The 227,103-nt window shown below is 69.0% G+C and carries 210 protein-coding genes, 4 tRNA genes, 1 rRNA gene, 2 pseudogenes and 1 riboswitch (1 of these 218 only partly in view); of the genes and pseudogenes, 154 read left to right on the forward strand and 63 right to left on the reverse strand.

Features of this window, described 5'->3' with window-relative positions:
- The 9 genes from rrf to AB0D14_RS04750 form a co-directional block, all read left to right on the forward strand.
- Positions 1–88: ribosomal RNA gene (gene rrf / locus AB0D14_RS04710) — 5S ribosomal RNA — on the forward strand; the annotation flags it as partial.
- 114 nt (positions 89–202) lie between these two features.
- The gene (locus tag AB0D14_RS04715; RefSeq protein WP_362774688.1) at positions 203–850 is read left to right on the forward strand and encodes an HAD family hydrolase; all 648 of its coding nucleotides are present in this window, start codon (positions 203–205) and stop codon (positions 848–850) included.
- Between the two features lie 103 nt (positions 851–953).
- Positions 954–2,216 carry an MFS transporter gene (locus tag AB0D14_RS04720; RefSeq protein WP_362774691.1) on the forward strand — a complete coding sequence of 421 codons (1,263 nt, stop codon included), beginning with the start codon at positions 954–956 and terminating at the stop codon, positions 2,214–2,216.
- On the forward strand, positions 2,167–3,339 hold the full coding sequence (locus AB0D14_RS04725) for an acetoin utilization protein AcuC (protein ID WP_362774694.1): 1,173 nt from the start codon (positions 2,167–2,169) through the stop codon (positions 3,337–3,339). Before AB0D14_RS04720 ends, AB0D14_RS04725 begins: the two co-directional genes overlap by 50 nt.
- Before the next feature lie 240 nt (positions 3,340–3,579).
- Positions 3,580–4,395 (forward strand): phosphatase, encoded by an 816-nt coding sequence (locus AB0D14_RS04730; protein WP_362774697.1) that lies wholly within the window; start codon positions 3,580–3,582, stop codon positions 4,393–4,395.
- A gap of 129 nt (positions 4,396–4,524) precedes the next feature.
- Positions 4,525–4,734 (forward strand): helix-turn-helix domain-containing protein, encoded by a 210-nt coding sequence (locus AB0D14_RS04735; RefSeq protein ID WP_093781815.1) that lies wholly within the window; start codon positions 4,525–4,527, stop codon positions 4,732–4,734.
- A 165-nt stretch (positions 4,735–4,899) separates the two neighbouring features.
- A complete protein-coding gene (locus AB0D14_RS04740) occupies positions 4,900–4,998 on the forward strand; it encodes an AURKAIP1/COX24 domain-containing protein (RefSeq protein WP_003948845.1) in 99 nt (32 codons plus the stop codon).
- 388 nt (positions 4,999–5,386) lie between these two features.
- On the forward strand, positions 5,387–6,448 hold the full coding sequence (locus AB0D14_RS04745) for an NAD-dependent epimerase/dehydratase family protein (RefSeq protein WP_362774700.1): 1,062 nt from the start codon (positions 5,387–5,389) through the stop codon (positions 6,446–6,448).
- A gap of 14 nt (positions 6,449–6,462) precedes the next feature.
- Positions 6,463–7,524, forward strand: a complete 1,062-nt coding sequence (locus AB0D14_RS04750; protein WP_362774702.1) for a lysophospholipid acyltransferase family protein — start codon at positions 6,463–6,465, stop codon at positions 7,522–7,524.
- A gap of 89 nt (positions 7,525–7,613) precedes the next feature.
- Here the strand turns inward: AB0D14_RS04750 and AB0D14_RS04755 are convergent, their stop codons facing one another.
- The 3 genes from AB0D14_RS04755 to AB0D14_RS04765 all read right to left on the reverse strand — a co-directional run bounded on the left by AB0D14_RS04755 (position 7,614) and on the right by AB0D14_RS04765 (position 11,242).
- Positions 7,614–8,843 carry a DUF5667 domain-containing protein gene (locus tag AB0D14_RS04755; RefSeq protein ID WP_362774705.1) on the reverse strand — a complete coding sequence of 410 codons (1,230 nt, stop codon included), beginning with the start codon at positions 8,841–8,843 and terminating at the stop codon, positions 7,614–7,616.
- 304 nt (positions 8,844–9,147) lie between these two features.
- On the reverse strand, positions 9,148–9,924 hold the full coding sequence (locus tag AB0D14_RS04760; protein WP_107020822.1) for an ECF subfamily RNA polymerase sigma factor, BldN family: 777 nt from the start codon (positions 9,922–9,924) through the stop codon (positions 9,148–9,150).
- A 379-nt stretch (positions 9,925–10,303) separates the two neighbouring features.
- The gene (locus AB0D14_RS04765; protein WP_362774708.1) at positions 10,304–11,242 is read right to left on the reverse strand and encodes an HAD-IB family hydrolase; all 939 of its coding nucleotides are present in this window, start codon (positions 11,240–11,242) and stop codon (positions 10,304–10,306) included.
- A gap of 167 nt (positions 11,243–11,409) precedes the next feature.
- Here AB0D14_RS04765 and AB0D14_RS04770 point away from each other — a divergent pair, with 167 nt between their 5' ends.
- The 5 genes from AB0D14_RS04770 (at position 11,410) to AB0D14_RS04790 (ending at position 17,393) form a co-directional block, all read left to right on the forward strand.
- Positions 11,410–11,709, forward strand: a complete 300-nt coding sequence (locus AB0D14_RS04770) for a glutaredoxin family protein (RefSeq protein WP_362774711.1) — start codon at positions 11,410–11,412, stop codon at positions 11,707–11,709.
- A gap of 341 nt (positions 11,710–12,050) precedes the next feature.
- The gene (locus AB0D14_RS04775) at positions 12,051–12,824 is read left to right on the forward strand and encodes a redox-sensing transcriptional repressor Rex (protein WP_362774714.1); all 774 of its coding nucleotides are present in this window, start codon (positions 12,051–12,053) and stop codon (positions 12,822–12,824) included.
- On the forward strand, positions 12,821–14,740 hold the full coding sequence (locus AB0D14_RS04780; RefSeq protein ID WP_362774715.1) for a glutamyl-tRNA reductase: 1,920 nt from the start codon (positions 12,821–12,823) through the stop codon (positions 14,738–14,740). The genes AB0D14_RS04775 and AB0D14_RS04780 overlap by 4 nt, the downstream gene beginning before the upstream one ends.
- Positions 14,737–15,708 carry a hydroxymethylbilane synthase gene (hemC, locus tag AB0D14_RS04785; protein ID WP_362774717.1) on the forward strand — a complete coding sequence of 324 codons (972 nt, stop codon included), beginning with the start codon at positions 14,737–14,739 and terminating at the stop codon, positions 15,706–15,708. Before AB0D14_RS04780 ends, hemC begins: the two co-directional genes overlap by 4 nt.
- On the forward strand, positions 15,705–17,393 hold the full coding sequence (locus AB0D14_RS04790; RefSeq protein ID WP_362774719.1) for a uroporphyrinogen-III synthase: 1,689 nt from the start codon (positions 15,705–15,707) through the stop codon (positions 17,391–17,393). Before hemC ends, AB0D14_RS04790 begins: the two co-directional genes overlap by 4 nt.
- Before the next feature lie 136 nt (positions 17,394–17,529).
- On the opposite strand, the gene AB0D14_RS04795 is transcribed toward AB0D14_RS04790, so the two are convergent.
- A complete protein-coding gene (locus tag AB0D14_RS04795; protein ID WP_362775348.1) occupies positions 17,530–18,669 on the reverse strand; it encodes an endonuclease/exonuclease/phosphatase family protein in 1,140 nt (379 codons plus the stop codon).
- A gap of 110 nt (positions 18,670–18,779) precedes the next feature.
- Between AB0D14_RS04795 and AB0D14_RS04800 the strand changes: the two genes are divergently transcribed.
- From AB0D14_RS04800 to hemB, 3 genes are all read left to right on the forward strand, one after another.
- Entirely contained in the window at positions 18,780–19,475 is a 696-nt protein-coding gene (locus AB0D14_RS04800; protein WP_362774722.1) for a response regulator transcription factor, read from the forward strand.
- A complete protein-coding gene (locus tag AB0D14_RS04805; protein ID WP_362774724.1) occupies positions 19,468–20,559 on the forward strand; it encodes a HAMP domain-containing sensor histidine kinase in 1,092 nt (363 codons plus the stop codon). Before AB0D14_RS04800 ends, AB0D14_RS04805 begins: the two co-directional genes overlap by 8 nt.
- An 86-nt stretch (positions 20,560–20,645) precedes the next feature.
- Entirely contained in the window at positions 20,646–21,638 is a 993-nt protein-coding gene (gene hemB, locus AB0D14_RS04810; RefSeq protein WP_362774727.1) for a porphobilinogen synthase, read from the forward strand.
- Positions 21,639–21,852: 214 nt separating this feature from the next.
- Here the strand turns inward: hemB and AB0D14_RS04815 are convergent, their stop codons facing one another.
- Positions 21,853–22,611, reverse strand: coding sequence for a DUF4232 domain-containing protein (locus tag AB0D14_RS04815; RefSeq protein WP_362774730.1), 759 nt, complete (start codon positions 22,609–22,611; stop codon positions 21,853–21,855).
- Positions 22,612–22,826: 215 nt separating this feature from the next.
- Between AB0D14_RS04815 and AB0D14_RS04820 the strand changes: the two genes are divergently transcribed.
- Both AB0D14_RS04820 and AB0D14_RS04825 read left to right on the forward strand, forming a co-directional pair.
- Positions 22,827–24,143, forward strand: a complete 1,317-nt coding sequence (locus AB0D14_RS04820) for a helix-turn-helix transcriptional regulator (protein ID WP_362774733.1) — start codon at positions 22,827–22,829, stop codon at positions 24,141–24,143.
- Between the two features lie 154 nt (positions 24,144–24,297).
- Positions 24,298–25,200, forward strand: a complete 903-nt coding sequence (locus AB0D14_RS04825) for an SAM-dependent methyltransferase (protein WP_362774735.1) — start codon at positions 24,298–24,300, stop codon at positions 25,198–25,200.
- Positions 25,201–25,218: 18 nt separating this feature from the next.
- Here AB0D14_RS04825 and AB0D14_RS04830 read toward each other — a convergent pair whose 3' ends face one another.
- From AB0D14_RS04830 to argS, 3 genes are all read right to left on the reverse strand, one after another.
- Positions 25,219–26,016, reverse strand: coding sequence for a DUF4253 domain-containing protein (locus AB0D14_RS04830; RefSeq protein ID WP_362774737.1), 798 nt, complete (start codon positions 26,014–26,016; stop codon positions 25,219–25,221).
- Between the two features lie 68 nt (positions 26,017–26,084).
- On the reverse strand, positions 26,085–27,011 hold the full coding sequence (locus tag AB0D14_RS04835; RefSeq protein WP_362774739.1) for an aminoglycoside phosphotransferase family protein: 927 nt from the start codon (positions 27,009–27,011) through the stop codon (positions 26,085–26,087).
- 240 nt (positions 27,012–27,251) lie between these two features.
- Complete coding sequence (argS, locus tag AB0D14_RS04840; RefSeq protein ID WP_362775349.1) at positions 27,252–29,033, reverse strand: arginine--tRNA ligase; 1,782 nt, start codon at positions 29,031–29,033, stop codon at positions 27,252–27,254.
- Between the two features lie 315 nt (positions 29,034–29,348).
- Here argS and lysS point away from each other — a divergent pair, with 315 nt between their 5' ends.
- Complete coding sequence (gene lysS / locus AB0D14_RS04845; protein ID WP_362774742.1) at positions 29,349–31,091, forward strand: lysine--tRNA ligase; 1,743 nt, start codon at positions 29,349–29,351, stop codon at positions 31,089–31,091.
- A 106-nt stretch (positions 31,092–31,197) separates the two neighbouring features.
- Here the strand turns inward: lysS and AB0D14_RS04850 are convergent, their stop codons facing one another.
- The 3 genes from AB0D14_RS04850 to AB0D14_RS04860 form a co-directional block, all read right to left on the reverse strand.
- Positions 31,198–32,568, reverse strand: a complete 1,371-nt coding sequence (locus AB0D14_RS04850) for a DUF2637 domain-containing protein (RefSeq protein WP_362774745.1) — start codon at positions 32,566–32,568, stop codon at positions 31,198–31,200.
- A 228-nt stretch (positions 32,569–32,796) separates the two neighbouring features.
- Positions 32,797–33,732 carry a DUF3558 domain-containing protein gene (locus AB0D14_RS04855; RefSeq protein WP_362774748.1) on the reverse strand — a complete coding sequence of 312 codons (936 nt, stop codon included), beginning with the start codon at positions 33,730–33,732 and terminating at the stop codon, positions 32,797–32,799.
- 150 nt (positions 33,733–33,882) lie between these two features.
- Complete coding sequence (locus AB0D14_RS04860) at positions 33,883–34,785, reverse strand: DUF3558 domain-containing protein (RefSeq protein ID WP_362774751.1); 903 nt, start codon at positions 34,783–34,785, stop codon at positions 33,883–33,885.
- 206 nt (positions 34,786–34,991) lie between these two features.
- Here AB0D14_RS04860 and AB0D14_RS04865 point away from each other — a divergent pair, with 206 nt between their 5' ends.
- The gene (locus AB0D14_RS04865; protein ID WP_362774754.1) at positions 34,992–36,185 is read left to right on the forward strand and encodes an RtcB family protein; all 1,194 of its coding nucleotides are present in this window, start codon (positions 34,992–34,994) and stop codon (positions 36,183–36,185) included.
- Positions 36,186–36,385: 200 nt separating this feature from the next.
- Here AB0D14_RS04865 and AB0D14_RS04870 read toward each other — a convergent pair whose 3' ends face one another.
- Together AB0D14_RS04870 and AB0D14_RS04875 are read right to left on the reverse strand one after the other, a co-directional pair.
- Positions 36,386–36,559 carry a hypothetical protein gene (locus AB0D14_RS04870; protein ID WP_362774757.1) on the reverse strand — a complete coding sequence of 58 codons (174 nt, stop codon included), beginning with the start codon at positions 36,557–36,559 and terminating at the stop codon, positions 36,386–36,388.
- Entirely contained in the window at positions 36,559–37,350 is a 792-nt protein-coding gene (locus tag AB0D14_RS04875; RefSeq protein ID WP_362774760.1) for an SDR family NAD(P)-dependent oxidoreductase, read from the reverse strand. Before AB0D14_RS04875 ends, AB0D14_RS04870 begins: the two co-directional genes overlap by 1 nt.
- Before the next feature lie 271 nt (positions 37,351–37,621).
- On the opposite strand from AB0D14_RS04875, the gene AB0D14_RS04880 reads away from it, so the two are divergent.
- Positions 37,622–38,110, forward strand: coding sequence for a hypothetical protein (locus AB0D14_RS04880; protein WP_362774763.1), 489 nt, complete (start codon positions 37,622–37,624; stop codon positions 38,108–38,110).
- Between the two features lie 31 nt (positions 38,111–38,141).
- On the opposite strand, the gene AB0D14_RS04885 is transcribed toward AB0D14_RS04880, so the two are convergent.
- On the reverse strand, positions 38,142–38,975 hold the full coding sequence (locus AB0D14_RS04885; RefSeq protein ID WP_362774766.1) for a helix-turn-helix domain-containing protein: 834 nt from the start codon (positions 38,973–38,975) through the stop codon (positions 38,142–38,144).
- A gap of 176 nt (positions 38,976–39,151) precedes the next feature.
- Here AB0D14_RS04885 and AB0D14_RS04890 point away from each other — a divergent pair, with 176 nt between their 5' ends.
- Positions 39,152–40,291, forward strand: a complete 1,140-nt coding sequence (locus AB0D14_RS04890; protein ID WP_362774770.1) for an LLM class flavin-dependent oxidoreductase — start codon at positions 39,152–39,154, stop codon at positions 40,289–40,291.
- Positions 40,288–41,103 (forward strand): CE1759 family FMN reductase, encoded by an 816-nt coding sequence (locus AB0D14_RS04895; RefSeq protein WP_362774773.1) that lies wholly within the window; start codon positions 40,288–40,290, stop codon positions 41,101–41,103. The genes AB0D14_RS04890 and AB0D14_RS04895 overlap by 4 nt, the downstream gene beginning before the upstream one ends.
- A 120-nt stretch (positions 41,104–41,223) precedes the next feature.
- Here the strand turns inward: AB0D14_RS04895 and AB0D14_RS04900 are convergent, their stop codons facing one another.
- Positions 41,224–42,534 (reverse strand): glycosyltransferase family 4 protein, encoded by a 1,311-nt coding sequence (locus tag AB0D14_RS04900; RefSeq protein ID WP_362774776.1) that lies wholly within the window; start codon positions 42,532–42,534, stop codon positions 41,224–41,226.
- A gap of 319 nt (positions 42,535–42,853) precedes the next feature.
- On the opposite strand from AB0D14_RS04900, the gene AB0D14_RS04905 reads away from it, so the two are divergent.
- The 5 genes from AB0D14_RS04905 to AB0D14_RS04925 all read left to right on the forward strand — a co-directional run bounded on the left by AB0D14_RS04905 (position 42,854) and on the right by AB0D14_RS04925 (position 48,632).
- A complete protein-coding gene (locus AB0D14_RS04905) occupies positions 42,854–43,561 on the forward strand; it encodes a response regulator transcription factor (protein ID WP_362774779.1) in 708 nt (235 codons plus the stop codon).
- Complete coding sequence (locus tag AB0D14_RS04910; RefSeq protein ID WP_362774782.1) at positions 43,562–45,004, forward strand: HAMP domain-containing sensor histidine kinase; 1,443 nt, start codon at positions 43,562–43,564, stop codon at positions 45,002–45,004.
- A 112-nt stretch (positions 45,005–45,116) separates the two neighbouring features.
- Positions 45,117–45,932, forward strand: coding sequence for an ABC transporter ATP-binding protein (locus tag AB0D14_RS04915; protein WP_362775350.1), 816 nt, complete (start codon positions 45,117–45,119; stop codon positions 45,930–45,932).
- A gap of 14 nt (positions 45,933–45,946) precedes the next feature.
- Positions 45,947–47,257 (forward strand): FtsX-like permease family protein, encoded by a 1,311-nt coding sequence (locus AB0D14_RS04920; RefSeq protein WP_362775351.1) that lies wholly within the window; start codon positions 45,947–45,949, stop codon positions 47,255–47,257.
- Positions 47,258–47,732: 475 nt separating this feature from the next.
- Entirely contained in the window at positions 47,733–48,632 is a 900-nt protein-coding gene (locus AB0D14_RS04925; RefSeq protein WP_362774785.1) for a hypothetical protein, read from the forward strand.
- A gap of 200 nt (positions 48,633–48,832) precedes the next feature.
- Here the strand turns inward: AB0D14_RS04925 and AB0D14_RS04930 are convergent, their stop codons facing one another.
- Positions 48,833–49,495 carry a hypothetical protein gene (locus AB0D14_RS04930; RefSeq protein ID WP_362774788.1) on the reverse strand — a complete coding sequence of 221 codons (663 nt, stop codon included), beginning with the start codon at positions 49,493–49,495 and terminating at the stop codon, positions 48,833–48,835.
- A gap of 137 nt (positions 49,496–49,632) precedes the next feature.
- On the opposite strand from AB0D14_RS04930, the gene hemL reads away from it, so the two are divergent.
- The 7 genes from hemL to ccsB all read left to right on the forward strand — a co-directional run bounded on the left by hemL (position 49,633) and on the right by ccsB (position 57,706).
- Positions 49,633–50,952 carry a glutamate-1-semialdehyde 2,1-aminomutase gene (gene hemL, locus AB0D14_RS04935; protein ID WP_362774791.1) on the forward strand — a complete coding sequence of 440 codons (1,320 nt, stop codon included), beginning with the start codon at positions 49,633–49,635 and terminating at the stop codon, positions 50,950–50,952.
- Positions 50,949–51,623, forward strand: a complete 675-nt coding sequence (locus AB0D14_RS04940) for a histidine phosphatase family protein (protein WP_362774794.1) — start codon at positions 50,949–50,951, stop codon at positions 51,621–51,623. Before hemL ends, AB0D14_RS04940 begins: the two co-directional genes overlap by 4 nt.
- Positions 51,624–51,840: 217 nt before the next feature.
- A complete protein-coding gene (locus tag AB0D14_RS04945; RefSeq protein WP_362774797.1) occupies positions 51,841–53,163 on the forward strand; it encodes a hypothetical protein in 1,323 nt (440 codons plus the stop codon).
- 133 nt (positions 53,164–53,296) lie between these two features.
- Entirely contained in the window at positions 53,297–53,920 is a 624-nt protein-coding gene (locus AB0D14_RS04950; RefSeq protein WP_362774800.1) for a TlpA disulfide reductase family protein, read from the forward strand.
- Between the two features lie 6 nt (positions 53,921–53,926).
- Positions 53,927–54,694, forward strand: a complete 768-nt coding sequence (locus AB0D14_RS04955; protein WP_362774803.1) for a cytochrome c biogenesis protein CcdA — start codon at positions 53,927–53,929, stop codon at positions 54,692–54,694.
- Between the two features lie 4 nt (positions 54,695–54,698).
- On the forward strand, positions 54,699–56,552 hold the full coding sequence (locus AB0D14_RS04960; RefSeq protein WP_362774806.1) for a cytochrome c biogenesis protein ResB: 1,854 nt from the start codon (positions 54,699–54,701) through the stop codon (positions 56,550–56,552).
- Positions 56,549–57,706, forward strand: a complete 1,158-nt coding sequence (gene ccsB, locus AB0D14_RS04965) for a c-type cytochrome biogenesis protein CcsB (protein ID WP_362774809.1) — start codon at positions 56,549–56,551, stop codon at positions 57,704–57,706. The genes AB0D14_RS04960 and ccsB overlap by 4 nt, the downstream gene beginning before the upstream one ends.
- Before the next feature lie 6 nt (positions 57,707–57,712).
- Here the strand turns inward: ccsB and AB0D14_RS04970 are convergent, their stop codons facing one another.
- The 3 genes from AB0D14_RS04970 to AB0D14_RS04980 all read right to left on the reverse strand — a co-directional run bounded on the left by AB0D14_RS04970 (position 57,713) and on the right by AB0D14_RS04980 (position 61,579).
- Complete coding sequence (locus tag AB0D14_RS04970) at positions 57,713–59,890, reverse strand: hypothetical protein (RefSeq protein ID WP_362774812.1); 2,178 nt, start codon at positions 59,888–59,890, stop codon at positions 57,713–57,715.
- 221 nt (positions 59,891–60,111) lie between these two features.
- A complete protein-coding gene (locus AB0D14_RS04975) occupies positions 60,112–61,116 on the reverse strand; it encodes a 2-oxoglutarate and iron-dependent oxygenase domain-containing protein (protein WP_362774815.1) in 1,005 nt (334 codons plus the stop codon).
- Complete coding sequence (locus tag AB0D14_RS04980; RefSeq protein WP_362774818.1) at positions 61,109–61,579, reverse strand: nucleoside deaminase; 471 nt, start codon at positions 61,577–61,579, stop codon at positions 61,109–61,111. Before AB0D14_RS04980 ends, AB0D14_RS04975 begins: the two co-directional genes overlap by 8 nt.
- 168 nt (positions 61,580–61,747) lie before the next feature.
- Between AB0D14_RS04980 and AB0D14_RS04985 the strand changes: the two genes are divergently transcribed.
- The gene (locus AB0D14_RS04985; protein WP_362774821.1) at positions 61,748–62,278 is read left to right on the forward strand and encodes a hypothetical protein; all 531 of its coding nucleotides are present in this window, start codon (positions 61,748–61,750) and stop codon (positions 62,276–62,278) included.
- Here AB0D14_RS04985 and AB0D14_RS04990 read toward each other — a convergent pair.
- From AB0D14_RS04990 to AB0D14_RS05000, 3 genes are all read right to left on the reverse strand, one after another.
- Positions 62,262–63,053, reverse strand: a complete 792-nt coding sequence (locus AB0D14_RS04990; RefSeq protein ID WP_362774824.1) for a VOC family protein — start codon at positions 63,051–63,053, stop codon at positions 62,262–62,264. The genes AB0D14_RS04985 and AB0D14_RS04990 overlap by 17 nt on opposite strands.
- Positions 63,054–63,153: 100 nt before the next feature.
- Positions 63,154–63,621 (reverse strand): GNAT family N-acetyltransferase, encoded by a 468-nt coding sequence (locus tag AB0D14_RS04995; protein WP_362774827.1) that lies wholly within the window; start codon positions 63,619–63,621, stop codon positions 63,154–63,156.
- A gap of 31 nt (positions 63,622–63,652) precedes the next feature.
- The gene (locus AB0D14_RS05000; protein WP_362774830.1) at positions 63,653–64,657 is read right to left on the reverse strand and encodes an aldo/keto reductase; all 1,005 of its coding nucleotides are present in this window, start codon (positions 64,655–64,657) and stop codon (positions 63,653–63,655) included.
- Between the two features lie 253 nt (positions 64,658–64,910).
- On the opposite strand from AB0D14_RS05000, the gene AB0D14_RS05005 reads away from it, so the two are divergent.
- The 5 genes from AB0D14_RS05005 (at position 64,911) to AB0D14_RS05025 (ending at position 67,581) form a co-directional block, all read left to right on the forward strand.
- Entirely contained in the window at positions 64,911–65,285 is a 375-nt protein-coding gene (locus AB0D14_RS05005; RefSeq protein ID WP_362774833.1) for a sortase-dependent protein, read from the forward strand.
- A complete protein-coding gene (locus AB0D14_RS05010; protein ID WP_362774836.1) occupies positions 65,282–65,926 on the forward strand; it encodes a class F sortase in 645 nt (214 codons plus the stop codon). Before AB0D14_RS05005 ends, AB0D14_RS05010 begins: the two co-directional genes overlap by 4 nt.
- 203 nt (positions 65,927–66,129) lie before the next feature.
- Positions 66,130–66,621: an RNA polymerase sigma factor gene (locus tag AB0D14_RS05015; protein WP_362774839.1), complete on the forward strand. Its 492-nt coding sequence runs from the start codon at positions 66,130–66,132 to the stop codon at positions 66,619–66,621.
- Positions 66,605–67,132: a hypothetical protein gene (locus AB0D14_RS05020; protein ID WP_362774842.1), complete on the forward strand. Its 528-nt coding sequence runs from the start codon at positions 66,605–66,607 to the stop codon at positions 67,130–67,132. Before AB0D14_RS05015 ends, AB0D14_RS05020 begins: the two co-directional genes overlap by 17 nt.
- Before the next feature lie 182 nt (positions 67,133–67,314).
- The gene (locus AB0D14_RS05025) at positions 67,315–67,581 is read left to right on the forward strand and encodes a hypothetical protein (protein WP_362774845.1); all 267 of its coding nucleotides are present in this window, start codon (positions 67,315–67,317) and stop codon (positions 67,579–67,581) included.
- Between the two features lie 36 nt (positions 67,582–67,617).
- On the opposite strand, the gene AB0D14_RS05030 is transcribed toward AB0D14_RS05025, so the two are convergent.
- Positions 67,618–67,986: a PLD nuclease N-terminal domain-containing protein gene (locus tag AB0D14_RS05030; protein WP_362774848.1), complete on the reverse strand. Its 369-nt coding sequence runs from the start codon at positions 67,984–67,986 to the stop codon at positions 67,618–67,620.
- A gap of 133 nt (positions 67,987–68,119) precedes the next feature.
- On the opposite strand from AB0D14_RS05030, the gene AB0D14_RS05035 reads away from it, so the two are divergent.
- The 8 genes from AB0D14_RS05035 (at position 68,120) to AB0D14_RS05070 (ending at position 75,062) form a co-directional block, all read left to right on the forward strand.
- Positions 68,120–69,580: a menaquinone biosynthesis decarboxylase gene (locus tag AB0D14_RS05035; protein ID WP_362774851.1), complete on the forward strand. Its 1,461-nt coding sequence runs from the start codon at positions 68,120–68,122 to the stop codon at positions 69,578–69,580.
- Positions 69,577–70,479 carry a menaquinone biosynthesis prenyltransferase MqnP gene (mqnP, locus tag AB0D14_RS05040; RefSeq protein ID WP_362774854.1) on the forward strand — a complete coding sequence of 301 codons (903 nt, stop codon included), beginning with the start codon at positions 69,577–69,579 and terminating at the stop codon, positions 70,477–70,479. Before AB0D14_RS05035 ends, mqnP begins: the two co-directional genes overlap by 4 nt.
- 189 nt (positions 70,480–70,668) lie before the next feature.
- A complete protein-coding gene (locus AB0D14_RS05045; protein WP_362774857.1) occupies positions 70,669–71,364 on the forward strand; it encodes a UbiX family flavin prenyltransferase in 696 nt (231 codons plus the stop codon).
- 91 nt (positions 71,365–71,455) lie between these two features.
- Positions 71,456–71,911 carry an Lrp/AsnC family transcriptional regulator gene (locus AB0D14_RS05050; RefSeq protein WP_362774860.1) on the forward strand — a complete coding sequence of 152 codons (456 nt, stop codon included), beginning with the start codon at positions 71,456–71,458 and terminating at the stop codon, positions 71,909–71,911.
- Between the two features lie 140 nt (positions 71,912–72,051).
- On the forward strand, positions 72,052–73,215 hold the full coding sequence (gene mqnE, locus AB0D14_RS05055) for an aminofutalosine synthase MqnE (protein ID WP_362774863.1): 1,164 nt from the start codon (positions 72,052–72,054) through the stop codon (positions 73,213–73,215).
- A 116-nt stretch (positions 73,216–73,331) separates the two neighbouring features.
- The gene (locus AB0D14_RS05060) at positions 73,332–73,865 is read left to right on the forward strand and encodes a GNAT family N-acetyltransferase (protein ID WP_362774866.1); all 534 of its coding nucleotides are present in this window, start codon (positions 73,332–73,334) and stop codon (positions 73,863–73,865) included.
- Between the two features lie 104 nt (positions 73,866–73,969).
- Positions 73,970–74,302: a DUF4229 domain-containing protein gene (locus tag AB0D14_RS05065; protein ID WP_362774869.1), complete on the forward strand. Its 333-nt coding sequence runs from the start codon at positions 73,970–73,972 to the stop codon at positions 74,300–74,302.
- A 100-nt stretch (positions 74,303–74,402) separates the two neighbouring features.
- A complete protein-coding gene (locus AB0D14_RS05070) occupies positions 74,403–75,062 on the forward strand; it encodes a TetR/AcrR family transcriptional regulator (RefSeq protein ID WP_362774872.1) in 660 nt (219 codons plus the stop codon).
- Here AB0D14_RS05070 and AB0D14_RS05075 read toward each other — a convergent pair whose 3' ends face one another.
- The gene (locus tag AB0D14_RS05075; RefSeq protein WP_362774875.1) at positions 75,063–76,010 is read right to left on the reverse strand and encodes a MaoC/PaaZ C-terminal domain-containing protein; all 948 of its coding nucleotides are present in this window, start codon (positions 76,008–76,010) and stop codon (positions 75,063–75,065) included.
- Between the two features lie 351 nt (positions 76,011–76,361).
- Here AB0D14_RS05075 and AB0D14_RS05080 point away from each other — a divergent pair, with 351 nt between their 5' ends.
- Positions 76,362–78,263, forward strand: a complete 1,902-nt coding sequence (locus AB0D14_RS05080; RefSeq protein WP_362774878.1) for an AMP-binding protein — start codon at positions 76,362–76,364, stop codon at positions 78,261–78,263.
- 50 nt (positions 78,264–78,313) lie between these two features.
- Here the strand turns inward: AB0D14_RS05080 and AB0D14_RS05085 are convergent, their stop codons facing one another.
- Together AB0D14_RS05085 and AB0D14_RS05090 are read right to left on the reverse strand one after the other, a co-directional pair.
- Positions 78,314–78,658: a hypothetical protein gene (locus AB0D14_RS05085; RefSeq protein WP_362774881.1), complete on the reverse strand. Its 345-nt coding sequence runs from the start codon at positions 78,656–78,658 to the stop codon at positions 78,314–78,316.
- Between the two features lie 146 nt (positions 78,659–78,804).
- Entirely contained in the window at positions 78,805–79,008 is a 204-nt protein-coding gene (locus AB0D14_RS05090) for a cold-shock protein (RefSeq protein WP_016645643.1), read from the reverse strand.
- A gap of 359 nt (positions 79,009–79,367) precedes the next feature.
- On the opposite strand from AB0D14_RS05090, the gene AB0D14_RS05095 reads away from it, so the two are divergent.
- The 4 genes from AB0D14_RS05095 (at position 79,368) to AB0D14_RS05110 (ending at position 89,537) form a co-directional block, all read left to right on the forward strand.
- Positions 79,368–80,249, forward strand: coding sequence for a menaquinone biosynthesis protein (locus tag AB0D14_RS05095; RefSeq protein ID WP_362774884.1), 882 nt, complete (start codon positions 79,368–79,370; stop codon positions 80,247–80,249).
- A 136-nt stretch (positions 80,250–80,385) separates the two neighbouring features.
- Positions 80,386–82,347: a serine/threonine-protein kinase gene (locus AB0D14_RS05100; RefSeq protein ID WP_362774887.1), complete on the forward strand. Its 1,962-nt coding sequence runs from the start codon at positions 80,386–80,388 to the stop codon at positions 82,345–82,347.
- Between the two features lie 221 nt (positions 82,348–82,568).
- Positions 82,569–84,923, forward strand: coding sequence for a PQQ-binding-like beta-propeller repeat protein (locus tag AB0D14_RS05105; protein ID WP_362774890.1), 2,355 nt, complete (start codon positions 82,569–82,571; stop codon positions 84,921–84,923).
- A gap of 111 nt (positions 84,924–85,034) precedes the next feature.
- Complete coding sequence (locus AB0D14_RS05110; protein ID WP_362774893.1) at positions 85,035–89,537, forward strand: FtsK/SpoIIIE domain-containing protein; 4,503 nt, start codon at positions 85,035–85,037, stop codon at positions 89,535–89,537.
- Between the two features lie 97 nt (positions 89,538–89,634).
- On the opposite strand, the gene AB0D14_RS05115 is transcribed toward AB0D14_RS05110, so the two are convergent.
- The 4 genes from AB0D14_RS05115 to AB0D14_RS05130 form a co-directional block, all read right to left on the reverse strand.
- On the reverse strand, positions 89,635–89,895 hold the full coding sequence (locus AB0D14_RS05115; RefSeq protein WP_362774896.1) for a WXG100 family type VII secretion target: 261 nt from the start codon (positions 89,893–89,895) through the stop codon (positions 89,635–89,637).
- Between the two features lie 181 nt (positions 89,896–90,076).
- Positions 90,077–90,697: a DUF3592 domain-containing protein gene (locus AB0D14_RS05120; protein WP_362774899.1), complete on the reverse strand. Its 621-nt coding sequence runs from the start codon at positions 90,695–90,697 to the stop codon at positions 90,077–90,079.
- Between the two features lie 12 nt (positions 90,698–90,709).
- Positions 90,710–92,170, reverse strand: coding sequence for a hypothetical protein (locus AB0D14_RS05125; RefSeq protein WP_362774902.1), 1,461 nt, complete (start codon positions 92,168–92,170; stop codon positions 90,710–90,712).
- Positions 92,163–92,495, reverse strand: coding sequence for an SAV_915 family protein (locus AB0D14_RS05130; RefSeq protein ID WP_362774905.1), 333 nt, complete (start codon positions 92,493–92,495; stop codon positions 92,163–92,165). Before AB0D14_RS05130 ends, AB0D14_RS05125 begins: the two co-directional genes overlap by 8 nt.
- A 237-nt stretch (positions 92,496–92,732) precedes the next feature.
- Here AB0D14_RS05130 and AB0D14_RS05135 point away from each other — a divergent pair, with 237 nt between their 5' ends.
- From AB0D14_RS05135 to AB0D14_RS05145, 3 genes are all read left to right on the forward strand, one after another.
- On the forward strand, positions 92,733–92,969 hold the full coding sequence (locus AB0D14_RS05135; protein WP_362774908.1) for a hypothetical protein: 237 nt from the start codon (positions 92,733–92,735) through the stop codon (positions 92,967–92,969).
- 121 nt (positions 92,970–93,090) lie between these two features.
- Positions 93,091–93,351: a WXG100 family type VII secretion target gene (locus AB0D14_RS05140; protein ID WP_362774911.1), complete on the forward strand. Its 261-nt coding sequence runs from the start codon at positions 93,091–93,093 to the stop codon at positions 93,349–93,351.
- 44 nt (positions 93,352–93,395) lie between these two features.
- The gene (locus AB0D14_RS05145; RefSeq protein WP_362774914.1) at positions 93,396–94,241 is read left to right on the forward strand and encodes a hypothetical protein; all 846 of its coding nucleotides are present in this window, start codon (positions 93,396–93,398) and stop codon (positions 94,239–94,241) included.
- Positions 94,242–94,384: 143 nt separating this feature from the next.
- Here the strand turns inward: AB0D14_RS05145 and AB0D14_RS05150 are convergent, their stop codons facing one another.
- The 5 genes from AB0D14_RS05150 to AB0D14_RS05170 all read right to left on the reverse strand — a co-directional run bounded on the left by AB0D14_RS05150 (position 94,385) and on the right by AB0D14_RS05170 (position 98,962).
- Positions 94,385–95,797: a PE-PGRS family protein gene (locus AB0D14_RS05150; RefSeq protein ID WP_362774917.1), complete on the reverse strand. Its 1,413-nt coding sequence runs from the start codon at positions 95,795–95,797 to the stop codon at positions 94,385–94,387.
- A gap of 191 nt (positions 95,798–95,988) precedes the next feature.
- The gene (locus AB0D14_RS05155; protein ID WP_362774920.1) at positions 95,989–96,441 is read right to left on the reverse strand and encodes a hypothetical protein; all 453 of its coding nucleotides are present in this window, start codon (positions 96,439–96,441) and stop codon (positions 95,989–95,991) included.
- Positions 96,442–96,762: 321 nt separating this feature from the next.
- Positions 96,763–97,458 carry a hypothetical protein gene (locus AB0D14_RS05160; RefSeq protein WP_362774923.1) on the reverse strand — a complete coding sequence of 232 codons (696 nt, stop codon included), beginning with the start codon at positions 97,456–97,458 and terminating at the stop codon, positions 96,763–96,765.
- Between the two features lie 149 nt (positions 97,459–97,607).
- A complete protein-coding gene (locus tag AB0D14_RS05165) occupies positions 97,608–98,060 on the reverse strand; it encodes an RDD family protein (RefSeq protein ID WP_362774926.1) in 453 nt (150 codons plus the stop codon).
- 245 nt (positions 98,061–98,305) lie between these two features.
- Positions 98,306–98,962: a hypothetical protein gene (locus AB0D14_RS05170; RefSeq protein ID WP_362774929.1), complete on the reverse strand. Its 657-nt coding sequence runs from the start codon at positions 98,960–98,962 to the stop codon at positions 98,306–98,308.
- A gap of 131 nt (positions 98,963–99,093) precedes the next feature.
- Between AB0D14_RS05170 and AB0D14_RS05175 the strand changes: the two genes are divergently transcribed.
- Positions 99,094–99,480: a hypothetical protein gene (locus AB0D14_RS05175; protein ID WP_362774932.1), complete on the forward strand. Its 387-nt coding sequence runs from the start codon at positions 99,094–99,096 to the stop codon at positions 99,478–99,480.
- A gap of 38 nt (positions 99,481–99,518) precedes the next feature.
- Here the strand turns inward: AB0D14_RS05175 and AB0D14_RS05180 are convergent, their stop codons facing one another.
- The gene (locus tag AB0D14_RS05180) at positions 99,519–99,989 is read right to left on the reverse strand and encodes a hypothetical protein (RefSeq protein ID WP_362774935.1); all 471 of its coding nucleotides are present in this window, start codon (positions 99,987–99,989) and stop codon (positions 99,519–99,521) included.
- Positions 99,990–100,404: 415 nt separating this feature from the next.
- On the opposite strand from AB0D14_RS05180, the gene AB0D14_RS05185 reads away from it, so the two are divergent.
- From AB0D14_RS05185 to AB0D14_RS05195, 3 genes and pseudogenes are all read left to right on the forward strand, one after another.
- Entirely contained in the window at positions 100,405–101,022 is a 618-nt protein-coding gene (locus tag AB0D14_RS05185; RefSeq protein ID WP_362774938.1) for a hypothetical protein, read from the forward strand.
- 555 nt (positions 101,023–101,577) lie between these two features.
- Entirely contained in the window at positions 101,578–102,072 is a 495-nt protein-coding gene (locus AB0D14_RS05190; RefSeq protein ID WP_362774941.1) for a hypothetical protein, read from the forward strand.
- A 145-nt stretch (positions 102,073–102,217) separates the two neighbouring features.
- A pseudogene (locus AB0D14_RS05195) lies at positions 102,218–102,340 on the forward strand (IS5/IS1182 family transposase); the annotation flags it as partial.
- A 49-nt stretch (positions 102,341–102,389) separates the two neighbouring features.
- Here AB0D14_RS05195 and AB0D14_RS05200 read toward each other — a convergent pair.
- The 3 genes from AB0D14_RS05200 to AB0D14_RS05210 form a co-directional block, all read right to left on the reverse strand.
- The gene (locus AB0D14_RS05200) at positions 102,390–103,427 is read right to left on the reverse strand and encodes a hypothetical protein (RefSeq protein WP_362774944.1); all 1,038 of its coding nucleotides are present in this window, start codon (positions 103,425–103,427) and stop codon (positions 102,390–102,392) included.
- Positions 103,428–103,554: 127 nt separating this feature from the next.
- A complete protein-coding gene (locus AB0D14_RS05205) occupies positions 103,555–104,646 on the reverse strand; it encodes a hypothetical protein (RefSeq protein ID WP_362774947.1) in 1,092 nt (363 codons plus the stop codon).
- Positions 104,637–105,314, reverse strand: a complete 678-nt coding sequence (locus tag AB0D14_RS05210) for a hypothetical protein (protein ID WP_362774950.1) — start codon at positions 105,312–105,314, stop codon at positions 104,637–104,639. Before AB0D14_RS05210 ends, AB0D14_RS05205 begins: the two co-directional genes overlap by 10 nt.
- Positions 105,315–106,170: 856 nt before the next feature.
- Here AB0D14_RS05210 and AB0D14_RS05215 point away from each other — a divergent pair.
- The 4 genes from AB0D14_RS05215 (at position 106,171) to AB0D14_RS05230 (ending at position 109,560) form a co-directional block, all read left to right on the forward strand.
- Complete coding sequence (locus AB0D14_RS05215; RefSeq protein ID WP_362774953.1) at positions 106,171–106,746, forward strand: hypothetical protein; 576 nt, start codon at positions 106,171–106,173, stop codon at positions 106,744–106,746.
- Between the two features lie 112 nt (positions 106,747–106,858).
- Positions 106,859–108,034 carry a hypothetical protein gene (locus AB0D14_RS05220; protein WP_362774956.1) on the forward strand — a complete coding sequence of 392 codons (1,176 nt, stop codon included), beginning with the start codon at positions 106,859–106,861 and terminating at the stop codon, positions 108,032–108,034.
- 47 nt (positions 108,035–108,081) lie between these two features.
- Entirely contained in the window at positions 108,082–108,660 is a 579-nt protein-coding gene (locus tag AB0D14_RS05225; RefSeq protein WP_362774959.1) for a hypothetical protein, read from the forward strand.
- 60 nt (positions 108,661–108,720) lie between these two features.
- Positions 108,721–109,560, forward strand: coding sequence for a hypothetical protein (locus AB0D14_RS05230; RefSeq protein ID WP_362774962.1), 840 nt, complete (start codon positions 108,721–108,723; stop codon positions 109,558–109,560).
- Positions 109,561–110,084: 524 nt separating this feature from the next.
- Here the strand turns inward: AB0D14_RS05230 and AB0D14_RS05235 are convergent.
- Positions 110,085–110,342 carry a hypothetical protein gene (locus AB0D14_RS05235; RefSeq protein ID WP_362774965.1) on the reverse strand — a complete coding sequence of 86 codons (258 nt, stop codon included), beginning with the start codon at positions 110,340–110,342 and terminating at the stop codon, positions 110,085–110,087.
- 159 nt (positions 110,343–110,501) lie between these two features.
- Here AB0D14_RS05235 and AB0D14_RS05240 point away from each other — a divergent pair, with 159 nt between their 5' ends.
- The 16 genes from AB0D14_RS05240 (at position 110,502) to AB0D14_RS05315 (ending at position 123,390) form a co-directional block, all read left to right on the forward strand.
- A complete protein-coding gene (locus AB0D14_RS05240; RefSeq protein WP_362774968.1) occupies positions 110,502–110,807 on the forward strand; it encodes a winged helix-turn-helix domain-containing protein in 306 nt (101 codons plus the stop codon).
- 81 nt (positions 110,808–110,888) lie between these two features.
- A complete protein-coding gene (locus AB0D14_RS05245) occupies positions 110,889–112,427 on the forward strand; it encodes a metallophosphoesterase family protein (RefSeq protein WP_362774971.1) in 1,539 nt (512 codons plus the stop codon).
- 133 nt (positions 112,428–112,560) lie between these two features.
- The gene (locus AB0D14_RS05250) at positions 112,561–112,749 is read left to right on the forward strand and encodes a hypothetical protein (protein WP_362774974.1); all 189 of its coding nucleotides are present in this window, start codon (positions 112,561–112,563) and stop codon (positions 112,747–112,749) included.
- Positions 112,750–113,289: 540 nt separating this feature from the next.
- Positions 113,290–114,030 (forward strand): hypothetical protein, encoded by a 741-nt coding sequence (locus tag AB0D14_RS05255; protein WP_362774977.1) that lies wholly within the window; start codon positions 113,290–113,292, stop codon positions 114,028–114,030.
- A 21-nt stretch (positions 114,031–114,051) separates the two neighbouring features.
- Positions 114,052–114,903, forward strand: a complete 852-nt coding sequence (locus tag AB0D14_RS05260; protein WP_362774980.1) for a hypothetical protein — start codon at positions 114,052–114,054, stop codon at positions 114,901–114,903.
- Positions 114,900–116,213: an ATPase, T2SS/T4P/T4SS family gene (locus AB0D14_RS05265; RefSeq protein ID WP_362774983.1), complete on the forward strand. Its 1,314-nt coding sequence runs from the start codon at positions 114,900–114,902 to the stop codon at positions 116,211–116,213. The genes AB0D14_RS05260 and AB0D14_RS05265 overlap by 4 nt, the downstream gene beginning before the upstream one ends.
- Before the next feature lie 163 nt (positions 116,214–116,376).
- Positions 116,377–117,363 carry a type II secretion system F family protein gene (locus AB0D14_RS05270; RefSeq protein WP_362775352.1) on the forward strand — a complete coding sequence of 329 codons (987 nt, stop codon included), beginning with the start codon at positions 116,377–116,379 and terminating at the stop codon, positions 117,361–117,363.
- Entirely contained in the window at positions 117,360–118,286 is a 927-nt protein-coding gene (locus AB0D14_RS05275; protein ID WP_362774986.1) for a type II secretion system F family protein, read from the forward strand. The genes AB0D14_RS05270 and AB0D14_RS05275 overlap by 4 nt, the downstream gene beginning before the upstream one ends.
- A 64-nt stretch (positions 118,287–118,350) precedes the next feature.
- On the forward strand, positions 118,351–118,602 hold the full coding sequence (locus AB0D14_RS05280; protein ID WP_055509289.1) for a hypothetical protein: 252 nt from the start codon (positions 118,351–118,353) through the stop codon (positions 118,600–118,602).
- A 43-nt stretch (positions 118,603–118,645) separates the two neighbouring features.
- Complete coding sequence (locus AB0D14_RS05285; RefSeq protein ID WP_362774989.1) at positions 118,646–119,095, forward strand: TadE family protein; 450 nt, start codon at positions 118,646–118,648, stop codon at positions 119,093–119,095.
- Positions 119,096–119,142: 47 nt separating this feature from the next.
- Positions 119,143–119,583: a TadE/TadG family type IV pilus assembly protein gene (locus AB0D14_RS05290; RefSeq protein WP_362775353.1), complete on the forward strand. Its 441-nt coding sequence runs from the start codon at positions 119,143–119,145 to the stop codon at positions 119,581–119,583.
- A 44-nt stretch (positions 119,584–119,627) separates the two neighbouring features.
- Positions 119,628–120,101 (forward strand): pilus assembly protein TadG-related protein, encoded by a 474-nt coding sequence (locus AB0D14_RS05295; RefSeq protein WP_362775354.1) that lies wholly within the window; start codon positions 119,628–119,630, stop codon positions 120,099–120,101.
- Positions 120,102–120,229: 128 nt separating this feature from the next.
- Positions 120,230–120,883, forward strand: coding sequence for a hypothetical protein (locus AB0D14_RS05300; RefSeq protein WP_362774992.1), 654 nt, complete (start codon positions 120,230–120,232; stop codon positions 120,881–120,883).
- Positions 120,884–120,909: 26 nt separating this feature from the next.
- The gene (locus tag AB0D14_RS05305; RefSeq protein WP_362774995.1) at positions 120,910–121,917 is read left to right on the forward strand and encodes a hypothetical protein; all 1,008 of its coding nucleotides are present in this window, start codon (positions 120,910–120,912) and stop codon (positions 121,915–121,917) included.
- 131 nt (positions 121,918–122,048) lie between these two features.
- Positions 122,049–122,528: an RDD family protein gene (locus AB0D14_RS05310; protein ID WP_362774998.1), complete on the forward strand. Its 480-nt coding sequence runs from the start codon at positions 122,049–122,051 to the stop codon at positions 122,526–122,528.
- 148 nt (positions 122,529–122,676) lie between these two features.
- Positions 122,677–123,390: a hypothetical protein gene (locus AB0D14_RS05315; RefSeq protein WP_362775000.1), complete on the forward strand. Its 714-nt coding sequence runs from the start codon at positions 122,677–122,679 to the stop codon at positions 123,388–123,390.
- Positions 123,391–123,731: 341 nt separating this feature from the next.
- On the opposite strand, the gene AB0D14_RS05320 is transcribed toward AB0D14_RS05315, so the two are convergent.
- Together AB0D14_RS05320 and AB0D14_RS05325 are read right to left on the reverse strand one after the other, a co-directional pair.
- Positions 123,732–124,802, reverse strand: coding sequence for a hypothetical protein (locus AB0D14_RS05320; RefSeq protein ID WP_362775003.1), 1,071 nt, complete (start codon positions 124,800–124,802; stop codon positions 123,732–123,734).
- Entirely contained in the window at positions 124,799–125,449 is a 651-nt protein-coding gene (locus AB0D14_RS05325; protein ID WP_362775005.1) for a hypothetical protein, read from the reverse strand. Before AB0D14_RS05325 ends, AB0D14_RS05320 begins: the two co-directional genes overlap by 4 nt.
- A gap of 369 nt (positions 125,450–125,818) precedes the next feature.
- On the opposite strand from AB0D14_RS05325, the gene AB0D14_RS05330 reads away from it, so the two are divergent.
- The 4 genes from AB0D14_RS05330 (at position 125,819) to AB0D14_RS05345 (ending at position 131,386) form a co-directional block, all read left to right on the forward strand.
- Positions 125,819–128,815: a BTAD domain-containing putative transcriptional regulator gene (locus AB0D14_RS05330; RefSeq protein ID WP_362775008.1), complete on the forward strand. Its 2,997-nt coding sequence runs from the start codon at positions 125,819–125,821 to the stop codon at positions 128,813–128,815.
- The gene (locus AB0D14_RS05335) at positions 128,812–129,648 is read left to right on the forward strand and encodes an A24 family peptidase (protein WP_362775011.1); all 837 of its coding nucleotides are present in this window, start codon (positions 128,812–128,814) and stop codon (positions 129,646–129,648) included. Before AB0D14_RS05330 ends, AB0D14_RS05335 begins: the two co-directional genes overlap by 4 nt.
- A gap of 71 nt (positions 129,649–129,719) precedes the next feature.
- A complete protein-coding gene (gene mqnC / locus AB0D14_RS05340; RefSeq protein ID WP_362775014.1) occupies positions 129,720–130,919 on the forward strand; it encodes a cyclic dehypoxanthinyl futalosine synthase in 1,200 nt (399 codons plus the stop codon).
- 17 nt (positions 130,920–130,936) lie between these two features.
- A complete protein-coding gene (locus AB0D14_RS05345) occupies positions 130,937–131,386 on the forward strand; it encodes a hypothetical protein (RefSeq protein WP_362775017.1) in 450 nt (149 codons plus the stop codon).
- Between the two features lie 120 nt (positions 131,387–131,506).
- Here AB0D14_RS05345 and AB0D14_RS05350 read toward each other — a convergent pair whose 3' ends face one another.
- Positions 131,507–132,556, reverse strand: coding sequence for a chitinase (locus tag AB0D14_RS05350; RefSeq protein WP_362775020.1), 1,050 nt, complete (start codon positions 132,554–132,556; stop codon positions 131,507–131,509).
- Between the two features lie 319 nt (positions 132,557–132,875).
- On the opposite strand from AB0D14_RS05350, the gene AB0D14_RS05355 reads away from it, so the two are divergent.
- The 4 genes from AB0D14_RS05355 to AB0D14_RS05370 all read left to right on the forward strand — a co-directional run bounded on the left by AB0D14_RS05355 (position 132,876) and on the right by AB0D14_RS05370 (position 137,637).
- Positions 132,876–133,331: a hypothetical protein gene (locus AB0D14_RS05355; protein ID WP_362775022.1), complete on the forward strand. Its 456-nt coding sequence runs from the start codon at positions 132,876–132,878 to the stop codon at positions 133,329–133,331.
- A gap of 19 nt (positions 133,332–133,350) precedes the next feature.
- Entirely contained in the window at positions 133,351–135,654 is a 2,304-nt protein-coding gene (locus AB0D14_RS05360; RefSeq protein ID WP_362775025.1) for a glycosyltransferase, read from the forward strand.
- Between the two features lie 203 nt (positions 135,655–135,857).
- Complete coding sequence (locus AB0D14_RS05365; RefSeq protein WP_362775356.1) at positions 135,858–136,904, forward strand: acyltransferase; 1,047 nt, start codon at positions 135,858–135,860, stop codon at positions 136,902–136,904.
- 37 nt (positions 136,905–136,941) lie between these two features.
- On the forward strand, positions 136,942–137,637 hold the full coding sequence (locus tag AB0D14_RS05370; protein WP_362775028.1) for a demethylmenaquinone methyltransferase: 696 nt from the start codon (positions 136,942–136,944) through the stop codon (positions 137,635–137,637).
- A 24-nt stretch (positions 137,638–137,661) separates the two neighbouring features.
- Here the strand turns inward: AB0D14_RS05370 and AB0D14_RS05375 are convergent, their stop codons facing one another.
- Positions 137,662–138,003 carry a PASTA domain-containing protein gene (locus AB0D14_RS05375; RefSeq protein ID WP_362775031.1) on the reverse strand — a complete coding sequence of 114 codons (342 nt, stop codon included), beginning with the start codon at positions 138,001–138,003 and terminating at the stop codon, positions 137,662–137,664.
- A gap of 81 nt (positions 138,004–138,084) precedes the next feature.
- Positions 138,085–138,591 (reverse strand): GNAT family N-acetyltransferase, encoded by a 507-nt coding sequence (locus AB0D14_RS05380; protein ID WP_362775034.1) that lies wholly within the window; start codon positions 138,589–138,591, stop codon positions 138,085–138,087.
- 152 nt (positions 138,592–138,743) lie between these two features.
- Between AB0D14_RS05380 and AB0D14_RS05385 the strand changes: the two genes are divergently transcribed.
- Positions 138,744–140,084, forward strand: coding sequence for a geranylgeranyl reductase family protein (locus tag AB0D14_RS05385; RefSeq protein WP_362775037.1), 1,341 nt, complete (start codon positions 138,744–138,746; stop codon positions 140,082–140,084).
- A gap of 224 nt (positions 140,085–140,308) precedes the next feature.
- Here AB0D14_RS05385 and AB0D14_RS05390 read toward each other — a convergent pair whose 3' ends face one another.
- Positions 140,309–141,154 carry a C40 family peptidase gene (locus AB0D14_RS05390; RefSeq protein WP_362775040.1) on the reverse strand — a complete coding sequence of 282 codons (846 nt, stop codon included), beginning with the start codon at positions 141,152–141,154 and terminating at the stop codon, positions 140,309–140,311.
- A 797-nt stretch (positions 141,155–141,951) separates the two neighbouring features.
- Between AB0D14_RS05390 and AB0D14_RS05395 the strand changes: the two genes are divergently transcribed.
- The 15 genes from AB0D14_RS05395 (at position 141,952) to recQ (ending at position 160,426) form a co-directional block, all read left to right on the forward strand.
- Positions 141,952–142,311, forward strand: a complete 360-nt coding sequence (locus AB0D14_RS05395) for an NADH-quinone oxidoreductase subunit A (RefSeq protein WP_033319564.1) — start codon at positions 141,952–141,954, stop codon at positions 142,309–142,311.
- Between the two features lie 65 nt (positions 142,312–142,376).
- Positions 142,377–142,931 (forward strand): NADH-quinone oxidoreductase subunit B, encoded by a 555-nt coding sequence (locus AB0D14_RS05400; RefSeq protein WP_055509252.1) that lies wholly within the window; start codon positions 142,377–142,379, stop codon positions 142,929–142,931.
- Entirely contained in the window at positions 142,928–143,713 is a 786-nt protein-coding gene (locus tag AB0D14_RS05405) for an NADH-quinone oxidoreductase subunit C (RefSeq protein WP_362775044.1), read from the forward strand. Before AB0D14_RS05400 ends, AB0D14_RS05405 begins: the two co-directional genes overlap by 4 nt.
- Complete coding sequence (locus tag AB0D14_RS05410; protein WP_362775046.1) at positions 143,710–145,062, forward strand: NADH-quinone oxidoreductase subunit D; 1,353 nt, start codon at positions 143,710–143,712, stop codon at positions 145,060–145,062. Before AB0D14_RS05405 ends, AB0D14_RS05410 begins: the two co-directional genes overlap by 4 nt.
- An 80-nt stretch (positions 145,063–145,142) precedes the next feature.
- Positions 145,143–145,976: an NADH-quinone oxidoreductase subunit NuoE gene (nuoE, locus tag AB0D14_RS05415; protein ID WP_362775357.1), complete on the forward strand. Its 834-nt coding sequence runs from the start codon at positions 145,143–145,145 to the stop codon at positions 145,974–145,976.
- Between the two features lie 5 nt (positions 145,977–145,981).
- Positions 145,982–147,358 (forward strand): NADH-quinone oxidoreductase subunit NuoF, encoded by a 1,377-nt coding sequence (gene nuoF, locus AB0D14_RS05420; RefSeq protein WP_362775048.1) that lies wholly within the window; start codon positions 145,982–145,984, stop codon positions 147,356–147,358.
- Positions 147,355–149,859, forward strand: coding sequence for an NADH-quinone oxidoreductase subunit G (locus AB0D14_RS05425; protein WP_362775051.1), 2,505 nt, complete (start codon positions 147,355–147,357; stop codon positions 149,857–149,859). The genes nuoF and AB0D14_RS05425 overlap by 4 nt, the downstream gene beginning before the upstream one ends.
- Positions 149,856–151,244 carry an NADH-quinone oxidoreductase subunit NuoH gene (gene nuoH, locus AB0D14_RS05430; protein WP_362775054.1) on the forward strand — a complete coding sequence of 463 codons (1,389 nt, stop codon included), beginning with the start codon at positions 149,856–149,858 and terminating at the stop codon, positions 151,242–151,244. Before AB0D14_RS05425 ends, nuoH begins: the two co-directional genes overlap by 4 nt.
- Complete coding sequence (gene nuoI, locus AB0D14_RS05435; RefSeq protein ID WP_362775057.1) at positions 151,237–151,878, forward strand: NADH-quinone oxidoreductase subunit NuoI; 642 nt, start codon at positions 151,237–151,239, stop codon at positions 151,876–151,878. The genes nuoH and nuoI overlap by 8 nt, the downstream gene beginning before the upstream one ends.
- Positions 151,875–152,726 (forward strand): NADH-quinone oxidoreductase subunit J, encoded by an 852-nt coding sequence (locus AB0D14_RS05440; protein WP_362775060.1) that lies wholly within the window; start codon positions 151,875–151,877, stop codon positions 152,724–152,726. Before nuoI ends, AB0D14_RS05440 begins: the two co-directional genes overlap by 4 nt.
- Positions 152,723–153,022, forward strand: coding sequence for an NADH-quinone oxidoreductase subunit NuoK (gene nuoK / locus AB0D14_RS05445; protein WP_020130147.1), 300 nt, complete (start codon positions 152,723–152,725; stop codon positions 153,020–153,022). Before AB0D14_RS05440 ends, nuoK (AB0D14_RS05445) begins: the two co-directional genes overlap by 4 nt.
- A 15-nt stretch (positions 153,023–153,037) precedes the next feature.
- Positions 153,038–154,933, forward strand: coding sequence for an NADH-quinone oxidoreductase subunit L (gene nuoL / locus AB0D14_RS05450; RefSeq protein ID WP_362775063.1), 1,896 nt, complete (start codon positions 153,038–153,040; stop codon positions 154,931–154,933).
- Between the two features lie 5 nt (positions 154,934–154,938).
- Positions 154,939–156,510, forward strand: a complete 1,572-nt coding sequence (locus AB0D14_RS05455) for an NADH-quinone oxidoreductase subunit M (protein ID WP_362775066.1) — start codon at positions 154,939–154,941, stop codon at positions 156,508–156,510.
- Entirely contained in the window at positions 156,507–158,171 is a 1,665-nt protein-coding gene (nuoN, locus tag AB0D14_RS05460; protein WP_362775069.1) for an NADH-quinone oxidoreductase subunit NuoN, read from the forward strand. Before AB0D14_RS05455 ends, nuoN begins: the two co-directional genes overlap by 4 nt.
- Before the next feature lie 218 nt (positions 158,172–158,389).
- The gene (gene recQ, locus AB0D14_RS05465) at positions 158,390–160,426 is read left to right on the forward strand and encodes a DNA helicase RecQ (protein WP_362775359.1); all 2,037 of its coding nucleotides are present in this window, start codon (positions 158,390–158,392) and stop codon (positions 160,424–160,426) included.
- A 203-nt stretch (positions 160,427–160,629) separates the two neighbouring features.
- Here recQ and fahA read toward each other — a convergent pair whose 3' ends face one another.
- Positions 160,630–161,844 carry a fumarylacetoacetase gene (fahA, locus tag AB0D14_RS05470; RefSeq protein ID WP_362775071.1) on the reverse strand — a complete coding sequence of 405 codons (1,215 nt, stop codon included), beginning with the start codon at positions 161,842–161,844 and terminating at the stop codon, positions 160,630–160,632.
- Positions 161,845–162,058: 214 nt separating this feature from the next.
- Here fahA and AB0D14_RS05475 point away from each other — a divergent pair, with 214 nt between their 5' ends.
- The 3 genes and pseudogenes from AB0D14_RS05475 to AB0D14_RS05485 form a co-directional block, all read left to right on the forward strand.
- Complete coding sequence (locus AB0D14_RS05475) at positions 162,059–163,309, forward strand: ATP-grasp domain-containing protein (protein ID WP_362775074.1); 1,251 nt, start codon at positions 162,059–162,061, stop codon at positions 163,307–163,309.
- Positions 163,310–163,409: 100 nt separating this feature from the next.
- Positions 163,410–164,675, forward strand: coding sequence for an FAD-dependent oxidoreductase (locus AB0D14_RS05480; RefSeq protein ID WP_362775075.1), 1,266 nt, complete (start codon positions 163,410–163,412; stop codon positions 164,673–164,675).
- Positions 164,676–164,889: 214 nt separating this feature from the next.
- Positions 164,890–165,690: pseudogene (locus tag AB0D14_RS05485) on the forward strand (HAD family hydrolase); the annotation flags it as partial.
- A 125-nt stretch (positions 165,691–165,815) separates the two neighbouring features.
- Here the strand turns inward: AB0D14_RS05485 and AB0D14_RS05490 are convergent.
- Positions 165,816–166,538 carry a LysM peptidoglycan-binding domain-containing protein gene (locus tag AB0D14_RS05490; protein ID WP_362775078.1) on the reverse strand — a complete coding sequence of 241 codons (723 nt, stop codon included), beginning with the start codon at positions 166,536–166,538 and terminating at the stop codon, positions 165,816–165,818.
- A 4-nt stretch (positions 166,539–166,542) separates the two neighbouring features.
- Positions 166,543–166,705: riboswitch (cyclic di-AMP (ydaO/yuaA leader) on the reverse strand.
- Between the two features lie 1,275 nt (positions 166,706–167,980).
- Between AB0D14_RS05490 and AB0D14_RS05495 the strand changes: the two genes are divergently transcribed.
- The 5 genes from AB0D14_RS05495 (at position 167,981) to AB0D14_RS05515 (ending at position 173,802) form a co-directional block, all read left to right on the forward strand.
- Positions 167,981–168,991, forward strand: coding sequence for a polyprenyl synthetase family protein (locus tag AB0D14_RS05495; RefSeq protein ID WP_362775080.1), 1,011 nt, complete (start codon positions 167,981–167,983; stop codon positions 168,989–168,991).
- A gap of 149 nt (positions 168,992–169,140) precedes the next feature.
- On the forward strand, positions 169,141–170,172 hold the full coding sequence (locus tag AB0D14_RS05500; protein ID WP_362775083.1) for a CHRD domain-containing protein: 1,032 nt from the start codon (positions 169,141–169,143) through the stop codon (positions 170,170–170,172).
- Between the two features lie 339 nt (positions 170,173–170,511).
- Positions 170,512–171,753, forward strand: a complete 1,242-nt coding sequence (locus AB0D14_RS05505) for a DUF2092 domain-containing protein (protein WP_362775085.1) — start codon at positions 170,512–170,514, stop codon at positions 171,751–171,753.
- A gap of 131 nt (positions 171,754–171,884) precedes the next feature.
- Positions 171,885–172,865, forward strand: a complete 981-nt coding sequence (locus tag AB0D14_RS05510) for an ABC transporter ATP-binding protein (protein WP_362775361.1) — start codon at positions 171,885–171,887, stop codon at positions 172,863–172,865.
- Positions 172,852–173,802, forward strand: coding sequence for an ABC transporter permease (locus AB0D14_RS05515; RefSeq protein ID WP_362775087.1), 951 nt, complete (start codon positions 172,852–172,854; stop codon positions 173,800–173,802). The genes AB0D14_RS05510 and AB0D14_RS05515 overlap by 14 nt, the downstream gene beginning before the upstream one ends.
- 182 nt (positions 173,803–173,984) lie before the next feature.
- On the opposite strand, the gene AB0D14_RS05520 is transcribed toward AB0D14_RS05515, so the two are convergent.
- Positions 173,985–174,926, reverse strand: coding sequence for a M28 family metallopeptidase (locus AB0D14_RS05520; RefSeq protein ID WP_362775090.1), 942 nt, complete (start codon positions 174,924–174,926; stop codon positions 173,985–173,987).
- Between the two features lie 264 nt (positions 174,927–175,190).
- Complete coding sequence (locus AB0D14_RS05525) at positions 175,191–175,634, reverse strand: VOC family protein (protein WP_362775363.1); 444 nt, start codon at positions 175,632–175,634, stop codon at positions 175,191–175,193.
- Between the two features lie 79 nt (positions 175,635–175,713).
- Here AB0D14_RS05525 and AB0D14_RS05530 point away from each other — a divergent pair, with 79 nt between their 5' ends.
- From AB0D14_RS05530 to AB0D14_RS05545, 4 genes are all read left to right on the forward strand, one after another.
- Positions 175,714–176,349 (forward strand): CGNR zinc finger domain-containing protein, encoded by a 636-nt coding sequence (locus AB0D14_RS05530; RefSeq protein WP_362775092.1) that lies wholly within the window; start codon positions 175,714–175,716, stop codon positions 176,347–176,349.
- Between the two features lie 166 nt (positions 176,350–176,515).
- Positions 176,516–176,995, forward strand: a complete 480-nt coding sequence (gene tnpA, locus AB0D14_RS05535; protein WP_362775095.1) for an IS200/IS605 family transposase — start codon at positions 176,516–176,518, stop codon at positions 176,993–176,995.
- The gene (locus tag AB0D14_RS05540) at positions 176,979–178,190 is read left to right on the forward strand and encodes a transposase (RefSeq protein WP_362775098.1); all 1,212 of its coding nucleotides are present in this window, start codon (positions 176,979–176,981) and stop codon (positions 178,188–178,190) included. Before tnpA ends, AB0D14_RS05540 begins: the two co-directional genes overlap by 17 nt.
- Positions 178,191–178,246: 56 nt before the next feature.
- The gene (locus AB0D14_RS05545; protein ID WP_362775101.1) at positions 178,247–179,497 is read left to right on the forward strand and encodes a 4-hydroxybenzoate 3-monooxygenase; all 1,251 of its coding nucleotides are present in this window, start codon (positions 178,247–178,249) and stop codon (positions 179,495–179,497) included.
- Here the strand turns inward: AB0D14_RS05545 and rarD are convergent.
- The gene (rarD, locus tag AB0D14_RS05550) at positions 179,491–180,564 is read right to left on the reverse strand and encodes an EamA family transporter RarD (protein WP_362775365.1); all 1,074 of its coding nucleotides are present in this window, start codon (positions 180,562–180,564) and stop codon (positions 179,491–179,493) included. The two genes, AB0D14_RS05545 and rarD, sit on opposite strands and share 7 nt — an antisense overlap.
- Positions 180,565–180,791: 227 nt before the next feature.
- On the reverse strand, positions 180,792–181,646 hold the full coding sequence (locus AB0D14_RS05555) for an SDR family oxidoreductase (RefSeq protein ID WP_362775103.1): 855 nt from the start codon (positions 181,644–181,646) through the stop codon (positions 180,792–180,794).
- A 191-nt stretch (positions 181,647–181,837) separates the two neighbouring features.
- On the opposite strand from AB0D14_RS05555, the gene AB0D14_RS05560 reads away from it, so the two are divergent.
- Complete coding sequence (locus tag AB0D14_RS05560) at positions 181,838–182,200, forward strand: helix-turn-helix domain-containing protein (protein WP_362775367.1); 363 nt, start codon at positions 181,838–181,840, stop codon at positions 182,198–182,200.
- Between the two features lie 70 nt (positions 182,201–182,270).
- On the opposite strand, the gene AB0D14_RS05565 is transcribed toward AB0D14_RS05560, so the two are convergent.
- The 5 genes from AB0D14_RS05565 to AB0D14_RS05585 all read right to left on the reverse strand — a co-directional run bounded on the left by AB0D14_RS05565 (position 182,271) and on the right by AB0D14_RS05585 (position 189,554).
- On the reverse strand, positions 182,271–183,365 hold the full coding sequence (locus AB0D14_RS05565) for a 2-oxoacid:ferredoxin oxidoreductase subunit beta (RefSeq protein WP_362775105.1): 1,095 nt from the start codon (positions 183,363–183,365) through the stop codon (positions 182,271–182,273).
- The gene (locus AB0D14_RS05570; protein WP_362775108.1) at positions 183,358–185,292 is read right to left on the reverse strand and encodes a 2-oxoacid:acceptor oxidoreductase subunit alpha; all 1,935 of its coding nucleotides are present in this window, start codon (positions 185,290–185,292) and stop codon (positions 183,358–183,360) included. The genes AB0D14_RS05565 and AB0D14_RS05570 overlap by 8 nt, the downstream gene beginning before the upstream one ends.
- Positions 185,293–185,615: 323 nt before the next feature.
- Positions 185,616–186,287, reverse strand: a complete 672-nt coding sequence (locus tag AB0D14_RS05575) for a response regulator transcription factor (RefSeq protein ID WP_362775111.1) — start codon at positions 186,285–186,287, stop codon at positions 185,616–185,618.
- A 282-nt stretch (positions 186,288–186,569) separates the two neighbouring features.
- Entirely contained in the window at positions 186,570–187,928 is a 1,359-nt protein-coding gene (locus tag AB0D14_RS05580; protein WP_362775114.1) for a sensor domain-containing protein, read from the reverse strand.
- A gap of 420 nt (positions 187,929–188,348) precedes the next feature.
- Positions 188,349–189,554 (reverse strand): sensor domain-containing protein, encoded by a 1,206-nt coding sequence (locus AB0D14_RS05585; RefSeq protein ID WP_362775117.1) that lies wholly within the window; start codon positions 189,552–189,554, stop codon positions 188,349–188,351.
- A 316-nt stretch (positions 189,555–189,870) separates the two neighbouring features.
- On the opposite strand from AB0D14_RS05585, the gene AB0D14_RS05590 reads away from it, so the two are divergent.
- From AB0D14_RS05590 to AB0D14_RS05650, 13 genes are all read left to right on the forward strand, one after another.
- A complete protein-coding gene (locus AB0D14_RS05590) occupies positions 189,871–190,317 on the forward strand; it encodes an NADH-quinone oxidoreductase subunit A (RefSeq protein WP_362775369.1) in 447 nt (148 codons plus the stop codon).
- Entirely contained in the window at positions 190,308–190,991 is a 684-nt protein-coding gene (locus AB0D14_RS05595) for an NADH-quinone oxidoreductase subunit B family protein (RefSeq protein WP_362775119.1), read from the forward strand. Before AB0D14_RS05590 ends, AB0D14_RS05595 begins: the two co-directional genes overlap by 10 nt.
- The gene (locus AB0D14_RS05600; protein WP_362775122.1) at positions 190,991–192,283 is read left to right on the forward strand and encodes an NADH-quinone oxidoreductase subunit C; all 1,293 of its coding nucleotides are present in this window, start codon (positions 190,991–190,993) and stop codon (positions 192,281–192,283) included. Before AB0D14_RS05595 ends, AB0D14_RS05600 begins: the two co-directional genes overlap by 1 nt.
- The gene (locus AB0D14_RS05605) at positions 192,280–193,248 is read left to right on the forward strand and encodes a complex I subunit 1 family protein (RefSeq protein ID WP_362775125.1); all 969 of its coding nucleotides are present in this window, start codon (positions 192,280–192,282) and stop codon (positions 193,246–193,248) included. Before AB0D14_RS05600 ends, AB0D14_RS05605 begins: the two co-directional genes overlap by 4 nt.
- 2 nt (positions 193,249–193,250) lie before the next feature.
- The gene (locus AB0D14_RS05610; RefSeq protein ID WP_362775128.1) at positions 193,251–193,916 is read left to right on the forward strand and encodes an NADH-quinone oxidoreductase subunit I; all 666 of its coding nucleotides are present in this window, start codon (positions 193,251–193,253) and stop codon (positions 193,914–193,916) included.
- Positions 193,913–194,584: an NADH-quinone oxidoreductase subunit J gene (locus tag AB0D14_RS05615; RefSeq protein WP_362775131.1), complete on the forward strand. Its 672-nt coding sequence runs from the start codon at positions 193,913–193,915 to the stop codon at positions 194,582–194,584. Before AB0D14_RS05610 ends, AB0D14_RS05615 begins: the two co-directional genes overlap by 4 nt.
- A complete protein-coding gene (gene nuoK, locus AB0D14_RS05620; RefSeq protein ID WP_362775134.1) occupies positions 194,584–194,991 on the forward strand; it encodes an NADH-quinone oxidoreductase subunit NuoK in 408 nt (135 codons plus the stop codon). Before AB0D14_RS05615 ends, nuoK (AB0D14_RS05620) begins: the two co-directional genes overlap by 1 nt.
- Complete coding sequence (locus AB0D14_RS05625; protein ID WP_362775137.1) at positions 194,988–196,982, forward strand: NADH-quinone oxidoreductase subunit L; 1,995 nt, start codon at positions 194,988–194,990, stop codon at positions 196,980–196,982. Before nuoK (AB0D14_RS05620) ends, AB0D14_RS05625 begins: the two co-directional genes overlap by 4 nt.
- Positions 196,983–196,988: 6 nt before the next feature.
- Complete coding sequence (locus AB0D14_RS05630; RefSeq protein WP_362775140.1) at positions 196,989–198,575, forward strand: NADH-quinone oxidoreductase subunit M; 1,587 nt, start codon at positions 196,989–196,991, stop codon at positions 198,573–198,575.
- A complete protein-coding gene (locus tag AB0D14_RS05635) occupies positions 198,572–200,095 on the forward strand; it encodes an NADH-quinone oxidoreductase subunit N (RefSeq protein ID WP_362775142.1) in 1,524 nt (507 codons plus the stop codon). The genes AB0D14_RS05630 and AB0D14_RS05635 overlap by 4 nt, the downstream gene beginning before the upstream one ends.
- Before the next feature lie 250 nt (positions 200,096–200,345).
- Positions 200,346–201,209, forward strand: coding sequence for a zinc metalloprotease HtpX (htpX, locus tag AB0D14_RS05640; RefSeq protein ID WP_362775145.1), 864 nt, complete (start codon positions 200,346–200,348; stop codon positions 201,207–201,209).
- Complete coding sequence (locus tag AB0D14_RS05645) at positions 201,206–201,604, forward strand: YccF domain-containing protein (protein ID WP_362775148.1); 399 nt, start codon at positions 201,206–201,208, stop codon at positions 201,602–201,604. Before htpX ends, AB0D14_RS05645 begins: the two co-directional genes overlap by 4 nt.
- Positions 201,605–201,803: 199 nt before the next feature.
- A complete protein-coding gene (locus AB0D14_RS05650) occupies positions 201,804–202,370 on the forward strand; it encodes an SMI1/KNR4 family protein (RefSeq protein WP_362775150.1) in 567 nt (188 codons plus the stop codon).
- 103 nt (positions 202,371–202,473) lie between these two features.
- Here AB0D14_RS05650 and AB0D14_RS05655 read toward each other — a convergent pair whose 3' ends face one another.
- Positions 202,474–203,763 (reverse strand): APC family permease, encoded by a 1,290-nt coding sequence (locus AB0D14_RS05655; protein ID WP_362775153.1) that lies wholly within the window; start codon positions 203,761–203,763, stop codon positions 202,474–202,476.
- Between the two features lie 193 nt (positions 203,764–203,956).
- Between AB0D14_RS05655 and AB0D14_RS05660 the strand changes: the two genes are divergently transcribed.
- Complete coding sequence (locus AB0D14_RS05660; protein WP_362775156.1) at positions 203,957–204,223, forward strand: GlsB/YeaQ/YmgE family stress response membrane protein; 267 nt, start codon at positions 203,957–203,959, stop codon at positions 204,221–204,223.
- A 111-nt stretch (positions 204,224–204,334) separates the two neighbouring features.
- Here the strand turns inward: AB0D14_RS05660 and AB0D14_RS05665 are convergent, their stop codons facing one another.
- Positions 204,335–204,823 carry a YajQ family cyclic di-GMP-binding protein gene (locus tag AB0D14_RS05665; RefSeq protein WP_362775159.1) on the reverse strand — a complete coding sequence of 163 codons (489 nt, stop codon included), beginning with the start codon at positions 204,821–204,823 and terminating at the stop codon, positions 204,335–204,337.
- A gap of 201 nt (positions 204,824–205,024) precedes the next feature.
- Here AB0D14_RS05665 and AB0D14_RS05670 point away from each other — a divergent pair.
- Positions 205,025–205,106 (forward strand) — tRNA-Tyr (locus AB0D14_RS05670).
- A gap of 141 nt (positions 205,107–205,247) precedes the next feature.
- The gene (locus AB0D14_RS05675) at positions 205,248–205,460 is read left to right on the forward strand and encodes a hypothetical protein (RefSeq protein ID WP_055614634.1); all 213 of its coding nucleotides are present in this window, start codon (positions 205,248–205,250) and stop codon (positions 205,458–205,460) included.
- A gap of 45 nt (positions 205,461–205,505) precedes the next feature.
- On the opposite strand, the gene AB0D14_RS05680 is transcribed toward AB0D14_RS05675, so the two are convergent.
- Together AB0D14_RS05680 and AB0D14_RS05685 are read right to left on the reverse strand one after the other, a co-directional pair.
- Entirely contained in the window at positions 205,506–206,162 is a 657-nt protein-coding gene (locus AB0D14_RS05680) for an NAD(P)H-binding protein (RefSeq protein ID WP_362775162.1), read from the reverse strand.
- A 74-nt stretch (positions 206,163–206,236) separates the two neighbouring features.
- Positions 206,237–207,553 carry an amidohydrolase family protein gene (locus AB0D14_RS05685; RefSeq protein WP_362775165.1) on the reverse strand — a complete coding sequence of 439 codons (1,317 nt, stop codon included), beginning with the start codon at positions 207,551–207,553 and terminating at the stop codon, positions 206,237–206,239.
- Between the two features lie 234 nt (positions 207,554–207,787).
- Here AB0D14_RS05685 and AB0D14_RS05690 point away from each other — a divergent pair.
- The 8 genes from AB0D14_RS05690 to AB0D14_RS05725 all read left to right on the forward strand — a co-directional run bounded on the left by AB0D14_RS05690 (position 207,788) and on the right by AB0D14_RS05725 (position 212,817).
- Positions 207,788–207,860, forward strand: a tRNA-Thr gene (locus AB0D14_RS05690).
- Positions 207,861–207,906: 46 nt separating this feature from the next.
- Positions 207,907–207,979: transfer RNA gene (locus AB0D14_RS05695), tRNA-Met, on the forward strand.
- Between the two features lie 91 nt (positions 207,980–208,070).
- The gene (rpmG, locus tag AB0D14_RS05700; protein ID WP_018834916.1) at positions 208,071–208,235 is read left to right on the forward strand and encodes a 50S ribosomal protein L33; all 165 of its coding nucleotides are present in this window, start codon (positions 208,071–208,073) and stop codon (positions 208,233–208,235) included.
- A gap of 89 nt (positions 208,236–208,324) precedes the next feature.
- Complete coding sequence (locus AB0D14_RS05705; RefSeq protein ID WP_362775168.1) at positions 208,325–208,777, forward strand: MaoC family dehydratase N-terminal domain-containing protein; 453 nt, start codon at positions 208,325–208,327, stop codon at positions 208,775–208,777.
- A gap of 5 nt (positions 208,778–208,782) precedes the next feature.
- Positions 208,783–209,211, forward strand: coding sequence for a MaoC family dehydratase (locus tag AB0D14_RS05710; RefSeq protein ID WP_362775170.1), 429 nt, complete (start codon positions 208,783–208,785; stop codon positions 209,209–209,211).
- A 217-nt stretch (positions 209,212–209,428) separates the two neighbouring features.
- The gene (locus AB0D14_RS05715; protein WP_362775173.1) at positions 209,429–209,998 is read left to right on the forward strand and encodes a TetR/AcrR family transcriptional regulator; all 570 of its coding nucleotides are present in this window, start codon (positions 209,429–209,431) and stop codon (positions 209,996–209,998) included.
- Positions 209,999–210,142: 144 nt separating this feature from the next.
- Positions 210,143–211,594, forward strand: coding sequence for an MFS transporter (locus tag AB0D14_RS05720; protein ID WP_362775176.1), 1,452 nt, complete (start codon positions 210,143–210,145; stop codon positions 211,592–211,594).
- 167 nt (positions 211,595–211,761) lie between these two features.
- Positions 211,762–212,817, forward strand: a complete 1,056-nt coding sequence (locus AB0D14_RS05725) for a UDP-N-acetylmuramate dehydrogenase (protein WP_362775178.1) — start codon at positions 211,762–211,764, stop codon at positions 212,815–212,817.
- Positions 212,818–213,117: 300 nt separating this feature from the next.
- Here the strand turns inward: AB0D14_RS05725 and AB0D14_RS05730 are convergent, their stop codons facing one another.
- Positions 213,118–214,146 carry an adenosine deaminase gene (locus AB0D14_RS05730; protein WP_362775181.1) on the reverse strand — a complete coding sequence of 343 codons (1,029 nt, stop codon included), beginning with the start codon at positions 214,144–214,146 and terminating at the stop codon, positions 213,118–213,120.
- Between the two features lie 203 nt (positions 214,147–214,349).
- Positions 214,350–215,576, reverse strand: coding sequence for a pyridoxal phosphate-dependent aminotransferase (locus AB0D14_RS05735; RefSeq protein ID WP_362775183.1), 1,227 nt, complete (start codon positions 215,574–215,576; stop codon positions 214,350–214,352).
- 247 nt (positions 215,577–215,823) lie between these two features.
- Between AB0D14_RS05735 and AB0D14_RS05740 the strand changes: the two genes are divergently transcribed.
- The 11 genes from AB0D14_RS05740 to AB0D14_RS05790 form a co-directional block, all read left to right on the forward strand.
- Positions 215,824–215,896: transfer RNA gene (locus AB0D14_RS05740), tRNA-Trp, on the forward strand.
- A 109-nt stretch (positions 215,897–216,005) separates the two neighbouring features.
- Positions 216,006–216,293, forward strand: coding sequence for a preprotein translocase subunit SecE (gene secE, locus AB0D14_RS05745; protein ID WP_055610500.1), 288 nt, complete (start codon positions 216,006–216,008; stop codon positions 216,291–216,293).
- Positions 216,294–216,370: 77 nt separating this feature from the next.
- Positions 216,371–217,300: a transcription termination/antitermination protein NusG gene (nusG, locus tag AB0D14_RS05750; RefSeq protein ID WP_362775186.1), complete on the forward strand. Its 930-nt coding sequence runs from the start codon at positions 216,371–216,373 to the stop codon at positions 217,298–217,300.
- 194 nt (positions 217,301–217,494) lie between these two features.
- Positions 217,495–217,932: a 50S ribosomal protein L11 gene (rplK, locus tag AB0D14_RS05755; RefSeq protein ID WP_362775189.1), complete on the forward strand. Its 438-nt coding sequence runs from the start codon at positions 217,495–217,497 to the stop codon at positions 217,930–217,932.
- Positions 217,933–218,033: 101 nt separating this feature from the next.
- On the forward strand, positions 218,034–218,759 hold the full coding sequence (gene rplA / locus AB0D14_RS05760; RefSeq protein WP_362775192.1) for a 50S ribosomal protein L1: 726 nt from the start codon (positions 218,034–218,036) through the stop codon (positions 218,757–218,759).
- A gap of 247 nt (positions 218,760–219,006) precedes the next feature.
- Positions 219,007–219,906: a hypothetical protein gene (locus AB0D14_RS05765; RefSeq protein ID WP_362775194.1), complete on the forward strand. Its 900-nt coding sequence runs from the start codon at positions 219,007–219,009 to the stop codon at positions 219,904–219,906.
- Positions 219,907–220,069: 163 nt separating this feature from the next.
- Complete coding sequence (locus AB0D14_RS05770; RefSeq protein ID WP_362775197.1) at positions 220,070–220,954, forward strand: DUF1396 domain-containing protein; 885 nt, start codon at positions 220,070–220,072, stop codon at positions 220,952–220,954.
- Between the two features lie 343 nt (positions 220,955–221,297).
- Positions 221,298–221,828: a 50S ribosomal protein L10 gene (rplJ, locus tag AB0D14_RS05775; RefSeq protein ID WP_362775199.1), complete on the forward strand. Its 531-nt coding sequence runs from the start codon at positions 221,298–221,300 to the stop codon at positions 221,826–221,828.
- Between the two features lie 110 nt (positions 221,829–221,938).
- Positions 221,939–222,319 carry a 50S ribosomal protein L7/L12 gene (gene rplL, locus AB0D14_RS05780; protein WP_362775202.1) on the forward strand — a complete coding sequence of 127 codons (381 nt, stop codon included), beginning with the start codon at positions 221,939–221,941 and terminating at the stop codon, positions 222,317–222,319.
- Between the two features lie 624 nt (positions 222,320–222,943).
- Positions 222,944–226,429, forward strand: a complete 3,486-nt coding sequence (gene rpoB / locus AB0D14_RS05785; RefSeq protein WP_362775204.1) for a DNA-directed RNA polymerase subunit beta — start codon at positions 222,944–222,946, stop codon at positions 226,427–226,429.
- Positions 226,430–226,531: 102 nt separating this feature from the next.
- Positions 226,532–227,103: the start of a DNA-directed RNA polymerase subunit beta' gene (locus tag AB0D14_RS05790; protein WP_362775207.1), read on the forward strand. Its footprint extends 3,328 nt past the window's final position; the window shows 572 of its 3,900 coding nt (coding positions 1–572); its start codon is at positions 226,532–226,534; the stop codon falls past the right edge of the window.

A 227,103-nucleotide genomic window follows, 5' to 3' on the forward strand; every position in this document is an offset into this window, starting at 1 on the left:
CGGTTACATTTCGAACCCGGAAGCTAAGCCTTACAGCGCCGATGGTACTGCAGGGGGGACCCTGTGGGAGAGTAGGACGCCGCCGAACAAATATTACAAAGAAGCCCCCGCACCTCGGTGCGGGGGCTTCTTTGCGTTCAAAGGCGCTCAGAGGTACTCAAAGGCGCTCAGGGGTATTCAGGGGGCGTTTAGGGTCCTTGTTATGCGCTACGACCTGGTGATCTTCGACAACGACGGCGTCCTCGTGGACAGTGAGCCGATCTCCAACACACTCCTCGCCGCCTATCTCACCGAGCTGGGGCATCCCACCTCGTACGAGGACTCCCTGCGCGACTACATGGGGGCCGCCATGCACCGCGTACACGACATGGTCGAGGAGCGGACCGGGGAGCGGCTGCCGGCCGACTTCGACGACGTCTTTCACGGGCGCGTGTTCTCCGCGTTCGAGAGGGAGCTGGAGCCGGTGCCGGGTGCCGTGGAGGTCCTGGAGAAGCTGGCCGCGGGCGGAGTTCCGTACTGCGTGGCGTCGTCCGGGAGCCATGAGCGGATCCGGGTGGGGCACCGTAAGACCGGGCTGGACCGGTGGTTCGACGACGAACGCGTCTTCAGTTCGCAGGATGTCGGACGGGGGAAGCCGGCGCCGGATCTGTTCCTGTACGCGGCCGAGCGGATGGGAGTGCCTCCGGAGAAGTGCCTTGTCGTCGAGGACAGTCCGCTCGGGGTGCGGGCAGCCGTCGCGGCGGGGATGGACGTGTACGGCTTCACGGCGATGACCCCTGCGGAGCGGCTGACGGGGGCAGACCGGCTCTTCGGAGGGATGAGCGAACTGATGGAACTGCTGCAGATCTGACCCGGTCGATGCAGGCTCTTGGTGCCGAGTTCTCGAAGCTGAGTGAAATTCATCTTCTGCTTCATCTACCCACGAGTAAGCCTGAGCCCTACGCTGAGCCGCCATGACAGATGTGCTCCGGCGCGGCCGGGCCTCGTTGGCGTTCGGCTTCCTCGTCCAGGGCGTCGCCTTTGCGCTGCTCGTGACGCGGATTCCGGCGATCCAGGACCGTTACGCAGTGTCTGACGCGCTGCTGCCCGCCTACCTAGCCGCCGTGCCGATCCTCGCCGGGGTCGGCAGCGTGTGCACCGAGCAGCTGGTGAAGCGGGTTCCGCCGAGTCGCGTACTGCGGTGGTCGCAGCCGGTTGTGCTGCTCGCGCTGCTCGGGGTCGGGGCCGGTGAGGACCTGTGGGAGCTGGGACTCTCGCTCGCCGCCTTCGGGCTGGCCCTCGGAGCGCTCGACGCGTCCATGAACATGCTCGGGGTGAGGCTCCAGCACGCCTACGGGCGCAGCATCATGCTCGGGTTCCATGCCGCGTTCAGCCTCGGTGGGATCGTCGGGGCCTCGCTCGCGTGGGCGGGGGCGCACTGGGATCTGGCGTTGTTCCTGTCGTATCTGCCCGTCGTGCTGGTGCTGCTGCCCGCCGTCCTTGCGGGGAGCCGGTGGTACGTCGACGGGGGCGAGCCCGAGAAGGCCCAGGACCGGGTCGAGGACGACGCACTGGACGGTGCCGGTGGTGGGGGCGAGGCGGGCGGTGGGGGCGGTGCGGGCGTAGGACTCAAGCTGCTGCTGCCGCTGTGTCTGGTGATGGCCTTCGCGTACATCGGCGATTCGACCGTCTCCAACTGGAGTGCCAAGTATCTGCAGGACGTGCTCGGCAGTTCGGAACAGCTGGCGACCGTTCCGTACAACGTCTATATGGTCACCACGCTGCTCGGGCGGGCCGTGGGCGACTTCGGGGTGCGGCGGTTCGGGGCCGTGGCGGTCGTACGGGTGGGGACGGTGGTCGCGGCCGTGGGGTTCGCGATCGTGGCGGGGGCTCCGGGCGCCTGGGTCGGGATACTCGGGTTCACTCTCGTGGGGTTCGGGCTGTGTGTGATCGTGCCGCAGACCTTCGCAGCGGCGGGAAGGCTGTTCCCCGGGGCGGCGGACGCGGCCGTCGCCCGGCTGAACATCTTCAACTATGTGGGGTTCCTGATCGGTTCTCCCCTGGTGGGGGTTCTGGGCGATACGTGGAGCTATCGGGGGGCGATCCTCATGCCGATGGCGTTGGTGCTCGTGACACTGTTCTACGCCCGGTCGTTCGCTTCTGAACCTTCCGGATACGGTGACGGGCATGAGCGGCCGCGCACAGCTGATGTGGGACGAGGCAGTAACGGGCTATGACTTCGGTCCGGATCATCCGATGGATCCGGTCCGGCTGGCGCTGACCCGGCGACTGGTCGATGCCTTCGGGCTCGATAGGGAGGTGGATGTCGTCGCGGCCAAGCCCGCCGGGGACTCCACCTTGCGGCTGGTGCACAGAGAGGACTACGTCGAGGCGGTCAAGGCCGCTTCCGTGGATCCCCGGGCCGCTGACGGGGCGTACGGCCTGGGGACCATGGATGATCCCGCCTTCGCCGGTATGCACGAGGTGTCCGCCCTGATCGCCGGGCAGTCGGTGGGTGCCGCCGAAGCCGTGTGGCGGGGCGAAGCGCTGCACGCGGTGAACTTCGCGGGCGGACTGCACCACGCGATGCCCGGGGGCGCTTCCGGGTTCTGCATCTACAACGACGCCTCGCTGGCCATCGCCCGGCTGCTGGAGCTCGGGGCGGAGCGGGTCGCGTACGTGGATGTGGACGTGCACCACGGAGACGGTGTGCAGGCCGCGTTCTGGGAGGACCCGCGGGTCCTGACGGTGTCGTTGCACGAGCATCCGCGGACGCTGTTCCCGCAGACGGGGTGGCCCGAGGAGACCGGGGCCGCGGGGGCGGAGGGCTCCGCCGTGAATGTGGCGCTGCCGGCCGGGACCGGGGACGCGGGGTGGCTGCGGGCCTTTCACTCCGTGGTGCCGGAGCTGATCGCCGACTTCCGGCCGCAGGTGCTGGTCACTCAGCACGGCGCCGATACGCACTTCGAGGATCCGCTCGCTCATCTCGCCGTGTCGCTGGATGCTCAGCGGGCCGTGCAGGTCGCCTGTCATGAGCTGGCGCACGAGTACGCCGACGGGCGGTGGGTCGCGCTCGGCGGGGGCGGGTACGCCGTGGTGGACGTCGTGCCGCGGTCCTGGACGCATCTGGTGGCGATCGCCGCGGGGCGGGAGGTGGCGCCCGAGTCCGTCGTTCCCGAGAGCTGGCGGCAGGAAGTGTTCGCTCGTACGCGGCAGTTGGGGCCCGCGCGGATGACTGACGGGCGGTGGCCCGTGGAGTTCATGAGGTGGGAAGCGGGGTACGACCCCGCGGATCGGTTGGACCAGGCCGTGCTGGCCGCGCGGCGGGCGGTGTTTCCGCTGCGGGGGCTGTTGGCGTAGCCCCTGGGCGGGGAGCTCACCGGCCTCCCCTGGACGGAGAGCTCACCGGCCTTTTTTCGCCCCCTCCGCCCTTTCCCGTCCCGTACCTGGGGGCTGCCGCCCCCAGACCCCCGCGATCGCGCTGAACGCGCTCGTCCTCAAACGCCGGACGGGCTGAAGGGGCTGCCGCTGTTACGCCAACTGTGCGGCGTTTTTGCCGTTTTGGGGGCGGCGGCGTGGCATATGCGGCACCATCGGGGCGTGTTGAGTACCGGAGCGTTGCGGGCGCATCTGCTGGCGGCGAGGCTGGCCGGGGCTGTGGCCACCTCGCGCGAAGTGAGTCTCAGGAGTTATCGGCTGTTCGAGGCTCGGGATCCGCGGGTGACGATCGGGCTCGATCCTGAATGGACCTGGAAGCAGCCTGATCTGATCGCTCTGATGGCGGAAAGATGTGGCGTATCCGGCGATCCGCGACATACGTCCGGGCCTGATGTGATCGATCCCGAGCGGACTCTCGCGGCGCTCGACGCCTTCGCGGGGCGGCTTGCGGAAGCCGCGCGGAACCGTTCCCCGGTGCTGCTCGGCACCGGACATCCGCATCGTCTGATCGGTTTCTACGCCGCTCTCGCGGACGCTCTGTCGGCGGCGGGGTGTGCCGTCCTCGCCCCCGCGCATGGTCACTCTGTCGACATAACGACCCGGTTCGGCCTACGCACGTACAACCTTGACTACGTACGAGGAGTCGCGCTGGTGCGGGAACCCGGGGCCCAGGGCGCCGGTCACGAGACCGGCGCGCACACACACTCCCCCCTCCCGGTTCGTGCCGCTCTGGCCGCCGCGGCGGACGCCGGCGGGCCTCTTCCGGAACTCGTGGTGGGAGACCACGGATGGGTCTGCGGGGCAGGTCAGCTGGGGTTCGAGGCCATCGGCCTGGGTGACACCGACGATCCCGCGCTGTTCGTCGGAGAGGCAGAGGGGCGGGTGTCCGTCGTCGTTCCACTTGATGACGCTGTGCGGTCTGATTACTACCGACCGCTTACTCGCTATGTACTCAATCGAGCGTGTCTGTCACAGTAGGCCGCCGATGGGGGCTCCTCTTCCCCACTCGCATCACCCGCCCCTACTCTGGGGAGTGAGCACGCAACGACGAAGTGTCACCGGAAGGGGAAGCCGGTGACCGTCGAGTGCGGAAGGTTCAGGTGTGTCATGGCTGCTGGCGAGAGGCCTCTGAACGAGGTTCAGTTCCTTACCGTGGCGGAAGTCGCCTCGGTGATGCGAGTGTCGAAGATGACCGTGTACCGCTTGGTGCACAGTGGTCATCTGCCCGCGATCCGGGTGGGGAGGTCATTCCGCGTCCCGGAGCAAGCGGTTCACGAGTACCTCCGCGAGTCCTACGTGGGGGTCGAGACAGCCTGACGGCGGTCCGGAGGAGCCCCGGGGGCGGCTCGATCGCGTCCCCGGGATTTCACCCGGAACCCCTCGATTACAACCTCGGCGCTCAGACGGGTAGGCTGGCCCCTCATAAGTCGTGTGGGCCCATGCAGCCCAGCAACGAGTAAAGAGAAGTGAGCGAGGGTAGTCGTGGGCTCTGTTATCAAGAAGCGGCGTAAGCGGATGGCCAAGAAGAAGCACCGCAAGCTGCTCAAGCGCACTCGCGTTCAGCGTCGCAACAAGAAGTAGTCGCGACAGGCGGCGGTCGTCCATCACGCGAAAGCGGGGCGTGGGCGACGCCGCGACAGTGCGCTCTGTGGCCCCCCACCGACCGGTGGGGGGCCACAGTCGTATACGTCCACAGGCCGCCCGTGACCGCGCACCGGCCGCCCGTTGCGGCTGCCGCCCGCGACCGTTCGCGGGCGCACACCGTCCGGCGGTACGAACGCTGTGCGTATGTCTGAGCGTATGTTCTGTCCCGCGAATGGCTTGCTCTGATCGTATGTTCGGGGATGCCGTCACTTCGAGCATCGGGCAGTCACCACAGCGCAACACCGACCCGCTAACGTGACCGTCACGGGGAACACGGCAGAGTACGAGCAGGGTGACGTCGACGGCTGGAAGGAAGGCGCTGATCTTGGGGAAGGTCGTGCTCGTGACCGGAGTGGCCCGTCAGCTGGGGGGCCGGTTCGTACGACGGATCCAGCGTGACCCCGAGGTGGACCGGGTGGTCGCCGTGGACGCGGTCGCGCCCGAACATCATCTGGGCGGAGCGGATTTCGTACGGGCCGACATAAGGCAGCCCACCCTCGCCAGGCTGCTGGCCGAGCACTCCGTGGACACGGTGGTGCACCTGGACGTGACGGCCACCCCGCTGGGCGGCGGCAGCCGGACCTCGGTCAAGGAGACCAACGTCATCGGCACCATGCAGCTGCTCGGTGCCTGTCAGAAGTCGTCGACGGTCAAGCGGCTGGTGGTGAAGTCCAGCACGAACGTCTACGGGTCCGCGCCCCGTGACCCGGCCGTCTTCACCGAGACGACCTCGCCCAAGTCGCTGCCCAGCGGAGGCTTCGCGAAGGACACGGTCGAGGTCGAGGGGTACGTACGCGGTTTCGCGCGGCGCAGGCCCGACGTCGCCGTGTGCGTACTGCGGTTCGCGAACATCCTCGGGCCGAGCGCGGACACACCGCTCGCCGCGTATTTCTCGCTGCCTGTTCTGCCGACGGTCCTTGGCTACGACCCGCGGCTGCAGTTCGTGCACGAGGACGACGTGATCGACGTACTGCGGATCGCGTCGCACGAGCCGGAGCGGGGCACGCTCAACAGCGGCACGTTCAACATCACCGGCGACGGTGTCCTGCTGCTCTCGCAGTGCGCGCGCAGGCTGGGCCGGCCCACGGTCCCGGTGCTGATGCCGGCGATCAGCTGGGTGGGCTCCGCACTGCGTACGGTGGGCATGACGGACTTCTCCCCCGAGCAGTTGAGGCTGCTCACCCATGGCCGGGTCGTGGCGACGAACCAGATGCGCGAGACGCTCGGGTACCGGCCGAAATTCTCGACGGCCGAGGCGTTCGCGGACTTCGCCCGCAGCCGGGGTCCCGGACTGCTGCCCCCCGAGGTCCTTGGCGGGGCCGTCGACCGGATCGCCGCACTGCCCGCGCTGAGCGGTGGCCACTCCCGTACGCAGAGCGCCAACTGAGGAGCGCATCAACGATGGCGGACGCCAAGGTCATTCCGTTTGACGACGACCGGTCCCGCGCGAGTGCCGTACAGCGGCCGGCGCGGCGTCGGAACGTGGGGAGCAGGCGCAGGGGCGAGCCCGCGGCGGTTCACGAGGTCCAGCCCCTGCCCGCACGAACGATTCAGCAGGATGATGTTCCTGTGACGCGTGAGGAACCGGCTGCTGAATCGGCCGCCGTGGAGAAGCCGCAGGGCGATGGCTGGGAGCGGCGCATCGCCGGCGGTCTGTCGTTCCTGCGGCGGCGTCTGACGGGCGAGTACGAGGTCGACGACTTCGGGTACGACCAGGAGCTCACCGAGCAGGTCCTGATGTCGCTGGTGCGCCCCCTCTACGAGAAGTACTTCCGCGTGGAGGTGAAGGGCATCGAGAACATCCCGTCGGAGGGCGGGGCGCTGATCGTCGCCAACCACTCGGGGACGCTGCCGCTGGACGGCCTGATGATGCAGGTCGCGGTCCACGACAACCACCCCGAGAACCGGCACCTGCGGCTGCTCGCGGCCGACCTGGTCTTCATGCTTCCCGTGGTCAACGGGCTGGCACGCAAGGCGGGGCACACCCTCGCGTGCGCGGAGGACGCCGAACGCCTCCTGCAGCGCGGCGAACTGGTCGGAGTGATGCCGGAGGGCTTTAAGGGCATCGGCAAGCCGTTCAGTGAGCGCTACAAGCTCCAGCGCTTCGGCCGCGGCGGGTTCGTGTCGACCGCGCTCCGGCAGGGCACGCCGATCATTCCCTGCTCGATCGTGGGCGCGGAGGAGATCTACCCGATGATCGGCAACGCGAAGACCCTCGCGCGACTGCTCGGGTTCCCGTACTTCCCGATCACGCCGACCTTTCCGCTGCTCGGCCCGCTGGGCGCGGTTCCGCTCCCGACCAAGTGGACGATCCAGTTCGGCGAGCCGATCCTCACGGACGGCTATCCGCCGGAGGCGGCCGAGGACCCGATGCTGATGTTCAACCTGACGGACCAGGTACGGGAGCAGATCCAGCACACGCTCTACAAACTGCTGGTGCAGCGGCGTTCGGTTTTCTTCTGACCTTCTTCTTTGCTTCTTTTACGGCTCCGTTTACGTGGATGGGGTGCCCCTTGCCGGCATGGGGCACCCCATCCACGTATCGGCGGAACCTAGTCCGCGTTCTCGCTGTCGATGCCCAGGCCCGGGAGCAGGCCAGGGAGCAGGGGCGGCAGGGTCACGTCCGGTTCGGGCAACGGGGTGTCCTTGCCCGACGGGGCGGCGCTGGTGTCGGCCTCGGGCGGGTCGAGGAGGCCGCCCGTGTTGCCGCCGATCAGGCCGTCGTCCTCCGTCACGGACGTGGACGGCTTGGGTTTGCCGCTGCCGGCTCTGGGACCGTCGGACGAGTTGCCGCCGGTGGCCCTGGGCGAGGCCGGGCGGTCCGAACGGGCGGAGCCGGTGGAGTCCGAACTCGCGCCGCGGTGACGGCCGGTACCCGCCGGCGCGGGCGGCTGCGGGAGCAGCGCACGCAGCGGGTCGACCTCTTCGTCTATGGCGTCGAAGACCGAGCTGACCTGGCGGCTGACGTCGCCGAGCTGGACGGGCAGCTGGTCGCGCAGGGCGCCCCAGGCGTCGCGGTGCGACTGCGAGAAGGCGGAGAGCGTCTGGATGGGGCCCAGGGAGTCCGGGTCCCGCTCATAGGCCTCGTGCAGTAGGCGGTGGCCCTCGGAGACGTCGTGCTGCATGCCCGACAGCGTGCGCCGGATCTCGCCCAGGGACTCGTGGTCCAGGGGGCCCGAGTGGCCGCGATCCATCAGGCGGCGCGCCTCGCTCAGCCGGGTGGAGGCCTGGTCGAGGTAGAGCTCGCCGCGGTCGCTGCTGTCGCCGGCCATGCCCAGCTTGAGGTCCTCCATGCCGCGCTTGAGCCCGTAGAGCGAGTCACCGGGCAGGGCGTCGGAACTGGCAGCGGCGACCCCGCTGAAGGCTCCGGCGGCCACACCCACGGTGAGTCCGCCCGCGGCGAGCCCCTTCGACAGCCGGGAACGGGGCCGCAGTTTCCCCAGTCCGGTCGCCCTGTGCGCGCCTCTGCCCTGACGGAACCGTTGCTCGGGGACCGAAGGCCCCGTCCTTTCGCCTCCTGCGGCTGTGCCCTCCAGCAGCATGGCCTCCATCGCGGCCACCAGCTGGGCCCGCTGGACCACCTTGACCTCGGGGTCCATCTTCGGTTTGGGCAGCTCACCGAGGCCGGTCGCCAGGGACAGCATCCGGCTCTCCTCGGACCGGTCCGCGACGGCCGGAGCGGGTCCTTCGGACTGCTCGGCCGCCGTGCCCCTGTCGGACTGCTCCTCCAGGGCCTGGGCGAAGGCGTTCGTCCGCCGGTGCGCCGATACGTTCGCGATCACTGGCGGCACCTCCTCTCGTCATGACGGTCGGCTCCCCAGGGGGTCCTGAGGGTTGCACCCCCTGACCGCGTCTGCTCGATCGGGTGATCGAAGACGGTCAGGGCGTGACCACAGGGAGCCTGTATCCCGCACAACGAGCGGCTCGGCACTTGGGTTACGGACGACGGATGATCGGACCGCGAAGCCAACAGACTTTCACGGAGGGTGAGTTGAGAGTCGCTGAGCGTATGGATCCATACGTGGTCGTGCGGAGCCCGGCCCGGCGGGCCGGCCGCTTGGCGTGGAGCCTGCGGGGTACGGGGTCTCAGCGGGCGTCTTCCGGGAGGAGCCGGGCCAGGGTGCGCACCGCCCGGTACTGGAGGGTCTTGATCGCGCCCTCGTTCTTGCCCATGACGCGGGCGGTCTCGGCGACCGAGAGGCCCTGGAGGAATCGCAGGGTCACGCACTCCTGCTGCTGGGGGTTGAGGCGGCGTACGGCGTCCAGCAGTGCCGCGTTCGAGAGGGACTCCAGGACGGAGTCCTCGGGGGAGCGCTCGACCTCGTTGGCGTCGAGCATCTCGCCGGTGGTCACTTCGAGCCGGAAGCGGCTCGACTTGAAGTGGTCCGCGACGAGGTTGCGGGCGATGGTGACCAGCCAGGCACCGAAGTCACGGCCCTGCCAGGTGAACGTCCCGATGCGGCGCAGTGCGCGCAGGAACGTCTCGCTCGTGAGGTCTTCCGCGGTCGCCTTTCCGCCGACGCGGTAGTAGATGTAGCGGTACACGGTGTCGCTGTACTGGTCGTAGAGCCGGCCGAAGGCCTCGGCCTCACCGGCCTGTGCGCGCTCCACGAGATCCATCATCCGGGCGCTGTCACTGTCTGCGGCCGGGCGGCGTGCGGGGGTGGCTGGCGCGCTCGAACGTCCTCGTCTGCCGACCGCCGCGCTGCCTTCGGCCAGTGCGTAGCACGGGCCGACGGGCGCGACGGAGACAGCGAGGGCGGGGACGGCGTACGCGGTGGGGACGAAGCCGCGCAAGCGGTCGAGGACCGTTGCGCGCAGCGTAGCCAGGCCCGAGGCGTCAACCCCGACGTGTGGGTACACGGGACTCCCAGAGGCAGAGCTTCCATCACGTGCAGTACCGGACCGTTCACCCTTCGTAGCGAAGAGTGGGGCCCGTTATGCGTCTGAGGAGAATAACGCTTCGTACAGGCAGTGCTACACCCAGTTGCTCAAATCATCGATTACGTCGCTTCTGTAACCGAATGACACCCGCTCAAGTGTCGGATGGTGACCGGTTGTTGAGCAAAACGGTTCGCGTTCCGTCTGAGTCCAGGGCGTGTTGTGGCCGGGTGCCGTCAACGTGACTGGCGGGGGTGGCGTGCGGGTAGAACACCCGGATTGCCGCAGCCGGCACGCAGTCGGCACGCAGTCGGCAACCACGCCCGCAGTGCGGGCGGCGACTGGCGGCGGCTGGCGGCGACTAGCGGCGACGGCGGTGCAGAGCGATGGCGGCGGCGGTGCCGCCCGCGACCGCGCCGACTCCGGCCGCCGCGGGGATGCCGACCTTCGCGGCCTTGCGGCCCGTGCGGTAGTCGCGCAGCCGCCAGTCGAGGGTGCGGGCGTGCTTGCGGAGCTTGGCGTCCGGGTTGATCGCGTAGGGGTGCCCGACCAGCGACAGCATCGGGATGTCGTTGTGGGAGTCGCTGTACGCGGCGCAGCGGCCGAGGTCCAGGCCCTCCGCCGCGGCGAGGGCGCGTACCGCCTCCGCTTTGGCGGGGCCGTGCAGCGGTTCGCCGACGAGCTTGCCGGTGTAGACGCCGTCCACCGATTCCGCGACCGTGCCGAGCGCGCCGGTCAGGCCGAGGCGGCGGGCGATCACCGTGGCGATCTCGACCGGGGCGGCCGTGACGAGCCACACCTTCTGGCCCGCGTCCAGGTGGGCCTGGGCCAGCGCGCGGGTGCCGGGCCAGATGCGCTCGGCCATGTACTCGTCGTAGATCTCCTCGCCGATCGACATCAGTTCGGCGACGCGGTGGCCCTTGACGATGGACAGCGCGGAGTCGCGGGCGTCCTGCATGTGCTCGGGGTCCTCGATCCCGGCCAGCCGGAACCAGGCCTGCTGCCAGGCGAACCGGTACAGGTCGCGGGACTCGAAGAACTTCCGCTTGTAGAGGCCGCGGCCGAAGTGGAAGATCGCGGCGCCCTGCATCACGGTGTTGTCCAGGTCGAAGAACGCGGCGGCCTGGTCGTCGCCGTAGACCGGGAACTCCGGTTCGCCGGTTCCGGGCGCGGCTTCCTGAGCGAGCTCCTCCAGTTCCTGGGAGGTCTTGCGCGCTGCCTCAGCCGAGGCCTCGCCTGCCAGCACGCTGCGCGCGGTCGCGGAGCGCCTACGAGGAGTGAGCCATCCGAGAGCGGCCATGGCGTGAGCATAGCCAGTTTGTTCGGTGCTTCTGGAGCCGGGAGGTTCGGATGCCGTGAACTCTCTGCGACTGTGCCGTTAAAGAACTCACTCCCGCGTCCCCGCGGCGGAGCCGCCGGCGCGGCAGCCCCGCGCACCTGACGGGGGTGCCACCGGAGCGCGGGAGAATGGCTGGTATGAGTCCCATTTTTCGGCGTGCGGAGCGCCGTGCGGAGAAGAAGATGCCGCAGGAGCGGCTGGTCACCCTGATCGGCAAGCCCGACTGTCATCTGTGTGAAGACGCACAGGCGGTCGTCGAGAAGGTCTGCGGTGATCTCGGGGTCCCCTGGGAGAAGAAGGACATCACCCAGGACGCCGGACTGCACCGGGAGTACTGGGAGCAGATCCCGGTGGTGCTGGTGGACGGGGCGCAGCACACGTTCTGGCGGGTGGACGAGGCGCGGCTGCGGCGGGCGCTCACCGCGTAGGTGTGGCTGCCGGGTCGCATGAGTAATCGGGCCGTGGCCTGACCTGTCGCGGCACGAGCAGCCCAACGGGGCCGGAAAGTCACTTAGGATCGAGGGCGGTTCGGACTCGGGGGCGGGATCGTAGAGGAGAGTGTGCGGCTTTGTCCCCACCAGGTGAGGAACGAGGGTGCGTGAGCGCCGGTTCCGTACGGGTGCGCCGGGGGCGCGTGACCCCGGTCACGTTGCCCGGGCAAATCGGACACCATCTTTGTGCACGCGTTCACAAAGACATAGCCTGCATTCGACGGGGCGGTCCAGGAACGTGTGACCGCCTGCAGCCCCGCGCTACCCGCAGGAGCACCGTGGCAACTGGCCGAACTCACCGAACGGCGACTCGCAGCCGAGGGATTCCCGAGGCCACCGTCGCCAGGCTTCCCCTGTATCTCCGAGCCCTCACCGCTCTGTCGGAGCGCTCGGTACCCACGGTCTCCTCCGAGGAACTCGCGGCCGCGGCGGGGGTCAACTCCGCCAAGCTGCGCAAGGACTTCTCGTACCTCGGGTCGTACGGGACGCGCGGTGTCGGCTACGACGTCGAGTACCTCGTCTACCAGATCTCCCGCGAGCTGGGCCTGACCCAGGACTGGCCGGTAGTGATCGTCGGTATAGGCAACCTCGGTGCCGCCCTGGCCAACTACGGCGGGTTCGCCTCACGCGGGTTCCGGGTCGCGGCGCTGATCGACGCCGATCCCGAGATGGCCGGGAAGCCCGTCGCCGGGATCCCCGTGCAGCACACCGACGAGCTGGAAAAGATCATCGACGACAACGGCGTGTCGATCGGTGTCATCGCGACCCCCGCCGGCGCCGCCCAGCAGGTCTGCGAGCGGCTCGTCGCCGCCGGTGTGACCTCCATCCTGAACTTCGCGCCGACCGTGCTGTCCGTGCCGGACGGCGTCGACGTACGCAAGGTCGACCTCTCCATCGAGCTGCAGATCCTCGCCTTCCACGAGCAGCGCAAGGCCGGCGAGGAGGCCGAGGCGCAGGCCGACGCCGTACTTGAGGCCGAGGCCGCCGCCGCGGCGGCCAAGGAGGCCGGGAAAGGGCCCGACGGGGACGTCCCCGCCGTGATGCCGGCATGAGTCTCCTCGTCGTCGGGCTGAGCCACCGCAGTGCTCCGGTCAGCGTCCTGGAGCGGGCCGCGCTGTCCGCGGACGCCCAGATCAAGCTGCTCCAGGACACGGTCGCCGCAGAACCGGCCACCGAGGCCGCGGTGCTCGCCACCTGCAACCGGATCGAGCTGTACGCCGACGTGGACAAGTTCCACGCCGGTGTCGCCGAGCTCTCCACGCTGCTCGCGCGGCACAGCGGGGTCGGACTGGACGAGCTCACCCCCCATCTGTACGTGCACTACGAGGACCGGGCCGTCCACCATCTCTTCTCCGTGGCGTGCGGGCTGGACTCGATGGTGGTCGGCGAGGGGCAGGTCCTCGGCCAGATCAAGGACGCGCTCGCCACCTCGCAGGAGCTGCACACCGCGGGCCGGCTGCTGAACGACCTCTTCCAGCAGGCGCTGCGGGTCGGCAAGCGCGCCCACTCGGAGACCGGCATCGACCGGGCCGGGCAGTCCCTGGTGACCTTCGGCCTGGAGCAGTTCGCCGACGGCACGACGGTCGACGTCTGGGCAAGGGACAAGCGGGTTCTCGTGATCGGCGCGGGCTCGATGTCCTCGCTGGCCGCGGCCACGCTCGCGCGCGCCGGAGTGGCCGAAGTGGTCGTCGCCAACCGGACGTTCGACCGGGCCGAGCGACTCGTCGCGCTGCTCGCGGAGCAGTACGGGCAGGGTTCCGACCGTTCGGACGAGCAGGCCGGCGCCGCAGGCGAGGGCGGCACGGACGTGCTGGCCCGTGCGGTGCCGATCGACGCGGTGGCGGGCGAACTGACACGTGCCGACGTCGTCGTGTCGTGTACCGGTGCGACCGGTCTCGTCCTCACGGCCGAGGTCGTCGCGATGGCGATGGAGGGCCGTACGGCTCCGCCGCCGTCGGCCGCCCGCAACGGCGCGCGCCCGGTGACGGGCGCCGGCTCCGGCCGTACGGGCGCGTCCGCCGTACGGGACGGCCTGCCGCCCACCAGCGTCGGCACCGAGGACAACTGCCCCCTCGACCTCTCCACCGTGCAGGGCACCGCCGGGTTCTCCGTGCTGGGCGAGGCCGCCGTGGCCGGAATGGCCGCGGCCGAACTGGAGCAGCACGCCGCCTGGGTGGACAAGGGCGCGTCGGCCAGGGGCTCGGCCACCGGGTCCGAGGGGTCGGCCGGCTTCGTCGCGGTGCTCGACCCCGCCTCCGAGACCGAGGCCATCGCCGCTCTCGCCGCCGCCGCGGCCACCATGGGACGGGTGCCCGAGCGGCGCCGGCCCGAGCCCGTCGCCGAGGTGCCCAGGCCCACGCCCGTGCTCTCGCTGCTCGACCTCGCCATGCCCCGTGACATCGACGCGGCCGCGCACCGGCTGCCCGGGGTGCGGCTGGTGGACATCGAGTCCCTCGCCGAGGCGTCCGCCACTGCGTCCGACCAGCGGATTCCATCCGCGGGGCCCATGGCCGCCGACGTGGACCAGGTGCGGCGGATCGTCTCCGACGAGGTCGCCGCCTTCGGTGCCGCCCTGCGGGCCGCGCACATCACTCCGACCGTCGTGGCGCTGCGGACGATGGCGGCCGACGTCGTCGCCGGCGAGATCGCCCGGCTCGACGGACGGCTGCCCGGCCTCGACGAGAAGCAGCGCGGCGAGATCACCCAGACCGTGCGACGCGTCGTGGACAAGCTGCTCCACGCGCCGACCGTACGGGTCAAGCAGCTGGCCGCCGAGCCCGGCGGTGCCGGATACGCGGACGCGCTGCGGACCCTGTTCGACCTGGACCAGGAGACGGTCGCCGCCGTCTCGCGGGCCGATGACACCGACAACACCGTCGGCAGCACGACCTTCGACGGCACGTCCTTCGAAGAACACACCTTCGACAGCAACAACTTCGAGAGCGCCGAAAACCGAGGGCCAGCATGACTGAGCAGGCACTGAGGCTCGGGACCAGGCGGAGCAGACTCGCCCTGGCCCAGTCCAGGCAGGTGGCGGACGCCGTGAGCCAGGTGACCGGACGGTCCGTCGAGCTCGTGGAGATCACGACCTACGGGGACACGTCCCGCGAACACCTCGCACAGATCGGCGGCACGGGCGTCTTCGTGACCGCCCTGCGGGACGCGCTGCTGCGCGGCGAGGTCGACTTCGCCGTGCACTCGCTCAAGGACCTGCCGACCGGGCAGCCCGACGAGCTGGCGCTGGCCGCCGTACCCGTCCGCGCGGACGCCCGTGACGTGCTGATCGCACGGGACGGCCTGACGTTCGCCCGGCTGCCGAACGGGGCGAGGATCGGTACCGGCTCGCCGCGTCGCATGGCCCAGCTGAACGCGTACGCGCGCGACCACGGGCTGACGATCGAGACCGTTCCGATCCGCGGGAACATCGACACCCGGATCGGGTTCGTGCGCAACGGTGAACTGGACGGCGTCGTACTCGCCGCCGCCGGACTGCACCGCGTCGGACGGACCGACGAAGTGACCGACTTCCTGTCGGTCGACACAATTTTGCCCGCCCCCGGACAGGGGGCCCTCGCGATCGAGTGCAGGGCGGGGCACACCCCGCACGACACTGACCTGATCGCTGCGCTCGCCGAGCTCGACGACCCGTTCACCCGGGCCGCCGTGACCGCCGAGCGGTCCCTGCTCGCCGCCCTGGAGGCCGGCTGCAGCGCACCCGTGGGTGCCTTCGCCGACCTTCTGGCCGACGGGCAGATTGTCAAGGAAATGCGCCTGCGCGGCGTCGTCGGCACGACCGACGGCTCGACGCTGGTGCAGTTGTCCACCACCGGTCCCGTGCCCGAGACACATGACCAAGCAATGGCGCTCGGCCGTGAACTCGCTGCCGAGATGCTTGCCAAGGGCGCGGCCGGTCTGATGGGGGAGCGAGCACATTGAGCCCCACCACCCTTCCCATCGGCCTCGAACACGGGCACGTCACCTTCCTCGGTGCCGGACCCGGGGATCCGGGACTGCTGACTCTGCGCGCCGTGGAGGCGCTGGGGAACGCGGATGTCCTGGTCGCCGAACCCGAAGTGCTCGACGTCGTCCGCACGCACGCCAGACGAAACGTCACCGTGCTCGACACCAATACGGGCCCGAGCCCGGAAACGCCTCAGCTGAAGGTAGTTGACGGCGCGTCAACCACCTCTGGCGCCCCCGCGTCGAAGGACGCGGCCAATATTGTCATGGAGGCCGCACGGGGCGGCAGGCGGGTCGTCCGTGCGGTCTCGGGTGACCCCGGGCTCGACGCGTACGCCGCCGGCGAGATGCTCGCCTGCGTCGCGGCGGGGGTGCCTTTCGAGGTCGTTCCCGGTATCGCCGCCGCTGTCGGTGTGCCCGCGTACGCGGGTGTGCCGCTGCGGGACGCCGAGGGCACGGACGTGCGGTTCGTCGACGCCCGTACGGCGCCCGCGCGCTGCTGGACCGAGGTCGGCGCGTCCGACGGAACCGTGGTCGTCTCGACGACCCTGGACTCCGTCGGGGCGGCCGCGGGCGAGCTCGTCGCCGCCGGCCGCAAGCCCGACACCCCGGTGACCGTGACCGTCGCCGGTACGACGACCCGTCAGCGCACCTGGTGCGCGACGCTCGGCACCATCGCGCAGACGCTGAAGCAGGCCAAGGTGCTGCCCTCGCCCGAGGGCGGCAGGCCGGTGATAGCCGTGGTCGGTGAGCGTTCCTCCGCCGCTCAGCGCGACCAGCTGTCGTGGTTCGAGTCCAAGCCGCTGTTCGGCTGGAAGGTTCTCGTGCCGCGTACGAAGGAGCAGGCGGCGTCGCTCTCCGACCAACTGCGGTCGTACGGGGCCGTGCCGCACGAGGTGCCGACGATCGCCGTCGAACCGCCGCGCACGCCCCAGCAGATGGAGCGGGCGGTCAAGGGCCTGGTGACGGGCCGGTACGAGTGGATCGCCTTCACGTCGGTGAACGCCGTCAAGGCGGTGCGGGAGAAGTTCGAGGAGTACGGGCTCGATGCCCGGGCCTTCGCCGGTATCAAGGTCGCCGCTGTGGGCGAGCAGACCGCCAAGGCGCTGGTGGCCTTCGGGGTGAAGCCGGATCTGGTGCCCAGCGGCGAGCAGTCGGCCGCGGGTCTGCTGGAGGACTGGCCGCCGTACGATCCGGTCTTCGACCCGATCGACCGGGTGTTCCTGCCGCGTGCCGACATCGCCACGGAGACGTTGGTCGCCGGGCTGATCGAGCTGGGCTGGGAGGTCGACGACGTCACGGCCTACCGGACCGTACGGGCCTCGCCGCCACCGGCGGACACCCGTGAGGCGATCAAGGGCGGCGGCTTCGACGCCGTGCTCTTCACGTCGTCCTCCACCGTGCGGAACCTGGTGGGTATCGCAGGGAAGCCGCACAACGTGACCGTGATCGCCTGTATCGGTCCGGCCACGGCCAAGACGGCCGAGGAGCACGGGCTGCGGGTCGACGTCATGTCGCCCGAGCCGTCCGTGCACCGGCTGGCCGAGGCGCTGGCGGAGTTCGGGCTGCGGCGGAGGGCGTCCGCCCTTGAGGCCGGGGATCCGGTGACTCGGCCGAGCGAGCGGCGACCGGGATCGCGGCGGCGACGGTCGACGACCTGAGGCGGGATCCGAGGCGGAATCGCGGAATCAGAGGCGGAACCTGAGGCCGAGCCTGAGGTGATCGCGGGGCGTACTCGACGAGTGCGCCCCGCGTGCTTTCGCCTGCCGCGGTTCTTGAGGCTCGGCTCAAGGGTGTTCACCAGCTGATCCCGGCCGCCACCGGCAGATGGTCGCTGCCGGTGGCCGGCAGCACCCACGAACTCTCCGGCTCCACGCCCCTGACCAGGATTTGGTCGATCCGCGCCACCGGGAACCCCGCCGGCCAGCTGAAGCCGAAGCCGTCCCCGGCCGCGTCCTGGACCGAGCGCAGCTGCGAGGTGAGGCCGGCGAACGCGCGGTCGTCCACGGTGCCGTTCAGGTCGCCGAGCAGCACCACGCGCTTGTTCCGCTCGGCGGCCACGGCCTTGCCGAGCGCCTGCGCGCCGGCGTCCCGCCGGCCCGTCGAGAAGCCCGCCCTCGGATTCACGCGCACGGACCCCAGGTGGGCCACGTACACCGCGAGCGGCCCGTGGTCCGTGGCCACCGTGGTGCGCAGCGCCCGGGGCGTGGCCGCCCTGGCCTCGGCGGACAGGTTCTCCGCGAGCGGCCCGGCCATGCCCTGCATCGCGACGTCGACCGTCCGGGTCTCCGACAGCGGCAGCTTGCTCCACACCCCGACCGTGCCCTGCACCGAGTGGTACGGGTACGCCTTCGCCAGCCCCTTCTCGTACGTGCCCCGGGCCTGCTGGGTCAGCTCCAGCAGCGCCAGCACGTCCGCCCCGGAGGCGGCCAGGTCGCGTGCGGCGCCGGCCGGGTCGGGGTTGTCGGCGCTGACGTTGTGGCCGACCACGGTGAGGTCACCGCCTGCGTGGGACTTGTCGCCGAGCAGCCCGCCGAAGAGGTTCAGCCACACCACGACGGGCAGCAGCAGCGCGGCCACCGCGGAGGCGGAGCGGCGCCACAGCGCGCCGGCCAGCAGCACCGGGACGAACAGGCCGAACCACGGCAGGAAGGTCTCCACCAGGCTGCCGAGGTTCCCGATCCGGTTAGGGATCTTCGCGTGCAACAGCATGAGCAGCCCCAGTAGCAGCGCCAGCGCCGCGAGCACCGGGCCGCGCTTCCACGGGTCCGGCCGGAAGCCGCCGCGGATCGCCCGAAGGATCGCCCGGCGGACGGTCGCGTACCGGGTGCCGGTGCCGGAGCCGGAGCCAGAGCCGGGTCCGGTGCCTGTGCCGGAGCCGGTGTCCCGGCGGCCGGCGCCGTCCTGTCCGGTCCTCGCCGTGTCCACCTGCGTCATCGTCTGTCGTGGGATCCGAGTCATACCGCCAGTCAAGGCAGTGTGGTGTTGCCGGCCCGTATGCGGTTTTCGATATACCGGCGATATGCGCCGGCTCGTAGCCTCTGAGGATGCGTGTGCTGATTGTCGAGGACGAGCCCTATATGGCGGAGGCCATCCGCGACGGCCTGCGCCTGGAAGCGATCGCGGCCGACATCGCGGGGGACGGCGACACCGCTCTGGCACTGCTGAGTGTCAACGCCTACGACATCGCAGTCCTCGACCGTGACGTCCCCGGACCTTCCGGTGACGAGATCGCCAAACACATCGTCGCCTCCGGCAGCGGCATGCCGATCCTCATGCTCACCGCCGCCGACCGTCTCGACGACAAGGCCTCCGGGTTCGGACTCGGCGCCGACGACTACCTCACGAAACCCTTCGAGCTGCGAGAACTCGCGCTCAGGCTCAGAGCACTCGACCGCAGACGTGCCCACCACAGGCCTCCCGTGCGAGAGATCGCCGGTCTGCGCCTCGACCCGTTCCGCAGAGAGGTCCACCGGGACGGCCGCTATGTCCCGCTGACCCGGAAGCAGTTCGCCGTGCTCGACGTCCTGGTCGCCGCCGAAGGCGGTGTCGTCAGCGCCGAGGAGCTGCTGGAGCGGGCGTGGGACGAGAACGCCGACCCGTTCACCAACGCCGTGCGCATCACCGTCTCGGCCCTGCGCAAACGGCTCGGCGAACCCTGGATCATCGCCACCGTGGCCGGCGTCGGCTACCGCATCGACACAGCACCCGGCACCGGACGTGAGGGAGGAGACCGTGGCTAGAGCCCCTGGTGTGAGTGTCCGCCTCAAGCTCACCCTCAGCTACGCGGGGTTCCTGATGCTTGCGGGTGCCCTGCTGCTCTCCGTTGTGTGGGTGTTCCTGCTGCGTTACGTACCCGAGGAGCTCCATCCCTCGCCGATGGCCATGCCCGACCGCTCCGACCTGTTGGCGGCCTTCGCCCCGAAGGCGGCCATCATGATGGTGTTCCTGCTGGTCTTCGGCCTTCTGGGAGGCTGGATCCTCGCCGGCAGCATGCTCGCGCCCCTGACCCGCATCACCCATGCCACCCGGCTGGCCACGAACGGCTCGCTCTCCCACCGGATCCAGTTGGAAGGCCGGGGGGACGAGTTCCGCGAACTCGCTGACGCCTTCGACACGATGCTCACGCGGCTCGAAGCACACGACGCCGAACAGCAGAGATTCGCGGCCAACGCCTCCCACGAACTGCGCACCCCACTGGCGATCACGAAGACACTCCTCGACGTGGCCCGCAAGGATCCCAGCCGCGACACCGGCGAACTCGTCGACCGCCTCCACTTCGTCAACAACCGGGCGATCGACCTCACCGAAGCACTGCTCCTGCTCAGCCGCGCCAACCAGCGGTCCTTCGTCCGGGAAGACGTCGACCTGTCCCTCCTGGCGGAAGAAGCCACCGAAACGCTCCTCCCCCTCGCGGAGAAGCATGGCGTCACCATCGAGACCGGCGGCGACATCACCCCCACGGTCGGATCGCAAGCGCTCCTGCTGCAGCTGACCATGAACCTCGTGCACAACGCCATCGTCCACAACCTGCCCGAACAGGGCACCGTGTGGGTGAACACCAGCGTCCGCCCCACGACGGTGGTGCTCACGGTCGAGAACACCGGCGAGAAGCTCACCCCACAGCGGGTCTCGACACTCACCGAACCCTTCCAGCGCGGCACCGAGCGCATCCACACCGACCACGCGGGCGTCGGCCTCGGCCTGTCCATCGTCAGAAGCATCACCCAGGCACACGGCGGAACCCTCACCCTCACCCCGCGCTCCGGCGCCGGTATCCGCATCACCGTGGAGCTGCCCGCGGTGTCTCCGCACACCGACAGGTGAAGGATCGGGGCACATCGCGCAGGGCCGGGCGGAGGCCGACTCCGCGTCGGCAAAGGCACGGGTGGGCCGGGCGTAGCGTGGGTGGTATGACGACGTACGGATCCTTTCCCGGTACGCGGCCGAGGCGTTTGCGTACCACGCCCGCGATGCGGCGCATGGTCGCCGAGACGCGGCTGCATCCCGCTGACTTCATCCTTCCGGCCTTCGTGCGCGAGGGCGTCACGGAGCCGGTGCCGATCGCGGCGATGCCGGGCGTCGTGCAGCACACCCGGGACAGCCTCAAGAAGGCCGCGCTGGAGGCGGTGGAGGCCGGCGTCTCCGGGATCATGCTCTTCGGTGTGCCGGAGGAAGCCAACAAGGACGCGGCCGGAACGGCCGGTACCGACCCCGAGGGGATCCTGCAGGTCGCCCTCCGCGACGTGCGGGCCGAGGTCGGGGACGAGCTGCTGGTGATGTCCGACCTGTGTCTCGACGAGACCACCGATCACGGGCACTGCGGTGTGCTGGACGCGCAAGGGCGTGTCGACAACGACGCGACCCTGGAGCGGTACGCCGAGATGGCTCGGGTGCAGGCCGACGCGGGGGCCCATGTGGTGGCGCCCAGCGGGATGATGGACGGCCAGATCGGTGTCGTCCGCGCTGCCCTGGACCGGACCGGGCATACGGACGTCGCCATTCTCGCCTACACCGCCAAGTACTCGTCCGCTTTCTACGGGCCCTTCCGGGAGGCCGTCGCCTCCTCGCTCAAGGGCGACCGGAAGACGTATCAGCAGGACCCGGCGAATGTGCGGGAGTCGCTGCGGGAGCTGGCGCTCGACCTCGAAGAGGGCGCCGACATGGTCATGGTGAAGCCCGCCGGTCCCTACCTCGACATCCTGGCGCGCGTCGCGGATTCGGTGGACGTGCCCGTCGCCGCGTACCAGATCTCCGGGGAGTACTCGATGATCGAGGCCGCCGCCGAGAAGGGCTGGATCGACCGTGACAGGGCGATCCTGGAGACGCTGACCGGCATCAAGCGGGCCGGTGCGCGCAACATCCTGACGTACTGGGCGACCGAGGTGGCGCAGAAGCTGCGTTGAGCGTTGAGGGCGCCCGCGGAAGCGTAGCGGCCGGCCTTCAGGGCGGCGGTCGCGAGTGCCGTGCCCATCAGGCCCAGGCCGAGGACGGTGACAGGAGTAGGTGACGAGTTGTGGGGTGCCATGACGACCATGCTGGTCGGGGGCTCAACTCGTCACAAGTACCCACTATTTGGTCAGGTGCCTACCTTGTGGTGCGTAAGGCGGCCTGCCGGTGTCACCAGGCGAGGGCGTCGTCCATCGAGGCCTGCCAGTACGAGACGCGGATCGAGTCGTCCACGTACACGCCCTTCGAGGGGAGCGACGGCTTGACGGCCGTCTTCGAGTCCGTGCTGAGGTAGACCGTCAGCGACTTGGCCGTGTAGCCGTTGGAGCCGCTGCCGTCCGCGGCCGAGAGGAGCACGCCCGCGTAGCCGGACTCGCCCGGGGCCAGTGTGACCACCGCCTGCGGCTGGGACTCCTCGAAGACCGGCGGCACCGACTGGGCGCCGCCGAACCGGACGGCCGGGTAGTTGGGCAGGTGGCAGTTCTTCGAGCCCGTGTTGGTGACGGTGAGGAGGATGTGGTTGAGGGGGCGGGAGACCTCGGTGGCGGTCGTACGGACGGTGGCGCAGGGGTTGAGTCCGGGGAGCGAGTCCTTCGAGCCCGAGGAACCCTTGGAGCTCTTGGCGCCCGAGGAGCCTGACGAGCTCCCGGATCCCGAGGTGCCCGTGGAGCCCGATGTGCCGCTCGGAGCCGCGGTGTCCTGCGTGCCCTTGTCTCCCTCGCCGTCCTTGGAATCCGAACCCACGGTGTCGGCCTGGCCCTTGCCCGTGGACGCTTCCTCGTTCCCCTTGGACGAGGACGACACGGACGAGCCGGACGACGCGCCCTCGTCGCGGACACCGTCTCCGCCGCCGCACGCCGTCAGGGACAGTGTGGCGACCGTGAGTGCGGCGGCGGCGAGCAGACGAGTGCGGGTGGTACGTGCGGACATGAGTGATCCCCCTGTTGCGGTACGGGTGGTGGCACGAACCGCTCGACCGGTGCCGGGAGCGGCGTGCTTGGATGGCCCAAGCTTGTGCGGTGATCCGTCCCGGCCGCCACAGCTGCCGGGGTTTCCGGGACGCTGGAATGGCTGTAACCGCTTTGACCTGGGGGAACGACCTACCCCTGGAATGCGGGTCCGGGACGTGAAGAGAGGTGGGAACGGTGGCGCGGGACGATTTCACGGAGCTGTTGGGGCAGCTGAAGGAGCGATCCGGGCTCAGCTACGGGGTGCTCGCGAAACGGCTCCACACGAGTGCGTCCACGCTGCACCGGTACCTCAACGGGGATGCCGTGCCGACGGACTACGCGCCCGTGGAGCGGTTCGCGCGGGTGTGCAGGGCGACGCCCGAGGAACTGGTGGAGCTGCACCGGCGGTGGATCCTCGCGGATGCGCGGCGAAAGCAGAAGCCGACCGCGACCGTTTCCGGTACTTCGACCGTTTCCGGTACTTCGACCGCATCCGAGGTTCAGGCCCCGGCCGGTTCGGAGGCGGAGGGTGCGGTCTCGTCGGCCGGTCCGGCGGCTGCGGCCTCTCCGGATGCGCCGGTCACACGGCGGCGGCGGACCGTCGCTCTCGCCGGCGCCGCCGTGGCCGCCGCCGTCGTGTCGGCGGCGCTCGTGGTGAATCTCGTGCCGGGCGGAGGCGACGACGAGGGCCGCAAGCAGGCCGTCGGAGCCGCCGGGGCCGCCGAGTCCGCCGACGGCGGTCCGGGGGCCGGTGAATCCGCCGACGCGAAGGGCAGATCGGCCTCACCGTCGGCCTCGCGCTCCGGGAGCTCCCCGGAGTCCGCCTCCGCCTCCCCCTCCACCTCCCGAAGTGGCGGCGGGGCCGGGCCGGCGGCGGACAGCGCGGTCGCGGACGGCGCCACCGCGCCCACTGTCGCCGTCAACCCGTACAAGTGGGAGGACCCGTGCAGCCAGCACTATCTCGTCGACCGCAAGCCCGAGCAGGTGCCCCCGCCGCCGGGTGAGCCCGACGCGCGCGGCTGGGTCTCCGCGCTCGGCGGGGTCGCCGCCCGGCAGCAGATGCTCGCGCTGACCGTCCAGGGCACCGGGAAGGCCACCGTCGTCCTGGAGGCACTGCATGTGCGGGTGGTGGAGAAGAGCGCGCCGCTCGCCTGGAACGACTTCACGATGGGCGTCGGCTGCGGCGGCGGTGTGCAGACTTCGGCGTTCGGTGTGAACCTCGACGACGGGCGGCCCGCGACCTCCCCCAAGGCCGGGCAGCGCGACTTCCCGTACAAGGTGAGCGAGACCGACCCCGAGGTCTTCTACATCTTCGCGGACGCCCGGGCGCACAACGTGAGCTGGTACCTGGAGCTGGAGTGGTCGAGCGGGGACAAGAAGGGCATGGTACGGCTCAACGACAACGGCAAACCGTTCCGGACGAGCGGCAACGCGGGGCGGCCCGCGTACGACTGCCCGCCCGGTGACTCCTCCTGGGGGCGGAACGAATACGAGCCCAATGTCCCTGGCTGAGCGTCTGTCTGTTCCCGGGCCGGGGCCCCGCAAAACCCGGATTTCATGATCCACTGCCCGGATATCGGAGTCAGGGCCCTGCCAAGTCACCGTGGGAGCTAGGTTGTTGCCCGTTGACTGACGCGACTCATGCGACTCTCCAGGGAGAGGCTCTATGCCCGGTGATGCTCTCAGCCAGGACCCCGCCGAGCTGAGAAGGAGGATCGACACCACCAAGGCACACCCGGCTCGTGTCTATGACGTCTTTCTCGGGGGCAAGGACAACTACCCGGTGGACCGGAGCGCGGCAGCCGCCGCGCTCAGCGCCAACCCGCGCGGCTACCTCGACGTCCGGCACAACCGCGACTTCCTGCGCCGGGCCGTGAACACGCTGACCGGCGAGGAGGGCATCCTGCAGTACCTGGACATCGGCACCGGGCTGCCGACCCAGGAGAACGTGCACCAGATCGCCCAGCGCATCGCCCCCGACTCCCGTGTCGTGTACGTCGACAACGACCCGGTCGTCCTCGCCCACGCGCGCGCCCTGCTCAACAGCGGGCCCGAGGGCCGTACCGACTACATCGACGCCGACCTGGAGAACCCGGCCCAGATTCTCGAAGCCGCCGCGAAGACCCTGGACTTCGACCAGCCGATCGCCCTGGCGCTGGTGGCGATCCTGCACTTCGTCGAGGACGAGCGGGCCTACCCGATCGTCCGCGAGCTGATCGGCGCGCTGCCCTCGGGCAGTCGGCTCGTGCTCAGCCATCTCACCGAGGATCTCAACCCCGAGAACGTCCGCGCGGTCCAGCGGACGTACACCGAGCGGGGCTTCACCTTCGTGCTGCGTACGAAGGCGGAGGTCGAGCGGTTCCTCACCGAGAACGGGCTGGAGGTCGACGAGCCCGGCGTGGTCCCCGCCCACCACTGGCGGCCCGACAACGCGGCGCCCGTGCCCGAGCAGCCCGAGGCGGGCTACCTCGACGGCCTCGACGACATAGAGAAGGTCCGCTACCGCGACATCAACGACGTGACGGACGCGGACATCAACGTGTACGCGGTCACGGGCCGCAAGCCCTGACCCCGCCCCGATCCCCGGTCAGTCCCACCAGAACGACCAGGAGCGTACGCCGAGCACTTCGCGCTCGGCGTACGTCCGCAGGGAGGCGTGGCCGCTCCGCGTGATGCCGTCCGGGCAGAACGCGTGGTGCTCGGCGGCTATCGCCTCCGCCTCGGCCAGGGTCCGGGGCGGGGCCGCGACGGAGACGACCAACCGGTCGAAGGTGAGCGCCACGACCCGTATGCCGAAGCGGTCCTCCCGGGAACGCAGGACAGCGCACAGCAGCGCCACGTCGTCCGTGAGGTTGAGCGGCCCGCACCAGCCGAGGGCCGCCGGGATGTCCGCGCTGCGGCGGGCCGGGACGAGCGCGATCCGTGCCTCCTTCAGCGGACTCGCGCCGCCGACGAGGGCGTCCGTCACCTCGGCCGCCCGCGCGTCCGGATCGGCGTCCGGCGTGCCCGCCGCGGCGAGGCCCGGCCAGTCGGTGTCCTCCGCTTCGGCCGCGTACTCCTCCCAGAGCTCCGCGAGCACCTCGTCGGCGTCGTGGTCACCCGGGTAGGAGGCGAGGTCGGGGTCCAGCTCCCACTTGTCCGGGTGGGGGTCGCCGGCCTCGCTCCCGGCGACCAGGACCGGATACAGGCCTGCCGTGTGGCGTGCCGGTGCCAGACGCAGCCAGTCGCCCGGTGCCGCCGGGGCGTCGGCGCGCCACAGCAGCGGCTCGCCCCAGGGGCCCTCGACCGTCGTGTCGAGCAGGGCTCCGGGCGGGAGGTCGAGACCGAGTGGGCGGCCGGTCGGATCGGCCGCGAGCATCGGCAGCTGGTTCGGAAGAGTCGCCATGCACGTGACTTTATTGCCCGCCACTGACAACGGCTCCCGAGGCCGCCGACACCCCCGGCCGGCCCCCGTCAGTCGGTGCCGAACCAGGTCTGCGCGAGTGAGTCCAGCGTCGGCTCCGGCGGCTTGGGCAGCATGCTCAGATACGAGCGCAGGTTGCTGTAGACGTGCAGCAGCGTGTACGCCATGAGCGTGTGCGGGTCGAACGGCGGGCGCCCGTACGCCTCGTAGAACCGCTTCAGCAGCCGGGGCTGTCCGCACGAGACGAACAGGCCGACGCTCACGAAGTCGTAGGCCGGGTCGCCGACCATCGCGGGCTCGAAGTCGAACAGGCCCGTCAGCCGCCAGCCGTCCGGGTCCACGGTCAGATGCTGACGCATGAACTCGGTGTGCAGCAGCACCCGTCGCGCCGGGGCGGCCAGCGGTACCGAACTCAGGAACCACGGAATCTGGTCGAGCCACGCCTTGGACAGTCCGGACTCGCGCTGCTGTTCCACCGCGTTCGCGCGCTGCGAGTCGACGAACAGGCCCCAGTCGGGCGGCCCGACGCAGCCCGCGAGCGGCGCGGGACTCAGCGCGTGCAGCGCCGCGAGCGTCTCACCGGCCTCCGTGACGATACGGTCCTGCTCCGCCGCCGGAATCCGCGGCCACACCTCCGCGAGGCCCTCGCCGGGCAGCCGGGACATCAGGACGAAGGACCAGCCGTTCTTGTACGCGCCCGCCGAGTACAACTGCGGTGTCGGCACCGGCAGCTTGCCGTACACATGACTGAGCACCCGCTCCTCGCGCTTCGCGTCGAGCTTCTCGAAGGCGGGGAACAGCTTCAGCACGTGCGCGGCGCCGATGGAGTACACCGGGAGCGAGCCCTCGATGTAACGGACCATCGGCTTCGGGACCAGGTTGAGGCGCTCGCACAGATCCGCGACGGCCGGCCGCAGCAGGGCCTCGTCCCGGACGACCTCGTCCAGCTCTTCGCCGGTCTCAACGAGTGGCAGCATGACTGGCGGACACCCTCCGGGCGGCTGGAGGGAAGGAGAAGGGCAGTGCGGTGCTCATTGCGCTCCCAGCGTGCGGTCCAACAGGGCTCGTGGCCCTCCCCGGAGTCGGGGCGGGCGGCCCCGCAGCATCGCATCATGCGGGGCGCGCTCCAAGACCTCAACCTTTGGCCAGCGCTGTGACATGCGGGCACTCAACAGCCCTTCACCCGAACAGGTGAAGGGCTGTTGAGTGGTACGACTTCAGAGGCGGTCGGGAGTCCTGATGCCGAGCAGCGCCATGCCCTGGTGAAGGGTGCGGGCCGTCAGGTCGACGAGGAACAGCCGGTTCTCGACGACCTCCTTCGGGTTCGCGTCGCTCAGCACCTGGCACTGGTCGTAGAACGTGGTCAGGTGCGACGCCAACTGGTACAGGTACGAGGCCAGTTTGTGCGGCTCGTACCCCGCGGCCACGTCCAGCAGCAGCTCGCCGAACTGGTCCAGGTGCAGTCCCAGCGCACGCTCCGCCGGAGCCAGCGCCAGCTCCGGGTGGGCCAGCGGATGCGCGTCCCCGGCCTTGCGGAGGATCGACTGGATACGGGCGTACGCGTACTGGAGGTACACGCTCGTGTCGCCGTTCAACGACACCATCTGGTCCAGGTCGAACTTGTAGTCCCGGACGGCGGACGTGGAGAGGTCCGCGTACTTCACGGCGCCGACCCCGACGAACCGGCCGTTCTCGACGATCTCCTCCTCGGTCAGGCCCACCTTCTCGGCCTTCTCGCGGACCACCGCCGTGGCACGGTCGATCGCCTCGTCCAGGAGGTCCACCAGCCGGACCGTCTCGCCCTCACGGGTCTTGAACGGCTTGCCGTCCTTGCCGAGGACCGTGCCGAAGGCCAGCTGCTGCGCCTTTGTCTCCTCGTTCAGCCAGCCCGCCCTGCGCGCCGTCTCGAAGACCATCTTGAAGTGCAGGGACTGGCGGGCGTCGACCACGTACAGGACCGTGTTCGCCTTCAGGTCGAAGACCCGGTTCCGGATCGCGGAGAGGTCGGTGGCCGCGTAGCCGTAGCCGCCGTCCGACTTCTTCACGATCAGCGGGACCGGATTGCCGTCCGGGCCCTTGACGTCGTCGAAGAACACGCACAGGGCGCCCTCCGAGCGGACCGCCACGCCCGACTCCTCCAGGAGGCGGCATGTCTCGTCCAGCATGTCGTTGTAGGCCGACTCACCGACGATGTCCGCGTCCTGGATCTCCATGTCCAGCTTCTCGAAGACCGAGAAGAAGTAGATCTTCGACTCGTCCACGAACCGCTGCCAGGTGGCGAGGGTGTGCGGGTCGCCCGCCTGCAGGTCGACCACCCTGCGGCGGGCCCGCGTCTTGAACTCGTCGTCGGAGTCGAAGTGCGTGCGCGCCGCCTTGTAGAGGCGGCCGAGGTTCGACATCGCCTCCTCGCCCGTCTCCACAGTGCCCTCGGGGGCTTCGCGGTCCAGTTCGTGCGGGTGTTCGTCCAGGTACTGGATGAGCATGCCGAACTGGGTGCCCCAGTCGCCGATGTGGTGCCGCCTGACGACGGTCTCGCCGACGAACTCCAGGATCTGCGTGACCGCGTCACCGATCACCGCGGAGCGGAGGTGGCCTACGTGCATCTCCTTCGCCACGTTCGGCTGGGCGTAGTCGACGACCGTGGTGCCCGGGTGCTCGGTGAACGGCACGCCGAGACGGTCCGCCGGGTCCGTGGCGCGGGCCGCGAGGGTCTGGATGATCGCCCGGTCCGTGATCGTGATGTTCAGGAAGCCGGGCCCCGAGACCTCGATGTCCTGGATCAGGTCACCCTTGACGACCCGGTCGACGACCTGCGTCGCGAGGTCCCGGGGATTGGCCTTCGCCTTCTTCGCCAGGGCGAGGATCCCGTTGGCCTGGAAGTCCGCCCGGTCGCTGCGTCGCAGCAGCGGGTCCGTGGCCGCGCTCTCCGGCAGGGCTGCCGTGAGCGCGTCCGACAGGCGCTGGTGGACGTGGGCGGTGAGGGACGTGACCGAGGCCATGGAGTGGGTGCCGTTCTCCTGGTGGGTACGGGTGGGTCCCCCCACTATCCCACGGGGGGTAAAGGGGTTTTCGCCCCGCCGCCCCTGCCCGTCCCGTACCTGGGGGCTGCGCCCCCAGACCCCGCAATCGCGCTGAACGCGCTCGTCCTCAAACGCCGGACGGGCTGACATACCCCGCCCGCCCGGCGTTCGAGGACCGGAGGTTCGGGCGCGGTGAAAAGCCGTTTTCGTGGATGCGGGCAGAGCTGGGAGAATGGGGCGGTCAGCCGCGCGACCGTACCGCCGGCCTATGACGACTCCTGAGGAAAGAAGGACGTGCCGATCGTGGCTCAGAGCACCGAGACCACCGACTGGGTCTCCCGTTTCGCGGATGAGGTCATCGAGGAGTCGGAGCGCCGAGCCCCGGGAAAACCCGTTGTCGTCGCGTCCGGACTGTCCCCCTCCGGTCCCATCCACCTGGGCAACCTGCGTGAGGTCATGACCCCGCACCTCGTCGCCGACGAGGTCCGGCGCCGCGGACACGAGGTCAGGCACCTGATCTCGTGGGACGACTACGACCGCTACCGCAAGGTTCCGAACGGTGTCCCCGGGACCGACACGTCATGGGCCGAGCACATCGGCAGGCCCCTGACCTCCGTACCCGCCCCGGAGGGCTCCCCTTACCCGAACTGGGCCGAGCACTTCAAGGCCGCCATGGTCGACGCGCTCGCGGAGATGGGCGTCGAGTTCGACGGGATCAGCCAGACCGAGCAGTACACCTCGGGCGCCTACCGCGAGCAGATCCTGCACGCGATGAAGCACCGCGGTGACATCGACGCGATCCTCGACCAGCACCGGACCAAGAAGGCGCCCGCGAAGAAGCAGGGTCAGAAGCCCGTCGACGAGGCCGAGCTGGAGGCCGCCGAGGGGTCCGGCGCGGCCGCCGAGGACGACGGCACCGGCTCCGCCGGATACTTCCCGTACAAGCCCTACTGCGGGGACTGCGGCAAGGACTTCACCACCGTCACGGCCTATGACGACGACACCACCGAGCTGACGTACACCTGTACCGAGTGCGCCTTCTCGGAGACCGTCCGGCTCAGCGAGTTCAACCACGGCAAGCTGGTCTGGAAGGTCGACTGGCCGATGCGCTGGGCCTACGAGGGCGTCGTCTTCGAGCCCAGCGGGGTCGACCACTCGTCGCCCGGGTCCAGTTTCCAGGTCGGCGGACAGATCGTCGGGAGCGTTTTCGGCGGCAAGCAGCCCATCGGGCCCATGTACGCCTTCGTGGGGATCTCCGGGATGGCGAAGATGTCGTCCTCCAAGGGCGGCGTCCCCACCCCCGGCGACGCGCTGAAGATCATGGAGCCGCAGCTCCTGCGCTGGCTCTACGCCCGCCGCAGGCCCAACCAGTCGTTCAAGATCGCCTTCGACCAGGAGATCCAGCGGCTCTACGACGAGTGGGACAAGCTGGAGGGGAAGGTCACCGACGGGTCCGCCCTCCCGGGGGACGTCGCCGCCCACGCGCGCGCCGTCGGCACCGCCGCGGGCGAACTCCCGAGGACGCCCCGCACCATGGCCTACCGCACCCTCGCCTCCGTCGCCGACATCACCGCGGGCGCCGAGGACCAGACCCTGCGCATCCTCAGCGAGCTCGACCCCGCCGACCCGCTCGCGTCGCTCGACGACGTCCGGCCGCGGCTCGACAAGGCAGAGGCCTGGATCAACACCCAGGTCCCCGCCGACCAGCGGACCGTCGTCCGGGACGAGGCCGACACCGAGCTCATCAAGTCCCTCGACGACCAGGGCCGCGCGTCACTGCGGCTGCTGCTCGACGGCCTCGACACGCACTGGTCGCTGGACGGGCTCACCCACCTCGTCTACGGCGTTCCGAAGGTCCAGGCCGGCTTCTCCGCCGACGCCGGCCCCAAGGAACTCCCGGCGGAGATCAAGGTCGCCCAGCGCACCTTCTTCGCGCTGCTCTACCACCTGCTGGTGGGCCGTGACACCGGCCCGCGCCTGCCCACCCTGCTCCTCGCCGTGGGCCAGGAGCGGGTGAGGAAGCTGCTGGGGGCGTAGGCCGCGGCACGGTCGGCAGTACTTACCAGCTTGTACGTGAGAGGGGGCGCCCGGAGATCTCCGGGCGCCCCCTCTCACGTACGCACGCCGCGTGGGCGCCTGCTTCCTACGCGATGTGGTCCTCCTGAAGTACCGCCGTGTGGCGGTTGGTGAAGCGAATGACCATCCGGTCGGCCTCGCGCTGCGGAAGCTTGATGCCGTACGTGGCTTCCACGTCGCCCCTGAACTGGCCCGAGGTCGGGTAGCTGCCGTCTATCGACTTCTTGAAGACCAGGTAGTAGTCCTCCTCGGTCGGCTCCGTGCCACCACCCGCACCCAGCTCACGGGTACGGCCCGGGCCGGATGGGATCGGGAAGGTACCGGTGTCCTCCGGAGAGGGCTCCGGGGCGGGGGCCGACGGCTCCTCGTACTGCTGCGGGAAGGTCTCCTGCTCGAACTGCCGCCGGTCCTGGAACCGCCGCTGGTCCTGGAACTGCTGCTGTGCCTCGAAATCCTCGGCCTGCTGCTGCTCCGAGTACCACTGGGTGTACGCGTCCTCCGGGTCGTACGTCGGGTCGTAGCCGCCCTGGTACGCGATGGACTGGGGGTGCCGGGCGTGGAGCCACGGATTCTGCGGCTCGACGTGATCCGGCTGCTCGGGGGGTTCGTCGCCCTCGGGAGCCGGACGCCGCCCCCGGGCAGGTGCCGCGTCGTTCTGTACGGCGGGTGCTGTCACGGGGGTGCGACCGCCCGCGGCCGTGTCGGCCGGCTCCAGGGCGGGCTGCGGTGCCGGGGGCAGCAGCGCGGGCTCGATGCCCGCCGCCGCCAGACCGGAAGGCGCCGTCTCCGCCAGCGGCACGCCGTAGCGGGCCAGCCGAAGCGGCATCAAGGACTCCACCGGGGCCTTGCGACGCCAGCCGCGGCCGAAGCGGGAGCGCAACCGCGCCTGGTAGACGAGACGTTCCTGCTCCAGCTTGATGACCTGCTCGTACGAGCGCAGCTCCCACAGCTTCATCCTGCGCCACAGCAGGAACGTGGGGAATGGGGAGAGCAGCCAACGGGTGAGGCGAACGCCCTCCATGTGCTTGTCGGCCGTGATGTCGGCCATCCGGCCGACGGCGTGCCGGGCCGCCTCCACGGAGACCACGAACAGGATCGGGATGACCGAGTGCATGCCCACGCCGAGCGGGTCCGGCCAGGCGGCCGCGCCGTTGAACGCGATCGTCGCCGCCGTCAGCAGCCACGCCGTCTGCCGCAGCAGCGGGAACGGAATCCTGATCCAGGTGAGGAGCAGGTCGAGCGAGAGCAGGACGCATATACCCGCGTCGATGCCGATCGGGAACACGTAGCTGAAGTTGCCGAAGCCCTTCTCCAGGGCGAGTTCGCGTACCGCCGCGTAGGAACCGGCGAAGCCGATAGCTGCGATGACGACCGCTCCGAAGACGACCACTCCGATGAGGATCTTGTGCGTCTTGGTGAGCTCGATAGGCGCGGCCACCCGTACTCCCCTCCCGTTACGACCTGTTGCGCGCAACAGAGTGGCACATGTGTACGGGGTCCGGATGCCCGGTACGGGTCGAGCCCGGCCTCCGTGGGGGCCGGGCTCCTCCAAATGTCCTGGTCGGGCTGCGAGTGGGACGGCAGCCGAACTGGACACCGCGTCCCCGGATTCGGGCCCGCGTCAGTCCTTCACGACGGCCGATGCCGGCGGACTAGTGCCGCGGCACTAGCTTGCCGCCTTGGTGGCGGCCTTGCCGGCCGATTTGGTGGCCGACTTGCCGGGGCTCGCGCTGTCGTCGGCATCCTTGCCGAGGTCCGAACCCTTGCCGGAACCCTTGCTGGCGCCGGCGCTCGGGCTCTTGCTCGGGCTCTTGCCCGGGGTCGCGCCGGAGCTCGAACCGGCCCCGGCACCGTCGCCGGCCTCGTTCGCGGTCACGACGGCCTGCACGGCCTCCTCGGCGGCCTTCTGCGCCGCCTTCGACAGATCGGCGGCCTTGGGGGATGCGTCACCCGCCAGGCCCGCGCCGTTGTAGTCGACCGTCACGACGACGTTCTCGACCCGCGTCACGAGCGTCTGCTGCTTGAAGGTGCCTTCCTTCTTCTTCAGGTCGTACGTCACCAGCGTCGCCTCGTTGCCCGTCCCGGACACCGGCTCCGACTTGACTTCCTTCGCGTCCTCCACCGAACGCGCGTCCTCGGCGTGCTTCGCGTAGTACTCCGAGGCCAGCTTCTCGCCCGTGCCACGGGTCTGGTCCGACTCGAAGCGCAGCAGCGACACGTTCAGCCAGCGGAACTGCGAGCCCTTCACGCCCTTGTTGTCCAGGCTGTCCCAGGAGCAGTTGCCGCGCGTGGCGATGTCGTCCGACTTGCCTTCCTTGTTGGACTTGGCGCCCTCGGGCACCAGCTCCTTCAACGTCTTCGACGAGAAGACCTTGCACGGCTCGGGCAGCTTCGCGTACGCCGCCTCCTTCACCGCCGAGCCCGCCTTCGTGGTGGAGGACGATGCCGAGGCGCCGGAGTCCTTCTTCGCGTCGTCGCCGGAGCCGGAGCCGTCGCCGGAGTCCGAGGAGCAGCCGGAGGCGACGAGCATCACCGGGACGGCGGCCGCCCCGACCAGGATGCGGGTGAGTCGCTGACGGTGTCGCTGTACGGATCGGTGCATGGTTCCTTCACTCAAGACGCTCGGGTGTGCGTGCGGACGGCCGCGTTCTTCGCCGGCCGCACTCGGTCGCGTGTCCGGGGAGCCACGGTACGCCGAACGGGACAGGTGCGGCTCAGGTTCCGCCGAGGCCGAAACCCCCGCCGAACGACCCTAATCGCTGAACGTCTCGGCGAGCTGACCCGCCAGCTTCCGTGCCCTGTCCTGCATTTCCTCGCTGCTCGGGACGTCCGTGGTGGTCGCCGGCTGCTCGTCGTACTGGATCGTCACCAACACGTTGGACGTGCGGAACACCACAGTCACCGACCGCTGCTTCGAGGCGTTCAGCGCGTCGTCGAGGAACGCCGCGTTGCCCAGGCTGTCGAGTGTGCGGGGCTGGAGGGCGGTCGGTGTGGAACCGGGGGCGCCACCGGCGGAGGAGCTTGTGGACGGGGCACCGCCCGCGTCGCCGGACGCACCGGACGCACCGGACGCACCGGACGCACCGGACGCACCGGAACTCGGGGTCGAACCGGACGCGGACGACTCCGGCGACTCCGGTGCACCAGACGCATCGGGCGAATCAGATGTATCGGGCGAATCGGCTGCGTCGGATGACGACGCGACCGGTTCCGGAATGTCCGCCGCCTCCTCCTTCTTCGTGTAGATCTCGGTCGCGCGGTCGTCGTCGCTCACCGCGTTGTCGTACGAGACCACCCGCTCGAAATCCACCAGCAGATGGTCCGTCGCGGTCCCCGACTCCGCCTTCCAGCGGCAGCCAACCTTCCGGTCCGTGTCGTACGTGACCGTCGCCGTGCCCTCGTACGCCTTCTCGCGCTGCTCCTCGTCTGTCAGCTGCTCGATGCCCGGCAGCAGGGAGTCCAGGGTGTCGGGCGACACCGCGGCGCAGGGCTCGGGGAGCGTGCGGTACCTGCCGGGCTGTGCGGCGGCCGTCGTCGCCGTGTCGCCCGGCTTCGGGTCGTCCTCGCCACCACCGTCCGGCGATCCGCCGGTGCAGCCGGCCAGCAGCGCCGCGAGAAGCGCGGCGACGCCGGGTACGTACGCCTTCCGCTGCACGGTGGGGCTCCTCTCGACGGGTCGCTCGACTGTGCTCGCGACCAGGGTGTCCTGTGGTTATTCGGTTGCCCCGCGGGGGCGGGTCCTGGAGACAATGTGTATCGCACGCACTGCCGTGGATGCCGGTCCGTTGTCCCAAACGTTGTCCTTGGCGCCGGTTTTGCGATTTAAGACTTCTGTTGGTTTTGCGGGGGAATGAGGGCGATATGTCGTACGTGGAAGTGCCGGGGGCGAAGGTTCCGATCCGTATGTGGGCGGATCCGGCGTCGGTGGACGACGGCGCGATGCAGCAGCTCCGGAACGTCGCCACGCTGCCCTGGATCAAGGGCCTGGCCGTCATGCCGGACGTGCACTACGGGAAGGGCGCGACGGTCGGATCGGTCATCGCGATGCGGGGCGCGGTGTGCCCGGCGGCGGTCGGGGTGGACATCGGCTGCGGCATGTCCGCGGTCAGGACGTCCCTGACGGCCAACGACCTCCCGGGGGACCTCTCCCGACTCCGCTCGAAGGTGGAGCAGGCGATTCCGGTGGGGCGCGGGATGCACGACAGCCCGGTCGAACCGGGGCGGCTTCACGGGCTTGCCACCGGAGGGTGGGACGACTTCTGGGGACGGTTCGACGGGGTCGCCGAATCAGTGAAATTCCGCCAGGAGCGTGCCACGAAGCAGATGGGAACGCTTGGCTCGGGCAATCACTTCGTCGAAGTCTGTCTGAGTGAGGACGGTTCGGTCTGGCTCATGCTGCATTCCGGGTCCCGGAACATCGGCAAGGAACTGGCCGATCACCACATCGGCATCGCTCAGAAGCTTCCGCACAACCAGGGCCTGATCGACCGCGATCTCGCCGTCTTCGTCGCGGACACCCCGCAGATGGCGGCATACCGCAACGACCTGTTCTGGGCGCAGGAGTACGCGAAGTACAACCGCACACTCATGATGGCGCTCCTGAAGGACGTGATCCGCAAGGAGTTCAAGAAGGCGAAGCCGACCTTCGAGGCCGAGATCAGTGCTCACCACAACTATGTGGCGGAGGAGCGGTACGAGGGGATGGATCTCCTCGTCACCCGCAAGGGCGCCATTCGCGCGGGCTCCGGCGAGTACGGCATCATTCCGGGCTCGATGGGCACGGGCTCGTACATCGTGAAGGGCCTCGGCAACGAGAAGGCCTTCAACTCGGCCTCGCACGGCGCGGGGCGTCGTATGAGCCGCAGTGCGGCCAAGCGTCGCTTCTCGACGAAGGATCTGGAGGAGCAGACGCGGGGTGTGGAGTGCCGCAAGGACTCCGGTGTCGTGGACGAGATCCCGGCCGCGTACAAGCCGATCGAGCAGGTCATCGACCAGCAGCGGGACTTGGTCGAGGTCGTGGCGAAGCTGAAGCAGGTTGTCTGCGTCAAGGGTTGAGCGGATGCGTGTCGGGCCCCGAGCTGAACCAGCTCGGGGCCCGACGGCCACTCGATCACTGAATTACTGGGGCTTGGTCACTTGTCCTCGTGCTCATTCCAGCGGCGCCTGTGACCTTCTTCGAGCTTCTTCGACCTTCTTCGAGCTTCTTCGCCTAGCGGCACAGGCGCGATGCCGGTCGTAGCGCCGGTTCAGCGGGGCTACTTCGCGTGCATCGCCGCGTAGATCATCACGAACGCCACGAGGTGGATGCCGAAGAGGAAGTACGCGAGGTACCACCAGACGTACCGTTGGTCCTTCTTCTCCTGGGCCAGGCGGCGTTGTTCCTGTTCCCGGGCGGGTGGTTCCTGGGCCGAGTGGTCGGCGTCCGGCACTACAACTCCCTGTGGACCTTCGTGTTGGAGGCCTGGGCCCGGGGGCGTACGACGACGAGGTCGATGTTGACGTGGGAGGGGCGGGTGACCGTCCAGATGATCGTCTCGGCGACGTCCTCGGCGGTGAGGGGCTCCGCCACCCCGGCGTAGACCTTCGCGGCCTTCTCGGTGTCGCCGCCGAAGCGGGTCAGCGCGAACTCGTCGGTCCTGACCATGCCGGGGGCGATCTCGATGACCCGGACCGGCGTGCCGACGATCTCCAGGCGGAGAGTCTCGGCGAGGACGTGCTCGGCGTGCTTGGCGGCCACGTAACCGCCGCCGCCCTCGTAGGTGCCGTGTCCCGCCGTCGAGGAGACGACGACCACCGTGCCGTCGCCGGACGAGGTCAGCGCGGGCAGGAGGGCCTGGGTGACGTTGAGCGTGCCGATGACGTTCGTCTCGTACATCTGGCGCCACTCCGCTGGGTCGCTGGACGCGACCGGGTCGGCCCCGAGCGCGCCGCCCGCGTTGTTGATCAGGACGCCGATCTTCTTGAAGGCCGTCGCGAACTCGTCGACCGCCGCGCGGTCGGTGACGTCCAGCGTGTACGCCGTCGCCTGGCCGCCCGCCGCGGTGATCTCCTCCGCGAGCGCCTCGATACGGTCCTTGCGGCGGGCGGTGAGGACCACCCGGTAGCCCGCGGCCGCCAGCTGCCGGGCCGTCGCGGCACCGATTCCGCTGCTCGCGCCGGTGACGACGGCGATACGGGACGCGGTGGCGGGCGCGGCGGGTGCGGCGGATGCGGCGGTCATGGGGCTGCTCCTCGGGGGAGGTGGCGGGTGCGGCGGCCTGCGGCCGCTGCTCGCTCGTACGGTCGATTGCTTCACCGGCCAGGATAGGCGGGCGGGGGGTCTGGTTGTCGGTGCCGTCGTGGTGCCGTCGTCGGTCCGTCGTTGGTGACGTGGAGCACGGCGTTGTCTCACCTGATGGGCGGCGTCTGCCGGGCGGCGGGGGTGGCATACATCCGTTGACCTACGGGTCAGGGAAGAAGCCACACATGGGCCGACGCGGAGGACATGACAGATGCGAATTCTTTGTGAGCTGAGGGCGGCGGCAGCAGCGGCTGCGGCTGCGACGGCTGTCGCGACCGTCGCGACGGTCGCGGCTCCGGCCGCCGTGGCGGCGGCGCCCGAGGCCGATCTCGCCTTTCACGGGCATCTGTGGATGAACGGCAGGCAGATGGTTCTGCGGATGACCCCGCAGAACCACGGCCCCGTCGGCGTCACGGACGCGACGGTGCGGCTGCGCTGGTCGGTGCCGCTCGCGGACGAGCAGCAGTTGCCGGCCGAATGCACCCGGGCGGAGGCGCGGACGGTGCTGTGCCAGACAGGGGCGCTGTCGGCGAACGGCCGGGGCCGGATGCTGACCATGGCGGTGCGGCTGAAGGGCAAGCCGTCGGAGGTCACGCTGGGCATCGACACGGTGTGGGGCGGCGGTGCGGTGGACCGCAACCATCGCAACGACCGGCAGGAGGTGCTGGTGCTGGACACCGGGGACGGCTACGCGTTCTAGGCGGTGCAGGCGCGCCCCTGACGGGGCTGGGTCAGTGGGTGGATCGGGTGTACGCCGTAGGCGGTACCCCCACCGTGGCGGTGAAATCCCGGATCAGGTGGGCCTGGTCCGCGTACCCGAGGTCGGCGGCGAGGGTGGACCAGTCGACGGCCGGGGCGGACTCGGCGTGCTCCAGGGCCTCGTGGATGCGGTACCGGAGGATGGTCCACTTGGGGCCCACGCCCACGTACGCGGAGAAGAGGCGCTGCAGCGCACGTACGGTCATGCCCTGCTCGTCGGCGAGGTCGGCCACGCGGCGGATCGTGCGGTCGGTGCGGATGCGGTCGGCCAGGGCCATCGCCTGGTCGGCCCGGGGGTCGGGGGCCGGGGCGAGGCCGAGCAGGAACGTGTCGAGCGCGGCCACCCGGGCGTCCTCGTCGGCCGGGGTGAGCACCGCCTCGATGTCGTCCTGCGTGGCGGGGATGGCGTCGGTCAGCGGGAGGCGCCTGCCCGTCCAGTCCGACACCGGGCGCCGGGGCGCGAAGGGGCGGAAGCCTCCCGGCCGGAACTGGATTCCGCAGACCCGGCCCCGGCCCTCCAGCTTCTTCGTGAAGAGCTCCAGGCTGATGCCCGAGATCTCCGCGGAGCCGGGCGGATCCCGTGCCGGATCGGCGTCCTGGGCCGTGTACCGCTGGAAGACCACGTTCACCGAGGGATGCGGGACGACGTGGGTCGCGTACGGCTCGGGCAGGTCCCAGTCGATCAGCCAGTAGTGCTCCAGGTACGGGCGCAGCGGTGCGGCGGGCTCGCGGCGGCGGAAGCGGACGTGCGAGAAGAGCTCCGGGGCGTCGACGATGCCTCTGGTGTCGCGGCGTGGGGCGGCCATCTTCGGATCGTAGGGCGGGGCACTGACAATCGGGCTCCGGGAGAGTCGGGAGAGTCGGGAGGGGAAGGGCAGGCGGGGGAGCAGGGGGTACGGGGGAGTGGGGGAATAGTCCGGGGGCGGGACCCGTTTGCGGGTATAGTTGAATCGTAAACAAACCTGCGGAGGATGAGGCAGTCATGCAGTTCGGGATCTTCACCGTCGGCGACGTCACGCCGGACCCCACCACGGGCCGGACCCCGTCCGAGCATGAGCGGATCAAGGCCATGGTCGCCATCGCCCAGAAGGCCGAGGAGGTCGGGCTCGACGTCTTCGCGACCGGGGAGCACCACAACCCGCCGTTCGTGCCGTCGTCGCCGACCACCATGCTCGGCTGGGTCGCCGCGCGCACCGAGAACCTCATCCTCTCCACCTCGACCACCCTCATCACCACCAACGACCCGGTGAAGATCGCCGAGGACTTCGCGATGCTCCAGCACCTCGCGGACGGGCGCGTGGACCTGATGATGGGGCGCGGCAACACCGGCCCGGTCTACCCCTGGTTCGGGAAGGACATCCGGCAGGGCATCAACCTCGCCGTCGAGAACTACGCCCTGCTGTACCGCCTGTGGCGCGAGGACGTGGTGACCTGGGAGGGCAAGTTCCGTACGCCGCTGCAGTCGTTCACCGCCACGCCGCGGCCGCTGGACGGCGTGCCGCCGTTCGTCTGGCACGGCTCGATCCGCTCGCCGGAGATCGCCGAGCAGGCCGCGTACTACGGGGACGGGTTCTTCCACAACAACATCTTCTGGCCGGCCGACCACACCAAGCAGATGGTCGAGCTGTACCGGTCGAGGTACGCGCACTACGGGCACGGCACGCCGGAGCAGGCGATCGTCGGCCTCGGCGGCCAGGTGTTCATGCGGCGCAACTCGCAGGACGCGGTGCGGGAGTTCAGGCCGTACTTCGACAACGCGCCGGTGTACGGGCACGGTCCGTCGCTGGAGGAGTTCACCGAGCAGACGCCGCTCACGGTCGGTTCGCCGGAGCAGGTGATCGAGAAGACGCTGGCCTTCCGGGACTACGCGGGTGACTACCAGCGGCAGTTGTTCCTCGTGGACCACGCCGGGCTGCCGTTGAAGGCCGTGCTGGAGCAGATCGACCTGCTGGGCGAGGAGGTCGTGCCCGTCCTGCGCGAGGAGTTCGCCAAGGGGCGCCCCGCCGGGGTGCCGGAGGCGCCGACGCACGCGGCGCGGGTCGCCGCAGCCGCCGCGACCGCCGGTGCCGGCACCGGCACTGGCACTGGCACCGGTTCCGACGAGGAGGTGACCGCGTCATGAAGCTCGTCGTCGTCTCGGCGGGGCTGAGTGTGCCGTCGTCCACACGGCTGCTGGGTGACCGGCTCGCGGCGACCGTCGTGGGGCGGGTCCCCGTGGCGGCCCCGGCCGAGGTCGAGGTGGTGGAGCTGCGCGGCCTCGCGGTCGAGATCGCGCACCACCTCACCACCGGGTTCCCCGGGCCCGCGCTCGCTGCCGCCCTGGACGCGGTGGCGTCGGCGGACGGCCTGATCGTCGTCACGCCCGTCTTCTCCGCCTCGTACAGCGGGCTGTTCAAGTCGTTCTTCGACGTCCTGGACCGCGACGCGTTGGCCGGGAAGCCCGTGCTGGTCGCCGCGACCGGCGGGTCGGCGCGGCACTCGCTGGTCCTGGAGCACGCGTTGCGACCGCTGTTCGCGTACCTGCGGGCGGTGGTCGTACCGACCGGCGTCTACGCGGCCTCGGAGGACTGGGGCGCGGAGGGTCTCGCCGAACGGATCGAGCGGGCGGCGGGGGAGCTGGTCGCGCTGATGGGCGCAGCTGCACCTGCGGTGGGGCGCGGGCAGGCTGTGGTGCACGCCGTGCACGCTGTGGCCGATGAACCCGCGCCCGCGGGAGAGCCCGCGTGGCATCCTGGCTCGGCGGGCCCCGACACGGCGCATCCCGGCATGGCGCACCCTGGCGCGGTGCGTCCTGATGCGGCTCAGCCTGCGGCCTCGTCCGCTGCGACCGCACCCGCACCCGTACCTGCGGCGCGACGGGCCGAGGCCATCCGGGTCGGCGGCTTCGACGTAGTCCCCTTCGCGGAGCAACTTGCCGCGTTGCGGGGCGAGTAGTAGCGGCGAGGAGGCGCGCCGAAGGCGGCCCGGGGGCTCGAGTTCGGCTGCGGGCCGGTGCGGGCCGGTGGGGGCGGCCGGTCGCGCGGTTCCCCGCGCCCCTGGCGGGGCTCGGGCCCCTCAGGGCCCCGCTGGCCCCGCCGTCTTCGTGCCGTTGACCTGTGGGCGGCCCGGCAGCGCGCGGCGTGCCCTCCGGACCTGGCGGCGGGCCCAGCCGGCCACGCGGACGCGGCCCCGGGCCCAGGCGCGGCGGCCCCGGGTCGACGTGAGCTCGGCGAAGAGGTTCTCGTAGCGCTCCAAGATCGGTTCGGCGTCGTAGCGGTGGGAGCTCGCCAGCGCGGCCTCGCCCATCGCCCGGCGCAGCGGCTCGTCCGTGATCAGGTCGTGCATCGCCTCGGCCAGCGCGCGGGAGTCGCCCACGGGGACCAGCCGGCCGTCGACGCCCTCGGTGATGATCTCGGCGGGCCCGAGCGGGCAGTCCGTGCTGATCACCGGGACCCCGCAGCGCATCGCCTCGACCAGTGTCATCCCGAACGACTCCGCGTCCGAGGCCGAGACCACCAGCGCCGACTTGGCGAACTCCGCCTCGATCGGTGTGCGCGGCCCCATGAGCCGTACATGTGCCGCCAGGCCCAGACCGTCCACGAGGTCCTGGAGGTGGTCGCGCCGGGGGCCGCCGCCGTAGATCCGGAGCTGCCAGTCGGGCTCCTTCGACGCGACCGCGGAGAAGGCCTCTATCAGCAGGTCGAAGCGTTTGCCGGGGACCAACCGGCCCGCCGCCGCCACCACCTTCGTCGTCGCGTCGCGGGTGATGCCCTCGGGCGCCGGCACGATGTTCGGCACCGCCGCGACCCGGACCCCCGGCAGTGTCATCCGCTGCCGGTACACCTCCGCGTCCGCCTCCGTCGTCGTCACCACCGCGTCCAGCCGGCGGTAGTGCCGGGCCAGCACGCCCCGCAGCCGCTTGGTGTGCGAATCGTGCCGCAGGTGCTCCTGGGCGATCCGCAGGGCCCGGCGCGGTGCGAAGAGGGACACGTAGACGTTGATGCCGGGCCGGGTGCCGATCACGACGTCGGCGTCGCAGACCGTGAGGTAGTCACGGGCCCGCAGATCGGTGAGCCGGGTGTACTGCGCGTACCGCTTGTCGGAGCTGGGGAAGTCCGTGGCCGGCAGGGCGTAGTCGGGGTTCGCGAGGTCCTCGCTGCCGTCCCGTTCGTCCACCAGCGGCACGATCGAGAGCCGCGGGTCGACGGTGAACCGCGGCTCGTCCCGGTGCCGCCGCATCGATACGATCTCCACGTCGTGCCGGTCGGCGAGCGCCGCCGCGAGGTTGAGCGTCGTGCGGACGGTCCCCCCTATGGCGTACGCGTTGTGCAGTAGGAAGACGACCTTCGTGCGGCCGGTGCGTCCCGTGCGGTCCCTACGACCCATACGGCTCATGCGACCCATACGGCTCATACGGTTCATTCGCTTCGCGGTCCCCTCGCCATTTGTGCGTTCCGTAGGCCCCGTGGCCCCCATAGGCTCCGTGCGCCCCGTGTGTCCCGTACGTTCCGTATGCTCCGTGCGTCCCGTGCGCTCCATGCGGTGCGTGGCCCTCCCCGTCGTGGCGCTCGCCCCCGGCACGAGGGAAACAGTGGCTGGGCGAGGTAAGCCACCGGTCCCGGCAGGGTGAGAGCCGGGTAAGAGGCCCGGCCGTACCCCCTCTTCATCAGGTACTACGTAGAAAAGGGCTTGGCAGACTGGTCCCGTGCCCCAGAATCTGCTGCTCGCCGAGGACGACCGTGCGATCCGCCATGCCCTGGAGCGGGCCCTGACCCTGGAGGGATACGCGGTCACGGCGGTCGCCGACGGTGTCCAGGCGCTCGCCCAGGCCCACCGGAACCCTCCCGACGTGCTCGTTCTCGACGTGATGATGCCCGGCATCGACGGCCTCCAGGTCTGTCGCGTCCTGCGCGCCGAGGGCAACCGAACACCCATCCTGATACTCACCGCGCTCGTCGAGACCGCGGATCGCATCGCAGGCCTGGACGCCGGCGCCGACGACTATGTGGTCAAACCTTTCGACGTCGAGGAGGTCTTCGCCCGGCTCCGGGCGCTGCTGCGGCGTACGGTCGCTCCCGACGACGTACCCAGCGAACCGCAGCGCACACCCGATGGCCAGATCGCCGCCGCGGGTCTGCGCATCGACCCGCAGGCCCGCCGGGTCTGGCGGGGCCCGCGGGAGATCGAATTGACCCGCACCGAGTTCGACCTGCTGGAACTGCTCGTCCGCAACGCCGGCATCGTCCTCGACCACACCACGATCTACGACCGCATCTGGGGATACGACTTCGGGCCCGGCTCCAAGAACCTCGCCGTGTACGTCGGCTACCTGCGGCGCAAGCTCGACGAGCCGGGTGTTCCTTCGCCGATCCATACGGTGCGGGGCGTGGGATACGTGCTGAGGGAGGACTGAGTGCGACCGCGGCTGTCCTCGCTGCGGACTCTGCGGACCAGCTTCACGGTGTCGTTCGCGGCCGTGGCGGCGGCCGTCACCGTCCTCGTCGGCTTCCTGTCGTACGACGCGGCCGCCCGGCTCGTGCGCGTGGACCAGCAGACCGTGTTCGAGGGCGTCGTACAGGACCTGCTCGACGAGGTGCGCCGTACCCCCCTGTCGCCCGGTGACTTCGCCACCGCCGACGCCGACGGCGGCCCGCGCGACGAACTCGTCCGGCCGAGCGGCACGGTCGTGCAGATCCTGGGGCCGGGCGGGTCGGTCGTCGACCGGGGCCACCCGCCGCTGCCCGTGGACGCCGACGACCGTCCGATCGCGGCGGGGCAGACGGCCGGGCGGCTGGTGGAGCACCGGGACGTCGACGTCGGCGACGACGTCTACCGCGTCGCGACCGTCTCGCTCGGCGGCGGCCGGGGCGCCGTACAGGTGGCGCAGGAGTTCAGCGGCACGGAGGACCTGCTGCGCGACCTCCAGCAGCGGACCGTGCTGCTGGTGGCCGCCGTGGTGATCGCCGCGGGTCTCTTCGGGTGGTGGCTGGCCCGGCGCATCACCTCGCGCCTGGTGCGGCTCGCCGGGGCCGCCGAGGACGTGGCGCGCACCGGGCGCCTGAGCATCCAGGTGCCGGTCGCCGGCTATGACGAGGTGGCGCGGCTCGGCCGTTCCTTCGACCGCATGCTGGGCCGTCTCGCCCAGTCCGAGGACGACCAGCGGCGCCTCGTCCAGGACGCGGGCCACGAGCTGCGTACGCCCCTGACCTCGCTGCGCACGAACATCTCGATGCTCCGCCGTATCGACGAACTCCCGCCCGCCGCCCGCGAGGAACTGGTCGTCGACCTCGCCCAGGAGTCCCGCGAACTCACCGACCTGGTGAACGAGCTGGTCGCGCTGGCGGCCGGCCGCTCCGACACCGAGCCACCGCGGCGGGTGGCCCTTGCCGACATCGCGGACGACGTGGCGGTGGCGGCACGCCGGCGCACGGGACGGACCGTCACGGTAAGGGTGTCCGGCGACACGGAGACCGACGGGCGGCCCACGGGGTTGCAGCGGGCCGTGTCCAACCTGGTGGACAACGCGGCGAAGTTCGACCGGGGCGGGAGCGAGCCGATCGAGCTGGTCGTGACGCGCGCCGGGGACACCGTCCGCGTCGAGGTCCTTGACCGCGGGCCCGGCATCGCCCAGGAGGACCTCGACCGGGTCTTCGACCGCTTCTACCGCGCGGCGGATGCCCGGAGCCTGCCCGGTTCCGGGCTCGGCCTGTCGATCGTCCGGGAGGTGGCGGCCGCCCACGGGGGAGAGCCGTTCGCCAGGCGCCGGGAGGGCGGCGGTTCGGTGACCGGGTTCACGGTCGTCGCGGTCGTCGGGGGCCGGCCGGGCAGCGGGGGTGTCGCTGAGTACACCTCCTGATACGGGTTCTGCGCCCAATGTGCCCGCCCCGTCTTCTCCGTAGCGTCTTTCACAGGGCACAGGCAGTGCCCGACAGCGGGGCGCGGACCGTGCCCGACGGAGGCTGATGACAATGTTTCGCCGAACCGATCGACGTAGTCACGACCTTGGCCACGCCCACGGCACGGGCCCCGCCGGGACGGCTCTGCGGCTGGTCAAGGTCAGCAAGACCTACGGGAGCCAGGACGGCAGCGACGACAGTGCCGTACGGGCGCTGGACGAGGTGACGTTCAGCCTGGCGAGCGGCACCTTCACCGCGGTGATGGGACCCTCGGGCTCCGGCAAGTCCACGCTGCTGCAGTGCGCGGCGGGGCTCGACCGGCCCGACAGCGGCATCGTGACGGTGGACGGCGCGGAGATGACCGGCGGCACCGAGGCCGAGCTGACGAAGTTCCGGCGCAACCGGATCGGCTTCGTCTTCCAGCAGTACAACCTGCTGGACACGCTCACCGTGGCGCAGAACACGATCCTGCCGCTGAAGCTCGCCCGGCGCCGCGTGAACCGGGACCGGGTGCGGGAGATCCTCACCGCCGTCGGCCTCGGCGACCGCCTCGGCCACCGGCCCGACCAGCTCTCCGGCGGCCAGCGCCAGCGCGTCGCCATCGCCCGCGCCCTGGTGACCGAGCCGAGCGTGATCTTCGCGGACGAACCGACCGGCGCCCTGGACACCCGCAGCGCGCGGGACGTCCTGCGGCTCCTCCAGGACGCGGTACGCGTCCACGGCCGTACCGTCGTCATGGTGACCCACGACCCGGTCGCGGCCTCGTACGCCGACTCGGTGCTGTTCCTCGCGGACGGCCGGCTCGCGGGCGAGATGCGCCGGCCGACCGCGGACGCGGTGGCGGAGCGCCTCGCGCACCTCGGCGACGACGTGATGGCGGGGGCGTGAGCGCGATGTTCACGATGCTCACCCTGGCGGTGCGTTCCGTACGGCAGCGCCCCGGGCGCTTCGCCGCGACACTGCTGTCCGCCTTCCTGGGCGCGGCGATCATCATGACGTTCAACTCGATGCACGACACGGCCGGCGCGCGGGGCGTCGACTCCGTCAGCGCGGAGACCCTGTCCACCTCGGCCGGCGTCGTCGGCGGCTACGGCACCCTCCTGGTGTTCTTCGCCGTCGCTTCCACCCTGACGGTGAACGTGTGCCAACGCTCCTCGGAGATCGAGCTGTTGCGCTGCTCCGGTGCCACACCCGCACAGATCAAACGCATGATCGTCGGGGAGTCGGTGGCCGTCGCCCTGGTGGGCGCGCTGCTCGCCATCGGCCCCGCGATGCTCGGCGGGCGGGCCCTGCTCGGCGTCTTCAAGGACAGCGGACAGGTCGCCGAGTCCGTCGACTACACCTTCGGCCCCATCGCCCTGTACTCGGGCCTCGACATCACGGTGCTCGCCGCGGCGGGCGCGGCGTTCCTCGCGGTGCGCCGGGCCACGCGGCGGAGCCGGCCCCGGGGCAGGGGACGCACGTTCCTCGTGCTGGCCGCCCTGGCTCTCGGCGTTCTGTCGGTCGGCTCCACCTTCGCCTTCTCCCCGACCTACGAAGCGCTGATGGCACCGGCCGCGTACGGCTCGATCCTGCTCGCGGTCGGCTTCGCGCTCCTGTCGCCGAAGTTGCTGAAGGCCCTGCTCGGCCGGCTGCCCCTGACGGGCCCGAGCGGCTACCTCGCCGTACGCACCCTGCGGGTGCAGGCCGCCCAACTGTCCGGTGTCCTCATGCCGTTGATCCTCTTCACCGGTCTGGCCACGGCGACCCTCTACATCCAGGCCGTCGAGAACGACGCCATCGACGCCACGGGTGTTCCCAAGTCCGTCGACGCGAAGAACCTCGAAACCCTCAACCTCACGGTCGTCGGCATCATCGTGGTCTTCTCCTGCATCATGCTGATCAACTCCCTCTACGCGGCGACGGCCTACCGCCGCAAGGAGTTCGGCCAGCAACGCCTCGCGGGGGCGACTCCGCGTCAGGTCCTCGGCATGATCGGCATCGAGTCCCTCGTCCTGACGGCCACGGGCGTCTTCTTCGGTACGGCGGCCGGGCTCGCCGGGATCATCCCCTTCACGATGGTCCGCACGGACGCGGCCCTGCCCGACCAGGGGCTGGGCATCTGGTTCGGGATCGTGGCGGTGGCCGCGGCGGTGACGCTGGGCACGAGCCTTCTCACCGCGTGGCGGGTGCTGCGGGCGCCGGCGATCAGGGCGGTGGCGCTGGCCGCTTGAGGTTTTCGTCAGTGGGCGTGGGTGATCGCTTCGGGCGGTTGCCCATGGCCCTTTTTGGGGTGCCTCAGGTGTGTTGACGGGTGCGGGTGCGCTGTGGCTGGTCGCGCAGTTCCCCGCGCCCCTAAAGGTAAAAGACTGCGCCGTTCCCCGCGCCCCTGGACGCGGGTCCGCTGTCGGGCGTGGGCCGGCAGGGAACTCTGGGGCCAACCCCGCGCATCGTCTCTCTTCGGCCGGAGAACCGGCGGTCGTGATCAATTCGAAGCGTGGCGAACTCGTGAAAGATTGACGGGAGTTGTGAAAGGGGACAAGAATTCGGATCGCTTCGCTCCGCTGTGTCTGAAGCGAGCGAAGTGGCGCAAATGACTCGGTCGCGCACGCCTTCGTTGCGTCCCCCGCGTTGGTCAGGCGCGCTCAGCCACCTCCCACACGGCTCTATCCACAGAGGTTCACCTTGTCGCGTTCGCAACAACCCAGAATGTCGGCTGTCCTCGCAGCATCCGCGTTCCTCGCAGTCGCCGCCGTGCCCGTCTTCGGAGCGGGCGTCGCAAGCGCCACGCCCGGCGGGGCGTGCCAGTCGGCCACCGTCCAGTACCGCATCGTCGGCGCCGACGGAGGTGTCGTGGGCGCGGACTGGACCTCGCAGGGCGGATTCCGTTCCTGGGACACCGTCCCCGGGTCCGTCGAGGTCCGGCTGGCCCCCGGAGAGAAGGTCGGGGACGGCTGCAAGTACCCGGTCTCCCTCGCCGAATACACCACCGAGGGGTCGAACTGGCAGACCTCCGGTCGTCAGACCATGGTGGACAAGGCCACCGTCTACCTTGCCGCCGCAGACGTGGCCGGCGACGACGACGCGAAGCGGACCTGGCAGAAGCTGACCGTCAAGCAGCCGGACTGCTTCGGCCAGATCGACCTGTACGGCGACGACATCGCCTATGACGGCAAGACGGGGGAGGGGCACGGCCCCGCCCCTTACCAGCCCGAGGGTGTCAACACTCCGTACCACCTCATAGCGGCGTGGAACGGCGGCGAGAAGGCGTGTGCCGACGGCCCGCCGGACTCGCCCACCCCGACGCCGTCCAAGCCGGAGCCGACCCCGTCGACTCCCGAAGGCAGCAAGCCGCCCGCGGAGGAGACGACTCCGCCGACCACTCCCAAGCCTTCCACGACGCCTCCCACGACGCCGGACGTGCCGCCGCTGTCGTCGAAGCCGCCCACCACTCCGAAGCCGACGCCCAGCGACAGCACGCCGCCGCTGGCGGAGACGGGGGCCGGCACGCCGGTCGGCCCGATCGCTGGTGGCGCCGCTGTGGTGATCGCCCTGGGTGCCGGGGCTTTGTACGCGGCCTCCCGCGCACGTCGCTCGCGCCGCGCGTGACGGACCGGCACGGGATCATTCCCGTGCCATAGCGCACACCTGCGGCTCCGCCTCCCGTACAGCACCTTCCGTGCCGCATGGGAGGCGGAGCCGTGACGTCCGGCTTGAACTTCGCATAACGGCCTCTGATGACGGCGCCCTCTCCGGCACTGAAAAGGGCGAGGCCCGAAGACCCCGCCCGATACCAGTGAAACCCAAGCTCAGGGCCACACCAGGCAGTACGGCTGGTGCCCCGCCTCGTGCAGTCGGTGGCTGAAGTCCTGCCACTCGTGCAGCAGTTGGTAGACGTTGTACGCGTCACGGGGGCCGCCGCGGTCCGGGACCGTCGACCAGATGAAGGCGGCCGCGCCCACGGCCTCCTCGCCTATGCCGCGGAGCGGGTCGACGACGGTCATGGGGAGCCGCACGACGGCGTAGTCGGGGTGGAGGACGACGAGTTCGAGCGGGGGCACCTTGTGCAGGGGTATGCCCTCGATGCCGGTGAGGACCATCGCGGCCATCGTCTCCGGCTTGATCTTCGTGAACATGCCGTTCATACCGAGCTCGTCGCCGCCCAGTTCCTCCGGGCGCATGGAGATCGGGACGCGGGCGGCGGTCGCGCCGTCCGGTGCCCCGAAGTATTTGTAGGTCACCCCCACCCGGCCACCATTCCCGCTGCTTCCTGGCCTGAGCTGGTCTGCCCCGCGGTCCGTGTAGTCCATACCGTCCATACGCGCGGACGGCTCGATCCGCTCAGGTTCGCCCTGCGATCCCTGTGTGTGCCGTGCCTCGGCTGCTTCCGCCTCGCGCCGGTGCTTCCCCTGCCGGGCACGCCGAGGACCGAGGTCATCGGTCCCTTCGCCCAGTCCGCCACCGCGATGCATATCTCCACCCGACTGCTTTTAGGGCGCGCGACCCCCGCCACGCAACCCGATCATCGTGACAGTGACCTCCCCCACGGCCGCACGCCGAAACGTGCGCTGAAACACCTGTCCGCAGGATCTTCGCAGCCTCTGACACCATGGTTCGTGTGAGCTACCCGTACGAAGTGCCAGTTTCGCAGACTCTCTACGACCGTGCGGCGGCCGTGACGCCCGGCGGCGTGAACTCTCCCGTCCGCGCGTTCCGCGCCGTGGGCGGTACGCCCCGGTTCATGGTGTCCGGTAACGGTCCATACCTGACGGATGCCGACGGGAGGGAATATGTGGACCTCGTTTGTTCCTGGGGGCCGATGATCCTCGGCCATTCCCACCCCGAGGTGATCTCGGCGGTTCAGGCGGCCGTGTCCAGAGGCACCTCCTTCGGTACGCCGGGGGAGGGCGAGGTCGCGCTTGCCGAGGAGATCGTCGCCCGCGTCGAGCCGGTCGAGCAGGTCCGTCTCGTGTCCAGCGGCACCGAGGCGACCATGTCCGCCATCCGTCTCGCGCGCGGGTTCACCGGGCGCGCCAAGGTCGTGAAGTTCGCCGGCTGTTACCACGGGCATGTGGACGCCCTGCTGGCCGCCGCCGGGAGTGGCGTCGCCACCTTCGCGCTTCCCGACACCCCGGGTGTCACCGGCGCCCAGGCCCAGGACACCATCGTCCTGCCGTACAACGACCTCGATGCCGTACGGGAGGCCTTCCGCGCGCATCCCGGTGAGATCGCCTGTGTGATCACCGAGGCCTCGCCCGGCAACATGGGCGTCGTGCCGCCAGGACCCGGCTTCAACCAGGGACTCAAGGACGCCTGCGCCGCGGACGGCGCCCTGTACATCTCCGACGAGGTCATGACCGGCTTCCGGACGAGCAGGGCCGGCTGGTACGGGATCGACGGCGTCGAGCCCGACCTCATGACCTTCGGCAAGGTCATGGGCGGTGGCTTCCCGGCCGCGGCCTTCGGCGGGCGCAGGGACGTGATGGCGCACCTCGCGCCCGTGGGCCCCGTCTACCAGGCCGGCACGCTGTCCGGGAACCCGGTCGCCACCGCCGCGGGCCTCGCCCAGCTGCGGCTGCTCGACGACGCCGCGTACGCCAAGGTCGACGCGGTGTCCGAGCAGATCCGTACGCTCGTCACGGACGCCCTCACCAAGGAAGGTGTGGTGCACCGACTGCAGAACGCGTCCAACATGTTCTCCGTCTTCTTCACCGGGGCAGAGGTACGCAACTACGAGGACGCGAAGACGCAGGAGTCGTACCGCTTCAACGCCTTCTTCCACTCGATGCTGGCGCAGGGCGTCTACCTGCCGCCGTCCTCGTTCGAGTCCTGGTTCGTGTCGACGGCGCACGACGAGCAGGCGGTACAGCGGATCGCCGACGCCCTCCCGGCGGCGGCACGGGCAGCAGCGGAGGCCACGGCAGCATGAGTGACATCACCGTCGTACACGTGATGCGGCACGGGGAGGTCGCCAATCCGGACGGACTGCTCTACGGGCGGCTGCCCGGCTACCACCTGTCCGAACTGGGGCGGCGGATGGCCGAGCGGGTCGCCGGGCACCTCGCCCCCCGGGACATCACGCACGTCGTCTCCTCCCCGCTGGAGCGGGCCCGGGAGACGGCCGCGCCGATCGCCGGGACGCACGGTCTGGACCTCGCGACCGACGCCCGGCTGATCGAGGCCGAGAACGTCTTCCAGGGCAAGGCCTTCGGGGTCGGGGACGGGGCGCTGCGCAGGCCCGAGAACTGGAAGCACCTCGTCAACCCGTTCAAGCCGTCCTGGGGCGAGCCGTACCTGGAGCAGGTCGTACGGATGATGGGGGCGCTGGACACGGCGCGGGACGCCGCGCGGGGGCACGAGGCCGTGTGTGTCAGCCATCAGCTGCCCATCTGGATGCTGCGGTCCTTCGTGGAGCGGCGGCGGCTGTGGCACGACCCGCGCAAGCGGCAGTGCACGCTGGCCTCCCTGACGACGTTCACGTACCAGGGCGACAAGATCGTGTCCGTCGGTTACACCGAGCCCGCGCGGGATCTTGTGCCGGTGCACCTCCTCGCGGGGGCCAAGCCGGTGAAGGGTAAGTCCAAGGCGTTCGGGGCGTAATAGCCGCGAGGCCGGCCGGGTCGGGTTGATCCGGCCGGCGGCGGAGTGTCTTACGGGGACGGATATTCGGGGCGATCAGTTCCGTGGTGTCTGTCACAGATTCATCATCGATTAGTCGCCGAAATATCTGAGTGTGAGCTGGAACCCCCGTGTTCGTCGTGCCCTCTAACTCTGTGTCCAGATTTCTTGGGCGCAGGCACGATGAATGGGGAGCGGAATGCGCGACATCAGTCGAAGGGGAATGCTGGGGATCGGGGCCGGGGCCGGGGCGGCGGCCGCCATGGGGCTCGCGGGCTGTGGTACCGCTCTGGGCGGCTCCGACGGTGTCGGGGGCGGAGACGCTGGTGCTGGTAAGAAACGCTCCTCCCGTCCCATCGGTGACGGCTCCACCTCCTTCACCGGGAAGCAGCCCAAGCAGCCCGGTAAGCCCGTGCCACTCGAACCCGGCGAGACCCCACCGCAGTTCGTCGTCTTTTCCTGGGACGGCGCGGGTGACGTCGGCAATGGCCTCTTCGAGCGGTTCCTGAAACTCTCCGAAGAGCATGACGCTCGAATGACGTTCTTTCTCTCCGGGCTCTATCTCCTGCCCGAGTCGAAAAAGCGCAAGTACCTTCCGCCGAACAATGCGCCGGGCGCGTCCGACATCGGTTATCTGACGGACGGTCACATCAAGTCGACGCTGAAGAACATCCGCCGGGCCTGGCTCGAGGGACACGAGATCGGCACTCACTTCAACGGCCACTTCTGCGGTGGCACCGGCACGGTCGAGAACTGGACGCCGGCCCAGTGGAAGAGCGAGATCGCCCAGGCGAAGGCCTTCGTCAAGGAGTGGCGTACGAACACGGGCTGGAGCGAGGACGAGGTGCCGTCGCTGCCCTTCGACTACGAGAAGGAACTCGTCGGCGGCCGCACCCCGTGCCTGAAGGGCCAGGACAACCTGCTGCCCACCGCCCGCGAGCTCGGCTGGCGCTACGACGCCTCCTCGCCCGGCGGTACCCAGGTCTGGCCCGCGAAGAAGGGCGGCGTCTGGGACCTGCCGCTCCAGGCGATCCCCTTTCCCGGCCACACCTTCGAGGTCCTCTCGATGGACTACAACATCCTCGCGAACCAGTCGGTCAACTCGACCAAGGCCCCGCCCGCCAACTACCCGGCCTGGCGCAAGCAGGCGACCGACTCGTACATAGCGGGCTTCGACCGTGCATACGAGTCGAACCGGGCCCCCTTCTTCGTCGGCAATCACTTCGAGGACTGGAACGGCGGTATCTACATGGACGCCGTCGAGGGCGCGCTGAAGCACATCGCGGGCAAGAAGGACGTACGCCTGGTGTCGTTCCGTCAGTTCGTGGACTGGCTCGACGTGCAGGACGCGGCCGTCCTGGAACAGCTGCGGTCGCTGGGTGTGGGCCAGGAGCCGTCCGGCGGCTGGAACGCGTTCCTCGGCGATGTCTCCACGAACTCCGGGTCCGGGAGTGGGAGCGGGTCCGGGAGCGGGAGCGGTTCGGGCTCCGGGGATTCCGAGGATGGTGCGTCGCAGGGCTAAGGGCTGGTGCCTGCCTGTCGCGGCACCAGGAAGCAGGCCCGGACGGACCGTCCGAAACGGCGCCCAAAAGGTGGTTTCACACCTGTGAGGGGGGTGCCCAAGATCCCCGGAACGGACATGCGAAACTTTTCACATGAGTTCCGCCAGCCGCGCCCCCCGGCGCACGAACCGGACCCGTAGCCGCGCCGCTGTGCTGACCTGCGGAGCCGTCGCCGCGTCGCTGCTCCTGTCCGCGTGCGGATCCGGGGGCAAGTCCGGCGGGTCGGGCGACACCGGCTTCGTCACCGGCTCCGACGGCATCGCCACGGTGGCGAAGGGCAGCCGCCCCGACGCCCCCGAGCTGTCCGGCGAGACCATCGACGGCAAGCAGCTCGACGTCGCCGACTACAAGGGCAAGATCGTCGTGCTGAACGTCTGGGGCTCCTGGTGCGGCCCCTGCCGCCTGGAGGCCAAGAACTTCGTCGCGGTCTCCGAGGACCTGAAGGACCAGGGCGTGCAGTTCGTCGGCATCAACACCCGGGACACCAGCACCACCCCGGCGATCGCCTTCGAGAAGGCGCACGGCGTCAAGTACCCGAGTCTGTACGACCCCACGGGCAAGCTGATGCTCCGCTTCAAGAAGGGCACGCTGAACCCGCAGACGATCCCCTCCACGCTCGTACTCGACCGGGACGGGAAGGTCGCCTCCCGGTCGCTGTCCGCGCTCAGCGAGGCGAACCTGCGCAAGATGCTCAAGCCGATCCTCGCGGAGAAGTGACCGCTCGTGTCTCTTCTCGTAGCCGCGGGCACCGACCCCAACCAGACCGTCCTCACCGGGGCCCTGGTGCTCGCCGTCCCGATCGCCGTCCTCGGCGGGCTCGTCTCCTTCTTCTCACCGTGCGTGCTGCCGCTCGTGCCCGGCTATCTCTCGTACGTCACCGGGATCAGCGGCACCGACCTCGCCGAGGCGCGGCGCGGGCGGATGGTCGCCGGGGCCTCGCTGTTCGTGCTCGGTTTCACCGCTGTGTTCGTCTCCGGCGGGGCGCTCTTCGGCTACTTCGGGTCGACCCTGCAGGAGCACAAGGACACCATGTCCAAGGTGCTCGGCGTGCTCATGGTCGTCATGGGGGTGTTCTTCCTGGGGATGATGCCCTGGCTGACCCAGCGCGAGTTCCGCTTCCACAAGCGGCCGGTCGCCGGTTTGGTCGGCGCCCCCGTGCTGGGCGCGCTCTTCGGGATCGGCTGGACGCCCTGCATCGGCCCGACGCTGGCCTCCGTGCTGGCGCTCTCCTCCAGCCAGGCGAGTGCCGGACGCGGGGCCATACTGACGGTCGCGTACTGCGTCGGTCTGGGCGTGCCCTTCGTCGTCGCGGCCGTCGCCTTCCGCAAGGCGCTCGGTGCCTTCGGCTGGATCAAGCGGCACTACGTGTGGGTGATGCGGATCGGCGGCGGCATGATGATCGCGACCGGTCTGCTCCTGCTGACCGGCGCGTGGGACAGCATCGTGCAGGAGATGCAGGGCTGGTCCGACGGTTTCACGGTAGGGGTCTGAACTCATGGGCACGACACGCGACACCGACGTGCGGACCAACGACGAGAACGACGAGAACGGCGACAGGGGCAACCAGGGCGGCAAGGGCGACGAGGGCGTCAGGAACGACTCCGCGGCGCGGGACGCCGGTGATCTCGGCGATGCCGGGGCGCAGCTGTCCACCGCGCCCCGGGAGACGGCGATGCCCGGCTCCTTCGGTGGCGCGCGCCCCCACGGCGCCACGGGATGGCTCGTGTGGGCCGGCCGCGAGGCCATCGGCTGGGCCCGCTGGATCTGGCGGCAGCTGACCTCGATGCGGGTCGCGCTGCTCCTGCTCTTCGCGCTCTCCCTCGGCGCGATCCCCGGCTCGCTGATCCCGCAGTCCGGGACCGACGAGACGAAGGTGGCCGACTTCCGGGCACAGCACACCACGCTCGGTCCCCTCTACGAGAAGCTCGGGCTGTTCCACGTGTACAGCTCCGCGTGGTTCTCCGCGATCTACCTCCTTCTCTTCATCTCGCTCATCGGCTGCATCGTGCCCCGCACCTGGCAGTTCGTCGGCCAGCTGCGGGGCCGCCCGCCGCGTGCGCCGCGGGTGCTGACCCGGCTGCCCGCGTACACGACGTGGCGGACCGAGGCGGGCCCCGAGGAGGTCCGTGAGGAGGCGCTGAAGCTCCTGAAGAAGCGGCGCTTTCGTGCGCATCCCGCCGGGGACGCGGTCGCCGCCGAGAAGGGCTACCTCCGTGAGGTCGGCAACCTCGCCTTCCACATCGCACTGATCGTGATGCTGGTCGCCTTCGCCTGGGGCCAGCTCTTCAAGTCCGAGGGCAACAAACTGATCGTCGAGGGCGACGGGTTCGCCAACACCCTCACGCAGTACGACGACTTCAAGTCCGGGAGCCTCTTCGACACGAACGACCTGGAGCCGTTCAGCTTCGGCCTGAAGGACTTCACGGGCACGTACGAGGAGACGGGGCCCAACAGGGGCACCCCGCGCACCTACCAGGCGACCGTCGACTACAGCGTGGGGGCCGACGGCGAGGAGAAGAAGAAGACCGTCAAGGTCAACCAGCCGCTGGACATCGACGACTCGAAGGTCTACCTCACCGCCCACGGCTACGCGCCCGTCGTCACCGTCCGGAACGGCAAGGGCGACGTCGTCTACCGCCAGGCCGTGCCGCTGCTGCCGCTCGATTCCAACTCCACCTCGACCGGCGCGATCAAGGTCATGGACGGCTACGAGGACGCCAAGGGGAAGCGGGAGCAGCTCGGTTTCCAGGCCTTCTTCCTTCCGGCGTACGGCGGGGACGGCACCGCGGTGGTCTCGCAGTTCCCGTCGCTGCTGAACCCGGTGCTGAACCTGGCGGCGTACCACGGCGACCTCGGCGTCGACGCGGGTCTGCCGCAGAGCGTGTACCAGCTCGAAAAGAAGAACATGAAGGAGTACAAGAACTCCAAGGGCAAGCAGCTGAGGGAGAACCTGAAGCCCGGCGAGACCATGCAGCTCCCGAACGGCGCCGGCTCGGTCACCTTCGAGAAGGGGATCAAGGAGTGGGCGAACTTCCAGGTCACCCGCCAGCCCGGGGCCGGCTGGGCCCTCGTCGGAGCCTTCGGCGCGATCTTCGGTCTCGCCGCCTCCCTCTTCATCCAGCGCCGCCGCGTCTGGGTGCGCGCCGTCACCGGCCCCGACGGCGTCACGGTCGTCGAGATGGCGGGCCTCGGCCGCAGCGAGTCCGCCAAGGTCCCGGAGGAACTGGGCGTCCTGGCCGGCCACCTGTACGACCTGCATCCGGGCGCGCCCGACACCCCCGAGACCTCCAGCGAGACCCCCACCCCCGAACCTCCCGCCGCACCTGCCGAAGGGGCTGAGACGAAGTGACTCTCGCCGCCGCAACCGACCTCGCCGCCGCGACCGATCTGGCTGCCGCGACCAACGAGAACCTCGCGAACATCAGCAACACGCTGATCTACTCAGCGATGGCCGTCTACACGCTGGCCTTCTTCGCGTACATCGCCGAATGGCTCTTCGGCAGCCGCAGCAAGGTCGGCCGCACGGCCGCCGCGCTGACCACCGACAAGGGCGCCGGGGACAGCAAGGACGCCAGGGACGCCAAGGGCGCCAAGAAGGCGGCGGGCCCCGCGGTCACCGTGCAGAACGCGGCCGGCACCGCCGTACTGGAGCGGCCCAAGGTCGTCACGCGGGCCGCGCCCGGCGCGCGGGACGTGCCGGACGGGCCCGGCGCCCACGGCGGGGACGCGCAGGGGGACCTCTACGGCCGTATCGCCATCTCCCTCACCGTGCTCGCCTTCCTCATCGCGTTCGGCGGTGTCCTCGCACGCGCCCTGTCGGTGCAGCGGGCGCCGTGGGGCAACATGTACGAGTTCAACATCACCTTCTCCACCGTCGCCGTCGGCGTGTACCTCGCGCTGCTCGCGATGAAGAAGAACGTCCGCTGGATGGGCCTCTTCCTGACGACGACGGTCCTCCTGGACCTCGGTCTGGCCGTTACGGTCCTCTACACCGCCAGTGACCAGTTGGTGCCGGCCCTCCACTCGTACTGGCTCTACATCCACGTCTCCACGGCGATCTTCTGCGGCGCCGTCTTCTACGTGGGCGCGGTCGGCACGATCCTGTACCTCTTCAAGGACTCGTACGAGAACAAGCTCGTGACCGGCGGCAAGCCGGGCCGGTTCGCGACCTCCGTACTGGAGCGCGTGCCCGCCGCGGCGTCGCTCGACAAGTTCTCGTACCGTGTGAACGCCGCGGTCTTCCCGCTGTGGACGTTCACGATCATCGCCGGCGCCATCTGGGCGGGCGACGCGTGGGGCCGTTACTGGGGCTGGGACCCCAAGGAGACCTGGTCCTTCATCACCTGGGTCGCCTACGCCTGCTATCTGCACGCCCGCGCCACGGCCGGGTGGAAGGGCCGCAAGGCCGCGTACATCGCGCTCGTCGCCTTCGCCTGCTGGCTGTTCAACTACTACGGCGTGAACATCTTCGTCACCGGCAAGCACTCCTACGCCGGCGTCTGACACCTCCTAGTCGACGCGGAGGGGCCGACCGGCCAGGGCGTCCTTGGGCCAGTACCGGGAGGCCCGCCGCAGCGGCTCGGCGTCCGCGGTCCTGAGCCTCGACAGATGCTCCAGCTCGGACCGCAGCCGCTCGGCGACGACGGGGTCGGGCAGCACCAGCGGGTCGGTCACCTGCCAGACCCCGTACAGGAGCCGGCGCACCCGCAGGTGCAGCGCGGTGTCCACGCCGTCCGGCGGTCGCGGGCCGGTGCCGACGCGGCCGAGCGCGACCGGGGCCCGGTCGTCGGCACCGGCGCCGTCATGTCCGTCCGGGGCGGCGACAACGGGCTGGTACGGCGCCGACGCGAGGAGGGCCAGCGCCGACAGCCACTCCACCGCGCCGAAGCGGTGGAAGGTGTCGCGGAGATACCCGACGGCCGACTCGGTGGCGCCGAGGGCGAGTTCGTGGTGGAGCCGGTAGAGGACGCGCTGCCCTTCGCTACCCGGCTTGTCGGTGTAGTGGGCGATGAGTGTGCGGTGGGCGGCCTTCCAGGTGTCGTGGTCCGGTTCCCTGCGGTGCAGGTCCAGCAGCAGCAGCGCCCGCAGCAACGGGTCGCCGACGAACTGCCCGGGGGCGGTGGGCAGGCCCTCCTCGGCGAGCCGTGCCTCCAGGGCGAGGACCCCCGCCGCGCCGAAGTCGCCGGGGAGCCGGGCCGTGGCCAGCGCGCACGCCGACTCGTGGTCGTGCGCCACGGCCAGCAGCGACAACTCGTCCCGCAGCGACAACCCGTCCCGGCGGCCGTTTGGCACCAGGCGGTCGAGGAGTTCGCGGTAGGCGGGGCGGCCGTTGTGCTGCTCGTGCGTGACAAGGTCCGCAGTGAGCAGTTCGCCGGGGGTGACGGCGCCCCGGGGCAGGTTCTGCCGGGCGGACTCGGCGAGCAGCGCCGTGCCGAGCGGGCTGCCGCCGGTCAGCCGGTGGGCGGCGCGCGGGAGCCGGGACGGTACGGCCAGACCCCGGCAGGCCGCCTCTACGACGCGTGGGGTGTCGTCGGGGGACAGCGGTGACAGCGGCACGAGCAGCGCCCGGGACGAGGGCGTGCCGCCGGGCTTCCAGCCGCTCGTGCGGGCCAGCTCGGGCAGGGTGCTGCGGGCCGCGTTGCGCAGGGCCGGATGACCGTGCCCGCGCAGCCCGGCGAAGAACGCCACCCGGTCGGCGATGCCGTCGGCCCGGTCCCGCAGGACCGCTGCGATCAGCCCGACGCCCGCCGGGCTCTGCGCGTTGTCGATGAGGACCACCGGACGGCCGGGCCGGTGCCCGCGCGGCAGCGAGCCGCCGTACGCGTCGTCGAGGTCGGCCAGCAGAGCCCGTACGAGATGGCCCTCGGCGTGGACGCGGGAGTCGCCGCCCGCCCTGATGTGTCCCGAGAGCAGGAGGAGTCCGAGCTTGGGGTTGCCGTCGGCGTTCGGGTGGTCGCGGTACCAGGTGGCAGCCTTCCGCAGTCGGCGGTGCGTGGGCGAGACCCCTTCGGAGAAGGCTTCCAGGGCGGCCTCGATGACCGGCTCGACCACGGGGCCCTTGCCGGACAACGAGCCGGACAGCGCACCGGACAACGTGCCGGACGGTGACCCGGACAACGAGCCGGGTGGTGGCCCGGACAATGAGCCGGTCAGGGTGTCGGTCAGCCTGGCCGACACCCGGCCGACCCAGCGGCCCGCGAGTCCGCCGGCCCACGAGCCCGTGTCGTTCAGCAGCAGGATGCGTTCGGCCTCCTGGCGGATGCGAGGTGCGTCCCGGTCGTTCCAGCCGCCCGCCGCCACGGCCAGCAGCCCCGTCGCGAGCCGCGGGAACGGTATCCGTCCCGCGTCGGCCACCGGCTCCGCGAGCTGCTCGGCGATCGTCACCAGTGCCTGGGACACGGGCGACCAGACCTCGCGCGGCCGTCGGGCGGGAGGCTGCGCGAACTGCTCCGTCTCGCAGTCGATCAGCGCGATGGGCGTATGCCCCTCGTACGCGGCCCGCAGCTCCTCCAGCAGCACACTCTTGCCGAGCCCGCGGGCGCCGGTGAACACCACGAAGGGAACGTCCCTCGGGTGCTCGTACGGACTGGGCGCGTGCTGGAACGGGCGCAGGCCGACGAGCCGTGGCGCGAGGCCGGGCGGCTCCGTGTCGAACAACGCCCCTCGGCCGTGCAGCCTCCTGCGCACCGCATCTCCCCCTGGGGCCCTTGGGTCCGGTTCTCGTGTTGAGGTGAGGTGTATCAACCATGGGGCGGCCAGGGGGCGTTGCTTCGGAGTGGATCGTATGGTGTCCGTCGGCTTCCGGGAATGTCGGTGCCGCCGCCGGAGTCCGACCGCCGAACGGCGCGTCCGGGGGCGCCCACCCTTGCCCCCGCGCCCGGCTCTCAGGCCCGCACGCCCCAGCGGTCTCAGTTCACCGTGATCGAGTCCAGCTTTCCCCGCAGGTACACATGGGAGTCGACGGGCTCGTACGCGACCCGTCCCACCGGAACCGGGACCGACTCGACCCGGGTCCCCGGAGTGCACTCGCCGAAGTAGACGAGGGACATCAGCTCCTCGGTGGGCTCGTCGGCCGGCGGGGGCAGTACGCGGTGGCGGCCCGAACGCCAACGGTCGCCGGTCCAACGGGCCATCAGGTCACCGATGTTGATGGTGAATGCCGCCGGGTCGAAGGGCGCGTCCTCCCAGCCGCCCTCGTCCGTGTAGACCTGCAGCCCGCCCTTTCCGGCCTGCCGGTCGAGGATGGTGACCGTGCCGAAGTCGGTGTGGGGGCCGATACGGAACTGGCCCTCCTCGGGCTCGCCGACGACCTCCGTGCCCGGGTACCAGTTGATGTTGAAGCCGTACGTCGGGTGGTCCATGTGCCGGGTGAAGAAGTCAGGTTCCAGACCCAGCGCCTCGCCGAGCAGGGCGAGGAGATGGTTCTCCAGCTCGCCCATCCGCGCCAGGTACTCCTCGCACAGGGCCTGGAGCCCGGGAGCCTGCGCCGGCCAGACGTTCGGCGCGTACCACTCCGCGTTGGTCCGCGGGTCGTCGAAGGGCTCGTGCGTCGCGAAGGTCAGCGACTCCTTCAGGTCGGGCGGGGTCCGCGTGCCCTCCGAGTGGCCGTTGGCCTCGGCGCCCGGACCGAGCCAGCCACGGCCGCCGACCTTCACCGCGTACGGCTCCTTGGCCTCGGCGGGCAGCACGAAGAAGGCGCGGGCCGCCTCGCGGACGCGTACGCGCAGGGCCGGGCCGACGCCGTGACCGGTCACCAGCAGGAATCCGGCACTCCGGAGCGCCCCATCGACCGTGCGGGCGATCCGGGCGCGGGCATCGGGGTCGCCGGAGAGCCATGGCCGCAGGTCGACGGTGGGAACACGGGGGCTGCCTGCCGGGATACGGGAGCTGCTGGGGCTGACGGCGTCATTCACCGATGTCCTCGTTCCACAGTGCCGGGTTGTTCTTGACGAAGGTGTGCATCACGGAGACGCACTCGGCGTCGTCGAGGAGCACGATCTCCACGCCGTGCTCCGCCAGCCAGTCGTGCCCGCCGCGGAAGGTCTCGGCCTCCCCGACGACGACCCGGGAGATCCCGAACTGCCGCACCAGACCGCTGCAGTACCAGCACGGCGAGAGTGTGGTCACCATCGTCGTACCGCGGTACGAGCCCTGCCGTCCCGCGTTCCGGAAGGCGGCCGTCTCGGCGTGCGCGGACGGGTCGCCGTCCTGGACGCGGCGGTTGTGGCCCCGGCCGAGCAGGGTGCCGTCCGCCGCGTACAGCGCGGCGCCGATGGGGATGCCGCCCTCCGCGAGACCGGCCCTGGCCTCCTCGACGGCGGTCGCGAGCCATGCGCGGGCCCGTGTCGGGTCGAGGCGCTCCAAGTCGTCGCTCATGGTTCCACTCTCCTCCTGGAGAACGTCCGGACAACGTGCGGAACGTACCGGGTGCGCGACCAAAGTCGTGGGCACGTAGACCATCGGCCGACGACCGGACGCGCCTTTCTCCGCACACTGGGAACGAGCGGTGGTCACACCATCGGTGCCGTACGGGGGAGCGGAAACGTGGACATGCAGAAAAGGCCCGAGCGGCAGACGGATGGCCGGGCGGACGAGCCCACCGTGCTTGCGGAACAGGCCTGGGCGATCATGCTCATCTGCGTGGTGGGCACAGGCGCGGTCAGCTGGCTGGTCACGTTCTTCGCGGAGTGGCTGCCGAAGCTGCGCTGGGCGCCGTTGAAGGGACCGGCCCGGCTGCTGAACTCGGTCCCCGAGCCCGGCATGTCCATCGGTGCGGTGGCCGTGGGGCTGCTGCTGGGCGTGCTGATCGGGTTCGGCGCGGTGCACGAATCACTGATGGTCCGTATCTCCGGCAGCCGGGTGGTCCTCGCCGTGAAGGACGCGGAGCAGGAGTTCACCCGTGCCGACATCACACTCGTGCACCGGGACGACAAGCAGCTCGTACTGCTCGGCGCTGACGGCGAGGAGCTGGCCCGGGAGAAGTCTGGCCTGCCCTGGAGCGGTCTCGCCGACGCCTTCACCGCGCACGGCTACCCCTGGGCGGACCGCCCGCAGACACTCAGGGCCTCGCGATGACCGAGAACTCCACGCCGAAGGGGTCGGTGACGGTGGCGCTGCGGCCGTAGGGGGTGTCCTCCGGGGCGTCGGCCGTGCCGCCCGCCGCGACGGCGCGGTGGACGACCGCGTCGGTGTCGGCCACCTCGAAGGTGGTCGCCCAGGCCGACGACGGGGCGGCCGGGAAGCCGAAGATCCCGCCGATCTCGTGGCCGTCCCTGCGCCGCAGGAAGGTGAAGTCGAGGTCCGGGAGCGTCTCGTTGAGGTCGAGGGTGTAGGCGAACACGGCGGTGTAGAAGTCCCGGGCGGGCCCGGGGTCAGGGGTGACCAGGTCATTGCGGACCAGCGAGTCGGGCTCGTTCACGATCTCGCAGCCGAGGTGGGCCCGCCCTTCCCAGAGCCCGAAGCGGGCCCCGACCGGGTCTACGGCGACGGCCGCGCGGCCCAGGTCCCCGACCAGGCCCCCGATGTCCGTCGGAGGCTCGATCAGCGAACCGCCGGCCTTCGTGACGCGGCGGGCGGCGCCGTCGCAGTCCGCAGTGGCGAAGTACATGGTCCAGCCGGAGCCGGAGCCCGTCGTGGGGGCCTGCGTGATGGCCGCGACGGGCTTGCCGTGCAGCAGACACACCGTGCCGAGGTCCCGGCCGCCGGCCGCTCCCGAGCCGCCCGCCGCTTTCGAGTCGTACTCCCATCCGAAGAGCGCGCCGTAGAACGCGAGCGCGCGGTCCAGGTCGGGCACACGGAGGTCGATCCACGTGGGCGTACCGTCCGGCTGATTGCGGGTGACGTAACTCATCGGGTTCTCCTGGAGGTCGGACAGCGGTGCATCAGTTCCTGACGGTAGGGACGGTAGGGGTCGACCAGGCCAGAACCTGTCCTATATGGCCGCCCGCCGGTCACTCCCCGGCCAGCCGCAGATCGATCCAGAGTTCGCTCTCGCCAGGCAGCACGTAACGGTCGCACTCGACGTACCCGTGTGCCCGCGCGAAGCGCAGCCCCTCGGAGTTGGCGGCCAGCACGACCGTCTCGATCGTCCGGGCGCCGAGCCGGCGAGCGAGCGCCAACCCTCGTACGTGCAACTGCTCGCCGAACCCCCGGCGGCGGTGGCCGGGGAGTACGCGGGCGATCACGGTGGCCGTCGCCTCCTCGTCCTGCGGCGGCCGTACCGTCGTGCAGCCCACCAGCACGTCATCGAGGTACGCCACGTCCAGGTGATACCGCCCGGCCCGTTCCCGGACCTCGTCGAGGGACAGGGCGGCCGGCGGGACGATCACGTTGTGGACGTGCTGCCAGTCCCTCAGGAGGGACTCGGACTCGGACAAAGAGCCGTCGGCGCCGACCCGCTCGATACGGAGATCAGTCATCGCAGAAGGCAATCGCGCGGGTTGGCCGGCGTCAACCGCGTAAACCGGTGGGCGTTGGTGTCTCTTCGGGGAGCAGGCCCGTCGTCTTCAGGGCGGTCCAGAAGTCCGCCGGAACAGGGTGGTCGAAGAGCGCCACGTTCTGGGCCACCTCGTCCGCCGAGCGGGCGCCGACGACCACGCTTGTGACGGCGGGGTGCCCGAGCGGGAACTGCATGGCGGCCGCGAGCGGCGGGACGTCGAAGTCCGCGCACACCTCCCGCAACGCCGCGATGCGCGCGGCCAGTTCGGTCGGCACCGAGGCGTACCCGTGCGGCGCCCCGGGACGGGGGTCGGCCAGCAGACCGGACTGGTACACACCGGCGGCCATGACAGCGACCCCTCGTTCGGCGCACAGAGGCAGCAACTCGTCCAGCCCTGACCGGTCGACGAGGTTGTAACGTCCGGCCAGCAGGACGCAGTCCGGGCCGGGCGACGCGGCCTCCCGCAGGAAACGGGCCGCCACAGGCGCGTGGTTGACGCCGATCGAGACGGCGCCGACGACACCCGCGGTCCGCAGTTCGGCCAGTGCGCGATACGCCTCAGTGACCGCGGTGCCGAAATCCTCGTCGGGGTCGTGCACATGGAGGACGTCGACCCGGTCGAGCCCCAGCCGCTCCAGGCTCTCCTCGACCGAGCGCAGCACTCCGGCGTACGAGTAGTCGAGCCGCGGCCCGACGCCCGCCGGGGGATCCGCCCAGATCGGCTGGATGTCGGGGCCTCCCGGTTCGATGATCCGCCCCACCTTGGTGCACAGTACGAACGCGTCACGCGGCCGTACTGCGAGAGCGGCTCCGGTACGGCTCTCCGAGCGCCCGTAGCCGTACACGGGTGCCGTGTCGTACAGCCGTACGCCCAGGTCCCAGGCGATGTCGAGGATGGCGGCCGCCTCCTCCCGCGGCACCGGTTCGAACAGCCCGCCGAGGGAGGCGAGTCCCAGCCCGAGGCGGCTGACCCGCAGTTCCGTGCGGCCCAGTGGTACGAGTTCGTCGGCTCTCATCAGGCTGCGCCACCTTCCGTCGCGCCAGGTCCCCCGGCGATGTGAGGTCTCCCGGCGTTGTGCCCGATCTCTTCCGGGCTCACTCGGCCGCGGGGGCCTGCCCCTCCCCGCGGTCACGGTACGTTCCGAGGATTCCGGGGACTTTGCCAGTTCTTTACAACGCACCGTGCCGCCGCTTCGTCTCTCCTCTCGATCTGTACCGCAGCCGCCCGCCGTTTCCTTGTGCGGGCGGACCGATGAGAGAGAGCTCTTCATGCGCCGAACTGTCCTCAGCGCCGTCGCACTTGCGTGCACCGCCGTGCTCGCGAGCACGGTGCCCGCGTTCGCCGACGGGACGTCCCCGAGCCCCGGCTCCGCCACCGAGGCTCCGAGCACCGCACCGGACGGGGGCCAGACTCCCACCCCGGCGTCGTCCGAGCCGCCGAGCACCGAGCCGAGCGCCGCACCCACCAAGGCGCCGTCCCAGGACGAGGTCTCCGTCGTACCGAGCGGAGCGCCCGACACCGGTGAGACGTCGACGGAGTCCGGTGGCGAGGGCGGCCTGATCGGCGGAAGCGCCGCCGCGGCGTTCGCGCTGGGCGGCGCGGCCTTCTATGTCGTACGGCGCCGACGGGCGACCGGGGCATGACCCTGCCCTCCAGGCGCGCCTTCGTCACCGCGGCGATGGCCACGCTGCTCGTGGGCTGTGGCGGCGGGGGCGGAGGTGGCAAGTCCGACGGGGCGGGTACCGCCCCCGGTGAAAGTACGCCATCGCCCTCGGGTTCCTCCGGGAGGGACTCGCGGGATTCCGGGAAGGCGGTGCACGCCCTCGGACGTTCGGTACCCGTCGGGCTGCGCGTTCCGGCCATCCAGGTCGACACCTCGGTCATGCGGCTGGGGCTGGCCACGGACGGCAGCGTGCAGGTGCCGCCGATCGAGGCCGACGACCGGGCGGGCTGGTACCAGCACTCGCCGACGCCCGGCCAGGTGGGCCCTTCGGTGATCCTCGGCCATGTCACGGTCGGCAAGTACGGGGACGGCGTCTTCCGTCAGCTCGCGCGGTTGCGGCGGGGCGACCGGATCGTGACGCGCCTGGAGAACGGCACGGAGGCGGAGTTCGCCGTCAGCGAGGTACGGACGGTCGCGCAGGCGGAGTTCCCGACGGACGACGTCTACGGGGACGTGGGCCGCCCCGAGCTGCGGCTCATCACGTGCGGTGGCCCTCGCAGCGGCGACGGGTACCGCGACAGCGTGATCGTCTTCGCGACGTTGAGCGAGGGAAGCCCCTGACCGGAGCTGCGGATTCCGGGCCGGTGGAACCGTACGCCGACGGCCCGGGGTCCTTGTTCACGAGTCCTACGAGTCCTACGACTCCTATGAGACCCACGAGGCCCATGAGACCTGAAAGTCCCACGAGCCTTACGAGTTCCAAGGGTTCCAAGGGTTCCAAGGGTTCCAAGGGTTCCAAGAGTGTCGTCCCGACCTGGAGAGCGTTGAAACGGTCCCGCGAGGAGGCAGCGTCCGAGCTGTTCGCCGCCGTCTACCCGCGCCTCGCCGGCTGGTGCCGCCGCCTGGTCGACGACGACGGGACGGCTCACGAGATCGCCTCGGAGGCGTTCACCCGGCTGTGGGCCCGCTGGACCTCCGTGGCGGAGCCCCGCGGCTTCCTCTACGTCACCGCGGCCAACCTCGTCCGGGACCACTGGCGCAAGCTGGAGCGTGAACGCAAAGCGGTGCGCCGGGCGACGGCCGAGGCCGCCGTCCGCCCGGGGACCGAACAGGCCGACCCGTCGGTACGCCTGCTCGTGCAGTCGCTGCCCGAACGACTGCGCGTCCCGATCCTGTTGCACTACTACGCTGACATGCCGATCCGGGAGGTGTCCGTGCTGACAGGGCGCAAGGAAGGGACCATCAAGGCCGATCTTCACGCGGCCCGCGAACTGCTCCGCGCCCATCTGAGGAGAAGCGTTGATCACACACTCTGACGACGGCCCGGACTTCGAACCCGACGACCCCCTCGCCGTCATCCTGCGGCCCACCTCCGACTACCTCGGCCCGCCGCAGGGCCGGTACGAGACGATCCGGCGCGGTGCGGCCCGCCGTCGGCTGCTCCGCGCCGCGGCCGGAGCCGGGGCGCTGTGTGCCGTCACCGCTCTCGTGGCGCTGCCGGTCCGCCTGTCGGCCCCCGACCGCCCTACGTCCCCGTCGGTCCCCCTCGCTCCGCCGCCCGCGAGCAGTCCTTCGCCGTCGCCCACCCCGCCGTCGTCGCTGTCACCCGGGCCCGCCACCCCGCAGGCCACCGAGACGCCCCCGACCGTAAGTCCCGGTACGGCGACCGGCCCGCCCTCGGCCGGCGCCGGCGTGCCGTCCACCCCGACGGCCGACACGGCACCATCCACACACCCGACACCGGAACCGACATCGACAAACGAGCCCATGCAGCCCTCCGCGGGCGGGGACACGGCCGGTGGTCCCCCGTCCGCAGGCGGCGGGTAGTCGCCGACCGGCCGAAGGAGCCGTTCCGGAAGGAAGGAGCCGTTCCGGAAGGGGCGTGGTGGGGCTAGCCGCACCACAGGTCTGGTAGGCCGCTTCATGGTGGCGGAGGCCGGGCGGCGAGATGGTTGCACCAGACGCTCCGAGAGGGTCAGGAGCAGCTCTCCACCCGGAAGGAAACCGTCATGAGCATCGCCACCACTCCCAGCATCTCCCCGGCAGGCACCGCCGCCGTCGTCGCGGCCCCCGAGAGCGAACTCGCCCCGCTGCTCGCCGCCTGGGACCACGCACACTCCACGGCCGCCGACGACCTCGAGTGGCGGCACCTGCTGGACGAGATGGCCCACCCACGCACCACCCAGGCGTTCTACCGACTGGCCGCGGGTGCGAATGCGGGGACGAGTACGGGTACGAGCACGGGTGCGGGTACGGGTGCGGGTACGGGGAACTGAACGCCGGAGCGACGTGAGACGCGGTCCGCCCGCCCGTCAGGGCTTCGGCGGGGCGGTGTCCTCGGGGCCCTCTCCACCGGTGTCGCCGTTGCCGTCATCCCTCCTGCCGTCCTTGCTGTCGTTCTTGCCGCCGTCCTTGCCGTCGTCCTTGAGGGACTTGAGGAAGTCGGGGTTGTCGTCCGGCGCGACCCAGCCGCCCCGGCGGCCCGAAAAACCGTCGCGTGGGGTGCGGACGCGGCCGACGATCAGCCAGGAGATGGAGCCGACGAGCGGGAAGAGCAGCACGAGAATCGCCCAGAGGGGCTTCGGGATGTAGCGGACGTCCTTCTCATCGGTGGTGATGCAGTCGATGAAGGCGTAGATGCTGAGTGCCAGCGGCACCAGAATCATCAGCACCCGAAGCATGCGGTGGTCCCCTTGCTTGTGGAGAAGCGTGCGAGATCGGAGCCGGCAGACCGGCCCCCGTTACAGAGCCTCGGAGTCGGCCGACCGGCCCCCGTTACAGAGCCAGGGTAGCGAGTAGCCGATACTGGAACGCATGGCTTACGACGATCTTCGCTCCCTGCTCCGGGCGCTGGAGCGCGAGGGCGACCTCCAGCGCATCAAGGCCGAGGTGGACCCGTACCTTGAGGTCGGGGAGATCGTCGACCGCGTACACAAGGCGGGCGGCCCCGCGCTGCTCTTCGAGAACGTGCGCGGATCGGCGATGCCGCTCGCGATGAACGTCTTCGGGACGGACCGACGCCTCCTCAAATCGCTCGGCCTGAAGTCGTACGACGAGATCAGCGAGAAGATCGGCGGGCTGCTGAAGCCCGAGCTGCCGCAGGGCTTCATGGGTGTGCGCGAGGCGTTCGGGAAGCTCGGCGCCATGACGCACGTACCGCCGAAGAAGGTGAAGTCCGACAACGCGCCGGTCCAGGAGGTCGTGCTCCAGGGCGACGACGTCGACCTCGACGCCCTGCCCGCGCTCTTCACCTGGCCGCAGGACGGCGGGTCCTTCTTCAACCTCGGGCTCACCCACACCAAGGACCCCGAGTCCGGCATCCGCAACCTCGGGCTCTACCGCCTCCAGCGCCACGACAAGCGCACCATCGGCATGCACTGGCAGATCCACAAGGACAGCCGCAACCACTACCAGGTGGCGGCGCGCCGGGGTGAGCGGCTACCGGTCGCGATCGCCTTCGGCTGCCCGCCGGCCGTGACGTACGCCTCCACCGCGCCCCTGCCCGGCGACATCGACGAGTACCTGTTCGCCGGATTCCTGCAGGGCAAGCGGATCGAGATGGTCGACTGCAAGACGGTGCCGCTCCAGGTGCCGGCGCAGGCCGAGGTCGTCATCGAGGGCTGGCTGGAGCCGGGCGAGATGCTTCCGGAAGGTCCCTTCGGCGACCACACCGGCTTCTACACGCCGCAGGAGCCCTTCCCCGCGCTCACCATCGACTGCGTCACGATGCGCAAGCGCCCGCTGCTCCAGTCGATCGTGGTCGGCCGCCCGCCGACGGAGGACGGCCCGCTGGGCCGCGCGACGGAGAGGTTCTTCCTGCCCCTCCTCAAGATCATCGTGCCGGACATCGTGGACTACCACCTCCCCGAGGCGGGCGGCTTCCACAACTGCGCGATCGTCGCGATCGACAAGAAGTATCCGAAGCACGCCCAGAAGGTGATGCACGCCGTCTGGGGCGCCCACATGATGTCCCTGACCAAGCTGATCGTCGTCGTCGACGCGGACTGCGACGTCCACGACCTGCACGAGGTCGCGTGGCGTGCGCTGGGCAACACGGACTACGCGCGGGACCTGAGCCTCGTCGAGGGGCCGGTCGACCACCTCGACCACGCCTCGTACCAGCAGTTCTGGGGCGGCAAGGCGGGCATCGACGCCACGAGGAAGTGGCCCGAGGAGGGCTACACCCGGGACGGCGGCTGGCCCGAGATGGTCCTCTCGGACCCGGATACGGCGGCGAAGGTCGACCGCCGCTGGAAGGAGTACGGACTCTCGTGAGCAGCGCATCAGCCGCGATCCCGCAGTCCGGGCGCACCAAGGCGTTCCTGCGCCTCGTCATGATCGAGCACTCCGTCTTCGCGCTGCCGTTCGCGTACACCGCGGCGCTGACGGCCATGTTCCTGACGGGCGGTGACATCCAGTGGGGACGGCTGCTCCTGGTGACGATCGCGATGGTCGGTCTCCGCACCTTCGCCATGGCCGCGAACCGGATCATCGACAGGGAGATCGACGCCCGCAATCCCCGTACCGCCCACCGCGAGCTGGTCACCGGCGCCATGTCGGTGAAGCACGCCTGGACGGGCGCGCTGGTGGCCCTGGTCTTCTTCCTCGGCGCCGCGGCCCTGCTCAACCCGCTCTGTCTGGCCCTGGCCCCCATCGCGGTGATTCCGATGGTGGTCTACCCGTACGGCAAGCGGTTCACGAACTTCCCGCAGGCCATCCTCGGTCTCGCCCAGGCGATGGGCCCGATCGGCGGCTGGCTGGCGATCACCGGTGAGTGGTCCTGGGACGCGGTGATTCTGGGGTTGGCCGTCGGCGTCTGGATCGGCGGCTTCGACCTGATCTACGCCTGCCAGGACGTGAAGACGGACCGCGAGGTCGGCGTGAAGTCGGTGCCGGCCCGCTTCGGCATTCAGGCCGCCGTCTGGGGCGCCCGCGGCTGCCACGCGGTCACGACCGCCCTCTTCGTCTGGTTCGCACTGGCCACGGACGCGGGCGTTTTCCTCTGGCTCGGCCTGCTGATCGTCGCGGGCGCGTTCCTGTACGAGCATTCGATCGTCCGCCCGAACGACCTGTCCCGCCTGAACCGGGCGTTCTTCCAGGTCAACGGTTTCATCGGCATCGCGTTGTTCGTGTGCGCGCTGCTGGACCTGTTGGTGCGGGGGCTGACGGTCTAGGCCAGGTCCAGGCCCTGTCCGGCCGACCGCCCGCTGCGGTTCAGCCCGCGTCGACCTCGTCGGCGCGGGCTTTCTTGATGAGGGCCGGGGCGCCGGGGGAGACGAAGGAGCCCATGCCGGGTCTGCCCGTGGACCCGAAGGCGTGCCACCGGTCCTGATTCGGTGCCGTCGCGCCGGTAGGCTCAAGGTGTGAACGCAGGAGAAACACAGCGGCGGCCTTGGATCGTGGGGGTGTCCGGCGCGTCCGGAACGCCGTATGCCGCTGCCGTGCTGCGTGCCCTCCTCGCGGCCGGTGAGAGCGTCGACCTCATCGTCTCGCGTGCTTCGCGGCTCACCCTGCTCGACGAGACCGGGGTCAGCTTCCGGGACGCCCACTGGCAGCACGACCTGCGGGAGTGGCTGGCCCGGGGGGCCGACGGCAAGCCCGGCACCTTCGCCGTGGACATCGAGGGACGTCTCGACGACGTACGCCACTGGAGTGCGGGGGACCTGGCGGCGGGGCCGTCCTCCGGTTCGTACCCGTCCAAGGGCATGCTCATCGTGCCGGCCTCCACCGCCTGTGTCGCCGGAGTCGCGCTCGGCCTCTCGAAGGACCTGCTGCAGCGTGCGGCGAGCGTCACGCTCAAGGAGAGGCGGGGGCTGGTGGTCGCCGTCCGCGAGACCCCGCTGAACGGGCAGACCCTGCGGCACCTGGTGACGCTCGACGACGCGGGCGCGACCGTACTTCCGGCCTCCCCGGCGTTTTACGCGGGGGCCACGCACATCCAGGACCTGGTCGACTTCGTCGCCGGGCGGGTGCTGGACGCGGCGGGCGTCGGGCACACGCTCTACCGCCGCTGGGAAGGCGAACTCGGCGGCGGTTCCCGCACCACCCGCACCACGTGAGCACCACCTGAGCACAGCGCACGACAGCAACGCGGCAGTACCAACCCTGCACATCACCTCAGGATTTCTTCAGCGGAAGGCTATCGATCGCATGGACGCGGTGGACAGGCAGCTCATCCAGGCTCTCCGGGAGAACGGCCGGGCCTCCTACGCGGAGCTGGGACGCCTCGTCGGACTGTCGGGGCCCAGCGTCACCGACCGCATCAACCGCCTGGAGGCCGCCGGTGTCATCACCGGCTACCGGGCGACGGTCGACTCGGCCTCGCTCGGCCTCGGCGTCATCGCCCTCATCGGCATCTCGCTCTCCGACGCCGCCGACCACGAGGACGTGGCGATCCGGATGAAGGACCTGCACGAGATCGAGGACTGCTGGTTCATCGCCGGTGACGACTCCTACATGCTCAAGGTGCGGGCGTCCGACGTGGACGGTCTGGAGCGGACCATCCGGCGGCTGTCGGGGACCAAGGGCGTCTCCCGGACCCGCACCACCATCGTGCTCTCCACGAAGTGGGAGAACCGGGTGGGCGAGCTGCCCGAGGAGGAGTGAGGGGAGTAGGGGAGTAGAGGAGTAACAGGGCGGGAGAGTCGGGAGAGTACGGTTGACGGGGCCTGTCGCACGTCGCGGGTGACGCGGTCCGCGGGTCACGCAGTTCGCAGGTCAAGCAGGTCACAGGGAGAGGTACACGCATGGACGTCGGGCTCAAGCGCGAGCTGGAGGACAAGGTCCGGGCCGGTGAGCGGCTGACCCGCGAGGACGGCGTCGCGCTCTACGAGTCGGACGACCTGGCCTGGCTGGGCGGGCTCGCCCACGAGGTGCGTACCCGTAAGAACGGTGACGTCGTCCACTTCAACATCAACCGCCACCTCAACATGACGAACGTGTGCACCGCGTCATGCGCCTACTGCTCGTTTCAGCGCAAGCCGGGCGAGAAGGACGCGTACACGATGCGCATCGAGGAGGCGGTCAAGCTCGCCAAGGCGATGGAGGGCGAGAACCTCACCGAGCTGCACATCGTCAACGGCCTGCACCCGAACCTGCCGTGGCGGTACTACCCGCGGTCGCTGAGCGAGCTGAAGAAGGCCCTCCCGGACGTCTCCCTGAAGGCCTTCACGGCCACGGAGATCCACCACTTCGAGACGATCTCCGGGCTCAGCGCCTCCGAGATCCTCGACGAGCTGATCGACGCGGGTCTTGAGTCCCTGACGGGCGGCGGCGCGGAGATCTTCGACTGGGAGATCCGGCAGCACATCGTCGACCACCGCACCCACTGGGAGGACTGGTCGCGCATCCACCGCCTCGCGCACGAGAAGGGTCTGAAGACCCCGTGCACGATGCTGTACGGCCACATCGAGGAGCCCCGCCACCGGGTCGACCACGTCCTGCGCCTGCGTGAGCTGCAGGACGAGACCGGCGGCTTCCAGGTCTTCATCCCGCTGCGCTACCAGCACGACTTCGTGGACATGAAGGACGGCAAGGTCCGCAACCGCCTCCAGGCGCGTACGCAGATGGCGACCGGCGCGGAGGCCCTGAAGACCTTCGCGGTCTCCCGGCTGCTCTTCGACAACGTGCCGCACGTCAAGGTCTTCTGGGTCATGCACGGCGTCCAGACCGCCCAGCTGGCGCTGCAGCACGGCGCCGACGACATGGACGGCTCGGTCGTCGAGTACAAGATCACCCACGACGCCGACAACTACGGCACACCGAACAAGCTGACCCGTGAGGACCTGCTCGACCTGATCCGCGACGCCGGGTTCCAACCGGTCGAGCGGAACACCCGGTACGAGATCATCCGCGAGTACGAGGGTCCGGCGGCGGGCCGCCGGGAGACCCCGCAACCGATGCGGGTCTGAGCCTCCGGGGGCCGCCCGTCGGGGCCCCCGTATCGGCTTGCCTGTCAGCTTGCATATCGGCTCGTCTATCGGCTTGCAGATTCAGCCTCGCCGGAGGTAATAGGTACTCTCGCCTTATGTCCATTACGTTCGAGCTCGACCCCTCCGTGGACTTCGCCCTGCGGCACGGCCTCGTCGACCTCTGGGCCGACGTCTCCAACGCGGGCGGCTCCGTCGGCTTCGTACCCCCCGTCTCGCGCGAGACGATACGACCGGAACTCGTAAAACACTTCGTCGCGATGGCCGAGGGGCGTACACGGCTCCTGGTCGGCCGCGACGAGGACGGATCCGTCGCGGCGGCCGCCTTCCTCACCCTCAACACCCACCGGCTGATGACGCACTGGCTGTGGCTCTACACGGTGATGGTGCACCCCAGGCATCAGGGCAGAGGCTACGGCCGCGAGCTCCTCGCGGCCGCCGCCGACGCCGCCCACGACTTCGAGGGCATCGAGGCGATACGGCTCACCTGCCGCGGCGGCGAGGGCCTCGAACGCTTCTACGCCTCGTGCGGCTACAAGGAGGTCGGCCGCGTACCGGACGCGATCAGGGTGCCGCAGGGCGAGGACCGGGACGACATCACGATGCTGCTGCCGCTGGGCCGCCTCGACTGAAGGCGCCGGCCGCACCCCCCTACAAGATCGCGGCACCCCCGTGCTTGACTGGACGGTGACTTTGGGAAGTTCGGAGAAGTTCGGAACGGGAAGAGTGGATTGAGATGCTCCGCTACACACTGATGCGCCTAGGGATCTTCGCGGGCTGCCTCGTGGTCGTCTGGGGCCTCGTCTACTCCGGTGTCGCTCCGCGCGGCCTCGGCGACTCGAACGGTATGTGGGTCGTCATGCTCGCCCTGCTGATCTCGGCGCCCATCAGCTTCGTCGTCCTCCGCAAGGAGCGCGACCGCGCCTCGGTGCAGATCGTCGAGCGCGTCGACCGCGTCAAGTCCAACCTGGAGGCCAACCGCAACCAGGAGGACACGGAGGTCGACGATGCGCCGAGGACCCAGGGCGAGACGGCGAGGGCCCACCAGGGCGAGGTGTCGCAGGCCTAGGCCGTCCCCCCCCTGAAGGCGAAGTCGGCCGTATCGCGAGACGTACTGCGAGCCGCACCTCGGCCCGGTGCAGCCGTCGGCAGAACATACTCTTTCCTGTATGGGTGCAGTGAAGAGCAAGCGGATGCCCCGTGCCGTGCGCGAGCAGCAGATGCTGGACGCCGCCGTACGGACCTTCGGGCAGCGGGGCTACCGGGCCGCGTCGATGGACGAGATCGCCGATCTGGCGGGCGTGTCCAAGCCGTTGGTCTACCTGTACCTGAACTCCAAGGAAGACCTCTTCACCGCGTGCATCCGGCGTGAGGCGGCCGCCCTGACCGCGGCCGTACGCGCCGGAGTCCGGCCGGAGCAGCCCGCCGACCGCCAACTCTGGGAAGGGCTGGGGGCGTTCTTCACCCACACCGCGCAGAACCCGGACGGCTGGGCGGTGTTGCACCTCCAGGCCCGTACGCACGGGGAGCCCTTCGCCGCCGAGATCACCTCGATGCGCGAGGAGATCGTGGCGTTCGTCACCCAGCTGATCGTGGTCGCGGCGCGGGAGGCCCACCGGGACCCGTCGCTGCCGGAGCGTGAGGTCGCGGGCCTCGCGGAAGCCCTCGTCGGCGCCGCCGAGTCCCTCGCCGCCTGGGCCAACGCCACCCCCGGTGTCTCCGCCCGGCAGGCCGCCGCGACCCTGATGAACTTCGCCTGGGCGGGCCTGGGCGACCTGATGGAGGGGCGGCCGTGGTCGGAAGCCCCCGAGGTGGCGGCGAGACCCTGATCAGAGCAGCGGCAGTACGTCTCCCGCCAGATGCAGCCGGCCACCGGCCCCGCGCAGTTCGAAACGGCTGCCCTTCGCCCCGTACGACACCGTCCCCGGCAGCAGTACCGGTGCCTTGAACTCCGCCTGCAACACGGCCGCTTGAGGCGTCCCGTGCTCGGCGAGGCAGCGCGCCACGGTCCACATGCCGTGCGCGATGGCCCGGGGGAAGCCGAACAGCCGGGCGGTGAGGGGGTGCAGATGAATCGGATTGCGATCTCCGGACGCGGCCCCGTACCGCCGTCCGACGTCCTCCGCGAGACGCCACTCGGCGAGGACGGGCAACGGGCGGCGCTCCTCCGCCGCGGCCCGCTCGCCGGTGCTCTCCGGCCCCGTGTTCTCTGGCCTTGCGTTCTCCGGCCTTGCGCTCTCCGGTCCCGTGTTCTCCGACCCTGCGCTCTCCGGCATCGTGCGGTGGCGTGCCAGATACGTACTGCGTGACTCCCACACGAGATCCCCGGCCGACCGCACCTCGGTCACGACGACGGCCTCGGTGCCGCGTCTGTGGGGCACCAGGTCCTCGACGTGCACGGCGAGTTCGTACGTGCCGGTGGCGGTGAGCGCCCGGCGCTGCGTGATCCCGATGGACGTGTGCACCAGCCCGAGCAGCGGCAGCGGGAAGGCCCGCTCGCTCATCAGCCGCATGGCCACCGGGAAGCCGAGCACCTGCGGATAGGTCAGGGGCAGCTCATCCGCTCCCACCCCGAATCCGCAGGCCCGCTCGTACGCGGCGAGCCTGCCCAGGTCGATCCGGACACCGGGGAGGACCAGCCGGGCGCGGGGTGCGGTGACTCCCGCCCGAGGCCGTTTGAACGGTGAGAGCAGCGCTCCCCGGGCGAGCGACGGCCACAGGGACGGCGAACCGGTGAGGGTGTGGCTGTACAGGGCATCCGTCGTGAGGTCGTCCATCGCTGTCACTCTCCTCTTCGCCGTCTCTCCTCCTCCGCGGACGGGCCAGGCTTACTCCGGAGTAATGTTACCCGAGGTAAGCCTACGTCACGGTGAGGAGCAGGTCGAGATGGGTCCCGCGGGCAACGCCTCTGACGCGCAACGCCTCCGACGTGCGACGCGGCTGACGCGCAACGTCCCTGAGGCGAGCCGGGCCCGGTCAACTCCGGCGGGACGGCGGGCAGAAGATGAACAGCCGTCCGAACACGCACCAACCTCTCACTCTTCCGCACACAAGCCCCCCAGTTTCCCGGGTGAACCTGCCACTTCACGGGGCCGTAATGGGAGGAGTACGAGAGCAAGGAGCCGCCCGTGTCCCGCGATCCCTCTTCCCATCCCCGCCCTGCCCTCCCCGGACCCGAGGTCAGGCGACTGGACGGGGTCGTACGAGAGGTCTCGGTGCCGCCGCTGATCCTGCCCGTGACGCACGGTTCGCTCGCGGACATCCCCTTCGACAACGCCGACCAGGTCCCCGACGACGCGGTGCTCAGCCGGAAGGGCCCGGACGGCCGCTGGACGGACGTGACGGCGGCCGAGTTCGCCGACCAGGTGCTCGCGGTCGCCAAGGGGCTGATCGCGGAGGGCCTGATGCCGGGCGACCGGCTCGCGATCATGGCGCGTACGACGTACGAGTGGACGCTGCTGGACTTCGCCGCGTGGGCCGCCGGTCTCGTCACCGTCCCCGTCTACCCCACCTCGTCCGTCTTCCAGACGCGCTGGATCCTCCAGGACTCGGGCGCGGTGGCGATCGCCGTCGAGCACGTGTCGCAGGCCGCCGCGCTCGGCCCCGAACGCGACCGGCTGCCCGACGTCCAGCACATGTGGATCTTCGAGAAGGGGCACACGGACCGCCTCGCCGAGCTGGGCCGGAACGTACCGGACCAGGAAGTCGCCGTACGCCGGGGGGTGCTCGGCCCCGACTCGCTCGCGACGATCATGTACACCTCGGGCACCACGGGGCGCCCCAAGGGCTGTGCGCTGACCCACGGCAACTTCTTCGCCGAGGTCGACAACGCCGTCGAACTGCTCCACCCCGTCTTCAAGTCCAGCTTCAAGGAGCCGGCGTCCACGCTCCTCTACCTCCCCCTCTCCCACGTCTTCGGCCGGATGGTCTCCGTCGCCTGTATGCGCGCCCGGGTGCGCCTGGGTCATGCGCCGAGCATCCGTACGGAGGAACTGCTGGCCGACCTCGCGAGCTTCAGCCCGACCTTCCTCCTGGCCATCCCGTACGTGCTGGAGAAGGTCTACAACACCGGCCGCGCCACCGCCGAGAAGATGGGCCGCGCCGCCTCCTTCGACCGGGCCGGCCGGGTGGCCCGCAGTTACGGTGAGGCGCTGGAGTCCCAGCAGCACGGCACGGGCTCAGGGCCGAGCGCGAAACTCAAGGCGGCCCGCGCCCTCTACGACCCCCTCGTCTACCGCCGGATACGCGCGGCCCTCGGCGGCAAGGTCCGCCAGGTGGTCTGCGGCGGCTCCCCGCTCGGCCGCCGCCTCGCCTCCTTCTATGCCGGCGCCGGCATCCAGGTCTACGAGGGCTACGGCCTCACCGAGTCCACCGCCGCGGCGACCCTCACCTACCCGCACCGGCCCCGCCTCGGCACGGTCGGCTGGCCCCTGCCCGGCACCCGCGTCCGGATCGCCCAGGACGGCGAGATCCTGCTGAGCGGGGAGCAGGTGTTCCGCGGCTACTGGGACCCGCAGGCGGGCGGGGTGGTCCCGGCCGACCAGGACGGCTGGTTCGCCACCGGCGACATCGGCGAGCTGGACGACGACGGCTACCTCACGATCACCGGCCGCAAGAGGGACATCCTGATCACCACCAGCGGCAAGAACATCGCCCCCGCGCCGCTGGAGGACTGGCTGCGCGCCCATCCCCTCATCGACCAGTGCGTCGTCGTCGGTGACAACCGCCCGTACGCCACCGCGCTGGTCACCCTGGAGGGCGAGGGCATGGCCCACTGGTGCCGTATGACCGGCAGGAGCCAGGTTCCGGTCGCCACGCTGGTCGCCGACCCCGACCTTCTCGCCGTCCTGCAGCGGGCGGTGGACGACGCCAACCGCCTCGTCTCCCGTGCCGAGTCCATCCGCCGCTTCACCGTCCTGCCCCTCAACTTCACGGAGACGTCCGGACACCTCACTCCGACGATGAAGCTCCGCAGGGCGGTGGTCACCAGGTCGTTCGCCCGGGAGATCGAGGAGATGTACGCGGAGTAGGCCCGCCCATGCGGGCTGAAAGCTGCTTTCTGTTGGCTGCTTTCTGATAGCTACTTTCGCTTCGGCTTCAGCAACTGCTCCCACAGCGCCGTCAGTTGATGGGACGTCTCCACCGCCCGCGTCTCGTCGAACGCCGTCAGCGCGAGCAGCAGCGCGTCGGCGACCACGAGTGCGGTGAGCGCCTCCGTCGTTATGCCCGTCGGCGTGTGCGGCGCGATGAGGACCGCGTCCACCCGGGAGCGGTACCGCTCGGCGAGCTCGTCGGTGACGAGGATGATCCGGGCCCCCACCGACCGCGAGCCGTCAGATCCGTACACCCGCCTGCTGCTCGCTTCCGTACCGGGCGAGGGCTGGGACCCGGCGGACGCGGTGGTGGCCCGGGCGGCACTGAGCACGTGACACCCGGGCGGCACTGAGCGCGTGACACGACACCCATAAAAGGCAGGAGCCCCTTCACCTGACGGTGTCGGGGCTCCTTGGGTACTGCTGTCGGTTCCGGATCAGAGTGTCGGGCTCATGGAGCCAGGACTCAGCCGAAGGATCAGGCGGGGGTGACGTTCTCCGCCTGCGGGCCCTTCGGACCCTGGGTCACGTCGAAGGTAACCGCCTGGTTCTCTTCGAGGGAGCGGAAACCGCTCGCGTTGATCGCGGAGTAATGGACGAAGACGTCCGGGCCGCCGCCTTCCTGGGCAATGAAACCAAAGCCCTTTTCAGCGTTGAACCACTTCACGGTTCCGGTAGCCATAAGCCCTCCTTGGGCCCAAAGGGTTGCCCTGCTCCAGAACCTGCAAGGTGTAAACAAAAAGACTTGTCAACAACTGCATTCATCTGAAAAAGACGAGAGCCCGCGGTCACATGCTCCGCAGGCTCTGTACTGCAAGGGAAACCAAACTGCAACTTGCGGACGAGCCTACCCACGAGGGCAGCCGAAAGCAACAGAGGGCAAGATCACGTCATCCGAGAGTTTGACGAGGTCGCCGGATGGGCTGACGTAGCGGTATCACTTGGCGTCACAGGGGTTGACAGGAGGGATCGGGATGCTCTGCGAGACCGCTCCGGGACCCTGGAGCCTGCACGCTACCTCATCAGGGCTAGCCTCCTGATGTGGACAATTCTCCTGAGTCTCCCGAGGGGCGTCCCGACGCCCGCCGCTCCAGGCCGCGCGTCGGCCACATCCAGTTCCTGAACTGCCTGCCCCTTTACTGGGGGCTCGCGAGAACCGGCACGCTGCTCGACTTCGAGCTGACCAAGGACACTCCGGAGAAGCTCAGCGAGCAGCTGGTGCGGGGTGATCTCGACATCGGCCCCATTACCCTCGTCGAGTTCCTCAAGCACGCCGACGAACTGGTCGCCTTCCCCGACATCGCGGTGGGCTGCGACGGCCCGGTGATGTCCTGTGTCCTCGTCTCCCAGGTCCCGCTGGACCAGCTGGACGGCGCCAGGGTCGCCCTCGGCTCGACCTCCCGTACGTCCGTACGACTGGCGCAGCTCCTCCTGTCGGAGCGGTACGGCGTAGAGCCGTCGTACTACACCTGCCCGCCCGACCTCAGCCTGATGATGCAGGAGGCCGACGCGGCGGTGCTGATCGGCGACGCCGCCCTGCGGGCCAACCTGCTCGACGGCCCGCGCTACGGCCTTGAGGTGCACGACCTCGGCACGTTGTGGAAGGAGTGGACGGGCCTGCCCTTCGTCTTCGCGGTCTGGGCGGCCCGCCGCGACTACCTGGAGCGCGAGCCGGTCCTCACCCGCAAGGTCCACGAAGCCTTCCTCGCCTCGCGTGACCTGTCCCTGGACGAGGTCGGCAAGGTCGCCGAGCAGGCGGCCCGCTGGGAGGCCTTCGACGAGAACGTCCTGGAGCGCTACTTCACGACGCTCGACTTCCGCTTCGGCGGACCGCAGCTGGAGGCGGTCACAGAGTTCGCGCGGAGGGTGGGGCCCACGACAGGCTTCGCGGCGGACGTGAAGGTCGACCTGCTGGAGCCCTGACAAACCCCCTAGTCCGAGGGGGTACACGGACGTGCGGCACTACCCTGCTGGAGTGCGGCGCGCAGCGCGCCCGGGGGACAACCGGTAACGGACAACGGACAACGGACAACGGGTATACGGGGGAGGTGTGGGTGCCATGCGGCCACTCGACGTCGATGAACCCACTGTCGTGGGGCCCTACCGGCTGCTCGGCCGGCTCGGCTCGGGCGGGATGGGCCGCGTCTATCTGGGCCGCAGCGCGGGCGGCCGTACGGTCGCCGTCAAAATCGTGCACCCGCACTTCGCGCTCGACGAGGAGTTCCGCGCCCGGTTCCGCCGCGAGGTGGAGGCGGCTCGGCGTGTGGGCGGCGCGTACACGGCCCCGGTCCTCGACGCCGACCCGGACGCCCGCATCCCGTGGGTGGCGACCGGCTACGCGGCGGGCCCCACGCTGAGCGCCGCGGTCACCGACTCCGGCCCCCTCGCGGACCATTCCGTACGGGTCCTGGGCGCCGGTCTCGCCGAGGCGCTGTCGGCCGTGCACGGCCTGGGCCTGGTCCACCGCGACGTCAAGCCCTCGAACGTGCTGCTGACCCTCGACGGGCCGCTTCTCATCGACTTCGGTATCGCCCGTGCGACGGACGGCACCGCGTCCATCACCTCGACAGGCGTCTCCATCGGCTCGCCCGGCTACATGTCGCCCGAGCAGATCCTCGGCAAGGGGGTCACGGGCGCGGCCGACCTCTTCTCGCTGGGTGCGGTACTGGCGTACGCGGCGACGGGCTCGTCCCCGTTCCCCGGCGACTCCTCGGCAGCCCTGCTCTACAAGGTGGTCCACGAGGAGCCCGAACTGGGCGCGCTGGCGGGTGGGTTGCGGGAGGTGGTGGCCGGGTGCCTCGCCAAGGACCCGTCCGTCCGCCCGTCCCCGGCGGCTCTCGCGACCGCCCTCGCCCCCGAGGGCGCGGCACGGCTGGTGGCGGCGGGATGGCTGCCCGGACCGCTCGTGGAACAGGTCAGCCGGAGCGCGGTACGGCTGCTGAACCTGGAGGCGGCGGGAGCGGCGGAGGCGACACCGTCGGGAGTGGTGGGCTTCAGCAGTCCCTCGGTGGGGGAGGCCGCGTCGTCCGGGGCGAACTCGGGCCCTGCTTCCGGGCCGGCTTCTGCACCGGCTCCCGGGCCGGCCTCCGGGACGACACCCTCGGAGGCGGACGCCGGTCCGGCCCCGGGCGGGGCCCCAGATGCGGCGGAGGCCGCCGACGCGGCCGGTGTCGGAGCCGGTGACGGGTCCCCGTCCGCGGCCGGCGTGTTCGGCCCACCGGACCCGTCGTACGCGTCCCACTCGCCCTACTCCCCTCCTTCTTCCCCTCCTGCCTCCCCTCCTTTCTCTTCTTCCTCCCCGTACGCGGACCACGGGTCGCACCCGCCCCACCCCGGCACCCCCGGCCCCACTCCCACCCACGTCCCGGAACCACGTGACGCCACCGGCGGGGCCGCCGTTCCCGCCGGCAAGGTGTCCGTCAGCGTGGCAGCGACCTCCGTGCCGGGCGCAGGCGGCCGTGGCCGCAAGCTGAGCTGCACGGTCGCCCTCGCGGTGGCCGGAGCGCTGGCGGCGGTGACGTTGGGCTCGGTGTTCGTGCTCGACCTGCTGCCGAACACCGACTCGGACGACCGCGACTCGGGAGCCGCAGACCAGCCGCCCGCGGCCAGCGCGGCCCCTTCCACCGGGGGCAGTGCCGGCCCCTCCCGCGGCGAGGACACCACACCCTCCGCCGTACCGGAGTCCTACCTCGGCACCTGGGAGGGCGACGGCTTCGCCCTCGACGGCAAGCTCCCCATGGGCAGGTTCCGCGTCACGGTCCGCCAGGCCGAGACGGGCGACCGGCTCGGCACCTTCCGCCAGACCGACCTCATCGGCGGCACCTGTGACACCGACCTCTTCCTCAAGAAGGTCACCGCCGGACAGCTGGTCGCCACGAGCGTGGCCAAGCCGTCCGCCACGGCCAAGTGCACGACGGGCCGGCACGAGGTCCGTCTGATCCCGGTCGGTGACGACCTGCGCTACGAGACGGACAACGCGGAGGCGGGGGACCCGGTGGCCCGCATGTCGAAGGTCGGGTAGCGCGCAGCCCGCTCCTGCCGCCTGCGCCGCCCGCCTGCTCCGTCCGCCGTCCGCCGCCCGTCTCCGCCTCCCCGCGCGCCGCGCCGGCCCTGGCGATTACTACTGTGTCTGCGATAGCGAACACCACCATGCGCACCGTAGGCACCACAAAGGCACCACAACGGCACCACGACCAGACGTCCGGACTCCGGAAGCTGTGAATGAACGGGGAAGGCCCGACCATGGAGACACTGCAGCCCGACGATCCACGGGAGTTGGGCAGCTACCGGTTGCTGCGGAGGCTCGGTGCGGGAGGCATGGGACGGGTCTACCTCGCACGCTCGCCGGGCGGTCGTACGGTCGCCGTCAAGGTCGTACATCCGGAGCTGGCCGCCGACACCGACTTCCGCAACCGCTTCCAGCACGAGGTCGATACGGCCCGCGCGGTCTCCGGCCGCTACACGGCCCCGGTCGTCGACGCGGCGCCGGACGCCGCACTGCCGTGGCTCGCGACCTCGTACGTCCTCGGCCCCGATCTGACAGACGTCGTGGAGGCACACGGCGCGCTCCCCGAGCGAACGGTCCGTGCGCTGGGCGCGGGCCTCGCCGCAGCGCTGCAGGAAATCCACGCCGCGGGCCTGGTCCACCGAGACCTCAAGCCCTCCAACGTCCTGTTGGCGGCGGACGGCCCGCGTGTCATCGACTTCGGCATCGCGCGGGCGGTGGACGGAAACCGTATGACGCAGACGGGAGTCGTGGTCGGCTCACCCGGCTACATGTCGCCCGAGCAGGCTCTGGGGGAGGACGTCGGCACCGCCGCCGACGTCTTCTCGCTCGGTGTCGTTCTCGCCTTTGCCGCGACGGGCCGCAAGGCCTTCGGCGAAGGCCTTGTCTCACACGCCGCGATGCTCTACCAAGTCGTCCACGGTGAACCGGATGTCACCGGCGTGCCGCAGTCGCTCTCCGGCCTGGTACGCGCCTGCCTGCTGAAGGATCCGGCGCAGCGTCCCTCACCCGCCGAGATCGTGGCCGCCCTGGCGCCCGGTGGAGTCGAGGGGCTGCTGACGAACTGGCTGCCGTCGGCGGTCGCCTCGACGATCGCGACGCACGCGGCGGGAATCCTGGACCTGGAGGCGCCGGAACAGCCGCAGGCGCCGCAACCGTCGGAGGTACTGCCGGCTTCCGGGTTCGGGCCGCCGCCAACGATGGTGGACGGGGCACCGCCCGCTCCGGGGACTCCCGCGACGGGTACACCCGCTCAGGGATACGGGCAGGGCACCCCGCCGTACGGATACGGGCAGGGCACCCCGCCGCACGGAACCGGCGGGCCGCCCTCCGGCGCCGTGCAACTGGGAGACACCGGATCGGCTGCGGCTCCGACCGCGTCCCGCCGACGTTTCCTCGGCCTGGCCGCGGGCGGTGCCGCGGTGGTCGCGGTCGGCGGCGGCGCCGCCTGGTGGCTGACCCGGCCGGACGACGAGGACGGTGCGTCGGCGGCTGCCGGAGGAAGAACGGCCGGGCCCGCGCCGGGGAACTTCACGACACCACCGGCGGGTACGGCACCGCAGCCCCTGTGGCACAAGTCGGTCGCCGAGGACAGCATCAGCACGACCGAGAAGCTGCAGCTCCATGAGGGGCTGCTGTTCATCAGCGGCGACCCGCTGGTGGCGTACGACGTGAAGACGGGCAAGCAGCGTTGGTCCCGCAAGGACGTGCTCCCGTTCGGTGCCCCGCTGCTGCTCAACGGCGGCAGGCTGTTCATGGCTGACACGGACACGAGCGGCGCGCTCAAGGCACTGGATACGACGACGGGTGAAGAAGCCTGGCGCAGCCGCCTCGGCAAGGACCTGAAGGTCGAGAAGACGATCGCGATCGACGCGAAGAACGTCTACGTCACGGTGACCGACTTCAGCGACTCCCGCAGCGCCACGGACTTCCGTACGGGTGTCGCGGCCATCAGCCACAGCACGGGCAGGACGGTGTGGCTCCAGAAGCGCGACTGGGGCACCAACGACTACGACGTCGACGGAACCGCCTCCGGCAAGTACCTCGTCTACGCGGACTCCAACTACAACCTCACCGTCCGCGACACGGCCACTGGCACCCAGCTGTGGACCCGGAAGATCGGCAGTGACTGGACCTGGCGCCCCACGGTCGCCCCCGGCCCGGGTCTCGTCCTCCTCCCCGGTACCAAGCTGACGGCGCTCGACATCGAAACCGGGAAACCCCGCTGGACCCTCTCCCCGAACGGCCGTCGGGGCTTCGACAACCCGACGGTCGTCGACGGTGTCCTCTACACCGCCGACCACGACGGCGGCGTATGGGCGGTCGACGTCAAGACAGGCAAGAGGATCTGGCTCTGCGAGGACCCGGGCGCCGACGAGGCACCCGCCCAGTTCGTCCGGGCGGGCGGGACCTTGTACGGGGCCTCCGCCATGGACGGGGGCGGGGTCTTCGCACTGGATGCGAAGAGCGGTCGGGCGCGGTGGGTCTACAACGACAACAAGGATCCGGGGGAGCCGTGGCAGGTTGCGCTCTCCGGGAACCGGCTGTTGGCTACGCATGGCTATGAGATCTATGCGCTGCCTGCGGTGTGATGCGCACATGCTCGACCAGGACGACAGACCACGGGACTCGGCACTGCGGCTGATCTCCGTGAACGGATGTAGTGAACGTGGCCGCACGGGCCGACGGGGAGGAACGCAACCATGCAGGTGCTGGTGACTGTGGTGCACGAGGGCGGTGAGCCTCAGGACCTCATGGTCACCATGGACGACGCCGCTACCGCCGGCGACGTCGCGGAAGCTCTCGCTGAGGCCCTCGGCGGCCAGAGGCCACCCTCCGGAGGCCTGATGCCGAATGTCGTGGCGTTGCCGGGCACATCACTGGCCTCGCTGCCCGGTCACGGCGGAAGGGGCATGGAGGCACCCACGCTCTGGGCCGACGGCCTCCCCTGCGACCCGACGGCTCCGGCGGCCACTGTGCTGCGCGACGGCATGCGGGTCTCCGTCGACGACACGATCGGACCGCTGCTGCGCCGGGGAGAGCCCGTCGGGCAGCACGAACTGAGGGCTGCTGGCGGGCCCGCCTCCGGCCGGGTGGTGCGGCTGGGCGCCGGGCTGGCCACGGTCGGATCGGCCGCCACCTGCTCGATGTCCCTGCCGGACCCCTCGTTGCCGCCCGTGGCGATCCGTCTGACGGTGGACGTCCGGGGTGGGGCCGTACTCGACCCGCAGCCTGGCGTCGAGGTACGGCTCGACGACGAGACGGTGCGGGGCGGGACCGCGTGGCCGCTCGGCGGTGTGGTTCGCATAGGTGATTCGCTGCTCGTTCTCGACCAGGTGGCCGAGCCGGACGCGCACCTGTCCGCGATGAGCGAGGGCGGCCTCGCGTACAACCGGCCTCCCCGGCTCTCCCCGTTCCGGCCCCGGCGGCGGCTCGTCGTACCGCAGCCGCCCAGCAAGGGAGAGCGGGCTCGCTTCCAGTTCATCATGGCCTTCACGCCGATGATCTTCGGCCTGGTCATGTACTTCGTCACCAAGCAGATCTACATGCTGCTCTTCTGCCTGATGAGCCCTGTGATGATGGCCGGCCAGTGGCTGAGCGAGAACCGTGAGGGCAAGCAGAAGCACAAGACCTCGGTCAAGCAGTACAAGAAGGATCTCGCGGCCCACGAGGCCGAACTCGTACTCGTGGGCAAGGAGGAGCAGCGCGATCGGCGTACCGGCCATCCGGACCCGGCGGAGATCCTGCTCTTCGCCACGGGTCCGCGTCGCCGCCTCTGGGAGCGCAGGCTCACGGACCCGGACGCGATGCAGCTGAGGATCGGCGTCGGCGGGCTGCCGTCCGACGTCGAACTCGTACCGGGACGCGGCGGCACCAACTACGACGAGGACCGTCCGGAACCACCGGTCCTGCCGGACGTTCCGGTGACGCTTCCGTTCTCGGAACTGGGCGTCGTCGGCGTGGCGGGCGATCGCGCCCGCGCACTCGCGACCGCACGGTGGATGGGCGTGCAGGCGGCGGCTCTGCACAGTCCCAGAGACCTCTCGCTCGTCTCGCTCTCCTCGACGGCGGCCGCCGGCGCGGAGTGGAGTTGGGCCCACTGGCTGCCCCACACGGCGCCCGACCAGGGCCAGGACTGCGTCGCCCTCGTGGCCTCGGACTCGGAGGCCATCGCCCGCCGCGTCAACGAGCTGCTGAACGAGCTGAACCGGCGCAAGGCTGCCCGCGAGCACCAGAACACCATGGGGCAGCTCTACCCGGACCCCAACGTCCTGGTGATTCTCGACGGGGCCCGGCTGCTGCGCCGGATGCCCGGGCTCCCGCAGATCCTCACCGAGGGGCCGCAGTACGGGATCTACGCACTGTGTATCGACGAGGACGAGCGCCTGCTCCCGGAGGAGTGCAAGGCCGTCGTGTGCTGGACGCCTGACGCGTCGCACCACGTCCGGGTACGGGGTTACGGCCTTGAGGCAGTGGGCGAGGTGCTGGCCGACCAGGTCACGTTCGAGTGGTGCGAGCTGTTCGCCCGTTCCCTCGCGCCGGTACGGGACGTCAGCCGCGACGACGCCGGCAGTGCGCTGCCGACCTCCGCCCGGCTGCTCTCCCTGCTCGGCATGCCCGACCCGACGGGCGGTGACGTGGAGCGGATCTGGCAGGCCGGTGGTTCGACGACGGCCGCTCCCATCGGCATCGCGGCGGACGGGCCGTTCGTCCTGGACATCCGGCGTGACGGTCCGCACGCGCTCGTCGCGGGCACGACCGGTGCCGGTAAGTCCGAGTTGCTGCAGACGATCATCGCGTCGCTCGCTGTCGCGAACCGGCCGGACGCTCTGAACTACGTACTGATCGACTACAAGGGCGGCAGCGCCTTCATGGACTGCGCCCGGCTCCCGCACACCGTCGGCATGGTCAGCGACCTCGACGCACACCTGACAGAGCGCGCTCTCGCCTCGCTCGCCGCTGAGCTCCATCGCCGCGAGACGATCCTCTTCAACACCGGCACCAAGGACATCGAGGACTACAACGACACCCGTAAGTTCCGGCCCGAGCTGGAGCCGATGCCCCGACTCGTGCTGGTCATCGACGAGTTCGCGTCGCTGGTCGCCGAACTCCCCGACTTCATCGCGGGACTTGTCGACATCGCCCGGCGTGGCCGGTCGCTCGGTGTGCACCTGATCCTGGCGACGCAGCGGCCGGCGGGTGTGGTGAGCGCGGACATCCGCGCCAACACGAACCTGCGTATCGCGCTGCGCGTGACGGACGCCTCGGAGTCCCTGGACGTCATCGACGCGCCGGACTCGGGCGCGATCGCCAAGTCCACACCGGGCCGCGCCTATGTGCGCTCGGGCGCCCAGTCGCTTGTCGGGGTGCAGTCGGCGCGTATCGGTGGCCGCAGGCCCGCGACCGGCGGGAGTGGGCCCAAGGCGACGATGGTCCCGTTGTCCTGGAACGCGTACAGCCGTCCGTTGCAGAAGCGGACGGAGGCCGAGGACGACGGCACCATGGTCACCGACCTCGCCGTCCTCGTGGACGCCGTCCGCGGCGGAGCCGAGAAGATGGGCTTCGGCGAACAGCGAAGCCCCTGGCTGCCGCCGCTGACCGAGCTGGTCACGCTGGACGAACTCGCCGCGTACGACAGCGATCCGGTGTCCGGTGGCTCCGGTGGCTCCGGTGGCTCCGGTGACGACGTCGCGCCGGTCCCCTTCGGCCTGATCGACCTGCCGGCTCGGCAGAGCCGTAAGCCCCTGTCCCTGGACCTCGTCCACGGGGAGCACAGCCTGTTGCTCGGCGGTGCCAGGTCCGGCCGTTCCACCGCCCTGCGTACGCTGGCCGGATCGATAGCCCGCAGTACGTCTCCGCACGACGTACACGTCTACGGCATCGACTGCGGATCGAACGCGCTGCTGCCGCTGGTGCGGCTGCCGCATGTCGGCGGCGTGGTGAGCCGTGACGAGCCCGACCGGGTACGCCGTCTGATCGACCGCCTGCTCGGCGAGATCGCCAGACGTCAGCAAATGCTCGCCATGGAGGGCGCGTCAAGCGCCGCGGAACAGCGGGCGAGTGCAGCTCCGGAGGACCGTCTCCCGTGGATGGTGCTGCTGCTCGACGGCTGGGAGGGCTTCGCGTCCACCTTCGAGAACTACAACTACGGGCAGTTGCTCGAATCGGCCCAGCGAATCTTCCGGGAGGGAGCCGCGGTGGGCCTCAAGGTCGTCATGACCGCCGACCGGAGCGGTCTGAGCGGCCAGGTCTCATCCGCCTTCGCGGATCGGCTCGTGTTGCGCTTCGCCGACCCGAACGACTACTCCACCGCGGGGCTCCAGGTGCGCGAGGTACCCAAGAACATGCCACCAGGACGCGCCCTGCGGATCACGGACACGGGCGTGGACGAGACACAGATCGGACTGCTCGCCGAGGACCCCGCGGGCCAGGCGCAGGTGCGTGCGTTGCGGGAGATCGCCGAAGAGGCGGGCGCACGCTTCGGACGCCTTCCGGCCGAGCGCCGGCCGATGCGGGTGGACGCGCTGCCCGCGCGTATGACGGCGACCGAGGCACTGGCCCTCGACCCGGGCTTCACCCCGCCGTCGCCGCTGTGGGCGCTGATCGGCGTGGGAGGCGACGAACTGCACCCGATCGGGATCGACCTGGAGGAGAACGGGCCCGGTTTCCTCATCGCGGGGCCGCCCAAGTCGGGCCGTTCCACGGTGCTCATGGCCGCCACGGAGTCTCTGCTGCGGGCCGGCACCCGCGTGGTGCTCATCACCCCGCGCAGGTCCCCGCTGAGGGAACTCGAAGGCCGTGACGGCGTACTGGGCCTGCTCAACGCGGACAGCAGGGAGAGCGACCTGGAGGAACTGGTCGAGAACCTCGCGGAGGACCCGTACGTCGTCGTCGTCGATGACGCCGATCTGCTCTATGACACGCCACTCGACGAGGCGTTGGAGTCCGTGATCCGCAAGGGGGCGGACGGTGGCATCGGGCTGCTCGCCGCCGGTGCGACGGACAGCCTGTCCGGTCAGTACCGAGGCTTCTCCGTCGAGGCACGCAAGTCCCGCAACGGCCTGCTGCTGACGCCTCAGAGCCCTTCGGAGGGAGAGCTTTTCGGCATCAGACTCCCCGCGAACAGCGGTGGCGGCCCGGCGGGCAGCGGCTTGCTGGTGTCCGGCGGAGCGTTCATGCCGATCCAGGCGGTCATGAACGGCTGACGTTCCGGAGACCGCAACCAACGACGGCGGGGCACCCACCCCAAGGAGATCTCCCTTGGGGTGGGTGCCCCGCCGCTCTGTGGCAGTCGCCCCTGGATCAGGTGGCGCGCTCGATGTTGTCGGCGCTGGTGTTCGCCGACTTGCTGGCCTCGTTCAGCGTGTCGACCCACTTGTCGAAGGTCGGCTTCACGTCTGCCCAGTCGTTGCGGAAGCGGTCGGCCTTCGGGCCCTTCCAGTAGCTCGAGCTGTCGGCCGTGGCCTTCTGCAGAGCACTGATGAGGATCCGCAGATCGTCACCCTTCTTTCCGTAGAGCTTGGACAGTTCCCGGAGCCTTGGTAGATCTGCACCGCGATCCATGACGATCCTCCCCGTGTGTAACAGAGGCAAACGGACTATCCGTTTGCACCAGTGGACGCTACCGCAACGACAGTAGGTCCCGTAAAGGGGGAGCAACCTCGAGACGGGCGAACCTTCTGCTTAGATATGCCGATTGCGAAGTCTCGCCCGTTTTGTCTCACTGTTCGTCGCGAGTTTGTGGTTAAGGCTTGGTGAGGTCCGTCGAGGCTTTGCCCTTTGGCTTCTTGGGCCGGGGGGGCGGGGGGCCGAATGTGCGGAGATACCAACGGCGACGCAGGATTACCGCCACCATCAAGGCTGTGCATAGCAATGTCAGTGCCGCAGTGCCGAGGATGGGGAGGCTCAGGTATGGAGGGTTTTCGACCCAGGCTTGAGAAAGGACTCGAGATGGATCCTCGGAATCGTACGTCACCCTAAGATTTTCGCCGACCTTGACGTCCGGCAACATTCCCGCAAACTCGGACATGTCGGCCTTCGTGGTTCCGTTGGAGTTATCGAACCGCACCTTCATATGTTTCGGCTTGTCGTCTACCTCCGTAACCACGGCGGAAGTAGTTATTCCCCGGTCGTCAAGATCATCTGTGAGCGCCTTGGCGGGAAGCAGTAGTGCCAGAAATATTCCAAGACACAGCAATGACATACCCAGCCCCGCGAGAATGAATCGGAGTTGAGGGAATATCGGGCGTCTCAGCTCTGCTTCACGGGCTGCTAGTTCGATGCTGAAGGCATTGGAGTCTTCAACGTGTTGTGGCAGCTGCCACTTCCCCTTAGAGGTTTTCCTCTTCTGCTTCTTACTAGCCACAGTCGTCCAGCCTCATGAGAACCATCCGGTCACAGCGCCCTTCACCGATGACGCCCCATTGCTAATCGATCTTCCTGTGTCCTTTACTGCCTCAGTAGCGGCATTGACAACCTTCCTGCCAGTTTCGGTCTTGATCATATAGGAAACGGCGTATCCGGCGCCGAAGCCCAGGACGACGCCTGCCGCGATGCCCCAGCCAACAGGGCCTCCAGCGAGTGCAACTGCGCCTACGCCAATCCAGGTGCCAGCTGCGCCAGCCGCCATGCCGCCTGCGTTTGCCGCAATGGCGACATCCTTTTCTTCGCCATGACCGATGTCCCAGGCGGTAGCGCCGATCGTGAGGACCGTGCCCACCAGAGGTAGCTTTCCACCTGCACGTAGAGTTTTACCGAACAGTGATGTGGTGCTCGGAGGGCGGAGGCCGGGCGCCTTTCCAATGAGCCAGCTTCCACCGTCGTCCACGGAAGTCTCCATCAAGCGGGAGAATGATCCCATGCCGTACTTGGAAAGTAGCCGCTCTGCTTCGCGTGCGGAGGACTTGGAGGCCCTAGCGCTTTTCTTGGTTGCGTTCTTGAGTTGCCTTTTTTGTGCTTTGTTCATCGCGGCGATACGGTCGCGGTACTTCTGACTCGCTTCGTCGGAAAACTTTTGCGCCTGGTCCCAGTAGTGACTGGCAAACTTGGACTGCACTCCAATGACACTGGCCAGTAGACCAGCGCTGTCGGACCACGTGTCCGCAGGGTCGCCCAACTTCTTCACTGCAATCTTCGTATGCTTCCAGGCGATCTCCCAAAGCTCTGGGTCGTCCCCTTGCATGAGCGCGCGATTGAAAACGGCCCCAGGGTCGTCCTTCGGGAGATCTCCGTGGAAGAGTGCCACTGCCTTATCGAAACCAGGAGCAGGTGACTCGGCATTAACGGCAGTGGTGAAGGCTGAGCCGAAGAGTCTGACGTCGTCCTTGGCCGTGGGGGCGTTGGCCGTGGCAACGGCCATGGGCAGGTTCTTCAGGAGCTCCGGGTCCATCTTCGCGTAGAAAGCCGAAGCGAAGTCGGGGTCTCCCTTGTGCTTGCTCAGTACCTCGGCGATTCGATGGAACTCGGCACCGGCTTTGCCTGGATCGAGGTCCCCAGCCTTGGTGGCCGCGTCAGCGAGTTCCTTGCCATCCTTTCTGGCTTCCGCCACGGTGGCGATGGGCTCGCGGAGTTGGACCATGGGCGCCTTCGGCCCGTACCTGCCCTCCACCTCCATGGCTGCGGCCAGGGACTGGCGGCGTCGCAGCATGGGCAGTTCATCGTCGACCCAACTGGCAATCTTCCCGATCTCTGTGAGGCTGCCAGTTTCCAGCCCGTATTTCTGAAAACGGCTCAGATAGGACGTCTTGGCCCTGTGTAGTTTCTTACCACTTCCTTCGAGACTGTTGATGGTCTTGAGGAGATTGTGAGGATTAATTCCGGAGAAGTTCGGGTCAGTCATCGGCCTGCTCTTCCGCGAAGCCCTCAGCCAGTTGCGGGTCGACCAGGATCGCCTGCGCCCCAGAACCCGTCAGGGTTCCCTCCATCGCTTCCGTAGGGACGATCACCCATGCCTGCTCCTGGCCCAAGGCCTCGACGAGGAGGGGTACGGACGTGAAGGCGAGAGCCACCAGCCGTTCCTGTCCTCCCTCGGCCGCCACCGGCATGAGCATGACGTCGATGGTGCCGCCACTGAGTGGGGAACCATCCGGGTTCTGGCGGACCTTGGTCATGGTGGGAAGCACCAAGACGTCAGGGACCTCGCTGGTCGTTGCTGCCGAGTTCATCTCGCCAGATTAGGAGGGCGGCTCGATGGGAGGCAACGTGATCAGCTGTACAAGCGAGGAACTGAGGCGCGATTGTCGCGCAGCGGGGCTGGATCTTATCCGCGCGTCTTGAGCGGCACGTGCTGGTATAAGTGATGATCGGTTGACAGGGGCGAGGGAAGCAGGGGGACGGTGTCGGATCCGGAACCGAAAGTGTCGAATCCACGTAAGTCGGATTTGGAGAAGCTGCGAAGCGATGTGGCCAAGGAAGTCGAAGAACTCAGGAAGGCGCTCAAGGAGTCGGCCGAAGACATAGGCGGTGACACGGTTTGGGTGGGTAAGAACGCTCGATCGTGGCACAAGGAGCTGGACGGCCGTCACAAGAAACTGGGTGAGCAGGTCGATAAGCTCCTCCCGATCATTGACGCAGCCATCCGGAGCGAGCCGGAGAAGGTATCGCCGAGCGAGGCTCGGGCCTACAACAAGGGGATCTGAAGTACTCGTCGAGGACTTGAGGATGTTGAGGCGGCTTGAGTCGGCTGCGGCGGGCACCCAGCGGGAGCCCGCCGGCTGCTGTGGCTAGGGTGGGGGCTCTGGGACGGCCGGGGAGGCAAGTGTGGCAAATCCAGATATTCAGGAACTCAATCAGCGTGCCGCGCGGTTGCGGTCGCTCGCGGACCACATCGACTCCCTCGTGAGTCAGTCCAAGACGCACAGCACCACCGTCATGAAGACCTGGGCAGGCCCGAACGCCGACGCCGTGCGCGGCAAGCTGGGGACGTGGCAGACGACGTGCGGCACCGTCGCCAAGGCGTTGCGGGACGAGGCGCAGCAGTGCAGCCAGGATGCCAAGGGTTTGCAGGACGATAAGAAGTGAACCGACCGGCGGCGACCGCTGGATCAAGGCAGGAGACGAGAACAGTGCCTTCGTACGACAGTTCCCGCGGACGTTTCCGGCTGGCCGACCGCCATATCGCGGTGTTCGCGCATCTCCTGGACGGTGAGACGCCGCCGGAGGAGCTCTGGGTCTCCCTCACCGAGCTGCAGCGGATCGGCCTGGTCGGCGAAGAGGGCGAACTGGCCCCGCTGCTGCGCGATGTGCTCGGCGCCCTCGCCGACCCCATGGTCATGATCCAGGTGGAGGTCACCGGTGAGCACGGCCCGGTCAACCACGGCGTGGTCGTCGGCCAGGAAGCGGTCATCTCTCACGACGGCTGGCCCGGCGAGGAAGAGTCCGAGTACGTCTCGATCGAGCCCAACACTCTCGTGTGGGAGCTCGCGCGCAAGGTCAACCTGCACCGTGGCGAGAAGCCCGAGAAGTCGGAGAAGAACGCCGCGGACGTGCGTATCGGAACGACGATGGGCGCCCTGGACGCCGCGTTCGTAGCGCTCGGCGAATCGAGCGGTGACGACGCAACGTCTCGTGACCTGGCACGTAAGGCGGTCGTAGAGGCGGACAGCACCCTCAAAGACCCGGACCTCGGCCAGTTCCTGGAGCTTGTCGCCGCCCTCAACGCCACTTGGCGGATCACAGTGGCCTGGGACGGCAAGCACGAAGGCGAGCGCGCCGCGATGATCCGCGCCCTCGCCGTCTGGGACTGCGGCCCTCTCGGTTACTGGATCCGCGAACAGCCCGAAGAACCCATCGCACCGGGGCAGGTGGGTCCCGAGAGCGCGCTGGTGGTGGTCAGGTCGAACTCGGCGGAGGTCTGGGAGAAGATCACGGACTTGCTGCCGGACAGGGAAGATCTCGTCGACGAGGACTGAGTTTCACTGTCGAATCGGGGCCGCGCATCACGGTGTGCGGCCGCGAAGGTCTCCGGTGACTGGTGACTGGTGACTGGTGACTGGTCACGTGGTCGGTGCGGTGCCCGGCCTGCACCGGGCCGCCTTCGGCGGAGAGGCGTGGGTCAGAACCAGTTCGCCGGGTTCGCCTTCGACTCGGCGACGCTCTTCCCCAGATCCTCTGCCTTGTCGCCGACCCAGCCGGCGGCTTCCCCCGCACCCTTCTTGATGTCGTCCCAGTGCTCGACGACCTTGGCGCCGCCGTAGATGAGGCCGGTACCCACCGCGAGGCCGACCGTGATCGGGTTGGGGGCCACCATCGCCGCGGTCAGGGAGGCGTTGAAGCCGACCTCGGCCACGTCGGCGACGTACGCGGCGCCGTTCTTCTTGAAGGCGTCTACGGGGTTGCCCTGCGAGATGACATTGGCTGCGCTGAAGCCGGTGGAGGCGACGCCGCCGACGACCCCGAGCCCGCGCAAGGCGCCGGAAACCTTTGTAGCGCCCCCCAACGCCTTGCTGAAGGACGCGGCTCGGGTGAAACCGAGCCCACGCGCCTTGGAGAAGACGTTGCCCCCGACCTTCAAGAGGTTGGCGTTTCCCGCCCGTGCCACCGCCTGGCCCGAGTGCGTCAGTCCGCCGTAGCGGGCGGCGATCTTGTCCGAACCGACGACGAAGTCGATGACTCCGTTCGCGCCGAGGCCCCGCATGAGAGGGGTGGAACGAAGAGCGTTCCACCCGGTGCCGAGCAGGTCTCCCCGGACGCCCGCGGTCAACGGAACCCGGGAGATGTTCTGGTAGACGGAACTGCGCGACAGCAGGTTGCCGAGCTGCCCTGGTAGCCAGCTTCCCGGGGCACTGAGAGAACGGATCTGCGGGGCCCACCGGATGAGACCGTTGCCGGCCGAGCGGATGAGTCCGGTGTCCGAGCCACGCAGCACCACACCGAGCCGGGTCTTCCAGGTCCGCAGCGCACCTGCCTTCAAGGAGTTGCCGAGCAGCACCTTGGTCATCGACGCGCCCTGAATCGTGACGACCGCGCTGGCGGCGGTGATGGAGCCCCAGTCACCGTAGAGCCCGATCATGGTCGCGATGGTCTCTTCGTGTGGCTGGAGACCGGGGATCCGGGAAATCGCATGCGCCTCAAGGCGCTCGACCCAGTCGGCCAAGGACTCATCAGGCTGCCGCTTGAACTTGTCGGCGTTCGGATCTTTGCTGGCCGCGACGGAGTTGGCCAGCAGAAGTGCGTCGGGCCCCAGCTCTCCGGCCTTGTACTTCTTGATGTCCTCGGGGCTGAACCCGGCCCAGCGCAGGCCGGCCTCGGGGTCGCCGTTCTCCAGCCGAGCGATGGTGGCGCGCTTGCGAAGGTCCGGAGCGGTGTCGGTGACCCACGAACGCAAAGGCTTGAGCGTGGTCAGTTTGCTCGTGACTCCGAGCTGAGACGCTCGCGTGAACGCTTCGTCCAACTTGTCCTGGACTCCGCCGCGGCCGTCCAGGAGCTTCGCGAGCTGGTCAAGGTCGTCCGGATTGGCATTTCTCATGCCCATGCTTCATCCCCCTAAAGCATTTCACCGCTGGCTTGTCGAGGCTGGGGTGGCAGCAGACGCACCACGATACGAGTGTGCCTTACACACATGGCGTCAGCTCTCACGCAGAAGTGCATACGCGAACGCAAGACGCCGGTCGAGCCACGCGGCGCGGATGAGGAACCTGCGATGGCCTTCGGACGTCATCACCAGTTCGCCGTCGGCCTTCCCTCCAGCACACCTGACTTCGATGGCTGGTCACCGCCCTCAGCGCCCATGTCGGACACGGCCTGAACGGCACCGAGTAAGAGTTTTCCGGCGCCGCGTCGGACGATGTCTTTGGGGCTTCCCTCGGCCCACTCCGCACTGCTCACGATGTCCGGGTGGTGGGGCTGATCGATACGCCAGGTCGGCTTCAGCGCGTGCTTGAGAGGCGAAATGCGGCGGATCGTGCCGATGAGCTGCCCTTGTCCGCCGCGGACGCGATGATGGCGTTCACCTCTGATCTCCTCCGGGGCATCGAGGGAACAGAGTGGTTTTCGGCCCTCGGCGTCCTCATACAGGCGAAGGCCGGCGGCCGACGACGAGGCAGTCGGTGCCTTCGGGGGAAAGGGTGTATCCGGGGGAAAGAAAGCGCAGGGAGCGAAGACCCGCTGCATCCCTCCGCCGTGGGGGACCCTGAAGGCACGGTGCCCGAGTGCGGGACTCTTGCGCTGACCGAGGGCGGGCCGCTCCTCGTTGCCAATGGCGAATTCCCACGCGTCGGTCCAGGGGACGGGCGGCACGGGAGGTTCGTCGACGTGCGTGTTCCTACCGAACACCGGTCCTGTCTCCATGATTGATGTGCGTAGGGTCTGCTTGACCCTAGCGGCAACTGGGCGGCGACAGGCGGCCGGGTACCCGGAACATGCGAGCGCTGCGGGCGGCTCGTGCGAGGCGGGCCCTCATGCGAGGCCCTCATGCGAGGCAGGACCTCGTACTCATTGGTCGCTTACGAGTGCGAACGCGAAGGCCAGCCGACGGTCGAGCCAGTCTGCTCGGACGGTGACCTTCTCGCTGCCTTCCGACACCATCACCACCTTGTCGTCCGCCCTCCACTCCAGCGAGCGGGGCTTGGAGCGCTGGTCGCCTCCTTCAGCGCCCAGGTTGGCGATCGCCCCCACGACGCCGAGGGCGAATTTGCCGGCCGCGCGTCCCGCGACTTCCTTGGCGTCGCCGCTCGCCCACTCGTTACGGCCCGCGATTTCCGGATGACCAGGCTGGTCCATGCGCCAGGTGTGCTTGAACGGGCGCTTGGGCGGGACGCGCCGGATCGTCCCGATGACCTGTCCCTGGCGGTCGTGCACTACATGATGCTGTTCACCGTCGACGTCCTTGGGGGAGTCGACGTAGCAGAGAAGACTGCGGCCCTCGATGTCCTCGTACAGCGTGAGTTCAGGGCGAGAGGGCAGACCGGCGTGGTCGGATCTGCCGAGGAAGGCACACGGCGCGAGAACGCGGCTGTCCTTTCCGCCCTTCGGTACGCGCACCGCGCGCGGGCCCCGCACGACTCGCTTGCGCTTGGGCGTCAGTGGCCGCTCGACGGAACCGATGACGAACTCCCGGACAGTCGCCCAGGCGACAGGCTCGACGGGAACCTCCGCATCCGAATTGCCCGACTGCTTACCAAACGCCACCGCTGCCTCCTTGAGGGATCTCCGTCCTGAGACGACCCGAGCCTACCGAGCCTGCCGAGGTGACTGATGGGGCGGCTGGACGGCTCCCTGTGCCTGCTGCCAGTAGTGACTGGGGAACTCGGATACTCGGATTGCCGACTGGATCGGATTCAACGGCTGCGACGTACGACGCGTAGCCCCACCGCGTCCTGCTGATCCACGTCGTCTTCTACTGCCAGATGGATGGGAACGAAGAGAACCATCCAGTAGAAGCCGAACAGCCAACGACCGATGAGCCGGAAGAAGCCGGGGCGTCCGCCGTCGGACATGCGGATCACTCGCAGTCCGGCGAGCAACTTTCCGAGGCTGGCCCGGGCCGCCAGTGTGAGCAGGACGTGGTTGACGAGGGAGAGCCCGAGGGCCGCGCCGAGTGCTGAGCCCCACACTGTGGGGGACTGCGGCCGGAGTTCAACCACTCCGTCGACCACCGTCACGCCGGCCGCGGCTCCGGCTGCGAGGCCGCAGACCAGGGCAACGAGCGCGTCGACGGACGCGGCGGTGATCCGGCGCGCTTGCGAGGGGGCAACGTGGGCGGGTGCGGGAGCTGACTGCTGTTTGGGCATAGTGTTGATATGTATATCCGTCGTGACTGAGATACTGAGCCGAAACTGATTGGTCGCCTGGGCGCCTGGGCGCCTGGTCGTAGGTCGGGTGCGATCGAGGATAGGGACATGCGCCGGTTTTAGTCGGCCGCGCAAAAGGATCTGCGGCTGCGGGTGGTTGCGGCGCTGGAGTCCGGGCGGGCCCTGAGTAGTCACCCCCACACAGCACCACCACGCTCCAGCGCAGACGGAGATGGAGGCGGACCCTAGAAGCGGCGCCTCTGCCCGGCATAGAAGAGGGCGGAACCGGCCGTCAGGAAGAGTCCCGCTGTGATCCCCAAGCCGAGGGCATCGGGCGTTCGGGCACCGGGCAGCGCCTCGATCCACGGGTCGAGCGCTCCCTGCGGATCCTTGAAGAGGACGACGTGCTGTCCCACCTCGAACTGGCCGTAGCAGTTCTGCTGTTCGGACAGATCGTCCACACTCCCCGCCGTGTCGACGACCCGGCAGACGGCCAGCTCGGTGCTCCTCTTCACCCCCTGGCGCTCCCCGGTGTCCGCGACCACGGCGTGGACCCGCTCACCGAACTGCTTGATGTACGTCTCGTAGAACGCGGGCCCGGCGAAGAAAGGGAGCGCCAGCACGGCAACGGACGCGAGCGTCGCGGCACCCGCGCGATGCCAGACACCGCCCGCGACGACAGCAGCGGCGACGGCCACGCCCAGGGTGACGACGACTCCAACCCATATGCCGTAGGGGTACTGGCCCAGGATCCCTACAGCGACACCCGTCACAGGCAGGAGGAGGGCCCACTTCAGCGTGTTGAGCGCGCGACGCGAGGCTGAGGCCGTGGCGGTGCCGTCGGCGGGCGAATCGGTCTGCGCGGCCGGCGACTTCTCGTACGTCTCCATCGTCTCCAACATCTCCCTGCGGATCCGCTCGCCGCGAATCCATGGCTCGCCATCGCTTGCCGACACTAAACGGAACCCAGGAGACGAAGAATGAGTACCCGTACCCATGCGAACTCTCCGCCGCATCGTGCACCCTCTTGACCATGCAGATGTACGCGCAACCGCCCAGCCTGCCTCCGCATCGCCCCGGCAGCCCGGGCGCGATCGTAGTCGCTGTGGCCCTGTGGGGCGCCACTGTGCTCTGCACTCTGTACGTCGTCACCCCATGGGTGCTCGGAACGCTGCGCCTCGCGTTCAACCTGACGCTGGTGGCCTCGGCCGCGATGTTCGGTGTCAGCCTCCACCGTGAGTTCGGCGTCCCGGATCCCCTGCTGGCGCCCATGACTCTCGTCATCAGCGGAGCACTGTGCGCCATCGCCTGCTGCCTCCAGGCGGTACGAGCGCTTCCGCGCAGCCACCGCGCAGCCACCCTGGGCTGCTGCGCACTGTTCGCACCACTCCTGGCGACCCTCTGGATCGCCTGCTCGTGAGCTACCCCCCGACGGCCCCCCTTTTCGGGCGCCTTATTTCATGGGCGTTGGTGCTGTGTGGCCGTCGCTTGAACCAACGCGGTGAGGAAAGCCGCACGGTCACGGGTGGCGATGGTCAGGTGCTCGCCCTGACGAGTGGTGATCACCGCACTTGCCATGCCCATCGGCACCGCCCAGCCACCGCCCACGAGACGCGCGTTGCCCTGGGGCGTGGTCGGCGTTGCTGAGTGTTCGGCAGCCAGGACGGATGCGGGGTCGATGTCCGTAAGAGCGAAACGCTCGCGGCCTACTCGCAGGGTCTGGGAGTCGATCTGGACGCGGTTGAAGATGAACTTTGAGAATGGAACAGCCAGACATGGAAGCAGTACGAGAAGAAACAACGCGGATACGCCGAGCCAGAGGCCGAATTCATCTGGAATCGTATCGATTCCCATGTAGCCGATGCCGACCAGGTAAATCAGGATACATGTGGCCGACCAGATCTTTGGGGTCTTCTCTGCGTACTGCATAGCTCCTCGGTGTTTTGTCTAGAGGAAATTTCCTCAGTAGGTCGGCGCCTCGCAGTGAACCCCTGTGAGGCAAAGATGCAGTCAAGAGCAATGACGGTATCCGCGGGGCGATCGGTTTCGCTACAGCGAAGTTCCTTGCATGGACGGGCGAAAGCGCATGAATCCGGGCAAGTTGAAGGTTCCTGTGGCCCGATTGTGTCTGGGTCCACAGTCTCGCGGTCTGGTGAAACGCCAGGTCTCAACCGCCGATGGCCTGTGTCGCTATCGGCGTGGCCCGGTCGGCGGAAGGCGGTGCCACGGCCGCGGCATGGGGATACTGTGAAGCTGTGTGGGTGAAACGCTCTTTGCATCTCTGTACAGCAACGCAGCCTTCTAACCTGCTGTGATCGGGGGATCACAGCTACCAGGAGTTGCCTTGCTGCGCAGGAAGACCGCGGTGCGAGTTGCCGTTTCCGTCGCTGTACTCGCTCTTTCGCTGACCGCGTGCGGTGGCGGGTATGACGGCGCGGACGCCAAGCCGAAGCAATCGGAGTCCCAGTCGGAGGCCGCGGCGTCCGGGTCCCCGGCTGCCGAGGCTGCCTCCGGTGGCGCTCGTGACACCGGTCAGAGCGCCACAGGCAAGGTCGAGGAGGGTGACGTCGAGGTCACTTACGACGTCACGGCGCAGAAGGTCGACATCAGCACCGAGGCCGAGGCCCAGGCGCTGGTGCAGGGCAAGGCGGACGCCAAGGGGATGGTTCTTGCGGTCGCCCATGTGAAGTTCACGCACAAGGCCGGCAAGCCTCTGACGGATTCCTCCGACGCGAACGACGGCACCACGATCTGGGCCGGCGGAAAGCGCGGAGTGCTGCTCATCGGTGCCTCTGACGAGGCGCCCGGCTGCGAGGACCCGTACGACATCGAGAGCTGGAAGCAGGGTGAGAGCCATGTCCTGTGCGAGTCCTACCTGATCCCCGCGAACTCGAAGTCGGTTGAGGTGCGTTGGTCGGAGGAGGACGGGGAGCCGTACGTCTGGACATTCCCCGGTAAGTAGGACTTCGGCGTTGTGATGTGCACCGCCCAGCGAGTATCGACCGCTTCGTTGGCCTTCTGCCGGTCGGGTACGTTGCGGCAGACGTCGTTGGCTCGGACATCCCCACGTTCCTCGAATGTTCCGAGGAGATAGGCGATGAGCAGGGCGACAGCGGCAGCCGCGGCCACGCCGCTGTAGACGAGGTATTTCCGGAGTGATCTGCCTTGCCTTGACTTGTCGCCCTCGTCTCCCATCGACCATTCAAGTGGCTGGGTGGCGAAGGGTGAGGCTTCCTACGCCAACTCAACAAATGGTGGGGCATACACCTGCTATTCTCATTACAGTAATGCATAAATGTGTCCACGGTGATGGGGGTTGATGGTTGATCTCCCTCGGGTGGGGCATTACTCCGGGCGCACGCGGGCCCGGAGTAATGCCCCATTAGGGCCGGAAGGGGAGAGGGTGAACTTTTGGGGTGCTCGGGCCGCGTCGTTTGCGGTGTCACTCGGGCTTGGCTTGTTGCTTGGCCTGATAGGGCCTACCGCTGAGCATTGGGGCGGCCGTCCAGGTGCGGCCATGGGCGCCGTTTTCACCGGTGGGTGGCCGTGGGCCTGTTACGCGTTTCTGGTGGGTTATTTCCGCCGGTCCAAAATCGAATCGGTTGTTCTGGCGCCTCTGGGGCTGGCTATCGGTGTCGTGACCTACTACCTGGCTAAGGGAAACCTGGCCTCCCTGGGTGGACTGGATTCCGCAGGTGCGGGATCATCCGGAATTGCCCTCTGGGGTGTGCTGGCATTCCTCTTCGGAGCACCCCTTGGGCTCCTGGGGAACGTCGCACAGGTGCCGGGTATCGGCGGCCTGTTCTTCCGGCTGCTTGTTCCCCTGGTGGCTTACTATGAGACTTCCATGCGTCTGGAGATGGAGTCGCGCGGGCCGAGTCAGGTTGTTCTGGGTACCTGGACCACCGTTCGGTTCACGGCTATTGCCGTTGCGGTCGCTCTGGTGGGCCACACGGTCTGGGGTTGGTGGAGGTCTCGCCGTATTCGTTCCGCCGGGGTGGGCGTTGGCTAGGGGGTGTCCTGGGACAACCCTTAGGCACTGAGAATTTTCAGCGAGGCCCCTGACCGGGTGACGTCGGTGGGGTGCGCAACGCACGAGGCTCCCGTGCCGTTGGTGGAGGTGTTCGAAGTCTCAACCCACAGGCGCAGGAGTCCTGTTGGGCCCTTGTTCTGCCGCACTCGACCTGACCCATGCCCTGGTCGAGTGGGTGATCATGCTCATCATCGCCCGCGAGGGTGACCGCCGATGCAAGCTCCCGCCGTACCAACGTGTCCTGGTCGGCCAGTTGCCGTGGATCTCGCCCGCGGTGCCCGGCCGTGCACATGACGTCAGCCGGGAAGTTGGAGGTCCGTGCAGTGGTGGCGTTTTGCTGACGCTTGAGCGAAACCGGTGAGCAGGTCCTCGACCAGGTCCCGCGGCGCGGCAGCGCCGGGCTGCACGTACACGTCGAGCGTGAACAGTGCCCGAGCGCTGAAACCGGGGCACTTGGCACTCGCCCACGTGCCCGAGTCATCGCTTCCTGCCGTCCGGTTGTACTGCTGGCCGTCCTTTTCCTCATCCGACGCCGAACGAAGCCTTTGTGCGAACGGACCGAACCAGGCATCGAGGCTGTAGCGGGCCTCACCGTGCACCTTGCCCGCACCCAACAGGCAGGTCTCCACCGGGGCCATGCTGGACGTCTTCGTTTCCTCGATCGGCCGTGCCAGATCGGCACGGCCACGCAGCGGCACACCCTGGCAGGTCCCCTCGGCGGCGCCTGTTCCTGACGGCTTGGGCGCTGCCGGGAGATCCGGGATCCGACCGCCGCGGTCCGCATCGCAGGACCACCGGCGGGCTGCGTTCACCGCGGTGGAGGTGACCAGTTCGGCGATCTTGCGAACTCTGTCCAAAGACGGGTCGTCGGAGACGATCTGCCGCGCGGAGACGGCCACAGAGGCGTCCTGGTTGCGGCAGGGGAGCACCACGGAGGTGGTGTTCAGATCCGTAAAACCGCGCCAACCACCGCCGAGGGGAGTGGGCGGAGTATCCGTCTGCTGCGGCTGGATCTCGGTGAATATGCTCGGGCCGAACTCGTCGGCACCGAGGGCCCGACCTGGAATCCGGCCGAGGGTGAGGTTGAGGTTTGCGACACGGCAGATGTCGTAGTCGAGGCCGGCGCCGAAGCTTGGGTTGGTGTAATCCAGGTCCGCCGTGTCCAAGCCGGTGAACACGGCGGACTCGTCGTACGGGATCAGTCCCTTGCAGTAGCCGGCGAGCTTGTCCTCATACCGCCACCCCCTGGCAGTGTCACTCAGGCGGTACCACGCAAAGCCCGCCGCGCAGGCAAGCGCCAGCGGCAACGCCACGTACAGCGCCAGCCGGCGCATCCTCCGCATCGGTTCTCGTGCCCCTCCTCCTGGCCGCCCCCGTCCCGGGGCGCCGTACCTGGCTGCCCGCCAGGCCGAGATCCAATGGCCAACGGCCCTGGCGTACGGCAGGTTCAAGGATTGGTTTTCAGCGGTTGACCGACTGGATTTCCTCGACCGTGATGTTCTGGGTGGCCTCGATCGTGCCGTTGGGCATGCCGACTGGTTCGGCCTGGCCCGTGCCCGTCCAGCTGATCTCCCAGGTGAGGGATGCCTTGAGGGGGAACGTCTCGCCCCCGGAGCTGCGGCGGTAGACGATGCCGCAGGGCGGGGTCTCCTTGGCCTTCCCCTTGGCGTAGGGCTCGCCGATCTTGCCGTCGACGATGGGGCATCCGCCGTCGGTGGGGATCGTCGTGGCGTCCGTGGTGCCCGGGTTGAGGGTGAGGGATTTGGGGGTCGCGGTCGTGGTCGCCTCGATGTTGAACCCGGGGGCGTTGACCGTCGCCGTCGCCTGGACCTCGTCGAATACGGCTTCGTCGAGCCAGGCCCAGGTCGGCAGGTTCACCTTGGCGATGGCCTCGGGCGCGAGTGTCACCTTGGTGCCGGGCAGTTCCATGTGCTGGTACGCGAGAGCCGAGAGCATCTTCGGAGTGATGGCCTCTTCGTGCTGGGGCGGTGGGGGCTCACCGTTGTCGACCCAGAAGGGCAGGTCGGAGCAGGCGGTCCGCTTGAGGTAGTCCGGCTCGTTGGGGTTCTCGACACTGGCCCAGAACATCCCCTTGCCGTCCTTGTCGACGTTGTAGTCCTTGTAGCCGGGGGTGTCGGTCCAGCCGAAGTCGCTCTCGTAGTGGCGCTCCACCTCGCTGAGCGCCGAGCCCGCGGTACCGGCCATGCCGGGCCCGTTCATCGCTCTTTTGAGGTTCGCGGACATCTCTTTCTTGAAGTCCTTGGCGCCCTTGTAGGGGGCGTACCAGCAGGGCGGAGGGGTCCAGTTGACGTCGGCGGACGCAACGTTTCCGGCGTTGCCGTTCTTGGTGACGGCTCCGGAGTACTGGACGCTGGCGGCGGCGTAGATGCCGGTGTCGTCCTTACCGCCCTGTTGGTCGCTGCTGGCACCGGTGCCATCGCGCGGCCCTCCCGCCGCGTGGGCCGGTGCCGCGAGGATGAGAGTGCCGAGGGCCAGCGTCAGGGCCACTGAGTTGATGCTGACGGACGTACGCCGTGCTGCGTTCACTGGCACTTCCTCGCCTCCTCCTCGACGAACACCTTGGACGCTTGCCACAAGCTGTCGCTCGTGGGGTACTTGACCATGATGATCTTGAAGTAGCTGAAGTCCTCAAGGCTGGGTTTGGTCTTCAGGACCTTCCCCGTCTTGACTTCTTTGGCGTAAAACTTGCTCGAATCCGAGCAGAACGCGACTTCCACGGAGTTGCCGTTCGTGGTGGAGCGTGTGGTGGCGTCGTAGTGACGGCGGGTGCCGGTGGCGGTCCAGCCGCCCTTCACCCATTCCTTGGTCTGGACTTTCGCGTAGTGGAGGCCGTCGCCGGTGGAGTAGGCAGTGACGGCCGCATCCTTGGCCGTGCGCTTGCCGACGCCCCGGTACATGGCGCGGAGGTAGTTGGCGGCGTCGTCCATTGCCGCCGCCTCGTTCTTGGCCTTGGGCTTGTCCCAGTCGAAGACCAGGTCCAGGTTCATGTCCTTGGGCAGGGACACGTCCACGCCGTCCGGCTTGTCCTTCGCCGCTCCTGCGGGCTCTGCCGACTTCTCCGGCTTCTCCGTGGTCTGGTCGGCGCCGGCGATCTTGTCGTTGTCGCTGGACTTGTCGTCCCCGCTGCTGCCGCACGCCGTCAGCAGTAGGGCTGCGGTCGCGGCGAGCGCGGTAGCAACGGGCAAAGTGCGGCGCTTCACAGTGAACCCCCGTGAGATTTAGAAGCATTCAAGAGCTACGAAGGTATCCGTGGGGCGAACGGTTTCGCTACAGCGAACTTCCCTTGCATGGCCGGTCGGACAGGGAGGAATCGGGGCAAGCCGATGGCCCTTGTGGCCTGATCGTGTCTGAGTGCACAGCGGCCCCGGATACGCCCCGGACATGCCTCGGGCCCCGGACGCCGACGCGCGTCCGGGGCCCGAGGGGGTCCTTATAGTTCTGCTTCGCCGTGCGGGGCTCCGGCGTCCGGCAGCGTGGGCATCTGCATGGCGGATACGCCGACGTTTGTGGCAGCGGGCCGCCCTGGACGAGGGTCCGGACTTCGAACCTGTTCCGCTCTCTCCTCGAAGGTTCCGAGCAGGTAGGCAATAAGTAGAGCAATGGTCCCAGGCGCGATCACAGCTCCAAAAGTGAGAGGTTTATGGGCATGTCAGCGTTTAGTGGGTTCCGTCAAGTTTGATCACCTATTCGCCATTGAAGGGGCTGGAGGGCTTCTCAGCGGTTTCGCTTCTCGCTATCAGCGCATTGGCGTCGTGGAGCCTTTGCCTGCCTGCTCGTCAGCTTTGGACTCGGCCCCCTCGTCGCCGGTGGCGGCCTTGACGGACTTCTGGGTGGTGAGGATGGCTGATTGCTTGACCTACCCCAGGCCCGTCACGATCGGTGACCGGCCATAAGGCAGCCACTGCCGCACCCTCACTAAATTCGAAGACCCAGTGGAATACGCAGGCTGGTAATCACCGACGCCGATGCCAAGCGTCCCCCGCTCCTCGCTCGCCGTTGCATGCAGTGGGTAGTCTGACTGGAACGAAGGCCGGTTGAAGCTGAGGGGGAGTGGTCATGGGCGGCGCGGACGGTTCTGGAGCGGGCCCAGCGACAGCTTCGTACGGGCGGGCGGTTATATACCAGGAGAAGCTACCGAGGCGCTGGACGATCGCTACCACGGTGGTTCTTGCCGTCTGGGTCGCCTATCAGGGCAGTGTCCTTCTTCCCGACGACAGCACGGTCTGGTTCGTCATTGTCGGTGCCTCGACGCTTCTGGGGCTCGTCTTCAACGCTGTGCCGCTCTCCAAACGTATCTACCACCGAATCCGCGTTCGGGACGGGCAGCTGACCGTGGGACGGGCGACGATCGCGGTGGAGTCGTTGACCGTCGTCTCACTTCGGGAGGCTCGTGAGCAGCCCACAGATGCGGAGTTCGCCGCGTCTCTGGCCTCGCGGTCGCGTGAGGAGCTCGCGGAGTTGCGGCGGACGAGCCGTGCGACCGAGCCGCCACGGATCATGGGGGGAGGATGGTCCGTGCCGATGGGTATGGCCCAGATCGTGGTCGAGACCGTCCAGGGTGAGTCGCTGCTGATCGCCACCCACGACCGCGAGGCACTGCTGGACGCACTGACGCGAGCCCGCCAGATCTAGTTGCCGGAGCCCGTCGGCTCCGAGGTCCAACCGCGGCCACGATACGGTGTTCGCGAGCCTGTGCTGCTTCCTCCTCGGGAAGGGGCCGACGTTGATCACCTGAGGGAGATTCGTGGCGGGCAAGCCGAACAGAGTGGTGAACCCACAAGACCTCGAGCAGCTCGCCAAGTTGCTCGACGGGCGGGGAGGAATGGGGGACAGGCTCGACGAGGCGTTCACGCGGGCCTCGGCACTCGGGGTGTCGGACAAACTGAGCGCGCTACGGCCCATGCGTCCCTGGATATCGGATACCGCGCCCGAACTCCGCAGTAAAGCAGGGTATGCCCGCCTGGAGAACGGCGATCCGCTGGCCGGATTGCTACTCGCCGGGTTTACCCCCGAGCAACTCAAGAACAAGGACCTGCCACCGGACATCCTGTTGGTCGCTAATGCGACCGCGTCCAACAGCGAAGTCGAAGATGACTGGCTCAAGAAAAAGGATGGCGAGACCCTCGACGACTGGCTCGTCAGGGTGCAGGGCGACGCCGTCACCCAGCTCACCGGCAACGAGAAGCTGGGCAAGGCGGTCGCGACGTACATCGAGGGGGCCGCCAACCTGTCGGCGTTTTTCACATCGTCGACCACGGCGCTGCTGGGCGGCAAGTCGCTCATCTCGTACTTCAAGGCCTCCAAAGTACTCAACGCGCCGGGCACCTTCACTGCCCGCCTGATCAACGGCCACTGGGACAAGCTGTCCAGGATTCCCCGGGCCGGGAGCTGGCTGACCCGGGTGCCGGTCAGCGCGCTCGCCGGCTCCGACGAGGCGGCGATGCTCGCCGGCTACATGCGCAACGGCGCCCTCTACCTGCCCACCGCCACCGAGGCCAACCTGCTCAGCGTCGCCCAACGCGGTGGTCTCGGCAACGCGGCCAAGGCAGCCGGATGGATGCGAGGCCTCGGCATTGTCGGTTCCGCCGGAGCCACCGTCTGGGGCGTTGCCAACCTGGCGACCATGGATCACGGCAAGGCGTGGAAGGAGGACAAGGCCAAATACCTCTCCAACTGGACTGGTACGGCCTTCAACGCCTCGCTCACCGCCGCCATGGTCGCCCCCAACCCGGTTACCGTCGGCCTCGCCGTCGGCACCGGAGTCGCCTATGCCGGAACGTTGGTCTGGGACAACTGGGACAGCATCAGCAAGGGTGCGGAGGAAGCCACGGACTGGGTCGGCGACAAGGCCGACCAGGCCGGCGAGGCCATTTCCGACGGCGCCAAGGAACTCGGCAGCGCCCTCAACCCGTTCGACTGATCCCGGCCATGGCACATCCGCGCCGAGCGGCGCGAGGGGAAGGAAGCATGCAGCAACACACGTACACCCTCGACCACTGGGAGGACCGTTCAGGTCATCGGCTGACCTGGAAGTTCGGGTATCGGGGCACGGCAGGAGAGTTCGGGCGGATCGAGGTGGTCTACCCGGCACGTCGGCACGGCGACTGTCACGTCACCGAGGTCAGTGGGGACACCGTCCCCGCCACCGCCTTCTCCGGCTGGGCCTACGGACGAAAGCCCTCGCTCCATATGGGGCAGCTCAGCGTCGGTCGGGAAGGAATCCGCCTCAAACGCAACCGCTGGGCACAGACCAGAGCCGGACGGGCCCTGCGGATGCAGATTGCCGGACGGGAGTATCGCTACCGCGCGACCAGCGCACGGCATCACGACCGCGCCCTGATCCGGAACGGGGTGGAGATCCGGATCAGTCGGCACGGCAGGGGTGCACGGAAGAAGGTCACTTTCACCGTCCTGGGTCCGGCCGACGCCACTGACCTCGCCCTGGCCGCCGTGATGTGCGGCGTCAACACTCGCAACCTCACCCGGGGTGGAGCCGTTCGCGCCTTCTTCAACAGGTCGCTGAACTGGCTGGAGGTATCTCAGTGACTCCCAAGAACTCCCTGAGCCATCGCCGTCCGGTCCTTCCGCCGACGAAAGCGACACACCATGCCCTCGTTTGACAGCACCCGGGGCCGGTTCCGCCTCGCTGAAGGTCACCTGGCCGTCCTCGGCCATCGCATCGAAGGGGAGGATGTGCCCTCGGAGCTGGCCGAGGCCGACCGCGAACTGCGCGAGGCCGGCCTGACCGACCAGGCGGGAAACCTCGAATTCTCGCTCAGCCCGCTGGTCAGTACCCTGCGGGCCCCCACCGTCGTCCTCCACGTGGAGGCGCTCGGTGAGCACGGCACCCTTCACCACGGCGTGACCATCGGTGACGGCTACGTCTACTCCCATGAGTCCTGGCCGGGCTCCGTGGAGTCGGAGTACGTCCGGCTGGAGCCGAACATGCTCGTCTGGGCGCTGGCGCGGATGGTCAACCTCCAGGGAGAGGACACCTCGGAGGTCGCCACACCCGTGATCGAGGCCACCATGGCCGTCCTGGACGCGGGGCTCGACACCCTGGAGAGCCTCCATGACTTGACGGCGGAGGAGGGCGTCGACCGGATAGCCGAGGCGCTGAAAGGTGCCGGGCTCACTCGGAAGTCACAGCTCAGCACGCTTGCCAAGCTGATTGCCGGGATGCGTTCCAGTTGGCGGATGACCGCTGCATGGCAGGGACACAATGAGGGGGAGCCGGCCCTACAGGTGCGCGGATTCGCGGTGTGGGACTGCGGACCTCTCGGCTACTGGCATCGTGAGCTGCCCGCCGAGCCGATCCTGCCCGGCCAGGTGGATGACACCACTCCGCTCAAGCTGGTCCGGGCCGATGCCAAGGAGGTCTGGCGTCTGATCACCGATCTGCTCCCGGCCGGAGAGGAGTTTGCGACGGCGCCACACGCGGGATGAGAGGGCCCTGCCCCGGTTGGTGCCCCTGCCGTCGCCGCCGCCTCCGCCGTGCTGGGTTCACTGGCACTTCGCCGCCGCCTCCTCCTCGACGAACACCTTGGATGCCTGCCACAGGCTGTCGCTCGTCCCCGGACGCCGACGCGCGTCCGGGGCCCGAGGGGGTCCTTAGTTCTGCTTCGCCGTGCGGGGTTCCGGCGTTCGGCAGCGTGGGCATCTGCATGGCGGATACGCCGACGTTTGCGGCAACGGATCGACTCCTCCGCCGGTCCGGACCTCGAGCCTGTTCCGTTCCCTGGTCACGGTGCCCTGTGCGTCGACCGTGTAGATCCGCAGGGTGAGGCGGGAGTGGCGGCGAGAGGCTTCCGGGAGTTCCAGTACGTCTGTCGCGGGCGGGTAGTGCTCTGCGCACTCGGGGCATGCGTAGACGTTGAAGCCGGGGCCCGTTGCCGCGTGTACCTCGTGGACCAGTACCGGCTGGGCTGTCACGCGGTGGCAGCGGGCGCACATCCGCACCGCGGGGCGCGTCATCGGGCGGTCACCGGGACGCCGTGGATGCGGTTCGGGCCGACGTCGATGCCGACCGTTGCGAGGTAGAGGGCCCGGCGGCGTTCGCGTTGGCGGCGGTGTTCGGATGCGCGGCTCCGGAAGAGCGCGTCGCAGCGGGGCGGTGGGGTCGGAATGAACCGGAGCGGTGGGAGTGCCCCCAGGCGGTGGCGACCCCGAGGGCGAGGGGTGCAGATGTTCAGCACCCAGGTGAAGAGGCGGATAGTAAGGTCCAGCACGTTGACGCTCCTTATCAGCGTTGGCCACGCCCCGGGACGGTTACCGCCGTCGCCGGGGTATTTCATGGCGTGAGCCTACATTGCTGCGCATGTCAGTGCATAGCAGTCTGCAGCTCTGAGGCTATTGCTGCAGCTCAGTGCTGTTTTACGGTGGTAGGCATGGCAGGAGAAACAGGCGATTCGCCGATCGACCCCAATAAGATCGCGTACGTCTATATGCAGGTGGCCGACCACATTGCTGCCCGGATCGCGTCGGGTGAGCTGCGGCCGGGAGCTCGGCTGGCCGGGGAGCGGGACCTCGGTACGGAGTACGGGGTCGCCTACCTGACCGCCCGCCGAGCCGTCCGCGAACTCCGCGAACGCGGACTCGTCGTCACCCTTCCCGCGAAGGGCACCTTCGTCGCGTACCCCGAGACGGACGAAACCGGCCCGACCGGCGAGCCGACGGGCGGCGGCCAGGAGTAATAGGCGCCCGGTCGCCACGGAGACGGGGCGCCGTCGCCGCCCGCACTGTTGGCGTTCGCCGCCCGTGGGCACAAAACAGGCATGCCATGCTGCCTCTCCGCTCCTCACGACGTCCTGCGATCCGCCGCGACCCTCGCCCCCGCCTTACTCCGAGCCCTTCACTCCGCTGCCCGTCGCGGTGCGGCGCAGGCGCTCCACCCCCGAGACCCGGACGCCGTCTCCGCCGTCAATCTGGAACTGGTCACCCTCACCGAGGACCGGGCCGTCATCACCTGGCACACCGGGGTGGAGGGCAGCGACGACGGGTTCGGGCGCATGTTTCCCGCCGTGACCGAGGGCGAGGTCGTCTACGGCACCCATCCCGCCCGGCTGAACCGGACCGCGTCCGAGGGTCGCCCCACCGCCCACCACTATGTGGAGCTGGCCGATCTGGAACCCGGTCAGACGTACTACTACCAGGCCCGTTCCCGGGGCTCGGCGGCCACGCCCACGCCGTTGCACCTGGTGAAGGGCAATGCTGTCGGAACCTCCCTCTACGGGTTCGGCTCCCACGGCGGCCCGTACTCCTTCACGACGCCGCAACCGCCGCCCGGCCGACATCTGTTGTCGATCGCGCTCTGCAACGACCTGCATCTCGGTGAGACCACCGCTGGGCTGGTGTCAGGGGTGCCGTTGATGCGCGGCATCTCGCAACGGCTCGGGCTCGCCCCGTATCCGGAGATCATGGGCAACGCGTTGGTGGAGGAGGCGCACCGGCGTGGCGCCCGCCACCTGCTGGCTGCGGGGGACATATCGGCCGGCGGGGCACCGCGGGACCTGACGGAGGCCAGACGGCTCCTGGACGGGTTCGGCGCGCACGGGCAGGACTACTTCGTGGTCCGCGGGAACCACGACCGTCGCGGGCAGGGCATATCAGGGCAGCGCGGCCAGCACGGGCCCGTCGGCGGCGGGGACAGCTTCTTGGACGCCTTTCCCGTCGGCGACGGGCCGGGCGGGGCATGTGGCGACGGGTCCTCGTACTTCGCCCGGGACCTCGGCGGCCTGCGGGTCATCGGACTCGACACGTACGAGAAGAAGGGGAACGGGGCCAACTCGGGCGGGCTCTCCGACGAGCAACTCTACTGGTTTCGAGCCGAGTTGAGAGAGGGCAAGGACCAGCCCACCATGGTCTTCGGGCACCATCCGCTGACCGTACGCAACTCGCCGTTCCCCGTGACCAGCGGGCAACGCCTGAACCGCCGCCAGGCCCGCACGATCCTCGACGCGTACGCCGCAGCCCCCGGCGTCTTCCTCCACCACGCGGGCCACACCCACCGCAACAAACGCACCGTCCTCCCGCAGGCGCGGCACGTCACGTTGCAGGAGGTGGGCGCCGTGAAGGAGTACCCCGGCGGGTTCTGTCTGCTGCGGATCCACACGGGTGGCTATGCCCTCAACTACTACAAGACCAGCAGCGGCCCGGCGCGGGAATGGAGCGAGCGCAGCAGGCGCGTGGCGGCGGGCCTGTGGCCGCAGTACGCGCTGGGCCGCTCGGTCCGCGACCGCAACAGCATGGTCGTACGTGACCTTTCAGGCATCACGCCGGGGACGCGCCGGCCCGCGTGCCGCAGCGCTGCCTGATGCGTATGACGTCCTGCTGGAGCGGAAGCCGCGGGAAGAGCAGGCAGTGATCTTCCTCGTGGAACCGAAGGCTGCTCCGACGTGGCCTGCGGCCAGTCATGATGCCCACAGGAGGTGAGCTGCGGTGACTGTCATGAGTGAGCTGATCGAGCGCGGCGGTGTTCCCGAGGGGTACAAGGTCGAGGTCTTTGACGGGAGAGTGATCATGACTCCACAGAGTCCGGAGCGGCATTGGACCGTCAGGGATGTCGAGGGTGCCGTCACGGCCGCCGGTATCGCCCGGGAGCGTGTCTTCGGTGATGTCCTCGTCACCTTTCGGTGAGTCTTACCTTGGCCACCGGTGAGCGAGTGAAAATCGACACCAGTACCTTCCCCACCCGCGACGCGTAAGGCCCGTACGCACGTCCAACACGGCGGGACCCGTCCCACGCCCCCGCACGGCTCCCGTGAGCAACTCGTGCAGGGACGATGGACGCAGCGTGACCAATGCCCGGCGGGGTGCCCGGCGGAGCGGGAGTGGATGATTCGCTGCTGCACAGTGACGGCCCCGTGCGCAGCCCCTTCCTCGACCGGGAACCGAACGGTCCGCGTTGCGCATGGATAACGCCGGGGAGTGTTTGGGGAGTGTGAGATTCGCGGTCGTGAGCGCGCCTTGAGGGGCTTATGTGCTGCTGATACGGTGCGGTGACTTGACACTCGTTCCGGCCATGGCTATTCGACGGTTAGACGGCTATTCGACCAGGTCGGGCGGTACGCCCGGTGAGGGTGAAGTCTGACGGAGTGTTCCAAGTGTCCTGAATGCGTGTCCTGCATTCAGTGTCCTGAACGACGAAACCTTCTTGGGTGTACGGGGAGCGGTTGCGTGAAGATCCAAGAGCGTACGGGGGCGGGCAACAACCGTTCCTCCGCGCCGGTTCAGCCGACGATGGGGGAGCGTCTTCCCTCGCCGCCTCGCGAGCGCAAACCGGCGCTGGCCGCGCTCGCGGTGCTGCTGATCCTCGTGGGTGCGCTCGGGGCGACCATGCTCGTGCTGCGCGCCGGGGATCGCATCGAGGTCGTGAAGGTGACGAGCGACATCCAGGCCGGTGAATCCGTCGAGGACAACGTGGACTCGGTCCTGGTCGCCGACGACGCCGGGGTCAACTACGTCAAGTGGACCCAGCTCAAGACCCTGAAGGACCTCAAGGCCAAGTCCACGATCTACAAGGGCACCCTCGTCATCGGCGAGATGTTCGGCGACAAGAGCAGCCTCGCGGACGGAAAGGCCGTCGTCGGCCTCTCCCTCAAGGAGGGCCAGTACCCGGAGGGCATCGCGGAGGGCGACCTCGTGGCTGCCTACCAGGTCGGCAACAGCGGCTCCTCGAGTTCGGGTTCCAGCTCGGACGACGAGACGGGCTCCGGTTCCACCGGTTCCGCGGGCAGCGCCGACACGCCGATCGTCGAGAACGCCCGTGTCACCAACGTGCCGGAGGCCAAGGCCGACAGCACCATCAGCAGCACCAACAAGCGCCTCACCGTGACCGTCGACGAGAGCGATGCCGCCGCGCTGGCCCGCGCCGCCGCGGCGAACCAGGTCGCCCTCGTCAAGGTCCCCGGCAACTAGCGGCAGAGAGTCACACACACCATGGCCCTCATCGCGCTCGCAGCGGACAAAGGCTCCCCCGGCGTCACCACCACGGCCGTCGCACTCGCCGCCGTCTGGCCGCGCCGCACGCTGCTAGCCGAGACCGACCCGGCCGGCGGCGACCTCGTGTACCGCAGCGCCGCAGCGCACGGCGGTCCGCTGAACCCCAACACCGGCATGCTGTCCATCGCCGCCACGGCCCGCCGTGGCCTCGTACCCGACCAGCTCTGGGACCACGTACAGCCGTTGAGCGGTGGCCTCGAAGTGCTCGTCGGGCTCGGGAGCGCCGAGCAGGCGGCCGGGCTCGCGGGTCTGTGGCCCACTCTCGGCCGTGCCTTCGCACAGCTCGCCGACTCCGAGCACGCCCCCGCCGACGTCATAGCGGACTGCGGGCGGATCAGTGGGGACACCCCGGCCGTCGAGATGTTCTCGCAGGCCGCGCTCGTGCTGCTCGTGTCGCGCACCGAGCCGGAGGCCATCGCGCGCGTACGCGACCGGGCCGCAGTGCTCACCACCAAGCTGCACGGCGGACCGCGTGGTGCGGCGGCGCTAGGCACGCCCCTCATCGGTGTCCTGCTGATCACCGACCCGAGCGACTCCGCCAAGGTCGTCCACCAGGTCAACGACATGCTGGTGGCCGCGCAGACCGGCGCCCGGGTCGTCGGCACCATCGCGGACGACCCCGCGGGCGCCGACCAGTTGGCCGGCCGCAAGCGCGGACGGCTCGACAAGTCGCTGCTCATCCGCTCGGCGCGCAAGGTGACCTCGGACCTCTACCAGCAGTTCGGCGCGGCCTGGTCCGTACCGGCCGACGGCCTGAACGGCCCGCGCACCGCCGGAGCCGGCCGATGACCGCTGTCGACCACCAGCTGGTCAAGCGGTTCCGGCAGGACGCCGGTGACCGTATCGCCGAGCAGCGCCGCCTCGACCAGGTCTCCGGCGTCACGCCGATGACCAGCGAGGACGAGCGGCAGTACGCCCGTGCCGTCATAGCCCAGATCCTGGAGGAGTACGCGCGCACGGAGGTCAACTCCGGCCGTACGCCCCTCGACGCCGAGACCGAGGAGCAGTACGCGGCCGCCGTGCACGCCGCGCTCTTCGGGGTGGGAAGGCTGCAGCCGCTCCTTGACAACCCCGAGGTCGAGAACATCGACATCAACGGGTACGACCAGGTCTTCGTCGGCTACGCGAACGGCGAGGAGGTCAGGGGCGATCCCGTCGCCGAGACCGACGAGGAACTCGTCGAGCTGATCCAGATCCTCGGCGCGTACTCGGGCCTCTCCTCCCGGCCCTTCGACTCCGCGAACCCGCAGCTCGACCTGCGGCTGCCGGACGGTTCGCGACTGTCCGCCGTCATGGACGTGACCCGCAGGCCCGCCCTGTCCATCCGTCGCGCGCGGATGGGCAAGGTCTTCATGTCGGACCTGGTCGGCAACGGGACGCTCACTCCCGAGGTCGGGCACTTCCTCGCCTGCGCGGTCCGGGCCCGTAAGAACATCATGATCGCGGGCGCGACCAACTCCGGTAAGACGACGCTCCTTCGCGCGCTCGCCAACGAGATCCCGCCCCACGAGCGCCTCATCACCGTCGAGCGTGCCCTGGAACTCGGCCTCGACACCTTCGCCGACCTGCACCCGAACGTCGTGGCGTTCGAGGAGCGGCTGCCCAACTCCGAGGGCCAGGGCCTGATCTCGATGGCGGAGCTGGTCCGGCGGTCCCTCCGTATGAACCCCTCGCGCGTCATCGTCGGTGAGGTTCTCGGCGACGAGATCGTGACCATGCTGAACGCGATGTCGCAGGGCAACGACGGTTCGCTGTCCACGATCCACGCCAACAGCTCCAGCGAGGTGTTCAACCGTATTTCCACGTACGCGCTCCAGGCCACCGAACGCCTCCCCATCGAGGCCAGCCAGATGCTCGTCGCGGGCGCGGTGAACTTCGTCGTCTTCGTCCAGCGGCGCAACAACTTCGAGACGGGCGGCCGGCTCCAGCGTGTGGTCACCTCGATCCGTGAGGTCAACGGCGTCGACGGGCGCGTGCTGTCCAGCGAGGTCTTCGCCGAGACACCGGACGGCCGGGTCGTGCCACACGCACCCCTCGCCTGCCTCGAAGACCTGATCCAGTACGGCTATCGCCTGCCCGGCGGCGGGAACTGGGGGTGAACTGACCATGCGCGACGAACTGACCATGCTTGAGCCGGCCACGATTGAGCCGGCCATGCTTGGACCGGCTGGGCTCGAACCGAGCACAGCCGACCCGGGCATGCTCGACCCCGGCACGCTCGAACCGACCACGACCCTCGCCGCACTCGACTCGCTCGGTTCCATGGGCGGGCTGTTCTCCACGACGGTCCTGTACGCGCTCGCCTGCGGCATCGCGGTGGGCGGCGGCCTCGCCCTGTTCGCCGCCGCGGTCCGCGGACTGCCGGTCAAGCCCGAGCACGAGAAGCAGAAGGCGAGCGAACGGGCCGGCGACCTCGTACGCTTCGTCGGCCGGCGCGGCTCCATCGCCGCCGGCGCCGGCATCGTCGTCCTGCTGCTCACCCGGTGGGCCGTCGCCGGTATCGCGACCGCCGTCCTCGTCTTCTTCTGGGACAAGCTCTTCGGCGGCGCCTCCGAGGAGAAGGCCGCCATGCGCCGCGTGGAGGCCCTCGCCTCCTGGACGGAATCGCTGCGCGACACCATCGCGGGCGCGGTCGGCCTGGAACAGGCCATCCCCGCCTCCGCACGCGCCGCGGCGCCCGTCCTGCGCCCGCACCTCGACGCCCTCGTCGACCGCCTGCGCTCCCGCACTCCGCTGCCCGAAGCCCTGCAGCAGCTCGCCGACGAGATCGACGACGCGTCCGCCGACATCATCGTGGCCGCGCTGATCCTCAACGCCCGCCTGCGCGGCCCGGGTCTGCGCCAGGTCCTGGGCGCGCTCGCGAAGTCGGCACGTGAGGAGGTCGACATGCGCCAGCGGGTCATGGCCCAGCGTGCCTCGACCCGCCGCTCGGTGCAGATCGTCGTGGCCGTGTCGATCGCCTTCGTGCTCGGCCTGTCCATCTTCAACCGGGAGTTCGTCGAACCGTACGGAACGGCCCTCGGCCAGCTCGTACTCGCGTGTGTCTGCGGGCTGTTCGCACTCGGCTTCTGGTGGCTGCGCAAGCTGTCGACCATCGAGACACCGGAGCGGTTCCTGGTGCGGGACGAGTCGGCGGTCCGGTTCGTCCGTCCCCGTACGTCGTCGGGGCCGTCGTCGTCCCCGTCGCCGGGCCACCCCCAGACGTTGCCGCCGTCGCCGTCGCTGCCGGATGAGGGGGTACGCCGATGAACTCGACCCTGACCCTGCCCGTCCTGGTCGGCGCCGTCCTGGGCCTGGGCATCTACGTACTGGTCCGCGCCCTGATGCCGTCCAAGCGCAGCGCGGTCTCCCAGGTCGCGCGCATCGACGCGATGAGAGCGCGGGGCGCGGCGTACGAGTCCGCGCACCGCACCTCCGACGAGGGCCGGCTCGGCAGCGTACGGGCCCGGGTGGGCCAGCGCGTCGCCGAGCTCTATCTGCAGCAGGGCTGGGAACAGCGCTCGCTGCGGGCCGACCTGTCGGTGCTCGACCGGAGCTGGGAGAACTTCCTCGCCACGAAGGTACTGCTGGGCGCCGGGGGACTGTTCTTCGGGCCGTTCATCTTCGCCGTCGTGTGGACGCTCGGCTTCGGCAGCAGCCCCGCCATCCCGGTCTGGCTGGCACTGCTCTTCGCGCTCGTCTTCTTCTTCCTGCCGGACCTGGAAGTGCGGCGGGACGCGGCCGAGAAGCGTCGCGACCTGCGGCGCGTGATCGGCGCGTACCTGGACCTGGTGTCGATGAGCCTGGCGGGCGGCCGCGGCCTCCCGGAGGCACTGATGGCGGCCGCCGAGGTCTCCGACGGCTGGGCCACGCAGCGTATCCGTAACGCGCTCGCGGACGCCCGGATCACCGGCATCAGCCAGTGGCAGGCCCTCGGTTCGCTGGGGGAGGAGATCGGGGTCGAGGAGCTGAAGGACCTGTCGGCCTCGCTCGCGCTCGTCGCGGACGACGGCGCGAAGGTACGCGAGTCGCTCGCCTCCCGCGCCGAGACGATGCGGCACCGCGAACTCGCCGAGATCGAGGGCAGCGCCGGCGAGAAGTCGCAGTCGATGCTGGTGGCGCAGCTGCTGCTCTGCGCCGGTTTCCTGGTCTTCCTCATCTTCCCGGCGGCGATGCGCGTGTTCCAGGTCTGAGCCCGAGCCCACAACCAACTGCTTCTGTGAACTGCCCTGAAATGTCTTGAGAGGACGACTCACCATGAACGGACGGAACTACAGCACCGGGATCCCGGGGGTGGACTTCCTGATCACCTTCCTCCAGGGGCGAGTGCAGCGCGCCCGCTCCGGCGAACTCGACCGCGGTGCGTCCGCGGTCGAGTGGGTCATCATCTCGGCGGTCGTCGTGGCGATCGTCGGCGTGGTCGCCGCGATCATCAACGCCGCGCTCAGCGACGGTGCCAACAAGGTCGGCGACTGCATCAAGGGCGCGGACGCGGGCAGCACCTGCTGATTCCGCCACCGATCCTTCTTGATTTTCTCTCTCGCACACGGGGTTGCCGGTGAGCGCACGACGCTGGATACGCCGCAGGGTGGAGGCCGCCTCCGCCCGCGGTGACTCCGGCATGACCGCGATCGAGTTCGTGCTGCTCACGCCCGTTCTCTTCTTCATGATCTTCGCGACGGTGCAGTTCGCGCTGTACTTCTTCGCCGACCACGTGGCCCAGGCGGCGGCCCAGGCCGGCGCCCGCAAGGCCCGCGCCACGGCCGACGAGTCCCCGGGCGCGTGGCGTGGCGAGGCACGGGACGTCGTGGACAGCTACATCGCGCAGCTGGGGCCGCAGCTGGTGCTCGGGCCGGATGTGGAGATGCTTCAGCCGAACCAGAACACGGTCGGGGTGGAGATCACGGCGAAGGTGCCGTCGGTTTTCCCGGGACTGGATCTGACCGTGCACGCGGAGTCGGTGGGGCCGGTGGAACGGTTCGTCGAGGAGGGCGAGAACTAGTGCGCCCACGTGTGACCCGTTCCCCACTTCTGACCCGTTCACCACTCCTGACCCGTTCCCCACTCCTCACGCGCCTCCACGCCCGTACTCTCGCGGCCGGCGACCGGGGGCTGTCCACCGTCGAGGTGGTGATCCTCGCCCCGGTGATGATCCTCTTCATCCTGGTGCTGGTGGCCTTCGGACAACTGGTGGACGGACGAGGAGCGCTCGACGGGGCCGCCAGGGACGCCGCCCGCTCCGGCTCGCTCCAACGGGACCAGGGTTCCGCGATGGCGGAGGCACAGAAGGCGGCGGACGCCAACTTGGCGGACGTCTGCTCCGGCCCGGTGTCGGTGAACAAGACCAGCGCCGGTTTCGAGGACGCCGACCTCTTCACCGTGGAGGTCAGCTGCGAGGTACGGGGCCTGGCCATGCTCGGTCTGGACGTACCGACCCGGTTGGAGGCGTCGTTCACCTCGCCGCTGGACCCCTTCAAGAGGAAGGCGTGATGAGCGGCATGCTGAGAGGTGTGCCGGGAGGCGTGATGGGCCGGATGGCGGACATCGTGTGCGGTTGGGGTCGGGGTTGGGCGGAGACGCGCCGTGTGCGTCTCGATGACAGGGGTTCGGGCGCCGGCGCGGTGATCATCTTCGCGCTCGTGTTCCTGTCCCTCTCGGCCTTCGTCATCGACGGTGGCCTGTCCATCTCGAAGCGCGAACGCGCCGCCGACATCGCGGAACAGGCCGCCCGTTACGCCGCCCAGGACGTGGACCTGGAAGAGCTGTACCAGAACGAGGGCGGCGGTGCGCCGATCCTCTTCGAGAACTGCGGCGCCCGCGTGAAGGCCTTCGCCCAGGAGATGGGCACGACCGGCCCCGACATAGCCGCCACGAACTGCGTCGCCGCGAACGCCGAGCAGGTCGAGGTGGAGGTCCAGCTCACCTACTCCCCGGTCTTCACGGGCATGTTCTACGGCGGGGATGTGACGGTCAGGGGACGGGCTGTGGCGGAGAACGAGGTCGGCTGAGATGTAGACGACCCGTGCCCACGTCCAGACCCACGCCTATGCCCACGCCCGGACCTGTCCGGTTCCCATCCTGCGTCTTGCACGCCGAATCCCGTAAGAATCCCCCCACTCCCGGAGGTACCTCCCTCATGTCCAAGCGCCCTGCAACCCTCGCCGTGGCCTGCCTGGCGACCGCGACCGCGCTGCTGCTCTCGGCGTGCGGTGGCGGGGCGGGTTCCAAGGACGAGGACAAGATCGCGGGCGCGGACACGGCGTCGAGATCGGCCTCACCTTCGGCATCCGCGTCGGATGACGGGATCGACCGGCCGAAGGTGGAGTTGCCGGAGGGGGACGAGCTGGTCTTCACCCCTGAGGACGGCGGTGAGGCCAAGGCGGACGCCGTGCTGCGGGACAACGCCGAGTACTTGCGTGCCATCGACGAGGCGATCGGTGACCAGAACCTCAAGTCCAAGGCAGTCGCCTTCTACAGCAAAAACCTTGCCTACCTCGGCTCGGTCGACTGGATCAGCGGCTTCATCAAGGATGGCACCACAGTGACCGGGACGGTGCGCTTCTTCGACCGCAAGGTGACGTTCAGCAAGGACGGATCGGCGGGTCTCACGTACTGCGCCGACGAGTCGAAGGGCTACACCAAGGACGTCAAGACGGAGAAGACCAACGTCACCCCGGTGACCAAGGACTCGTACGTCCTCTACAACGACCGTCTGAGGAAGAACGACCAGGGCGTCTGGCAGACCACCAACAGCATCTCGAAGCGGGGCAGCGAGGTGTGCCAGCCGTGAATCGTAGGCGTAGGACAAAGACGGCGGTGTTGACCGCGATTGCCGCCCTGCTCGTCACGGTGCAGAACGCGCCCGCGGCGTGGGCCGACCGAACCAACACCAACGGCACCAGCAACGACGCCAGCGGTAAGCGGAACGGTCGCACCATCAGTGTCGAGACTCGGGTCCAGACAACCGTCGACGGTGACTCCAGGTCCGCCAAGACCGGGAATCTGTCGTCCGCCGACAGCAACTGGACGCCGCCCGCGTGCTGGTACGAGCCCGCGTTCTCGCCGAAGGAGATCGAGGCGACCGTCACGGCGTGGCGCAAGATGGGCTTCCTGGGGATCGGCGACATGATCGGCGGTGTGTTCGACTCCTACTACAAGGACGGCAAACCGTACAAGGACTACAACCTCGACAAGCAGGGCGAGGGGATGTTCTGGGCGGCGGCCGTCAACCCGAACCGCAAGGACGACCCGGAGGCCGCGGCCTGCGACAAGCTGCCGTTCTGGGTGGACGAGGGAACGACGCCGGAGGAACCCCTCGCCGTCTCTCCGCAGGTCCTCGCCGAGTACGCGTACGACGAACTGCCCGTCCCCGACACGGAGATCAAGTCGGCCCCCGATGGCAAGTCGACGGTGAACCTGCCCACCTGGATCTGGCTCGACCGGGCGAAGTTCAAGAAGATCTCGGTCACGGCGAGCCTCCCGGGCACGGGGCTGTCCGCGACCACGACTGCGGAGCCCGTGTCGCTCCACATCGAACCGGGTACCTCGGACGCCGAAACCTCCCCTGCCTCCGGTGACTGCACGATCAACGACGACGGCAGCATCGGTGAGTCCTACGCCAAGGGCAAGGCGAACCGGACGCCGCCCTGCGGGGTGACGTATCTGCGGTCCTCGGGTTCGGACGACGCGTACGAACTCAAGGCCACCGTCACCTGGAACATCACCTGGACGAGCACGAACGGGGAGGGCGGTGATCTCCCCGACGGCACATTCGGTACGACGCAGGACGTGACGGTGCAGGAGATCCAGTCCATCAACCGCTGAGGCGGGAAGGCCCGGGCGGCTCTGAGCTTGAGATTTAACGTCGCGAGTTCACAGGCGACACTGGACAAGGCCCTCTGATGGTTCCAGAACAACTGCCCTCGTCGACTGCAGAGTTATGGGAGATACACGGTATGCGGTTTGAGGGAAGCGCCGTGGCCGGCCAACAGTGCACCCGCACTCGTCCCCCGGCCCCTACACCAACCCGCCGGGCCACCGCCGCCTGCGTTGACGCCCTCTTGGCGCTCTTCTGCGGCCTCGCAGCCGGAGCTGCAGTGGGTCTCAAGGTTGTCGACGGAGTCGTCGAACTCCGCCTCCATTCGCCCACGGTTTGGGCCGCAGCCCTGGGCGCGGCGTCCGGATTTTCCTTCCTCAATCATGTCCTGCTCACCTTCGCGACTCGCGCAAGCCTCGGAAAGCTCACCACAGGCGTACGGGTCGTCCGCACCTCTGACGGCTGCCGGCCCGGCTTCCTCCGCCTGATCGGCCGCTGGCTGTTCGGCTTCTACTGGATGGTGGTGTTCGTCCCCATTCACGTGGCCACGGACAGTGACGTGGAACAGCAGGACGGGGTGGGGCTGCGGGTGGTGCGGCGGGACGCAACCCTTTCCTGATGCGTAATCCGTAGGCCATGTGTTTGAGCTGTGGGGTCGCAGTACACCGGCGCCCTTCTACGCATGGCCATCCAGAACGTCATGGTCGAGGAAGTCCGGTCACCCAGGTGTTGAGTGGCACCGAGCCGAGTACTCAAGGAAGAACCACATGCCGAACCCAGGGACGCCCTCCGATTCCGACGACGCTCCGCACGTGAGCCCACCGGCCGCCCCTGATTCCGGGCCCCTGGGACGCCCCATCGACTGGGCGGCCACCAGGGAGCGGACGGCCCGGCTCCGCAAACGTCGAAGGGTGATCGGTGGAGCCGTTGCCGTCGTCCTCGTGGCAGGGGCGGCAGTCGGTATATGGCTCGTGACGGGGGATGAGGACGAGGCGCCGGTCAAGCACACTGCCGAGATGCCGGTCGGCTTCGCTGACTACCGGCTCGCGGGCAAGGACGACAAGTCGCTGTGGTCGGCGACGCGCGGTGGCGACAATCTCAACCCGACCAAGGAGACAGCTCACGCAACCTACGTGCGCCCGGACGGCAAGAAGTCCTACATGGTCACCCTGGAACTCAACCCGACCGTCGACGTCTCCGATCCGGGTGAGGACGACGAGGTCATCTCGGTACTTCTCAACACGAGTGTAGATTCGGGCAAAGTACGGAACTACGCTCCCGGCCCTATTGGGGGCAAGCTGCGATGCGTGAAGTATGGGGTCGCGAACACGACTAGTTCACGCTGCGTCTGGGGCAACAACACGGCCACCGTCACCGCCCAGCCGGTGATCCCTTCCGGACCTCGGCCGACACCGGCGCAGACGGCCACGGATGTCCAGGCCTTCCTGGCCGAACTGCACATTCGCCCGGTGAAGAAGTGATCACGCGTCTCAGCTTGTCTTTTTACCTTGGTAGTCGAACGGTGTCACTCACCAGGGAGTTCTCGGGGCAGTCGGACGGCCTTTGCATGAGCATGCGGTCCGCCACGGAATCACGTTCATACAAAGGCCGCAGAGGTGAGTGTGCTGGATGACGATGCCCGACGGGACGCGTTCGACTGCGCGTCACACGCAAGCGGTCCTCGCTCTCGCCCGCCGCCGTGTCAACGTCCTTTGGGCGCTCCTGCGCGAGCCGGGCGGTGCGCTCGGTGAGGGCGGGGGCTCTGTTCACCGACGGTCGGCCCGATCCGGCGATCGGAAGCGGTGTCGGGCCCGGTATCGGCTCAGCGGTTGACCGACTGGATTTCCTGGACGTTCATGTCCTGGGTCGTCTCGAACGTGCCGTCGGGGAGGTCGCCGCCGGCGCCGCCGGTGCCTTCCCAGGTGATCTGCCAGGTGACGGAGGCACTGAGTTTGTACGGTTCGCCGCCGCCGGTGGAACGCAGGTACTTGATGCCGCAGGGCGGGGTCCTGCCGGCGTCGCCCTTCACGTACGGGGTGCCGATCGAGCCGTCCTCGTTGATCTCGCAGTCACCGCCGCCGGGGAAGGTCTCCGAGTCCTGTGTGCCCGGTTCCAGGTGCAGGGCGACCGGCTTGGCCGTCGTCTCCGCGTAGAGGTTGGTGTTGGGCAGCTCGGCGCGGACCTTGACCTCCTGGAAGGTGCCCTTGTCGAGCCACACCCAAGTGGGTGCGTTGACTGTGGACTTGGCTTCCGGCTTCAGCTCGATCTCGGTGTCGGGGACCTGGATCTTGTCGTAGGCGTACTCGGCGAGGGTTTTCGGTGTAGGGGCGTTCGGTACGGCGGGGACCTGGCCGGCGTCCTGCCAGAACATGACACGTTCGCAGTCCCACGACTCCGGGTCGGCGGTGTCGGGGGCCACGCCGCGCCAGAAATAGCCGTCCTTGCCGATGTTGTAGTTCTTGTAGCCCTTGACGGTGGTGAGGGAGTCGTCCTTGTAGTTGTAGGCGTCCTTGCCGTCCCGGTAGTGGTCCGTCCACAGCTTCTCGCCGCCCCAGGACGTGTGGGGGCCGACGTATCCCAGGCCGTTCTCTTCAGAGAGGGCTTTGAGTTGCTCCGGCGTGAGGACGGGCTCGTACCAGCAGGGCGGGGGCGTCCAGTTCACATCCGTCGACGAGATGCTGCCGCGCTTGCCGCCGGTGGGGCCGCTGACCTGGGTGACCTTGATACGGGAGACGGAAGCGGAGACTTCCTGGTTGTTCGCCTTGCCCGAAGGGCCGGAAGGCGTTGTTGTCTTGCCCGGGGTGTAGTTGGCGTATGCGTTGCCGCCGCTCCACAGCACAAGGGTGACGGCAGCGATCGAAGTCCAGTGCCGCGAGTGCGTCGACATCCTCATGCCTGGCATTCCTTGGCCTTGCCGACGACCTCGATGACCTGCACCTTCCAGATCTGGGGGGAGTCCGAGGAGGGGACCATGAGCAGCCGGTGCTTCAAGTAGCTGTCCAGGTTCTCCTCCCCACGGAGAACCTTGCCGGTTTTGATTTCCTTGCTGTAGGCCTTGGCCTGGTTCTCGCAGAAGGTGACGAGAACACGTTTGCCGCCGCTCAGCGTGGTCGTCTCGGAGTCGTAGTACTTGTCCGTCCCGGTGATGGTGTATCCGCCCTTCACCGAGGCCTGGATCTGCGACTTGGCGTACTCCGCGGCTTGGGCATCCGAGTAGTAGTGGTAGGCCGGGTCGTCCGGGTCCTGCGCGACGATGCCGTGATACATCGCCCGCGTGTAGTTCTGTGCGTCGGCGAGCGCTGCGGCGTGCTTCGTGTCGGACGGCTTGTCGAAGTCGAAGACCAGCTTGAAGTCCTTCGGCAGGCTGAGGTCGGGACTGTCGCCGCTCGTCGTCGCGGACGCCGAAGCCGACGGGCTGCTCGACTCCTTGCCCGCCCCCTTGATGTCGTCCGGCGAGTCATCACCCCCGCCGCAGGCGGTGAGCAGGAGGGTCGCTGTCGCGGTGAGTGCGGCGGCGATGGGCAGGGTGCGGCGGGCCACTGGTGTTCTCCCCCGGAATGCGGCGACTGTGTGCTAGAGGGAACGAAGCTATCAGGGGTGGGTAAAGAGGCGCTGGGCGCCGATGGGGGATTGTGTGGGGATCGTGAGAGCTGTGGCGTGACAGTTGCGAACAGGCTCATTCCCGGGCCCGCCATGATGGGTGCCCGAGTAAACAACTCCGATGTAGCGGGCATAACGGGTGTAAGCGGTCGCGCCGAACGGCACTCCACACCGTTTCGCCCCTCCAAGCCCTTCGACACGCTCAATAGGATCTAAGTAGGCTCAGCACACCCCCGCTCTCTCTGTTCTCTCCTCGCACCTCTCTCTCCTCGCACCTCCCTCCACACACACGACATCAGGACACCCGCCATGGCGCGACGTACCACTTCCAACTCGCCGGGAAGCTCGCCGGGTCCGAGGAACCGCACGCCGCAGCCCCTGCCCCGGCGCCGCCGCACGGTGGGGGACTTCGCCAAGGCGTTGCTCGCCTTCGTCGCCCTGCTCGTGCTGCTCATCGGCGTGCCCGGGGCGCTCGCCGCCCAGATCGGCTGGCCGCTGCCGTCCGGGGCGCCGAAGGTGGAGTGGCTCCAGCAGGAGATCACCGTCGACACGTTCATCAACGTGCTGACCGTGGTCGTCTGGTTCGCCTGGGCGCAGTTCACCGCGTGCGTGCTCGTCGAGGTGAAGGCCGCGCTGTCCGGTGTCGGACTGCCGAACCGGGTGCCCGGGGCCGGGCCGAGCCAGCTGCTCGCGCGACAGCTCGTCGCCGCGCTGCTGCTGGTCGGCGCGACCGCGGCGAGCTTCGCGCCGGGGCTGTCGCAGCTCGGTCAGCAGTTGGAGGGGAACCAGCGGCCGGCCGCCGCCGCGGCGGCTCAGCAGACGCCGGGCGGGCTGCTGGGACAGCAGCAGGAGCAGGCCGCCGCGAGCGCCGCCGCGCTGGCCGAGCAGGCCGCCGGTGCGGCCGCGCACGCGGAGGGCGGGAGCGGCGCGCAGGCGTCCGGGGACGACACGAAGTTCTACCGGATCCAGCCGCCCGAGGGACGCCATCACGACTCTCTTTGGGAGATCGCCGAGCGCCACCTCGGCGACGGGCGCCGGTACAAGGAGATCCACCAGCTCAACAAGGACCGTACGCAGCCGGACGGTTCGAAGCTTTCCGAGGCCAGCCTCATCCGGCCCGGCTGGATCATGGAAATGCCCGGCGACGCACGCGGCGGCGAACTGGTCGAGGTGCCCGACGAGGCCCCGAAGGTCTCGCCGGAGGTCCAGCGGCAGATCTCCGACTACGCCAGGACCGGAGGCGCGCACCAGCAGGGCGCCGGGCAGCAGGGCGGTGGGTTCGGGTCCCAGGACCGCGACACCGCCCACATCAGTCTTCCCGAGCAGCGGCCCGCTCCCGGTCAGGGGCACCAGCAGGGTCAGCCCGGTCGGCAGGGCGAGCAGGAGCATGCCGCGCCCGCCGCCGGCGAAGGCAGTGGGTTCGGGCTGCCGCAGGCCCTCCTCGGTGCGCCCCTCCTCGCCGCCGGGCTCCTCGGCGCTCTCGGCCGGCGCCGCCGCCAGGCGCTGTGGCAGTCCGCGCTCGGTGCCGTCGGCGGGCGCCGCGGCATGGAGCCGCCGACGCCCACCGGAGCGGCCGCCGACGCGCAGGACGCGCTGCTGGTGGGGGCCGACCCCGAGGGCGTACGACTGCTCGACCGGTCGCTGCGCGGGCTCGCCGCGGCGCTCGCGGGGGAGTCCCGCCCGCTGCCGACCGTGTACGCGGCCTGGATGAGCGGCAACGGCGATCTGCACCTCCAGCTCGCCCAGCCGGCCGGCAAGCCGCCCGCGCCGTGGCAGCTCGGGCAGGACCAGACCTTCTGGATGCTGGCCCGCGCCGACGCCGAGCGGTACGAGGACGTGGACACGGCCGCCCCGTACCCCGGCCTCGTCAGCCTCGGCACGATGGACGACTCCCGGCTGCTGCTGAACCTGGAGTCGGTGCCCGGCATCGTCTCGCTGAGCGGCCGCGAGCAGGACCGGGCGGGCGTCTTCGCCTCCGTGGCCGCCGAGCTGGCCACCAACGGGTGGTCCGACCGTATGACCATCACCCTCGTCGGGTTCGGTGAGGACCTGACGCCGCTCGCGCCGAACCGGCTCCGTCACCTCGACGACATCGAGGCGCTCGTGGAGACCATGGAGGCGGAGACGCGGCAGCGGCGCGGTGCGCTGGGCGCCGCAGGACACGACTCGGTCCTGACCGGGCGTACGGGCCCGGCCCAGCACACCCGCTGGGCCCCGCACCTCGTACTGCTGGCCGCCGAGCCGTCCGCCGAGGACGCCGTCAAGCTCGCCGAACTGGCCGCTGACGCGAGCAGGTTGGGCATCGGTTACCTGGTCGGCACCCAGTCGGGCGATCTGCCCGGTGCCGCCTGGGAGATGGAGATCACCAGCGAGGGCAAGCTCCTCGCGCCGCTGCTCGGACTCGAACTCGACGCCCAGCTCCTGCCGGTGTCCCAGCAGCGGGCCGTCGTCGAGCTGTTCACCGACGCCGACCCCGAGCGCGACGACGACCGGCCGACCACCACACCGCCGTTCCTGGTCGACATCAGCGAGCAGGGGCGTCCCGCGGTGTACGCGCGGCTCGTCGGCCCGTACGAGATCATCGGCCTGGAGACGCCGGACGGTGAGCGCAGTCCGCTGCTGCACGAGGCGCTGGCGCTGCTGCTGCTGCACCGCGAAGGGGTGCACCCGCGGGTGCTGTCCTCCGCCCTCTGGCCGCGCGGGGTCACGGACGACGTCCGGGACGCGCTCGTCGAGCGGCTGCGCACCTGGCTCGGCAGCGACCCGGACGGCACCGCTCGGCTCGCCGCCGACGCGACCGGGCGGCTCAAGCTCGCCAAGTCCGTGGTGTCCGACCTGGACGTGCTGCGGTCGCTGTACCACGAGGCCACCCAGGGCCGGGGCGCGGGCAGCCGCGCGGTGCGCGGGCGGTTGCTGACCGACGCGCTGGTGCTGGTTCGGGGGCCGCTGCTGGCCGAGCGGTCCGCGGGGCGTTACGGCTGGCTGACCCACGAGATCATCGACGCCCAGCTGCCGCTGCTCGTCGCGGACATCGGGCTCGCGCTCTCCGCGTTCCACCTGGAGAAGGACCGGGCCGAGAAGGCGATCGAGGCGCTCGACGCGGCGCTGGGCTCCGCGCCGGGCGACGAGCGGCTGTGGCACGAGCTGCTGCGGGCCACGCACGCGACCGGTGACACCGACCGGCTGAAGCGCCTCGCGGCGGACCTGGTCTCGCGCAGCGGGGCGCGCGGGCTGCCGCCCCGGACCGAGGCCCTGCTCGACGAGCTGCTGCCGACCTGGCGCAGCGGTGTCGCCTCCGTGGGATGAACACCCTTCAGCCGATCGACCAAATGATCATCGTGGGCGCCGCCCTCTGGGGCGGCGTCGCCGGTCTGTTCGTGCCCCGCGCCGCTTATCGCTTCTCGGTCGACCCCGACGAGCCGTGGCAGAGCCGGTGCCCCGAGGGGCATCCCGTCGGCGGCTCGCTCCGCGGTTGGGCCGGCGGTTGGATCGGCGGCTGGGTCGGTCCGGCCCGCTGCCGGGAGTGCGCGGCGCTCGATACGGACGGGGCGCGTCGTACGTACGGCCGTCGTGGCACGTACGGCTGTCGTGGTACGTACGGCCCCAGCACCCTCCTCGTCTCCCTCGCCACCGCGCTCGTCTGCGCAGCACTCGCCGTGGCGACCGGCACCCGGCCCGAGCTGGCCGCCTGGCTGCTGCTCGCCCCGCTCGGCGTACTCCTCGCCGTCGTGGACTTCACGGTGCAGCGGTTGCCGGACGTGCTGACGCTGTCCCTGGCGGGAGCCGCCCTCGTCCTGCTCGCGGGCGCCGCGGCAGCGCCCGAACACGCCGGCGACTGGCCGACCGCGCTGTACGGATCCCTGGCCCTCGGCGGCGGCTACTTCGTCCTCTTCCTCATCAACCCGAACGGCATGGGATTCGGAGACGTGAAACTCGCCCTCGGCCTGGGTGCCGTCCTCGGCTGGTACGGCTGGGGGACCGTGCTGCTCGGCACCTTCGCGGGGTTCCTGCTCGGCGGCCTGTACGGGATGGGTCTGGTCGTCGCCCGACGGGCCGGACGCAAGACCTCCATCCCCTTCGGCCCCTTCCTGATCGCCGGCGCCTTCACGGGCCTGCTCATCGGGGCGTACGCCGCCTGACGTCGGGTGATCACATCGGCTGGCGTACGCTGGATCAGTCCGTCCACACCCCTATGAAAGGGACCGCTCCGGTGACCGAGAAGGCCGATCTCCAGTCCGTTCTCGACCGTGCCGCCGAGGGTGGGCGGATCACCCCCGAAGAGGCGCTCGACCTCTACCGCGACGCCCCGCTGCACGCGCTGGGCTCCGCCGCCGACGCCGTACGCCGCCGCCGCTACGCCGGTACGGAGCACATCGCGACGTACATCATCGAGCGGAACATCAACTACACGAACGTCTGCGTCACGGCGTGCAAGTTCTGCGCGTTCTACGCCCCGCCGAAGGACACCGCCAAGGGCTGGACGCGCGACCTGGACGACATCCTGCGCCGGTGCGCGGAGACCGTCGAGCTCGGCGGTACGCAGATCATGTTCCAGGGCGGGCACCACCCGGACTTCGGCGTCGAGTACTACGAGGAGCACTTCGCCGCGATCAAGGCCGCGTACCCGCAGCTCGTCATCCACAGCCTGGGGGCGAGCGAGGTCGAGCACATGGCCCGGATCTCCAAGGTGAGCGCCGAGGAGGCGATCCAGCGCATTCACGCCGCCGGACTCGACTCCTTCGCCGGCGCCGGTGCCGAGCTGCTGCCCGCACGGCCCCGCAAGGCCATCGCCCCGCTGAAGGAGAGCGGCGAGCGCTGGCTGGAGATCATGGAGGCCGCGCACAACCTGGGCGTGGAGTCCACGTCCACCATGCTCATGGGCACCGGCGAGACCAACGCCGAGCGTATCGAGCACCTGCGGATGATCCGTGACGTACAGGACCGGACGGGCGGCTTCCGCGCCTTCATCCCGTACACGTACCAGCCGGAGAACAACCACCTCAAGGGCCGTACGCACGCCACGCTCTTCGAGTACCTGCGGATGATCGCCATCGCGCGGCTCTTCATGGACAACGTCGCGCACATCCAGGGCTCATGGCTCACCACCGGCAAGGAGGTCGGCCAGCTGTCGCTGCACTACGGTGCGGACGACCTCGGTTCGATCATGCTGGAGGAGAACGTCGTGTCGTCGGCCGGTGCCAAGCACCGTTCGAACCGGATGGAGATCATCGACCTGATCCGCAAGGCGGGGCGGGTCCCGGCGCAGCGGGCCACGACGTACGAGCACCTCGTCGTCCACGACGACCCGGCGAACGACCCCGTCGACCAGCGGGTCCAGTCGCACATCTCGTCGACGGCGATCGAGGGCGGCACGGCACATCCGGAGCTGAAGCTCCTCGCCTCCAACTGATCCCTTACGAGGACCAGTTGGAGACGATCCACGCTGCCGACGAGGTACGCGTCGTCTGGGACGGCGGAGAGCCGATCAAGGACGGCGCGGTCGTCGTGGGACGAGACCGGGTGGGGGCCGTCGGGACGTTCGCGGAGATCCGCGAGCGGTTCCCGGACGCCCGTGTGAGGCGGTGGTCCGGAGTGCTCGGGCCCGCCCTGGTCCACCGGGGGCCGATCCCGGATGCCCCGACACCGCGCGAACGGATTCACGCCCTGCTGAAACTGGGTGCGGTGGCCGTGCTGGAGGAGCACGCCGACACTCCCGAACTCCGGGCTGCCGCCGAACGCAATGGCGTGCTGGTCCTGCTCCGGGTCCGTCCCACGGAGATCGTCGACGGGGGCCGGGCCGATCTCGCCGTCTTCGGCGAGCGCGGATCGTGTCTCGCGACGGTGTGCGCCGGCCGCTTGGTGCACCGCCGCCGCTAGCTCCGCCCATAGCTCCGCCCGTAGCTACGCCACTAGCTCCGCTGGTCGTGCGGGTTCGGCTGCGGGTCCGGCTGCGGGTCCGTCGTGGCTGGTCGCCCAGTCGAAGAACCTGCCCACAAGTCACCCGGTGAACGCCTCCGCGAAATCGCCCGCCCCCTGCTCCACGCCACTGCAATTCGTCGCCGCGTCACCCGAATCGGCGTCGTCCCCTTCACACGGCTGGTCCCGGAACGTCGACCACATCGACACCCACGCGACCCCCTTCTCCTCCGCGAAGGAACGGACCTGCGCCGCGTCGGCAAGGGAGAACGTCTCGTTGTCCACGTCGTTGACACCGAGCATCGACGTGAGAGCGAGTCCTCCCCACGCCCCGTCGTCCGACAGACCGAAGACCTCCTCCAACTGGTCGTGCGCGGCCTGGGACGAGGTCTCCGCGTAGTCGCTCATGTCCTCGTCGTACGAACTGCCGTAGTTCATGGTCATGATGTTGACCGTGGAGACCTGGACGCCCTTGTCGTTGGCGGACTCCAGCAGCGCGACGCTGTCGTCGTCGAGACCGGAGGGCATGACGGGCAGCGTGAAGGTGACCGCGAGGCCGTCGCGCTCCTTCTGGAGCAGCGCGATCGCCTCGGAGCGCAGCGCGACCGAGTCGGAGTCGGTCAACTGCTTGCCCTCGATGTCGAAGTCGGCCTCCGTGGCCCCGGCGGCGTCGAGTGCCTTCCCGTAGGCGTCGGCCAGCTCCGAGGCGCTGCCACAGGTCGAGGCGAGTTCCTTGCCGGAGGCTCCGCCGAAGGAGACGCGCACCGTGGAGCCCGACTCGGTCAGCGCCGAGATACGGGATTTCACCGCCGCGTCGCCGATCGCGGTCGTGCCGTTCCACTTCGGCGTGCAACTGCTGCCGCCCGCGATGACGAAGGCCAGGTTGTACGTCGACGGGGAGCCGGCCGAGTCGTTGTCGGAGGCGGTGGTGGCACTGACGTAAGGGGCGTACGCGGTGCCCGAGGAGGCGCCCGACGGGGCGCTCGACGAACTCTCGGAGGGTGACGCGCTGCTCCGCGACCGGCTCGTGGGCGCCGAGTCGGAGGAGCCGTCCGTACCCGGGGAACACCCCGCGGTGGCCAGCGCAAACGCACAGACGAACCCGGCAGCCGGCTTCAGTAAAGTCCTCATCGCGCGTGCTCCCGCTCTCGTGATTCTCGTCTCAGGACGGAAACGAAGTGCGTTTCCGGAGTGAAAATGTCTCACGAGCGGCCCTGCTGTACGAAGACAGGCAATGCGTGGGAATCTCATGGAGACCGTCCGGTAAGTCGGATCAACCGGGCGTGTATATACGGACATTGAGCATCTTCTCGGTACTCCCCGCCCGACCCCCGTCCGGTCAGGTGATCAAGGATTCTCTCAGAGAATAGACAGACTCGGGCGTTTCTCATGGCAGTCTCACAACAAAACCAGAGTTTCGGACACATAAAGGCTCCCTAATATCCGGGGAATGCATTCCGAGCCTGCCATCGAATCGCCCGCCGCTGTGCGCGGCCGCCGCCGCAAACGCGGCAACGGGTCCGAAGACGGTCCCGTGTTCGTTGACAACTCCGGGCGCAGGGCCAAGCTGCTGCGCCGGATCGGCCTCCTCCTCGGCGTCGTCTGCATCGGGTACGCGGTTGTGCTCGGCATGGCGTTCATGGGCTGGGGCCCCTCGCTCACCCCGTCCTCGCTGCTGCCCTTCGGCGGCGGCGGTCCGAACGGCGGCCAGAACTCCGGCCCCGGCGGCGGTCTCCAGCCGCAGGGCGGCACCGGCAGCCCGCCCGCACGGCCCACCGGCGCCCCGCCCTCGGGCGCACCCACCGGTGCCGTACCCACCGGTGCCGCGCCCACCGCCGTTCCGTCGACGCCCGTCTCCGCCCCGTCCGCGTCCGCGTCCGCCCCGTCCGCGTCCGCCGCCAACTGACCGGAGCGCACCCACACTCATGGCTACTACGACGCCCTCGCGCGGCCGTCGGCGCGCCCCCTCCCGGATGACCCGGGCCGCGGGCAGGGCCGCGGCGCTGCAGAAACCCCGTGTCATCCTCGCCCTGCTGCTTCTCCTCGCGCTCACCAGCGTGATGCTGCTCGACGGTTATCTGCGCGCCGAGGTCGGCGGCGACGAGCGCGTACGCAGCAACGCCAGCTCCAGCAAGGTCCCGGACGACGTCATCGACGGCGGGCCGATCCTCTCCTTCAGGGACGGGGAGGCGCAGACCCGGTCCGTCCCGGAGAAGACCATCGCGCTGACCTTCGACGACGGCCCCAACCCCACCTGGACGCCGCAGATCCTGAAGATCCTCAAGGAGAACGACGTCCCGGGCACGTTCTTCGTGGTCGGCTCGATGGTCTCGCGCTACCCGGACATCGTGAACGACCTGGTGGACCAGGGCAACGAGATCGGCATCCACACCTTCACGCACGTCGACCTGTCGTACCAGAGCGGCACCCGGATCCAGCGGGAGATGGACCAGACGCAGCTCGCCCTGGCTGGCGCGGCCGGTATCACCACGACGCTGTTCCGGGCCCCGTACTCCTCGGAGACGGACGCCATCGACAACTACAGCTGGCCCGTCTACAAGGAGCTCGGCGCGGAGGGCTACACCAGCGTCTTCGTCGACACCGACAGCGACGACTGGAAGCGGCCCGGCGTCTCGAAGATCATCAAGTGGGCCACGCCGTCGAAGAGCAAGGGTGCCTCGGTCCTCTTCCACGACGCGGGTGGCGAGCGTTCGCAGACGGTCGCGGCGCTCGGCACGTACATCAAGAAGATGAAGGCGAAGGGCTACACCTTCACCACCATCAGCGGCGCCATCCAGCAGGCAGCCGGTCAGGTGCCCGGCGGCCAGCAAAGCCAACAAGAGCAGCAAGAGCAGCAGGGCCAAGAGGGCGGGGGAGCCGGAGCCGGAGCCGGTGGCGCTGGCGGTGGCGGGGGCAACAGTCTCCAGGCCGCCCACCGCACCGCCACCGGGACCACTCTGTACGAGGGCAAGGCCCTCGTCGCGGCGGTCGCCGTCGCCGAGTGGACCGTGCCGGGGCTCGCGACCGGGCTCGCCGTCGTGGGCGTCGCCGTGATGGGCCGCTTCGGGATGATGCTGATCCTGGCCCGCAGGCACTACCGGATACGCAACAGACGCCGGTTCAGCTGGGGGCCGCCCGTCACCCGGCCGGTCAGTGTGATCGTGCCCGCGTACAACGAGAAGGAGTGCATCGCCAACACCCTCAAGTCGTTGGCACAGAGCACCCATCCGATCGAGATCATCGTCGTGGACGACGGTTCGACGGACGACACGTCCGAGATCGCACGCAGTGCTGCCGAATCCTTCGGCATGACGAACGTCCGCGTCATCCGCCAGGAGAACGCGGGCAAGCCGGCCGCCCTCAACAACGGTGTCCGCAACGCCAGTTACGACATCGTCGTGATGATGGACGGCGACACGGTCTTCGAACCGGACGCCGTGCACCAGCTGGTGCAGCCCTTCGCCGACCCCGGGGTCGGCGCGGTCGCGGGCAACGCCAAGGTCGGCAACCGCGACACGATCATCGGCGCCTGGCAGCACATCGAGTACGTGATGGGCTTCAACCTCGACCGCCGCATGTACGACCTGCTGCGCTGCATGCCCACCATCCCGGGCGCGATCGGCGCGTTCCGCCGGGAGGCCGTGCTCGCGGCCGGCGGGATGAGCGAGGACACGCTCGCCGAGGACACCGACATCACCATCGCCATGCACCGGGAGGGCTGGCGGGTCGTCTACCAGGAGCACGCCAAGGCCTGGACCGAGGCGCCGGGCTCCCTCAAGCAGCTCTGGTCACAGCGCTACCGCTGGTCGTACGGGACGATGCAGGCGCTGTGGAAGCACCGCAAGTCGCTGACGGACAAGGGGCCCTCGGGCCGCTTCGGCCGGGTCGGTATGCCACTGGTGGTGATCTTCCAGATCGTCACGCCCGTCTTCGCCCCGCTCATCGACGTGTTCACCGTCTACTCGATGATCTTCATCGACTTCAAGGCGTCGCTGCTCGCCTGGCTGGCCGTCCTGTGTGTCCAGCTCGTCTGCGCGGCGTACGCGTTCCGGCTCGACCGGGAGAAGTACCGGTATCTGCTGATGATGCCGCTGCAGCAGCTCGCGTACCGGCAGATGATGTACCTCGTCCTCATCCACTCCTGCATCACGGCCCTCACGGGCGGCCGCCTGCGCTGGCAGAAGCTGAAGCGCACGGGGGAGGTCGGCACGCCGGCGGGGGTGCGCTGATGGGCGCCCACCGCCGAAGCGGCCGCCTCCCGGTGAACAACTCCCTGCACCTCGGACCGACGGCCACCGAACCCGGTGCGGCGGGTGCGCTATCGGACACGGCCCGGCTGCCGAGGGTGGAAACCCCGCCGGGGGTGGAGGCCCCGGCGGGGGTGGAGGCCCCGGCGGGGGTGGAGGCCCTGCCAGGGGTGGAGCCCCCGCCGATGGCGCGATCGGCCAAGGGGCGCGACCGCTACTTCGACACTCTCCGGGCCGTCGCCCTCGTCCGCGTCGTCACCTACCACACCTTCGGCTGGGCCTGGGCGGGCATGGTCCTCCCCTCCATGGGGATCATGTTCGCGCTCGCCGGGACCCTGATGGCGAAGTCCCTTGAGCGGCCCGCCCTCAAGGTGATCAGGAGCCGCGTCCGCCGGCTCCTGCCGCCCTTCTGGTTCTGGGGCTTCTTCGTCGTGGTCGCGATGCTGATCCACGACTGGATGCCGGGCTGGCAGATCGTCTACTGGATCGTGCCGCTCGGCGATCCGCCGGGCAACGCGTGGGGCGAGCAGGCCTGGGAGATCCTCTGGTACCTGCGGACGTATCTCTGGTTCGTCCTGCTGTCGCCCCTGCTGCTGAGGGTCTTCCGGCTGGCCCCGGTGGCGGTCCTGGTCCTCTCGCTCGCCCCGATCGTGGTCGTCCAGTTCTTCTGGACGCCGCCGGACAACCGCTTCGGCATCGTCCTCATCGACCTGGCCACGTACCTGTTCTGCTGGATCCTCGGCTTCGCGCACCGCGACGGCGTACTCCAGCGACTGAAGCCGTTCGCCGTCGTCGTCCTCTCCCTCGCCGCGATCGGCTACGGCGGCTGGTACGCCTTCACGCACCAGGCCGAGACGGGCTCGTACGACCTCGACGACATCCCGTTCGCGCAGGCGTTCTGGTCCGCGGGGTTCGTGACCCTGCTGATGTACGCGAAGGCCCGCTTCGGGATCGACTTCGCGTGGCTGGCCCGCTTCAAGCGCCTCGACCGGGTCGTGCGGGTCTTCAACGCCCGCGCGGTGACCCTCTACCTCTGGCACGAGATCGCGCTGATCCTGGCTGTCCCACTGATCGACCAGTTCTGGAACGTCCCGGCCTTCGAGACGTATCTGCCGCTGGAGAGCCAGTGGTTCATGTTCGGCATCGGCTGGGTCCTGATCGGCGTCTTCATCCTGCTGTGCGGGTGGGTGGAGGACGTGGCGGCGAAGACGAAACCGAGACTGCTGCCCTGAGCCGTGTCCGTGGGATCCGTACTGCCACAATGGGACCGTGACCCGCGCATCCCTGAACAAACAGCCGCACGAAGTCGCCTCGATGTTCGACGACGTCGCGGAACGCTACGACCTGACGAACGACGTGCTGTCGCTCGGCCAGGACCGTGTGTGGCGCAAGGAGGTCGCGAAGGCGGTCGACGCGCGGCCCGCGCAGAAGATCCTGGACCTCGCGGCGGGCACCGCCACCTCCTCGCTGCCCTTCGCGCGCACGGGTGCGTACGTCGTTCCGTGTGACTTCTCCCTCGGGATGCTCAGGGTCGGCAAGAAGAACCACCCCTGGCTGCCGCTCACGGCGGGCGACGCCACGAGGCTGCCGTTCAAGGACGACACCTTCGACGCGGTGACGATCTCCTTCGGCCTGCGGAACGTACAGGAAACGGACACGGCACTGCGGGAGCTGTACCGGGTGACGAAGCCCGGCGGGCGCGTGGTGATCTGCGAGTTCTCGCACCCGAGCTGGGCGCCCTTCCGCACCGTCTACACCGAGTACCTGATGCGCGCCCTGCCGCCGGTGGCCCGTGCGGTCTCCTCGAACCCCGAGGCGTACGTCTATCTCGCCGAGTCGATCCGCGAATGGCCCGACCAGCCCGCTCTCGCCGAGCGCCTGATCAAGGCCGGCTGGTCGAAGGTGGCCTGGCGGAACCTCTCGGGCGGGATCGTCGCGCTGCACCGCGGCTTCAAGCAGGGCTAGCCGGGCAGGCCCGGCCGGTACGGCTCACCTGAGAAGCATGCAGGGGATGTCGCCCGGAGGGGCGAGTTCGCGTTGCAGGCCGCCCGGCGGCGGCTGCGGCAGCCGCGGTTCGCGTACCCCGGCGCCCCCGCCGCCCTCACCCTCGCCGAGGTCGAACCACACCGTCACGACCGCGCCGCGCGGCACCTCGGAGCCGGCCGGCGGATACTGGCGTACGACGTAGTCGACGACGGTCAGGTCGAAGTCGGGCCGGTCGGGCGCGGCAAGGAGCACTCCACGCGCCTCAGCCGTCTCGCGCGCGTCCACGGCCATCAGACCGACGAGCCGCGGTACGCGCACTTCGGGTGTCTTGCGTGGTATGCGCACGGACGTCACCCCCAGCGGTACCGGCAGCGTAAGCCCATGCCGGGTCCCGCCGGAAGGCGTCGGAGGCCGGGCTCGCGCCCGTCAGAGGGCCAGCCGGTAACAGTGCCCGAACTGGTCCGACGTGGGCGGTGCGAACGTTTCGGCGAGTTCCATGCCGAGGCGTCTGGTCACGGCGATCGAGCGTTCGTTGCGGGAGTTCACCATGGCCACCACGCCGGCGACGCCCGTCGCGCGCACCCGTTCCAGCGTGGAGCGCGCGGCCGCGGTCACGTATCCCTTCCCCCAGTACTCCCGGCCGAGACGCCAGCCGATCTCGATCTCCCCCTTCGGTCCCCACTCGTACGGCCACGGCTGGGCGCCGGTGAAGCCCATGACCCGCCCCTCCTCGTCGAGCAGGGTCCAGAAGCAGAAGCCGTGCTCGGCGTCGTGCCGGCGCTGCCGCGCGGTCAGCTCCTCGTAGGTGGACACTTCGGCAGATTTCCCGCCGTGGAACTCCATGACGTCCGGGTGGTCGAAGACCCGGTGCCAGGCGAAGGCGTCCTCGTCGGTGGGGACGCGCAGGTGTACCACGGGGAGAGCTCGGTTCACGGGGCAGCCCTTCAGTCAGGTGATCGGTACCCCTGCATAGACTGCCCATGTCCCGTGCCCCTCAGCACGCGGATTTCGAAACTTCGCGCTCCGAGACTTCGAGACTTCGCGCTTTGAGACTTCGAGCCTTCGAGACTTGGGGAGACCCCGCCGTGACCGAGTCCCAGTCCCAGCCCCTCTCCGAACACTCCACTCACTCCGCGCCCCTCTCCGAACATTCCGCCGATGTGATCGTCGTCGGGGCCGGGCCGGCCGGTTCCACCACGGCGTACTACCTGGCCAAGGCGGGGCTGGATGTTCTGCTCCTCGAAAAGACCGCGTTCCCGCGGGAGAAGGTGTGTGGCGACGGGCTGACTCCCCGCGCCACGAAACAGCTCGTCTCCATGGGAATCGACATCTCGGAGGAAGCGGGCTGGCTGCGGAACAAAGGGCTCCGCATCATCGGCGGCGGCGTCCGCCTCCAGCTGGACTGGCCGGAACTCGCCTCCTTTCCCGACTACGGACTCGTCCGTAAGCGCGACGACTTCGACGAGCAGCTGGCCCGGCAGGCGCAGAAGGCCGGCGCGCGCCTGTACGAGCGCTGCAACGTCGGCGCCCCGATCGTCGACGACCGCACGGGCCACATCACGGGCGTCCACGCGAAACTCGGTGACGCCGACTCCAAGGACAAGCGCGAAGTCACCTTCCACGCGCCCCTGGTCGTCGCCGCCGACGGCAACTCCACCCGGCTGTCCCTGGCGATGGGCCTGCACCGCCGGGAGGACCGCCCGATGGGCGTCGCGGTCCGTACGTACTTCACGTCCCCGCGCCACGAGGACGACTACCTGGAGTCGTGGCTGGAGCTGTGGGACCGCCGCGGCCCCGGCGAGGACCGCCTGCTGCCGGGCTACGGCTGGATCTTCGGCATGGGCGACGGCACGTCCAACGTCGGCCTGGGTGTCCTCAACACCTCGTCCTCGTTCAAGGAGCTGGACTGGCGCGAGGTTCTCAAGGCCTGGTGCGCCTCGATGCCGGAGGACTGGGGCTACACCCCGGAGAACATGACGATCCCGATCCGCGGCGCCGCCCTGCCGATGGCCTTCAACCGGCAGCCGCACTACACGAAGGGCCTGCTGCTCGTCGGCGACGCGGGCGGCATGGTGAACCCGTTCAACGGCGAGGGCATCGCCTACGCCATGGAGTCCGGCCAGATCGCCGCCGACGTCATCGTGCAGGCCCACGCCCGCGCGACCCCCGCCCAGCGCGAACTCGCCCTGCAGCGCTACCCGAAGGTCCTCAAGGACACGTACGGCGGCTACTACACGCTCGGCCGCGCCTTCGTGAAGCTCATCGGCAACCCGGCGGTCATGAAGATCGCCGCCCAGCGCGGTCTCACCCACCCCATGCTGATGAAGTTCACCTTGAAGATGCTCGCCAACCTGACGGACCCGACGGGCGGCGACGCGATGGACCGCATCATCAACGGCCTGTCGAAGGTCGCCCCCCGAGCCTGACAGAACCGTGGCCCTCCGCTGGCCGTCGAACCGGGCAGGACACATGTCGGCCCCGGGGAGGCGGCCATGGGCATGCGGTTCGGCAGAGAGACGGGGCGTGAGGTACGCGATGGCATGCCTGCGGGCCGCCTCCCCCACCGGGGAAGCGGCCCGTCAAAGCGGTCAAATCATGCAACCGATCGGTCAAGCGGTGCGACCAAGCGGTCGAACCAGGTGACCGAAGGTCAGAGCACCCGCACCGCACCGCTCGCGGGGTAGCCCGACAGGCTCTGGATGACGACGCCCTTCGAAGGGTTCGCCGCGTCCAGGTACTGGTCGCCGCCGATGTAGACGCCCACGTGGTAGGCCGAGCCCGCGCCGCCCCAGTACAGGATGTCGCCGACCTGGATGTTGGACAGCGAGACCGGGGTGCCGGCCACCGACTGGTCCTGGGAGACGCGCGGCAGGTCGACACCGACCTGCTTGAACGCGGCCTGGACCAGGCTGGAGCAGTCCCAGGCGTCGGGACCGCTGGCGCCCATCACGTACGCGTCGCCGACCTGAGCCTTCAGGAAGCTGATGACGGTGCCGACGCTGCCGCTGGCCGGGGCCGGGACGTCGCTGTCGGGCGTGCTGGCCGTGCTGGGCGCCGCCGCGAGGGCCGTCCGGCCGGTGGAGCGCGTGGCACGCTCCGCGGCGGCCTTACGGGCGTCCTCGGCCTTCTCCTTGGCCTCCGCCTTCTTCTTCGCGTCAGCGAGGTCCGACTTGGCCTGCTTGGCGGCCTTTATGGCGGCCTCGTCGCGCTCGGCACGCAACTGGTAGTCGGCCGCGGCCTGCTGGGTGACCTCCGCGGACTCGGCGACCTGAGCGGTCATGTCGGCCGTGATGGTGGGCAGCTCGATGGTCTGGGTCACCGGCTCGGCCGCGTTGGCCGTTCCGGCGGCACCGGCCACTGCCAGGGTGCCGAGGACGCCACCGGCAACTCCGGCGCGCATCGCGAGCGCCGAACTGCTGCGAGGCCGGGGTTTCCGGTGGCTGCGTATGTGAGCGGTGTGGGACATGGGTACAACCGGTATCAGGGGCTCCTCCATACCTACAAGAAACGTGTGGTGCGCCACAATTACTCAATGGGCGCTCGAATCTCCGTCACGTCGCCCCTTATTGACGCCGTAACGGGCATTGCGGACAGCAGCCCACACGCCTGTGATCATTGGCTTTTCGAGTTACGTCCGAATTGCCCGCCACCTACCACTCGTTGGATGGATGGCCAAGCCCAGTTGTTTCCGCCCCGTTACCGATGTGACGCACGTCACGGAACGGTGGCCGTGGTGGCCGCGTAACCCGCCCGGATCGGGGGGAGGCGTGGCGGCTGGTTCGGCGACGTCTTCCGCTCGCGTCTCGCTCGTGTTTCGCTCGCGTCCCGCTCGTGAACGGATGCACGCGCCCGAGCCGTCCACAACGGACATCCCAACTCCCCCCGAAGTGTGAACGAGTTCCTCTACCAAGCGCCCTCGTCCAGCACCAATTTGCCTCGGATCCACTTCCCTTGATAGAGCGCCAAGGCTTCGACCAGCCACGACGAGTGAAAATGTCACCTCTGGTGATCACTCGGACGCTTCTCGTACGAAGATCGACACTCATCCGACTTCATGATCCTTCGCTGGGTGGTGGAGATCACAAAGGTGTTGTCGTACCCCGTGTCGCAGATCACAGACCGGCAGGCATAGGATGCGGGGCAGTTGGGCTTGTGACCTGCTTCACATGTAAGCGATCTTCGTGGAGTCGCACGGAGCTCGTGCGCCTCACGAGAGTCGTGGGGTCCGCGGAGCAGGAGCGAAGCCTTATGTAACCGCCAGCAGTCAATGCCGACTGAGAGGAGCGAGGAGCGGTGAACGCGTATGCGCCCATCCTCGTGCTGGGAGCCCTCGGGGCAGGCTTTGCGATCTTCTCCGTGGTCATGGCCACGCTTATCGGTCCAAAGCGATACAACCGGGCCAAGCTCGAAGCCTACGAGTGTGGAATCGAGCCGACCCCCACGCCGGCGGGCGGCGGGCGGTTCCCCATCAAGTACTACCTGACGGCGATGCTCTTCATCATTTTCGATATCGAGATCGTCTTCCTCTATCCCTGGGCCGTCACCTTCGACGCGCTCGGGGTTTTCGGGCTCGTCGAGATGCTGCTCTTCGTGCTCACCGTCTTCGTCGCCTACGCGTACGTGTGGCGGCGTGGCGGCCTGGAATGGGACTGAAGCCCGCAGGGACTGAAGCCCGCAAAGGACTGAGCCCCGTATAGGGGACAGAGGAGCCATTGAGCATGGGACTCGAAGAAAAGCTGCCGAGCGGCTTCCTGCTGACCACCGTCGAGCAGGCCGCGGGGTGGGTGCGCAAGTCGTCCGTCTTTCCCGCCACCTTCGGCCTCGCCTGCTGCGCCATCGAGATGATGACGACAGGGGCCGGCCGCTACGACCTGGCGCGCTTCGGCATGGAGGTCTTCCGCGGTTCGCCGCGGCAGGCCGACCTGATGATCGTTGCCGGACGTGTCAGCCAGAAGATGGCGCCGGTCCTGAGGCAGGTCTACGACCAGATGCCGAACCCGAAGTGGGTGATCTCCATGGGGGTTTGCGCGTCTTCGGGCGGCATGTTCAACAACTACGCGATCGTGCAGGGCGTCGACCACATCGTCCCTGTCGACATCTACCTCCCCGGCTGCCCGCCACGGCCCGAGATGCTGATCGACGCGATCCTCAAGCTCCACCAGAAGATCCAGTCCTCGAAGCTCGGCGTGAACGCCGAGGAGGCGGCCCGCGAGGCGGAGGAAGCGGCGCTCAAGGCGCTCCCCACCATCGAGATGAAGGGGCTGCTGCGGTGAGCGACGCGAACGGCAACGGCACGAACGGCAATGGCAACGGCTTGAACGCCAACGACTCGGACGGCGTCAATCCCGAGAAGGACCTCGGCGCCTCCAACCTCCCGGGCCAGCGCGGCGACGGCGGGGAGGAGATCCGCGTCCAGCGCGGCATGTTCGGTGCCAACAACGGCGGAGACACCTCCGGGTACGGCGGCCTGGTCCGCTCGATCCGGCTCCCCGGCCCGGCCGGCCGCCCGTACGGCGGCTGGTTCGACGAGGTCGCCGACGAACTCGAAGGCGCCCTGGAGGAACAGGGACTGGTCCCGGGGAACGCGATCGAGAAGACGATCGTCGACCGTGACGAGATCACCTTCCACATCGACCGCGAGCACCTGCTCCAGGTCGCCCGGACCCTGCGCGACGACCCGGCCCTGCGCTTCGAGCTCTGCACCGGAGTGAGCGGAGTCCACTACCCGTCGGACAAGGGCCGCGAGCTGCATGCCGTCTACCACCTGCGCTCGATCACCCACAACCGGCTGATCCGCCTCGAAGTCAGCGCCCCGGACAGCGACCCGCGCATCCCGTCCCTGGTCTCGGTCTATCCGACGAACGACTGGCACGAGCGCGAGACGTACGACTTCTTCGGCATCGTCTTCGAAGGCCACCCGGCACTGACGCGGATCATGATGCCGGACGACTGGCAGGGCTTTCCGCAGCGCAAGGACTATCCCCTCGGCGGCATCGCCGTCGAGTACAAGGGCGCCCAGATCCCGGCTCCGGACCAGCGGAGGTCGTACTCATGAGCACGCAGTCAGCGAGCGCACAGTCAGCGAGCACGGAGTCGGCATCCGCGCGGGAGACCACCGAGGGCGCCGTCTACACGGTCACCGGTGGCGACTGGGACGAGGTCGTCCAGACCGCGGCCAGGGCCGACGACGAGCGCATCGTCGTCAACATGGGCCCCCAGCACCCGTCCACCCACGGTGTGCTCCGGCTCATCCTGGAGATCGACGGCGAGACGGTCACCGAGGCCCGCTGCGGCATCGGCTACCTGCACACGGGCATCGAGAAGAACCTCGAGTACCGCACGTGGACACAGGGCACCACCTTCGTGACGCGCATGGACTACCTGACGTCCTTCTTCAACGAGACCGCGTACTGTCTCGGCGTCGAGAAGCTCCTCGGCATCGAGGACCAGATCCCGGACCGCGCGACGATCATCCGGGTGCTCCTGATGGAGCTGAACCGGCTCTCCTCGCACCTGGTGTGCATCGCCACCGGCGGTATGGAGCTGGGCGCCACCACGATCATGATCTACGGCTTCCGTGATCGTGAACTCATTCTCGACCTCTACGAGCTGATCACCGGCCTGCGCATGAACCATGCGTACATCCGGCCCGGCGGCCTCGCCCAGGACCTGCCCCCGGGCGCGGTGGACCACATCCGCGAGTTCGTGAAGAAGATGCGGAAGAACCTTCCCGAGTACGACAAGCTCGCCACCGGGAACCCCATCTTCAAGGCCCGTATGCAGGACGTCGGCCATCTCGACCTGACCGGCTGCATGGCCCTGGGTGCCACGGGGCCGGTCCTGCGGTCCGCCGGCCTCCCGCACGACCTGCGCAAGGCCCAGCCGTACTGCGGCTACGAGACGTACGACTTCGACGTCCCGACCGCCGACACCTGCGACGCGTACGGGCGCTTCCTCATCCGGCTGGAGGAGATGCGCCAGTCGCTCGCGATCGTCGAGCAGTGCCTGGACCGGCTGCAGCCCGGACCGGTCATGGTCACCGACAAGAAGATCGCCTGGCCCGCGCAGCTCGCACTGGGCCCCGACGGTCTCGGCAACTCGCTCGACCACATCAAGCAGATCATGGGCACCTCCATGGAGTCCTTGATCCACCACTTCAAGCTGGTGACCGAGGGCTTCCGCGTCCCGCCGGGACAGGCGTACGCGGCCGTCGAGTCACCCAAGGGGGAACTCGGGGTGCACGTCGTGTCCGACGGCGGCACCCGCCCCTACCGGGTCCACTACCGGGACCCGTCCTTCACCAATCTGCAGGCCATGGCGGCGATGTGCGAGGGCGGCCAGATCGCCGATGTCATCGTCGCCGTCGCGTCCATCGACCCCGTGATGGGAGGCGTCGACCGGTGACCACCACTCCTTCCGAGCAGGGCGTACAGCCACAGGGCTCACGACCACAGGGCGTACAGCCACAGGGCGTCGGCCTGGGCATGCCACAACTGCCACCCCCGGCGTATCCGGACGACGTCCGGGCCAGGCTTGAGGCGGACGCGCGCGAGATCATCGCCCGCTACCCGGACTCCCGGTCCGCCCTCCTCCCGCTGCTGCACCTCGTGCAGTCGGAGGAAGGCCATGTCACGCGCACGGGGCAGCGGTTCTGCGCGGAGATGCTCGACCTCACCACGGCCGAGGTGACCGCCGTCGCGACCTTCTACTCCATGTACCGCCGCAAGCCGAGCGGCGACTACCAGGTGGGCGTCTGCACCAACACGCTGTGCGCGGTCATGGGCGGCGACGCGATCTTCGAGTCCCTGCAGGACCACCTCGGTATCGGCAACGGCGAGACCACCGACGACGGCTTGGTCACCCTGGAGCACATCGAGTGCAACGCGGCCTGCGACTTCGCGCCGGTCGTGATGGTCAACTGGGAGTTCTTCGACAACCAGACCGTGGCGAGCGCGAAGAGTCTCGTCGACGACCTGCGCGCGGGAACGCAGGTCGAGCCGACGCGCGGTGCCCCGCTGTGCACGTTCAAGGACACCGCCCGCATCCTGGCGGGCTTCCCCGACGAGCGCCCCGGCGCGGTCGAGGCGAGCGGCGCCGTGGGCCCCGCCTCGCTGGTCGGCCTCAGGCTGGCCAAGGGGGAGACGGCCCCCGCGCGCGTGGTGCACCCGCGCGGTTCCGGAGCTCCCGGAGCCTCCCGGGACGAGGCGCCGCACGACCCGTCACCGTCCGAGCACCTCAGTTCGCACGACGCACCGCAGGACACGTCGGCCTCCGACCCGGACCACCCGGCCGGGCCCGCCGCCGAGGAGGGGGAGTGACGACCTTGTCCACTCAATACGGGGGCACCTCCCAGCCGGGGGCCGGCGGGGACAACAGCCCCGAGAAGCTGCTCACACCGGTGCTGTCGGCCTTCTGGGACGAGGACAAGTCCTGGTCGCTGGACGTGTACCGGAGGCACGACGGATACGAGGGCCTGCGCAAGGCGCTCGCCATGTCACCGGACGACCTCATCGCGTACGTGAAGGAATCCGGTCTGCGCGGGCGCGGTGGCGCGGGATTCCCCACGGGAATGAAGTGGCAGTTCATTCCTCAGGGTGATGGAAAGCCCCACTATCTAGTTGTCAACGCCGACGAATCGGAACCGGGGACCTGTAAGGACATCCCGCTCCTCTTCGCGAACCCGCACAGCCTCATCGAGGGCATTGTCATCGCCTGCTATGCGATCCGGTCGTCGCATGCCTTCATCTATCTGCGTGGTGAAGTCGTCCCCGTGCTGCGGCGGTTGCACGAGGCCGTACGCGAGGCCCACGCGGCGGGCTACCTGGGCGAGAACATCCTGGGCAGCGGACTCGACCTCCAGCTCACCGTGCACGCGGGTGCGGGCGCGTACATCTGTGGTGAGGAGACCGCACTGCTCGACTCGCTCGAAGGCCGCCGTGGACAGCCGCGACTTCGTCCCCCTTTCCCTGCGGTCGCGGGTCTTTACGCCTGTCCGACTGTGGTGAATAACGTCGAGTCCATCGCGTCGGTTCCCGCGATCCTCCACAAGGGCAAAGAATGGTTCCGCTCGATGGGAAGCGAGAAGTCCCCGGGCTTCACGCTGTACTCGCTCAGCGGCCATGTCACCAGCCCCGGCCAGTACGAGGCCCCCCTCGGCATCACGCTCCGGCAGCTCCTCGACATGAGCGGCGGCATCCGGGCCGGACACCGCCTCAAGTTCTGGACGCCGGGCGGCTCCTCGACCCCGATGTTCACCGACGAGCACCTCGACGTCCCTCTTGACTACGAAGGAGTGGGCGCCGCGGGTTCCATGCTCGGCACGAAAGCACTCCAGTGCTTCGACGAGACGACCTGTGTCGTGCGGGCCGTCACCCGGTGGACCGAGTTCTACGCCCATGAGTCCTGCGGCAAGTGCACGCCCTGCCGTGAGGGGACGTACTGGCTCGTGCAGTTGCTGCGCGACATCGAGGCAGGCAAGGGCGTCATGTCCGACCTCGACAAGCTGAACGACATTGCCGACAACATCAACGGCAAGTCCTTCTGCGCCCTCGGCGACGGCGCCGCCTCGCCGATCTTCTCCTCCCTCAAGTACTTCCGCGAGGAGTACGAGGAGCACATCACGGGCCGCGGCTGCCCCTTCGACCCCGCCAAGTCGACGGTCTGGGCCGACAAGGACAAGCACACGGAGGTGAACGCATGACCGTGACCACGAGCGCTCCCTCCGGGGGCGGGGAGGCGGCGGTCCCGCCGGAAGATCTCGTCTCGCTGACCATCGACGGCATCGAGATCAGCGTGCCCAAGGGCACCCTGGTCATCCGTGCCGCCGAACAGCTCGGCATCGAGATCCCCCGCTTCTGCGACCACCCCCTCCTCGACCCGGCCGGCGCCTGCCGCCAGTGCATCGTCGAGGTCGAGGGCCAGCGCAAGCCCATGGCGTCCTGCACGATCACCTGTACGGACGGGATGGTCGTCAAGACCCACCTCACCTCTCCTGTCGCCGAGAAGGCCCAGAAGGGTGTGATGGAGCTCCTGCTCATCAACCACCCGCTGGACTGCCCCGTCTGCGACAAGGGCGGCGAGTGCCCACTGCAGAACCAGGCCATGTCGCACGGCTACTCCGAATCCCGCTTCGACGGCAAGAAGCGGACGTACGAGAAGCCCGTCCCGATCTCCACGCAGGTACTGCTCGACCGTGAGCGGTGCGTGCTGTGCGCCCGCTGCACCCGGTTCTCCAACCAGGTCGCGGGCGACCCGATGATCGAACTGATCGAGCGGGGCGCGCTCCAGCAGGTCGGCACCGGCGAGGGCGACCCCTTCGAGTCGTACTTCTCCGGGAACACCATCCAGATCTGCCCGGTCGGAGCGCTCACCTCGGCGGCGTACCGCTTCCGCTCCCGGCCCTTCGACCTCGTCTCGTCGCCCTCGGTGTGCGAGCACTGCTCCGGCGGCTGTGCGACCCGCACCGACCACCGGCGCGGCAAGGTCATGCGGCGCCTCGCGGCCACGGACCCCGAGGTCAACGAGGAGTGGCTGTGCGACAAGGGGCGGTTCGGCTTCCGGTACGCGCAGCAGCGGGACCGGCTGACGACGCCCCTGGTACGGAACGAGTCCGGTGAGCTGGAGCCCGCCTCGTGGCCCGAGGCGCTGGAAGCGGCGGCCCAGGGGCTCCTGGCCGCCCGCTCCCGGGCCGGCGTCCTCACCGGCGGCCGGCTGACCGTCGAGGACGCCTACGCGTACAGCAAGTTCGCGCGCGTGGCCCTCGACACGAACGACATCGACTTCCGCGCGCGCGTGCACAGTGCCGAGGAGGCCGACTTCCTGGCCGCCCGCGTCGCAGGGCGTGGCCGGGACCTCGACGGTACGGGCGTCACGTACACCGCCCTGGAGAAGGCCCCCGCGGTCCTGCTCGCCGGAATCGAGTCCGAGGAGGAGGCGCCCGGCGTCTTCCTGAGGCTCCGCAAGGCCTGGCGCGGACACGGACAGAAGACCTTCTCACTGGCCACGCACGCGACGCGCGGCCTGGAGAAGGCGGGCGGCACGCTGCTGTCGGCCGCCCCCGGCACCGAGACCAAGTGGCTGGACGCGCTCGCCTCCGGAGCCGGCCTGGACGGCGACGGGGCGAAGGCCGCCGAGGCGCTGCGCGCCGAGGGCGCCGTGATCGTCGTCGGTGAACGGCTGGCCTCCGTGGCGGGCGGGCTCACCGCCGCCGTACGGGCCGCCACCGCGACCGGCGCCCAACTGGTGTGGATTCCGCGCCGGGCCGGGGAGCGCGGCGCGATCGAGGCGGGAGCGATGCCCTCGCTGCTGCCCGGCGGACGCCCGGCCACCGACCCGCGCGCGCGGGACGAGGTCACCCAGGCCTGGAAGATCGCCGCACTGCCGCACCGGCACGGCCGCGACACCGGACAGATCGTCGAGGCCGCCGCCACCGGCGAACTGTCCGCGCTCGTCGTGGCGGGCGTCGAGGTCGCCGACCTCCCCGATCCCACGCGCGCGCGTGCGGCACTCTCCGAAGTGGGCTTCCTGGTGTCGCTGGAACTGCGTCCCAGCGAGGTCACCGAGCACGCGGACGTCGTACTGCCCGTCGCCGCGGTCGCCGAGAAGGCGGGCACCTTCCTCAACTGGGAGGGCCGGGCGCGTCTGTTCGAAGCCGCTCTCAAGCCCGACCAGATGACCCGCCGGGTGGCGCCCACCGACGCGCGCGTCCTGCAGATGCTGGCCGACGCCATGGACGTACACCTGGGACTGCCCGACCTGCGTACCGCGCGATGGGAGCTGGACCGGCTCGGCGCCTGGGACGGGCCGCGCGCCACCGAACCCCTGGCAACGGCGGCTCAGCCGCCGCGGCCCGCCGCCGGGGAGGCCGTGCTCGCCGGACACCGGCTGCTGCTCGACCGGGGCCGCCTCCAGGAGGGCGACGAGGCACTCGCCGGGACCCGGCACGCCGCACACGCGCGCGTGTCGGCCGCCACGGCCGCCGAGGCGGGCGTCAAGGACGGCGACACGCTGGCCGTGACAGGGCCCGCCGGAGTGCTCGAACTCCCGCTGCAGATCACGGAGATGCCCGACCGCGTGGTCTGGCTGCCGCTGAACTCCGCCGGGGGAGGCGTCGCCTCGGACACGGGCGCGCTGCCCGGCGCACTCGTCCGCATCGGGCCGGCGACGCTCGCCACCGAGGCTCCCAAGGAGGTGGAGGCATGACCCCGAACCTCGCCGCGCCGGCGTACCTGGCCGCGGAGGACCTCTCCATGTTCGGCCGCGACGTCTGGTGGCTGGTCGTCATCAAGGCGGTCTTCTGCTTCGCCTTCCTGATGATCACCGTGCTCTTCTCCATCGTGTGGGAGCGCAAGGTCGTCGCCTGGATGCAGCTGCGCATCGGCCCCAACCGGCACGGCCCCTGGGGCATGCTCCAGTCGCTCGCCGACGGCGTCAAACTGATGCTCAAGGAAGACCTGATCGTCAAACGCGCGGACAAGGTCGTCTACGTCCTCGCGCCGATCATCGCGGCGATCCCGGCCTTCATGGCGATCGCCGTGATCCCCTTCGGACCGGCCGACAACCAGATCTCGATCTTCGGCCAGCGCACCACGATGCAGCTCACCGACCTGCCGATCGCGATGCTCTACATCCTGGCCGTCGCCTCGGTGGGCATCTACGGGATCGTCCTCGCGGGCTGGTCCTCCGGGTCGACGTATCCGCTGCTCGGCGGCTTGCGCTCGTGCGCGCAGATGATCTCGTACGAGATCGCCATGGGCGCCGCGTTCGCGTCGGTGTTCCTGTACTCGGGCTCGATGTCGACCTCGGAGATCGTGGCCCAGCAGGAGGACCGCTGGTTCGTGGTCCTGCTGCCGGTGTCGTTCCTGATCTACATCGTGACGATGATCGGCGAGACCAACCGCGCCCCGTTCGACATGCCGGAGTCCGAGGGCGACCTGGTCGGCGGCTTCAACACCGAGTACTCGTCCATCAAATTCGCGCTGTTCATGCTCGCCGAGTACGTGAACATGGTGACCGTCTCGGCGGTCTCCGTGACGCTCTTCCTGGGCGGCTGGCGGGCCCCCTGGCCGATCAGCACCTTCTGGGAGGGCGCCAACCACGGCTGGTGGCCGATGCTGTGGTTCGTCATCAAGGTGCAGCTGCTGCTGTTCTTCTTCATCTGGCTGCGCGGCACGCTGCCCCGCGTGCGCTACGACCAGCTGATGAAGCTCGGCTGGAAGGTCCTGATCCCGGTCTCCGTGGTCTGGCTGATGCTCGTCGCGACCGTACGGACGCTGCGCAACGAGAACTACGACTTCGCCGACATCGCGCTGTACGTGGGCGCCGCCGTCCTTGTCCTGCTGCTGCTCTCCTTCGTCGCCGACATGTTCCGTGACCGGAAGGACGCCCGGGAGGTGCCGGAGGAACCCGTCGCCTTCGACCCGATGGCGGGCGGATATCCCGTACCGCCACTGCCGGGACAGGAGCTGCCGCCGGTGCCCAGGCGGCAGCCGCGCCGGGAGCGGGAGCTGGTTGTCAGTGGCGGACCCGATACTGGCAGTGACGAATCCGAAGGACCTCGTGACGGAAAGGAGGCGTCCGATGGCTGATGAGCAGAAGGAGACCAAACCCGGTTTCCAGAACCCCGTCGCAGGCTTCGGCGTGACCTTCAAGGCCATGTTCAAGAAGCGGCTGACCGAGCAGTATCCGGAGCAGGAGAAGACCACAGCCCCGCGCTTCCACGGCCGGCACCAGCTCAACCGCCATCCGGACGGCCTGGAGAAGTGCATCGGCTGCGAACTGTGCGCCTGGGCCTGCCCCGCGGACGCCATCTATGTGGAGGGCGCGGAGAACACGGAGGAGGAGCGCTACTCCCCGGGGGAGCGGTACGGGCGGGTCTACCAGATCAACTACGCCCGCTGCATCCTGTGCGGCCTGTGCATCGAGGCGTGCCCCACGCGCGCGCTCACGATGACCAACGAGTTCGAGCTGGCCGACAGCAGCCGCGCCGCCCTCATCTACACCAAGGAGCAGCTGCTCGCAGGCCTCGAAGAGGGCATGGTCGAGTCGCCGCACTCGATCTTCCCGGGCACGAACGAGCAGGACTACTACCAGGGGCTGGTGACCGAGGCCGCGCCGGGTACGGAGCCGCAGATCGCCTTCTCCAAGGGGGAGGTCCCGCAGGACGGCTCGTCGACCTTCGGCACCGACGAGCCGGCGTCGGGGCAGGTGATCGGCCGATGAGCGCGCAACTCGCCGCCGACACCGCCTCCCTGGCGGCCTACTCGGCCTCCACCGGGGAGGCCTTCCAGTTCTGGGTCCTCGGTAGCGTCGCCGTGATCGGCGCCCTGTGCACCGTCTTCATGAAGAAGTCCGTGCACAGCGCGCTCTGCCTCGCCGGAACCATGATCATCCTGGCGGTGTTCTACCTCGCCAACGGCGCGTACTTCCTGGGCATCGTGCAGGTCGTCGTCTACACCGGCGCGATCATGATGCTGTTCCTCTTCGTGGTCATGCTCGTCGGAGTCACCGCGGCGGACTCCCTGACGGAGACCATCAAGGGCCAGCGCTGGCTGGCTCTCCTGTGCGGCCTCGGATTCGGGATCCTGCTGTTCGCGGGCATCGGCAACGCGTCACTGGAGGAGTTCACCGGCCTGACCCAGGCCAATGCCGGAGGCAACGTGGAGGGGCTCGCCGCCCTCATCTTCACGAAGTACGTCTTCGCCTTCGAGATCACCGGAGCCCTGCTCATCACGGCCGCCGTCGGCGCCATGGTGCTCACCCACCGCGAGCGCACCGAGCGGCCCAAGACCCAGCGCGAGATGGCCGGGGAACGCGTACGGGCGAACAAGCAGCTTCCGCCGCTGCCCGCCCCCGGCGTCTACGCCCGGCACAACGCGGTGGACATCCCCGGTCTCCTCCCGGACGGCACCCCGTCCGAGCTGACCGTCATCAGCACGCTGCGCGAGCGCGGTCAGATCCGTGATGTGTCGGACGAGGCCATCAAGGACCTGAAGGCCCTGGAACAGCGTGCCGGGGACCGGCTCGGCCGCGAAGACCGCGAAGACCGTGAAGAGGAGGCCGCGAAGTGAACCCCGTCAACTACCTCTACCTCGCCGCCCTGTTGTTCACGATCGGCGCCACGGGCGTCCTGATCAGGCGGAACGCGATCGTGGTGTTCATGTGTATCGAGCTGATGCTCAACGCCTGCAACCTCGCGTTCGTCACCTTCTCCCGTATGCACGGCAATCTCGACGGCCAGATCATCGCGTTCTTCACGATGGTCGTCGCCGCCGCGGAGGTCGTGGTCGGGCTCGCGATCATCGTGTCGCTGTTCCGTTCCCGCCACTCGGCCTCGGTCGACGACGCCAGCCTGATGAAGCTGTAAGGGGTCGCTGGAATCGTGGAGAATCTGATTGCGCTGCTGGTGGCAGCGCCTCTGCTCGGAGCGGCCGTACTGCTGTGCGGCGGCAGGCGGCTCGACGCCGTCGGCCACTGGATCGGCACGGCTCTCGCGTCCGCCTCCTTCGTGATCGGCGCGATCCTCTTCGCCGACATGCTCGGCAAGGACGCGGAGCACCGGGCCCTCGCCCAACATCTGTTCAGCTGGATCCCCGTCGAGGGCTTCCAGGCGGACGTCGCCTTCCAGCTCGACCAGTTGTCGATGACGTTCGTGCTGCTGATCACCGGAGTCGGCTCGCTCATCCACGTGTACTCGATCGGGTACATGGAGCACGATGAGCGCCGCCGCCGCTTCTTCGGCTATCTGAACCTGTTCCTCGCGGCGATGCTGCTGCTCGTCCTCGCCGACAACTACCTGCTGCTGTACGTCGGCTGGGAGGGCGTCGGCCTCGCCTCGTACCTGCTCATCGGCTTCTGGCAGCACAAGCCCAGCGCCGCCACCGCCGCGAAGAAGGCCTTCCTGGTCAACCGCGTCGGCGACATGGGCCTGTCGATCGCCATCATGCTGATGTTCACCACCTTCGGGACCTTCGCCTTCGGGCCGGTCCTGGAGGCCACCGGTGAGACCGGCGAGGGCAAGCTCACCGCCATCGGCCTGATGCTGCTGCTCGCCGCCTGTGGCAAGTCCGCCCAGGTGCCGCTGCAGTCCTGGCTCGGGGACGCGATGGAGGGCCCGACCCCGGTCTCGGCCCTCATCCACGCCGCGACCATGGTGACCGCGGGTGTCTACCTGATCGTCCGCTCCGGGGCGATCTTCAACGCCGCGCCGGACGCCCAACTGGTCACCACCGTCGTCGGAGCGGTCACACTCCTCTTCGGTGCGATCGTCGGTTGCGCCAAGGACGACATCAAGAAGGCGCTCGCCGGTTCGACCATGTCGCAGATCGGCTACATGATCCTCGCGGCGGGCCTCGGCCCGATCGGCTACGTCTTCGCGATCATGCACCTGGTGACCCACGGCTTCTTCAAGGCCGGGCTCTTCCTCGGCGCCGGTTCGGTCATGCACGGCATGAACGACGAGGTCGACATGAGGAAGTACGGCGGCCTGCGCAAGCACATGCCGGTCACCTTCGTGACGTTCGGCCTCGGCTATCTCGCCATCATCGGCTTCCCGGGGCTGTCCGGCTTCTTCTCCAAGGACAAGATCATCGAGGCTGCCTTCGCCAAGGGCGGCACCGAGGGCTGGATCCTCGGCAGCGTGGCTCTGCTGGGCGCGGCCATCACCGCCTTCTACATGACGCGCGTGATGCTGATGACGTTCTTCGGAGAGAAGCGCTGGCAGCCGGACGAGAACGGCCACGAGCCGCACCCGCACGAGTCCCCCAGGTCCATGACGATCCCGATGATCGTGCTGGCCTTCGGATCGGTCTTCGCGGGTGGTTTCTTCGGCATCGGCGACCGCTTCCTGCACTGGCTGGAGCCCGTCACCGAACACGCGCACGGACACCCGCCGATCAGCGCGACGACGGTCACGCTCTCCACCATGGTCGTGCTCGTCATCGGCGTCGGCCTCGCCTACGTCCAGTACGGGCGCCGTCCTGTGCCGGTCGTCGCCCCGCGCGGCTCCCTGCTCACCCGGGCCGCCCGGCGCGACCTGCTCCAGGACGACTTCAACCACGTCGTCCTCGTACGCGGCGGCGAGCACCTCACCCGTTCCCTCGTGTACGTCGACCACACCCTGGTCGACGGGGTCGTCAACGGCACGGCGGCCTCCATGGGCGGTCTCTCCGGACGGCTCCGCAAGCTGCAGAACGGCTACGCGCGCTCGTACGCCGTCTCGATGTTCGGCGGTGCGGCGATCCTCATCGCCGCGACCCTGCTGATGAGGGCGGTCTGATACCGATGTCCTTTCCTCTGCTGACAGCGACGGCGGCGCTCCCGGCGATCGGGGCGATCGCCACGGCCGCCGTGCCGGCCGCCCGCCGCACCGCCGCCAAATGGCTGGCGCTGCTCGTCTCGCTCGCCACCCTGGCCCTCGCCGTCCTCGTCCTGGTCCGCTTCGACCCCGACGGCGACCGTTACCAGCTCACCGAATCGCACGCCTGGATCGCGGACTTCGGGGTGCGGTACGAGCTGGGCGTGGACGGCATCGCGGTGGCGCTGATCGCGCTGACCGCCCTGCTGATGCCGTTCATCATCCTCGCGGGCTGGCACGACGCCGACCCGCTGGAGACACACAGCAGCCGGTGGCGGCCGACGCAGGGCTTCTTCGCCCTGATCCTCGCCGTCGAGGCGATGGTGATCATCTCCTTCGAGGCCACCGACGTCTTCCTCTTCTACATCTTCTTCGAAGCCATGCTCATCCCGATGTACTTCCTCATCGGCGGCTTCGGAGACCGCGCCCACGCGGGCTCGGACGAACACGCGGCGGCGCAACGCTCGTACGCCGCCGTCAAGTTCCTCCTCTACAACCTGGCCGGCGGCCTGATCATGCTGGCCGCCGTGATCGGCCTCTACGTGGTGGCCGGGAACTTCTCGCTCCAGGCGATCGCCGAGGCCCGGGCCAACGGCTCGCTCGACATGGCGACCAACACCGAACGATGGCTGTTCCTCGGCTTCTTCTTCGCCTTCGCGGTGAAGGCGCCCCTGTGGCCGCTCCACACCTGGCTGCCCAACGCCATGGGGGAGTCCACCGCCCCGGTCGCCGTACTGATCACGGCGGTGGTCGACAAGGTCGGCACCTTCGCGATGCTCCGCTTCTGCCTCCAGCTCTTCCCGGAGGCCTCGAAGTGGGCGACGCCGGTCATCCTCGTACTCGCCCTGATCAGCATCATCTACGGGGCGCTGCTCGCGGTCGGCCAGCGTGACATCAAGCGCCTGGTGGCGTACGCGTCGATCTCGCACTTCGGGTTCATCATCATGGGCATCTTCGCGATGACCAGCCAGGGGCAGTCGGGCGCCACGCTCTACATGGTCAACCACGGGATCTCGACCGCCGCACTGATGCTGGTGGCCGGCTTCCTGATCTCGCGGCGCGGCTCACGCCTGATCGCCGACTACGGAGGGGTGCAGAAAGTCGCCCCGGTGCTCGCCGGCACCTTCCTGATCGGCAGCCTCGCGACACTGTCACTACCGGGGCTCGCGCCGTTCGTGAGTGAGTTCCTGGTCCTGGTCGGCACGTTCGCGCGCTACCCGGTGATCGGGATCATCGCCACCTTCGGCATCGTCCTCGCCGCGCTCTACACGCTCGTCCTCTACCAGCGGACGATGACGGGCCCGGTGAAGCCCGAGGTCTCGGCCATGCCCGACCTCAAGGTGCGGGAGCTTCTGGTGGTCACCCCGCTGATCGCCCTGCTGATCTTCCTCGGCGTCTACCCGAAGCCCCTCACCGACATCGTCAACCCGGCGGTCAAACAGACCATGTCGGACGTACACAAGAAAGACCCGAAGCCCGACGTGGAGGCCGCCAAGTGAGCGCAACAGCCGTCCACAGCCTGTGGACAATGTCGGCGACCGCATCTGTCAACGGGCAGATCGACAAGATCCCCGCGCCGAAGATCGAGTACGGGCAGTTGGCGCCCACGCTGATCGTCATCGGAGCGGCGGTCGTCGGGATCCTGGTCGAGGCCTTCGTGCCCCGCAGGTCCCGCTACTACGTGCAGATCTTCGTGTCCGTAGTCGCTCTCGCCGCCGCGTTCGCCGCGGTCGTCGGGCTCGCGGCGAGCGGATACGGCGCCACGAAGGCCGGCATCGCCGCGATGGGCGCCATCGCCGTCGACGGGCCCGCGCTCTTCCTGCAGGGCACGATCCTGCTGACGGGCGTGCTGGGCGTGTTCACGTTCGCCGAGCGGCGCCTCGACCCCGTGGCGCACGGCAACCGCGTCGACTCGTTCGCCGCGCAGGCCGCGTCCGTGCCGGGCAGCGACAGCGAGAAGGCCGCGGTCAAGGCGGGGTTCACCACCACCGAGGTGTTCCCGCTGCTGCTCTTCGCGATCGGCGGCATGCTCGTCTTCCCGGCGGCGAACGACCTGCTGACGCTGTTCATCGCGCTGGAGGTCTTCTCCCTGCCGCTCTACCTGCTGTGCGCCGTGGCCCGCCGCAAGCGGATCATGTCGCAGGAGGCGGCGGTCAAGTACTTCCTGCTCGGCGCCTTCGCCTCCGCGTTCACCCTCTTCGGCATCGCCCTGCTCTACGGCTACGCCGGCTCGGTGTCCTACGCGACCCTCGCGCAGGTCGTCGACGGCACGGTCGAGACGGTGAACCCGGCACTCGCCGGCACCATGGGCAACGACGCGCTGCTGCTCATCGGCGCCGCGATGGTCGTCATGGGCCTGCTGTTCAAGGTCGGCGCGGTGCCGTTCCACATGTGGACCCCGGACGTGTACCAGGGCGCGCCGACTCCGGTGACCGGCTTCATGGCCGCCGCGACCAAGGTGGCCGCCTTCGGCGCGCTGCTGAGGCTCCTGTATGTCGTGCTGCCGGGCCTGCGCTGGGACTGGCGGCCGGTGATGATGGGCGTCGCCGTCGTCACCATGCTGGGCGGCGCGATCGTCGCGATCACCCAGACCGACATCAAGCGGCTTCTCGCGTACTCGTCGATCGCGCACGCGGGATTCATCCTCGCGGGTGTCATCGCGACGACGCCGGACGGTGTCTCGTCGGTGCTCTTCTACCTGGCGGCGTACTCGTTCGTGACGATCGGCGCGTTCGCCGTGGTCACCCTCGTCCGGGACGCGGGCGGCGAGGCCACACATCTGTCCAAGTGGGCCGGCCTCGGCCGCAGGTCACCGCTGGTGGCGGCCGTGTTCGCGGTCTACCTGCTGGCCTTCGCCGGCATCCCGCTGACCTCCGGCTTCGCGGGTAAGTTCGCCGTGTTCAAGGCGGCGGCCGAGGGCGGCGCGGGCGCGCTGGTCGTGGTCGGTGTGATCTCGTCGGCCATCGCGGCGTTCTTCTACATCCGCGTGATCGTGCTGATGTTCTTCAGCGAGCCGCGTCCGGACGGACCGACGGTCGCCGTGCCGTCGCCCCTGACGATGACGGCGATCGCGGTGGGCGTGGCGGTCACACTGGTGCTCGGTGTGGCGCCGCAGTACTTCCTCGATCTGGCAGGACAGGCGGGCGTCTTCGTCCGCTGACAGCGGAGCCGGCGGCCGTACGCGCCCGCCGGCGTCGTGGTCCTCGGGCCCCGGGCCCCGGTTCCGTCGGGAACCGGGGCCCGAGCCGTTCTGCGGGGCGGACGGGCAGGCGTGTTCCGCAGATACTCCGTCGCAGCCTGTGGATAACTCTGAGGCTGTCGGTGCGGACCTCTATCGTGGACGCAGTGGTCGAGGCACGACGTACGGGGGACGGGACGATGGGCGGGACGGGTGTGATGACAGAGGTGGCGGAGAGCGAAGCGCTCGGCACGCTCCACCGGGTCTTCGGTTACGAGACCTTCCGAGGTGAGCAGGAAGCCGTCATCGAGCATGTGGTGAGCGGCGGGGACGCGGTCGTCCTCATGCCGACGGGCGGCGGCAAGTCGCTCTGCTATCAGATCCCGGCCCTGGTCAGGCCGGGTACGGGTGTGGTGGTCTCGCCCCTCATCGCACTGATGCAGGACCAGGTGGACGCGCTGCGGGCGCTCGGCGTGCGCGCCGGGTTCATGAACTCCACGCAGGACTTCGACGAGCGGCGCACGGTCGAGGCCGAGTTCCTCGCGGGCGAACTCGACGTGATCTATCTCGCACCGGAGCGGCTGCGCCTGGAGTCCACCCTCGACCTTCTCAAGCGTGGCAAGATCTCCGTCTTCGCCATCGACGAGGCGCACTGCGTGGCCCAGTGGGGCCACGACTTCCGCCCCGACTACCTGGCGCTCTCGCTGCTGGGCGAGCGCTGGCCGGACGTACCGCGCATCGCGCTGACGGCGACGGCCACGCACGCGACGCACCAGGAGATCACGCAGCGCCTGGGCATGCCGGACGCCCGGCACTTCGAGGCCAGCTTCGACCGGCCCAACATCCAGTACCGGATCGTGCCGAAGGCCGATCCCAAGAAGCAGCTCCTGTCCTTTCTCCAGGAGGAGCACGCGGGCGACGCGGGCATCGTGTACTGCCTCTCGCGCAACTCCGTCGAGAAGACGGCGGAGTTCCTCGCCCGCAACGGCGTCGCGGCGGTGCCGTACCACGCGGGCCTGGACGCGGGCACGCGCGCCGCCCACCAGTCGCGGTTCCTGCGCGAGGACGGCCTGGTGGTGTGCGCGACCATCGCCTTCGGCATGGGCATCGACAAGCCGGACGTCCGGTTCGTCGCCCACCTCGACCTGCCGAAGTCCGTCGAGGGCTACTACCAGGAGACGGGCCGCGCGGGCCGCGACGGACTGCCGTCCACGGCCTGGATGGCCTACGGGCTGAACGACGTCATACAGCAGCGCAAGATGATCCAGTCGAGCGAAGGCGACGAGGCGTTCCGTCGCCGGGCCTCCGCACATCTCGAAGCGATGCTCGCCCTGTGCGAGACGGTCCAGTGCAGGCGCGGCCAGCTGCTTGCCTACTTCGGCCAGGACCCCACGACCGAGGCCTGCGGGAACTGCGACACGTGCCTGGTCCCGCCCGAGACCTGGGACGGCACGGTCGCGGCCCAGAAGGTGCTGTCCACCGTGGTGCGGCTGCAGCGCGAGCGGGGGCAGAAGTTCGGGGCGATCCAGATCGTCGACATCCTGCTCGGCCGCAAGACGGCCAAGGTCATTCAGTTCGACCACGACCAGATGTCCGTGTTCGGCATCGGCGAGGAGCTGGACGAGGGCGCGTGGCGCGGTGTCGTACGGCAGATGCTGGCCCAGGGCCTCCTCGCGGTCGAGGGTGCGTACGGGACGCTGGTACTGACCGAGGCGAGCGGGACGGTCCTGCGGCGCGAGCGGGATGTGCCGCTGCGCAAGGAGCAGCCGAAGCCGGTGACCTCCCGGGGTTCGTCCGCCTCGTCGGGTTCATCGGGTTCCAACCGGGCCGAGCGCAAGGCCAAGGCCGCGGCCGCGGCGGCCGAGATGCCCTCCGAGCTGCTGCCCGCCTTCGAGGCTCTGCGCGCCTGGCGTGCCGGGCAGGCCAAGGAGCAGGGCGTCCCGGCGTACGTCATCTTCCACGACGCCACGCTGCGGGAGATCGCCACGCTGTGGCCCACCACCGTCACGGAGCTGGGCGGCATCAGCGGCATCGGCGAGAAGAAGCTCGGGACGTACGGGGAGGGCGTGGTCGGGGTGCTCGCGTCCCTGGAGCGGCCCGCCGGGGCAGCGGAGACCGCATCGAGCGGTGCCCCGAGTCCGGAGCCGGCGCCGACTTCACAACGGCGAAGCGACGGGGACCCCGGCCTGCACTGGCCGGAAATAGAGGCAGAGCCGGAACCGGAGGACTGGGCCTAGAAGGCCGCACCCCTGAGAAGGCCGCACCCCCTCAGGGGCGCGGGGAACGGCGTGCTCAGCCCCCACACGGCGGTCCCCGACACACGCCCGCAAGCCCCACGAACCCACGGGGCGCGGGGAACTGCGCGACAAGCCCCCACCGGCCCGCAGATCCGAACAACCCCGCGTCAGCGAACACCAACGTTAACGCCGCAGGCGTACGGCTACGCGCCGGGCGCGATGCGGCCGCTCACCTCACCGAGGCCGACACGCGTGCCGTCAGGACCGGGCGCCCACGCGGTCAGCGTCACCGTGTCGCCGTCCTCCAGGAACGTCCGCTTTCCGTCGGGGAGTTCGAGGGTGTCCCGGCCGTTCCAGGTCAGCTCCAGGAGCGAGCCCCGTTCGCCATCCGAGGCCCCGCTCACGGTGCCCGACCCGTACAGGTCGCCCGTGCGCAGCGAGGCTCCGTTCACGGTCAGGTGGGCCAGTTGCTGGGCGGCCGTCCAGTACATCGTGGAGAACGGGGGCTCGGACACCACGTGGCCGTTGATGGCGACGGAGATACGCAAGTCGTAGCCGCCGGGGTCCTGCGAGGCGTCGTCCAGGTAGGGGAGGAGGGGGTGCGTGCGTGCGGGGGGCGCGACCCGGGCGTCCTCCAATGCGTCGAGCGGGGTGATCCAGGCCGACACCGACGTGGCGAAGGACTTGCCGAGGAAGGGGCCGAGGGGCACGTACTCCCAGGCCTGGAGGTCGCGCGCGGACCAGTCGTTGAGGAGGCAGAGCCCGAAGACGTGGTCGCGGAAGTCGTCCAGCGGCACCGGAGTGCCCATCGTGGAGGGCGTGCCGACGACGAAGCCGACCTCCGCCTCGATGTCCAGCCGGACGGACGGGCCGAAGACGGGCGCCGGGTCCGCCGGGGCCTTGCGCTGCCCCGCGGGGCGTACGACGTCGGTCCCGGAGACCACGACGGTGCCCGACCGGCCGTGGTAACCGATGGGCAGGTGCTTCCAGTTGGGGGTGAGGGAGTCCTCGGCGTCGGGGCGGAAGATCCGGCCGACGTTACGGGCGTGGTTCTCGGAGGCGTAGAAGTCGACGTAGTCGGCGACCTCGAAGGGGAGGTGGAGGGTCACCTCGGAGAGCGGGTGGAGCAAGGGGGCGATGCTCTCGCGGTGGGCGGGCACCGTCACCCACGCGGTGAGCGCCCGCCGCACGTCCGACCACGCCGTGCGGCCGGCCGCGAGCAGCGGGTTCAGGGAGGGCCGGGCGAGCAGGGTGGCGTACGGAGAGCCGAGTTCCACCGCGGCGGCCCCCGCGTCGAGGACGTGGTCGCCCAGCCGGACGCCCACGCTCCGGTGGTCGGAGCCGCTCAGGGAGAAAACGCCGTACGGAAGATTGTGCGGGCCGAAGGGATCGCCCTCGGGGACATCGAAGGGGGGCATGGGATGCTGCCTCGCTTTCCGTGTGGGTGCGGCACACGTTACGGGGAGGTGCCGCTCGCGGGCAGTGTCTAAAGAGTTCGCAATGTCCGATTAAGGGTGGGGTCGGAGTGGTTGATTCCGGCTTAGCTTCCTTCAGGGGGCGCGGACGGGGTGGGTCCGGGTCCAGAGATGTGTGGGACACGTGGGGGGACCCGTGGCCGTAAACGCTGCCAGTGTGCCGTTGCACTTGGATCGGGACACACCGGGCCTGATCGTGAAGTTCGGCCACTATCCGCTGCACCACGGCGGGGTCGGCGCGATCCGCAGCCTCGGACGGCTTGGTGTGCCGATGTACGCGATCACCGAGGACAGGTACACGCCCGCTGCGGTCTCACGCCATCTGCAGCGCGCCTTCGTCTGGCCGACCACGGGGACGGAGAAGCCGGAGCGGCTCGTCGAGGGGCTGTTGCGTGTCGGGCACCGGATCGGCCGCCCTGCTGTCCTGATCCCGACCGACGAGGAGGCGGCGGTCCTGATCGCCGAGCACCAGACGGAGCTCGCGGGAGGCTTCCTTTTCCCGAGGGTGGAAGCCGGGCTTCCGCGGCGTCTGGCCAGCAAACAGGGGTTGCACGAACTCTGTGTCGAGCACGGCGTACCCAGCCCGGAGGCCACCTTCCCGGAGTCGTACGAGGAGATCGAGGACTTCGCGGCGAAGGCGAGGTTCCCGCTCGTGGCCAAGAACCGCGAGGCCTTCGTGCGCCGTTCGCGGCCGGCCGTGAACGGGACGACCCGCATAGCCACCCCTGAGTGCCTGTTGGGGCTCGCCCGTGACTGGGGCGAGCATCCCGGTGTGATCCTCCAGGAATATCTGCCCAGGGAGGAGGCGGAGGACTGGATCGTGCACGCCTACTTCGACGCGGACTCGACGCCGCTCGCGATCTTCACCGGCGTCAAGGTCCGCTCCTGGCCCCCACACGCGGGGATGACGGCGAACGCGTACGTCGTCGACAATCCGGAACTGGCGGACCTCGCCGCGCGTTTCATCAAACAGATCGGCTTCAGCGGCGTCATCGACCTCGACCTGCGCTTCGACCGCCGCGACGGCCAGTACAAACTGCTCGACTTCAATCCGCGGATGGGCGCTCAGTTCAGGCTCTTCGAGAACGAGTCGGGGATCGATGTCATCCGCGCCCTGCATCTGAACCTGACCGGCCGCCCCGTTCCGGAGGGGGAACAGCTCGCCGGCCGGCGCTACATCGTGGAGAACATCGACCTGCCGGCGCTGCTCGCGTACCGCCGCAGCGGCTACACGACACCGCACGCCCCTGCCCACCCGAGCGGTACGGAGCTGGCGTGGCTGGCGGCGGACGACCTGCGGCCGTTCTTCACGATGCTCGCGCGCTTCGTACGGCCCGGCGCGAAGCATCTGTACCACCTGTGGCAGGCGGGCCGCCGCGAAGCCCGGGCGGCGCCGGGCCACCGGTGACCCGTGGCAGTCACAGCAGGTCCGCAGCAGTGGCAAGGCGCATGTGTGTGACCACGAGACAGCGCAGTGGCGTTCCGTGGCGTCCTGGGGAGGGGACTTCGTGATGGATCCGGTGGCAGTGATCGGTGCCGGGCCTTTCGGCCTGTCCACCGCCGCACATCTGAGAGCGTGCGGCATTCCGGTACGGGTGTTCGGCGAACCCATGGTGAGCTGGCGGACGAACATGCCCGAGGGGATGCTTCTCAAGTCGACCCCGGCCGCCTCGAACATCGACGCCCCGCAGCACGGGCACAACCTCGTCGACTACTGCGACGCGGCCGGTGTCCCCCGCCTCGTCACGGACGAGGACATCATCCCGGTCGAGACGTTCGTCGCGTACGGGGAATGGTTCCGGCAGCAGCTCGTTCCGGAGCTGGAGCGGGTGCGTGTCGTCTCGGTCGACCGTCGTGCCGACCGCCGGGACGGGCGCCGAGAAGGCCATCGCGGAGGCCGGCCCGGCGTTGGACACGGCCCCGCGGGCTTCGAACTCAAGCTGGACTCGGGGGAGATGTTCACCGCGCGGGCGGTCGTCATCGCGACCGGCCTGTCAGGCCTGGCGCACCTGCCCCTCGAACTCGCCGCGGCCGTGCCCGACGGGCCGTCGCCCACGGGCCCCGTCTCGCACAGCTCGCAACTGCACGACCTGTCCCGGTTCTCCGGCCGGGAACTGATCGTCGTCGGCGCGGGCCAGTCCGCCCTGGAGACGGCGGCGCTCGCCGCGGAAGCAGGCGCACAGGTGCGCGTGGTGGCGCGCGGTCAGGGGTCTGTCGCCTTCGGCGCGCCCCCATGGCAGCAGCCGCGCCTGCGACCCGAGTCGCCGTTCGGGCGAGCCTGGTCGTTGTGGGCCCTCACGTACTACCCCCACCCGTACCGCTATCTGCCGCCGGGAGCCCGGCACCTCCTCGTCCGTCGGGTCCTGGGCCCCCTCGGTGCCTGGTGGTTGCGCGAGCGGTTCGAGGGGAAAGTGCGGGTGAGCGAGGTGGCGCGAATCGATCGCGCCACCGGGGCGACGGACGGGCGCCCGACGCTCACGGTCCAGAGCCTCGGCGGCCGCGTCCGGGAACTCACCGCGGACCACGTCATCGCCGCCACCGGCTATCGCGTGGACCTCGCCGCGATGGACTTCCTCGGACACGAACTGCGGACGAGGCTGGCCGTGAGCCGCGGGACACCGAGGCTGGGCGCCGGATTCAACTCCTCCGTGCCCGGGCTGTACTTCACGGGACTGCCGGCGGCCGCGTCGTACGGCCCGGTGATGCGGTTCGTGTGCGGGACCGAGTTCGCCTCGCCGCGGCTGGTCCGGCATCTGGCGAGACGGCACGGCTGAACTCGGCGGACGGCTGCGGAAGGTGAGGACGGCTGCGGGAGGGAGGACGGAGAAGGGGCGTGAACCGGGTCGGCAGGGTGGCCGATATGTCATGGGATCGGCCCGAACTACCGTGACCGGACAGGCCGTACGGTGACGCGTGAGATGGGCGAGGTGCCGTACGACGTCCTGTTCGCGTCGAGTCGCTGGGGCATTCGATCCGTATTCTCTGATCATGGCCGCACCGATTGCATATTCACTCATCGCCACTGACCTGGACGGGACGCTGCTGCGCGGCGACGACACCCTCTCGGACCGGTCACGCGCCGCGCTGGGGATGGCGGTCGGGAGAGGCGCCCGGCACCTCGTGGTGACGGGGCGCCCCGCTCCGCGCGTGCGTCCGCTCCTGGACGAACTGGGCAGCCAGGGGCTCGCGGTGTGCGGACAGGGCGCCCAGTTGTACGACGCCGGCGCAGACCGCATGGTGTGGTCCATCACCCTCGAACGGGAGCTGGCCGAGGTGGCTCTCGGCAAGATCGAGGCGGAGGTCGGCGAGGTGTACGCAGCCGTCGACCAGGACGGGGTCGACGGCCTCACACTCATCGAGCCGGGCTACGAGATGCCGCACCCGACGCTTCCGGCGGTACGGGTGCTGCGCCGCGACGACCTCTGGACGGAGCCCATCAGCAAGGTGCTGCTGCGTCATCCCCTGCTCTCCGACGACGAGTTGGCGTCCGCCGCGCGTGGAGCGGTCGGTTCCCTCGCCAACGTCACGATGTCCGGCCCCGGTACCGTCGAACTTCAGCCATGCGGCATCACGAAGGCGACCGGTCTGGCGCTTGCCGCCAGACATCTGGGCCTGACAGCGGCACAGACCGTCGCCTTCGGGGACATGCCCAACGACATCCCCATGTTCGACTGGGCGGCGCGCGGGGTCGCGATGGCCAACGCGCATCCCGAACTCAAGTCCGTCGCCGACGAGATCACTTCCTCGAACGAGGACGACGGCATCGCGGTGGTCCTGGAGCGGATGTTCTCCGTCGGCCGGGCCGACCGGCCGACGGGCCCCCGTACCGGCGGGCAAGCCGCTGGAGGGGCCGGTCGGCAATCCGGTCGGGTGGCCGGTCAGGGCGTCGGTCGGAGCACCGGTTCGGGCGCCGGTCAGTAGGCCCCGAAGACGTTGTCGATCGAGCCGTACCTCGCGGCGGCGTAGTTGCACGCCGCCGTGATGTTGGCGACCGGGTCGAAGGGGTCCAGCGACGTGCCGGTCACGTGGTACGCCGTGAAGGTCGGGTCGATGACCTGGAGGAGCCCCTTGGACGGCGTACCGGCGACCGCGTTGGAGTCCCAGTTGTTCATGGCCTGCGGGTTGCCCGACGACTCGCGGATGATGTTGCGCTGGATTCCGTCGTAGGTGCCCGGGATTCCCTGCTGGGCCATGATGTCGAGCGACTCCCTGATCCAGCCGTCGAGGTCGTCCGTGTAGGTCTTCGCGGAGGCCGGGGTGGCGGCGGACGCCGTGGTCGCCTTGGCCGTCTTCCCCGAGGTCTTGGCGTTCTTGGTGCCCACGGTCAGCTTGAGGCCCGGGCGGATGGCCGCCGGGTCGTCACCGATGACCGCGCGGTTGGCCTTGTACAGCTTCTTCCAGTCGCCCGTGGTGTGCGCCTTGGCGATCTTGGCGAGGGTGTCGCCCTCGACCACCTTGTACGTGACCAGCGAGACCTGCGGGACCGCGGCCGAGGCGGCCTGGGCCGGCTGTGCGGCGTGGGCGCCGGTGGCCCCCACGATGGGGAGCGCGAGCGCGGCACCCCCCGTTCCCGCGGCGACGATGCCACGGGTGAGGGTGCTCTTACCGGGGCGGCGGTGCTTACCGCGTGCGGACATGACGAATTCCTCTCCGGCGCCTGCGAGGTGAGCTGTCGGGTTCGGGCGGGAGATGCCCGGCCGCGTGCTGTACGCGATTACACCCCTAGCCGTTCCGATATCCGGACCGGCGGCTTACCTGGGTCCCCCGCTCCTGCCGTACGCGAGTGAATGGGTGGCTGGGTTTTCCGGTCGGCGGCAGGATTAGGCGATCCGTCCGGAGTGACGTGAACGTATGCGAGAGCACATGCCGATAACAAGCCCCGAATTCACACGGCGATGGTCATGACCTGCGTTGTCTGACGAATATCCCTTGATCCATACGGAAGGCAAAGTTCAACTTGCTTTCCGTGAACGGAAATCGACGGGCACTATGAAACGATCACTTCGGACAGGCGTGACCCAATTCACTGACGCAGATGGTTAATTAAGGAAACCGATAAGCAATTCGGGCAAGTCGCGCCTTTGGGGGGTTCTGGTGCCTTATGGTGCGCGAGAGGCGCGGAATGCCCGAAAGGAGGGGGATTTGCCCGGTGCTCTGGATGTCGGATGGCGAGGTTTCGCGGCCGCAGGGTGGTGAGCCCGTGAGAGCTCGTGAGAGGGGGCGGGGCTCGTCGTCGACCCGGTGAGCGGGTATCGAGCTGGCGCGTCAATTCATCGGCATCCGCACGAAAACAGCCAGGCATTGTTCTGCGGAGGTGCATCAGAAAAGCGCGGCCCGGGCCGAGTTCGTATCGAAAAGCGCATCCTTCGTAGGGCCCGATTCTCACGGAGTCGCGCGGTCGCGACCGTGACGGCCTGTCAGGTCCAGGACGCCTCGGGTGGCGAGGGATGGTGACGAGGGGTGAGGAGTCGTCGGGGTCCCGTCGCGGAGGCGGGAGTGGAGCCGGTACGGGTTCGTTCGTGAGGGGGCGTCACATGCGCGTGGAGCGCGCGTGGGGCTTCGGGTGTCACGCACACGCGCGTAGAGAGACGCGTAGAGCATTGGTTCCGTCTGTGAGGGGAACGCGGATGTTCACTCGTGGATCGTCTCGTGGGGGGAGGGTGTGCGGATGCGTGCGGATGTCACCTCGGTGGCTTCACGGTGGCCGACAGGCCGGAGGTCTCCGGAGGATGTCGCCGAGCCCCGGCAGGAAGTGGGACAGGATTCAACACTTCCTGAAAAGGGTGACTCTTTCATGATGTATCAGCTGTATCGGTCGCATCAGTCATATCAGCAGATCAAGAGCATGCCGCCTGTGATCCAATACGGCCCGGCCTGGCCGACGGGGCAAAAGGGGCCAGGTGGAGCGTGTCCGGCAGGGTGGCGGCGGGTGACGGGCGGGCGCTCATCGTGATCGAAAGACGACCGGATACGCTGACTTGAGTGCCGGCAGCGACACATCGACAAACACCCACAGCACGCAGCACACCCAGAGCATCCAGAGACCGCCGTTGAGAGCGTCAGCAGACAGGAGACCCTCGTGACCGTCGTCGGGCCGTTCGGGCTGAGCGTGCGGGACCAGGCTCTCGAAGCCGATGTCCAGGCCGGACTGGCAGCTGTCGAGGAGGGACTGCTCGAGGCCACCAAGAGCGAGGTCCCGTTCATCACGGAGGCCGCACAGCACCTCGTGCGTGCGGGCGGCAAGCGGTTCCGGCCGCTGCTCGTGACGCTCGCCGCCCAGTTCGGCGACCCGTACGCGCCGGGCATCGTGCCTTCGGCGGTCGTCGTCGAGCTGACCCACCTCGCCACGCTGTACCACGACGACGTGATGGACGAGGCGGACGTGCGCCGCGGGGTGCCCAGCGCCAACAGCCGCTGGGGCAACTCGGTCGCGGTCCTCACCGGCGACTTCCTCTTCGCCCGTGCCTCGCACATACTGGCCGATCTGGGCCCCGAGGCCGTACGCATCCAGGCGGAGGCCTTCGAGAGGCTCGTCACCGGCCAGATCCTCGAAACGGCCGGACCGCGTGACGGTCGTGACCCGGTCGACCACTACATGGACGTGCTGGGCGGCAAGACCGGCTCACTGATCGCCGTGGCCGGACGATTCGGCGCGATGATGTCGGGCGCCGACGAGACAGTCGTCGACGTGCTGACGCAGTACGGAGAGCGGCTCGGGGTCGCCTTCCAGCTCGCCGACGACGTGCTGGACATCGCGAGCGACTCGCGCGAGTCCGGCAAGACGCCGGGCACCGATCTGCGCGAGGGCATTCCGACGATGCCGGTGCTGCGACTGCACGAGCGCGTGAAGCGGCTGGGACTCGCCGAGGACATCGCCCTGTCCGAACTGCTCGCGTCGGACCTGACGGACGACGCCCGGCATGCGGAGGCGCTGGCAAGGCTGCGCGTCCACCCCGCGCTGGAGCAGGCCCGCCGCGACACCGTGCGGTATGCGGAGGACGCCCGCGCCACGTTGGCACCGCTCCCGGAGTGTGACGCGAAGGCGGCTCTGGTGGAGCTGTGTGACGCGGTGGTACACCGGGCGGGCTGACCTGCACGTCTTTCCCCTTCTCCAGGATCTCCCCTTTTGTGTGACGCAGGTCACATGCTTGGAATGAGTCCAGTCTGAGATTCGTTCCGTAATCCAGTGCAGAAGCTGACGCAGGGGGCGTCGGCGGAACTACGGGGAGAAAAAGAATCATGGGGACGATCGTTACGTTCGCACAGCGTCGCAAGAGCCTCGTCATGTCCGGTGTCGCGGTGGCCGCCGCGGCCGGTGTCGCCGCCGCCGTCATCCCGGCGGTCGCTCACAGCGGGAGCGCCGACAGGAGTTCCAGCTCCAGTACGAGCACGGGTCACGCGGGGCACGGTGACCGGTCCATCGAGGTACAGAGCGGCGCTCTCGCCGGCGGCAAGGGCGGCACCATCCTCGCCGCCAGCCTGAACGGCGCGAACGAGGTACCGGTCCAGGGCGGCCCCGCGGTCGGCGACAAGGACGGCGCGGCGCTCGAGTTCGTCAAGGTCAAGGGCGACAAGGTGTCCGTCGCCGTCAAGTGGCGGGGCACCGGCAAGCCGATCATGCTCCACATCCATCAGGGCGCCAAGGCGGTCAACGGCGGCGTCAAGGTCGACTTCACCAAGCTGCTCGACAACGCGGAGGGGCGCACGGTCACCGGCACGGTCAAGGTCAAGGACGCCGCCCTGCTCGGCAAGCTGAAGGCCGATCCGGGCAGCTTCTACGCCAACCTGCACACCGCCGAGTTCCCGGGCGGGGCCGTCCGCGGCCAGCTGCACAAGGTCACCACGGGCTTCGGCTTCCGGCACGCGCTGAACAACTTCCAGGCCTCCGTCATCAAGGGCAAGCAGATCTACGAGTGCAAGAAGTCGGCCGACGGCACCACGGCCTTCGCGCAGCGTGATGTGCGCGCCCTGCTCGGCGGCCCCATCGCTCACTCGTTCGTGAAGCCCAACTCGGGGACTCCGCAGTGGATCGCGGTCGATCGCAGCGCGGTCACCGGATCGCTGATCTCCAAGACCCCGAACGGCGACAAGAACATTCCCGAACTGGACCTCAGGGCCACGCAGTCCGGCAAGCACCGGGGTCTGCTCGCGGGTACCGCGGAGATTCTGCGGCTGAACACCGTGGGCGGGGTGGCTCCGGCCGGCTCCTGCAAGGTGGGCAAGATCGTAGGAGTGCCGTACGGGGCGGACTACGTCTTCGTGAACCGGTAGGCCCGGTTCCCTGACGGCACACCGGTCACGGGTGGGCCTCGGGCTCCCGGACCGATCGGTGGGCCTCGGGCCCTCTGAGAGGGTTGCATCTCGCTTCGCCGGGTTACCGGGTTACACGGACGGCGTTTCCCCCGCACGACCCCTACGGGTCGGGGGAGGCGCCGTCCACCCGTGTCATACCGCAGGTGTACGCGGAGTTGGCTCCGAGGTCTGACGCTTAACGACGGCCGATTTGGTCAAATGGGAAACACCACTTCACAGGAGTTCGGGTGACAATGGCGGCCAGGGGTGGACGAGTGCGTGGACGGTAAGCCGCCGCCGACGACGGAGGTAGGGCACATGGCACCGTACGAATCCGACGACAGTACGACCGGGGACGAGGCCGACGACATGCGCGTCGGCCGGCGCAAAGCCGCGCGGTACGTCGTTCCCGTTGCGGTGGTGGGGGTGGCGGCGGTGACCATCGGGCTGGTCCCGGCGTTCGCGGGTTCCGGTGATCCCGACCTGCCGGATGTCAGCGCCCAGCAGCTCATCGAGAAGATCGCCGCTTCGGACGTACAGCAGTTGTCCGGCACGGTGAAGATCAGTACGGACCTGGGCCTGCCGGACCTCGGCGGCCTGGAGAGCAGCCTGGGCGGCGCGACGGGCGGCGGGCGCGACGGCTCGGGCTCGTCCGCGGACCCGTCGTCCAAACTGATGGAACTGGCGTCCGGTACGCACACGCTGCGGGTCGCGGCCGACGGCGAGGACAAGCAGAAGCTGTCGCTCCTCGACAAGGCCGCCGAGTACAGCGTGATCCACAACGGCGGCGACGTGTGGGCGTACGACAGCGCGTCGAACGAGGCGTACCACATGAAGGACGCCCCCTCCGGTTCCGCCGGGAAGGGGACGAAGGGCAGGTCCGAGGACGTGCCGGCCACGCCCAAGGAGCTGGCCGACGAGGCGCTGAAGGCGGCCGACGACACGACGTCCGTGACCGTCGACGGTACGGCGCAGGTCGCCGGCCGGGACGCCTACAAGCTGCTGATCAAGCCGAAGCAGTCCGGGTCGACGGTCGGCGCGATCTCCATCGCCGTGGACGCGAAGACCGGTCTGCCGCTGAAGTTCACGCTCACCCCGGCGAGCGGTGGCGCGGCCGTCATCGACGCGGGCTTCACCGAGGTCGACTTCTCCAAGCCGTCCGCGTCCACCTTCGACTTCAGCCCGCCGAAGGGCGCGAAGGTCACCGAGGGCGACGAGCTGAAGTCCGAGGGCCGGGCGGGCAAGGGGCACAAGGCGCATCCCGAGGGCAGCGAGGACCTGGGCAAGGGGTTCGAGGGCCTGAACGTCATCGGTGAGGGCTGGAGCTCCATAGCCCGGTTCGACACCGGAGGCGGCAAGGGCATGCCGTCGGAGAACTCCGGCGCGGGCGACGCGGGCCGTTTCCTGGACTCGCTGGGCGACCACGTGAGCGGCAAGTTCGGCTCGGGCACGGTCTTCTCGACCCGCCTGGTCAACGCGCTGATCACGGACGACGGCAAGGTCTATGCGGGCGCGGTCACCAAGGACGCGCTGGTGAAGGCGGCCAACGCGGCGAAGTAGGTCCTGCCGATCCCCTGGAAACAGCGTTCAGCAGCGTTCGGGCAGGGGCCAGGAAGGGGCCGAGCAGCGGTCCTCGACGGCACGGCGGATTGAGGGAGTCGATGGCGGAACTGTCCACCGCGGACGGCGACATGGCGGATGCGGGCGACACGGGTGGCAAGGGGGACACGGGCGATACGAGCGACACCGTGATCGCCACCCGCGCGCTCACCAAGCGCTACCGCGGCGGACAGCTCGCCGTCGACGGCCTCGACCTGGCCGTCCCGGCAGGCAGCGTCTTCGGCTTCCTCGGGCCGAACGGCTCCGGGAAGACGACCACCATCAGAATGCTCATGGGTTTGATCGAGCCGACCTCGGGGACGGCACGCGTACTGGGCAGGCCCATGCCACGCGCCACCCGAACCGTGTTGCCGCACGTGGGCGCGCTCATCGAGGGACCGGCTCTCTACGGCTTCCTCTCCGGCCGCGACAACCTTCTGCGGTACGACTCCGCAGACCCGGCCGCCGACCCGCGCACCCGGCGTACGCGCGTGGCGACCGCACTCGACCGGGTCGGGCTGACGGCCGCCGCGGGCAAGAAGGCGAAGGCCTACTCGCTGGGGATGAAACAGCGGCTCGGGCTCGCGGCCGCGCTGCTCCAGCCCCGGAAACTGCTCGTGCTGGACGAGCCGACCAACGGGCTCGACCCGCAGGGGATGCGGGAGATCCGCGCACTGATCCGTGAGCTGGCGTCGGACGGCACGACCGTGTTCCTCTCCTCGCATCTGCTCGACGAGATCGAGCAGGTCTGCTCGCACGCCGCGGTGATGGCCCAGGGCCGGCTGATCACCCAGGGCCCGGTGTCCGAGCTCGCGGCGGGCGCGCGTGGCCGGCTCGTCGTGACCACGCCCGATCCGGGCGACGCGGCCCGGGTGCTGAAGGAACAGGGCGTGAGTGATGTCGTGGTCGCCGGGGACCGGGTGAGCGCCGATCCACCGGAGCGCGATCTCGCCGAGGTGAACGCGGCCTTGGTGACGGCGGGTGTCCGAGTCCGCGGCTTCGGGGTCGAGAGGGCCTCGCTCGAAGACGCGTTCGTGGCGCTCACAGGGGAGGGATTCGATGTCGCGGGCTGAGGCCGCCGAGTCGCCGACTGCGGAGACGGTCGCGGAGAAGGCCGCGGAGAAGGCCGTGGAGAAGACTGCTGGGAAGGCCGCCGCGGGACGGGCGCCGAGCCCGCTGTGGACTCTCGGCCTGCTGCGCAACGAGCTGAGCACCACGCTCCGCCGCTGGCGGACCATCGCGCTGCTCGGGGTGCTCGCCGCCGTGCCGGTGCTGGTCGGCATCGCGATCAAGGTCGAGACGAGCGACGGGTCGTCCGCCGGAGGCGGCGGGGGCGAGGGGCCGGCGTTCATCGCGCAGATCACCAACAACGGACTGTTCCTGGTGTTCACCGCGCTGGCCGCCACGCTGCCGTTCTTCCTGCCGATGGCGGTCGGCGTCGTCGCGGGCGACGCGATAGCGGGCGAGGCCAACGCGGGGACACTGCGCTATCTGCTGGTCGCCCCGGCTGGGCGTACGCGTCTGCTGGTCACCAAGTACGCGACCACGCTGGCCTTCTGCGTCATCGCGACACTCGTCGTGGCGACCTCGGCACTCATCGTGGGCGCGCTCCTGTTCCCGCTGGGCGAGGTGACGACGATCTCCGGCACGCGCATCAGCTTCGGCGAGGGGCTGGCCCGGGCGCTGCTGATCGCGCTGATCGTCGCCGCGTCACTGATCGGGGTCGCGGCGCTGGGCCTGTTCGTCTCGACCCTGACGAACAGCGGGATCGCGGCGATGGCGACGACCGTCGGCCTGCTCATCACCGTGCAGATCCTCGACCAGATACCCCAGCTCCACGCGCTGCAGCCGTACTTCTTCTCGCACTACTGGCTGTCCTTCGCCGACCTCATGCGCGATCCCGTCTACTGGGACGACCTGATCCGCAACCTCGAACTCCAGGCGTTGTACGCGGCGGTGTTCGGCACGGCGGCCTGGGCGCGGTTCACGACGAAGGACATCACCGCGTAGGGCGACGGAAGCCGGTCAGTACGTCTCCGGGCTCGCTGCCGCTGCCGCTGTCGCTGCGGAGGAGGAGCGACTGCATGCGTATGCGGTATGTGCGCACGCATGCAGTCGTCGGCTACCCCGCGAGCGGGCCGGTCTCTGGACCCGGCCCGCTCTCTGGACCCGGCCCGGTCCCTGGATCAGGTCTACTTCGACAGCTCCCACACCGCGTACGCGAGCGCGTCACTGTTGCGGTTGAGGGCGGTGTCGTTGATGTTGGTCGTCGTGTCGCACGAGGAGTGGTAGCAGCGGTCGAACGCCACGCCCGCCGTGCCGCCCCACTTGGCGGCCTGGGCCGTGGACTTGGTGGTTTCGGCGCCGGTGAAGAGGCCGCCGACGGGGATGCCCGCATTCTTGAAGTAGGCGTGGTCCGAGCGGCCGTCGCCCTCGGTCTCGATCTCGGTCGCGACGCCGAGACCGGTGAAGTAGTTCTTGAAGGTCTTCTCGATGGTCGGGTCGTCGTCGTAGACGAAGTAGCCCGGGTTCGGTGACCCGATCATGTCGAAGTTCAGATAGCCGCTGATCTTCGCGCGGTTGGCGGTGGAGAGGCTGTTGACGTAGTAGCGCGAGCCGACCATGCCCAGCTCCTCCGCTCCCCACCAGGCGAACCGAAGGTGCTTCGTGGGCTGGTACTGCGTCCGGGACACGGCGAGCGCGGCCTCCAGGACGGCCGCCGAACCCGACCCGTTGTCGTTGATGCCGGCCCCCGCCGTGACGCTGTCGAGGTGGGAGCCCGCCATGACGACCTGGTTGGCGTCGCCGCCGGGCCAGTCGGCGATCAGGTTGTAGCCGACCCGGCTGGAGGAGGTGAACTGCTGGATGGTGGTGGTGAAGCCGGCCGCGTCCAGCTTGGCCTTCACGTAGTCGAGGGAGGCCTTGTAGCCGGTGCGGCCGTGGGCGCGGTTGCCGCCGTTGGCGGTGGCTATGGACTGCAGCTGTGCGAGGTGGGCCTTGACGTTGGCCACGGGTATGTCCGGTGCGGCGGCCACGCGTGCGGGCGCGGCGTCGGCTATCGCGCTCGTGGTGAGCAACGCGGCGAACGCCAGCGCGGCGGCACCCGTGGCGCGTCCGGGAATGGAGAGCTTCATGTGGGGGGCTCCGAATTCCTTTGGATTCCTTGGAATCCCTGCGGAAATGAGTGCCTGATGGTGAAGCTGAGGCTGACGTCCCGTCAAGAGCACAATTCGGTCAGCCGTGTTCGCATAACGGATAGCCGGCGTTCCTGATGGCCCTGGCGTTCCTGGCGTTCCCGTGGTTCTTGACGTTCCCGTGGTTCTCGGCGTTCCTGACGTGCGCCGGTCGACGATCGCCGCGGTCACTGCGAGTGCCGCCGGTATGCGGATCGTGGTGCGTCAGTGGAGGCAGAACTCGTTGCCCTCCGGGTCCGCCATCACCACCCACTCGCCGGACGGCTCCTTCACCTCCCGGATGACCGTCGCCCCCAGCCCGGTCAGCCGCGCGACCTCCGCCTCCCGCTTGCTGCCCTTGGTGTGCAGGTCGATGTGCAGCCGGTTCTTCACGGTCTTCGGCTCCGGTACGCGCTGGAAGAGCAGCCGCCGCCCGAGCCCCGTCCCGCTCTCCTTCTCGTACGGGTCCTGAGGATGCCGTACTCCCGTCGCGTCCCGCCACGCGTGGCGGCCGTGCGACTCGACGACGAGTTCGGGAGGTACCGCGCCGAGACTCAGCAGACGCTCGATCAGCGCGCTGTGGTCCTCGACCAGGTAACCGAGGGCGGCACCCCAGAAATCCGCCTGGGCGTGCGGGTCGGCGGTGTCGACGACGAGTTTCCAGTGCAGGGGCGCGGGGTCGGAGATGGGGGCAGGCGTGGGGCCGGGTGCGGACGCGGGTACCGACTGAGGTGAGGAGGCCTGTGTCATGGTAACCAGTTATAGTGGTTACGTGAGTGAGCGGACAAGCAAGTCGCCCGGACTGCCTCTCGTGTCGTACGGCGGTAAGCGGTACCTCTTCGACGCGGGGGCGCTGTGCACGGAGCTCCTGACGACGGGCGGGCCGGGGGAGTTCGCGCGCTTCGAGGCGTTGCACGAACCCGCGGACCTGCTGCGCTGGGTGGAGCGGAGCCGCTTGCCGGGTGGCCTCGAAATAACGGTGACAGAGCGGGAGTTGGCGCAAACACGAGCCCTGCGCGACGCGCTCTTCCAGGTCATCGCCGACCGCGCTCATGGCCGGCCCGCGGGAGCCCGTGAACTCGACATCGTCAACGCGGTCGCGGCCGGGGCGCCGCTCGCCGCCCGTATCGAGCCGGACGGTTCACGCGGTTGGGCGCCGGGTGCGACCGTCCCCCGGCTGCTGGCGACCGTCGCCCGTGAGGCGGTCGAACTCCTCACCGGGCCGTACGCGGACCGTTTCAGGGAGTGCGGGTCCGGTAATTGCCAACTGTTGTTCGTCGACACGTCACGGCCCGGGCGTCGGCGCTGGTGCGCGATGGAGCACTGCGGCAACCTCCACAAGGTGCGGACGCATCGGGCCCGCCGGGCCGAGGGGGACGACTGACGGTTCTTGCCCCCGCCGCACTTGCTCGCCCCCTTGATGTGTCTCCGTCCAGGTCGCCAGCGATTGGGTCGTGGCCACCCCTCTCCGGCATTCCCGACACTTCCCCCCACCTCCACCATCCTCGGAGGCCAGCCGACCCGGCCCAACAGCAGGCCTGGATGACTAGATGTGTGTCACGTGTATAGTGATCGTCGTGACTGTGACACGGAGGGTTCGCCAGTATTCTGGCGGTGTGTACGACTTGGGGCTGCACGTGGTGTGGTGTCCGAAGTACCGCCGCCGGGTCCTCGGTGGCCGGGTCGCGGTCCGGCTGCGTGAGCTGATCGAGGCGAAGGCCGCCGAGAAGGGCTGGGAGATCATCGTCCTTGAGGTGATGCCCGATCACGTCCACCTGTTCGTCAAGCACGAGCCGAAGGCTTCCGCCTCGTACGTGGCGAACCAGTTCAAGGGTTTCACCTCACGCGTGCTCCGGCAGGAGTTCCCGCATCTGAAGTCGAGCATGCCGACGCTGTGGTCGTCGTCGTTCTTCGCCGCCTCGGCTGGCGCGGTCAGCGCGGACACGGTGGAGAAGTACATCGACACCCAGTGGGAACGCCCCTGGACCAAGCGGCAGAAGGAGGAGGCCGATCGTGCACCGCGCGTATAAGTTCCTCCTCCGTCCCACCGTGAGCCAGGGCGCCGCGCTGACCGCGATACTGGCCGACCATTGTTCGCTCTACAACGGGGCTCTGCAGGAACGCCGCGACGCCTACCGGCACAGCTCGAAGACCAGCATCAAGTACGGCATGCAGTCCGCGCAGCTCAAGGACATCCGGGCGTTCGACCCGGAGCGTCAGGGACGCTGGTCGTTCAGCTCACAGCAGGCGACGCTGCGCCGCCTGGACAAGGCGATGCAGGCGTTCTTTCGCCGGGTCAAGTCCGGGGAAATTCCTGGCTATCCGCGTTTTCGTGGGGTCAACTGGTTCGACGCGGTGGAGTTCCCCAAGGACGGGGACGGCTGCCGCTGGGACAGCACGCCGCACGACCCGGTCACCCGCGTCCGCCTGCAAGGCGTCGGACACGTCCGCGTACACCAGCACCGCCCTGTGCGCGGCCGGGTCAAGACGGTCTCAGTCAAACGCGAGGGACGGCAGTGGTACGTGGTCCTTGCCTGCGACGAGGTGCCCGCCGAACCACTCCCCTCAACCGGCGCGGTGACCGGAATCGACATGGGCGTAGCTCATTTCCTGACCACCTCCGAGGGCGTGCACCTGCGCAACCCCAGGCACGGCAAGCGCAACGCCGATGCCCTCGCCGACGCGCAGCGCGCCCTCAAGACGTTCCCCCGCCGCAAGCATGAGAACCGCACCGCCAGGCATCGGCGCGCGGTCGGGAAAGTCGCGGGGCTGCACCGCAAGGTGAGCCGTCAGCGCACCGACTACGCGCACAAGACCGCGCTTGAGATGGTCCGCGACTACGACACGATCGCACACGAGCGCCTGAGCATCGCCAACATGGTCCGCGCCCCCGAGCCCAAGGCCGACCCGGGGCAGCCCGGCAGCTTCCTGCCGAACGGCGCGGCGGCCAAAGCCGGGCTGAACAAGAGCATCCACGACGCGGGTTGGGGGGTGTTCCTGGGCATTCTCGCGCACAAGGCTGAAAGCGCCGGTCGTGTACTGATCCCGGTGGACCCCCGCAACACCTCCCGCACCTGCCCCGCCTGCGGGCACGTAAGCGCGGAGAACCGCACCACGCAAGAGAAGTTCGAGTGCACCTGGTGCGGACACACCGCCAACGCCGACCACGTCGGTGCGCTCAACATCGCCATCAGGGCCGGGCTGGTCCTTCCCGACGTGGCCTAGCCACCGACAGGAGAAGCCCCCCGGATTTATCCGAGGGGAGGAGTCACACTGTTCGCATGACCGCTGACGCCTCCGTCCCGTCTGCCACCTCGCAGCCCGCCACCCCACAGCCTGTCACTCCGCAGCGCACCAGCGTCGTCGTCGTGGGTGCCGGACCCGCCGGGCTCACCCTGGCCAACATCCTGCGGGCCGCCTCCGTGGACTGCGTGGTGCTGGAGAACGAGAGCAGGGAGTTCGTCGAGCAGCGACCGCGCGCGGGTTTCCTGGAGGAGTGGGCGGTCCGCGCGCTGGACGGGCGGGGCCTCGCGGACAGGCTGCTGCAGAACACCGTGGTGCACACCGAGTGCGAGTTCCGGCTCGCGGGGGAGCACCACAGGTTCCCGTACGCGGATGTGTCGGGCCAGCGCCACTTCGTCTATCCGCAGCCGCTCCTGGTGACGGACCTGGTGCGTGAGTATGCGGACGTCCGCGGCGGCGACATCCGCTTCGGCGTCCGCGACGTCGAGCCGGCCGGGATCGACACGGACCGGCCCTCGGTGGCGTACACGGATCCCCGGACGGGTGAACGCGTCCGGCTCGACTGCGATTTCATAGCGGGCTGCGACGGTGCACGCGGTGTGACCCGGGACTGTCTGCCGTCGGAACACGTCACGATCGCCCGGCACGACTTCGGCGTCGGCTGGCTGGCACTGCTCGCCGAGGCGCCCCCGTCCTCCGACTGTGTTGTCTTCGGTATCCATCCGCGCGGGTTCGCCGGTCACATGGCCCGCAGCCCGCAGGTCACCCGCTACTACCTCGAATGCCCGCCCGGCGACGATCCGGACAACTGGTCGCACGAACGCGTGTGGTCCGAGCTGCACGAACGGCTCGCGGCGGACGGGGCCCCGCCGCTCATCGAGGGCAAGCTCATCGAGAAGCGGGTCCTGGCCATGCACAACTACGTGGTCGAGCCGATGGCGTACGGGCGGCTGTACCTGGCGGGGGACTCGGCCCATCTGCTCGCGCCGATCGGCGCGAAGGGCATGAACCTCGCGATCCACGACTCACTCCTGCTCGGCGACGCGTTCGTGGCCCACTACGGCAAGGGGGACGAGAGCGGGCTGCGCGGCTACTCGGCGGCGTGTCTGCGACGGGTGTGGCAGTACCAGGAGTTCTCGCAGTGGCTCTCCGAGGTGTACCACGGCGCCTCGTCCGGCGATCCGTTCCGCGCGGGCGTAGCGAGGGCACGGCTGCGGCGGACCCTCGGCTCGCCCGCCGCCGCGGCCGGCTTCGCCGAACTGTTCCTCGGCAAGGACACCGACTACTGACGGCCGAGTTCCATCTCGGCGGATGTTCCGGCGGATGTTCCGGCGGACGCATCCGCAGCCGTATCCGCAGCCCAATCCGTACCTGTAGCCGTACCTGTACCCGTACCCGCAGCCTCCGTTGCGGCCTCCGCGGTTGCTGAGGCCGCAGCGGCTGCCGCGTTCCGCAGGACCGTCCTCGACCGCTGGGCCGTCCGCAGCGCATCCCACGTCAGCAGGGACAACGCGGCCCACACCAGAGCGAACCCGGCCCACCGCTGGGGAGGCATGGCCTCGTGGAAGTACAGGATGCCGAGCAGGAACTGCAGCACCGGCGCCAGGTACTGCAGCAGCCCCAGCGTGGACAGCGGCACCCGGATCGCCGCCGCGCCGAAGCACACGAGCGGCAGGGCGGTCACCAGACCGGTCGCGGCCAGCAGCGCAGCATGTCCGGCGCCCTCGCCACCGAAGGTCGCGTCCCCCTGGGACGACAGCCACAGCAGATAGCCGAGCGCGGGCAGGAACTGGATCGCGGTCTCCGCGGCCAGCGACTCCAGCCCGCTGAGGTTGAGCTTCTTCTTCACCAGCCCGTACGTGGCGAACGAGAAGGCGAGGCACAGGGAGATCCACGGCGGCTGACCGTATCCGACGGTCAGCACGAGCACCGCGGCGAAGCCGATGCCGACCGCCGCCCACTGCGCGGGGCGCAGCCGCTCCTTGAGGAGCAGGACGCCCATCGCGATGGTGACGAGCGGGTTGATGAAGTAACCGAGGGACGCCTCCACCACGTGGCCGGTGTTCACGGCCCAGATGTAGACGCCCCAGTTGATGGTGATGACGGACGCGGCGACGGTGATCAGGCCCAGCCTGCGCGGCTGCCGCAGTAGAGGCACGGCCCAGGCCCAGCGACGCGTCACGGCGAGGGCGATGAGCACGAAGCCGAGCGACCAGACCATGCGGTGGGCGAGGATCTCCCCGGCGCCGGCGGGTTCGAGGAGCGGCCAGAAGAGGGGAACGATCCCCCACATGCCGTAGGCCGCGAAGCCGTTCAGCAGACCGATCCGTTGTTCGCCCTTGGACTCCGGACCTATGGGCGGCTCGCCCTTGGACTCCACCGGCACGGCCTCTCCTTCTTGTCCATCTCACCCGGCCGAGGATCCCGCGGCGTCCGAGCCACGTGCAGCCTCCAAGAAGGTAGCGCCAAGCACCCTCGCGTGTCATGTCCGTATCGGCATACGGTCATGACAGGCGGGGGTGCTCGTTCGGGGCCTGGACCCGGACCTGGGAGACGGCCCGGACCCGAACCTGGGGGAGGGGCTCAGCCCTTGAGCGCGGCCGCGACCGACTCCGCGATCGGCGTGGTCGGCCGGCCGGTCAGCCGGGACAGGTCGCCGCTGGTGATGACCAGCTCGCCCTTCGCGATGGACTCGTCCACGCCGGCCAGGATCGCGGCGAACGGCTCGGGCAGCCCGGCGCCGGTCAGGATGCCCTTGAACACCTCGGCCGGGACGTCGTTGTACGCGATCTCCTTGCCGGACGCCTTCGACACCGCAGCGGCGTACTCGGTGAAGTCGAACGCCGTGTCGCCGCCCAGCTCGTACGTCTTGTTCTCGTGGCCCTCGCCGGTCAGTACGGCCACGGCGGCGGCCGCGTAGTCCGCGCGGGAGGCTCCGGAGACCCTGCCTTCGCCGGCTGCCTGGACGACGGCGCCGTGTTCCAGGACCGGGGCCAGGTTCTCGGTGTAGTTCTCGTTGTACCAGCCGTTGCGCAGCAGGGCGTACGTCAGGCCGGACTCCAGGATCGCGGCCTCGGTGTCCCGGTGGTCGTCGGCCAGCGCGGCGGTCAGGCTGCCGGGAGCGCTGGTGTAGGCGAGGAGCGAGACACCGGCGGCCGCGGCGGCGTCGAGGACGACCTTGTGCTGGGCGACCCGGCCCTTGTCGAACTCGTTGCCCGAGATGAGCAGCACCTTGTCGCCGGCGGAGAAGACTCCGTCGAAGGTCTCGGGAGTGTTGTAGTCGGCGACCGCGATCCGCACCCCGCGGGCGGCGAAGTCCGCGGCCTTCGCCTCGCTGCGGACGACGGCGGTGACCTGGTCGGCCGGGACCTTCTCCAGCAGTCCCTCGATGACGTGCTTGCCGAGGTGTCCGGTAGCTCCGGTGACGACAATGCTCATGGTGGAAACAACTCCTTGTGAGGTAGGTACTCACTCACCATACGGAGTGCACTATCTATTCGAAAGTACCCACTTTGAAGTAAGGTACCGGCATGGACGTAAGCACCCCGGCAGTGAACGCGGCAACCGGCGCAGCGGCGAGGACGACGTCGGCCCCGGCGCCCGCGGCGGCAAGCACAAGGGTGAGCGCGATGCTGGGGTACGTCGTCGGCGAGGAGATGTGCCCGTACCGCCTCGTTCTGGAGCACGTCACCAGCCGTTGGGGCGTCCTCGTCCTGATCGAGCTCAGGGAGCGCTCGTACCGCTTCAGCGAGCTGCGCCGGGCGATCGGCCGGGTCAGCGAGAAGATGCTCACCCAGACCCTGCAGACCCTGGAGCGCGACGGGCTCGTGCACAGGGACGCCAAGCCGGTCATCCCGCCGCGCGTCGACTACTCACTCACCGACCTGGGCCGCGAGGCCGCCGAACAGGTCCTCGCCCTGGCGCTGTGGACCGAGAACCGGATGGACGACGTGGAGAAGGCCCGCAAGGCGTACGACGAGGCCCGGTCCTGACACGGACAGGAACAGGAGCGGGATCGGGAACCGACTCCGGAACCGGGCCTCGTAGAACGAGTGGCAGTGCTCAGCCGACGACCGTCCAGGCGTCTCCGCCGGTGAGCAGCGCCGACAGATCGCCCTTGCCGTTCTGCTCGATGGCGGTGTCGAGCTGGTCGGCCATCTGCGTGTCGTAGACCGGGCGGTCGACGGACCGCAGGACACCGATCGGGGTGTGGTGCAGTGTGTCCGGGTCGGCGAGGCGGGACAGCGCGAACGCCGTGGTCGGCGACGCGGAGTGCGCGTCGTGGACCAGGATCAGCGACTCGTTGTCCGGGGTGACGGTGACGACCTTCAGGTCCCCGGTCAGCGCGTCGCGCACGACACCCTTCGAACCGAGACCGTCCTCCAGCAGGGCGCCGAAGCGGATCTGCCGCCCGTGTTCCAGGCGGATCACCGCCTCCTGCGCCTGTTGCCTGTCCTTCAGGACCTCGAAGGCGCCGTCGTTGAAGATGTTGCAGTTCTGGTAGATCTCCACCAGCGCCGTGCCCGGGTGGGCCGCCGCCTGCCGCAGGACCTCGGTGAGGTGCTTGCGGTCGGAGTCCACCGTCCGCGCCACGAAGGACGCCTCCGCGCCGATGGCCAGGGACACCGGGTTGAAGGGCGCGTCCAGCGAGCCCATCGGCGTCGACTTCGTGATCTTCCCGACCTCGGAGGTGGGGGAGTACTGGCCCTTGGTCAGCCCGTAGATCCGGTTGTTGAACAGCAGGATCTTCAGGTTCACGTTCCGGCGCAGCGCGTGGATCAGATGGTTGCCGCCGATGGACAGCGCGTCCCCGTCACCGGTGACCACCCACACCGACAGGTCCTGCCTGGACGATGCCAGACCGGTCGCGATGGCGGGCGCGCGGCCGTGGATGGAGTGCATCCCGTACGTGTTCATGTAGTACGGGAAGCGGGAGGAACAGCCGATGCCCGAGACGAAGACGATGTTCTCCTTCGCCAGGCCGAGTTCGGGCATGAAGCCCTGTACGGCGGCGAGGACCGCGTAGTCACCGCAGCCGGGGCACCAGCGCACTTCCTGATCGGACTTGAAGTCCTTCATGGACTGCTTGGCCTCGGCTTTGGGCACCAGAGTGAGCGCCTCGATCGTGCCCGAGCCTTCCGTGGTCGTCTCAGCCATCGATGGCCTCCTTGAGAGCCGTGGCGAGTTGCTCAGCCTTGAACGGCATGCCGTTCACCTGGTTGTACGAGTGGGCGTCCACCAGGTACTTCGCCCGGACCAGCGTGGCCAGCTGCCCGAGGTTCATCTCGGGGATGACCACTTTCTCGTAATGCCTCAGCACCGTGCCGAGATTGGGCGGGAAGGGGTTGAGGTGCCGCAGATGGGCCTGCGCGATGTGCTCCCCGGCCGCCCGCAGCCGCCGTACCGCCGCGGTGATCGGCCCGTAGGTCGAACCCCAGCCCAGAACAAGGGTGTTGGCGGCGCCGCGGTGCGGGTCGTCGACCTGCACGTCCGGTACGTCGATGCCGTCGATCTTCGCCTGCCGCGTACGGACCATGAAGTCGTGGTTGGCCGGGTCGTACGAGATGTTGCCCGTGCCGTCCTGCTTCTCGATGCCGCCGATGCGGTGCTCGAGCCCCGGTGTGCCGGGGATCGCCCACGGGCGGGCCAGGGTCTGGGGGTCGCGCTTGTACGGCCAGAAGACTTCGGTGCCGTCATCCAGCGTGTGGTTGGGGCCCCGGGCGAACTGCACGCGCAGGTCCGGGAGTTCGTCGGTGTCGGGGATCCGCCATGGTTCGGAGCCGTTGGCCAGGTAGCCGTCCGAGAGCAGCAGCACCGGCGTGCGGTACGCGAGCGCGATCCGGGCCGCCTCAAGGGCCGCGTCGAAACAGTCGGCGGGCGTCCGGGGGGCCACGATCGGAACCGGCGCCTCGCCGTTGCGCCCGTACATCGCCTGCAGCAGGTCAGCCTGCTCGGTCTTGGTCGGCAGCCCGGTCGAAGGTCCGCCGCGCTGGATGTCGATGACCAGCAGCGGCAGTTCGAGGGAGACGGCGAGCCCGATCGTCTCGCTCTTGAGTGCCACCCCGGGGCCCGACGTCGTGGTCACGGCCAGCGAGCCGCCGAAGGCCGCGCCCAGGGCGGCGCCGATCCCGGCGATCTCGTCCTCGGCCTGGAAGGTCCGCACACCGAAGTTCTTGTGCTTGCTCAGCTCGTGCAGGATGTCGGAGGCCGGCGTGATCGGGTACGAGCCGAGGTAGAGCGGCAGGTCGGCCTGCCGGCTCGCGGCGATCAGACCGTACGACAGGGCCAGGTTCCCGGAGATGTTCCGGTACGTGCCCGTCGGGAAGGTATGGGTGGCGGGGGCGACCTCGTACGAGACGGCGAAGTCCTCGGTGGTCTCGCCGAAGTTCCAGCCCGCCCGGAACGCGGCGATGTTGGCCGCCGCGATGTCGGGCTTCTTGGCGAACTTGGTGGCCAGGAACTTCTCGGTGCCCTCGGTCGGCCGGTGGTACATCCAGCTCAGCAGGCCCAGCGCGAACATGTTCTTGCTGCGCTCCGCCTCCTTGCGGGGCAGGTCGAACTCCTTGAGCGCCTCGACGGTCAGCGTGGTGAGGCGGACGGGGTGGATGCTGTACCCGTCGAGGGTGCCGTCCTCCAGCGGGTTCGCGGCCCAGCCGACCTTGGCCATGGCTCGTTTGGTGAACTCGTCCGTGTTGACGATGATCTCCGCGCCGCGCGGCACGTCGGCGATGTTCGCCTTCAGAGCGGCCGGGTTCATGGCCACCAGGACGTTGGGCGCGTCACCCGGAGTGAGGATGTCGTGGTCCGCGAAATGCAGCTGGAAAGACGAAACGCCCGGCAGGGTACCTGCGGGCGCACGGATCTCGGCGGGGAAGTTCGGCAGTGTCGAAAGGTCGTTTCCGAATGATGCCGTCTCGGAGGTGAAGCGGTCTCCGGTGAGTTGCATACCGTCACCGGAGTCCCCCGCGAATCGGATGATCACCCGATCGAGTCGGCGTACGTCCTTCTCACCCGCTGGTTTGCGCTGTTCTCCTACGACGGCACCGTCGGCCTGCTCAGCTGGACTGCTGACCTGACTGGTCACTGAAGTGGACCTCCTTCGAGGCGGCTGTCCGGGCGTGGCCCTCCCGCAGGCCTGCCCGGGCCCAACCCTACGTCGGCAAGGGGCGTCAGCCCCTGGACGTTCGCACAATGGACGTCGTTTCGGGACTGCCGTACACCCTGTTCTGCCACGATTGCTCCGCCCCCCGGCGTTACCTGTGCAGACGCTCCGTGCTCATCCTCTGGTTCTGCTTTTGGTTCTGTTCTGGTTCTGCTTCTGGTCCCGTTTCTACTTCTGGTTCTGGTGCTCGGGTCGTGCTGGAGTCCTGGCGCAAACTTCTGGCGCTGTGTCAGGTCTTCAGGCCCTCAGGATTTCAGGTAGGTGAGGACGGCGAGAACACGCCGGTGGTCCCCGTCGCTCTGGGACAGGCCCAGTTTCATGAAGATGTTGCTCACATGCTTCTCGACCGCGCCGTCGCTGACCACGAGTTGCCGGGCGACAGCGGAGTTCGTCCGTCCCTCGGCCATGAGTCCCAGGACCTCCCTCTCCCGCGGGGTGAGCCTCACCAGGACGTCCTGCTTACGGCTGCGCCCGAGCAGTTGCGCGACGACCTCCGGGTCGAGGGCGGTGCCGCCGCGGGCCACGCGGACGACCGCGTCCACGAACTCCCTCACTTCGGCTACCCGGTCCTTGAGGAGATAGCCGACGCCGGTGCTGGAACCTGCCAGCAGTTCGGTGGCGTACTGCTCCTCCACGTACTGCGACAGCACCAGGACGCCGAGACCGGGATGCTGCTTGCGCAACTGCACGGCCGCCTTGACCCCTTCGTCCGTGTGGGTCGGCGGCATCCGGACGTCCGCGACGACGACGTCGGGCAGCGCGTCCTGCGCCGCGAACTCCGTGATCGTCTTGATCAGCGCCTCCCCGTCACCGACTCCGGCGATCACCTCGTGCCCGCGGTCGGTCAGCAACCGGGTCAGGCCCTCCCTCAGCAGCACTGAATCCTCGGCGATGACCACGCGCACTCTGTCCTCCACGATTTTTCGGCCCCCCAGCCCATCCCGGACCGCGTACCGGGTCGGTCCCCGCCAGCGCCCCGCACATACGTCAGCACCCAGCATCCCAGCATCGGTGCTCGCGCGCGGCGAGTTTGCAGGCGTTCAGGGCCGCGGCCCTGCGGTGGGGGCGGCTCAGCGAGGGCGCGGGGGAGCTGCGCGCTCAGCCACGACGGCGTCGTCCCGCGAGGCCGGCGATCCGACCCGGCGGGAGAACGGCGTCGTCCCGCGAGGCCGGCGATCCGACCCCGCGGGACGGGGATCTCAAGCCGCCCGCCAGGGCAACTCGGCCGTAACCCGAGTCGGCCCCGCCACCGGCGAATCGACGACGAGGATGCCGTCCACCGCGTCGAGCCGCCCGGCGAGCCCGGCGAGCCCGGAGCCCGCGGTGCTGTCCGCACCACCGACCCCGTTGTCGACGACCTGGATCATGAGCCGGTTCTCGATCCGCCACACATCGACCGTCGCCCGCGTGGCCCGCGAGTGCTTGCTGATGTTCTGCAGCAACTCGGACACGGTGAAGTACGCGATCCCCTCGATGGCCGGCGCGGGCCGGGCCGGCAGATCGACCTCGACCTGCACGGGAACGGTGCAGCGGGAGGCGACCGACGACAGCGCCGCGTCCAGGCCCCGGTCCGTCAGCACGGCCGGATGGATGCCGCGAGCCAGGTCCCGCAACTCCTGCAGGGCGGTCTTCACTTCGCCGTGCGCCTCGCTCACCATCCGTGCCGCCGCCTGCGGATCCTCCGTGAGCTTCTCCTTTGCCAGGCCCAGATCCATCGCGAGCGCCACCAGCCGCGCCTGCGCCCCGTCGTGCAGGTCCCGCTCGATGCGCCGCAGGTCGGCCGCCGCCGTGTCGACCACGACACCTCGGTCCGACTCCAGCTCCACCACTCGCGTGGCCAGCAGCGAAGGCCCCAGCAGCCCGCCCACGAGGAGCCGGTCCACCAACGTCAGCGCCCGCACGATCCACGGCGTCGCCAGCGTGAGCAGCAGCCCCACCAGCGCGGTCACGGTGATCTCGAAGGGGTTGTCCAGGTAGATCCGGTGCGTCTCGTCCCCGTACAGCTGCAATCCGCCCTGTCCGCCGTACATCGGGAACAGCCAGAACCACAGCGGGTACGTCAGCAGCGTCCAGCCGGCCACCCAGAGGGTGATGGCCACGGAGAAGGCGAACACGGCCCAGGGGAGGTGCAGCACCGTATAGAGGAGGTGTCGCCAGGACGCTCCGCTCTTCAGCGTCGCGCCTATCCAGCCCATCATGCCCTGCTTGCGTATCCGCAGCGGTTCCGGTGCGGCGACGTCGAGTCCCAGCAGCCCGCGGGCCCGCGTCCGTTCCAGCGCGCCCAGTCCGCGGCAGCCCGCGAGTCCCGCGGCGAGCACCGGGACGCCGAGGAACGTGATCAGCAGGCCCGCACCGAGCGACATCATCGTCACGGCGAAGGTGAAGGTGACGATGCTGATCGGCAGGCTCAGCATCAGGTAGACGAACTCACGCAGGCTGCGGGCCTCGATCGGCGCCCGCAGCGCGGCGGGGAGCCGGTGCCACCGCTCTCCGGCGCCCTCCCCTCGGAATCCGGGGCCGTCGTCCCACCCGTATCCCTGCCCGTACTCCGTGGCCATGGCCGCCGTCCGTTTCTACTCGTCCGCTGGTGTAACTCCACAGTGCTCCGTGCGGAGCTCCCGGAACATGGAGTGCGTCGGGGTCTTGGGCCGGGGGTTTTCCCTACCCCGGACGACCGTCACGGTTCGCCGCACGTCAGACGGACGCACGGCACCTCGGACCACCGCCCGCGTCCAAGGCGCACCGCCCCGAACGCGTTCCCTTCCGGGGCGGTCCGGGGCGGTTCGGGGGCGGCCGCGGGGCGAGGGGGCGGAGGAGGTGAGGGCAAAGCCCGTGCGACCGGACCGCGGGAGCCGAAAGCCGAAAGCCGAAAGCCGGGAGCCGGTGGCCGGGAGCCGGGAGCCGGTGGCCGGTGGCCGGTCCGGTGTCTGGTCCGATGGCCAGTGGTCGGCCTCGCCAGGCCCGGGCCCCCGCACGGACTACTTCCCCTCGGCAACCTCCGTCCGGTCCCGCCACGGCAGCTCCGCCGTGATCATCGTGGGTCCGCCGACCGGTGAGTCGATGATGAACAGGCCGTCCACCGCCCCGAGCCGGTCCGCGAGCCCCGCCATTCCCGTACCGCCGTCGAGGGCGGCGCCACCGCGGCCGTCGTCCCAGACCTGTATGAGCAGGCGGTTCTCCGAACGCCACACATCGACCGAGGCGGACTGCGCACCGCTGTGCTTGCTGACGTTCTGAAGGAGTTCGGAGACCGTGAAGTACGCGATGCCCTCGATGGCGGCGGCCGGACGGCCCGGCAGGTCGGCCGTCACCTTCACCGGCACCGTGCAGCGGGCGCCGACCGAGGACAGCGCGGCGTCCAGACCGCGGTCGGTGAGGACCGCGGGGTGGATGCCGCGTGCCAGGTCCCGCAGTTCCTGCAACGCCAGTTTCACCTCGCCGTGCGCCTCGTCGACCATGGCGGCGACGGTCTCGTCGGCCTGGCCCTCCAGCAGCTTCTCCTTCGCCAGACCGAGCCCCATCGCGAGCGCCACCAGCCGCGCCTGCGCCCCGTCGTGCAGGTCCCGCTCGATGCGCCGCAGATCGGCCGCGGCCGTGTCGACGACCACTCCGCGGTCCGACTCCAACTCGGCGATCCGCCGCTCCAGTCCGTCGGAGGGCGACAACAGCGCGCGCACCATCGCCCGGTCCACGTTGGCGAGGCCGCGCGCGATGAACGGCAGTACGGGCCACAGCACGAACAACGACGTCAGCGTCACGGTGAAGGTGACGATGGCCCACGGCAGCCGCATGAGCTCGAAGAACATCGTCCGCCAGCCGACCGGATCCTTCAGCGCCAGCCAGAGGCGCGCGAGGAACCCGCCTCGCCCGCGGTACGGCAACGGGCTCGGCTCTTCCACCCGCACCCCGAGCAGGATCCGGGCCCGGGCCCGCTCCAGCTTCCCCAACTGGCGTGCGCCCAGGAGCCCGAGCGCGAGCAACGGCAGCCCGATCACCGTCATCGTCAGCCCGGCTCCCGCGGACAGCACGGTGACGACGTACGTGAACCCGATGATGGAGGCCGGCAGGTTGGCCAGGAGATGCGCGATCTCTTTCCAGGTGTGCCGGTCATAGGCGAGGCGCGCGGGTGGCGGCCGGTCGGCGCGGCCGTCCAGCGTGTCGGCGGCCAGGATGCGTTCGGTCATAGGCGCCACCTTGCCGGGCCGCGGCCCGCGGCGCCATGAGGTGGACCGCCTCCGTACCCGGGGGAAAACCCCACCCCCGGCGGCCCTCGGGAACAGTTCCCGATCACAGGCCCGAACCGATCCCCGGCTGCCCGGGAACTCCGTCGCACGATGCCCACCCGTGACGGGCTGCTTACGGTCTCTTTAGCAGGCCCTAGACTCCGGTGCGTACAGATCGTCGAACGCGGCGCATCGCACGGCGCGCACGAAGGCGCACGCGGTCAATCCGGGCTCAAACGAGGTCAGGGAGAGAGGGACGGACGTGCCGGAACCGACCATGGTCGCGGCGGCCGGGACCACTGGAACCGGGGCCGGTCCCGGTACCGGTGCAGGTACCGCCGGCACCTCTCTCGCGGCGGACTACTTCCAGTCCTATTCGGTCGTCGGGCTGCTCGCCGTGGTCGGCGTGCTGTTCGTCGCCGTCGCCTTCGGAGCCGGCCGCCTGCTGCGGCCAGTCGTCCCGACACCCGAGAAGCTCATGACGTACGAGTGCGGAGTCGACCCCGTCGGCGAGGGCTGGGCGCACACCCAGGTCCGCTACTACGTCTACGCCTTCCTCTACGTGATCTTCGCCGTCGACTCGATCTTCCTCTTCCCCTGGGCGACGGTCTTCGCCGCGCCGGGCTACGGCGCGGCGACGCTCGTGGAGATGTTCATCTTCCTCGGCTTCCTGGCCGTCGGCCTGCTGTACGCATACAAGAAGGGCGTCCTCACATGGACGTGACCCGTCCGCACACGGACGAGACTCCCACGGCCCCGTCAGCTTCTTCTGTTCCCTCTGCTCCTCCGGCTCCCTCGGCGGCTCCCGAGCCCGTCCTCCTGCCGGAGCCCAAGCGGCTGGGCGCGCTCTCCCGCCTGGCCCCCGAGCCGATGAAGGTGGTCCTGAACTGGGGCCGCCGCTACTCGCTCTGGGTCTTCAACTTCGGCCTGGCCTGCTGCGCGATCGAGTTCATCGCGGCGTCGATGGCCCGGCACGACTTCATCCGCCTCGGTGTCATCCCGTTCGCGCCGGGTCCGCGCCAGGCCGACCTGATGGTCGTCTCCGGCACGGTGACGGACAAGATGGCCCCCGCCGTGAAGCGCCTGTACGAGCAGATGCCCGAGCCGAAGTACGTCATCTCGTTCGGCGCCTGCTCGAACTGCGGCGGCCCGTACTGGGACTCGTACTCCGTGACGAAGGGCGTCGACCAGATCATCCCGGTCGACGTGTACGTCCCGGGCTGCCCGCCCCGCCCGGAGGCGTTGCTCCAGGGCATCCTCAAGCTCCAGGAGAAGATCGCCCGGGAGTCGCTGGGGGAGCGGTACGGGTCCTCCGGCGACGGCCGCCCCTCCCCGGCCGCGCTGCAGAGCGGGCTCGTGCGGCCGCCGGCCACCGGGCCCACCGCGGGGGACGCCTGATGACGATGACCGGATGGCTCCCCGCTCCCGTGGAGGAACTCTTCGGCCCGGACGCCACGGCCGAGGAGTCGTACGAGGTACTGACGGTCGACGTGCCGCCGGCGACCTGGCTCGCCTCCCTGGAGAGCGCGCGTGACGCACTCGGCTGCACCTACTTCGACTGGCTGAGCGCCGTCGACGAGCCCGGCACGGGCTTCCGCGTCTCGGCGCATGTCGTGGCGCTGGCCCCCGTACGCCGCCTTCTCGTCCGCACGACGGTCCCGCACTCCGCACCCGTCCTGCCGTCCGCCGTCGAGGTCTACGCGGGTGCCGCCTGGCACGAACGTGAGACCCACGAGATGTTCGGCGTCGACTTCGAGGGCCACCCCGGTCTGGACCCGCTCCTCCTGCCCGAGGGCTTCGAGGGTCACCCCCTTCGCAAGGACTTCGTCCTGGCCGCCCGGGTGGCGAAGGCCTGGCCGGGCGCGAAGGAGCCCGGCGAGTCGGAACACGGCGGCCCGAAACGCCGCCAGATGCTCCCGCCAGGAGTCCCCGACCCGAACGAATGGGGCCCCCTCAAGGGCCAGCTCCCCCCTGCCCCCGCACGCCCTGCCCGAGGCGGAGCCCGCGGGGGGCCGCGGGCGGCGGGTGCGGCGAGTGCCGCCGGCGCGGCGGGCGACCGTCCGGCACGGCGGGCCCGCACGGCGGGAGAGGGCTCGGCCGGCCAGACGGCATCGCCAGGTTCCGCAACGCCTGCCACGCCCGCGACACCTGCCACGCCCGCCATGCCCGCAACGCCTGAGACACCTGCAACGCCCGCGACACCTGCTTCCGCGGGAGCGGAGTCCGGCGGTACGGGAGCCGTGTCCGGCGGAGCTGACGAGAAGCCGACCAGCGGGCCGCCCGACGGGCAGACCGGTGGGCGAGCGGAGGCTTCGGCCGAGCCGGGTACCGCCGCCGAGCCCAGCGGCCCGGCTGAGCCGACCACTCCTGCCGAGAAGACCACTCCGGCTGAGCCGACCACTCCGGCCGAGTCGAAACCGCCCGCCGAGCCGAAGGCGCCCGCAGCGTCGAGCAGTTCGGATGCCCCGTGGCATCACGCCCGCCCCGCTTTCGACGAGTCCGAGCCATCGGCGAACACGCGATCCGGAGAGCCGCAACCGCAACCGCAGCCGCAACCCGAGGCGACCCCGGCTTCCGAGGAGGCCCCGGCTTCCAAGGCGACCCCGGCTTCCGAGGAGGCCGCGGAGCCTGATCCTGGCGGCCGTCCTGGCCCCGAAGATTCCGACAGCCCCGCAGGAGGCGCGCAGTGAACGACGCTCTCGACGTCGCCCTGCGACTCCTCGTCGTCTTCGTCGTGTTTCTGACGTTCCCTCTGATCGTCGGTCAGGCCGAGCACAAGGTGATGGCCCACATGCAGGGCCGCCTCGGCCCCATGTACGCGGGCGGTTTCCACGGCTGGGCGCAACTCGTCGCGGACGGCGTTAAGTTCGCGCAGAAGGAAGACATCGTCCCGGCGGGAGCGGACCGCCGCATCTTCCAACTCGCCCCCGCCGTGGCCCTGCTCCCGTACCTCATGGTCCTCCTCGTCATCCCGGTCGGCCCGGGCGAGGGCGCGGTCGGCGAGGTCGTCGACGCGGGTATCTTCTTTGTCCTCGCCGTGATGGGCGTGAGTGTCCTCGGCTCGCTCATGGCGGGCTGGGCCTCGGCCAACAAGTTCTCCCTTCTCGGCGGTCTGCGCACCGCCGCCCAGCTCCTCGCGTACGAACTCCCGATGCTGCTGACCGCAGCCTCGGTCGCCATGGCGGCCGGCACGGTCTCCCTCCCCGGCATCGTCGACGCCTTCGAGTGGTGGTGGCTGCCCTGGCAGATCGTCGGCGCGATCGTCTTCTTCGTGGCGGGCCTCGCCGAGCTCCAGCGCCCGCCCTTCGACATGCCGGTCGCCGACTCGGAGATCATCTTCGGCGCGTACACCGAGTACACGGGCCTGCGCTTCGCACTGTTCCTCCTCGCCGAGTACGCCGGAATCGTCGTCCTGTGCGGCCTGACCACCGTGCTTTTCCTGGGCGGCTGGCACGGCCCGTGGGGCGCCGACGGTCTCGGCTGGGTCTGGACCCTGCTGAAGGCCGCCGTCCTCGCCTTCGTCGTCATCTGGCTGCGCGTCACCTACCCTCGCCTGCGCGAGGACCAGCTCCAGAAACTCGCCTGGACCCTCCTCGTCCCCCTCTCCCTCGCCCAGATCGCCCTCACCGGCATCGTCAAGGTGGTGATCGCGTAACCATGTCCCGCCCGTCTCCCGACCACCACCCCTCAACGACGCCCTCCGGGCGGCCCCGTCGGCCGGTCCCCGGCTCAGGCCTGGCCAAGGGCCTGGCCGTCACCCTGCGCACGATGACGAAGAAGACCGTCACCGCGCAGTACCCGGACACCCAGCCCGAACTCCCGCCACGCTCCCGCGGTGTCATCGGTCTCTTCGAGGAGAACTGCACGGTCTGCATGCTGTGCGCCCGCGAGTGCCCGGACTGGTGCATCTACATCGACTCCCACAAGGAGACGGTCCCGGCCGCCGCACCCGGTGGCCGCGAGCGCAGCCGTAACGTCCTCGACCGCTTCGCCATCGACTTCTCCCTCTGCATGTACTGCGGTATCTGCATCGAGGTCTGCCCGTTCGACGCCCTCTTCTGGTCCCCCGAGTTCGAGTACGCCGAGACCGACATCCACGAACTCACCCACGAACGCGACAAGCTCCGCGACTGGATGTGGACCGTCCCGGCCCCGCCGGCCCTCGACCCCGGCGCCGAGGAACCCAAGGAGATCGCCGCCGCCCGCAAGACCGCCGAGAAGCAGGCCGCGGCCCAGGCCCAGGCCCAGGCCGAAGCAGAGGCAGCAGGGGCACCGGCACCGGCACCCGCCGAGCCCACCGACCCGCAGGGAGGCGCATCGTGACTCCCGCCGCGGCCACCGTCACGGCGGCACAGGCCGCGACCACCGCCGCCGAGACCCACGGCTTCCTCTCCCCGACCGGTGTCGAGATCGCCTTCCTCCTGGTCGGCCTGGTCACCTTCGGCGCCGCGATCGTCACGGTCACCACGAAGCAACTGGTGCACGCCGCCCTGTGGCTGGTGGTCGCCCTCGGTGGCCTCGCCGTCGAATACCTCCTTCTCACGGCCGAGTTCATCGCCTGGGTGCAGGTCCTCATCTACGTCGGTTCCGTCGTCGTCCTCCTTCTCTTCGGTCTGATGCTCACCAGGGCACCCATCGGCCGCTCCCCGGACGCCGACTCCGGCAACCGCTGGGCCGCCCTCACCGTGGCGATCGCCGCGGCCGCCGCCCTCCTCTGGATCGTCATCGACGCCTTCCGGACGACCTGGATCGACCTCGGCGGTGCCGCCGCCGGCTCCACCGCGGTCACCGGAGCGAGCCTCTTCCAGAGCTGGGTGCTTCCCTTCGAGGCACTCTCGGTCCTGCTGCTCGCCGCCCTGGTCGGCGCGATCGTCCTCTCCCGCAAGGCGAAGACGAAGGCGAACGCCAAGGGAACGACCACCGCAGGCACCGCAGGCACCCCGAACTCCCGAAGCGACGCCACCCGGAGCGACAAGGAAGGCGCCCGCTGATGCACCTCGCCTACCCGGCCGTACTCTCCGCCCTCCTCTTCTGCACCGGCCTGTACGGAGTCCTCGCGCGCCGCAACGCGATCCTGGTCCTGATGTCCGTCGAGCTGATGCTCAACGCCGTCAACCTCAACCTCGTCGCCTTCGACGTCTGGCTCAGCAAGACCGCCCAGGACGCGCTGCACTCCGGCCAGGCCCTGACTCTGTTCACCATCGCCATCGCCGCCGCCGAGATCGGCATCGGCCTGGCGATCGTCCTCGCCGTCCACCGCAACCGCGGCACCGCGGACATCGACAGGCTCCGCGACACCGCCGAGTCCGACGACGGCGACGACTCCGACGGCGATACCGACGACGACTCCGAGCCCGCCCTCAGCGAGTCGGCCGAGAAGGCTGAGGCCACCGCGTGACCACGACCACCCTCGCCGTCCTCGTCCCCCTCCTTCCGTTCCTGGGCGCAGCGGCCGCCCTGCTCCTGGGCCGCACGGCCCCCGGTTTCGTACGCCCCCTCGCCGTCCTGCCCTCCCTCGCCGCCCTCGGACTCGCCGTGGTCGTCGCCGTACGGCAGGGCGGCGAACAGGCCGTGGACGCGGCGACCGAGTTCACCCCCACCGGCTCGGTCCCCATCGAACTCGCCCTGCACATCGACGGCTTCGCCGCCCTTGTCGCCGTCCTCGTCGGCCTGGTCGCGACCTGTGTGCAGATCTACTCGACGGGCTATCTGCGCGACGACCCGCGCTACCCGTCGTACGCCGCTCTCGTCTCCCTCTTCACCTCCGCCATGCTGCTCGTCGTCTACTCCGGCGACCTGATGGTGCTGCTGGTCGGCTGGGAGATCATGGGCATCTGCTCGTACTTCCTCGTGGGCCACTACTGGGAGACCCCGGAAGCACGCGCCGCCTCCATCAAGGCCTTCCTCGTCACCAAGCTCGGCGACGTCCCCTTCCTGATCGGTCTGTTCGCGCTCGCCGCCGACACCGGTTCGTTCCGCATCACGAAGGTCCTCGGCAACGTCGCGAGCGGCGGACTCGACCACCCGACCCTGATCGCCCTGCTGCTCCTGGCAGGCGTGGCGGGCAAGTCGGCGCAGTTCCCGCTCCACACCTGGCTCCCCGACGCGATGGCGGGCCCCACTCCCGTCTCCGCGCTGATCCACGCCGCGACGATGGTCGCCGCCGGTGTCTACTTCATCGCCCGGCTCCTCCCGGTCTTCGCCGCCTCCGCGGCCGCACTGGTCGTTCTCGCCGTGATGGCCGCCGTGACGATGGCCGGCTCGGCCCTCGCCGCGCTCGCCCAGGACGACATCAAGCGTGTCCTCGCGTACTCGACGATCGGCCAGCTCGGCTACATGACCGGCGCACTCGCCGTCGGCGACCGCGGTGCCGCCGTCTTCCACCTCCTCGCGCACGGCGCCTTCAAGGCGCTGCTGTTCCTCGCGGCGGGCGTGATCATCCACGCCGCCGGCACCAACTCGCTGGCCGCCATGTCCCGTATGAAGGACCTGCGCGCCCGCGTCCCCGACGCCTACTGGACGATGACCGTGGCGCTCCTCGCGCTCGCCGCGATCCCTCCTTTCAGCGGCTTCTTCTCCAAGGAAGCCGTCCTCGGCGCCGCCGAACACGCCGCCACCGGCCACGCCGAGGGCGTTCCCGGAGCCGCGGGCTGGATCGTCCTCGTCGCGGCCCTGGTGACGGCCCTGCTTACCGCCGCCTACGCGATGCGCCTGTGGCTGCTCGTCTTCCGCGGTCACGGCACCGAAGCCCCCGACCACGGCAAGCAGCCCATCGCCATGAACTCCGTGCTGTGGGTGCTCGCCCTCCCGTCACTCGCTTTCGGTCTCGCCACCGGCCTGCTGCCCGACTGGTTCGACGGCCGGAGCCTGACCCCGACCCTCGCCACCGCCGTCCTGGGTACGGGCGTCGCCCTGGTCGGCGGCATCGTCACGTACGGGGCGTGGCAGCACACCACCGCCATGGCGGGCCGCGTCCCCCTGGGCGCGGTCGCGGCCCACCCGGACGCCGACGGCGGCCTGGTCGAGGCAGAGGCCATCGCCAGCCACGAACCCGCGTACGGGAATGTGGCAGCCGCGCCCGACCCGGCGGATCCGGGCCGCCTTCTGCTCGGCCCCATGCACCGCCACGCGGCTGTCGGTTTCCACCTCGACGCGGTGTACGCGGCGCTGTTCGTCCGCCCGGTCCAGGCCGCGGCCACCATCGTCCGGTTCCTCGACCGCGAGGTCGTCGACACCTACGTACGCGGCGCGGGCGCCCTGCCCCGCTGGCTCGGTGCGGCCGTCCGACGCGCCCAGACCGGCAATCTGCAGACCTATGTGAGCGCGCTGCTCGCCGGCACCGTCGTCCTGGTGGTCGCCGCCCTCCTCGTCGCCACAGCGGGAGCGTGAGCAGGCGTGATCGATATCAACGAGTCCGTGATGCAGTTTCTTCTCGCGTTCATCGTCGTCGCCCCGCTCATCGGAGCCGTCGCGGCTCTTCTGCCGGCCCCGCCCGGGCTGAAGGGGAAGTCGCCCGAGCAGGCCGTACTGCGGCACGGTGTGACCGTCACCGGCGCCGTACTCATCGCTGCGATCGCCCTCGCCCTCGGCTTCGACCACGACATCCCGGCCAAGGCACAGCAGATGCAGGCCACGACGGACATCAGCTGGATTCCCGCGCTCGACGTGCGGATCCACCTCGGCATCGACGGCATCTCCCTCCCCCTTCTCGTACTGACCGCGCTGCTGACCTTCCTGTGCGCGCTGTACTCCTACTTCAAAATGCCGTCGGGCCCGACCCCGAAGGCATTCGTGGCACTCGTCCTCGTCCTGGAGTCCGGCACTCTCGCGACCTTCGCCGTCCTCGACCTGCTGCTGTTCTTCCTCGCTTTCGAGATGGTGCTCATCCCGATGTACTTCCTCATCGCCCGCTGGGGCGGTGAACAACGGCAGGCCGCCGCCTGGAAGTTCATCCTCTACACACTGCTCGGTTCCGTCGTCATGCTGCTGGGCCTGCTCCTGATCGGACTCAAGGCCGGCACATTCGACATGGTGGCACTCGCCACTGACAATCACCCCTCGCTGACCACATCGGTGCAGGTCATCGCCGTTCTGGCGATCGGGATCGGGCTCGCGGTCAAGACGCCGATGTGGCCGCTCCACAGCTGGCTGCCGGACGCGCACACCGCCGCCCCGACCGTCGGCTCGGTCCTGCTGGCCGGCGTCATGCTGAAGATGGGCACGTACGGATTCGTCCGGATCCTGCTGCCCATCACACCGGACGGCATGAGCACCTTCGCCCCGTACCTCGCGGCCTTCGCGGTCGTCGGGATCATCTACGGTTCGCTGGCCTGCCTCGCGCTCGCCAAGCAGGGCGCGAAGGGCGACCTCAAGCGCCTCATCGCGTACTCCTCCGTCGGCCACATGGGCTTCGTACTCCTCGGCATCGCGTCGATGACCCCGACCGGCGTGAACGGCGCCCTGTTCGCGAACATCGCCCACGGACTCATCACCGGCCTGCTCTTCTTCCTCGTCGGCGCGCTCAAGGACCGTACGGGCACGACCGACCTGGACACCCTCGCGCAGACGACCGGCGCCGCGCTCTATGGCAGGGCTCCGCGCCTCGGCGGCCTGCTCGCCTTCGCCGCCGTCGCCTCGCTCGGGCTGCCGGGGCTCGCCGGCTTCTGGGGCGAAATGCTCACGCTGTTCGGCGCATTCGACCCTGCTGACGGCCTTAGCCGACCCGCGTTCCTGACGTTCATGGCGATCGCCGCGTTCGGCACCCTGCTCACCGCCGCGTACATGCTCGTCGTGGTCCGCCGGGTCTGCATGGGCGCCACCTCGCAGCAGGAGAGCCCGAAGCTCGCCGACGTCCAGACGTACGAGTTCGCGGCCTGGACCCCGCTCGTCGTCCTCACCGTCGTCGCCGGGCTCTGGCCCAAGGCCCTCCTCGGCCTGACCGACCCGGCCGTGCAGCAACTCCTCTCAGGAGGCACCCGATGAGCCCCCAGGCCCAGGCCCAGGCCCAGTCCCTGGTCCAGTCCGTCGACTGGCTCGCGATCGCGCCGCCCACCATCGCGGCGGTCGTCGGACTCGTGGTGCTCGTCGCGGACCTCTTCGTGGGCGAGAAGAAGAAGGCCCTGCTCGGCTGGGTCTCCGTCGCGGGACTCGCCCTCGCCGCGCTCGCGCTGCTGCCCCTCCTGGACGGCGACCGCTCCACGTTCTGCCTGACGGGCGACACGGACGTGTGCAGCTATACAGCGGACCGGTTCACGCTGATCGTCCAGTTCCTCGTCCTCGGTGGCGCACTCCTTGCGGCACTTCTGTCGGTGACCGCACTGAAGGACGCCGACAGGGATCTCCCGGAAGGGGAGTTCTGGTTCCTGCTGCTTTCCTCGGCCGCGGGCGCCGCCCTGCTGCCCGCCTCACGCGATCTCGCCACCCTGATCGTCGCCCTGGAGGTTGCCTCCCTGCCCGCTTTCGCCCTCGTCGGCATCAAGCCCGGTGATCGGAAGTCCTCCGAAGCGGCCCTGAAGTTCTTCCTGTCCTCGGTCACCGCGACCGCCGTGAGCCTCATGGGCGTCAGCTTCGTCTACGCGTCGACAGGCACCCTGTACCTCACCGAGATCGCCACCAAGATCGAGGACGTGGACAGCCAACTGCACACACTCGCCCAGGCGGGCGTAGTCCTCACCCTCGTCGGCTTCGCCTTCAAGACGGCCGCCGTGCCCTTCCACTTCTGGGTACCCGACACCTACGTAGGAGCCCCTCTGCCGGTCGCCGCCTACCTGTCGGTCGTCGGCAAGGCGGTCGGCTTCTCCGGCCTGATCCTCGTCACCGTGATCGCCCTCCCGTCGTACGCGGACGTCTGGGGCCCGGCACTCGCCGCTCTGGCCGCCCTCACCATGACGGTCGGCAACGTCGGTGCCCTGCGGCAACAGACCACGCGCGCGTACAGCGCGGTACGGCTCCTCGCCTGGTCCTCGGTGGGACAGGCCGGCTACCTCCTGGTGCCGATCGCCGCCGCCGCGTACTCCAAGGACGCCGAGAAGGCCGTCGGCTCCACCGTCGCGTACGCCCTCATGTATGCCGCCGTGAACCTCGGAGCCTTCTCGGTGGCCGCCCTGGTGGCCCGCACCAAGCCGCTGAACCGGGTCAGCGACTACCGCGGCCTGTACGCCTCGCGCCCTCTCGCCGCGCTCGTCCTCGGCTTCTTCCTGCTCTGCCTGGCCGGTCTGCCGCCGGGCGTCATCGGTCTCTTCGCGAAGGTCACCGTCTTCTCGGCCGCCGTCGACGCGGGCCTCGGCTGGCTCGCCGTGGTCATGGCCGTCAACGTCGTGATCGCGCTCTTCTACTACCTCCAGTGGACGACCCTCCTGTTCCGCGCCCCCGAGGGCGAGTCCGAGTCCCACCGGGTCCCGGCCCCCCTCACCGCGGCGATCGCCCTGACCGCCGCCCTGGGGGTCGCGCTCTCCGGAGCACCTCAGCTCATCCTGCGTTTTTCGGACACCGGCCTTTTCTGACGCCGCTCCCGAGGCATCCGCACGCGCGTACGACACGCGTACGGCAACCGGCCCGCACGCGCGCGTGCGGGCCGGTTGCCGTGATCACCCGGACGGCCGACGCGCGGCGCCGTGCGCACAAGGGAACTAGTGCCTCCCGCCTGGCGTTGACCAGTGAGGGAGGGTCCACTGGACCGTGGAGTCACGGAACCAGTGACGTCAGAGATCGACAAGCAAGGGTTCCCCTGCCGCACGATTTGGAGGGCGTACCGTGCACCGCCGGCACAACGGGCTCAGGACCGCCGTACTCCTCGGGGGACTGTCCGCACTCATCATCGTCATCGGCAGTTTCTTCGGGCGTATGGGCCTCGTCGTCGCACTCTTCATCGCGATCGGCACGAACGCGTACGCGTACTGGAACAGCGACAAACTGGCTCTACGCGCGATGCGTGCGCGCCCGGTGAGCGAGTTCGAGGCGCCGGCCCTCTACAGGATGGTCCGTGAGCTCTCCACGCAGGCCCGCCAGCCCATGCCCCGCCTGTACATCTCCCCGACGGAAGCACCGAACGCGTTCGCCACGGGCCGCAATCCGCGCAACGCCGCGGTGTGCTGCACCGAGGGCGTCCTGCGCCTCCTGAACGAACGGGAACTGCGCGGCGTCATCGGCCACGAGCTGAGCCACGTCTACAACCGGGACATCCTCATCTCGTCCGTCGCGGGCGCCCTGGCCTCCGTCATCATGTTCCTGGTCAACTTCGCCTGGCTGATCCCGATCGGCCGCTCCAGCGACGACGACGGCCCCGGCCTGCTCGGCATGCTGATGATCATGATCCTCGGCCCACTCGCCGCATCCCTCATCCAGCTCGCCATCAGCCGTTCCAGGGAGTACGAGGCGGACGCGTCCGGCGCCCAGCTCACCGGCGACCCACTGGCCCTCGCGAGCGCCCTGCGCAAGCTGGAGGCGGGCACGAAGCAGCTTCCGCTGCCCCCGGAGCCACGCATCGAGACCGCGAGCCACATGATGATCGCCAATCCCTTCCGTCCGGGCCAGGGACTCTCCAAAATGTTCTCGACACACCCGCCGATGGCGGAGCGCATCGCCCGGCTCGAGCAGATGGCAGGTCGCCAGCAGTGAAGACAATCCTCAACGTCATTTGGCTGGTCCTGAGCGGCTTCTGGCTGTTCCTCGGCTACATGTTCGCGGGCCTGCTGCTGTGCGTCACGATCATCGGAATTCCGTTCGGCGTCGCGGCGTTCCGTATCGGCGGCTACGCGCTGTGGCCGTTCGGCCGGACGACCGTGGAGCGCCGTGACGCGGGCGCGCCGTCCTTCATCGTCAACATCCTGTGGCTGATCCTCGCCGGCTGGTGGCTGGCCCTCGCCCACATCGTCACGGGCCTCATCCAGTGCGTCACGATCATCGGTATCCCTCTGGGCATCGCCAACTTCAAGCTGATCCCGGTCTCCTTGTTCCCCCTGGGACGCGAAATCGTGAGCACGGACCAGCCGTTCACGTCGTCGGTCCGGTAGGGCGGCGCCGGGGGTGGGGCGGTCTTCGGACAACCCGTTCGACTGTCCCCGGCGTCCGCGGACGGAGGCCGACCTGCCGAGCCCGGTCTCTGAGCCCGGTGCGGCATGGAGGGCCCCACTGGCTGACCGCGGCGCTGAACCGTCACGAGGCCGACCACAGGCCTGCCCGATTGTCAGTGGCGCGCTGCATCATGAATGCATGACCGAGATCGAGCAGTTGCTGGTACATGTCTCCGCAGAGGCACGCAACTCCCGGCCGTGGGGCTGGCCTTCGCTCCCCGAGCCTGTGGACGCGGCCACGCTCGCCCGCGCCGAGTCCGCTCTCGGGTTCTCCGTGCCGCCGCTGCTCGCCGCGCTGTATCTGCGGATAGGGGACGGCGGGTTCGGTCCGGAGTACGGTCTGCTGCCCCTGCTCGACAGCCCGCCCTCGGGTGAGCCCGCCGTCGTCACGCAGTACCTCGCCCATCGCGAGAGCGGCCGCAAGGACCCCGACTGGCCCTGGCCGGACGGCATCCTGCCGATATCCCACTGGGGCTGCGGCATGTACGCGTGCGTGGACTGCCGAACCGCGGACGCCACGGTTCTCCTGTTCGAGCCGAACGCCGACGACGCCGACCACGCGTGGTACGTGGACGCCCCCACCCTCACGGCCTGGCTCCACGCCTGGCTCGACGGCACCGGCTGGTACGACGAGCGCAACGACGACACGGACCTGGAGCCGTGGGCCGACTTCCGCATACGTACGGGAGCGGCGCGAGCTTCGTAGCACGCTGCTCCCGGCCCCCTGCCAGGCCCCGGACCGTCGCCGCCCTGCCCGGCCCCCACCACGACCTACGCCCGCTCCGCTCACCGGTGCGTCCCGAGAGCGATCAGCGCGGACCCCAACGCCTCCGCACCCCGTACGCGGCCACCCCAAGCCCCAGCACCCCGACGCCCACGGCCACGGACAACCACGGCAAGGCGAAAGCCAGCGTCAGGCACCCCGCCAGCCCCACCGTGGGCACGACCCGCGACACGATGGCCGAACTCAGCGTCCAGGCCGAGGCATTGGCGATCGCGTAGTACACCAGCACGCCGAAGGAGGAGAAGCCGATCGCGCCCCGCACATCCACCGTCGCGGCCAGCACCGCGACCACCGCTCCGACGGCGAGCTCCGCCCGATGCGGCACCCGGAAGCGCGGATGCACGGCGGCCAGCCCACCTGGCAGATGCCGGTCGCGGGCCATGGCCAGCGTCGTCCGCGACACCCCCAGAATCAGCGCGAGAAGGGAGCCGAGCGCAGCCACCGCGGCACCCACCCGTACAACAGGTACGAGCCCCGGTGCCCCGGCGGCGCGCACCGCGTCGGCGAGTGGTGCCGTCGCCTGCCCGAGTTCCTGCGGCCCCAGCACGGAGACGACGGCCACCGTCACAGCCGCGTACACGACGAGTGCGATGCTCAGCGCGAGGCGGATCGCGCGCGGAATGGTGCGCGCCGGATCTCGTACCTCCTCGCCGAGGGTCGCGATCCGCGCGTACCCGGCGAAGGCGAAGAACAGCAGTCCGGCCGCCTGCAGTACCCCTCCCGCACCCCCGGAGACGCCCACGTCGAGCCGCCCGGCATCGGAGTTCCCGAAAGTCAGACACACGACCACCACGGAAGCGAGGACCGCGAGAACCACCGCCACGATCGCCCGCGTCAGCCACGCGGACTTCTGCACACCGCCGTAGTTCACCGCGGTCAGCGCCACCACGGCCCCGACGGCCACTGCGTGCGCCTGACCCGGCCAGGCGTACGCGCCCACGGTGAGCGCCATCGCCGCACACGAGGAGGTCTTGCCCACGACGAACGACCAGCCCGCCAGGTATCCCCAGAAGTCGCCGAGCCGCTCCCGGCCGTACACATACGTCCCGCCCGACGCGGGATAGCGGGCGGCCAGCCGTGCCGAAGCAGTCGCGTTGCAGTAGGCGACGGCGGCGGCGATGCCCAGACCGAGAAACAGCCCGGATCCCGAGGCCCGCGCCGCGGGTCCCAGTGCGGCGAAGATCCCCGCACCGATCATCGAGCCGAGGCCGATGACCACGGCGTCCCCGACGCCGAGCGTCCGCCGCAGCTCCGGTTCGCCGCGCGGCGGACCAGACCGGGGCGAACCCGACTGGGCGGGACCGGACTGTGTCATGAGCCGCACCCTACTGTCCGGTGCAACCGGTTCACGTCGCGCCGACGTCCTCCCCAGCGACAACAAACGAAACAGAAGAACGAAACAGAAGAACGAAACGGACGAACGACAAGAGTCGTGAGGCCGGTACGACCACAGCCTGATGCGAGCAGGATCACAGCACAGGTACAGCGCGAAGGGGCAGGTTCACGGCATGGGCATTATCAGCTGGATCATTCTGGGGCTGCTCGCCGGCGCCATTGCCAAGTTCCTGCTGCCGGGGCGGGACCCGGGCGGCTTCATCGGCACGACACTGATCGGCGTCGCGGGCGCGTTCATCGGCGGCTGGATATCCTCCCGCTGGCTGGACCACCCGATTGCCAAGGACTTCTACGACGGAACCACCTGGGCTGCCGCGATCGGCGGCTCGCTGGTGCTGCTGGTCGCCTACCGCATCCTGTTCGGCAACTCGCGCAACTGACGCGCGCCCCTGAGACCGCAGCCGGCGGACGGGAAAGGGTGGGCACCAGGGGTGCCCACCCTTTCCCGTCCGCGCGGTCGGCGTCGGGGAAGCAGCCGCAAGGTCACCGTGTTACCGGTAGTTGACGAACTGCAGTGCGAAGTCGAAGTCCTTGCCCTTGACCAGGGCCTGCACGGCCTGCAGATCGTCACGGCTCTTCGAGCTGACGCGCAGTTCGTCGCCCTGCACCTGCGCCTTCACGCCCTTCGGGCCCTCGTCACGAATGACCTTCGCGACCTTCTTCGCGTTGTCCTGGGAGATGCCCTCCTCGATCGAGGCGAAGATCTTGTACTCCTTGCCGGAGAGCTGCGGCTCACCGGCGTCCAGCGCCTTCAGCGAGATGCCACGCTTGATCAGCTTGGTCTCGAACACATCGAGGATGGCTTTGACCCGCTCCTCGGAGTTCGCCTCCATGAGGATCTTCTCGCCGGACCAGGAGATGGAAGCGCCCACGTTCTTGAAGTCGTAGCGCTGCGAGATCTCCTTGGCGGCCTGGTTGAGGGCGTTGTCGACCTCCTGCCGCTCGACCTTCGAGACGATGTCGAAACTGGAGTCGGCCATGTCCTGTGGCTCCTTGTATCGGGGTGCGTAGTGGCGGCCGTCGAACCCGCATCGGTCCCGGGCCGCATCCGCATAAGCCTAGCCACCCCCACTCCTCCGAGCACTGATCAATCGGGTGGCGAAGCACCCCCGAGCATCAGGTATCGTTTACGACGTTGCCACGGAGCGCCGCCGAAAGACGGTTCGAACGGCAGCAAGCCCGGCGGTGTGCCCGAGCGGCCAAAGGGAGCAGACTGTAAATCTGCCGGCTCAGCCTACCCAGGTTCGAACCCTGGCGCCGCCACGCTGAGAGAGAAACCCTCTCTGAACTGCGAATATGCAGTTCAGAGAGGGTTTCTTCATGTTCGGACAACCAGGGCCTGGAGGAGTTGGGGTGAGCGTGCGCCGACGTCGGAGTTCGCGCTTTTCTTCGTACGCTGAACCCATGTCCTCACGCCGCCGAAACTGCCCCGAGTGCCGTCGCGAGATCGCTGTCGTCGCGGGGCGGTTCGCTCGGCACGATCCGCCGGGAGCACGGGGAAGTGGGGAGCTCGTGTCCTGCCCGGGGTCACGCAGGCAGGCGGAACTCGGTGCGGCGCAGCCCGCGCTGGACGGGTACGTGGTGGCCGAGTTCCCCGGCCAGCTTCCGCTCTTCTGACCGCGTCGGCCTACCCCGGCACCCGCCCCCGGCCCCGCACCCGTCTCAGTTACCCGCCACCGACTTCACCGCCACCGACACCGGTGTCGAGCCGCTGACCAGTTCCAGGGTCAGTCCGGACGTCGCCGGGGTGTCCACCAGTTCCGCGAGGACCGCGGCGACGTCGTCGCGGGGGATGGGCCCACGGCCTGTGGCGGCCTCCAGGCGGATGAGGCCCGTGCCGGCGTCGTTCGTCAGCATTCCGGGGCGCAGGATCGTCCAGTCCAGGCCCTGGTGAGCGCGTACATACGCGTCGGCCTCGCCCTTCGCGCGCTGATACGCGTCGAAGACGTCGTCCCCGGGGTGCTCCGGATCCGCACCCATCGACGACACGACCACATGGCGTCGCACCCCGGCCCTGGCCGCCGCGTCAGCGAAGAGTACGGCGGCGCCCCGGTCCACGGTCTCCTTGCGGGTCACCCCGCTGCCCGGGCCCGCGCCCGCCGCGAAGATCGCGGCGTCCGCGCCCCGCAGATGTGCGGAGACCTCGTCCTCCGAAGCCGACTCCAGATCGCACACCACCGGCTCGGCGCCGGCCGCCCGCAGATCGTCGCCCTGTTCGGCTCGGCGGATGATCCCCGCCACCTCGTCACCGCGCGCGGCGAGCAGTCGCTCAAGCCGCAGCGCGATCTGTCCATGACCTCCAGCGATGACAATGCGCATGGTTCCGACCGTACGCCCAGAGGGGCTCACTCGCCGCGCAGCCCTGCCCTCCGCGCATCAGGACCCTCCGCGCATCACGGCGACTCGCCCGTCCGCCCCTGGCGAGGCAGGTCCAGCGCCACGCCCGCCGCCGAGTTGCAGTACTCCCGCACCGCACTCGTCCGCGCCACCACCCGACCCCCGTGCACCACGATCCGGCTGTACGCCAGTGACAGAGCACTGTCGAGCCGGTCGCCGCGTACCGCGAGCAACTCCGCCGGGAATCCGGCCTCCACGCGCACCTCGGGCAGTCCGAGGACCGCCCGCGCCGACGAACTCACCGCGTCGTACGCGTCAGCGGCCCGCAACCCGTACCGGGAGGCCAGCAGATACGCCGCCTCCAACGGGTCCCCGCGTCCCACGGGGTTCGACACGTCCCGGAGGGCGCCGCTCCCGGCCGCGACCCGTACCCCGGCCGCCCGCAGCAGCCGTACCGGAGCCGTCTCGCGGCGGTCCGCGCCCGAGCAGCCGCCCTGGGGCAGACAGACGACGGTCACGCCCGCCGCGGCGAGTTGGTCGGCCGATCGCGAGGCAACCTCGGAAGGCAGCCGGCTCATCCCGCCGCAGGGCCCGAGCGCCACCCCGGGCCGCAGTCCGCCCGCCATCGCCGCAAGTCGTGCGAGGCGCGCCGGATCGTCACCGTCCGTATGCAGATCGACCGGGCAGCCCTGCTCGGAGGCGACCTCCAGGACGGCCTCCACGTATCCCGTCGGATCGGGGTCCAGATCTGGACAACCGCCCACTACGGAGGCGCCCATTTTCACCGCGTCCCGCACCATCGCCAGTCCCTCGGCCCCGGCCAGCCCGGTCAGTACCCGGGGCATCGCCACGACCGTCAGCTCGACCAACTCCCGCAGCGCGCGCCGCGTCTGGAGCGCCGCCGACATCGGCCCCAGCCCGTGCACGTCGCCCACGCGCACGTGCGAGCGAAGGGCTGTCGTCCCGTGTCCGAGTTGCAGGAGAGCGGCCTCGGTCGTACGGCGCTGAACCTCCGGCGCCTCGTAGGAGACCGGGCCCTCGCTGTCGGCCGACAGGGCTGTGTCGCCGTGGGCGTGGGGCTCGGCCGGGGCAGGCAGGAGCAGGTAGCCGGAGAGGTCCACGCGCGCGGTGTGCGCGGTGAGGCTGCCTGCCGTGCCGACCGCCTCGATACGTCCGCCGGCCAATCGCACGTCCACGGTCCGGCCGTCGGTGAGCCGCGCATCGCAGAGCAGCAGTTCAGAGCCGTTGGCCCGGCCTGACGAGCCGGGTGAGCCGGACGAGCCCGCGAACCCTGACGATGACGACGAGGGCGACGAGGGCGACCAGGCGGACGACGACGAGGAGTGGTGCGGCTGCGGCTGACTGTCGGGCATCGCGCTCCTGGGGCTGAAGGGCTGCGCAGGAGGGCCACAAGATCACGCAGCGTGAGTCGAGCCTAGGGTGGCGACCGGCGTGCTTCGAGGAGGAGCGAAATAGTCGTACCGGTGTGGTCCGTTGTACGGGTGGGGGGTGTGAAACGCCTGTGGGGAGCCGGGAACGGGCCGGGGCAGGAGCCGCGAAACGGATTTGGGCTATCGGCGACCCAGCGTGTAATGTCTTCATCGCTCGCCCCAATAGCTCAGTCGGTAGAGCGTCTCCATGGTAAGGAGAAGGTCTACGGTTCGATTCCGTATTGGGGCTCTGGTGTGAGAGGTTCCCGTCGAGAGGCGGGAACTGATCACATCGCAGCGGTGTAGCTCAGTCGGTAGAGCAAGCGGCTCATAATCGCTGTGTCACCGGTTCAAGTCCGGTCACCGCTACTGACAGTAGCCGATTGCGGGGTCGGTCCTTCGATCGGCTACTCTTCTATGCGTTAATCCATTTCCCATCCGTCCGGCAAGGAGCACTCACGTGGCTGCCACCGACGTCCGCCCGAAGATCACGCTGGCCTGCGTGGAGTGCAAGGAGCGGAACTACATCACCAAGAAGAACCGGCGTAACAACCCGGATCGCATGGAGATGAAGAAGCACTGCCCGCGCTGCAACGCGCACACTGCGCACCGCGAAACGCGCTAAACACAGGCTCGTTCACGAGGCCGTCCCCTGCATTTGGGGGGCGGCCTCGCGTCGTTAACCCCAGCTGCGAACCAGGAGGTGCCGAGCCGATGGCGCTCGACCAGTCCTTCGTGGGGCGGTCCTACCCGCCCACCGACCCGTACGAGGTCGGCCGGGAGAAGATCCGTGAGTTCGCGGAGTCGGTGGGGGATCACAACCCCGCCTACTCGGACCCCGAGGCCGCCAAGGCCCTCGGTCACCCCGATGTGATCGCCCCGCCGACGTTCGTGTTCGCGATCACCTTCAAGGCCGCGGGGCAGGCCGTCAGGGACCCGGAACTGGGTCTCGACTACAGCCGTGTCGTGCACGGCGACCAGAAGTTCGTCCATCGGCGCCCGGTGCACGCCGGGGACCGGCTCACGGTCACGTCCACCATCGAGGCGATCAAGTCGATGGCGGGCAATGACATCCTGGACATTCGCGGCGAGGTCCACGACGAGGCGGGCGAGCATGTGGTGACCGCCTGGACCAAGCTCGTGTCCCGCGCGGCCGAGGGGGCGTGAAACAGATGACCGCGAAGATCTCGTACGACGACGTCGAGGTCGGCACCGAGTTGCCGGCCCAGACCTTCGACGTGACCCGCGCCACGCTCGTTCAGTACGCGGGCGCTTCAGGCGACTTCAACCCGATCCACTGGAACGAGAAGTTCGCCAAGGAGGTCGGCCTCCCGGACGTCATCGCACACGGCATGTTCACCATGGCCGAGGCGATCCGGGTCGTCACCGACTGGACCGGCGACCCGGGTGCGGTCGTCGAGTACGGTGTCCGCTTCACCAGGCCCGTCGTCGTCCCGAACGACGACAAGGGTGCCACGATCGAGGTCAGCGGCAAGGTCGCCGCCAAGCTCGACGACAACACCGTCCGCGTCGACCTCGTCGCGACGAGCGCGGGTCAGAAGGTGCTGGGCATGTCCCGGGCCGTCGTACGACTGGCCTGACCGGCAGCCGATCGGTCTCGGTCGAGACCGAGCCGGACCGAGCCAGGCCGAGCCGGACCGAGTCGGACCGAGTCGGACCGAGCCAGGCTAATTGGGGCCGATCGAGAGGGGCGTCCGCCATCGCGGGCGCCCCTTACCTGCTGCTGTCACTCACCCCTCGACACCTGCTGTCGCTCACCCCTTGACTTAGTTAGTGAGTGAGTACTAACTTTGCCGCATGGTCAGGATGAGCGCAGAGGAAAGGCGTGAGAGCGTCATTCGTGCGGCGATGAGCGAGTTCGCCCGCGGCGGCTACTACGGCACCTCCACCGAGGTGATCGCCAAGCGCGTGGGCGTCTCGCAGCCGTACCTCTTCCGCCTCTTCTCCGGCAAGAAGGCGATCTTCCTCGCGGCTGCCGAGCGTTGCCTGGAGGACACCAGGCGCACATTCGAGGAGGCCTCCGAGGGGCTGGAGGGCGAGGAGGCCCTGCGCTCCATGGCGGACGCGTACACGAGGGTCATCGCCGAGGAGCCGGAGCGGCTGCTCATGCAGATGCAGCTGTACGTCGCGGTGGCGGCCGCCGAGCAGGCCGGTGACCACGACCTCGGTGAGACGGTGCGGGCCGGCTGGATGCGGCTGTGGGAGACCGTTCACCTGCCGCTCGGCGCCGACGTGGACGAGACCACGACCTTCCTGGCCTGCGGAATGCTCATCAACTCCCTGGTGGCCATGGGCTTCCCGCCCCAGCATCGGGTGTGGGAGGGGCTCGCCCCCTCGGCTCGGGTCAAGCGGCGGTCTGAACGCTGAGCCCGAACGCTGAAAACGCTGAGCCCGAACACTGAAGCGGAACACCGGAACAGAGGTAGGCGCCTTTTCGTGACCGTATAAGTTAGTAAGCAATAACTAATCAAAAGCCAAAGCCAAAACTAACGATCACCCGCTGGGGGAGCGATGTCACAGCCAACCGAACGTCGCGGGGGAGCCGCCTGGGCCCTCGTCATCACCAGCGTCGCCGGATTCATGGCGGCCCTCGACAACCTCGTCGTCACCACCGCCCTGCCCTCGATCCGCGAGGACTTCGGGGGAGCGCTCGACGACCTGGAATGGACCGTGAGCGCGTACACGCTCACCTTCGCCGTGCTGCTGATGTTCGGCGCGGCCCTGGGTGACCGGTTCGGCCGCCGCCGGCTCTTCCTCGTCGGCATCACCGTCTTCACCGGAGCCTCCGCCGCGGCGGCCATGGCGCCCGGCATCGATTCCCTGATCGCCGCCCGCGCGGTCCAGGGCGTCGGCGCGGCCATCATGATGCCGCTGACGCTGACCCTGCTCACGGCCGCCGTTCCGGCCGCCAAGCGCGGGACGGCGTACGGGATCTGGGGTGCCGTCAACGGTCTCGCGGTCGCCTCGGGGCCGCTCATCGGGGGCAGCCTCACCGAACACCTGTCGTGGCAGTGGATCTTCTGGCTGAACGTTCCGCTGGGCCTCGCCCTGCTGCCGCTCGCCCGGCTGCGCCTGTCCGAGTCGTTCGGCTCCGGCGCCCCGCTCGACATCCGCGGCACGCTGCTCGCCAGCGGCGGCCTCTTCGGGATCGTGTACGGGCTGGTCCGCGCGCCTGTCGTCGGCTGGACCGACAGTCTCGTCCTGCTGTCCCAGCTCGCGGGTGCGGCTCTGCTCGTCGGCTTCGTGTTCCACGGTATGCGGGCCAAGAACGCGATGCTGCCGATGCGGCTCTTCCGGAGCCGCGCCTTCGCCGGGATCAACGCGGCGAGCCTGTTGATGTTCCTCGGGATGTTCGGCTCGATCTTCCTGCTCAGCCAGTACATGCAGGGCGTGCTCGGTTACTCGCCCACGGAGGCGGGCCTGCGCATGCTGCCGTGGACCGGTATGCCGATGATCGTCGCGCCCGTCGCGGGCTACCTGTCCGACCGGATCGGCGGTCGCCCCGTCGTCGCGGCGGGACTGTTCCTGCAGGCCGTCGGGCTCGGCTGGTTCGCCTTCATCGTCGCGGCCGACACGTCGTACGCCGCGCAGCTGCCCGCCCTGATCATCAGCGGAATCGGCATGTCCCTCTACTTCGCCCCTGCGTCCAGCCTGGTCATGTCCAGCGTCCGGCCGCATGAGCAGGGCATCGCGTCCGGCGCCAACAACGCACTGCGCGAGGTCGGCGGGGCGCTGGGTATCGCGGTGATGGCCTCGATCTTCTCCTCCCAGGGCGGCTACGAGAGCGCGCAGACCTTCGTGGACGGCATTCAGCCGGCTCTGTGGGTCGGCTCCGCCGCGGTGGCCGTGGCGGGCGTCGCGGCGCTGTACATACCGGGTCGTCGGCATGCGACCGGGTCGGAGGAGGGCGTGGAAGAGGACATGGAGGTGCCGGCGCCCGTACTGGAGAAGGCGTCGCGCTGAGTTCGGGAATCCCCCGCCCTCCCGCTGGACCGGCCGGCGCGCTGGACCGGTCGGCGCCGCTCCGTCACAGGTGACCGTGCCCCGCCTGCGACAGTGGCCCCGCCTGTTGTGCCCCGCAGGGAACGGCCCCGCCCCGACCGGCGGGGCCGTTCTCGTACTCTGGGCACGTGCAGGAACTCCGCGACACCCCCCTCGCCCCGCTGACCACCTTCCGGCTCGGTGGTCCCGCCGCCCGGCTGATCACCGCGACGACCGATGCCGAGGTGATCGACGCCGTCCGCGAGGCCGACGAATCCGGTACGCCGCTGCTGTTGATCGGCGGCGGATCGAACCTGGTCATCGGCGACAAGGGCTTCCCGGGCACCGCCCTGCGCATCGCCACGAGAGGCTTCGCGCTGGACGGTACGAAGCTGGAGCTGGCCGCCGGAGAGGTGTGGACCGACGCGGTCGCCCGCACCGTCGAGGCCCGTCTCGCGGGTCTTGAGTGCCTCGCCGGAATCCCCGGCTCCGCAGGCGCGACACCGATCCAGAACGTGGGCGCCTACGGCCAGGAAGTGTCGTCGACCATCACCGAAGTGATCGCATACGACCGGAAGAGCCGTGAGACGGTCACGATTCCGAACGCCGAGTGTGCCTTCTCGTACCGGCACAGTCGCTTCAAGAACGACCCCGAGCGTTTCGTCGTGCTGCGCGTCCGCTTCGAGCTGGAGGACGCCGCCGGTCTTTCCGCGCCCGTCAAGTACGCCGAGACGGCCCGCGCGCTCGGTGTCGGACCCGGTGACCGCGTGCCGGTGGGCGAGGCCCGTGAGACCGTCCTGAAGCTGCGTTCCGGGAAAGGCATGGTGCTCGACCCCGAGGACCACGACACCTGGTCCGCCGGTTCGTTCTTCACCAACCCGATCCTCACGCACGAGGAGTTCGCCGTGTTCCACACGCGCGTGGCGGAACGTCTGGGCGACGGTGTGATCCCGCCCGCCTACCCCGCGGGCGACGGGCACACCAAGACCTCCGCGGCCTGGCTGATCGACAAGTCCGGCTTCACCAAGGGGTACGGCACCGGCCCCGCCCGCATCTCCACCAAGCACACCCTGGCCCTCACCAACCGCGGCGAGGCCACCACGGAGGACCTTCTCGCGCTCGCCCGCGAGGTCGTCACCGGAGTCCACGCCGCCTTCGGGATCACGCTCGTCAACGAGCCGGTGACGGTGGGCGTCAGTCTCTGAGACCGTCTTCCCGTGGACCGCCGTCCCGCGGGATATTTCGCTCGCGGGTGGCCCGGACCGGCGATCACCCTGTGCGCCTCCGGGTGGCCCTCGTTGCGCCGCGGGCTGATCCGGGGCGCCCCGGGCACCGTCCGCACCGACGAGCGGCGCACCGCGGACCACGCCGCGGCCTGGCGGGCGCTGGGAACAGCGCTGGGACCGCCTCGACCCGGTCGACCGGCACCCCGCAGCTGCCCCCGCCCCGGGGCCGAGGGCCGGAACTGGACATCAGCTTCCAGGCGTACCCGCCCTACACCCACTTCAGGCGACCGGGGCAGCCAGCCAGTCGTCGACCCCGGAGAGCAGCTTCTCCTTGATGTCGTGCGGGGCCGCGGAACCCCGTACCGACTGCCGTGCCAGTTCGGCCAGTTCGGCGTCCGTGAACCCGTGGTGGCGGCGCGCGATGTCGTACTGGGCGGCCAGCCGCGAGCCGAACAGCAGCGGGTCGTCCGCGCCGAGCGCCAGGGGTACTCCCGCCTCGAAAAGCGTCCGCAGGGGGACGTCCTCCGGTTTTTCGTAGACCCCCAGGGCGACGTTCGAGGCAGGGCAGACCTCACAGGTGATGCCCCGGTCCGCGAGCCGCTTCATCAGCCGGGGGTCCTCGGCGGCCCGCACTCCGTGTCCGATCCGCGAGGCGTGCAGGTCGTCCAGACAGTCGCGTACGGACATGGGGCCGGCCAGCTCACCGCCGTGCGGCGCGGCCAGCAGCCCGCCCTCCCGGGCGATCGCGAAGGCCCGGTCGAAGTCCCGTGCGAAACCCCGCCGCTCGTCGTTGGAGAGCCCGAATCCGACGATGCCGCGGTCCGCGTAGCGCACGGCCAGACGGGCCAGCGTGCGGGCGTCCAGGGGATGCTTCATCCGGTTCGCAGCGACCAGGACCCGCATACCGAGACCGGTCTCGCGCATCGTCGTGTCCACCGCGTCCAGGATGACTTCGAGGGCGGGGATCAGACCGCCCAGGCGCGGCGCGTACGACGTGGGGTCGACCTGGATCTCCAGCCACCCCGAGCCGTCCTTGAGGTCCTCCTCGGCGGCCTCGCGCACGAGCCGCTGGATGTCCTCGGGATCTCTGAGGCACGACCGCGCCGCGTCGTACAGGCGCTGGAAGCGGAACCAGCCCCGCTCGTCCGTCGCCCGCAGCTTGGGCGGCTCACCGCTCGTCAGCGCGTCGGGCAGATGGATCCCGTGCTTGTCGGCCAGTTCCAGCAGGGTGGTGTGCCGCATCGAACCGGTGAAGTGCAGGTGCAGATGAGCTTTGGGCAGCTCAGAGACATCACGTACGTGCTCCATTCCAGGATCCTGCCGTACGCCACCGCCGTACCGGTAGCGCTTTCCCTGAACGTGGTCTTGCTCGCACTAAGAAACGAAGAAGCGGGCCGCCTCCCCGGAAGAACTCTCCACCGGAAGAACTCTCCAAGGGGAAGCGGCCCGCTGTGCCCACTGACGTGAGCAGGTTCAGTACCTACTGACGTGCACAGGTGACGTGCACGGGTTCAGTCCTTGGCCTCCGCCAGGAGCTTCTGGATCCGCGAGACGCCCTCGACGAGGTCCTCGTCACCCAGCGCGTACGACAGCCGCAGGTAGCCCGGTGTGCCGAAGGCCTCGCCCGGGACGACCGCCACCTCGGCCTCCTCCAGGATCAGCGCGGCCAGCTCGACGGAGTCCTGCGGGCGCTTGCCGCGGATCTCCTTGCCCAGGAGGCCCTTCACCGAGGGGTACGCGTAGAAGGCGCCCTCGGGCTCGGGGCAGAGCACGCCGTCGATCTCGTCGAGCATCCGCACGATCGTCTTGCGGCGGCGGTCGAAGGCCTCGCGCATCTCGGCGACGGCGGCCAGGTCACCCGAGACGGCGGCGATCGCCGCGGCCTGGGCCACGTTCGACACGTTGGACGTGGCGTGCGACTGCAGGTTCGTCGCGGCCTTCACCACGTCCTTCGGGCCGATGACCCACCCGACCCGCCAGCCGGTCATCGCATACGTCTTCGCGACGCCGTTGACCACGATGCACTTGTCGCGCAGCTCCGGAACGACCGCCGGCAGCGAGGTGAACCGCGCGTCCCCGTAGACCAGGTGCTCGTAGATCTCGTCCGTCATCACCCACAGGCCGTGCTCGACGGCCCAGCGGCCGATCGCCTCGGTGTCCTCGGGGCTGTAGACGGCGCCTGTCGGGTTGGACGGCGACACGAAGAGGACGACCTTGGTCTTCTCCGTACGGGCCGCCTCCAGCTGCTCGACCGAGACGCGGTAGCCGGTGGTCTCGTCCGCGACGACGTCGACCGGGACACCGCCGGCGAGACGGATCGACTCGGGGTACGTCGTCCAGTAGGGGGCCGGGACGATGACCTCGTCGCCCGGGTCGAGGATGGCGGCGAACGCCTCGTAGATGGCCTGCTTGCCGCCGTTGGTCACCAGGATCTGGGAGGCGTCCACCTCGTAGTGGGAGTCACGCAGCGTCTTGGCGACGATCGCCGCCTTCAGCTCGGGAAGGCCGCCGGCCGGCGTGTAGCGGTGGTACTTCGGGTTCTTGCAGGCCTCGATGGCGGCCTCGACGATGTAGTCCGGGGTCGGGAAGTCGGGCTCGCCCGCGCCGAAGCCGATCACTGGACGTCCGGCCGCCTTGAGGGCCTTGGCCTTGGCGTCCACGGCGAGGGTGGCGGATTCGGAGATCGCGCCGACTCGGGCGGAGACCCGGCGCTCGGTGGGAGGGGTTGCAGGGCTCATGGGCCCATCGTTTCAGACCGGAAACGTCCCTGGCACACTGGTTTCACAGACTGAGCAGCGCTGGTCGAGGCCTGCGCCGAGCGCGGACAAAGGCCGTGCCGAGCACGGACAAAGTCCATACGGACACTTTCTGTTCGACGACCGGCCGCCGACCACGTACACTCTCACCTCGTTGGCCTTCACCGGCCGCGCTCTTCCGGTGCACACCGAGCACTCGGACGGATGCGGTACGTTGTGGGGGAAGCAAAGGGTCGTAGCTCAATTGGTAGAGCACTGGTCTCCAAAACCAGCGGTTGGGGGTTCAAGTCCCTCCGGCCCTGCTACACACTCCTTTGACCAGGATGTGTGCGCAAGTACGTACTGCATTACACCGCCGCGCGGCTCATGCCGGGCGCGGCACGGCCACGACCCGGAATCAGGTGAGGACGAGTGACGGACGCCGTGGGCTCCATCGACATGCCTGATGCCCAGGATGAGGCGCCGGAGTCCCAGAAGAAGGGCCGCAAGGGCGGTAAGCGTGCCAAGAAGGGCCCGCTGAAGCGCCTCGCCCTCTTCTACCGCCAGATCGTCGCGGAACTCCGGAAGGTCGTCTGGCCGACTCGTAACCAGCTGACGACGTACACCACAGTGGTGATTGTGTTCGTCGTCATCATGATCGGTCTGGTGACTGTGATTGACTTCGGACTCGACAAGGCCGCCAAGTACGTATTCGGCTGAGCCTAGCGCGAAGGGCGCCTTACCCGGCGCCCGCTTTCGCGTGTTCCACCCCCATGATCCAGGAAGAAGCAGCCACCGTGTCTGACCCGAACCTGAACGATGCCATCGAGCCGCGCGGACAGGACGTCCAGTCCGTTGACGACGAGCTCGACATCGTCGAGGGCACGGACGTCGAGGACGAGGTCGAGGCTGCCGATGCCGAAGCGGGCGAGCCCGCCGAAGAGGCTGCCCTGCACGTCGAGGACGAGTCCGGCGAGGACTCCGAGGACGACGCCGACGCCATCCCGGCCGTCTCCGAAGAGACCGATGCCGTCTCCGACGAGACCGATGCCGTCTCCGACGAGTCGGAGGAATCCGACGCGGAAGAGGAGGCGGAAGAGGCCGAGCCGGTCGACCCCGTCACCGCCCTCCGTGAGGAACTCCGCACGCTGCCCGGCGAGTGGTACGTCATCCACACGTACGCCGGTTACGAGAACCGCGTGAAGACCAACCTTGAGCAGCGAGCGGTCTCGCTGAATGTCGAGGACTTCATCTTCGCGGCCGAGGTGCCGCAAGAAGAGGTCGCGCAGATCAAGAACGGCGAGCGCAAGACCGTCAAGCAGAACAAGCTCCCCGGCTACGTGCTGGTGCGCATGGATCTGACGAACGAGTCCTGGGGTGTGGTTCGCAACACCCCCGGCGTCACCGGCTTCGTGGGCAACGCCTACGACCCGTACCCGCTGACGCTCGACGAGATCGTCAAGATGCTCGCCCCCGAGGCCGAGGAGAAGGCCGCCCGCGAGGCCGCGGAGGCCGAGGGCAAGCCGGCTCCGTCCCGCAAGCTCGAGGTCCAGGTGCTGGACTTCGAGGTGGGCGACTCGGTCACCGTCACCGACGGCCCGTTCGCGACGCTGCAGGCGACCATCAACGAGATCAACGCCGACTCGAAGAAGGTCAAGGGTCTCGTCGAGATCTTCGGCCGCGAGACCCCGGTCGAGCTGAGCTTCGACCAGATCCAGAAGAACTGACGTTCTTTCGGACCGCATACCTCCGACCAGGTCAGACCACGCTCCTACTGGGGGCACCTCCCGCTCGCGGGGGACGGTCTGACCTGCTCGGTTTTTGGCCGCGCACAGATACCCGTTATCGTTGTGCGGTATGCCTCCATCCGGACGATCCGGAATGGATGGCTGGAAACTCTCACTAGGACCCGGAGAGAGCAATGCCTCCCAAGAAGAAGAAGAAGGTCACGGGGCTCATCAAGCTCCAGATCCAGGCCGGTGCGGCCAACCCGGCTCCGCCGGTCGGCCCCGCACTGGGCCAGCACGGCGTCAACATCATGGAGTTCTGCAAGGCCTACAACGCCGCGACCGAGTCGCAGCGCGGTTGGGTCATCCCGGTGGAGATCACGGTCTATGAGGACCGCTCCTTCACCTTCATCACCAAGACCCCGCCGGCCGCGAAGATGATCCTCAAGGCCGCCGGTGTCGAGAAGGGCTCCGGCGAGCCGCACAAGACCAAGGTCGCCAAGATCACTCAGGCGCAGGTCCGCGAGATCGCCACCACCAAGCTGGCCGACCTGAACGCCAACGACCTGGACGCCGCGTCGAAGATCATCGCCGGCACCGCCCGTTCCATGGGCGTCACGGTCGAGGGCTGAACCCCACCTTCGTGCACGCGGCGTAGCCGCATGTTGAGAACACACCGTGGCAGGGCCTGCTCGGCCCCTACCACGACTCCTCAGAACACACAGGAGCAGTAGTGAGCAAGCGCAGCAAGTCTCTCCGCGCTGCGGACGCCAAGATCGACCGGGAGAAGCTGTACGCCCCGCTCGAGGCCGTCCGTCTCGCCAAGGAGACCTCCACCTCCAAGTTCGACGGCACCGTCGAGGTCGCCTTCCGTCTGGGTGTCGACCCGCGTAAGGCCGACCAGATGGTCCGCGGCACCGTGAACCTCCCGCACGGCACCGGTAAGACCGCCCGGGTCCTGGTCTTCGCGACCGGTGACCGTGCCGAGGCCGCGACCGCCGCGGGCGCCGACATCGTCGGCTCCGACGAACTCATCGACGAGGTGGCGAAGGGGCGTCTGGACTTCGACGCCGTCGTCGCCACCCCCGACCTCATGGGCAAGGTCGGCCGCCTGGGCCGTGTCCTCGGCCCGCGTGGTCTGATGCCGAACCCGAAGACGGGCACCGTGACCCCGGACGTGGTCAAGGCTGTCACCGAGATCAAGGGCGGCAAGATCGAGTTCCGCGTCGACAAGCACTCGAACCTGCACTTCATCATCGGCAAGTCGTCGTTCGACGACACCCAGCTGGTGGAGAACTACGGCGCCGCGCTCGACGAGATCCTTCGTCTGAAGCCGTCGGCCGCCAAGGGTCGGTACATCAAGAAGGCCGCGATCAGCACCACGATCGGCCCCGGCATTCCGATCGACTCGAACCGCACCCGCAACCTCCTCGTCGAGGAGGACCCGGCCGCCGTCTGAGCCTGACGCTCACCCGGTAGCCGCGTCGCAGACGCGATTTCAGGACGGGCCCCGCAACCTTTCGAGGTGCGGGGCCCGTCTCTGTGTCCGGCGCCGGACACCAGGCGTCTGGCGTCTGACGTCTAACGTCCGGTGTCCGGCGTCCGGTGTCCGGTGTCCGGTGTCCGGCGTCCGGCGTCCGGTTCCGGGCCGGGTGTCGGTGCCTTGCGCTAGCGTGCGGGGCACAGGAATCGCATAGGGGGGGCGAATGATGAGTACGACCGTGCGTCGCGTGACCGTCTCGATAGCGGTGGCCGCCGCTCTGAGCGGAGCCGCGGCCTGTAGTGGCTCGGACTCCGAGAAGGGTTCGGGAGGGAACGGCAAGGCGGCAGGCAAGGCGAAGACCCAGGCGAACCCGGTCGCGGCCCTGCGTTCCGTGGAGGAGAGCACCGACAAGGCTGACTCCGCCGAGGTCGAGTCCACCACGACCATGGGCACGATGATGTCGATGAAGGCGGACGGCGCTCTCGGCTGGGCCTACGGGCTCACCGGGAACCTGGTGATCACGTACACCGGCGGCACGATGGCCGACCAGATGCGCCAGCTGGGCACCACCTCCATGGAGGCCCGCTATCTGCCGGACGCCTACTACGCGAAGATGGGCGACAAGTTCGCCGCGCAGTCCGGCGGCAAGCACTGGATCAAGTACGCGTACGACGACCTGGCGGAGCTGGCCGGCGGATCGGGTGCGTACATGAAGGACCAGATGCAGAACACCACGCCGAACCAGTCGGTGAAGCTCCTGCTGGCCTCCGGGGACGTCAAGAAGGTCGGCGAGGAGAAGGTGCGCGGCGAGAGCACCACGCACTACTCGGGCACGGTCGACGTCGCGGACCTCGCGGGCAAGAGCTCGGACCTCTCCGCGGATCAACTGGCCGATCTGAAGCGCCAGCTGGAGCAGGCCGGCGTGAGCACCGAGACGATCGACATCTGGGTGAACGACGAGAACCTGCTGGTCAAGAAGGCCGAGAAGGGCGAACTGGCGACCGGTTCGATGTCCTCCACGGCGTACTACAGCGACTACGGCGTGAAGGTCTCCGCCAAGGAGCCCGCGGCGAGTGACACCGCCGACTTCAAGGACCTCATGCGGACCCGGCCGGCGGGCTGAGAGCCGACTGGAAGCCGGCTGAGAGCTGCTTCTGGCCGTCACGGGCATCACGGGTGTCACGGGCGTCACGCAGGCCTCGTGACAACTCGGAGGACTGCCCGGGCCCCCTGGGTTAGGCTCGCGCTTTGTCTGTGAGTCGCTCATCTGTTCCTTGGGGGGAACCATGAATCTTTCTGTACGCGGGTCCGTACGTCATCCGGCCATACGGCACAGCGGGTCAGTACGCCACGGGGCGACGGGGGCGGCCCTGGCCGCGCTCGTCCTGGGCGGGGGTGCCGTCGGCTGTTCCAAGGGCGAGGAGTCGCCGGACATGACGCCCGCCGCGGCCGTGGCCAAGGCGGCGAAGAAGACGGAGGACATCACCTCCCTCAGCTACCGGATGTCCGGCAGGACCCCGGAGGAGGGGCGCATCACGGCCGAGGCGCAGATGCGCATGAAGCCCGACATCGCCATGAGCATGAAGATGAAGGCCCTCGACCAGGGAGCGGACGGCTCCGCCGAGATCCGCCTGGTCGACAAGGCGATGTACATCGGGGGCGCCGCGGCGGCCAAGGAGTTGGACGGCAAGCGCTGGATGAAGTTCGACATGTCCACGCTGGGCGACGACGCGCTGGGCGGCGGGGCGGCCCCGGGCGCGGGGGCGGTCGACAAGAACCCGGCGCAGGAATCCGCCTTGCTCGCCGGCTCCAAGGACGTGAAGAAGGTCGGCACCGAGAAGGTCGAAGGCGTCGAGACCACCCGCTACAAGGGCACGGTCACCCTCGACGAGTTCCGCAAGTCCCTGAAGGGCGAGAAGAAGGCCACCCGCGAAAAGCGGGAGAAGGGCCTTGAGCAGTACGAGAAGATGGGCCTGGACACGCTCACGATGGACATGTGGGTCGACGGGGAGGACCACACCAAGCAGTTCCGTATGCGGGGCGACGCCGACAAGGGCAAGCTCGACATGACCATCACCTTCCTCGACGTCAACAAGCCCGTGACGGTCGAGGCCCCGCCCGCCAAGGACGTCATGGACCTGGCCGAGATGATGGGCGACCTCGACAGCTGACCTCCCCACCGGCCGGTGTGGCGAGCCGGTCGGCTCGCCACACCGGCCGGCTCGCGAAGGCGGCCGGCGAACGGATTTGCCTGACAGTGCCCCGTTCACGTAATCTTCCACAGAAGCCAAAGACCGCTGGTCGTTGCCGTGCTCTCGCAGGAGGACGCGGTGACCGAAGGATCCGCTGAATTGCGGACGACCCGCGTAGGTGACTGTGGATGAGCTCCCGGACAGTCCCGTACTTCGTACGGATTCTGTCGGGTAGAGCCTCGCCTCGGCGCCTGCGCCGGGGCGTTTCGTTTTCCCAGCCTCCTTCTGAGCGGTCCTCATCACCCGGAAGGAGGCCACGCTTATGGCAAGGCCCGACAAGGCTGCCGCGGTAGCCGAGCTCGCGGACCAGTTCCGTAGCTCGAACGCCGCTGTGCTGACCGAGTACCGGGGTCTCACCGTGGCGCAGCTCAAGACGCTGCGTCGTTCGCTCGGTGAAGACGCCCAGTACGCCGTGGTGAAGAACACGCTGACCAAGATCGCGGCCAACGAGGCCGGGATCTCCACGCTCGACGACCTGTTCAACGGTCCGACGGCGGTTGCCTTCATCTCCGGTGACCCGGTGACGTCGGCGAAGGGTCTTCGTGACTTCGCCAAGGACAACCCGAACCTCGTCATCAAGGGCGGTGTCCTTGACGGCAAGGCGCTGTCCGCCGACGAGTTCAAGAAGCTCGCGGACCTCGAGTCCCGCGAGGTTCTGCTCGCCAAGCTGGCGGGCGCCATGAAGAGCAAGCAGTCCCAGACCGCTTCGCTGTTCCAGGCGCTGCCGTCGAAGTTCGTCCGCACCGCGGAAGCGCTTCGCGTCAAGCTCGACGAGCAGGGCGGTGCCGAGTAATTCGGCTCGCGCATTGACCGCCGCCTGAGGCGACGGTCGCAGCGGGCCGAACGTACGCCCGCCTCACCAGTACATCCCGGCACCTGCCGAATTAGTGGAAGGACGCCATCATGGCGAAGCTGTCCCAGGAAGAGCTGCTCGCGCAGTTCGAGACCCTCACCCTCATCGAGCTCTCCGAGTTCGTGAAGGCCTTCGAGGAGAAGTTCGACGTCACCGCCGCCGCCGCGGTCGCCGCCGGCCCCGCCGCCGCTGCCGCCCCGGTCGAGGCCGAGGCCGAGCAGGACGAGTTCGACGTCATCCTCACGGGTGCCGGCGAGAAGAAGATCCAGGTCATCAAGGTCGTGCGTGAGCTGACCTCCCTGGGCCTCAAGGAGGCCAAGGACCTCGTCGACGGCGCCCCGAAGCCCGTTCTCGAGAAGGTCGACAAGGCCGCCGCGGAGAAGGCTGCCGAGTCCCTCAAGACCGCCGGTGCCTCCGTCGAGGTCAAGTGACCCGACGAGTCCGCCAGGACTCCCGCGGAGCCGCTACAGCCGTTTTCGTAGCGCTGTAACGCTGACGCACTGAAGAGCGATCACCCATCTGGGTGGTCGCTCTTCGGCGTTCGAGGGGGCCGTGCAGCGGGTGCCTTGCGCAGTCGGTCGCGACGAGTATGGTGATCTTCGTTCGTGCCTCCGGCCGCCCGTGACGGGCAGCAGAACGGGTTGCAAGTGACGATGGCAGCACCCGGTTTGGGCATGGGGGGCCTTGACGAACCGCACGCAGCGCGCAATTCTCAGGACGCGTCGTCACAACGATCCGGATCCGAGGCATGGATCGGCGGCGAAGAGGGCAGTATCGATGTGCATCGAGGGCGTGGCTTGCAGCAGGGGTTGAGAACAACGAGGGTCTTCAAAAACCCGCACTGGACATCAGTGAGCCTAGTGGCTACACTGACCCTTTGCGCTGCCTGTTAGCTGCCTCCTGCCCGTCACCAGGGGCATACCCTCGCTTGAGCACTGTGGATGGAACTGACTCTGACCTGGTCGTATTCGGCCGGTTCGGGAAATGTCTGTCGCTGTGCCCCGCTTGGGACCGGTACGCGCGTAGTGAGTCCGAGCCCTCGGAAGGACCCCCTCTTGGCCGCCTCGCGCACTGCCTCGACCGCGAATACGAACAACGGCGCCAGCACCGCCCCGCTGCGCATTTCCTTTGCAAAAATCAAGGAGCCCCTCGAGGTTCCGAACCTTCTTGCGCTGCAGACCGAAAGTTTTGACTGGCTGCTCGGCAACGACGCGTGGAAGGCTCGTGTCGAGGCGGCTCTGGACAGTGGACAGGACGTCCCCACCAAGTCCGGTCTTGAAGAGATCTTCGAGGAGATCTCTCCGATCGAGGACTTCTCAGGGTCGATGTCCCTGACGTTCCGCGACCACCGCTTCGAGCCGCCGAAGAACTCCATCGACGAGTGCAAGGAGCGCGACTTCACGTTCGCCGCCCCACTCTTCGTCACTGCCGAGTTCACCAACAACGAGACCGGCGAGATCAAGTCCCAGACCGTCTTCATGGGCGATTTCCCGCTCATGACGAACAAGGGCACCTTCGTCATCAACGGCACCGAGCGTGTCGTGGTGTCGCAGCTGGTCCGTTCGCCGGGTGTCTACTTCGACTCCTCCATCGACAAGACGTCCGACAAGGACATCTTCTCCACGAAGGTCATCCCGTCCCGGGGTGCCTGGCTGGAGATGGAGATCGACAAGCGCGACATGGTCGGTGTCCGCATCGACCGCAAGCGCAAGCAGTCCGTCACCGTCCTGCTCAAGGCTCTCGGTTGGACGACCGAGCAGATCCTGGAGGAGTTCGGCGAGTACGAATCCATGCGCGCCACCCTGGAGAAGGACCACACCCAGGGCCAGGACGACGCACTGCTCGACATCTACCGCAAGCTGCGTCCGGGCGAGCCCCCGACCCGTGAGGCCGCGCAGACGCTGCTCGAGAACCTCTACTTCAACCCGAAGCGCTACGACCTCGCGAAGGTCGGCCGCTACAAGGTCAACAAGAAGCTGGGCAGCGAGGCCCCGCTGGACGCCGGGATCCTGACCGTCGAGGACATCATCTCGACGATCAAGTACCTGGTGAAGCTGCACGCCGGTGAGACCGAGACCGTCGGCCCCAACGGCGCCTCGATCGTCGTCGAGACCGACGACATCGACCACTTCGGCAACCGTCGTCTGCGCAACGTTGGCGAGCTCATCCAGAACCAGGTCCGTACGGGTCTGGCTCGTATGGAGCGCGTCGTCCGTGAGCGCATGACGACCCAGGACGTCGAGGCGATCACGCCGCAGACCCTGATCAACATCCGGCCGGTCGTCGCCTCCATCAAGGAGTTCTTCGGCACCAGCCAGCTGTCGCAGTTCATGGACCAGAACAACCCGCTGTCGGGTCTCACCCACAAGCGCCGTCTGTCGGCTCTTGGCCCGGGTGGTCTCTCCCGTGAGCGGGCCGGCTTCGAGGTCCGTGACGTGCACCCGTCGCACTACGGCCGCATGTGCCCGATCGAGACCCCTGAAGGCCCGAACATCGGCCTGATCGGCTCGCTCGCCTCCTACGGCCGGGTCAACGCGTTCGGATTCGTCGAGACGCCGTACCGCCGGGTCACCGCCGGTGTGGTCACCGACGAGGTCGACTACCTGACCGCCGACGAGGAGGACCGCTTCGTCATCGCCCAGGCCAACGCGCTGCTCGGCGACGACTTCCGGTTCGAGGAGTCCCGCGTCCTGGTCCGCCGTCGTGGCGGAGAGGTCGACTACGTCCCCGGTGACGACGTCGACTACATGGACGTCTCGCCGCGCCAGATGGTGTCGGTCGCGACCGCCATGATCCCGTTCCTGGAGCACGACGACGCCAACCGTGCCCTCATGGGCGCGAACATGATGCGCCAGGCCGTGCCGCTGATCACCGCCGAGGCTCCCCTCGTCGGTACGGGCATGGAGTACCGCTGCGCCGTCGACGCCGGTGACGTCATCAAGGCCGAGAAGACCGGTGTGGTCCAGGAGGTCTCCGCGGACTACGTCACGGTGGCCAACGACGACGGCACGTACAACACCTACCGGGTGGCCAAGTTCTCCCGCTCCAACCAGGGGACCTCGGTCAACCAGAAGGTCGTCGTGGACGAGGGCGACCGGGTCGTCGAGGACCAGGTCCTCGCCGACGGTCCGGCCACCCAGGAAGGCGAGATGGCGCTGGGCAAGAACCTGCTCGTCGCCTTCATGCCGTGGGAGGGTCACAACTACGAGGACGCGATCATCCTGTCGCAGCGCCTCGTGCAGGACGACGTCCTCTCCTCGATCCACATCGAGGAGCACGAGGTCGACGCCCGTGACACCAAGCTCGGCCCCGAGGAGATCACCCGGGACATCCCGAACGTCTCCGAGGAGGTCCTCGCCGACCTCGACGAGCGCGGCATCATCCGCATCGGTGCCGAGGTCGTCGCCGGTGACATCCTGGTCGGCAAGGTCACGCCCAAGGGTGAGACCGAGCTGACCCCGGAGGAGCGCCTGCTCCGCGCGATCTTCGGTGAGAAGGCGCGCGAGGTGCGCGACACCTCGCTGAAGGTGCCGCACGGCGAGATCGGCAAGGTCATCGGCGTCCGCGTCTTCGACCGTGAAGAGGGCGACGAGCTGCCGCCGGGCGTGAACCAGCTGGTTCGTGTCTACGTGGCGCAGAAGCGCAAGATCACGGACGGCGACAAGCTCGCCGGCCGGCACGGCAACAAGGGCGTCATCTCCAAGATCCTTCCGATCGAGGACATGCCGTTCCTGGAGGACGGCACCGCCGTCGACATCATCCTCAACCCGCTGGGTGTCCCGTCCCGAATGAACCCGGGACAGGTCCTGGAGATCCACCTCGGCTGGCTCGCCAGCCGCGGCTGGGACGTCTCCGGGCTCGGCGAGGAGTGGGCGCAGCGACTGCAGAGCATCGGGGCCGACAAGGTCGACCCGGGTACGAACGTCGCCACCCCCGTCTTCGACGGTGCGCGTGAGGACGAGCTCGCGGGTCTGCTCCAGCACACGATTCCGAACCGCGACGGCGACCGCATGGTCCTCCCGTCCGGCAAGGCGAGGATGTTCGACGGCCGCTCCGGCGAGCCGTTCCCGGAGCCGGTCTCGGTCGGCTTCATGTACATCCTCAAGCTGCACCACCTGGTCGACGACAAGCTGCACGCGCGTTCGACCGGTCCGTACTCGATGATCACCCAGCAGCCGCTGGGTGGTAAGGCCCAGTTCGGTGGCCAGCGATTCGGTGAGATGGAGGTGTGGGCGCTGGAGGCTTATGGCGCCGCTTACGCCCTCCAGGAACTGCTGACCATCAAGTCCGACGACGTGACCGGCCGCGTGAAGGTCTACGAGGCCATCGTCAAGGGCGAGAACATTCCTGAGCCCGGCATTCCCGAGTCCTTCAAGGTGCTCATCAAGGAAATGCAGTCGCTCTGCCTCAACGTGGAGGTGCTGTCCTCGGACGGCATGTCCATCGAGATGCGCGACACGGACGAGGACGTCTTCCGCGCCGCGGAAGAGCTCGGTATCGACCTGTCCCGGCGTGAGCCGAGCAGCGTCGAAGAGGTCTGACGGGTCTGGCCGGGGCTCGCTGAACACGAGCCCCGGCTAACCAACCCCGGACCCCAGTCAGACCAGTGAAGAATCGACCCCCGAAAGAGGGATTGACGACAAGTGCTCGACGTCAACTTCTTCGACGAGCTGCGGATCGGCCTTGCTACCGCTGACGACATTCGTCAGTGGTCCCACGGTGAGGTCAAGAAGCCGGAGACCATCAACTACCGCACCCTCAAGCCCGAAAAGGACGGACTCTTCTGCGAGAAGATCTTCGGTCCTACCCGGGACTGGGAGTGCTACTGCGGTAAGTACAAGCGCGTCCGCTTCAAGGGCATCATCTGCGAGCGCTGCGGCGTCGAGGTCACTCGCGCCAAGGTGCGTCGTGAGCGGATGGGCCACATCGAGCTGGCCGCTCCCGTGACCCACATCTGGTACTTCAAGGGCGTTCCGTCGCGGCTGGGCTACCTGCTCGACCTCGCCCCGAAGGACCTTGAGAAGGTCATCTACTTCGCCGCGTACATGATCACGTACGTCGACGACGAGCGTCGTACGCGTGACCTGCCGTCGCTGGAGGCGCACGTCTCCGTCGAGCGTCAGCAGGTCGAGAACCGTCGCGACTCCGACCTGGAGGCCCGCGCCAAGAAGCTCGAGACCGACCTGGCCGAGCTTGAGGCCGAGGGCGCCAAGGC

The organism is Streptomyces sp. NPDC048484 (assembly GCF_040651415.1).
In the GTDB taxonomy this organism is placed as follows: Bacteria; Actinomycetota; Actinomycetes; order Streptomycetales; family Streptomycetaceae; genus Streptomyces.

What these genes read in the sequence shown, in the direction of transcription:
- AB0D14_RS04715 (WP_362774688.1), top strand. Translation starts at nt 203, where the DNA reads ATGCGCTACGACCTGGTGATCTTCGACAACGACGGCGTCCTCGTGGAC.
- AB0D14_RS04720 (WP_362774691.1), top strand. Translation starts at nt 954, where the DNA reads ATGACAGATGTGCTCCGGCGCGGCCGGGCCTCGTTGGCGTTCGGCTTC.
- AB0D14_RS04725 (WP_362774694.1), top strand. Translation starts at nt 2,167, where the DNA reads ATGAGCGGCCGCGCACAGCTGATGTGGGACGAGGCAGTAACGGGCTAT.
- AB0D14_RS04735 (WP_093781815.1), top strand. Translation starts at nt 4,525, where the DNA reads ATGGCTGCTGGCGAGAGGCCTCTGAACGAGGTTCAGTTCCTTACCGTG.
- AB0D14_RS04750 (WP_362774702.1), top strand. Translation starts at nt 6,463, where the DNA reads ATGGCGGACGCCAAGGTCATTCCGTTTGACGACGACCGGTCCCGCGCG.
- AB0D14_RS04765 (WP_362774708.1), bottom strand. Translation starts at nt 11,242, where the DNA reads ATGGCCGCTCTCGGATGGCTCACTCCTCGTAGGCGCTCCGCGACCGCG.
- AB0D14_RS04770 (WP_362774711.1), top strand. Translation starts at nt 11,410, where the DNA reads ATGGCTGGTATGAGTCCCATTTTTCGGCGTGCGGAGCGCCGTGCGGAG.
- AB0D14_RS04780 (WP_362774715.1), top strand. Translation starts at nt 12,821, where the DNA reads ATGAGTCTCCTCGTCGTCGGGCTGAGCCACCGCAGTGCTCCGGTCAGC.
- hemC (WP_362774717.1), top strand. Translation starts at nt 14,737, where the DNA reads ATGACTGAGCAGGCACTGAGGCTCGGGACCAGGCGGAGCAGACTCGCC.
- AB0D14_RS04795 (WP_362775348.1), bottom strand. Translation starts at nt 18,669, where the DNA reads ATGACGCAGGTGGACACGGCGAGGACCGGACAGGACGGCGCCGGCCGC.
- AB0D14_RS04800 (WP_362774722.1), top strand. Translation starts at nt 18,780, where the DNA reads ATGCGTGTGCTGATTGTCGAGGACGAGCCCTATATGGCGGAGGCCATC.
- hemB (WP_362774727.1), top strand. Translation starts at nt 20,646, where the DNA reads ATGACGACGTACGGATCCTTTCCCGGTACGCGGCCGAGGCGTTTGCGT.
- AB0D14_RS04815 (WP_362774730.1), bottom strand. Translation starts at nt 22,611, where the DNA reads ATGTCCGCACGTACCACCCGCACTCGTCTGCTCGCCGCCGCCGCACTC.
- AB0D14_RS04825 (WP_362774735.1), top strand. Translation starts at nt 24,298, where the DNA reads ATGCCCGGTGATGCTCTCAGCCAGGACCCCGCCGAGCTGAGAAGGAGG.
- AB0D14_RS04830 (WP_362774737.1), bottom strand. Translation starts at nt 26,016, where the DNA reads ATGGCGACTCTTCCGAACCAGCTGCCGATGCTCGCGGCCGATCCGACC.
- AB0D14_RS04835 (WP_362774739.1), bottom strand. Translation starts at nt 27,011, where the DNA reads ATGCTGCCACTCGTTGAGACCGGCGAAGAGCTGGACGAGGTCGTCCGG.
- argS (WP_362775349.1), bottom strand. Translation starts at nt 29,033, where the DNA reads ATGGCCTCGGTCACGTCCCTCACCGCCCACGTCCACCAGCGCCTGTCG.
- AB0D14_RS04855 (WP_362774748.1), bottom strand. Translation starts at nt 33,732, where the DNA reads ATGCACCGATCCGTACAGCGACACCGTCAGCGACTCACCCGCATCCTG.
- AB0D14_RS04865 (WP_362774754.1), top strand. Translation starts at nt 34,992, where the DNA reads ATGTCGTACGTGGAAGTGCCGGGGGCGAAGGTTCCGATCCGTATGTGG.
- AB0D14_RS04875 (WP_362774760.1), bottom strand. Translation starts at nt 37,350, where the DNA reads ATGACCGCCGCATCCGCCGCACCCGCCGCGCCCGCCACCGCGTCCCGT.
- AB0D14_RS04880 (WP_362774763.1), top strand. Translation starts at nt 37,622, where the DNA reads ATGCGAATTCTTTGTGAGCTGAGGGCGGCGGCAGCAGCGGCTGCGGCT.
- AB0D14_RS04885 (WP_362774766.1), bottom strand. Translation starts at nt 38,975, where the DNA reads ATGGCCGCCCCACGCCGCGACACCAGAGGCATCGTCGACGCCCCGGAG.
- AB0D14_RS04890 (WP_362774770.1), top strand. Translation starts at nt 39,152, where the DNA reads ATGCAGTTCGGGATCTTCACCGTCGGCGACGTCACGCCGGACCCCACC.
- AB0D14_RS04895 (WP_362774773.1), top strand. Translation starts at nt 40,288, where the DNA reads ATGAAGCTCGTCGTCGTCTCGGCGGGGCTGAGTGTGCCGTCGTCCACA.
- AB0D14_RS04900 (WP_362774776.1), bottom strand. Translation starts at nt 42,534, where the DNA reads ATGGGTCGTAGGGACCGCACGGGACGCACCGGCCGCACGAAGGTCGTC.
- AB0D14_RS04915 (WP_362775350.1), top strand. Translation starts at nt 45,117, where the DNA reads ATGTTTCGCCGAACCGATCGACGTAGTCACGACCTTGGCCACGCCCAC.
- AB0D14_RS04920 (WP_362775351.1), top strand. Translation starts at nt 45,947, where the DNA reads ATGCTCACCCTGGCGGTGCGTTCCGTACGGCAGCGCCCCGGGCGCTTC.
- AB0D14_RS04925 (WP_362774785.1), top strand. Translation starts at nt 47,733, where the DNA reads ATGTCGGCTGTCCTCGCAGCATCCGCGTTCCTCGCAGTCGCCGCCGTG.
- AB0D14_RS04930 (WP_362774788.1), bottom strand. Translation starts at nt 49,495, where the DNA reads ATGCATCGCGGTGGCGGACTGGGCGAAGGGACCGATGACCTCGGTCCT.
- hemL (WP_362774791.1), top strand. Translation starts at nt 49,633, where the DNA reads ATGGTTCGTGTGAGCTACCCGTACGAAGTGCCAGTTTCGCAGACTCTC.
- AB0D14_RS04940 (WP_362774794.1), top strand. Translation starts at nt 50,949, where the DNA reads ATGAGTGACATCACCGTCGTACACGTGATGCGGCACGGGGAGGTCGCC.
- AB0D14_RS04945 (WP_362774797.1), top strand. Translation starts at nt 51,841, where the DNA reads ATGCGCGACATCAGTCGAAGGGGAATGCTGGGGATCGGGGCCGGGGCC.
- AB0D14_RS04950 (WP_362774800.1), top strand. Translation starts at nt 53,297, where the DNA reads ATGAGTTCCGCCAGCCGCGCCCCCCGGCGCACGAACCGGACCCGTAGC.
- AB0D14_RS04960 (WP_362774806.1), top strand. Translation starts at nt 54,699, where the DNA reads ATGGGCACGACACGCGACACCGACGTGCGGACCAACGACGAGAACGAC.
- AB0D14_RS04980 (WP_362774818.1), bottom strand. Translation starts at nt 61,579, where the DNA reads ATGAGCGACGACTTGGAGCGCCTCGACCCGACACGGGCCCGCGCATGG.
- AB0D14_RS04990 (WP_362774824.1), bottom strand. Translation starts at nt 63,053, where the DNA reads ATGAGTTACGTCACCCGCAATCAGCCGGACGGTACGCCCACGTGGATC.
- AB0D14_RS04995 (WP_362774827.1), bottom strand. Translation starts at nt 63,621, where the DNA reads ATGACTGATCTCCGTATCGAGCGGGTCGGCGCCGACGGCTCTTTGTCC.
- AB0D14_RS05000 (WP_362774830.1), bottom strand. Translation starts at nt 64,657, where the DNA reads ATGAGAGCCGACGAACTCGTACCACTGGGCCGCACGGAACTGCGGGTC.
- AB0D14_RS05005 (WP_362774833.1), top strand. Translation starts at nt 64,911, where the DNA reads ATGCGCCGAACTGTCCTCAGCGCCGTCGCACTTGCGTGCACCGCCGTG.
- AB0D14_RS05010 (WP_362774836.1), top strand. Translation starts at nt 65,282, where the DNA reads ATGACCCTGCCCTCCAGGCGCGCCTTCGTCACCGCGGCGATGGCCACG.
- AB0D14_RS05025 (WP_362774845.1), top strand. Translation starts at nt 67,315, where the DNA reads ATGAGCATCGCCACCACTCCCAGCATCTCCCCGGCAGGCACCGCCGCC.
- AB0D14_RS05030 (WP_362774848.1), bottom strand. Translation starts at nt 67,986, where the DNA reads ATGCTTCGGGTGCTGATGATTCTGGTGCCGCTGGCACTCAGCATCTAC.
- AB0D14_RS05035 (WP_362774851.1), top strand. Translation starts at nt 68,120, where the DNA reads ATGGCTTACGACGATCTTCGCTCCCTGCTCCGGGCGCTGGAGCGCGAG.
- AB0D14_RS05050 (WP_362774860.1), top strand. Translation starts at nt 71,456, where the DNA reads ATGGACGCGGTGGACAGGCAGCTCATCCAGGCTCTCCGGGAGAACGGC.
- mqnE (WP_362774863.1), top strand. Translation starts at nt 72,052, where the DNA reads ATGGACGTCGGGCTCAAGCGCGAGCTGGAGGACAAGGTCCGGGCCGGT.
- AB0D14_RS05060 (WP_362774866.1), top strand. Translation starts at nt 73,332, where the DNA reads ATGTCCATTACGTTCGAGCTCGACCCCTCCGTGGACTTCGCCCTGCGG.
- AB0D14_RS05065 (WP_362774869.1), top strand. Translation starts at nt 73,970, where the DNA reads ATGCTCCGCTACACACTGATGCGCCTAGGGATCTTCGCGGGCTGCCTC.
- AB0D14_RS05070 (WP_362774872.1), top strand. Translation starts at nt 74,403, where the DNA reads ATGGGTGCAGTGAAGAGCAAGCGGATGCCCCGTGCCGTGCGCGAGCAG.
- AB0D14_RS05075 (WP_362774875.1), bottom strand. Translation starts at nt 76,010, where the DNA reads ATGGACGACCTCACGACGGATGCCCTGTACAGCCACACCCTCACCGGT.
- AB0D14_RS05090 (WP_016645643.1), bottom strand. Translation starts at nt 79,008, where the DNA reads ATGGCTACCGGAACCGTGAAGTGGTTCAACGCTGAAAAGGGCTTTGGT.
- AB0D14_RS05100 (WP_362774887.1), top strand. Translation starts at nt 80,386, where the DNA reads ATGCGGCCACTCGACGTCGATGAACCCACTGTCGTGGGGCCCTACCGG.
- AB0D14_RS05105 (WP_362774890.1), top strand. Translation starts at nt 82,569, where the DNA reads ATGGAGACACTGCAGCCCGACGATCCACGGGAGTTGGGCAGCTACCGG.
- AB0D14_RS05110 (WP_362774893.1), top strand. Translation starts at nt 85,035, where the DNA reads ATGCAGGTGCTGGTGACTGTGGTGCACGAGGGCGGTGAGCCTCAGGAC.
- AB0D14_RS05115 (WP_362774896.1), bottom strand. Translation starts at nt 89,895, where the DNA reads ATGGATCGCGGTGCAGATCTACCAAGGCTCCGGGAACTGTCCAAGCTC.
- AB0D14_RS05125 (WP_362774902.1), bottom strand. Translation starts at nt 92,170, where the DNA reads ATGACTGACCCGAACTTCTCCGGAATTAATCCTCACAATCTCCTCAAG.
- AB0D14_RS05130 (WP_362774905.1), bottom strand. Translation starts at nt 92,495, where the DNA reads ATGAACTCGGCAGCAACGACCAGCGAGGTCCCTGACGTCTTGGTGCTT.
- AB0D14_RS05150 (WP_362774917.1), bottom strand. Translation starts at nt 95,797, where the DNA reads ATGAGAAATGCCAATCCGGACGACCTTGACCAGCTCGCGAAGCTCCTG.
- AB0D14_RS05155 (WP_362774920.1), bottom strand. Translation starts at nt 96,441, where the DNA reads ATGCAGCGGGTCTTCGCTCCCTGCGCTTTCTTTCCCCCGGATACACCC.
- AB0D14_RS05165 (WP_362774926.1), bottom strand. Translation starts at nt 98,060, where the DNA reads ATGCCCAAACAGCAGTCAGCTCCCGCACCCGCCCACGTTGCCCCCTCG.
- AB0D14_RS05170 (WP_362774929.1), bottom strand. Translation starts at nt 98,962, where the DNA reads ATGTTGGAGACGATGGAGACGTACGAGAAGTCGCCGGCCGCGCAGACC.
- AB0D14_RS05175 (WP_362774932.1), top strand. Translation starts at nt 99,094, where the DNA reads ATGCAGATGTACGCGCAACCGCCCAGCCTGCCTCCGCATCGCCCCGGC.
- AB0D14_RS05180 (WP_362774935.1), bottom strand. Translation starts at nt 99,989, where the DNA reads ATGCAGTACGCAGAGAAGACCCCAAAGATCTGGTCGGCCACATGTATC.
- AB0D14_RS05190 (WP_362774941.1), top strand. Translation starts at nt 101,578, where the DNA reads ATGGGCGCCGTTTTCACCGGTGGGTGGCCGTGGGCCTGTTACGCGTTT.
- AB0D14_RS05200 (WP_362774944.1), bottom strand. Translation starts at nt 103,427, where the DNA reads ATGCGCCGGCTGGCGCTGTACGTGGCGTTGCCGCTGGCGCTTGCCTGC.
- AB0D14_RS05215 (WP_362774953.1), top strand. Translation starts at nt 106,171, where the DNA reads ATGGGCGGCGCGGACGGTTCTGGAGCGGGCCCAGCGACAGCTTCGTAC.
- AB0D14_RS05225 (WP_362774959.1), top strand. Translation starts at nt 108,082, where the DNA reads ATGCAGCAACACACGTACACCCTCGACCACTGGGAGGACCGTTCAGGT.
- AB0D14_RS05230 (WP_362774962.1), top strand. Translation starts at nt 108,721, where the DNA reads ATGCCCTCGTTTGACAGCACCCGGGGCCGGTTCCGCCTCGCTGAAGGT.
- AB0D14_RS05240 (WP_362774968.1), top strand. Translation starts at nt 110,502, where the DNA reads ATGGCAGGAGAAACAGGCGATTCGCCGATCGACCCCAATAAGATCGCG.
- AB0D14_RS05245 (WP_362774971.1), top strand. Translation starts at nt 110,889, where the DNA reads ATGCCATGCTGCCTCTCCGCTCCTCACGACGTCCTGCGATCCGCCGCG.
- AB0D14_RS05250 (WP_362774974.1), top strand. Translation starts at nt 112,561, where the DNA reads ATGAGTGAGCTGATCGAGCGCGGCGGTGTTCCCGAGGGGTACAAGGTC.
- AB0D14_RS05260 (WP_362774980.1), top strand. Translation starts at nt 114,052, where the DNA reads ATGGCCCTCATCGCGCTCGCAGCGGACAAAGGCTCCCCCGGCGTCACC.
- AB0D14_RS05265 (WP_362774983.1), top strand. Translation starts at nt 114,900, where the DNA reads ATGACCGCTGTCGACCACCAGCTGGTCAAGCGGTTCCGGCAGGACGCC.
- AB0D14_RS05270 (WP_362775352.1), top strand. Translation starts at nt 116,377, where the DNA reads ATGGGCGGGCTGTTCTCCACGACGGTCCTGTACGCGCTCGCCTGCGGC.
- AB0D14_RS05275 (WP_362774986.1), top strand. Translation starts at nt 117,360, where the DNA reads ATGAACTCGACCCTGACCCTGCCCGTCCTGGTCGGCGCCGTCCTGGGC.
- AB0D14_RS05280 (WP_055509289.1), top strand. Translation starts at nt 118,351, where the DNA reads ATGAACGGACGGAACTACAGCACCGGGATCCCGGGGGTGGACTTCCTG.
- AB0D14_RS05295 (WP_362775354.1), top strand. Translation starts at nt 119,628, where the DNA reads ATGGCGGACATCGTGTGCGGTTGGGGTCGGGGTTGGGCGGAGACGCGC.
- AB0D14_RS05300 (WP_362774992.1), top strand. Translation starts at nt 120,230, where the DNA reads ATGTCCAAGCGCCCTGCAACCCTCGCCGTGGCCTGCCTGGCGACCGCG.
- AB0D14_RS05310 (WP_362774998.1), top strand. Translation starts at nt 122,049, where the DNA reads ATGCGGTTTGAGGGAAGCGCCGTGGCCGGCCAACAGTGCACCCGCACT.
- AB0D14_RS05315 (WP_362775000.1), top strand. Translation starts at nt 122,677, where the DNA reads ATGCCGAACCCAGGGACGCCCTCCGATTCCGACGACGCTCCGCACGTG.
- AB0D14_RS05320 (WP_362775003.1), bottom strand. Translation starts at nt 124,802, where the DNA reads ATGAGGATGTCGACGCACTCGCGGCACTGGACTTCGATCGCTGCCGTC.
- AB0D14_RS05330 (WP_362775008.1), top strand. Translation starts at nt 125,819, where the DNA reads ATGGCGCGACGTACCACTTCCAACTCGCCGGGAAGCTCGCCGGGTCCG.
- AB0D14_RS05335 (WP_362775011.1), top strand. Translation starts at nt 128,812, where the DNA reads ATGAACACCCTTCAGCCGATCGACCAAATGATCATCGTGGGCGCCGCC.
- AB0D14_RS05350 (WP_362775020.1), bottom strand. Translation starts at nt 132,556, where the DNA reads ATGAGGACTTTACTGAAGCCGGCTGCCGGGTTCGTCTGTGCGTTTGCG.
- AB0D14_RS05355 (WP_362775022.1), top strand. Translation starts at nt 132,876, where the DNA reads ATGCATTCCGAGCCTGCCATCGAATCGCCCGCCGCTGTGCGCGGCCGC.
- AB0D14_RS05360 (WP_362775025.1), top strand. Translation starts at nt 133,351, where the DNA reads ATGGCTACTACGACGCCCTCGCGCGGCCGTCGGCGCGCCCCCTCCCGG.
- AB0D14_RS05365 (WP_362775356.1), top strand. Translation starts at nt 135,858, where the DNA reads ATGGCGCGATCGGCCAAGGGGCGCGACCGCTACTTCGACACTCTCCGG.
- AB0D14_RS05390 (WP_362775040.1), bottom strand. Translation starts at nt 141,154, where the DNA reads ATGGAGGAGCCCCTGATACCGGTTGTACCCATGTCCCACACCGCTCAC.
- AB0D14_RS05400 (WP_055509252.1), top strand. Translation starts at nt 142,377, where the DNA reads ATGGGACTCGAAGAAAAGCTGCCGAGCGGCTTCCTGCTGACCACCGTC.
- AB0D14_RS05410 (WP_362775046.1), top strand. Translation starts at nt 143,710, where the DNA reads ATGAGCACGCAGTCAGCGAGCGCACAGTCAGCGAGCACGGAGTCGGCA.
- nuoE (WP_362775357.1), top strand. Translation starts at nt 145,143, where the DNA reads ATGCCACAACTGCCACCCCCGGCGTATCCGGACGACGTCCGGGCCAGG.
- AB0D14_RS05425 (WP_362775051.1), top strand. Translation starts at nt 147,355, where the DNA reads ATGACCGTGACCACGAGCGCTCCCTCCGGGGGCGGGGAGGCGGCGGTC.
- nuoH (WP_362775054.1), top strand. Translation starts at nt 149,856, where the DNA reads ATGACCCCGAACCTCGCCGCGCCGGCGTACCTGGCCGCGGAGGACCTC.
- nuoI (WP_362775057.1), top strand. Translation starts at nt 151,237, where the DNA reads ATGGCTGATGAGCAGAAGGAGACCAAACCCGGTTTCCAGAACCCCGTC.
- AB0D14_RS05440 (WP_362775060.1), top strand. Translation starts at nt 151,875, where the DNA reads ATGAGCGCGCAACTCGCCGCCGACACCGCCTCCCTGGCGGCCTACTCG.
- AB0D14_RS05455 (WP_362775066.1), top strand. Translation starts at nt 154,939, where the DNA reads ATGTCCTTTCCTCTGCTGACAGCGACGGCGGCGCTCCCGGCGATCGGG.
- recQ (WP_362775359.1), top strand. Translation starts at nt 158,390, where the DNA reads ATGGGCGGGACGGGTGTGATGACAGAGGTGGCGGAGAGCGAAGCGCTC.
- fahA (WP_362775071.1), bottom strand. Translation starts at nt 161,844, where the DNA reads ATGCCCCCCTTCGATGTCCCCGAGGGCGATCCCTTCGGCCCGCACAAT.
- AB0D14_RS05490 (WP_362775078.1), bottom strand. Translation starts at nt 166,538, where the DNA reads ATGTCCGCACGCGGTAAGCACCGCCGCCCCGGTAAGAGCACCCTCACC.
- AB0D14_RS05500 (WP_362775083.1), top strand. Translation starts at nt 169,141, where the DNA reads ATGGGGACGATCGTTACGTTCGCACAGCGTCGCAAGAGCCTCGTCATG.
- AB0D14_RS05505 (WP_362775085.1), top strand. Translation starts at nt 170,512, where the DNA reads ATGGCACCGTACGAATCCGACGACAGTACGACCGGGGACGAGGCCGAC.
- AB0D14_RS05510 (WP_362775361.1), top strand. Translation starts at nt 171,885, where the DNA reads ATGGCGGATGCGGGCGACACGGGTGGCAAGGGGGACACGGGCGATACG.
- AB0D14_RS05515 (WP_362775087.1), top strand. Translation starts at nt 172,852, where the DNA reads ATGTCGCGGGCTGAGGCCGCCGAGTCGCCGACTGCGGAGACGGTCGCG.
- AB0D14_RS05520 (WP_362775090.1), bottom strand. Translation starts at nt 174,926, where the DNA reads ATGAAGCTCTCCATTCCCGGACGCGCCACGGGTGCCGCCGCGCTGGCG.
- AB0D14_RS05530 (WP_362775092.1), top strand. Translation starts at nt 175,714, where the DNA reads ATGGTAACCAGTTATAGTGGTTACGTGAGTGAGCGGACAAGCAAGTCG.
- tnpA (WP_362775095.1), top strand. Translation starts at nt 176,516, where the DNA reads ATGTGTGTCACGTGTATAGTGATCGTCGTGACTGTGACACGGAGGGTT.
- AB0D14_RS05545 (WP_362775101.1), top strand. Translation starts at nt 178,247, where the DNA reads ATGACCGCTGACGCCTCCGTCCCGTCTGCCACCTCGCAGCCCGCCACC.
- AB0D14_RS05555 (WP_362775103.1), bottom strand. Translation starts at nt 181,646, where the DNA reads ATGAGCATTGTCGTCACCGGAGCTACCGGACACCTCGGCAAGCACGTC.
- AB0D14_RS05560 (WP_362775367.1), top strand. Translation starts at nt 181,838, where the DNA reads ATGCTGGGGTACGTCGTCGGCGAGGAGATGTGCCCGTACCGCCTCGTT.
- AB0D14_RS05565 (WP_362775105.1), bottom strand. Translation starts at nt 183,365, where the DNA reads ATGGCTGAGACGACCACGGAAGGCTCGGGCACGATCGAGGCGCTCACT.
- AB0D14_RS05580 (WP_362775114.1), bottom strand. Translation starts at nt 187,928, where the DNA reads ATGGCCACGGAGTACGGGCAGGGATACGGGTGGGACGACGGCCCCGGA.
- AB0D14_RS05585 (WP_362775117.1), bottom strand. Translation starts at nt 189,554, where the DNA reads ATGACCGAACGCATCCTGGCCGCCGACACGCTGGACGGCCGCGCCGAC.
- AB0D14_RS05590 (WP_362775369.1), top strand. Translation starts at nt 189,871, where the DNA reads ATGGTCGCGGCGGCCGGGACCACTGGAACCGGGGCCGGTCCCGGTACC.
- AB0D14_RS05595 (WP_362775119.1), top strand. Translation starts at nt 190,308, where the DNA reads ATGGACGTGACCCGTCCGCACACGGACGAGACTCCCACGGCCCCGTCA.
- AB0D14_RS05600 (WP_362775122.1), top strand. Translation starts at nt 190,991, where the DNA reads ATGACGATGACCGGATGGCTCCCCGCTCCCGTGGAGGAACTCTTCGGC.
- AB0D14_RS05610 (WP_362775128.1), top strand. Translation starts at nt 193,251, where the DNA reads ATGTCCCGCCCGTCTCCCGACCACCACCCCTCAACGACGCCCTCCGGG.
- nuoK (WP_362775134.1), top strand. Translation starts at nt 194,584, where the DNA reads ATGCACCTCGCCTACCCGGCCGTACTCTCCGCCCTCCTCTTCTGCACC.
- AB0D14_RS05635 (WP_362775142.1), top strand. Translation starts at nt 198,572, where the DNA reads ATGAGCCCCCAGGCCCAGGCCCAGGCCCAGTCCCTGGTCCAGTCCGTC.
- AB0D14_RS05650 (WP_362775150.1), top strand. Translation starts at nt 201,804, where the DNA reads ATGACCGAGATCGAGCAGTTGCTGGTACATGTCTCCGCAGAGGCACGC.
- AB0D14_RS05655 (WP_362775153.1), bottom strand. Translation starts at nt 203,763, where the DNA reads ATGACACAGTCCGGTCCCGCCCAGTCGGGTTCGCCCCGGTCTGGTCCG.
- AB0D14_RS05660 (WP_362775156.1), top strand. Translation starts at nt 203,957, where the DNA reads ATGGGCATTATCAGCTGGATCATTCTGGGGCTGCTCGCCGGCGCCATT.
- AB0D14_RS05665 (WP_362775159.1), bottom strand. Translation starts at nt 204,823, where the DNA reads ATGGCCGACTCCAGTTTCGACATCGTCTCGAAGGTCGAGCGGCAGGAG.
- AB0D14_RS05675 (WP_055614634.1), top strand. Translation starts at nt 205,248, where the DNA reads ATGTCCTCACGCCGCCGAAACTGCCCCGAGTGCCGTCGCGAGATCGCT.
- AB0D14_RS05680 (WP_362775162.1), bottom strand. Translation starts at nt 206,162, where the DNA reads ATGCGCATTGTCATCGCTGGAGGTCATGGACAGATCGCGCTGCGGCTT.
- AB0D14_RS05685 (WP_362775165.1), bottom strand. Translation starts at nt 207,553, where the DNA reads ATGCCCGACAGTCAGCCGCAGCCGCACCACTCCTCGTCGTCGTCCGCC.
- AB0D14_RS05705 (WP_362775168.1), top strand. Translation starts at nt 208,325, where the DNA reads ATGGCGCTCGACCAGTCCTTCGTGGGGCGGTCCTACCCGCCCACCGAC.
- AB0D14_RS05710 (WP_362775170.1), top strand. Translation starts at nt 208,783, where the DNA reads ATGACCGCGAAGATCTCGTACGACGACGTCGAGGTCGGCACCGAGTTG.
- AB0D14_RS05715 (WP_362775173.1), top strand. Translation starts at nt 209,429, where the DNA reads ATGGTCAGGATGAGCGCAGAGGAAAGGCGTGAGAGCGTCATTCGTGCG.
- AB0D14_RS05720 (WP_362775176.1), top strand. Translation starts at nt 210,143, where the DNA reads ATGTCACAGCCAACCGAACGTCGCGGGGGAGCCGCCTGGGCCCTCGTC.
- AB0D14_RS05730 (WP_362775181.1), bottom strand. Translation starts at nt 214,146, where the DNA reads ATGGAGCACGTACGTGATGTCTCTGAGCTGCCCAAAGCTCATCTGCAC.
- AB0D14_RS05735 (WP_362775183.1), bottom strand. Translation starts at nt 215,576, where the DNA reads ATGAGCCCTGCAACCCCTCCCACCGAGCGCCGGGTCTCCGCCCGAGTC.
- rplK (WP_362775189.1), top strand. Translation starts at nt 217,495, where the DNA reads ATGCCTCCCAAGAAGAAGAAGAAGGTCACGGGGCTCATCAAGCTCCAG.
- AB0D14_RS05765 (WP_362775194.1), top strand. Translation starts at nt 219,007, where the DNA reads ATGATGAGTACGACCGTGCGTCGCGTGACCGTCTCGATAGCGGTGGCC.
- AB0D14_RS05770 (WP_362775197.1), top strand. Translation starts at nt 220,070, where the DNA reads ATGAATCTTTCTGTACGCGGGTCCGTACGTCATCCGGCCATACGGCAC.
- rplJ (WP_362775199.1), top strand. Translation starts at nt 221,298, where the DNA reads ATGGCAAGGCCCGACAAGGCTGCCGCGGTAGCCGAGCTCGCGGACCAG.
- rplL (WP_362775202.1), top strand. Translation starts at nt 221,939, where the DNA reads ATGGCGAAGCTGTCCCAGGAAGAGCTGCTCGCGCAGTTCGAGACCCTC.